The sequence below is a fragment of the Microbacterium sp. RU33B genome (assembly GCF_900155915.1).
Lineage (GTDB): Bacteria > Actinomycetota > Actinomycetes > Actinomycetales > Microbacteriaceae > Microbacterium.
The window spans coordinates 1,527,265-1,754,735 of sequence record NZ_FTPO01000001.1; the positions used below are offsets into that span (position 1 = coordinate 1,527,265).

219 protein-coding genes, 2 tRNA genes, 2 rRNA genes and 1 pseudogene (1 of these 224 running past the window's edge) are annotated in these 227,471 nt (G+C 69.6%); 83 read left to right on the top strand and 141 right to left on the bottom strand.

Annotated features, from left to right (window positions below; translation table 11 throughout):
- Both B0B14_RS07445 and B0B14_RS07450 read left to right on the top strand, forming a co-directional pair.
- A protein-coding gene (locus tag B0B14_RS07445; RefSeq protein ID WP_076680793.1) for a glycerophosphodiester phosphodiesterase family protein crosses the window boundary here: on the top strand, positions 1–256 show its 3' portion. The gene continues 542 nt to the left of window position 1, outside the view; only the last 256 of its 798 coding nucleotides appear in the window; its start codon lies off the left edge, out of view; the stop codon is at positions 254–256.
- Positions 257–383: 127 nt separating this feature from the next.
- Entirely contained in the window at positions 384–770 is a 387-nt protein-coding gene (locus B0B14_RS07450; RefSeq protein WP_076680794.1) for an RNA polymerase-binding protein RbpA, read from the top strand.
- Positions 771–782: 12 nt separating this feature from the next.
- On the opposite strand, the gene lnt is transcribed toward B0B14_RS07450, so the two are convergent.
- From lnt to B0B14_RS07495, 9 genes are all read right to left on the bottom strand, one after another.
- Positions 783–2,375, bottom strand: coding sequence for an apolipoprotein N-acyltransferase (gene lnt / locus B0B14_RS07455; RefSeq protein ID WP_256714290.1), 1,593 nt, complete (start codon positions 2,373–2,375; stop codon positions 783–785).
- A 56-nt stretch (positions 2,376–2,431) separates the two neighbouring features.
- On the bottom strand, positions 2,432–4,942 hold the full coding sequence (locus B0B14_RS07460) for a DEAD/DEAH box helicase (protein ID WP_076680795.1): 2,511 nt from the start codon (positions 4,940–4,942) through the stop codon (positions 2,432–2,434).
- Positions 4,939–5,700, bottom strand: a complete 762-nt coding sequence (tatC, locus tag B0B14_RS07465; protein ID WP_076680796.1) for a twin-arginine translocase subunit TatC — start codon at positions 5,698–5,700, stop codon at positions 4,939–4,941. Before tatC ends, B0B14_RS07460 begins: the two co-directional genes overlap by 4 nt.
- Before the next feature lie 66 nt (positions 5,701–5,766).
- Positions 5,767–6,024: a Sec-independent protein translocase subunit TatA gene (gene tatA / locus B0B14_RS07470; RefSeq protein WP_076680797.1), complete on the bottom strand. Its 258-nt coding sequence runs from the start codon at positions 6,022–6,024 to the stop codon at positions 5,767–5,769.
- Positions 6,025–6,097: 73 nt separating this feature from the next.
- Positions 6,098–7,060, bottom strand: coding sequence for a helix-turn-helix transcriptional regulator (locus tag B0B14_RS07475; protein ID WP_076680798.1), 963 nt, complete (start codon positions 7,058–7,060; stop codon positions 6,098–6,100).
- Positions 7,057–8,040, bottom strand: a complete 984-nt coding sequence (locus tag B0B14_RS07480; protein ID WP_076680799.1) for a helix-turn-helix transcriptional regulator — start codon at positions 8,038–8,040, stop codon at positions 7,057–7,059. Before B0B14_RS07480 ends, B0B14_RS07475 begins: the two co-directional genes overlap by 4 nt.
- A gap of 22 nt (positions 8,041–8,062) precedes the next feature.
- Positions 8,063–9,034 (bottom strand): FKBP-type peptidyl-prolyl cis-trans isomerase, encoded by a 972-nt coding sequence (locus B0B14_RS07485; RefSeq protein ID WP_076681331.1) that lies wholly within the window; start codon positions 9,032–9,034, stop codon positions 8,063–8,065.
- A gap of 9 nt (positions 9,035–9,043) precedes the next feature.
- Entirely contained in the window at positions 9,044–10,063 is a 1,020-nt protein-coding gene (locus B0B14_RS07490) for a tRNA (adenine-N1)-methyltransferase (protein WP_076680800.1), read from the bottom strand.
- Complete coding sequence (locus B0B14_RS07495; RefSeq protein WP_076680801.1) at positions 10,060–10,776, bottom strand: HAD family hydrolase; 717 nt, start codon at positions 10,774–10,776, stop codon at positions 10,060–10,062. Before B0B14_RS07495 ends, B0B14_RS07490 begins: the two co-directional genes overlap by 4 nt.
- Before the next feature lie 116 nt (positions 10,777–10,892).
- Between B0B14_RS07495 and B0B14_RS07500 the strand changes: the two genes are divergently transcribed.
- A complete protein-coding gene (locus B0B14_RS07500; RefSeq protein ID WP_076680802.1) occupies positions 10,893–11,759 on the top strand; it encodes a PAC2 family protein in 867 nt (288 codons plus the stop codon).
- 22 nt (positions 11,760–11,781) lie between these two features.
- Here the strand turns inward: B0B14_RS07500 and B0B14_RS07505 are convergent, their stop codons facing one another.
- The 5 genes from B0B14_RS07505 to B0B14_RS07525 all read right to left on the bottom strand — a co-directional run bounded on the left by B0B14_RS07505 (position 11,782) and on the right by B0B14_RS07525 (position 15,925).
- Positions 11,782–12,609, bottom strand: coding sequence for an undecaprenyl-diphosphate phosphatase (locus tag B0B14_RS07505; RefSeq protein WP_076680803.1), 828 nt, complete (start codon positions 12,607–12,609; stop codon positions 11,782–11,784).
- A 12-nt stretch (positions 12,610–12,621) separates the two neighbouring features.
- Positions 12,622–13,920, bottom strand: coding sequence for a M20/M25/M40 family metallo-hydrolase (locus B0B14_RS07510; RefSeq protein ID WP_076680804.1), 1,299 nt, complete (start codon positions 13,918–13,920; stop codon positions 12,622–12,624).
- A gap of 65 nt (positions 13,921–13,985) precedes the next feature.
- Positions 13,986–14,071 (bottom strand) — tRNA-Leu (locus B0B14_RS07515).
- Positions 14,072–14,155: 84 nt separating this feature from the next.
- Positions 14,156–15,247, bottom strand: coding sequence for a VIT1/CCC1 transporter family protein (locus B0B14_RS07520; RefSeq protein ID WP_076680805.1), 1,092 nt, complete (start codon positions 15,245–15,247; stop codon positions 14,156–14,158).
- A gap of 120 nt (positions 15,248–15,367) precedes the next feature.
- Complete coding sequence (locus B0B14_RS07525; protein WP_076680806.1) at positions 15,368–15,925, bottom strand: helix-turn-helix domain-containing protein; 558 nt, start codon at positions 15,923–15,925, stop codon at positions 15,368–15,370.
- A gap of 65 nt (positions 15,926–15,990) precedes the next feature.
- On the opposite strand from B0B14_RS07525, the gene B0B14_RS07530 reads away from it, so the two are divergent.
- Positions 15,991–17,547: an FAD-dependent oxidoreductase gene (locus B0B14_RS07530; RefSeq protein WP_076680807.1), complete on the top strand. Its 1,557-nt coding sequence runs from the start codon at positions 15,991–15,993 to the stop codon at positions 17,545–17,547.
- A gap of 40 nt (positions 17,548–17,587) precedes the next feature.
- Here B0B14_RS07530 and B0B14_RS07535 read toward each other — a convergent pair whose 3' ends face one another.
- Positions 17,588–19,471 carry a DEAD/DEAH box helicase gene (locus B0B14_RS07535; protein ID WP_083710391.1) on the bottom strand — a complete coding sequence of 628 codons (1,884 nt, stop codon included), beginning with the start codon at positions 19,469–19,471 and terminating at the stop codon, positions 17,588–17,590.
- 125 nt (positions 19,472–19,596) lie between these two features.
- Here B0B14_RS07535 and B0B14_RS07540 point away from each other — a divergent pair, with 125 nt between their 5' ends.
- A complete protein-coding gene (locus tag B0B14_RS07540) occupies positions 19,597–20,511 on the top strand; it encodes an SGNH/GDSL hydrolase family protein (protein ID WP_083710392.1) in 915 nt (304 codons plus the stop codon).
- On the opposite strand, the gene B0B14_RS07545 is transcribed toward B0B14_RS07540, so the two are convergent.
- Positions 20,508–21,317: a TrmH family RNA methyltransferase gene (locus tag B0B14_RS07545; RefSeq protein WP_076680808.1), complete on the bottom strand. Its 810-nt coding sequence runs from the start codon at positions 21,315–21,317 to the stop codon at positions 20,508–20,510. The genes B0B14_RS07540 and B0B14_RS07545 overlap by 4 nt on opposite strands.
- Positions 21,318–21,406: 89 nt before the next feature.
- On the opposite strand from B0B14_RS07545, the gene B0B14_RS07550 reads away from it, so the two are divergent.
- The 3 genes from B0B14_RS07550 to B0B14_RS07560 are packed head-to-tail and all read left to right on the top strand — an operon-like array spanning position 21,407 to position 23,276.
- The gene (locus B0B14_RS07550) at positions 21,407–22,258 is read left to right on the top strand and encodes a Sir2 family NAD-dependent protein deacetylase (protein WP_076680809.1); all 852 of its coding nucleotides are present in this window, start codon (positions 21,407–21,409) and stop codon (positions 22,256–22,258) included.
- Positions 22,259–22,295: 37 nt separating this feature from the next.
- The gene (locus B0B14_RS07555) at positions 22,296–22,901 is read left to right on the top strand and encodes a histidine phosphatase family protein (RefSeq protein WP_076680810.1); all 606 of its coding nucleotides are present in this window, start codon (positions 22,296–22,298) and stop codon (positions 22,899–22,901) included.
- Between the two features lie 9 nt (positions 22,902–22,910).
- Positions 22,911–23,276: an iron chaperone gene (locus B0B14_RS07560; RefSeq protein WP_076680811.1), complete on the top strand. Its 366-nt coding sequence runs from the start codon at positions 22,911–22,913 to the stop codon at positions 23,274–23,276.
- Here the strand turns inward: B0B14_RS07560 and B0B14_RS07565 are convergent.
- The 5 genes from B0B14_RS07565 to B0B14_RS07585 are packed head-to-tail and all read right to left on the bottom strand — an operon-like array spanning position 23,273 to position 29,497.
- The gene (locus B0B14_RS07565) at positions 23,273–24,094 is read right to left on the bottom strand and encodes an HpcH/HpaI aldolase/citrate lyase family protein (RefSeq protein WP_076680812.1); all 822 of its coding nucleotides are present in this window, start codon (positions 24,092–24,094) and stop codon (positions 23,273–23,275) included. The two genes, B0B14_RS07560 and B0B14_RS07565, sit on opposite strands and share 4 nt — an antisense overlap.
- Positions 24,095–24,098: 4 nt before the next feature.
- Positions 24,099–24,614 carry a MaoC family dehydratase gene (locus B0B14_RS07570; protein WP_256714292.1) on the bottom strand — a complete coding sequence of 172 codons (516 nt, stop codon included), beginning with the start codon at positions 24,612–24,614 and terminating at the stop codon, positions 24,099–24,101.
- Positions 24,615–24,619: 5 nt separating this feature from the next.
- Positions 24,620–25,771, bottom strand: a complete 1,152-nt coding sequence (locus B0B14_RS07575; protein ID WP_076680814.1) for an acyl-CoA dehydrogenase family protein — start codon at positions 25,769–25,771, stop codon at positions 24,620–24,622.
- A 10-nt stretch (positions 25,772–25,781) separates the two neighbouring features.
- A complete protein-coding gene (locus B0B14_RS07580; RefSeq protein ID WP_076680815.1) occupies positions 25,782–27,890 on the bottom strand; it encodes an acetyl/propionyl/methylcrotonyl-CoA carboxylase subunit alpha in 2,109 nt (702 codons plus the stop codon).
- A gap of 2 nt (positions 27,891–27,892) precedes the next feature.
- On the bottom strand, positions 27,893–29,497 hold the full coding sequence (locus tag B0B14_RS07585) for a carboxyl transferase domain-containing protein (protein ID WP_076680816.1): 1,605 nt from the start codon (positions 29,495–29,497) through the stop codon (positions 27,893–27,895).
- A gap of 105 nt (positions 29,498–29,602) precedes the next feature.
- Between B0B14_RS07585 and B0B14_RS07590 the strand changes: the two genes are divergently transcribed.
- Positions 29,603–30,199: an SACE_7040 family transcriptional regulator gene (locus B0B14_RS07590; RefSeq protein ID WP_076680817.1), complete on the top strand. Its 597-nt coding sequence runs from the start codon at positions 29,603–29,605 to the stop codon at positions 30,197–30,199.
- A 33-nt stretch (positions 30,200–30,232) separates the two neighbouring features.
- Positions 30,233–32,014 carry an alkaline phosphatase family protein gene (locus B0B14_RS07595; RefSeq protein WP_076680818.1) on the top strand — a complete coding sequence of 594 codons (1,782 nt, stop codon included), beginning with the start codon at positions 30,233–30,235 and terminating at the stop codon, positions 32,012–32,014.
- Between the two features lie 20 nt (positions 32,015–32,034).
- On the opposite strand, the gene B0B14_RS07600 is transcribed toward B0B14_RS07595, so the two are convergent.
- From B0B14_RS07600 to pdhA, 3 genes are read right to left on the bottom strand one after another with little or no spacing between them, the layout of a single operon-like run.
- Positions 32,035–33,402, bottom strand: a complete 1,368-nt coding sequence (locus tag B0B14_RS07600; protein ID WP_076680819.1) for a dihydrolipoamide acetyltransferase family protein — start codon at positions 33,400–33,402, stop codon at positions 32,035–32,037.
- The gene (locus B0B14_RS07605) at positions 33,399–34,409 is read right to left on the bottom strand and encodes an alpha-ketoacid dehydrogenase subunit beta (RefSeq protein ID WP_076681333.1); all 1,011 of its coding nucleotides are present in this window, start codon (positions 34,407–34,409) and stop codon (positions 33,399–33,401) included. Before B0B14_RS07605 ends, B0B14_RS07600 begins: the two co-directional genes overlap by 4 nt.
- A complete protein-coding gene (gene pdhA, locus B0B14_RS07610) occupies positions 34,409–35,521 on the bottom strand; it encodes a pyruvate dehydrogenase (acetyl-transferring) E1 component subunit alpha (RefSeq protein ID WP_076680820.1) in 1,113 nt (370 codons plus the stop codon). The genes B0B14_RS07605 and pdhA overlap by 1 nt, the downstream gene beginning before the upstream one ends.
- 174 nt (positions 35,522–35,695) lie before the next feature.
- Between pdhA and B0B14_RS07615 the strand changes: the two genes are divergently transcribed.
- Entirely contained in the window at positions 35,696–36,169 is a 474-nt protein-coding gene (locus B0B14_RS07615; RefSeq protein WP_076680821.1) for an Lrp/AsnC family transcriptional regulator, read from the top strand.
- Here B0B14_RS07615 and B0B14_RS07620 read toward each other — a convergent pair.
- Positions 36,141–37,130, bottom strand: coding sequence for an EamA family transporter (locus tag B0B14_RS07620; RefSeq protein WP_076680822.1), 990 nt, complete (start codon positions 37,128–37,130; stop codon positions 36,141–36,143). The genes B0B14_RS07615 and B0B14_RS07620 overlap by 29 nt on opposite strands.
- A gap of 72 nt (positions 37,131–37,202) precedes the next feature.
- Here B0B14_RS07620 and B0B14_RS07625 point away from each other — a divergent pair, with 72 nt between their 5' ends.
- Entirely contained in the window at positions 37,203–37,757 is a 555-nt protein-coding gene (locus tag B0B14_RS07625; RefSeq protein WP_076680823.1) for a CGNR zinc finger domain-containing protein, read from the top strand.
- On the opposite strand, the gene B0B14_RS07630 is transcribed toward B0B14_RS07625, so the two are convergent.
- On the bottom strand, positions 37,717–38,616 hold the full coding sequence (locus B0B14_RS07630) for an alpha/beta fold hydrolase (protein ID WP_076680824.1): 900 nt from the start codon (positions 38,614–38,616) through the stop codon (positions 37,717–37,719). The two genes, B0B14_RS07625 and B0B14_RS07630, sit on opposite strands and share 41 nt — an antisense overlap.
- 124 nt (positions 38,617–38,740) lie before the next feature.
- On the opposite strand from B0B14_RS07630, the gene B0B14_RS07635 reads away from it, so the two are divergent.
- A complete protein-coding gene (locus B0B14_RS07635; protein ID WP_076680825.1) occupies positions 38,741–39,472 on the top strand; it encodes a 3'-5' exonuclease in 732 nt (243 codons plus the stop codon).
- Positions 39,473–39,562: 90 nt separating this feature from the next.
- Here the strand turns inward: B0B14_RS07635 and B0B14_RS07640 are convergent, their stop codons facing one another.
- The 3 genes from B0B14_RS07640 to glgA all read right to left on the bottom strand — a co-directional run bounded on the left by B0B14_RS07640 (position 39,563) and on the right by glgA (position 41,921).
- Complete coding sequence (locus B0B14_RS07640) at positions 39,563–39,817, bottom strand: type B 50S ribosomal protein L31 (RefSeq protein WP_076680826.1); 255 nt, start codon at positions 39,815–39,817, stop codon at positions 39,563–39,565.
- Between the two features lie 114 nt (positions 39,818–39,931).
- The gene (locus tag B0B14_RS07645; protein ID WP_076680827.1) at positions 39,932–40,717 is read right to left on the bottom strand and encodes an ABC transporter ATP-binding protein; all 786 of its coding nucleotides are present in this window, start codon (positions 40,715–40,717) and stop codon (positions 39,932–39,934) included.
- 10 nt (positions 40,718–40,727) lie between these two features.
- Positions 40,728–41,921, bottom strand: a complete 1,194-nt coding sequence (gene glgA, locus B0B14_RS07650; RefSeq protein ID WP_076680828.1) for a glycogen synthase — start codon at positions 41,919–41,921, stop codon at positions 40,728–40,730.
- Positions 41,922–41,968: 47 nt separating this feature from the next.
- On the opposite strand from glgA, the gene glgC reads away from it, so the two are divergent.
- The 3 genes from glgC to B0B14_RS07665 all read left to right on the top strand — a co-directional run bounded on the left by glgC (position 41,969) and on the right by B0B14_RS07665 (position 44,665).
- On the top strand, positions 41,969–43,210 hold the full coding sequence (gene glgC, locus B0B14_RS07655; RefSeq protein WP_076680829.1) for a glucose-1-phosphate adenylyltransferase: 1,242 nt from the start codon (positions 41,969–41,971) through the stop codon (positions 43,208–43,210).
- Between the two features lie 91 nt (positions 43,211–43,301).
- Positions 43,302–43,940: a phosphoserine phosphatase SerB gene (serB, locus tag B0B14_RS07660; protein ID WP_076681334.1), complete on the top strand. Its 639-nt coding sequence runs from the start codon at positions 43,302–43,304 to the stop codon at positions 43,938–43,940.
- Between the two features lie 32 nt (positions 43,941–43,972).
- A complete protein-coding gene (locus B0B14_RS07665; protein ID WP_076680830.1) occupies positions 43,973–44,665 on the top strand; it encodes an alpha/beta fold hydrolase in 693 nt (230 codons plus the stop codon).
- Between the two features lie 25 nt (positions 44,666–44,690).
- On the opposite strand, the gene B0B14_RS07670 is transcribed toward B0B14_RS07665, so the two are convergent.
- Positions 44,691–45,401, bottom strand: a complete 711-nt coding sequence (locus B0B14_RS07670; protein WP_076680831.1) for a beta-ketoacyl-ACP reductase — start codon at positions 45,399–45,401, stop codon at positions 44,691–44,693.
- 111 nt (positions 45,402–45,512) lie between these two features.
- On the opposite strand from B0B14_RS07670, the gene B0B14_RS16900 reads away from it, so the two are divergent.
- From B0B14_RS16900 to B0B14_RS07690, 4 genes are read left to right on the top strand one after another with little or no spacing between them, the layout of a single operon-like run.
- Positions 45,513–46,076 carry a DUF4190 domain-containing protein gene (locus B0B14_RS16900; protein ID WP_076680832.1) on the top strand — a complete coding sequence of 188 codons (564 nt, stop codon included), beginning with the start codon at positions 45,513–45,515 and terminating at the stop codon, positions 46,074–46,076.
- A gap of 43 nt (positions 46,077–46,119) precedes the next feature.
- On the top strand, positions 46,120–46,503 hold the full coding sequence (locus B0B14_RS07680; protein ID WP_083710396.1) for a DUF3099 domain-containing protein: 384 nt from the start codon (positions 46,120–46,122) through the stop codon (positions 46,501–46,503).
- Positions 46,500–46,712, top strand: coding sequence for a hypothetical protein (locus tag B0B14_RS07685; RefSeq protein ID WP_076680833.1), 213 nt, complete (start codon positions 46,500–46,502; stop codon positions 46,710–46,712). The genes B0B14_RS07680 and B0B14_RS07685 overlap by 4 nt, the downstream gene beginning before the upstream one ends.
- Complete coding sequence (locus tag B0B14_RS07690) at positions 46,709–47,614, top strand: SURF1 family cytochrome oxidase biogenesis protein (RefSeq protein WP_076680834.1); 906 nt, start codon at positions 46,709–46,711, stop codon at positions 47,612–47,614. Before B0B14_RS07685 ends, B0B14_RS07690 begins: the two co-directional genes overlap by 4 nt.
- Positions 47,615–47,638: 24 nt before the next feature.
- Here B0B14_RS07690 and B0B14_RS07695 read toward each other — a convergent pair whose 3' ends face one another.
- Positions 47,639–49,237, bottom strand: a complete 1,599-nt coding sequence (locus B0B14_RS07695; protein WP_076680835.1) for an ABC-F family ATP-binding cassette domain-containing protein — start codon at positions 49,235–49,237, stop codon at positions 47,639–47,641.
- 244 nt (positions 49,238–49,481) lie between these two features.
- Between B0B14_RS07695 and B0B14_RS07700 the strand changes: the two genes are divergently transcribed.
- From B0B14_RS07700 to B0B14_RS07725, 6 genes are all read left to right on the top strand, one after another.
- Positions 49,482–50,114 carry a biotin transporter BioY gene (locus B0B14_RS07700; protein WP_076680836.1) on the top strand — a complete coding sequence of 211 codons (633 nt, stop codon included), beginning with the start codon at positions 49,482–49,484 and terminating at the stop codon, positions 50,112–50,114.
- A gap of 150 nt (positions 50,115–50,264) precedes the next feature.
- The gene (locus tag B0B14_RS07705; protein ID WP_076680837.1) at positions 50,265–51,293 is read left to right on the top strand and encodes an iron-siderophore ABC transporter substrate-binding protein; all 1,029 of its coding nucleotides are present in this window, start codon (positions 50,265–50,267) and stop codon (positions 51,291–51,293) included.
- Positions 51,294–51,313: 20 nt separating this feature from the next.
- On the top strand, positions 51,314–52,360 hold the full coding sequence (locus B0B14_RS07710; protein WP_076680838.1) for a FecCD family ABC transporter permease: 1,047 nt from the start codon (positions 51,314–51,316) through the stop codon (positions 52,358–52,360).
- 35 nt (positions 52,361–52,395) lie between these two features.
- Entirely contained in the window at positions 52,396–53,382 is a 987-nt protein-coding gene (locus B0B14_RS07715; RefSeq protein WP_083710510.1) for a FecCD family ABC transporter permease, read from the top strand.
- Positions 53,379–54,290: an ABC transporter ATP-binding protein gene (locus tag B0B14_RS07720; protein WP_083710398.1), complete on the top strand. Its 912-nt coding sequence runs from the start codon at positions 53,379–53,381 to the stop codon at positions 54,288–54,290. Before B0B14_RS07715 ends, B0B14_RS07720 begins: the two co-directional genes overlap by 4 nt.
- A gap of 2 nt (positions 54,291–54,292) precedes the next feature.
- A complete protein-coding gene (locus B0B14_RS07725) occupies positions 54,293–55,198 on the top strand; it encodes a siderophore-interacting protein (protein ID WP_076680839.1) in 906 nt (301 codons plus the stop codon).
- Between the two features lie 9 nt (positions 55,199–55,207).
- On the opposite strand, the gene B0B14_RS07730 is transcribed toward B0B14_RS07725, so the two are convergent.
- From B0B14_RS07730 to sufB, 9 genes are all read right to left on the bottom strand, one after another.
- Complete coding sequence (locus B0B14_RS07730) at positions 55,208–55,423, bottom strand: KTSC domain-containing protein (protein WP_076680840.1); 216 nt, start codon at positions 55,421–55,423, stop codon at positions 55,208–55,210.
- The gene (locus B0B14_RS07735; protein ID WP_076680841.1) at positions 55,416–56,174 is read right to left on the bottom strand and encodes a phosphotransferase; all 759 of its coding nucleotides are present in this window, start codon (positions 56,172–56,174) and stop codon (positions 55,416–55,418) included. The genes B0B14_RS07730 and B0B14_RS07735 overlap by 8 nt, the downstream gene beginning before the upstream one ends.
- A 28-nt stretch (positions 56,175–56,202) precedes the next feature.
- Positions 56,203–57,600, bottom strand: a complete 1,398-nt coding sequence (locus tag B0B14_RS07740; RefSeq protein WP_306169500.1) for an MFS transporter — start codon at positions 57,598–57,600, stop codon at positions 56,203–56,205.
- Positions 57,597–58,757, bottom strand: coding sequence for a MalY/PatB family protein (locus B0B14_RS07745; RefSeq protein WP_076680842.1), 1,161 nt, complete (start codon positions 58,755–58,757; stop codon positions 57,597–57,599). Before B0B14_RS07745 ends, B0B14_RS07740 begins: the two co-directional genes overlap by 4 nt.
- Before the next feature lie 120 nt (positions 58,758–58,877).
- Complete coding sequence (locus B0B14_RS07750) at positions 58,878–59,207, bottom strand: metal-sulfur cluster assembly factor (protein WP_076680843.1); 330 nt, start codon at positions 59,205–59,207, stop codon at positions 58,878–58,880.
- 15 nt (positions 59,208–59,222) lie between these two features.
- The gene (gene sufC / locus B0B14_RS07755; protein WP_076680844.1) at positions 59,223–59,999 is read right to left on the bottom strand and encodes a Fe-S cluster assembly ATPase SufC; all 777 of its coding nucleotides are present in this window, start codon (positions 59,997–59,999) and stop codon (positions 59,223–59,225) included.
- Complete coding sequence (locus tag B0B14_RS07760; protein WP_076680845.1) at positions 59,999–60,325, bottom strand: non-heme iron oxygenase ferredoxin subunit; 327 nt, start codon at positions 60,323–60,325, stop codon at positions 59,999–60,001. The genes sufC and B0B14_RS07760 overlap by 1 nt, the downstream gene beginning before the upstream one ends.
- Positions 60,322–61,512, bottom strand: a complete 1,191-nt coding sequence (sufD, locus tag B0B14_RS07765; RefSeq protein WP_076680846.1) for a Fe-S cluster assembly protein SufD — start codon at positions 61,510–61,512, stop codon at positions 60,322–60,324. Before sufD ends, B0B14_RS07760 begins: the two co-directional genes overlap by 4 nt.
- Before the next feature lie 2 nt (positions 61,513–61,514).
- A complete protein-coding gene (sufB, locus tag B0B14_RS07770) occupies positions 61,515–62,933 on the bottom strand; it encodes a Fe-S cluster assembly protein SufB (RefSeq protein WP_076680847.1) in 1,419 nt (472 codons plus the stop codon).
- A gap of 236 nt (positions 62,934–63,169) precedes the next feature.
- On the opposite strand from sufB, the gene B0B14_RS07775 reads away from it, so the two are divergent.
- Together B0B14_RS07775 and B0B14_RS07780 are read left to right on the top strand one after the other, a co-directional pair.
- On the top strand, positions 63,170–64,141 hold the full coding sequence (locus B0B14_RS07775; RefSeq protein WP_076680848.1) for a COX15/CtaA family protein: 972 nt from the start codon (positions 63,170–63,172) through the stop codon (positions 64,139–64,141).
- 112 nt (positions 64,142–64,253) lie between these two features.
- Positions 64,254–64,670 (top strand): hypothetical protein, encoded by a 417-nt coding sequence (locus B0B14_RS07780; RefSeq protein ID WP_076680849.1) that lies wholly within the window; start codon positions 64,254–64,256, stop codon positions 64,668–64,670.
- A 137-nt stretch (positions 64,671–64,807) separates the two neighbouring features.
- Here B0B14_RS07780 and B0B14_RS07785 read toward each other — a convergent pair whose 3' ends face one another.
- Together B0B14_RS07785 and B0B14_RS07790 are read right to left on the bottom strand one after the other, a co-directional pair.
- Positions 64,808–65,680 (bottom strand): endonuclease domain-containing protein, encoded by an 873-nt coding sequence (locus B0B14_RS07785; RefSeq protein ID WP_306169501.1) that lies wholly within the window; start codon positions 65,678–65,680, stop codon positions 64,808–64,810.
- A gap of 328 nt (positions 65,681–66,008) precedes the next feature.
- Entirely contained in the window at positions 66,009–66,935 is a 927-nt protein-coding gene (locus B0B14_RS07790) for a heme o synthase (RefSeq protein ID WP_076680850.1), read from the bottom strand.
- Positions 66,936–67,196: 261 nt separating this feature from the next.
- Between B0B14_RS07790 and tkt the strand changes: the two genes are divergently transcribed.
- The 6 genes from tkt to pgl are packed head-to-tail and all read left to right on the top strand — an operon-like array spanning position 67,197 to position 75,301.
- On the top strand, positions 67,197–69,290 hold the full coding sequence (tkt, locus tag B0B14_RS07795; RefSeq protein ID WP_076680851.1) for a transketolase: 2,094 nt from the start codon (positions 67,197–67,199) through the stop codon (positions 69,288–69,290).
- Complete coding sequence (tal, locus tag B0B14_RS07800; protein WP_076680852.1) at positions 69,287–70,405, top strand: transaldolase; 1,119 nt, start codon at positions 69,287–69,289, stop codon at positions 70,403–70,405. Before tkt ends, tal begins: the two co-directional genes overlap by 4 nt.
- On the top strand, positions 70,402–72,021 hold the full coding sequence (locus tag B0B14_RS07805) for a glucose-6-phosphate isomerase (protein ID WP_076680853.1): 1,620 nt from the start codon (positions 70,402–70,404) through the stop codon (positions 72,019–72,021). The genes tal and B0B14_RS07805 overlap by 4 nt, the downstream gene beginning before the upstream one ends.
- 13 nt (positions 72,022–72,034) lie before the next feature.
- On the top strand, positions 72,035–73,585 hold the full coding sequence (gene zwf, locus B0B14_RS07810) for a glucose-6-phosphate dehydrogenase (protein WP_076680854.1): 1,551 nt from the start codon (positions 72,035–72,037) through the stop codon (positions 73,583–73,585).
- The gene (locus tag B0B14_RS07815) at positions 73,582–74,529 is read left to right on the top strand and encodes a glucose-6-phosphate dehydrogenase assembly protein OpcA (protein WP_076681339.1); all 948 of its coding nucleotides are present in this window, start codon (positions 73,582–73,584) and stop codon (positions 74,527–74,529) included. The genes zwf and B0B14_RS07815 overlap by 4 nt, the downstream gene beginning before the upstream one ends.
- Complete coding sequence (gene pgl, locus B0B14_RS07820; RefSeq protein ID WP_076680855.1) at positions 74,522–75,301, top strand: 6-phosphogluconolactonase; 780 nt, start codon at positions 74,522–74,524, stop codon at positions 75,299–75,301. The genes B0B14_RS07815 and pgl overlap by 8 nt, the downstream gene beginning before the upstream one ends.
- 64 nt (positions 75,302–75,365) lie before the next feature.
- Here the strand turns inward: pgl and B0B14_RS07825 are convergent, their stop codons facing one another.
- The gene (locus B0B14_RS07825; RefSeq protein ID WP_076680856.1) at positions 75,366–75,722 is read right to left on the bottom strand and encodes an RNA polymerase-binding protein RbpA; all 357 of its coding nucleotides are present in this window, start codon (positions 75,720–75,722) and stop codon (positions 75,366–75,368) included.
- On the bottom strand, positions 75,722–75,970 hold the full coding sequence (gene secG / locus B0B14_RS07830) for a preprotein translocase subunit SecG (protein WP_076680857.1): 249 nt from the start codon (positions 75,968–75,970) through the stop codon (positions 75,722–75,724). Before secG ends, B0B14_RS07825 begins: the two co-directional genes overlap by 1 nt.
- A 151-nt stretch (positions 75,971–76,121) precedes the next feature.
- Between secG and B0B14_RS07835 the strand changes: the two genes are divergently transcribed.
- The gene (locus tag B0B14_RS07835; RefSeq protein ID WP_076680858.1) at positions 76,122–76,964 is read left to right on the top strand and encodes a dienelactone hydrolase family protein; all 843 of its coding nucleotides are present in this window, start codon (positions 76,122–76,124) and stop codon (positions 76,962–76,964) included.
- Between the two features lie 64 nt (positions 76,965–77,028).
- Here B0B14_RS07835 and tpiA read toward each other — a convergent pair whose 3' ends face one another.
- The 9 genes from tpiA to B0B14_RS07880 all read right to left on the bottom strand — a co-directional run bounded on the left by tpiA (position 77,029) and on the right by B0B14_RS07880 (position 88,412).
- Complete coding sequence (gene tpiA / locus B0B14_RS07840) at positions 77,029–77,820, bottom strand: triose-phosphate isomerase (protein ID WP_076680859.1); 792 nt, start codon at positions 77,818–77,820, stop codon at positions 77,029–77,031.
- On the bottom strand, positions 77,808–79,025 hold the full coding sequence (pgk, locus tag B0B14_RS07845; RefSeq protein WP_076680860.1) for a phosphoglycerate kinase: 1,218 nt from the start codon (positions 79,023–79,025) through the stop codon (positions 77,808–77,810). The genes tpiA and pgk overlap by 13 nt, the downstream gene beginning before the upstream one ends.
- An 8-nt stretch (positions 79,026–79,033) precedes the next feature.
- The gene (gap, locus tag B0B14_RS07850) at positions 79,034–80,044 is read right to left on the bottom strand and encodes a type I glyceraldehyde-3-phosphate dehydrogenase (RefSeq protein WP_076680861.1); all 1,011 of its coding nucleotides are present in this window, start codon (positions 80,042–80,044) and stop codon (positions 79,034–79,036) included.
- A 263-nt stretch (positions 80,045–80,307) separates the two neighbouring features.
- Positions 80,308–80,928, bottom strand: coding sequence for a superoxide dismutase (locus B0B14_RS07855; RefSeq protein ID WP_076680862.1), 621 nt, complete (start codon positions 80,926–80,928; stop codon positions 80,308–80,310).
- 142 nt (positions 80,929–81,070) lie between these two features.
- Positions 81,071–82,048 carry a DNA-binding protein WhiA gene (gene whiA, locus B0B14_RS07860; RefSeq protein ID WP_076680863.1) on the bottom strand — a complete coding sequence of 326 codons (978 nt, stop codon included), beginning with the start codon at positions 82,046–82,048 and terminating at the stop codon, positions 81,071–81,073.
- A gap of 63 nt (positions 82,049–82,111) precedes the next feature.
- Positions 82,112–82,996, bottom strand: coding sequence for an RNase adapter RapZ (gene rapZ / locus B0B14_RS07865; protein ID WP_076680864.1), 885 nt, complete (start codon positions 82,994–82,996; stop codon positions 82,112–82,114).
- Positions 82,997–83,028: 32 nt separating this feature from the next.
- The gene (gene uvrC, locus B0B14_RS07870) at positions 83,029–84,936 is read right to left on the bottom strand and encodes an excinuclease ABC subunit UvrC (RefSeq protein ID WP_076680865.1); all 1,908 of its coding nucleotides are present in this window, start codon (positions 84,934–84,936) and stop codon (positions 83,029–83,031) included.
- A gap of 10 nt (positions 84,937–84,946) precedes the next feature.
- Positions 84,947–87,865, bottom strand: a complete 2,919-nt coding sequence (uvrA, locus tag B0B14_RS07875; protein WP_076680866.1) for an excinuclease ABC subunit UvrA — start codon at positions 87,863–87,865, stop codon at positions 84,947–84,949.
- A gap of 100 nt (positions 87,866–87,965) precedes the next feature.
- Positions 87,966–88,412: a MarR family winged helix-turn-helix transcriptional regulator gene (locus B0B14_RS07880; protein ID WP_076680867.1), complete on the bottom strand. Its 447-nt coding sequence runs from the start codon at positions 88,410–88,412 to the stop codon at positions 87,966–87,968.
- 37 nt (positions 88,413–88,449) lie between these two features.
- Here B0B14_RS07880 and B0B14_RS07885 point away from each other — a divergent pair, with 37 nt between their 5' ends.
- A complete protein-coding gene (locus B0B14_RS07885; protein ID WP_076680868.1) occupies positions 88,450–88,680 on the top strand; it encodes a hypothetical protein in 231 nt (76 codons plus the stop codon).
- A gap of 19 nt (positions 88,681–88,699) precedes the next feature.
- Here B0B14_RS07885 and uvrB read toward each other — a convergent pair whose 3' ends face one another.
- Both uvrB and coaE read right to left on the bottom strand, forming a co-directional pair.
- On the bottom strand, positions 88,700–90,781 hold the full coding sequence (gene uvrB, locus B0B14_RS07890; RefSeq protein ID WP_076681340.1) for an excinuclease ABC subunit UvrB: 2,082 nt from the start codon (positions 90,779–90,781) through the stop codon (positions 88,700–88,702).
- A gap of 272 nt (positions 90,782–91,053) precedes the next feature.
- Positions 91,054–91,680, bottom strand: coding sequence for a dephospho-CoA kinase (gene coaE / locus B0B14_RS07895; RefSeq protein ID WP_076680869.1), 627 nt, complete (start codon positions 91,678–91,680; stop codon positions 91,054–91,056).
- Between the two features lie 220 nt (positions 91,681–91,900).
- Between coaE and B0B14_RS07900 the strand changes: the two genes are divergently transcribed.
- The 5 genes from B0B14_RS07900 (at position 91,901) to B0B14_RS07920 (ending at position 95,008) form a co-directional block, all read left to right on the top strand.
- Complete coding sequence (locus B0B14_RS07900) at positions 91,901–92,455, top strand: hypothetical protein (RefSeq protein ID WP_076680870.1); 555 nt, start codon at positions 91,901–91,903, stop codon at positions 92,453–92,455.
- A gap of 47 nt (positions 92,456–92,502) precedes the next feature.
- Positions 92,503–93,051: a signal peptidase I gene (locus tag B0B14_RS07905; RefSeq protein ID WP_083710401.1), complete on the top strand. Its 549-nt coding sequence runs from the start codon at positions 92,503–92,505 to the stop codon at positions 93,049–93,051.
- Complete coding sequence (locus B0B14_RS07910) at positions 93,048–93,578, top strand: LPXTG cell wall anchor domain-containing protein (RefSeq protein WP_076680871.1); 531 nt, start codon at positions 93,048–93,050, stop codon at positions 93,576–93,578. Before B0B14_RS07905 ends, B0B14_RS07910 begins: the two co-directional genes overlap by 4 nt.
- A complete protein-coding gene (locus B0B14_RS07915) occupies positions 93,575–94,105 on the top strand; it encodes a hypothetical protein (RefSeq protein WP_143733648.1) in 531 nt (176 codons plus the stop codon). Before B0B14_RS07910 ends, B0B14_RS07915 begins: the two co-directional genes overlap by 4 nt.
- A gap of 102 nt (positions 94,106–94,207) precedes the next feature.
- Entirely contained in the window at positions 94,208–95,008 is an 801-nt protein-coding gene (locus tag B0B14_RS07920; protein WP_076680873.1) for a response regulator transcription factor, read from the top strand.
- 4 nt (positions 95,009–95,012) lie between these two features.
- On the opposite strand, the gene B0B14_RS07925 is transcribed toward B0B14_RS07920, so the two are convergent.
- The 4 genes from B0B14_RS07925 to rpsA all read right to left on the bottom strand — a co-directional run bounded on the left by B0B14_RS07925 (position 95,013) and on the right by rpsA (position 100,040).
- Positions 95,013–96,176, bottom strand: a complete 1,164-nt coding sequence (locus B0B14_RS07925) for a hypothetical protein (protein WP_076680874.1) — start codon at positions 96,174–96,176, stop codon at positions 95,013–95,015.
- Positions 96,173–97,852, bottom strand: coding sequence for a PAS domain-containing sensor histidine kinase (locus tag B0B14_RS07930; RefSeq protein ID WP_076680875.1), 1,680 nt, complete (start codon positions 97,850–97,852; stop codon positions 96,173–96,175). Before B0B14_RS07930 ends, B0B14_RS07925 begins: the two co-directional genes overlap by 4 nt.
- Before the next feature lie 69 nt (positions 97,853–97,921).
- Positions 97,922–98,473, bottom strand: a complete 552-nt coding sequence (locus tag B0B14_RS07935; protein ID WP_076680876.1) for a GIY-YIG nuclease family protein — start codon at positions 98,471–98,473, stop codon at positions 97,922–97,924.
- A 118-nt stretch (positions 98,474–98,591) separates the two neighbouring features.
- Positions 98,592–100,040, bottom strand: coding sequence for a 30S ribosomal protein S1 (gene rpsA, locus B0B14_RS07940; RefSeq protein WP_076680877.1), 1,449 nt, complete (start codon positions 100,038–100,040; stop codon positions 98,592–98,594).
- 226 nt (positions 100,041–100,266) lie between these two features.
- Here rpsA and B0B14_RS07945 point away from each other — a divergent pair, with 226 nt between their 5' ends.
- Positions 100,267–101,289, top strand: coding sequence for a serine hydrolase domain-containing protein (locus B0B14_RS07945; protein WP_076680878.1), 1,023 nt, complete (start codon positions 100,267–100,269; stop codon positions 101,287–101,289).
- 40 nt (positions 101,290–101,329) lie between these two features.
- Here B0B14_RS07945 and B0B14_RS07950 read toward each other — a convergent pair whose 3' ends face one another.
- Both B0B14_RS07950 and B0B14_RS07955 read right to left on the bottom strand, forming a co-directional pair.
- Positions 101,330–101,746, bottom strand: a complete 417-nt coding sequence (locus tag B0B14_RS07950; RefSeq protein ID WP_076680879.1) for a YchJ family protein — start codon at positions 101,744–101,746, stop codon at positions 101,330–101,332.
- Positions 101,746–102,096 carry a TraR/DksA family transcriptional regulator gene (locus B0B14_RS07955; RefSeq protein WP_076680880.1) on the bottom strand — a complete coding sequence of 117 codons (351 nt, stop codon included), beginning with the start codon at positions 102,094–102,096 and terminating at the stop codon, positions 101,746–101,748. Before B0B14_RS07955 ends, B0B14_RS07950 begins: the two co-directional genes overlap by 1 nt.
- Before the next feature lie 196 nt (positions 102,097–102,292).
- Here B0B14_RS07955 and B0B14_RS07960 point away from each other — a divergent pair, with 196 nt between their 5' ends.
- Positions 102,293–102,808: a hypothetical protein gene (locus B0B14_RS07960; RefSeq protein WP_076680881.1), complete on the top strand. Its 516-nt coding sequence runs from the start codon at positions 102,293–102,295 to the stop codon at positions 102,806–102,808.
- A gap of 25 nt (positions 102,809–102,833) precedes the next feature.
- On the opposite strand, the gene B0B14_RS07965 is transcribed toward B0B14_RS07960, so the two are convergent.
- Entirely contained in the window at positions 102,834–103,187 is a 354-nt protein-coding gene (locus B0B14_RS07965) for a hypothetical protein (RefSeq protein WP_076680882.1), read from the bottom strand.
- Between the two features lie 114 nt (positions 103,188–103,301).
- Between B0B14_RS07965 and B0B14_RS07970 the strand changes: the two genes are divergently transcribed.
- The 3 genes from B0B14_RS07970 to B0B14_RS07980 are packed head-to-tail and all read left to right on the top strand — an operon-like array spanning position 103,302 to position 105,556.
- Positions 103,302–103,832 (top strand): hypothetical protein, encoded by a 531-nt coding sequence (locus B0B14_RS07970; protein WP_076680883.1) that lies wholly within the window; start codon positions 103,302–103,304, stop codon positions 103,830–103,832.
- Between the two features lie 59 nt (positions 103,833–103,891).
- Entirely contained in the window at positions 103,892–104,575 is a 684-nt protein-coding gene (locus B0B14_RS07975) for a hypothetical protein (RefSeq protein WP_143733649.1), read from the top strand.
- Positions 104,576–104,629: 54 nt separating this feature from the next.
- The gene (locus tag B0B14_RS07980; protein WP_256714294.1) at positions 104,630–105,556 is read left to right on the top strand and encodes a 5'-3' exonuclease; all 927 of its coding nucleotides are present in this window, start codon (positions 104,630–104,632) and stop codon (positions 105,554–105,556) included.
- Positions 105,557–105,560: 4 nt separating this feature from the next.
- Here the strand turns inward: B0B14_RS07980 and B0B14_RS07985 are convergent, their stop codons facing one another.
- From B0B14_RS07985 to trpD, 4 genes are all read right to left on the bottom strand, one after another.
- A complete protein-coding gene (locus tag B0B14_RS07985) occupies positions 105,561–106,823 on the bottom strand; it encodes an MFS transporter (RefSeq protein WP_083710406.1) in 1,263 nt (420 codons plus the stop codon).
- 10 nt (positions 106,824–106,833) lie between these two features.
- Positions 106,834–107,847, bottom strand: a complete 1,014-nt coding sequence (locus tag B0B14_RS07990; protein WP_076680885.1) for a PHP domain-containing protein — start codon at positions 107,845–107,847, stop codon at positions 106,834–106,836.
- Between the two features lie 22 nt (positions 107,848–107,869).
- Entirely contained in the window at positions 107,870–108,364 is a 495-nt protein-coding gene (locus B0B14_RS07995) for an aromatic ring-opening dioxygenase LigA (protein WP_076680886.1), read from the bottom strand.
- Between the two features lie 93 nt (positions 108,365–108,457).
- On the bottom strand, positions 108,458–109,519 hold the full coding sequence (gene trpD / locus B0B14_RS08000; protein ID WP_076680887.1) for an anthranilate phosphoribosyltransferase: 1,062 nt from the start codon (positions 109,517–109,519) through the stop codon (positions 108,458–108,460).
- A 167-nt stretch (positions 109,520–109,686) separates the two neighbouring features.
- Between trpD and B0B14_RS08005 the strand changes: the two genes are divergently transcribed.
- From B0B14_RS08005 to B0B14_RS08025, 5 genes are all read left to right on the top strand, one after another.
- A complete protein-coding gene (locus tag B0B14_RS08005; RefSeq protein ID WP_076680888.1) occupies positions 109,687–110,340 on the top strand; it encodes an aa3-type cytochrome oxidase subunit III in 654 nt (217 codons plus the stop codon).
- A gap of 16 nt (positions 110,341–110,356) precedes the next feature.
- Entirely contained in the window at positions 110,357–111,157 is an 801-nt protein-coding gene (locus B0B14_RS08010; protein ID WP_076680889.1) for a cytochrome bc1 complex diheme cytochrome c subunit, read from the top strand.
- Positions 111,158–111,199: 42 nt separating this feature from the next.
- Positions 111,200–112,279 (top strand): cytochrome bc1 complex Rieske iron-sulfur subunit, encoded by a 1,080-nt coding sequence (locus B0B14_RS08015; RefSeq protein WP_076680890.1) that lies wholly within the window; start codon positions 111,200–111,202, stop codon positions 112,277–112,279.
- On the top strand, positions 112,276–114,102 hold the full coding sequence (locus tag B0B14_RS08020) for a cytochrome bc1 complex cytochrome b subunit (protein ID WP_076680891.1): 1,827 nt from the start codon (positions 112,276–112,278) through the stop codon (positions 114,100–114,102). The genes B0B14_RS08015 and B0B14_RS08020 overlap by 4 nt, the downstream gene beginning before the upstream one ends.
- A gap of 93 nt (positions 114,103–114,195) precedes the next feature.
- A complete protein-coding gene (locus tag B0B14_RS08025; protein ID WP_076680892.1) occupies positions 114,196–114,603 on the top strand; it encodes a rhodanese-like domain-containing protein in 408 nt (135 codons plus the stop codon).
- A gap of 19 nt (positions 114,604–114,622) precedes the next feature.
- Here the strand turns inward: B0B14_RS08025 and B0B14_RS08030 are convergent, their stop codons facing one another.
- The 6 genes from B0B14_RS08030 to B0B14_RS08055 all read right to left on the bottom strand — a co-directional run bounded on the left by B0B14_RS08030 (position 114,623) and on the right by B0B14_RS08055 (position 120,538).
- A complete protein-coding gene (locus B0B14_RS08030) occupies positions 114,623–115,408 on the bottom strand; it encodes a PP2C family protein-serine/threonine phosphatase (RefSeq protein WP_076680893.1) in 786 nt (261 codons plus the stop codon).
- 6 nt (positions 115,409–115,414) lie between these two features.
- Positions 115,415–115,879, bottom strand: coding sequence for a cytochrome c oxidase subunit 4 (locus B0B14_RS08035; RefSeq protein WP_076680894.1), 465 nt, complete (start codon positions 115,877–115,879; stop codon positions 115,415–115,417).
- A complete protein-coding gene (gene ctaD, locus B0B14_RS08040) occupies positions 115,880–117,646 on the bottom strand; it encodes an aa3-type cytochrome oxidase subunit I (RefSeq protein WP_076680895.1) in 1,767 nt (588 codons plus the stop codon).
- 2 nt (positions 117,647–117,648) lie between these two features.
- Positions 117,649–118,545 carry an aa3-type cytochrome oxidase subunit II gene (gene coxB / locus B0B14_RS08045; RefSeq protein ID WP_143733650.1) on the bottom strand — a complete coding sequence of 299 codons (897 nt, stop codon included), beginning with the start codon at positions 118,543–118,545 and terminating at the stop codon, positions 117,649–117,651.
- 159 nt (positions 118,546–118,704) lie between these two features.
- Positions 118,705–119,070 (bottom strand): HesB/IscA family protein, encoded by a 366-nt coding sequence (locus tag B0B14_RS08050; RefSeq protein WP_076680897.1) that lies wholly within the window; start codon positions 119,068–119,070, stop codon positions 118,705–118,707.
- 73 nt (positions 119,071–119,143) lie between these two features.
- Positions 119,144–120,538, bottom strand: coding sequence for a dipeptidase (locus B0B14_RS08055; protein ID WP_076680898.1), 1,395 nt, complete (start codon positions 120,536–120,538; stop codon positions 119,144–119,146).
- Between the two features lie 49 nt (positions 120,539–120,587).
- On the opposite strand from B0B14_RS08055, the gene B0B14_RS08060 reads away from it, so the two are divergent.
- A complete protein-coding gene (locus tag B0B14_RS08060) occupies positions 120,588–121,151 on the top strand; it encodes a DUF3043 domain-containing protein (protein ID WP_076680899.1) in 564 nt (187 codons plus the stop codon).
- Positions 121,152–121,178: 27 nt separating this feature from the next.
- Here B0B14_RS08060 and B0B14_RS08065 read toward each other — a convergent pair whose 3' ends face one another.
- From B0B14_RS08065 to dnaE, 5 genes are all read right to left on the bottom strand, one after another.
- Positions 121,179–122,201 (bottom strand): quinone-dependent dihydroorotate dehydrogenase, encoded by a 1,023-nt coding sequence (locus B0B14_RS08065; RefSeq protein ID WP_076680900.1) that lies wholly within the window; start codon positions 122,199–122,201, stop codon positions 121,179–121,181.
- 10 nt (positions 122,202–122,211) lie between these two features.
- Entirely contained in the window at positions 122,212–122,664 is a 453-nt protein-coding gene (gene nrdR / locus B0B14_RS08070; protein ID WP_076680901.1) for a transcriptional regulator NrdR, read from the bottom strand.
- Between the two features lie 12 nt (positions 122,665–122,676).
- Positions 122,677–123,978: a histidinol dehydrogenase gene (gene hisD / locus B0B14_RS08075; RefSeq protein WP_076680902.1), complete on the bottom strand. Its 1,302-nt coding sequence runs from the start codon at positions 123,976–123,978 to the stop codon at positions 122,677–122,679.
- Positions 123,979–124,020: 42 nt separating this feature from the next.
- Entirely contained in the window at positions 124,021–125,172 is a 1,152-nt protein-coding gene (locus B0B14_RS16905; protein ID WP_306169502.1) for a hypothetical protein, read from the bottom strand.
- 100 nt (positions 125,173–125,272) lie between these two features.
- Positions 125,273–128,743, bottom strand: a complete 3,471-nt coding sequence (gene dnaE, locus B0B14_RS08085) for a DNA polymerase III subunit alpha (RefSeq protein ID WP_372236635.1) — start codon at positions 128,741–128,743, stop codon at positions 125,273–125,275.
- A 185-nt stretch (positions 128,744–128,928) separates the two neighbouring features.
- Here dnaE and B0B14_RS08090 point away from each other — a divergent pair, with 185 nt between their 5' ends.
- Complete coding sequence (locus B0B14_RS08090) at positions 128,929–129,405, top strand: NUDIX hydrolase (RefSeq protein ID WP_076680905.1); 477 nt, start codon at positions 128,929–128,931, stop codon at positions 129,403–129,405.
- Positions 129,406–129,462: 57 nt separating this feature from the next.
- Entirely contained in the window at positions 129,463–130,080 is a 618-nt protein-coding gene (locus tag B0B14_RS08095; protein ID WP_256714296.1) for a vitamin K epoxide reductase family protein, read from the top strand.
- A 22-nt stretch (positions 130,081–130,102) separates the two neighbouring features.
- On the opposite strand, the gene B0B14_RS08100 is transcribed toward B0B14_RS08095, so the two are convergent.
- The 9 genes and pseudogenes from B0B14_RS08100 to murC form a co-directional block, all read right to left on the bottom strand.
- Positions 130,103–131,023 carry an RluA family pseudouridine synthase gene (locus tag B0B14_RS08100; protein ID WP_076680907.1) on the bottom strand — a complete coding sequence of 307 codons (921 nt, stop codon included), beginning with the start codon at positions 131,021–131,023 and terminating at the stop codon, positions 130,103–130,105.
- A 217-nt stretch (positions 131,024–131,240) separates the two neighbouring features.
- Positions 131,241–131,726: pseudogene (gene lspA / locus B0B14_RS08105) on the bottom strand (signal peptidase II); the annotation flags it as partial.
- A gap of 64 nt (positions 131,727–131,790) precedes the next feature.
- On the bottom strand, positions 131,791–132,408 hold the full coding sequence (locus B0B14_RS08110; RefSeq protein ID WP_076680908.1) for a DivIVA domain-containing protein: 618 nt from the start codon (positions 132,406–132,408) through the stop codon (positions 131,791–131,793).
- A 96-nt stretch (positions 132,409–132,504) separates the two neighbouring features.
- The gene (locus tag B0B14_RS08115) at positions 132,505–132,804 is read right to left on the bottom strand and encodes a YggT family protein (protein ID WP_076680909.1); all 300 of its coding nucleotides are present in this window, start codon (positions 132,802–132,804) and stop codon (positions 132,505–132,507) included.
- 2 nt (positions 132,805–132,806) lie between these two features.
- The gene (locus B0B14_RS08120) at positions 132,807–133,265 is read right to left on the bottom strand and encodes a cell division protein SepF (protein ID WP_076680910.1); all 459 of its coding nucleotides are present in this window, start codon (positions 133,263–133,265) and stop codon (positions 132,807–132,809) included.
- Between the two features lie 33 nt (positions 133,266–133,298).
- A complete protein-coding gene (locus B0B14_RS08125; protein ID WP_076680911.1) occupies positions 133,299–133,982 on the bottom strand; it encodes a YggS family pyridoxal phosphate-dependent enzyme in 684 nt (227 codons plus the stop codon).
- Positions 133,982–135,130 (bottom strand): cell division protein FtsZ, encoded by a 1,149-nt coding sequence (ftsZ, locus tag B0B14_RS08130; RefSeq protein ID WP_076680912.1) that lies wholly within the window; start codon positions 135,128–135,130, stop codon positions 133,982–133,984. Before ftsZ ends, B0B14_RS08125 begins: the two co-directional genes overlap by 1 nt.
- A gap of 161 nt (positions 135,131–135,291) precedes the next feature.
- Entirely contained in the window at positions 135,292–136,272 is a 981-nt protein-coding gene (locus B0B14_RS08135; RefSeq protein WP_076680913.1) for a cell division protein FtsQ/DivIB, read from the bottom strand.
- Between the two features lie 6 nt (positions 136,273–136,278).
- The gene (murC, locus tag B0B14_RS08140) at positions 136,279–137,685 is read right to left on the bottom strand and encodes a UDP-N-acetylmuramate--L-alanine ligase (RefSeq protein WP_076680914.1); all 1,407 of its coding nucleotides are present in this window, start codon (positions 137,683–137,685) and stop codon (positions 136,279–136,281) included.
- 116 nt (positions 137,686–137,801) lie between these two features.
- Between murC and B0B14_RS08145 the strand changes: the two genes are divergently transcribed.
- Both B0B14_RS08145 and B0B14_RS08150 read left to right on the top strand, forming a co-directional pair.
- A complete protein-coding gene (locus B0B14_RS08145) occupies positions 137,802–138,734 on the top strand; it encodes a hypothetical protein (RefSeq protein ID WP_076680915.1) in 933 nt (310 codons plus the stop codon).
- Positions 138,731–139,099 carry a GntR family transcriptional regulator gene (locus tag B0B14_RS08150; protein ID WP_076680916.1) on the top strand — a complete coding sequence of 123 codons (369 nt, stop codon included), beginning with the start codon at positions 138,731–138,733 and terminating at the stop codon, positions 139,097–139,099. The genes B0B14_RS08145 and B0B14_RS08150 overlap by 4 nt, the downstream gene beginning before the upstream one ends.
- Positions 139,100–139,139: 40 nt before the next feature.
- On the opposite strand, the gene B0B14_RS08155 is transcribed toward B0B14_RS08150, so the two are convergent.
- From B0B14_RS08155 to B0B14_RS08200, 10 genes are all read right to left on the bottom strand, one after another.
- Positions 139,140–140,213, bottom strand: a complete 1,074-nt coding sequence (locus tag B0B14_RS08155; RefSeq protein WP_076680917.1) for a UDP-N-acetylglucosamine--N-acetylmuramyl-(pentapeptide) pyrophosphoryl-undecaprenol N-acetylglucosamine transferase — start codon at positions 140,211–140,213, stop codon at positions 139,140–139,142.
- Entirely contained in the window at positions 140,210–141,508 is a 1,299-nt protein-coding gene (gene ftsW / locus B0B14_RS08160) for a putative lipid II flippase FtsW (protein ID WP_076680918.1), read from the bottom strand. Before ftsW ends, B0B14_RS08155 begins: the two co-directional genes overlap by 4 nt.
- Positions 141,465–143,009 carry a UDP-N-acetylmuramoyl-L-alanine--D-glutamate ligase gene (murD, locus tag B0B14_RS08165; protein ID WP_076680919.1) on the bottom strand — a complete coding sequence of 515 codons (1,545 nt, stop codon included), beginning with the start codon at positions 143,007–143,009 and terminating at the stop codon, positions 141,465–141,467. The genes ftsW and murD overlap by 44 nt, the downstream gene beginning before the upstream one ends.
- Positions 143,006–144,115 (bottom strand): phospho-N-acetylmuramoyl-pentapeptide-transferase, encoded by a 1,110-nt coding sequence (mraY, locus tag B0B14_RS08170; protein ID WP_076680920.1) that lies wholly within the window; start codon positions 144,113–144,115, stop codon positions 143,006–143,008. Before mraY ends, murD begins: the two co-directional genes overlap by 4 nt.
- Positions 144,112–145,524, bottom strand: a complete 1,413-nt coding sequence (gene murF / locus B0B14_RS08175; RefSeq protein ID WP_076680921.1) for a UDP-N-acetylmuramoyl-tripeptide--D-alanyl-D-alanine ligase — start codon at positions 145,522–145,524, stop codon at positions 144,112–144,114. The genes mraY and murF overlap by 4 nt, the downstream gene beginning before the upstream one ends.
- A gap of 25 nt (positions 145,525–145,549) precedes the next feature.
- Positions 145,550–147,349 carry a peptidoglycan D,D-transpeptidase FtsI family protein gene (locus B0B14_RS08180; RefSeq protein ID WP_076680922.1) on the bottom strand — a complete coding sequence of 600 codons (1,800 nt, stop codon included), beginning with the start codon at positions 147,347–147,349 and terminating at the stop codon, positions 145,550–145,552.
- A gap of 4 nt (positions 147,350–147,353) precedes the next feature.
- The gene (locus B0B14_RS08185) at positions 147,354–147,941 is read right to left on the bottom strand and encodes a cell division protein FtsL (RefSeq protein WP_076680923.1); all 588 of its coding nucleotides are present in this window, start codon (positions 147,939–147,941) and stop codon (positions 147,354–147,356) included.
- Complete coding sequence (gene rsmH / locus B0B14_RS08190) at positions 147,938–148,891, bottom strand: 16S rRNA (cytosine(1402)-N(4))-methyltransferase RsmH (protein WP_076680924.1); 954 nt, start codon at positions 148,889–148,891, stop codon at positions 147,938–147,940. Before rsmH ends, B0B14_RS08185 begins: the two co-directional genes overlap by 4 nt.
- 112 nt (positions 148,892–149,003) lie before the next feature.
- Positions 149,004–149,435: a division/cell wall cluster transcriptional repressor MraZ gene (gene mraZ / locus B0B14_RS08195; protein WP_076680925.1), complete on the bottom strand. Its 432-nt coding sequence runs from the start codon at positions 149,433–149,435 to the stop codon at positions 149,004–149,006.
- A 205-nt stretch (positions 149,436–149,640) separates the two neighbouring features.
- Positions 149,641–150,018, bottom strand: a complete 378-nt coding sequence (locus B0B14_RS08200; protein ID WP_076680926.1) for a DUF3040 domain-containing protein — start codon at positions 150,016–150,018, stop codon at positions 149,641–149,643.
- A 69-nt stretch (positions 150,019–150,087) separates the two neighbouring features.
- On the opposite strand from B0B14_RS08200, the gene B0B14_RS08205 reads away from it, so the two are divergent.
- Positions 150,088–151,182, top strand: coding sequence for a polyprenyl synthetase family protein (locus B0B14_RS08205; protein ID WP_076680927.1), 1,095 nt, complete (start codon positions 150,088–150,090; stop codon positions 151,180–151,182).
- A 15-nt stretch (positions 151,183–151,197) separates the two neighbouring features.
- Here the strand turns inward: B0B14_RS08205 and B0B14_RS08210 are convergent, their stop codons facing one another.
- Positions 151,198–151,548: an Rv2175c family DNA-binding protein gene (locus tag B0B14_RS08210; RefSeq protein ID WP_256714297.1), complete on the bottom strand. Its 351-nt coding sequence runs from the start codon at positions 151,546–151,548 to the stop codon at positions 151,198–151,200.
- A 138-nt stretch (positions 151,549–151,686) separates the two neighbouring features.
- On the opposite strand from B0B14_RS08210, the gene B0B14_RS08215 reads away from it, so the two are divergent.
- Both B0B14_RS08215 and pknB read left to right on the top strand, forming a co-directional pair.
- Entirely contained in the window at positions 151,687–152,880 is a 1,194-nt protein-coding gene (locus B0B14_RS08215) for a muramidase family protein (RefSeq protein ID WP_256714298.1), read from the top strand.
- Positions 152,881–152,948: 68 nt separating this feature from the next.
- The gene (pknB, locus tag B0B14_RS08220; RefSeq protein WP_076680928.1) at positions 152,949–154,880 is read left to right on the top strand and encodes a Stk1 family PASTA domain-containing Ser/Thr kinase; all 1,932 of its coding nucleotides are present in this window, start codon (positions 152,949–152,951) and stop codon (positions 154,878–154,880) included.
- Between the two features lie 80 nt (positions 154,881–154,960).
- Here pknB and B0B14_RS08225 read toward each other — a convergent pair whose 3' ends face one another.
- Genes B0B14_RS08225 through B0B14_RS08235 form a run of 3 tightly spaced genes read right to left on the bottom strand, consistent with a single transcriptional unit; the run spans position 154,961 to position 157,977 of the window.
- A complete protein-coding gene (locus tag B0B14_RS08225) occupies positions 154,961–156,298 on the bottom strand; it encodes a class II 3-deoxy-7-phosphoheptulonate synthase (RefSeq protein ID WP_076680929.1) in 1,338 nt (445 codons plus the stop codon).
- A gap of 38 nt (positions 156,299–156,336) precedes the next feature.
- On the bottom strand, positions 156,337–157,032 hold the full coding sequence (locus tag B0B14_RS08230; RefSeq protein ID WP_076680930.1) for a lysophospholipid acyltransferase family protein: 696 nt from the start codon (positions 157,030–157,032) through the stop codon (positions 156,337–156,339).
- 3 nt (positions 157,033–157,035) lie between these two features.
- The gene (locus B0B14_RS08235; protein ID WP_076680931.1) at positions 157,036–157,977 is read right to left on the bottom strand and encodes an ROK family glucokinase; all 942 of its coding nucleotides are present in this window, start codon (positions 157,975–157,977) and stop codon (positions 157,036–157,038) included.
- A 217-nt stretch (positions 157,978–158,194) separates the two neighbouring features.
- Here B0B14_RS08235 and B0B14_RS08240 point away from each other — a divergent pair, with 217 nt between their 5' ends.
- Positions 158,195–160,021, top strand: coding sequence for an AMP-dependent synthetase/ligase (locus tag B0B14_RS08240; RefSeq protein ID WP_076680932.1), 1,827 nt, complete (start codon positions 158,195–158,197; stop codon positions 160,019–160,021).
- Between the two features lie 68 nt (positions 160,022–160,089).
- Here B0B14_RS08240 and B0B14_RS08245 read toward each other — a convergent pair whose 3' ends face one another.
- Genes B0B14_RS08245 through B0B14_RS08255 form a run of 3 tightly spaced genes read right to left on the bottom strand, consistent with a single transcriptional unit; the run spans position 160,090 to position 165,918 of the window.
- Entirely contained in the window at positions 160,090–160,581 is a 492-nt protein-coding gene (locus tag B0B14_RS08245; protein WP_076680933.1) for a peptide deformylase, read from the bottom strand.
- Between the two features lie 10 nt (positions 160,582–160,591).
- Positions 160,592–162,454, bottom strand: a complete 1,863-nt coding sequence (locus B0B14_RS16515) for a MinD/ParA family ATP-binding protein (protein ID WP_076680934.1) — start codon at positions 162,452–162,454, stop codon at positions 160,592–160,594.
- Positions 162,455–162,510: 56 nt separating this feature from the next.
- Positions 162,511–165,918: a pyruvate carboxylase gene (locus B0B14_RS08255; RefSeq protein WP_076680935.1), complete on the bottom strand. Its 3,408-nt coding sequence runs from the start codon at positions 165,916–165,918 to the stop codon at positions 162,511–162,513.
- Between the two features lie 90 nt (positions 165,919–166,008).
- On the opposite strand from B0B14_RS08255, the gene B0B14_RS08260 reads away from it, so the two are divergent.
- Positions 166,009–166,818: a ParA family protein gene (locus B0B14_RS08260; RefSeq protein ID WP_076680936.1), complete on the top strand. Its 810-nt coding sequence runs from the start codon at positions 166,009–166,011 to the stop codon at positions 166,816–166,818.
- 21 nt (positions 166,819–166,839) lie between these two features.
- On the opposite strand, the gene B0B14_RS08265 is transcribed toward B0B14_RS08260, so the two are convergent.
- Positions 166,840–167,325, bottom strand: coding sequence for an Lrp/AsnC family transcriptional regulator (locus tag B0B14_RS08265; RefSeq protein ID WP_076680937.1), 486 nt, complete (start codon positions 167,323–167,325; stop codon positions 166,840–166,842).
- A gap of 101 nt (positions 167,326–167,426) precedes the next feature.
- Between B0B14_RS08265 and B0B14_RS08270 the strand changes: the two genes are divergently transcribed.
- Positions 167,427–168,641: a trans-sulfuration enzyme family protein gene (locus B0B14_RS08270; protein WP_076680938.1), complete on the top strand. Its 1,215-nt coding sequence runs from the start codon at positions 167,427–167,429 to the stop codon at positions 168,639–168,641.
- A gap of 4 nt (positions 168,642–168,645) precedes the next feature.
- Here the strand turns inward: B0B14_RS08270 and B0B14_RS08275 are convergent, their stop codons facing one another.
- The 3 genes from B0B14_RS08275 to B0B14_RS08285 form a co-directional block, all read right to left on the bottom strand.
- Positions 168,646–169,191 carry a MerR family transcriptional regulator gene (locus B0B14_RS08275; protein WP_076680939.1) on the bottom strand — a complete coding sequence of 182 codons (546 nt, stop codon included), beginning with the start codon at positions 169,189–169,191 and terminating at the stop codon, positions 168,646–168,648.
- Between the two features lie 101 nt (positions 169,192–169,292).
- Positions 169,293–169,985 carry a transcriptional regulator FtsR gene (locus B0B14_RS08280; RefSeq protein ID WP_076680940.1) on the bottom strand — a complete coding sequence of 231 codons (693 nt, stop codon included), beginning with the start codon at positions 169,983–169,985 and terminating at the stop codon, positions 169,293–169,295.
- Positions 169,985–170,485, bottom strand: a complete 501-nt coding sequence (locus B0B14_RS08285) for an FHA domain-containing protein (protein ID WP_076680941.1) — start codon at positions 170,483–170,485, stop codon at positions 169,985–169,987. Before B0B14_RS08285 ends, B0B14_RS08280 begins: the two co-directional genes overlap by 1 nt.
- Before the next feature lie 168 nt (positions 170,486–170,653).
- Between B0B14_RS08285 and B0B14_RS08290 the strand changes: the two genes are divergently transcribed.
- Positions 170,654–171,007, top strand: coding sequence for a hypothetical protein (locus B0B14_RS08290; RefSeq protein WP_256714300.1), 354 nt, complete (start codon positions 170,654–170,656; stop codon positions 171,005–171,007).
- 39 nt (positions 171,008–171,046) lie between these two features.
- Here the strand turns inward: B0B14_RS08290 and B0B14_RS08295 are convergent, their stop codons facing one another.
- Entirely contained in the window at positions 171,047–171,448 is a 402-nt protein-coding gene (locus tag B0B14_RS08295) for a four-helix bundle copper-binding protein (protein WP_076680942.1), read from the bottom strand.
- 126 nt (positions 171,449–171,574) lie between these two features.
- On the opposite strand from B0B14_RS08295, the gene B0B14_RS08300 reads away from it, so the two are divergent.
- Positions 171,575–172,246 (top strand): copper resistance CopC family protein, encoded by a 672-nt coding sequence (locus B0B14_RS08300; RefSeq protein ID WP_143733652.1) that lies wholly within the window; start codon positions 171,575–171,577, stop codon positions 172,244–172,246.
- A 9-nt stretch (positions 172,247–172,255) separates the two neighbouring features.
- The gene (gene lpdA, locus B0B14_RS08305) at positions 172,256–173,653 is read left to right on the top strand and encodes a dihydrolipoyl dehydrogenase (protein WP_076680943.1); all 1,398 of its coding nucleotides are present in this window, start codon (positions 172,256–172,258) and stop codon (positions 173,651–173,653) included.
- A 54-nt stretch (positions 173,654–173,707) separates the two neighbouring features.
- Here lpdA and B0B14_RS08310 read toward each other — a convergent pair whose 3' ends face one another.
- The 4 genes from B0B14_RS08310 to B0B14_RS08325 are packed head-to-tail and all read right to left on the bottom strand — an operon-like array spanning position 173,708 to position 177,109.
- Entirely contained in the window at positions 173,708–174,340 is a 633-nt protein-coding gene (locus B0B14_RS08310) for a CYTH domain-containing protein (RefSeq protein WP_076680944.1), read from the bottom strand.
- 13 nt (positions 174,341–174,353) lie between these two features.
- Complete coding sequence (locus tag B0B14_RS08315) at positions 174,354–174,581, bottom strand: response regulator (protein WP_076680945.1); 228 nt, start codon at positions 174,579–174,581, stop codon at positions 174,354–174,356.
- 44 nt (positions 174,582–174,625) lie between these two features.
- Positions 174,626–176,152, bottom strand: a complete 1,527-nt coding sequence (locus B0B14_RS08320; protein WP_076680946.1) for a CoA-acylating methylmalonate-semialdehyde dehydrogenase — start codon at positions 176,150–176,152, stop codon at positions 174,626–174,628.
- Positions 176,153–176,170: 18 nt separating this feature from the next.
- Positions 176,171–177,109, bottom strand: coding sequence for an NAD(P)-dependent oxidoreductase (locus B0B14_RS08325; protein ID WP_076680947.1), 939 nt, complete (start codon positions 177,107–177,109; stop codon positions 176,171–176,173).
- A 123-nt stretch (positions 177,110–177,232) separates the two neighbouring features.
- On the opposite strand from B0B14_RS08325, the gene B0B14_RS08330 reads away from it, so the two are divergent.
- Together B0B14_RS08330 and B0B14_RS08335 are read left to right on the top strand one after the other, a co-directional pair.
- Positions 177,233–178,135, top strand: a complete 903-nt coding sequence (locus B0B14_RS08330) for a LysR family transcriptional regulator (protein ID WP_256714301.1) — start codon at positions 177,233–177,235, stop codon at positions 178,133–178,135.
- Positions 178,136–178,160: 25 nt separating this feature from the next.
- Positions 178,161–178,892: a glutamine amidotransferase gene (locus B0B14_RS08335; protein WP_076680948.1), complete on the top strand. Its 732-nt coding sequence runs from the start codon at positions 178,161–178,163 to the stop codon at positions 178,890–178,892.
- 34 nt (positions 178,893–178,926) lie between these two features.
- Here B0B14_RS08335 and B0B14_RS08340 read toward each other — a convergent pair whose 3' ends face one another.
- The 4 genes from B0B14_RS08340 to B0B14_RS08355 form a co-directional block, all read right to left on the bottom strand.
- On the bottom strand, positions 178,927–181,401 hold the full coding sequence (locus B0B14_RS08340; protein WP_076681349.1) for a glycogen/starch/alpha-glucan phosphorylase: 2,475 nt from the start codon (positions 181,399–181,401) through the stop codon (positions 178,927–178,929).
- Between the two features lie 132 nt (positions 181,402–181,533).
- A complete protein-coding gene (locus tag B0B14_RS08345) occupies positions 181,534–182,622 on the bottom strand; it encodes a YhjD/YihY/BrkB family envelope integrity protein (RefSeq protein ID WP_076680949.1) in 1,089 nt (362 codons plus the stop codon).
- 56 nt (positions 182,623–182,678) lie between these two features.
- Positions 182,679–183,356, bottom strand: a complete 678-nt coding sequence (locus tag B0B14_RS08350) for a prepilin peptidase (protein ID WP_083710408.1) — start codon at positions 183,354–183,356, stop codon at positions 182,679–182,681.
- Between the two features lie 161 nt (positions 183,357–183,517).
- Positions 183,518–183,814, bottom strand: a complete 297-nt coding sequence (locus B0B14_RS08355; protein ID WP_076680950.1) for a DUF1905 domain-containing protein — start codon at positions 183,812–183,814, stop codon at positions 183,518–183,520.
- A 136-nt stretch (positions 183,815–183,950) separates the two neighbouring features.
- Here B0B14_RS08355 and B0B14_RS08360 point away from each other — a divergent pair, with 136 nt between their 5' ends.
- Complete coding sequence (locus B0B14_RS08360) at positions 183,951–185,144, top strand: serine hydrolase domain-containing protein (RefSeq protein WP_076680951.1); 1,194 nt, start codon at positions 183,951–183,953, stop codon at positions 185,142–185,144.
- A 17-nt stretch (positions 185,145–185,161) separates the two neighbouring features.
- On the opposite strand, the gene B0B14_RS08365 is transcribed toward B0B14_RS08360, so the two are convergent.
- Positions 185,162–186,151 carry an aldo/keto reductase gene (locus tag B0B14_RS08365; protein ID WP_076680952.1) on the bottom strand — a complete coding sequence of 330 codons (990 nt, stop codon included), beginning with the start codon at positions 186,149–186,151 and terminating at the stop codon, positions 185,162–185,164.
- Between the two features lie 156 nt (positions 186,152–186,307).
- Between B0B14_RS08365 and B0B14_RS16520 the strand changes: the two genes are divergently transcribed.
- Positions 186,308–186,736 carry a hypothetical protein gene (locus tag B0B14_RS16520; RefSeq protein ID WP_076680953.1) on the top strand — a complete coding sequence of 143 codons (429 nt, stop codon included), beginning with the start codon at positions 186,308–186,310 and terminating at the stop codon, positions 186,734–186,736.
- A gap of 14 nt (positions 186,737–186,750) precedes the next feature.
- Here the strand turns inward: B0B14_RS16520 and adhE are convergent, their stop codons facing one another.
- A complete protein-coding gene (adhE, locus tag B0B14_RS08375) occupies positions 186,751–189,537 on the bottom strand; it encodes a bifunctional acetaldehyde-CoA/alcohol dehydrogenase (protein ID WP_083710410.1) in 2,787 nt (928 codons plus the stop codon).
- Positions 189,538–189,672: 135 nt separating this feature from the next.
- The gene (locus tag B0B14_RS16940; protein WP_076680954.1) at positions 189,673–190,734 is read right to left on the bottom strand and encodes a LuxR C-terminal-related transcriptional regulator; all 1,062 of its coding nucleotides are present in this window, start codon (positions 190,732–190,734) and stop codon (positions 189,673–189,675) included.
- Positions 190,735–190,875: 141 nt separating this feature from the next.
- On the opposite strand from B0B14_RS16940, the gene B0B14_RS08385 reads away from it, so the two are divergent.
- The 5 genes from B0B14_RS08385 to B0B14_RS08405 all read left to right on the top strand — a co-directional run bounded on the left by B0B14_RS08385 (position 190,876) and on the right by B0B14_RS08405 (position 197,846).
- Positions 190,876–191,238, top strand: coding sequence for an ArsR/SmtB family transcription factor (locus B0B14_RS08385; protein WP_256714303.1), 363 nt, complete (start codon positions 190,876–190,878; stop codon positions 191,236–191,238).
- Positions 191,235–192,899 (top strand): SulP family inorganic anion transporter, encoded by a 1,665-nt coding sequence (locus B0B14_RS08390; protein ID WP_083710412.1) that lies wholly within the window; start codon positions 191,235–191,237, stop codon positions 192,897–192,899. The genes B0B14_RS08385 and B0B14_RS08390 overlap by 4 nt, the downstream gene beginning before the upstream one ends.
- Positions 192,900–193,062: 163 nt before the next feature.
- Positions 193,063–194,769, top strand: coding sequence for an MFS transporter (locus B0B14_RS08395; protein WP_076680956.1), 1,707 nt, complete (start codon positions 193,063–193,065; stop codon positions 194,767–194,769).
- A complete protein-coding gene (locus B0B14_RS08400; protein ID WP_076680957.1) occupies positions 194,766–196,277 on the top strand; it encodes a leucyl aminopeptidase family protein in 1,512 nt (503 codons plus the stop codon). Before B0B14_RS08395 ends, B0B14_RS08400 begins: the two co-directional genes overlap by 4 nt.
- Before the next feature lie 3 nt (positions 196,278–196,280).
- Positions 196,281–197,846 carry an SLC13 family permease gene (locus tag B0B14_RS08405; protein ID WP_076680958.1) on the top strand — a complete coding sequence of 522 codons (1,566 nt, stop codon included), beginning with the start codon at positions 196,281–196,283 and terminating at the stop codon, positions 197,844–197,846.
- A gap of 67 nt (positions 197,847–197,913) precedes the next feature.
- On the opposite strand, the gene B0B14_RS08410 is transcribed toward B0B14_RS08405, so the two are convergent.
- Positions 197,914–197,987: transfer RNA gene (locus B0B14_RS08410), tRNA-Pro, on the bottom strand.
- An 84-nt stretch (positions 197,988–198,071) separates the two neighbouring features.
- On the opposite strand from B0B14_RS08410, the gene B0B14_RS08415 reads away from it, so the two are divergent.
- The 4 genes from B0B14_RS08415 (at position 198,072) to B0B14_RS08430 (ending at position 200,423) form a co-directional block, all read left to right on the top strand.
- The gene (locus tag B0B14_RS08415; protein WP_076680959.1) at positions 198,072–198,641 is read left to right on the top strand and encodes a mismatch-specific DNA-glycosylase; all 570 of its coding nucleotides are present in this window, start codon (positions 198,072–198,074) and stop codon (positions 198,639–198,641) included.
- Positions 198,642–198,686: 45 nt separating this feature from the next.
- On the top strand, positions 198,687–199,268 hold the full coding sequence (locus B0B14_RS08420; protein WP_076681352.1) for a GNAT family N-acetyltransferase: 582 nt from the start codon (positions 198,687–198,689) through the stop codon (positions 199,266–199,268).
- 76 nt (positions 199,269–199,344) lie between these two features.
- On the top strand, positions 199,345–200,049 hold the full coding sequence (locus B0B14_RS08425) for a lysoplasmalogenase (RefSeq protein ID WP_256714304.1): 705 nt from the start codon (positions 199,345–199,347) through the stop codon (positions 200,047–200,049).
- Positions 200,046–200,423 (top strand): RNA-binding S4 domain-containing protein, encoded by a 378-nt coding sequence (locus B0B14_RS08430; protein ID WP_076680960.1) that lies wholly within the window; start codon positions 200,046–200,048, stop codon positions 200,421–200,423. The genes B0B14_RS08425 and B0B14_RS08430 overlap by 4 nt, the downstream gene beginning before the upstream one ends.
- Here B0B14_RS08430 and B0B14_RS08435 read toward each other — a convergent pair.
- A complete protein-coding gene (locus B0B14_RS08435; RefSeq protein WP_143733653.1) occupies positions 200,413–200,817 on the bottom strand; it encodes a DUF2809 domain-containing protein in 405 nt (134 codons plus the stop codon). The two genes, B0B14_RS08430 and B0B14_RS08435, sit on opposite strands and share 11 nt — an antisense overlap.
- Entirely contained in the window at positions 200,796–201,692 is an 897-nt protein-coding gene (locus B0B14_RS08440) for an NUDIX domain-containing protein (protein WP_076680962.1), read from the bottom strand. The genes B0B14_RS08435 and B0B14_RS08440 overlap by 22 nt, the downstream gene beginning before the upstream one ends.
- A gap of 182 nt (positions 201,693–201,874) precedes the next feature.
- On the opposite strand from B0B14_RS08440, the gene B0B14_RS08445 reads away from it, so the two are divergent.
- The 3 genes from B0B14_RS08445 to B0B14_RS08455 all read left to right on the top strand — a co-directional run bounded on the left by B0B14_RS08445 (position 201,875) and on the right by B0B14_RS08455 (position 204,933).
- Positions 201,875–203,683, top strand: a complete 1,809-nt coding sequence (locus tag B0B14_RS08445; protein WP_076680963.1) for a ribonucleoside triphosphate reductase — start codon at positions 201,875–201,877, stop codon at positions 203,681–203,683.
- A gap of 10 nt (positions 203,684–203,693) precedes the next feature.
- Positions 203,694–204,434 carry an anaerobic ribonucleoside-triphosphate reductase activating protein gene (locus B0B14_RS08450; RefSeq protein WP_076680964.1) on the top strand — a complete coding sequence of 247 codons (741 nt, stop codon included), beginning with the start codon at positions 203,694–203,696 and terminating at the stop codon, positions 204,432–204,434.
- A gap of 79 nt (positions 204,435–204,513) precedes the next feature.
- Entirely contained in the window at positions 204,514–204,933 is a 420-nt protein-coding gene (locus B0B14_RS08455; protein ID WP_076680965.1) for a GNAT family N-acetyltransferase, read from the top strand.
- 4 nt (positions 204,934–204,937) lie between these two features.
- Here B0B14_RS08455 and der read toward each other — a convergent pair whose 3' ends face one another.
- The 10 genes from der to B0B14_RS08505 form a co-directional block, all read right to left on the bottom strand.
- Positions 204,938–206,461 (bottom strand): ribosome biogenesis GTPase Der, encoded by a 1,524-nt coding sequence (gene der / locus B0B14_RS08460; protein ID WP_076680966.1) that lies wholly within the window; start codon positions 206,459–206,461, stop codon positions 204,938–204,940.
- Positions 206,458–207,168: a (d)CMP kinase gene (gene cmk / locus B0B14_RS08465; RefSeq protein ID WP_076680967.1), complete on the bottom strand. Its 711-nt coding sequence runs from the start codon at positions 207,166–207,168 to the stop codon at positions 206,458–206,460. The genes der and cmk overlap by 4 nt, the downstream gene beginning before the upstream one ends.
- On the bottom strand, positions 207,161–208,303 hold the full coding sequence (locus B0B14_RS08470) for a prephenate dehydrogenase (protein WP_076681354.1): 1,143 nt from the start codon (positions 208,301–208,303) through the stop codon (positions 207,161–207,163). Before B0B14_RS08470 ends, cmk begins: the two co-directional genes overlap by 8 nt.
- Before the next feature lie 5 nt (positions 208,304–208,308).
- Positions 208,309–209,103: a pseudouridine synthase gene (locus tag B0B14_RS08475; RefSeq protein WP_076680968.1), complete on the bottom strand. Its 795-nt coding sequence runs from the start codon at positions 209,101–209,103 to the stop codon at positions 208,309–208,311.
- Positions 209,100–209,726 carry an SMC-Scp complex subunit ScpB gene (gene scpB, locus B0B14_RS08480; protein WP_256714305.1) on the bottom strand — a complete coding sequence of 209 codons (627 nt, stop codon included), beginning with the start codon at positions 209,724–209,726 and terminating at the stop codon, positions 209,100–209,102. Before scpB ends, B0B14_RS08475 begins: the two co-directional genes overlap by 4 nt.
- Positions 209,716–210,576 carry a segregation and condensation protein A gene (locus B0B14_RS08485; RefSeq protein ID WP_076680970.1) on the bottom strand — a complete coding sequence of 287 codons (861 nt, stop codon included), beginning with the start codon at positions 210,574–210,576 and terminating at the stop codon, positions 209,716–209,718. Before B0B14_RS08485 ends, scpB begins: the two co-directional genes overlap by 11 nt.
- Positions 210,560–211,420 (bottom strand): ParA family protein, encoded by an 861-nt coding sequence (locus B0B14_RS08490; protein WP_076680971.1) that lies wholly within the window; start codon positions 211,418–211,420, stop codon positions 210,560–210,562. Before B0B14_RS08490 ends, B0B14_RS08485 begins: the two co-directional genes overlap by 17 nt.
- Positions 211,421–211,536: 116 nt before the next feature.
- Positions 211,537–212,469 carry a site-specific tyrosine recombinase XerD gene (gene xerD / locus B0B14_RS08495; protein WP_076680972.1) on the bottom strand — a complete coding sequence of 311 codons (933 nt, stop codon included), beginning with the start codon at positions 212,467–212,469 and terminating at the stop codon, positions 211,537–211,539.
- 18 nt (positions 212,470–212,487) lie between these two features.
- Entirely contained in the window at positions 212,488–213,099 is a 612-nt protein-coding gene (locus B0B14_RS08500; protein WP_076680973.1) for an NUDIX domain-containing protein, read from the bottom strand.
- Complete coding sequence (locus tag B0B14_RS08505) at positions 213,096–214,823, bottom strand: CTP synthase (RefSeq protein WP_076680974.1); 1,728 nt, start codon at positions 214,821–214,823, stop codon at positions 213,096–213,098. The genes B0B14_RS08500 and B0B14_RS08505 overlap by 4 nt, the downstream gene beginning before the upstream one ends.
- Before the next feature lie 90 nt (positions 214,824–214,913).
- Between B0B14_RS08505 and B0B14_RS08510 the strand changes: the two genes are divergently transcribed.
- Together B0B14_RS08510 and B0B14_RS08515 are read left to right on the top strand one after the other, a co-directional pair.
- A complete protein-coding gene (locus tag B0B14_RS08510; RefSeq protein WP_143733654.1) occupies positions 214,914–215,621 on the top strand; it encodes a hypothetical protein in 708 nt (235 codons plus the stop codon).
- Positions 215,618–216,043 (top strand): hypothetical protein, encoded by a 426-nt coding sequence (locus B0B14_RS08515; RefSeq protein ID WP_076680976.1) that lies wholly within the window; start codon positions 215,618–215,620, stop codon positions 216,041–216,043. The genes B0B14_RS08510 and B0B14_RS08515 overlap by 4 nt, the downstream gene beginning before the upstream one ends.
- Here B0B14_RS08515 and B0B14_RS08520 read toward each other — a convergent pair whose 3' ends face one another.
- The 9 genes from B0B14_RS08520 to B0B14_RS08555 all read right to left on the bottom strand — a co-directional run bounded on the left by B0B14_RS08520 (position 216,044) and on the right by B0B14_RS08555 (position 227,284).
- Positions 216,044–217,336 carry a ComEC/Rec2 family competence protein gene (locus B0B14_RS08520; RefSeq protein ID WP_076680977.1) on the bottom strand — a complete coding sequence of 431 codons (1,293 nt, stop codon included), beginning with the start codon at positions 217,334–217,336 and terminating at the stop codon, positions 216,044–216,046.
- An 8-nt stretch (positions 217,337–217,344) separates the two neighbouring features.
- Positions 217,345–219,033, bottom strand: a complete 1,689-nt coding sequence (gene recN, locus B0B14_RS08525) for a DNA repair protein RecN (RefSeq protein WP_076681355.1) — start codon at positions 219,031–219,033, stop codon at positions 217,345–217,347.
- Positions 219,030–220,031, bottom strand: a complete 1,002-nt coding sequence (locus tag B0B14_RS08530) for an NAD kinase (RefSeq protein WP_076680978.1) — start codon at positions 220,029–220,031, stop codon at positions 219,030–219,032. Before B0B14_RS08530 ends, recN begins: the two co-directional genes overlap by 4 nt.
- Positions 220,028–220,828 (bottom strand): TlyA family RNA methyltransferase, encoded by an 801-nt coding sequence (locus B0B14_RS08535; protein ID WP_076680979.1) that lies wholly within the window; start codon positions 220,826–220,828, stop codon positions 220,028–220,030. Before B0B14_RS08535 ends, B0B14_RS08530 begins: the two co-directional genes overlap by 4 nt.
- Entirely contained in the window at positions 220,825–220,986 is a 162-nt protein-coding gene (locus B0B14_RS16525) for a hypothetical protein (RefSeq protein WP_179085276.1), read from the bottom strand. The genes B0B14_RS08535 and B0B14_RS16525 overlap by 4 nt, the downstream gene beginning before the upstream one ends.
- Positions 220,987–221,053: 67 nt before the next feature.
- On the bottom strand, positions 221,054–222,097 hold the full coding sequence (locus B0B14_RS08540; RefSeq protein WP_076680980.1) for an HAD-IIA family hydrolase: 1,044 nt from the start codon (positions 222,095–222,097) through the stop codon (positions 221,054–221,056).
- Positions 222,097–222,843: a hypothetical protein gene (locus B0B14_RS08545; protein ID WP_076680981.1), complete on the bottom strand. Its 747-nt coding sequence runs from the start codon at positions 222,841–222,843 to the stop codon at positions 222,097–222,099. Before B0B14_RS08545 ends, B0B14_RS08540 begins: the two co-directional genes overlap by 1 nt.
- Positions 222,844–223,963: 1,120 nt before the next feature.
- A 5S ribosomal RNA gene (gene rrf, locus B0B14_RS08550) occupies positions 223,964–224,080 on the bottom strand.
- Positions 224,081–224,180: 100 nt separating this feature from the next.
- Positions 224,181–227,284: ribosomal RNA gene (locus tag B0B14_RS08555) — 23S ribosomal RNA — on the bottom strand.
- Positions 227,285–227,471 lie beyond the last annotated feature (187 nt).

Genomic DNA, 227,471 nt, shown 5'->3' on the forward strand with positions numbered 1-227,471 from the left:
GCTCCGCGCCGTCGTGCTGCGTTCGCGCCGCCTCGCCGCGCGCGCCCTGGCCGATGTCGACGCCCTGCAGATCCCCGAGCGCCAGAGCGGGATCCGGGTTCTCTCGCCGAGGCTCGTGGACTACGCGCACGCGAGCGGCGTGGAGGTGCACGTCTGGACCGTCAACGCTCCCGACGACATGCGCCGGCTCGTAGCTCTGGGCGTCGACGGCATCGTCACCGACCACGCCGACGTCGCGCTGGCCGCCCTCGCCTGACGCACCGTCGGGGCGCTGCACCGCGCGCCCTGTGCATCCTCTGTGAATGCCGGTTCCGGGGCGTTCGTTCGGATGATCCGCCCAGGTGTCTTCGTTATACCTGAGTACGCGACGAAAGGACCACACAATGGCAGACCGCAGTCTGCGCGGCATCCGACTCGGCGCCCAGAGCCTACAGAGCGAAGAGGGCGTCGTGTTCCATGAACGCGCACATCACACCTACACCTGCACGTCCTGCGGACGTGATTCCCACCTGACCTTCGCGGCGGATGCAGAAGTCCCCGACGCGTGGGAGTGCCGCACGTGCGGCGCCGAGGCTCTGCTGCAGATCGGCGGCGGCAAGACTGCCGAGGTCGACCACTCCGGTGACAAGGTCGCCCGCAGCCACTGGGACATGCTGCTGGAGCGTCGCACACTGCCCGAGCTCGAAGAGCTCCTCGAAGAGCGCCTCGCGTTCGTCCGCGCCCGCCGCGGCGCCGGCGAAGACGTCTCGATCGACAAGATCAGCGCCTGACGCCACCCGCACTCACGAGACGCCGGCTCCTTCGGGGGCCGGCGTCTTCGCGTTGCGCCGGCGGACGAGAACGAGCGTGCCGACCACGGCGAGAGCCAGGGCGCTCCCCCACCCCCACAGAGCGGTCAGCGCCGGTCCGAGCACGACGGCCGGCGTGAGTCCGGTGCGCAGAGGCACGTCGGCGAGCAGGTGACCCGCGACATCCGCGTCGAGGCGCTGGATCTCCGATCCGTCCGGCGCGATCATCTGACTCGTGCCGACGGTCGAGATGTTCACGACCGATCGGCCCGTCTCGATCGCGCGCATGCGGGCGAACGCGAGCTGCTGGAGGTTCTCGTTCGTCCCACGGAAGTCGGCGTTATTGGTCTGGAACATGAAGATCTGGGCGCCCTCGCGCGCGCCGTCCCAGATCACGTCGTCGTAGATGACGTCGAAGCAGATGGCCAGCCCCACCCCCACGCCGTCGAGGTCGAAGAAGGGCTCAGCCGTTCCCGGGGTGTACTCGCGCTGGATCAGGCCGATGAGGTCGGGCGCGAACAGGCTCCAGATCTCGCGGTTCGGCACGTACTCGCCGAAGGGCACCGGATGCCGCTTGTCGTACACCGCGACCGGATTCTCGGCCCCCGCCTCCCACAGGAGAGAGGAGTTGAAGTACTCCTCGCCGCGCTGCGTCACGGCGGCGACGAGGAGCGGGGCATCCAGCGTCTCGGCGAGCTCGTCGAGGGCGGCCGCCGCGACGATGCTCTGCGTCGGATCGGCGTCGACGCCGCCCTCCGGCCAGAGCAGCACGTCCATCTCCTGATCCAGGAGCGGCTCGGTGGCCAGCAGCTGCGCGTTCAGGACGGCGTACGGCTCGCGCTGGTCGAAGTAGCCCGCAGGACCGTTGCCCTGCACGGCGCCGACGCGGAGGCTGCCGACATCCGTCGTGGGGAACTGCGGCAGGACGAACAGCACGGTCACCGTGAGCGCCGCGGGAAGCGCCGTGCGCAGGTCGGTGAGGCGTCGGAGGCGGACGTACTCCACGGCGGCGGCGCACGCGAACACGACGAGGAACGTCAGCCCCGACATCCCGACCCATGACGCCACGTCAGCCAGCGGTCCGTTCGACTGCGTCACCCCGATGCGCGCCCACGGGTATCCGCCGTAGGGGAAGGTGCCGATCAGCTGCTCCCGCATCGTCCAGACTCCCGCGACGAGGGCCGGCAGGGCGACCAGTCGCGCCCAGGGACCCGCGGCGAGCCTCGGCAGCCAGCGGTACGCCAGCGTGAGGGCGATCGCGGCCACCCCCGTGAGGATCGCCTCCAGCATCGACAGCGCGATCCACGGCACCGGGCCGAGGTAGCGCGCCGTGAAGGAGAGATTGACGAAGAAGAGCGCGGCGCCGTAGGCGAATCCGACGAGCAGCGCCGACCACGCGCTCCGCCCGATGAGGCTCACGAGAGCCAGCGGCACCGCGACGAACACGAGCGGCCACCAGGCGACGTCGGGGAACGCGAGGGTGAGGACGAGGCCCGAGACGACGGATGCCGCGAGGGCCGCCCACAGCGGCAGCAGGGCCTGTTCCCGCACGGACCGCAGGGGCGACGGCTCGGGGGTCGGGGGCACGGATCGAGCCTAAGCGACGCGGCGTCGAACCGGCGCCGGGTCTCCTCCGCCCGGGCTCACACCGAGCTGTAGCTGACGATCCCGCGGCGCACGGCGTCCAGCGCCTTGCGGGCGGTCGTGGCGACCGGCGCATCGGCCACCAGCGAGAGCTGATCGAGCAGATCGATCGTCTGCTTCGTCCACCGCACGAAGTCGCCGGCGGCCAGATCGGCCTCGACGAGCACCCGGTCCAGCGGCACACCGCGCGCCCACGAGTGCATCGCCTGCGCCAGACCCGCGGCCACCGACTCGGTGCCCGGCAGCCGATGGCTCTGCTCGAGGTCGTCGAGGCGCTGCCAGAGATCCTGGGTGTCGCTCAGAGCGGCACGGAACGGCCCCCGGGGCAGTCCATGCTCCCCCGGGCCGTTGTCGTCCCTGCGGGGCTCGTAGACGAGCGAGCACGCCAGCGCGGCCAGGGAGGGGGCATCCAGGTCCTTCCACAGCCCCAGCCGCAGCGCTTCGGCCACGAGCAGGTCGCGCTCGCCGTAGATGCGCCGCATCGTGCGGCCCGCCGCCGTGAGGGTCGTCGACCCGTCGGGCTCCAGGCGCACGTAATCGAGCTCGGTCAGCACGTCGACGACGCGGTCGAAGATGCGCGCCACCGTGCCGGTGCGCGCCTGGATCGACTGCCGCAGCTTGTCGATCTGCCGCTGCATCTTCCAGTAGCGCTCGGCCCACCGCGCATGGTTCTCGCGATCCGGGCACTGGTGGCACGAGTGCCGCTGCATGCTCTTGCGCAGCGAGGCGATCTCGCTGAGCCGGGCGTCCCGGACGGCGCGCGATGCGGTGGCGTCCTTGCGGTTGAGCTTCTCGAGATCGCCGAGGTCGCGGCGGATGCGGGAGTACTCGGTGAAGTCTCCGCGGTCGCACGTCATCGCCTTCGCGTACCCCGCGAGCGACTCCTCGAGCTCCTTGACCTGGCGGGCCAGACCCACCACCGAGCGATCGGCCTGGAACTGCGCGAACGACGACTCGAGGATCTCCCGGGCCTCGCCGCGGCCGAAGCGGTCGATGAGGTTGACGGCCATGTTGTACGTGGGCCGGAAGCTGGAGTTCAGCGGGTAGGTGCGACGCGAGGCGAGCGCGGCCACGGCCTGCGGATCGAGGCCCTCGGTCCACTGGATGACCGCGTGGCCCTCCACATCGATCCCGCGGCGGCCGGCACGACCCGTGAGCTGGGTGTACTCCCCCGACGTGATCGCGACCCGGGCCTCGCCGTTGAACTTCTCGAGCTTCTCGAGCACGACCGTGCGCGCCGGCATGTTGATGCCGAGGGCGAGCGTCTCGGTGGCGAACACGACCTTCACGAGCTTGCGCCGGAAGAGCTCCTCGACGACCTCCTTGAACGCCGGCAGAAGCCCGGCGTGGTGGGCGGCGAGCCCGCGCTCGAGGTTCTCGCGCCACTCCCAGAACCCGAGGACGCCCAGGTCCTCCTCGTGGAGGCTTCGGGTGCGCTCCTCGACGACCGCGCGGATCTCGGCGCGCTCGTCGGGCGTGGTGAGCCGCAGGCCCGACCGCGCCACCTGGTTCACGGCGGCGTCGCACCCGACGCGACTGAAGATGAAGAAGATCGCGGGCAGGAGGTTCGCCCGCGACAGGAGGTGCACGACCTCGGGTCGGTCGAGCCGCTCGATGCGCTGCACGTTGGCCGAGCGGACGGGACGCTGCCCGCCCTTCTGGGGCCGGCGTCGGGATGCCTCGTACCCGCCGGAGGGGCGGCTGCGCTCGCCGGAGCCCCCCGAGGAGCGCATCTGCTGCACGCGGCGGTTGTTCTCGAACGTCGGGCCCTTGAAGGAGCGGATGCGCATGAGCTCCTGGTTGACCTGCGCCGTCGCGATGCCTGCGCGGTCGTCGAAGAGCGGCAGGAGGTCGCCGCGCACGAGGACGTGCTGCTCGAGAGGGACCGGACGCGTCTCCGAGACGATGACCTCGGTATCGCCGCGCACCGTGTCGAGCCAGTCGCCGAACTCCTCCGCGTTCGAGACGGTGGCCGACAGCGCCACGACGCGGACGCTCGGCGGAAGGTGGATGATGACCTCCTCCCACACCGCCCCCCGGAAGCGGTCGGCGAGGTAGTGGACTTCGTCCATCACGACATAGCGGAGGCCGCGCAGCGCCGAGGAGTCCGCGTACAGCATGTTGCGCAGGACCTCGGTGGTCATCACCACCACGCGGGCGTTGCCGTTGATGTTGGTGTCGCCGGTGAGCAGGCCCACCTCGCTCTCGCCGTAGACCTCGCAGAGCTCCCGGAACTTCTGGTTCGACAGCGCCTTCATCGGCGTCGTGTAGAACGCCTTGTCGCCCGGCTCGCGCATCGCGAGGTGGATCGCGAACTCGCCGACGATCGTCTTGCCCGCGCCGGTGGGGGCTGCGACGAGCACACTGCTGCCGTCTTCGAGCGCGTGGCATCCGGCGACCTGGAAGGGGTCGAGGGTGAAGCGCTGGGAGGCCGCGAACTCGACGGTCACGGGATGCATGCGGTTCTCCTCGGCGCGGGCGTAGCGCTCCGCGGGACTCGCGTCGGTCATGCCGCGGTCTCAGGCGGCAGCAGCGCCTCTTCCCGCTTCCTCTTGCCTCGATCGAACAGCAGCGAGACGCCGGCCGCCGCGAAGAAGAGCACGATCAGGATGCCGGCCAGCAGCAGCATCGACACGACCTCCACGGCGGGCGTCGCGACGGCGGCGAAGATCGTGGCGGTCAGGATCGCGACGCGCCACCCCTTGAGGATGTCGCGTCCCGACATGATCCCCGCGAGATTGAGAGCGACGAGGAACACCGGCAGGACGAACGAGATCCCGACCACGAGCAGCAGCTTGAAGATGAAGTCGTAGTAGACGTCGTACTGGTACAGCAGCTGCGTGCCGCCCTCGGGGACGAACGTCGCCATCAGCTCGATGATGTGGGGCGCGACCAGCCACGCGACCGCGGTGCCGGCGAAGAAGAGCGGAACCGCGGCTCCCATGAACCCGAGCGTGTAGCGCATCTCCTTGCGCGTCAGACCGGGCATCACGAAGGCCCAGATCTGCCACAGCCAGAACGGCGCCGAGATCAGCAGGCCGATCGCGAAGGCGATCCGCATGCGCAGATCGAACCCGCTCGTGACGGTCGTGAACATCAGCGCGATGCGCTCGTCGTCGCGGGCTTCGGCGACGATGCGGATGGGCTCGGTGAGCAGCTCGATGACGGGCGTCGTGATGATGAACGCCACGACCATCCCGGCGATCAGCGCGAGGACGGCGAAGAACAGCCGGCGACGCAGCTCGATCAGATGCTGGGCGAGCGACATCCGCTTGTCGCGCCGCGGCGTCCCCGGATCGATCGCCGGCGGTGGACCCGTCGTCACCACGACGGGTCAGGGCTTGACGCTGGGCGGGCCGTCCGGCGTCGCGGGCGGAGCAGGGGCGACGACGGGCGTCTCGGCCGCCTGCGTCGTGACCGTGGTCGCGGCGGCGGGAGTGGCGTCGTCGTCCTTCATGGCCTTCATCTCGCCCTTGAAGACACGGGCGGACTGGCCGATGCTCTTGGCGAGAGCCGGAAGCTTCGCTGCGCCGAACAGAAGCAGGATCACCGCGAGGATGATCAGTAGGTGCGGCCACCCGAATGCGCCCATGAGGACTCCCTGTCGTCGACGGTGTCCCACAAGTCTAACCCGGCATGCGCGGGCTGTCCCCGCGCCGAGCCGGTCAGCGGTACTGCGCGAGACCGGCGGCGGCCCACTCGACGGCAGCCCGCCGTGCGCTTTCGGGCGCCAGTATCTCGACGGCTCCGCCGCGGTGCGCGGCGAGCCGGCGCAGCGCCCGCTCGTCGGCGAGCCGCACCTGTGCCGTGGACACGTCGCCCGTGGTGTCGATCTCGGCGTCGCGCAGATAGTCGCCGAGCAGCGGAGTCAGCGGCGTGGCGAAGCGGATCGTGGCGGTGATGTCGCCCTCGCCCGGCTCGAAGAAGGCGGGAGCGGCCTCGGAGCGGTGCGTGCTCGCGATGCCGGTGAGCTCGAGATCGCCCACCCGGTCCAGGTGGAACGTGCGCATCGCCTGGCGCAGGTGGCACCAGCCCTGCAGGTACCACTGGCCGTCGGCGATGTGCACCTTCACGGGGTCGACGGTGCGCGTCGTGGGAGCGGCATCCGGAGCCTTGTAGGTGAACGAGACCGCGACGCCGTCGTTCAGCGCCTGCGCGACGGCCTCGCGCACGGCGTCGACCGGACCGGAGGCCACGATGAGCTCCGCCGGGGTGCCGGAGGCGCCGCGCTCGAGCTTGGCGAGCAGCGCGGCGAACAGATCGGTGTCGCCGATGCCCGGAATCGTCCGGGCGAGCTGGAGGCCGGCCAGCAGGGCGGCGGCCTCGCGCGCGGTGAACTTCGGAGCACGCTCGAGGGCGACCTTGTTCGTGATGACGACGAGGTCGCGCTGGTCGAGCAGGTCCCAGTCGATGTCGAACAGGTCGTTCGGCATCTGCCAGTAGCCACCGTCGCCGGGGAGGCCGATCGAGGTGAGCTTCTCGACCATGTCGCGCATCTGCTCGGGCGTGACGTCGAACTCGTCCGCCGCCTCGGCGATCGACACCTCGCCCTTTCCGATCAGATAGGGCACGAGCTGGAGGATGATCGCGGCGCGATCCGTGGCGACGAGGGGCTTGCGGGTGTTCACGCGGCACCTCCGTTGACCGTCGCGGTGGCCTCGAGTCGTTCGATCACCGCGGCGCGCAGGGCGTCGGGCTCGACGACGCGCACCTCGGGGCCGTACGAGGCGAGCTCGTCGGCGAGGATGTGCAGATCGACGAACGACACGTGCACGCCCTGTTCGGCGGGCGTCGACCGGCGGCTCAGACGCAGGGCGGCCTCGGTGCCGGGGTCGATCTCGAGGAGGGCGCGCTGACGCTCGGCGAGCGCATCCAGGCCCGCCTTCGCCCGCTCCCCCGCACCGTCCTTCAGCGCAGCGTCGAACCGGTCGCGCGTCTGCACGACGTCGCCGACGATGCGCGACAGCAGGAACGTGCGGTCGCCCGCGGCATCCCGATCGATGCCGTACACGTGCCAGCGCGCTTCGTACTCGACGAGGGCCAGCGGCTGCACGCGCCGCGTGCGCGGGGCGGCCTCACCGGGCTTGAGGTAGGAGAAGGTGACCGCGACGCTCTGCTCGATCGCGCGCTGCAGCGGCGCGAACGACGGCTCGCGGAGGCTGATGCGCGGCGAATAGCCGATGATCGGCTCGTCGACCGGGATGCCGAGGGCCTGGATCTTGCGGAGGCCGCTGCGGGCGTCGGCCGACATCGAGCTCGCGCTCCACACGCCGCCGGCGAGATTGAGCAGCGCGATCTCGGACGGTGTGAACGTGATGTCGTCGGGCAGCACGTACTCGGAGGAGGGAACGCGGTACCGCGCTTCGCGGAGGTCGTCGGGCTCCGCCCAGTCGCCGATCGTCTCGATGGGCACTCCGAGGCGGCGCAGCGCCTCCTTGTCGCGCTCGAACATCTTCTCGAGCGCGTCCTTCTTGGCACCCGCCTCGCTCTGCTCGCGGTAGCCCGAGACGGACGTGAGGATCGTGTCCTTCGTCAGGCCCTGCTCCGTCGAGGTGAGCGCGACCACGAGGTTGACGAGGCGCTCCTCGGGACGACTGGCGGCAGACACCCTGCCATCTTAGGTCGGCGGTCTACTGCGTGGCGGCCGCGTCGAGGCCCAGGATGTCGATGACGAACACGAGAGTCGAGCCCGCGGGGATCGACCCCTGCGCCTGATCGCCGTAGCCCTGATCGGGCGGGACGACGACCATCACCTGCGAGCCGACGGTCTGTCCTTCGAGGGCGGCCGCGAAGCCGGGGACCACACCGTCGAGCGTGAGGGAGCGCCCCTCGCCGTCCCACGACGAGTCGAACGTCTCATCGGCACCCCACACCGCACCGGAGTAGTGCACGCGCACGGGCGCGTCGCCGGTGACGACGTCTCCATCGCCCTTGATGAGCGTCTGGATCACGAGGTCGGTCGGGGCCGCCGCATCCGGGAACGAGATGCCCGGACGCCCGTCGGGCGCGCGGGAGATCGAGGGCAGGCCGTTGCCGGAGTTGAACTGCAGCGTGCCCTCGGCCCGCGGGAGGTAGACCTTGCGCACATCGATGACCGCGACGGCGGAGTCGTCTTCGGCCAGGCCGAACCGCGTCATGAGGTCGGCCGACATGTCGCCGGGTGCGAGGGCCACGACGACGCGCGAGCCCTCCGTGGCGCACTGCAGGGCCGATTCGAAGGCCGGGATGATGTCGGTGATGGCCGACGTCGGGAAGACCGCGGTCAGATCGGTCTCGCTCGGCGCCTGCACGATGGTCTCGCCCGTCGCACCGTTCACGAGCGTGATGTCGAGGACGGAGAGCTGGCTGGGCGCCGTGAGCGGCGTGCCCTCGCCCGTGATGACGTCGTGGTAGCCGCCCTCGACGAGACGCAGGGGCGTCGGGATGTCGATCTCGGGTGCCTCGTCGGCGTCGCCGGAGACGGTGATCAGGTCCATGACGACCGGGTCGGACACGGCGGGGCGATCGCAGGCCGCCGGCGCTCCGGCGCTGCAGCCCACGAGGGTCAGCGCGGCGAGAGCGAGGACGGCGAGGCCGGAGACTGCTGCAGGGGTCTTGCGCACCACGACAGTCTAGGCGCCCGGATCCGCGTCGCCTTGCGCGCGCCCGGATGCCGCGATCCGCGCTCCGTCGGCGGCCTTCTGGGCGTCGCGCACGCGCTTGCGCAGGTTCTTGTCGGTGATCTGGCGGTCGCCGACCGCTCCGGGCGTCCACTGCTCGACGTCGTCGTCGCCGTAGCTCGGCGTCTTCGACGCGCGGCGCTTGACGTCGGGCGGGATCGCACCCGGGGCCAGGCGCCGCGCGGTGATGAGGAAGCCGGTGTGCGCGACCATGCGGTGATCGGGTCGCACGGCGAGTCCCTCCACGTGCCAGCCGCGCACCATCGTCTCGCTGGCTTCGGGCTCGGTGAACAGACCCGTGTTGCGCACATACTCCGCTACCCGGCTCAGCTGCGTCGCGGTGGCGACGTAGCAGAGCACGACCCCGCCCGGGGCGAGCGCGTCGGCGACGACGTCGATGCACTCCCACGGCGCGAGCATGTCGAGCACGACGCGGTCGACGGATGCCGGCTCGACCGTCGTGGGCAGCGTCTCGACCAGGTCGCCGACGACGAGGTCCCACGTGTCGGGCAGGCCCCCGAGGAACGTCGCGACGTTCGCCTGGGCCACGTCGGCGAAGTCGGCGCGGCGCTCGAACGAGATCAGGCGGCCGTCGGGGCCGGTCGCGCGCAGGAGCGACAGGGCGAGCGCGCCCGATCCCACCCCGGCCTCGACGACGACCGCGCCGGGGAAGACATCCGCCTGCGTCACGATCTGCGCGGCGTCCTTCGGGTAGACGATCGCGGCGCCGCGCGGCATCGACATGACGAAGTCGCGCAGGAGCGGACGCAGCGCCAGGTACTCGTGGCCGCCGCTGTTCGCGACGACCGATCCGTCGGGCGCGCCGATGAGCGCCGTGTGCTTCAGCACGCCGTGGTGGGTGTGCAGCTCGCCGTCCTCGCGGAGCGTGATCGTGTGCATCCGGCCCTTGGGCCCGGTGAGCTGCACGCGGTCGCCCACGCGGAACGGGCCGCTCGGTCGCTGAGTGGTCATCGCGACTCCTCCATGGTCGGCACGGCGCCCGTGCGGGCGGCGCGGGCGGCGACGTGCCCGGCGTGGAAGGTGCGGACGTCGTCGGCGGTGCGGCCCTCGAGCGTCGGCCACACCGTGTGGGCGCCCGCTCCGACGAGCGACACCATCAGAGGGACGCCGATGACCGCCGACCCCGCGGCGACGGCGGAGCGCAGTCCGTTCGGCGAGTCCTCGATGGCCACGGTCTCGCCCGGGTCGACGCCGAGGGCGGTGCACGCCTGCAGGTACGGGTCGGGGAACGGCTTGGGCCGGGTGGACTCGTCCCCCGCGATGACGACGTCGAAGGCGTCGTCGTCGACGAGCTCGAGCACCGCGTCGGCCATCCGCCGCATCGACATCGTGACGAGGGCCGTCTTGATGCCGGCGTCCTTGAGGCTGCGCAGCAGCTCGCGGGCGCCGGGTCGGAACGGCGCGCCCTTGGTCGCGAGCTGGTTCATGACGTCGGCCGTCAGGTGGTCGATGATCGCGGGCACCGTCATCCGCACCCCCGCGGCTTGGAAGATCGCCGCTGAGTCCTCGAGTCCGAGGCCCACGAGACGCAGGCCCTGCTCGTGCGACCACGTGCCTCCGAAGCTCTCCACGAGCGGCGTCTCGGCCGCCATCCAGTAGGGCTCGGTGTCGACGAGGGTGCCGTCCATGTCCCACAGGACGGCGCGCAGAGAAGGTTGGCTCACCGCACAACCCTACCGAGGACGGACGGGGAGGGTCGGGGCACGCCGCCCGAGGCGCCCCGCGTGAGCGACGCGACGCCTATTCTGGATGCACCCCGGATCGGGGTGGAGGAGGTCGCGTGGACGGACTGGGACGCAGGGTGCTCATCGCAGCCTTCGACGGCTGGAACGACGCCGGCGAGGCCGCGTCGTCGGCCGTCGCGCATCTGAAGGACAGCGGAGCGTACGAACCCGTGTTCTCGGTCGACCCCGAGCTGTACTTCGACTACCAGTACACGCGCCCGCAGGCGGTCATCGACGGCGAAGGGCGCCGGATGCTGCGCTGGCCCGAGGCCACGATCCTGCGGCCCGTCGACCCGGGCGAGGGCACGGAGCTGTGGCTGCTGACGGGCGTCGAGCCCGCACGCGCCTGGCAGGCGTTCGCCGGCGAGTTCGTCGACGTCGCCCTGCGGGAGGACATCACGGGCTTCATCGCGCTGGGCTCGATGATGTCGGACGTGCCGCACACCCGGCCGATCTCGATCTTCTCGGGCAGCGACAGCGAGATCGTCCGCACCGCCCTGGGCCTCGAGCGCAGCACGTACGAGGGTCCGGTCGGCATCCTGAGCGTGCTCGGCCACTCGGCCGACGAAGCCGGGATCCCGACCGCGTCGCTGTGGGCGAGCGTCCCGCACTACGTCGCCGGGCACACGCCGTCACCCAAGGCGAGCCTGGCGCTCCTCGAGCGGCTGGCCGAGATCACGGGCGCCGACGTGCCGCGCGGAGAGCTGGCCACGGAGGCCGCCGCGTGGGAGGCATCCATCGACGCGGCCGCCGCCGACGACGAGGAGATGACGGAGTACATCCGCCAGCTCGAGCGCACGCGCGACACGTGGGACTCCCCCGAGGCATCCGGCGACGCCATCGCGCAGGAGTTCGAGCGCTACCTCCGCCGCGGCGGCGACGGCCCGAGCAAGCCCGGCCGCGACGACCCGCCGCGCCGCTGACGACGCGGCGGAATCCGCGCGCTCAGTACGCCTGCAGCACGCCCGTCGCCAGCAGCACGAGCACGAGCGAACCCAGCGCGACCCGGTAGATCACGAACGGCAGGAAGCTGTGCGTGGAGATCCACTTCATGAACAGCGCGATGACGCCGAGGGCGACGACGAACGCCACCCCCGTGGCGGCCGCCGTCTCGCCGAGCGAGTAGACACCCGGCTCGTCCCAGTTCTTCACGAGCTGGTAGAAGCCGCTGCCGAAGACCGCCGGGATGGCGAGGAGGAACGCGTACCGTGCCGCGGCCGCCCGCTCGAAGCCCATGAAGAGCCCCGCCGTGATCGTGCCGCCCGACCGTGAGACGCCCGGGATGAGCGCGAGGGCCTGAGCGAAGCCGAAGATGACGCCGCGCGGCACCGTGATGTCCTGCAGCTTCCGCTTCTTCGCGCCCACGTGGTCGGCGATGCCCAGGAGCACGCCGAAGAAGATCAGCATGCCCGCGACGAGCCAGAGCGATCGGAAGACGGTCTCGATCTGGTCCTGGAAGAGCAGGCCGAGGACGACGATCGGGATGCTGCCGATGATGATCAGCCAGCCCATCCGGGCATCCGGATCGCTGCGCGGCACCTTGCCCGCGAGCGAGCGGAACCAGCTGCCGATGATGCGCACGATGTCACGCCAGAAGAACACGACCACCGCCGCCTCGGTGCCGATCTGCGTGATCGCGGTGAACGCGGCGCCCGGGTCTTCGGCACCGGGGAGGAACTCGCCGATGATGCGCAGGTGCGCGCTGGAGGAGATCGGCAGGAACTCGGTGAGTCCCTGGATGAAGCCCAGGAAGAGCGCCTCGAGAAAGTGCATGGGGGCCTTCCGTCAGTACGTTCGGAGGAGATCGGTGAGCACGCGCTGGCCGAACACGAGTGCGTCCAGCGGCACCCGCTCGTCGACGCCGTGGAACATGCCCGTGAAGTCGAGGTCGCCGGGCAGCCGCAACGGTGCGAAGCCGTAGCCGGCGATGCCGAGCCGCGAGAGCGCCTTGTTGTCGGTGCCGCCGCCCATCAGGTACGGGATGACCGGCACCCCGGGGTCGTGGCGCCCGAGCGCGGCCACCATCGCATCGACGAGCGCGCCGTCGAACGGCACCTCCAGACCGATGTCCTGAACGACGACCTCGACGTCGATGTCGTCGCCGACGATGCGACGGATGTCGGCGAGGGCGGCCTCCTCAGTGCCGGGCAGCACCCGGACGTCGATGAGGGCCTCGGCGCGATCGGGGATCACGTTGTGCTTGTAGCCCGCAGTGAGGCCGGTCGGGTTCGTCGTCGTGCGCAGGGTGGAGCGGATGAACCCGGATGCCGCGCCCGTCGTGTCGGCGAGGGCGTCGGGATCGTCGGCGGCGACGTCGGACAGTTCGGCGAGCCCGTCCAGCAGCTGACGGGTCGTCGCCGTCAGGCGGATCGGCCACTCCGTGCGCCCGAGAGCGGAGACGGCCTCGGACAGACGCGTGACGGCGTTCTCGGGGTGGTAGCGGCTGCCGTGACCCGCCCGGCCGCGCGCGACGAGCTTCAGCCAGATGAGGGCCTTCTCCCCCACCTGCAGCAGGTACGCCCGGCGATCGCCGACCGAGATCGAGTACCCGCCGACTTCGCTGATCGCCTCGGTCGCGCCGGCGAACCACTCCGGACGGTCGCGCACGACGAGCGTCGAGCCCTCGACACCGCCGTTCTCCTCGTCGGCGAAGAAGACCAGGATGACGTCGCGCTCGGGCTGCTCGCCCGCGCGCAGGATCTCGGCGATCGAGGTGAGGATCATGGCATCCATGTCCTTCATGTCGACGGCGCCCCGCCCCCACAGCATCCCGTCGCGGATCTCGCCGGCGAACGGGTCGACGCTCCAATCCTCGGCCACGGCCGGGACCACATCGAGGTGCCCGTGCAGGATCAGCGCCGGCTTCTCGGGGTTGCGGCCCGTGACGCGTGCCATCACGTTGGTGCGACCGGGAATCGGCTCGTAGAACTCGGGCGTCAGGCCCAGCGACTCGAGGTACGCGGCGACGTACTCGGCGGCTTCGCGCTCGCCGTTCGAACGCCCTCCGCCCCAGTTCGACGTGTCGAACCGGATGAGGTCGCGCGCGACGGCGACGACCTCGGGAAGGTCGGGGGTTCCGGGCATGGTGTCCAACCTATCCGCCGTTCTCCGACAACGAAGAAGGCCCCGTTTCCGGGGCCTTCTCACTGTGCGCGAGGGGGGACTTGAACCCCCACGCCCGTTAAAGGGCACTAGCACCTCAAGCTAGCGCGTCTACCTATTCCGCCACCCGCGCGAGGTGGATTTCGGTTTTGCAACCGAGGAATGACATTACCACGTCACGACACCGTCGACGAACCGCGCCGACCGTCACGCGCGCTCAGCCCATCGAGACGCCGAAGAGGAGACCGAGCGCGTACGTGATCGCGGCGGCGCCGAATCCGATCGCGAGCTGACGCAGGGCGCGCTTGAGGGGCGGTCCTCCCGAAAGGAGACCGACCATGGCACCGGTGGCGAGCAGGGCGATGCCCACGAGCACGAGCGCCACCGCGACGGCCGGGATGCCGGACAGCCCGAAGATCCACGGCAGCACCGGGATGATCGCACCGGAGGCGAAGAACAGGAAGCTCGAGATCGCCGCGCCCCAGGCTCCGCCGACGAGCTCGTGCTCCTCCGACCACGGCTCGGGCTCGCGCGTGTACGGAACCGAGCGATCCGCGGCGTGCGCGGTGCGGACGACGAGCTGCGCGCGTTCGAGCGCCTCGTCCGCCGGCATCCCGCGGGTGCGGTACACGAGGGCGAGCTCGTTCGCGTCGAGGTCGAGGTCGGGAAGCGCCGCATCGGCGAAGTCGCTGGGCTCGGTGGCCGCCAGCAGCTCGCGCTGCGACCGCACCGAGACGAACTCGCCCGCGCCCATCGAGAGTGCGCCCGCGAGCAGTCCGGCGATGCCGCTGAAGAGCACGACCTGCGCGGAGACGCCCGTCGCGCCGATGCCGAGCACGAGAGCGAGGTTCGACACGAGACCGTCGTTCGCCCCGAAGACCGCCGCGCGGAACGTGCCGGACAGCCGCCGTCTCCCGCGGGCCGCCAATCCTCGGACGACTTCGTGGTGGACCTTCTCGTCGGCCGCCATGGCCGCCGTGGCGAACGGCTCGTCGTCGTACGGGGAGCGCCCTTCGGCGTTCTGGGCGAGCGCGAGGACGAAGATCGAGCCGAAGCGCGTCGCCATCCAGCCGAGCGCGCGGGTTCCGAAATCGGGCCGCGGCAGGCGTGCCGGCTCACCGCCGAGCAGTTCGAGCCAGTGCGCTTCGTGTCGCCCCTCGGCGTCGGCGAGAGCCAGCAGGATCTCGCGCTCCTCTCCTTCCCGTCGCGTCGCGAGTGCCCGGTAGACACGGGCCTCCGCGCGCTCGTTGACGAGATATTGAGCCCAGCGACGGCGGTCGCGTGCGGTCGGCTCTGCGGGCGCGCTCATAGGAGGCCTCCGAGTCGGCGGTGGAAGAGGGGGATGCCTCCACGGTAGCCAGGGCACGGCCGCCGACTCGCGCCGAGACGACGATTGACAGCATTTCGGATTCCCGAACCCGGCCCCGCGTCACCCCTCGGACAGGTGCGTGTGGACTCGCTCCCCCGTCGGGCTGAAGATGCTGATGACCTCGACGGCCGCGTCGGGCATCGCGCTGAGACTGTGCGGTGCGCGCGTGTCGAACTCGGCCGATTCGCCCGGCTCGATGACGTGCTCGACGCCGTCGAGCACGAGCCGGAGACGGCCGCTCAGCACGAACACCCACTCGTAGCCGTCGTGGATGCGGGGGGCGGGAGCCTCGGATGCCGCTGGATAGACGATCTTGAAGGTCTGGACGGGCGAGTCCTCGAGCGTGAGCGGTGCGATGACCATCCCGTCGCGGCGGGTCACGCGGCGACGGACACGGGGGTCGACCGGCGGCGATGCCAGCAGGTCGTCGATGCGCATTCCCAGCCGCCGTGTCAGCGGCAGCAGCAGTTCGAGCGTCGCCTGCCGCTTACCCGACTCGAGTCGCGACAGCGTGCTGGCCGACATCCCCGTGCTGCCGGCGAGATCGTCGAGGGTCCAGCCCTTCGACTGCCGTGCCGAGCGCAGTCGCTGTCCGATGTGGGCGAGATCGTCCGTCATGCGAAGATCTTGCCATATCGGCAAGAGAGATTGCAGTATTTGTCGATCTCGCCGACAGTCGGAGCATGGAACTCCACGAATGGGATGTCGTCGTCATCGGCGGCGGGGCCGCAGGACTCAGCGCGGCGCAGATGCTCGGACGCGCACGCCGCCGGACTCTCGTGGTCGACGGCGGCAGCCCGCGCAACCGCGTCGCCGACCACATGCACGGCGTCCTCGGACTCGACGGCACTCCCCCGTCCGACCTCCTGGCGCGCGGACGCGACGAGGTGCGGCGCTACGGCGTCGTCGTCCGCTCCGGCGCCGTGGTGCACGTGCGCGACGCGACGGACGCGCTCCGGGTGACCCTCGACGACGGGACCGAGGTGCGGGCCCGCGCGATGGTCGTCGCATCCGGCGTGCACGACGACCTGCCGGACGTCTCCGGGCTGCGCGAACGGTGGGGCCGCAGCATCCTCCACTGCCCTTACTGCCACGGCTGGGAGGTCGCCGACCGACGCCTCGGAGTGCTCGTCACCTCTCCGGCCGGTATGCACCAGCTCGAGCTCGTGCGTCAGTGGAGCGACGACGTCACGGCGTTCGTCGCCGATGTCGAGCCGCTCGACGAGGCTCTGGCCGAGCGTCTCGCCGCACGCGGCTTCCGCATCGTCGCCAGTGCCGTGACCGCGCTCACCGGCGATGACGTCACCCTCGCAGCCGTGCGCACCGCGGACGGGACCGAGCATCCCCTCGACGCGCTCTTCGTCGCACCCGGCCCGCGCCTCGACCTGGCGTTCGTCGCGGAGCTCGATCTCGCCCGCGCCGACCTGCCCGGACGACCGCTCGCCGTCGACGCGCTCGGCGCGACGAGCCACCCCCGCGTCTGGGCCGCCGGCAACGTCGTGCAGCCCTTCGCCAACGTGCCCGTGTCGATGGGTGCCGGGTCGATGGCCGGCGCAGCCGTCAACGCGGCACTCGTGGCCGAGGACGCCGACCGCGCCGTGGCCCACGCGCGTCGCACGGCGCGCAGCGAGGCCTGGGAGGCGCGCTACGCCGACACCGAGCGGACGTGGTCGGGCCGCGTCAACGCGACCCTCGCCGACGTGGTCGCACCGCTCGCGCCCGGATCGGCGCTCGACGTGGGATGCGGCGAAGGCGGCGACGCGGTCTGGCTCGCCGAGCACGGCTGGCGCGTCACGGCGACCGACGTCTCAGCGACCGCCGTCGCGCGCGCGTCCGCCGCCGCACGGGAGCGCGGCCTCGACGCCGCACGGGCGGTGTTCGTCACCGCTGACGCCGAGCTCGACCTTCCGGACGGGCCGTTCGACCTCGTGACGGCGAGCTTCCTGCACTCGTGGGATCCGGACTTCCCCCGGATCGACATCCTGCGCGCCGCGGCGGAGCGCGTCGCTCCAGGCGGTCACCTGCTCGTCGTCTCGCATGCCGCGCCGCCGTCCTGGGTCGACGAACTCCCCGAGGGCGCACCGAGGATGCCGGCGCCCGACGTCGAGCTCGCCCTGCTCGCGCCGGATGCCGCCGTGTGGACGCCCGTGCTCGTCGAGACGCGATCACGCGCGGCATCCGATCCCGACGGCCACCCCGGCACCCACACCGACGGCGTCCTCCTCCTGCAGCGTCGCTGAGCGCTCCCGCCTCGTCGACACACGAGGGGCGAGCCGTGGCTCAGGAACGCACGCGCGACCGCAGGACGTCGATGCGGGCCTGCAGCTGCGCGACCGTCGCCTGGGCGACGGCGGGTCCCCCGCACACCCGTCGCAGCTCGGCGTGCACCGCGCCGTGCGGTTCGCCGGTCTGACGGGCGTACAGACCCACGAGGCTGTTGAGCAGCTGTCGCTGCTCCTTGAGCGTGCGGTGGAGCGGCTGGGGCAGTCCGCCCGGCTCGGTCGCGGGCGCCGACAGTCCGCCGGATGCCGCCTCCCGCTCTTCGCGCGCCTTGCGATGACGGCTCTGCCGCGACTGGCGCTGCATGAGCAGCTCGTGCACGTGCTCGGGCTCGAGGAGGCCGGGGAGCCCCAGGAACTCCTCCTCCTCGGGGGTGCCGGGCACGGCGAGCTCGCCGAACTCGCGCCCGTCGAACAGCACGCGGTCGAAGTGGGCGACCGAACCCAGTGCGGCGTACTCGAACTCCTCGGTGAGGGCGTCGGATGCCTTGTCCTCGCGCTCCGCCGCGTTCATCGCGTCTTCGTCGAGACCCGGCTCGTCGTCGGTGTCGCGGTCGAGCGCATGGTCGCGCTGCTTCTCGAGCTCATGCGCGAGGGCGAGCAGCTGCGGAACGTTCGGGAGGAACACGCTCGCCGTCTCGCCGCGCTTGCGGGCCCGCACGAAGCGGCCGATCGCCTGCGCGAAGAAGAGCGGCGTTGACGCCGACGTCGCGTACACCCCGACGCCCAGGCGCGGCACGTCGACGCCCTCGGAGACCATGCGCACAGCGACCATCCACCGCGAAGTGCCCTTCGAGAACGCCTCGATGCGCGCGGACGCCTCGGCCTCGTCGGAGAGCACGATCGTCGGCTCCTCCCCGGATACCTGGTGCAGGATCGCTGCGTAGGCGCGCGCCGCCGTCTGATCCGTGGCGATCACGAGTCCGCCGGCATCCGGGACCTGCTCGCGCACCTCGGTGAGGCGCCGATCCGCCGATCTCAGCACCGCCGGGATCCAGTCGCCCTCGGGGTTCAGCGCCGTGCGCCAGGCCTGCGACGTGATGTCCTTCGTGTTGTCCTGTCCGAGATGGGCCTCCATCTCGTCGCCCGCCTTCGTGCGCCACTTCATGTGGCCGGCGTAGACGTGGAACAGCACGGGCCGGACGACGCCGTCTTCGAGGGCGCGACGGTACGAGTAGGCGTAGTCGGTGCGGGAGATGCGGATGCCGTGGCGATCGGGGTGGTACTCCACGAACGGGATCGGCGCGGTGTCGCTGCGGAACGGCGTGCCCGACAGCAGGAGCCGTCGCGTCGCACGCGCGTACGCCTCGCGCAGCGCGTCGCCCCAGCTCAGGGCGTCGCCCCCGTGGTGCACTTCGTCGAGGATCACGAGCGTGCGGGCATCGATCACGAGCCGCTGGTGGACGGATGCCTTGACCGCCACCTGCGCATACGTCACGGCGACGCCGTGGAAGTGCCGGGCCGGCGCGTAGTGCCGGTTGCTGAAGGCGGGGTCGAGCCGGATGCCGACACGGGCTGCGGCATCCGCCCACTGCGTCTTCAGGTGCTCGGTGGGCGCGACGACGACGATGCGGTCGACGACCCGACGCCGCACGAGCTCGGTCGCCAGACGCAGGGCGAACGTGGTCTTGCCGGCGCCCGGAGTGGCCGCGGCAAGGAAATCGCGCGGCCCCTTGCCGACACCGTCGGGTCCGTCGAGACCGAAGTACAGGTCGAGGGCCTCGGCCTGCCACGCGCGCAGTCGCTGCGCGGTGCCCCACGGTGCGCGCTGCGGGAAGCTCGGCGACAGGTGCTCGGCGGCGAACGACCCGAAGTGGTGCTCGCCGTCGGACCCCGAGGAGCCCGACGCGGAAGGCGCTTCGAGAAGCGACGAGTCGTCGTTCATGCAGCCCCTCCCCCCGGTGTCGGCGACTGCCGGCGGCGAGCAGCGCGAGTTCCCACCCTAAACGAGCGCGCCGACACCCCCCGCCGTAGGCTGGCTGTCGGTGATGAACCGTCGAAGGAGGAACGATGCCCAAGAACGATCCCTCACCCGAACCGAATCGGACCCCCTACATCCCCAACGAGACCCTGCATCCGTGGCGTCGCTACGTCGCGATCGGCGACTCGTTCACCGAAGGCGTGGGCGACCCCGACCCGACCGCCCCGAACGGACTCCGCGGCTGGGCCGATCGCGTGGCCGAAGTGCTGTCCGCTCAGGTCGACGACTTCGCCTACGCCAACCTCGCGGTGCGCGGCAAGCTCATCGGTCAGATCGTCGACACGCAGATCGAGCCCGCGATCGAGCTGAAGCCCGACCTCGTCACGTTCTCCGCCGGCGGCAACGACGTCATCCGACCGGGCGGCGACCCCGACGCGGTCGCCCAGCTCTTCGAGGACGCCGTCGTGCGCCTCACCGGCACCGGCGCCACGGTCGTCGCCTTCACCGGCATCGACACCGAGTTCACGCCGGTGTTCCGCGGCATCCGGGGTCGTGTCGCGATCTATAACGAGAACATCCGCGCCATCGCCGACAAGTACGACTGCGTCGTGGCGGATCAGTGGGCGCTCAAAGAGGTGCAGGACATGCGGTTCTTCGATGACGACCGCCTGCACTACAACAGGCTCGGCCACCACGAAGTCGCCCGCATGGTGCTGCGTGCGCTCAACGTGCCCAACGACCTGGCCCCCATGGAGCCGGATCCCTTCCCCCGGCGCACGTGGCGCGAAGCGCGCACGGTCGATCTGGTGTGGGCGCGCGAGTACCTGGCCCCGTGGGTGCTGCGCCGGCTCCGCCACCAGTCCTCGGGCGACACGATCACGGCCAAGCGCCCCGAACCCACCCCGATCCTGCTGCGCTCCGACGAGAACACCGCGAGCGGCCTGCCGATCGAGACGATCGCCCCCGGCACGCACCGCGGCCGGGGGCCGTCGGAGAAGGCCTAGTCGCCGGTCGGGCGCAGCGACCACAGCGCGACGGCGGAGGCCGCCGCGACGTTGAGCGAATCGACTCCCCCGGCCATCGGGATCGTCACGACCGTGTCGGCGACGCGGAGCGCGCGCCTGCTCAGTCCGTCTCCTTCGGCGCCCAGCATCAGCGCGACGCGCTCGGGGCGCGCGGCCGCGAACTCGTCGAGCGGAACGGCGTCGTCGGAGAGCGCGAGTCCCGCGAGATGGAAGCCCTCGTCGTGCAGGATGCCGCCCGCGGCGTTCCACTCCGGGAGCCGCGTCCACGGCACCTGGAACACGGTGCCCATGCTGACGCGGACGCTGCGCCGGTACAGCGGATCGGCGCACCGGGGGCTGACGAGCACGGCATCGGCGCCGAGACCCGCGGCGGCGCGGAAGATCGCGCCGATGTTGGTGTGGTCCATGATGTCTTCGAGCACCACGACGAGTCGCGCTCCGGCGACGACGTCGACGACCGACGGCAGCTCGGGTCGATGCATCGCCGCGAGCGCTCCGCGGTGCACGGCGTACCCGGTGAGCGACTCGGCGATCTCGGGGGCGACGACGTACGCGGGCACGTCGTGCCCGGCCAGGAGCTCGGCGACCTCGTCGACCCACTTCTCCTGCACGAGCACCGATCGCGGTCGGTGACCCGCATTCAGGGCCCGCGCGATCACCTTCGCCGATTCGGCGATGTAGAGACCGCCTTCGGGCTCGAGCTTGCGCCGGAGCGCGACATCCGTCAGATCGCGGTAGTCGGCGAGCCGGGCATCGTCGGCGGCGGCCACCTGTTCGATCCTCACCCGCCCACTCTCCCACGTGCCCGTCTCCCGGAGACGCGTAACATCCCGGCAACCCGTGCGGCGTACGCTCGGATCGAGGGGGTGGGTGGATGACGACACTGAGCGACCTCGCGCACGCGACGGCGCCGGAGCTCGAGCGCGCCCTCGACGTGCTCTCCGGCAAGCGCATCGCGGTGCTGACGGGCGCCGGCGTCTCGACCGATTCCGGGATCCCCGACTACCGCGGCAAGGGCGCGCCTGTGCGCACGCCCATGACCGCGCAGGAGTTCCTCGCCAGCCCGGCGGCGCGCCGGCGCTACTGGGTGGGCAGCCACCTCGGCTGGCGCGCGTTCGCCGCCGCGGAGCCCAACGCCGGCCACCGCGCGCTCGCGACGCTGGAGGAGCGCCGCCTCGCCTCGGGCGTCGTGACGCAGAACGTCGACGGCCTGCACGTGCGCGCCGGCAGCAGGCGGGTCGTCGAGCTCCACGGCACGATGCGCCGGGTGTTCTGCACGCACTGCGGGCAGGTGTTCGATCGACGGGATCTGGCCGCCCGCGTCGAAGCCGACAATCCGTGGATCAGCGTCACGGAAGAGGTCAAGCTCGGACCCGACGGCGACGTGCTGCCCGAGAGCAGCGACGGATTCCTCGTGCCCGAGTGCAGCGTGTGCGGCGGGATGCTGAAGCCCGACGTGGTGTTCTTCGGCGAGTTCATCCCCGCCGAGAAGTTCCGCGAGGCCGAGCAGCTCGTGCGCACGAGCGATGCGCTCGTGGTGGCCGGCTCGTCGCTCGTGGTGAACTCCGGCATCCGTCTCGTCGAGCGTGCGCGCCGCCGCCGCATCCCCGTCGTCATCGTCAACCGCGGGATCACGCGGGCCGATGCGCGGGCGACGGTCAAGATCGATGCCGGCACGAGCGACGTGCTCGCCGCGTTCGCCGACCGCCTCCCCTCCCTCGACTGACGTCGGCGCTCCCGGCCCCGCGGCTAGGCTCGAGAGGATGACTCTCCTCACCCTCGTGCGCCACGGCGAGACCGACTGGAACGCGGCCCGCCGCATCCAGGGGTCGACCGACATCCCGCTCAACGACACGGGTCGCGGGCAGGCCCGGGATGCCGCGGCGCGTCTGCGCGACACGATCGACCCCGGCGCGCCGCTCATCGTGGTGTCCAGCGACCTCTCCCGCGCGAGGGAGACCGCGGCGATCATGGCCGCCGAACTCGGCGTGGAGGTGTCGGGGCACTATCCCGAGCTGCGCGAGCGCAACTACGGCGAGGCGGAGGGTCTCGACACGAACGAGTTCTTCGAGCGCTGGGGCGACTGGCACGCGGCCGAGGTGCCGGGCGCCGAGCCCTGGGCAGATCTGCGCACGCGGGCGATCGCCGGCCTCCGACTCGTGGCGCGAGACGTGCGGCGCACGACGGCGCCGGCCGCGGCATCCGCCATCTGCGTCTCGCACGGCGCCCTGATCCGTGAACTGATCCGCCACGCCACGGCCGGCGAGCTCCCCCTTCCCGGGACGAAGCTGCCCAACGGCTCGGCCTACCGCGTGCTGCTCGAGAAGGAGCGCCTGCGCCTCCTGTCGTACGACGACGCCCTGGCCTAGGATCGCGCCATGACGGCACCCGCGACGATCGACGAGTACATCGCGGGGTTCCCGCCCGACGTGCAGGAGCGTCTGCGGCGCATCCGGGAGATCGTCGTCGCCCGGGTGCCGGGAGTCGACGGCGCTCCGCCCGAGGAGCGCATCCGCTACGGCATGGCGGCCGTGATGCTCGGCGGGGGCCGTTACGCGCTGCACATCGGCGGCTGGAAGAAGCACATCGGGCTCTACCCCGTCCCGACGCTCCCGGAGCCGCTCGAGAGCGAGCTCGCGCCCTACCGGTCGGAGAAGGACTCGGTCGTCTTCCCGCACACACAGGACATCCCCTACGACCTCATCGGCCGGGTGACCGAGGCGATCGCCGGGTTGAGGAGCTAGTCCCCCGCGCGCGCCAGCAGTGCCCGGGCGTGCCGCAGCACGGGCTCGTCGACCATCCGGCCGTCGAAGGCGAACACACCGCGCTCCCCGGCGGCGGCGGCCAGCACCGCGTGCGCCCACGCGACGTCGGCATCCGACGGACGGTATGCCGCCCGGACGACTTCGACCTGACTCGGGTGGATGCAGGCGGTCGCCGCGAAACCGGAGGCGGCGGCGTCCTCGGCCTCCCGTGCCAGACCCAGCGCGTCGGCGATGTCGAGGTGCACGGCGTCGATCGCCGCCTTCGCGCGGGCGCCGGCGGCCAGGAGCACGCGCGAACGGGCGTAGCGGGCGATGTCGCGGTAGGCACCGTCGGCCCGGCGGCTCGAGCTGCCGCCGAGCGAGGCGACGAGGTCTTCGGCGCCCCACATGAGCGCCGTCACATTCGTCAGGGCGGCGATGCGGTCGGCCTGCGCCACCCCTTTCGCGGTCTCGAGCAGTGCCACGACGGCGAACCGCGGATCCAGTGCCTTGAGCCGCTTCACGGAGGCGGCCTTGGCCACCATGATCGTGCGGTAGTCGGTCTGCGACAGCGTCGCGATGTCGGAGACGAACGCCTCGGTCTCGGGCGGATTGACCCGCACGATGACGCGTTCGGGGTCGAGGTCGCTCTCGATCAAGGCGCCGCGCGCCCTGGCCTTGTCGGCGGACGCCACCGCGTCCTCGAGGTCGAGGATGACGGCGTCCGCCCGGTCCGCCGCCTTGCGGAACCGCTCGGGGCGGTCGGCGGGGCAGAACAGCAGAGCGGGGCCCAGACGGAAGGGACGGTCGTCGGTCATGCCGTCACGCTACTCCGCCCGTATCCGGAGCCTCGGCCTCCGACGGAGCGCACCACATCAGCGCGACGCGCGTGGCCCTCGCGACGATCTCGCCGTGCTGATTGCGACCCGTGTGCCTCATCGTGACGATGCCCTGGCCCGGACGCGACGACGACGGCCGCTTGTCGACGATCTCGGTGTCGACGTACAGCGTGTCGCCGTGGAAGAGCGGCGCAGGGAAGGAGATGTCGGAGAGACCGAGCTGCGCGACGAGCGTACCCTGCGTGATCTGCCCGACGGAGAGTCCCACCATCGTCGACAGCGTCCACATCGAGTTCATGAGCCGCCGGCCGAACGGCTGCGTCTCGGAGAACGCGGCGTCCAGGTGCAGCGCCTGCGTGTTCATCGTGAGCGAGGAGAACAGGATGTTGTCGGACTCCGACACGGTGCGCCCCGGGCGATGCGCGTACTGAGCACCCACCTCGAGCTCGTCGAAGTAGAGTCCGCGCTGGATGTGCTGCCGCGGTGCCGGGTCGGTCACGTCGCTCACGCTACTCCGAGCGCACGGGCGATCACGAGCAGCTGCACTTCGCTCGTCCCCTCGCCGATCTCGAGGATCTTCGAGTCGCGGTAGTGACGGGCGACGGGGTACTCGTTCATGAAGCCGTTGCCCCCGAAGATCTGCGTCGCATCACGGGCGTTGTCCATCGCCGCATCGCTCGCCGTGAGCTTGGCGATCGCCGCCTCGGTCTTGAACGGCTTCCCCGCGTCGCGGAGGCGCGCCGCGTGGTGCCAGGCGAGACGGGCGACGTGCACGCGCTGCTGCATGCGGGCGAGCATGAACTGGATGCTCTGCCGGGTCGACAGCGGCTCGCCGAACACCGTGCGCTTCCGGGCGTAGTCGACGGATGCCTCGAGGCATCCTTCCGCGGCGCCCGTGGAGAGCGCGGCGATCGCGATGCGGCCCTCGTCGAGGATGTGCAGGAAGTTGGCGAACCCCCGGCCGCGCTCGCCGAGCAGATTCGCCTCGGGCACGCGTGCGTCGACGAACGTGAGCGGATGCGTGTCGGAGGCGTGCCACCCCACCTTGTCGTACGGCGCCTCGACCGTGAAGCCGGGCGTGCCGTTGGGCACGAGGATCGTCGAGATCTCCTTGCGCCCGTCCTTCTCGCCCGTGACGGCCGTGACCGTGACGAAGCGGGTGATGGGCGTCCCCGAGTTCGTGATGAACTGCTTCGCGCCGTTCACGACCCACTCGCCGCCCTCGAGCCGCGCGGTCGTGCGGGTGGCCCCGGCATCCGAACCCGCCTCCGGCTCGGTGAGACCGAAGCCGGCGAGGTGCTCGCCCGCGAGGAGCGAGGGCAGGTACTCCTGCTTCTGCTCCTCGGTGCCGAAGCGGAACACCGGCATCGCTCCGAGGCTCACCCCGGCCTCGAGCGTGATGGCGATCGACTGGTCGACGCGCGCGATGCCCTCGATCGCGAGGCAGAGGGCGAAGTAGTCGCCGCCCTGCCCGCCGTACTCTTCGGGGAACGGCAGGCCGAACAGCCCGAGCTCGCCCATCTGGGCGACCACGTGCATCGGGAGCGTCTTCGTGCGGTCGGCTTCGTAGGAAGCAGGGGCGACGACCTCGTCGGCGAAGTCGCGCACCAGACGGGCGAGCTCGCGCTCGTCGTCGCTCAGATCGTGGTGGTCCATGGTTCTCCTGTCAGTCCGTCCGTCCGCTTTCGCTCGTCTGAGCGTCCGGGCCCGTCGCGGTCCCTGAGCCCGTCGAAGGGTCGGGCGTCACATGCGCGAGCACCTGGTCGCGGCGCACCTGCTCGCCGACGGCGACGTCGACGCGCACCACGCCGTTGTGCGGCGCCGTGACGGGGTGCTCCATCTTCATGGCCTCGATCGTCGCGATCCGGTCGCCGCCGGCGACGCGGGATCCATCGGCCACGTGGACGGCCACGACGGCACCCGGCATCGGGGCGCGCAGCTCGGGGTCGGCCGCACCGTCGACGCGGCCGCGTGCGGCCAGCCGCCGCTCCATCGCCTCGCGTCGGCCGATCACCCGCAGGCGGTGCGCGGCGCCGTCGGCGTGCACCCAGACCTCTCCGTCATCGCCGACCGCGACGATCGTCTCGCCCGTTCCGTTCGGCTCGCCAGACCCTGCGTCCGCGTCGAGATCTCGCGCCGCAGCGGCGGGCTCGATGCGCGACGGGGCTTTCGCGGAGGACGGGAGAGGTGCTCCGGCATCCACGGTCACCGTGTGCGCCTCGGATCCGTCGTCCAGCCGCACCCGGAGCGGGCTCGTCGTCCCGATCCGCCACCCGGGGAGACCATGCCACGCGCCCAGAGCTCGCCGGGCAACAGGTGATCCGCCCGGAACAGGCCGTTTCGGCGCCCACGGGCCTGCGTCCGGCAGTTCGCCTGCGCCGAGGACGGCGGATGCCGCGGCCTGCAGCGCCGATGCGCTCGGCTCGGGGCCGACGAAGGCCGGCAGACGGTCGATCAGTCCGGTGTCGAGGTCTCCGTCCTGCACGGCCGGGTCGGCGACGAGCGCGCGGAGGAAGCCGATGTTCGTGTCGACGCCGAGCACGACGGTCTCGGCGAGCGCCGCGTCGAGCTTCGCCAGGGCGGCGCGGCGGTCGTCCGCCCACGCGATGACCTTCGCGATCATCGGGTCGTAGTCGGCGGACACGACGGAGCCGTCCTCGACGGCCGAGTCGGTCCGCACGTCGCGCGCTGCACGCCAGATCCGGACGTCGCCGGTCGACGGCAGGAATCCGCGTTCCGGACTCTCCGCGTACACGCGGGCCTCGATCGCATGCCCGTCCCACCGGACGTCGTCCTGTGCGAGATCGAGCGAAAGCCCTGCGCCGACGCGGAGCTGCTGCTCCACGAGATCGATGCCGGTCACGAGCTCGGTGACCGGATGCTCCACCTGCAGCCGCGTGTTCATCTCGATGAAGAAGAACTCGTCCGGACGGTCCCCGGCGACGAGGAATTCCACGGTCCCCGCTCCGCGGTAGTCGACGGATGCCGCGGCCGCGCACGCCGCCGCGCCCAGACGCGCACGGGCCCGGTCGTCGACGATCGGCGACGGCGCCTCTTCGATGACCTTCTGGTGCCGGCGCTGGAGCGTGCATTCGCGTTCGCCGAGATGGATGACGGTGCCGTGCGCGTCGGCGAGCACCTGCACCTCGATGTGGCGGGGGCGTTCGATGAGCCGTTCGAGCAGCAGCGTGTCGTCTCCGAACGCCGCCGCGGCGACGCGTCGGGCGGTGGCGAGCGCCTCGGGCAGCTCCGCGGCGGTGCGCACGATCTGCATCCCCTTGCCTCCGCCCCCGGCGGACGGCTTGACCAGCAGGGGGAAGCCCGCGGCCTCAGCCGCCGACGCGATGTCGGCGTCCGTCATCCCCGCGGCGCTGAAGCCGGGCACGACCGGGACGCCGTGCGCCACCACGTGCTCCTTCGAGCGGATCTTGTCGCCCATGACCTCGAGCGCCCGCTCGCCCGGGCCGAGGAAGACGATCCCCGCAGCGGCGCACGCGCGCGCGAACGCGGAGTTCTCCGACAGGAATCCGTACCCGGGATGGATGGCCTGCGCGCCGGTGGCGACGGCCGCGGCCAGCACGGCGTCGATCGACAGATACGACTGCGCGGCGGCCGCGGGACCGATCCTCACGGCGACATCGGCTTCGCGCACGTGCGGCGCGGAGGCGTCCGCGTCGCTGTACACGGCGACCGAGCGGATGCCGAGGCGACGGAGGGTCCGGATCACCCGGCGGGCGATCTCGCCGCGGTTGGCGACGAGGACGGTGTCGAACATGATCACATCCGGAAGACGCCGAAGCGCGGTTCGGGGAGCGGCGTGCGCGACACGACGTCGAGCGCGAGTCCCAGGAGGTCACGGGTCTTGAGCGGGTCGACGACGCCGTCGTCCCAGAGGCGCGCAGTGGCGTAGTACGGGTTGCCCTGCTCCTCGTACTGGGCCCGGATCGGCGCCTCGAACGCGGACTGCTCCTGCGCCGACCAGTCCTCACCGCGTGACTCGATCTGATCGCGCTTGACGGTCGAGAGCACCGAGGCGGCCTGCGGCCCGCCCATGACGGAGATGCGCGAACCGGGCCACGTCCACAGGAACCGCGGCGAGTACGCGCGTCCGCACATGGAGTAGTTGCCGGCGCCGAACGATCCGCCGATGACGACGGTGAGCTTGGGCACCCGGGTCGTGGCGACGGCCGTCACCATCTTGGCGCCGTCCTTCGCGATGCCGCCCGCCTCGGCATCCCGTCCCACCATGAAGCCGGAGATGTTCTGGAGGAACAGCAGCGGGATGCCGCGCTGGTCGCACAGCTCGATGAAGTGCGCGCCCTTCTGGGCCGACTCCGAGAACAGCACGCCGTTGTTCGCGACGATGCCCACCGGGTGGCCGTGCAGTCGGGCGAAGCCCGTGACGAGCGTCTCGCCGTACTCGCGCTTGAACTCGTGGAATCCGCTGCCGTCGACGAGCCGGGCGATCACCTCGCGCACGTCGTAGGGCTGATTCACGTCGACGGGCACGACGCCGTACAGATCGGCCGGATCGACCGCGGGTGCAACGGGGGGGATCACCTCCCAGGCGGGCGGCGCGGGCGGCGGCAGCGTCGCCACGATGTCGCGGACGATCTCGAGCGCATGCTCGTCGTCGTCGGCGAGGTGGTCGACCACGCCCGAGCGACGGGCGTGCAGCTCGCCCCCGCCGAGCTCCTCCGCCGTGACGATCTCGCCGATCGCCGCCTTCACGAGGGGCGGACCGCCGAGGAAGATCGTGCCCTGATCGCGCACGATCACGGTCTCGTCGCTCATCGCGGGAACGTACGCGCCGCCCGCCGTGCACGAGCCGAGCACGGCCGCGATCTGCGGTATGCGCTCCGCCGACATGCGAGCCTGGTTGAAGAAGATCCGGCCGAAGTGGTCGCGATCGGGGAAGACCTCGTCCTGCATCGGCAGGAACGCCCCGCCGGAGTCGACGAGGTAGACGCACGGCAGGCGGTTCTCGAGCGCGATCTCCTGCGCGCGCAGGTGCTTCTTCACGGTCAGGGGGAAGTAGGTTCCGCCCTTGACCGTCGCGTCGTTGCAGACGACCATGACCTGGCGTCCGTGCACGAGCCCGATGCCCGCGATCACGCCGGCCGCGGGTGCTCCCCCGTCGTAGAGTCCTTCGGCCGCGAGCGGCGACACTTCGAGGAACGGACTGCCCTCGTCGAGCAGTCGTTCCACGCGGTCGCGCGGAAGGAGCTTGCCGCGGGCGACATGGCGCTCACGGGATGCCTCCGGGCCACCGAGGGCGGCTGCCGCGAGTCGCGCGGCCAGGTCGTCGGCGAGGCCCTGCTGCGCGTCGCGCGTGCGTACGAACGCGTCGTCACGGGCGACGGATGTCGTCAGTGCGGTCATGTCATCTCCCTCGACGTCACGATCACATCACGCCGGTTGTCCCGGCGAGAGCGCAGTGGTTAGTGTGCACTAACCGAGAATTCAGGTTAGCGAGGATTAACTGAAATGACAAGCGGTCTCACGGAGCGCAATCGCGCCAAGGCGGATCGTCACTCCGCGCTCCTGCACGAGGCCGCCCTCCTCTTCGCGGAGCGCGGATTCAGCGGAGTGAGCCTCGAGGAGCTCGGCGCCGCCGTCGGAGTCTCCGGTCCCGCCGTCTACCGGCACTTCGCCAACAAGCAGGCCCTCCTCGGCGAGATCCTCGTGCGCGTCAGCGAGCGACTCCTGGCCGGTGGACGCGAGGTGGTGTCGACGGATGCCGCGCCCGGGCACGCGCTCGAGGAGCTCGTGCGCTTCCATGTCGACTTCGCCCTGTCCGACGCCGACGTCATCCGCGTGCAGGACCGTGACCTGGCGAGCCTGAGCGACGACGACCGGCACACCGTGCGCCGACTGCAGCGCGAGTACGTCGAGCTGTGGGTGGGCGTGCTCGCTCAGCTGCATCCAGAGCGCTCCGCCAGCGATCTGCGCGTGCGGGCCGCGGCGTGCTTCGGCCTCATCAACTCGACGCCCCACAGCGTGCGCGGTCTGCGCGGGGCCCCCGCCGACAGCACGGTGCGCGGCATCCTGGAATCCATGGCGATCTCGGCTCTGACGGCCTGACCCCCCTTCGGGGTGCCCTACCCTGAATTCACTATGGTGAGGCGATCCCGTGGCGAAGACGGTCGGACCGACGAAGAGCGGCAGTCCGACGAAGCGAGCAGGCGCGACTTCCTCAAGCTCGGCGGCCTGACCGCCGCGGGGTTCGTCGTCGGCGGCGGGATCGGCGCCGCCGCGGGAGCATCCGTCGGCCACACGATCGGCTACCGCGAAGGCGCGGCCGACTATCTGGCTCTCCCGCCCCGGCGCGAGCCCGGGTTCGACCACGTCGTCGTGCTCATGGGCGAGAACCGCTCCTTCGACAACATGCTGGGGTGGCTGTACACCCCCGAGACCGTTCCCGAGGGCGAGACGTTCGACGGTCTGGCGTTCGGGAAGTACGCGAACACCGACGAGACCGGACTCACCGTGTCCGCCCACGTGTACGACGGACCGACCGACGTCGTGATGGGTGCACCCAACCCCGACCCGGGCGAAGAGTATCCGCACGTCAACACGCAGCTGTTCGGCACGGTCGATCCCGCCACGAACGCCACCGACCAGCTGGACTGGATGAAGGCTCCCTACAACGCGCCCGCGACGGGCACGAACGCGACCATGTCGGGCTTTCTCCAGGACTACCGCAACAACGTCACGCGGGAGCGCCAGGGCAAGGCGCCCACCGACGAAGAGCTCTCGCAGATCATGGGCGGCTTCTCCCCCGAGCAGCTGCCCGTCCTGTCGACCCTCGCCAAGGAGTTCGCGGTCTTCGATGCGTGGTTCTGCGCGGTGCCGTCGCAGACCTACTGCAACCGCTCCTTCTTCCACGCGTCGACGTCGCACGGGTTCGTCACGAACAAGCACGGCGGCGGCTACGACAAGTGGCTCGACGCCGATCCGACGCCCACGATCTTCAACCGGCTCGAAGAGGCCGGCATCTCGTGGAAGATCTACTTCGACGAGATGCAGCTCATCTCCCTCACCGGGGTGATGCACGCCCCCGTACTGGAGAAGTTCTGGCGCACGGGCCGCTTCGGCCACATGAACGAGTTCTACGCGGATGCCCGCGAGGGCAAGCTTCCCGCCTACGCGTTCATCGAGCCGCGCATGGTCTACAACCACAACGACTTCCACCCGCCGTTCGGGGTGTACCGCGCGGGCGAGGTCGACGGCACCACGGTCTTCGACTCCGCGGTCTCCGACGTGCGGGCCGGAGAGCGTCTCGTCGCGAACGTGTACAACGCGGTGCGCACGAGCGCGACGAAGGACGGCTCGAACGCCAACAACACCCTCCTGCTCATCACGTTCGACGAGCACGGCGGCACCTACGACCACGTGCCGCCGCCCGCGGCCACTCCTCCCGACGTCGACGCCCCCGCGGGCGAGATGGGCTTCACATTCGACCGCCTGGGGGGTCGCGTGCCCGCCATCGCCGTGTCGGCGTACACGAAGGCCGGCACGATCATCCACGACGAGATGCATCACGGCGCCGTGATCGCCACCCTGACGCGGCTGCACGGTCTCAAGCCGCTGACGCGACGGGATGCCGGCGCCAACGACCTCTTCTCGCTCGTCAACCTCGCCGAACCGCGGGACCCCGCCACCTGGCCGCACGTGCATCCGATGTGGCTGCCCGAGAACAGCGCGGAGAACGAGCTCGGCGATCTCGAGAACGGCAAGCACAAGCACAAGCCGCTGAGCAACCCGGGTCGAGGGCTCCTCGGCCTCCTGCTCGCCCGGTACGGCTCGGCCGACGACGTGGAGCCGACGAGTTATTCGGAGGCGTACAAGGTCCTCCAGAAGCACGGTCTGGGCCTGTTCTACCCGAAGATCGACTGAACGCCGGGTCCTCACCCTCCTCAGCGCAGCAGCATCGCTCTCCCCGGCTCGGCGAGCACGCCCGCGACGTCGGTCATGAACCGCGCGCCCTGCTGGCCGTCGACCAGGCGGTGGTCGAACGACAGACTCAGCGTCATGACGTCGCGCAGCGCGATCTCTCCGCGGTGCTCCCACGGCTGACGACGCACAGCCCCGAGCGCGAGGATGCCCGCCTCCCCCGGATTGATGATCGGGGTTCCCGCGTCCACGCCGAAGACGCCCACGTTGGTGATCGAGAACGTGCCGCCGGTCATGTCGACCGGCGACGTCTTGCCGGCGCGGGCCGTCTCGGCGAGCGCGCCGATCGCGTCGGCCAGCTCCACCAGGGTCATCGCGTCGGCGTCGCGGATCACCGGGACCAGCAGGCCGCGCGGGGTCGCCGCAGCGATGCCGAGGTCGACATAGTGGTGCTCGACGATCTCTCCGGCCTCGGCGTCCCACTTCGAGTTGAGGCTCGGCGTCTGCGAGAGCGCGAGGCACACGGCCTTCGCTGCGACCGCCATGATGCCGATCCGGTGGCCCTGGAGAGCGCGGTCCGCCTTCAGCGACGCGACGAGCTCCATGGCCGGAGTGACGTCGACGGTCAGGAACGTCGTGACGTGGGGAGCCGTGAAGGCGCTGCGCACCATCGCCTCGGCCGTCGCCTTGCGCACGCCGCGGATCGGCGTCCGGGTGGTCCGCTCCCCCGCCGGCGGGAACAGCGGGACGGTCGAGTCCGACTCGGCAGCGGACGCCGGTGCCGCGGTCGCCCCGACGCGCTCGGCATAGGCCTGGACGTCGGCACGCGTGATGAGGCCCGCCTCACCCGTGCCTTCGACGAGCGCCAGCTCGACGCCGAGCTCCTTCGCGAGCTTGCGGACCGGCGGCGTGGAGCGCGGCCGCTCGAGCACGACGTCGGCGACGTCGGGTGTCGTGATCACATCGTGCGGAGCGGCCTCGAGCACGGCCGTGTCGGCCGGACGATCGGCCACCGCGACGGCGCGGCTGCGCCGCTGCGGGCGAGCCGACGAACGCGGCGCCGCGCCGTACCCGACGAGATTCGGCTGGGCTTTCTCCTCCTCGTCCGGAGCAGCGTCGGCCTGCGCGGCCGCCGGCGCGGACGGCGCATCGCCGGCGATGTCGAACGCGATGAGCACCGCGCCGACCTCGACGACGTCGCCCGCCCGGGCATGGAGCTTGGACACCGTGCCCGCGTGCGGAGACGGGAGCTCGACGATGGCCTTGGCGGTCTCGACCTCGGCGATCGTCTGGTTCAGGGCGATCTCGTCGCCCTCGGCGACCAGCCACTGCACGAGCTCGGCCTCGGGCAGTCCTTCGCCGAGGTCGGGGAGGCGGAACTCCTGGATCATGACGAGACTCCCGTCATCGAGTTCGGTCGGTCCAGGACCCGGTCGACGGCACCGAGCACCCGATCGAGATCGGGCAGGTGGTGCTTCTCGAGCTTCGCGGGAGGGTACGGGATGTCATGCCCCGTCACGCGCACCGGTGCCGCCTCGAGGTAGTGGAAGCACTTCTCCGTCACGCTGGCGATCAGCTCGGCACCGACCCCCGCCTCGCGGGCGGCTTCGTGGGTCACCACGACGCGCCCGGTCTTGCGAACGGATGCCGTGACCGTGTTGTAGTCGACCGGGGAGATCGACCGCAGATCGATGACCTCGATCGAGATGCCCTCGTCCTCGGCGGCGAGCGCGGCATCCATCGCCGTGGCGACCTGAGCACCGTACGTGAGGAGTGTGACGTCGGTCCCTGGTCGGGCGACGCGCGCGACCCCCATGGGGGCGGCGTCGGCCAGATGGGCGTCGAGGTCGACCTCGCCCTTGGAGTGGTAGAGCCGCTTGGGCTCGAAGAACACGACGGGATCATCGGAGGCGATCGCCTGGCGCAGCATCGTGTACGCGTCCTGCGGATTGGACACCGCGACGACCCGCAGCCCCGAGGTGTGCACGAAGTACGCCTCGGGAGACTCGGAGTGGTGCTCGGCGGCTCCGACGCCTCCGGCCCACGGGATGCGGATGGTGATCGGCATCTTCACGTTCCCGCGCGTGCGGTAGTGGAGCTTGGCGACCTGGCAGACGATCTGGTCGAACGCGGGGTAGACGAAGCCGTCGAACTGGATCTCGACGACGGGCCGGTACCCGCGGAACGCGAGGCCGACCGCGGTGCCCATGATGCCCGACTCGGCGAGGGGCGTGTCGATGACCCGCTGCGCGCCGAACTCGGCCTGCAGCCCGTCGGTGACGCGGAAGACGCCGCCGAGCTTGCCGATGTCCTCGCCCATCACGAGCACCTTCGGATCGTCGGCCATCGCGCGGCGGAGCCCGGAGTTGATGGCCTTGACCATGGTGAGCTGCGTCATCATGCCACCTCGTCGAAGCCCGCGAGGTACGCGCCGAAGGCGCGGCGCTGCTCGTCGAGGCCGGTGTGGGGCTCGGCGTACACGTTGTCGAGCACGGAGATCGGAGGAGCCGTGACGGCCGAGAGCGTCGCTTCGCGCACCGCGGCGCCGAGCTCGTCGGCATCCGCGGCGACCGAGGCGGAAAAGTCGTCGCCGAACTCGTCCTGCGAGCGCAGCAGCGCCTCGATGCGGGCGAGCGGATCGCGCGCACGCCAGCGCTCGACCTCCTCCTTGTCGCGATAGCGCGTGGGGTCGTCGGAGGTCGTGTGCGGTCCCATGCGGTACGTCACGGCCTCGATGAAGGCCGGGCCGTTGCCCTTCCGGGCGTTGTCGATGGCCCACCGCATGGCGGCGAGGCACGCGAGCACGTCGTTGCCGTCGACTCGGAGACTCGGGATGCCGAAGCCCGGCGCGCGTCCGGCGATCGGGAACTTCGCCTGCACGGCGACGGGCTCGGAGATCGCGTACTGGTTGTTCGTGCACACGAACACGACCGGCGAACGGTACGACGATGCGAAGACCATCGCCTCGTTGACGTCGCCCTGGCTCGTCGCTCCGTCGCCGAAGTAGGCGGCGGCGACCTGATCGGTGCCGTCGAGCTGGATGCCCATCGCATACCCCACCGCGTGGAGGGCCTGCGCGCCGATGATGATCTGCGGCGTCGCGGTGTTGATGTCGTAGGGGTTGAAGGTCGAGTGCGCTTCGCCGCGCCACGCCAGGACGAAATCGGCGGGTTTCGCGCCGCGCACGTGGTTGACGCCGATCTCGCGATAGCTCGGGAACACGAAGTCGTCGGAGCGGAACGCGCGGGCCGTGCCCACCTGCACGCCCTCCTGCCCGTTGCACGGGGCCCAGAGACCGAGCTGGCCCTGACGCTGGAGGGCGATCCCCTCGGCGTCGACGCGGCGCACCAGGACCATGTCGCGATAGAGGCTGCGCAGCTGCGCGGCATCCACGTCCTCCACCCAGCGATCGAGGTCGGGATCGGCGATCCGTTCGCCGGAGGCGGTGACCAGGCGTGCGACGTCATCGACGTCCACTGCGGGATCGGCCAGGGGGGTCAGGGTGTGCATCAGTGCGTCCCTCCTCGTACGGCCCGCCCTCGTGGGGCGAGTCCTGCGTGGGTGCCGGCAGCATCGCCGACGAGGCCGACACTACGTCCGTCTTGCACCTAGCTCAAGCAACACGGATTCTGTTGAGCATGTTGCCAACCCACGAGGGCTCGAGGCCTGCTAATCTTTCGCACTATGACTGCCCTCGATCACGTCGACCTCGAGCTCCTCGCGGCGCTCGCAACCGACCCGCGCGCCACGGTCGTCGCCCTCGCCGAACGCCTCGGACTCTCGCGCAACACCGTTCAGGCGCGCATGGCGCGTCTCGAGCGCACCGGCGTCTTCCTCTCCTACGAGCGCGCGCTGTCGTCGACCGCGCTGGGGTTCCCCATCGAGGCGTTCGTGCACGTCACGGTGCGCCAGGCGGAGATCCCGCGCATCACGGCCGAGCTCGCGCGCATCCCCGAGGTCGTGCAGGCCCATGGACTCAGCGGCCAGATCGATCTGCTGGTCCGCGTCGCGTGCCGCGACACGCAGCATCTGTTCGACACCGACGCGCGCATCCTCGCGATCGAGGGCGTCGAGCGCACCGAGACGTCGCTCGTGATGGGCGAAGTGATCGCCTACCGCGTGACGCCGCTCATGGAGCTGGCACGACGGGCAGAGTAGCGGCCTCGCCCTTCGGCTCGGTGGACGCGTCCATCCGCACGAGGACGACGCCGACGAGGATCAGCGCTCCCCCGACGAACTGGATGGGCGCCGGCACTTCGCCCAGCAGCAGCCAGGCGAACCCGAGGGCGAACAGCACTTCGGACAGCCCGACGAACGACGCGATGCGCGACCCGATCTGGGGCACCGCCATGACACCCAGCGCGTAGCCCAGCGTCGTCGCGACACCGGCGACCCAGAGCAGCGGCATCCACCACGGCACGGTGACCCCGGCGAGGGAGATGTCGACCGCCGGCGCGGCGAAGGGCAGGATGCCGACCGCGATGAGGAGGCCCATGAGCGCCGTGCCGGTGAGCAGTCCGCCCGCGGCGAGGGCCAGCGGTGGGAGATCGTCGCCGGTGCGCTCGGAGATGAGGAAGTACGCGCCCACGCACACCGCCGCCCCGAGAGCCAGCAGGGTGCCGATCAGATCGAACTCCGCCCCGGCGATGTTCACCACGAGCACGAGACCGCCCATCGCGACGATCGAGCCGACGACGACGAGGCGCGAGGGCGCTCGTCGGGTGCGGATCCAGGCGTAGACGACGAGAAGGACGGGCGCGAGGTACTGGATCAGCAGGGCGATCGCCACCGGCATCCGCTGCATCGCGGAGAAGAACAGCAGCTGGCAGCCGGCGACCGCCGTGAGGCCGAAGCCGAGGATGATGCGCCAGTGGCGCCGCAGGAAGCCGCGCTCCTTCCGCATCGCGAGGATGAGCGCCGGCGACAGGAGCAGGCCCGAGACGCCCATGCGCACGAGGAGCCCGGCCCCGAGCGACCAGCCCTCTTCGAAGAGCGGCTTCATGAACGGACCGCTGGACGAGAACGCCAGAGCGGATGCCACCGCCATCACGATTCCGGCCGTGCGGACGGTCTGACCGATCGGCGGTCGGACGACGGTGATGGGTGCGGTGGCAGTCATGCGGATCCGGATGTCAGGGGCGAAACGTGCTTACACTGGTGACAGTACCGGTCCGGACTGTCAGGAGTCAACGTGGTTTTCATTCGTGACACACGCCAATCGCTGATGGCGGCCGTCTACCTCGTCAACACCCTCCCCGGAGTCGACGACGAGGACCGCCTTCAGACGCTCGACGATCTCGACTCCTACCTCGAGGTGAACCCCTACACCGGGGTGATCCGACGCGATGCCGCCGAGCTCGACGCCCTCCGCGGCATCCGTCACCGCCTGCGCGGGCTGTGGGACGCCGATCGCGAGTCTGCGGTGCCCCTCGTGAACGAGATGCTCGCCGACGGGCCGGCGCTCCCCCGGCTCGTGAAGCACGGGACCTACGACTGGCACATCCACGCCACGGCCGACGATGATCCGCTGGCCACCCGCGTGCTCGTGGAGGCGGCGATGGCGTTCGTCGACGTGATCCGCGCTGACGAGTACGACCGCGTGCGGGTGTGCTCGGCCGACGACTGCAACAGCGTCTACATCGACTACTCGCGCAACGGCTCCAAGCGCTACTGCGACGAGGGCAACTGCGGCAACCGTATGAACGTCAACGCGTACCGTGCTCGGAGGGCCCGAGAAAGCGTCTGATCGCGTCGGCCGCCGGCGCCGGGGTCTCGTAGTGGATGAGGTGACCCACGCCCTCGATCTCCACGATCTCGGCGTCGGGGAACAGGGTCGCGAGGTGACGCTCGGCCTCGATGGGCGTGATGTCGTCCTGCACGGCGGCGATCAGGAGCGTCGGTGTCTCGATGCGCGGCGCGAACGCGCGCACGTCGTTCGACACGCTCGTGACGAACGCATCGTGCAGCACGTCGCGGTCCGCGAAGCGGGAGAAGTACGTGTCGTGCTGATCGTGCACGAAGCGGCGGAGCTCGGCGTCCTTCGTCTTCGTCATCGACGTGCTCATCACGCGCACGATGAGGCCGCTGCGGAGCACAGCGTCACCGACGGACTTCGGCAGCGCGGCACCGGCCCAGTAGTAGAACACCGCGAGACGCGTCAGGATGCCCCGCGGACCCTCGAGCGCGGGCGCTCCGATCGGGTTCACGAGGATGAGCTTCGGCGTGCGGAGCCCCTCGGCGACCGCGGCGGATGACACGATCGATCCGAACGAGTGACCGAGGATGACGGCATCCGGCGCGGCGCTCGCCGCGAAGGCGCGCAGCCACTCCGCGTAGAGGTCGAGGTCGTGGGTGCGCCCGGGGACGGGGGGCGTCTCCCCGAATCCGGGGAGGTCGGGCATCACGAACCGCACGTCGGGGAGGTGGGCGACGACGGGTTCGAGACCGTGGTGCTCGCCGCGGAATCCGTGCACGGCGAGGACCGTGTGCGCGGCATCGGCGGGGCCGTACACCCAGTACGCGGTCGTTCCGCCGAGCACCTCGAGCTCGAACCGCTCGACCGGGATGGCGGCGAGCTTCTCGGCGTACGGGTTCGCGACGGGCATCGTCCGATTCTACGGACCGCTGCCGGCCGTCCCGCGCCCTGAGCCCGCCCTCCCGCGCCCTGAGCCCGTCGAAGGGCGGAGCGCCTCGATCGCGATGTCGGCGGCCTCGCATACCTTGGGCGGCATGGATCAGTGGCAGGCCGAGCCGCTCCCGCTGTGGGAAGCACCCTCGTGGACGTCGGTGGTGGGTGTCTTCGACCTCGAGACCACCGGAATCGACGTCACCACCGACCGCGTGGTCACGGCGCACGTGGGACTCCTCGATTCGGCCGGCACGGTCATCCGGGCGCGCGACTGGCTCGCCGATCCGGGCGTGCCGATCCCCGAGGGCGCGACCGCCGTCCACGGCATCACGACGGCGCGCGCACGGGCGGAGGGCCGACCGGCGCGCGAGGTCGTCGCCGAGGTCGTGGAGTCGCTTCGCGCCCTGTTCGACGCGGGCATCCCCGTCGTGGCCTACAACGCGCCCTACGACTTCTCACTGCTGAAGAACGAGGCCCTCCGTCACGGCATCCCGCCGATCCTGGCGCCCGCGCCCGTCATCGATCCGCTCGTCGTCGACAAGCGCTACGACAGGTACCGCCGCGGCAAGCGCACCCTGGCGGTCGTCGCCGAGCACTACGCCGTGCCCCTCGACGGCGCACACGAGGCCTCCGCCGACGCGATCGCCGCCGGCCGCGTGGCCCAGGCGCTCGCCGACCGCTTCGCACCCTGGCTGCCGCCGACGGCCGCAGAGCTGCACACGCGTCAGATCGGCTGGGCGCGGGCGCAGGCCGAGAGTCTCACCGAGTACTTCATCCGCATGGGGCGTCTCGACCCCGACGACGCGGTCGACGGCAGCTGGCCCATCCGCTGACTCGGTCGCGCTCGGAGGCGCCGACCGCCGACGCGCGGAGCGAACGCAGAAGGCCCCGCCGAAGCGGGGCCTTCCGGAGAATCAGCGTGCTTACTTGGAGCCGCCGAAGCCCTTGAAGCGCTGGTTGAACTTCTCGACACGACCGGCCGAGTCCATGATGCGCTGCTTGCCCGTGTAGAACGGGTGCGACGCGGAGGAGATCTCGACGTCGATGACGGGGTACTCGACGCCGTCGAGCTCGATCGTCTTGTCGCTGGACACCGTCGAGCGCGTCAGGAACGTGTCGCCCGAACCGAGGTCGCGGAACACAACGGCCTGGTAGGTGGGGTGGAGGTCGGTCTTCATGGTGATCCCTAAGGAGTCGTGGCCCTGGATTGTGCCAGGGCGCCAAGTCGGCGGCGCGGAATGCACCAAAGGGCAATATTACCAGGCGTTCGCCCACGGGGCGAACCGGGCGGTTCAGGCGATCGCGCGAGCGGAGTAGCGTCCCGCGTCCTCGGTCAGCTGGATCGTGAGACCGAAGGTCTCGGTGAGGTTCTCCGCCGTCAGCGCCTCGGCGATCGGGCCCGCGGCGACGGCCTGCCCGTCGCGCAGCAGCAGCACGTGGGTGAACCCGATGGGGATCTCCTCGACGTGGTGCGTGACCATGATCATCGCCGGCGTGGTGGGCGCCTGCGCGTACCCGCCGAGGAGGGCCAGGAGCTCCTCGCGAGCGCCGAGATCGAGACTCGCGCTCGGCTCGTCCAGAAGCAGCAGCTCGGGGTCGGTCATCACGGCGCGGGCGATCTGGACGCGCTTCTGCTCGCCGTCGGACAGGGTGCCGAACGTGCGGTCGGCGAGGTGGTCGAGCTTCCACTCCGCGAGCACGCGCAGGGCGCGGCGCTCGTCGATGTCTTCGTACTGCTCGTTCCAGCGACCGGTGACGGAGTACGCCGCCGTGAGAACGACGTTGAGCACCGTCTCCTCGGGAGGCAGGCGCCGAGCCATCGCGGAGGAGGCGAAGCCGATGCGGGGGCGCAGCTCGAACACGTCGGTGCGCCCGAGGCGCTCCCCCAGGATCTCGACCACGCCCGCGCTCGGGTGGATGAGCGTGTCGGCGAGCTGGAGCACCGTCGTCTTCCCGGCGCCGTTGGGCCCGAGGATCACCCAGCGTTCGTCATCGGCCACGCTCCACTCGAGGTGATCGATGATGTCCCGAGCGTTCCGGCGGACGACGACCTCGGAGAATCGGAGCACCTGCGGCATGCTGCCCAGCCTATCGGCCCGAAGCGGCGACCTCCGCGTACAGCGCCGCCGTCTCCTCGGCGATCCTCTCCCAGCTGAAGTCCTCGGCGGCCCGTCGGCGGCCCGCTTCGCCGTACTGCGCGGCCTGCGCAGGGTCGCTCACGACCTCCGTCAGCACCCGGGCGAGATCGTCGACGTACTTCTCGGGATCGATCGGCGTTCCGGTGCCGTCCTGGACCTGTTCGATGGGCACGAGGCGTCCGGTCACGCCGTCGACGACGACCTCGGGGATGCCTCCCGTCGCCGTGCCGACGACAGCGGCTCCGCACGCCATGGCCTCCAGATTGACGATGCCGAGCGGCTCGTAGATGGAGGGGCACACGAACGTCGTGGCCGCGGTGAGCACGGCGCACAGCTGGTCGCGCGGCAGGAAGGTGTCGATCCACACGACGCCGTCGCGCTTGGCCTGGAGATCGCGCACGAGGCCTTCGACCTCCTCCATGATCTGCGGAGTGTCGGGCGCGCCGGCGCACAGGATCAGCTGGACGTCGGCGGGGAGCTTCTCGGCGGCGCGCAGGAAGTAGGGCAGCCCTTTCTGACGGGTGATGCGACCCACGAAGACGACGGACGGCCGCTCCGGATCGATGCCGAGCTCGGCCAGGAGTGCGGGATCGTGCACGGGGCGCCAGGCCTGGGTGTCGATGCCGTTGTAGACGACGCGCACCTTGCCGGGGTCGAGCGAGGGATAGCTGCGCAGGATGTCGTTGCGCATCCCGTCGCTGACGGCGACGACGGCCGCCGCGCCCTCGTACGCCGTCTTCTCGATCCAGCTCGACACGGCGTATCCGCCGCCGAGCTGCTCGGCCTTCCAGGGCCGCAGCGGCTCCAGCGAATGAGCCGTCACGATGTGCGGGATGCCGTGCAGCAACGAGGCCAGGTGGCCGGCGAAGTTGGCGTACCAGGTGTGCGAGTGCACGACGTCGGCGCCCGCGACATCCGTCACGATCTCCAGATCCGTCCCGAGCGTCTGCACCGCCGCGTTCGACGCCGCGAGCTCGGCGGGCACGTCGTACGAGGTCGTCCCGTCCTCGTCGCGATCGGCCCCGAAAGCGCGCACCTGCACGTCCAACGACGTGCGCAGAGCCTTGACGAGCTCGGTCACGTGGACTCCGGCACCCCCGTAGATCTCCGGCGGATACTCCTTCGTGATGATGTCGACACGCATGTGTCGAACGCTAGTACAGGCGGCCCGTGCGGGCATAGTGTGGTGCCATGCCTGCAGCGCCGAAGGTCTTCGGAATCATCCTCGCGGGGGGCGAGGGCAAGCGTCTCATGCCGCTCACAGCGGACCGAGCCAAGCCAGCCGTCCCCTTCGGAGGTCAGTACCGCCTCATCGACTTCGCGATCTCGAATCTCATAAATTCGGGTCTTCGCCAGATCGTCGTGCTGACCCAGTACAAATCCCACAGCCTCGACCGGCACATCTCCCAGAACTGGCGGATGTCTCCGATGCTCGACTCCTACGTGGCCTCGGTGCCGGCGCAGCAGAGGCTCGGCAAGCGCTGGTTCTCGGGCTCGGCCGACGCCATCCTCCAGAGCATGAACCTCGTCAACGACGAGAAGCCCGACATCGTCATCGTCATCGGCGCCGACCACGTCTACCGCATGGACTTCCGGCAGATGCTGGCCGCGCACATCGAGTCGGGGGCTCGCGCGACGGTCGCCGGCATCCGCCAGCCGATCTCGCTCGCGAACCAGTTCGGCGTCATCGCGGTCGATGACGACGACCCGGCGAAGATCAGCGACTTCCTCGAGAAGCCGCAGAACCCGGCGGGTCTCGCCGACAGTCCGAACGAAGTGCTCGCCTCCATGGGCAACTACATCTTCAACACGGATGCCCTCATCGAGGCCGTCGAGACCGACGGCGAGCTGCCGACGTCCAATCACGACATGGGCGGCGACATCATCCCCTACTTCGTGGGCCGCGGTGAAGCCGGCGTGTACGACATGAACCGCAACGACGTGCCGGGTTCCACCGAGCGCGATCGCTACTACTGGCGCGACGTCGGAACCATCGAGTCGTTCTTCGACGCGCACATGGATCTGATCTCGACCCTGCCGATCTTCAACCTGTACAACACCGACTGGCCGATCCACTCGCAGACCGTCAACTCGCCGCCCGCGAAGTTCGTGCGCGACGGCGTCGGACGCATCGGCAATGCGATCGACTCGATCGTGTCGCTCGGGTCGGTGCTCTCGGGCACGCATCTCGAACGCAGCGTCGTCGGCCCGTGGACGCTCTCGGGCGGCGGATCGACGATCACCGACTCGGTGCTGTTCGACCACGTCCAGGTGGGCGCGGGTGCCCGCGTCCATCGCGCGATCCTCGACAAGAACGTCGTCCTCGCACCCGGCGCCACCGTCGGCGTCGATCGCGAACGCGACCTCGCCCGCGGATTCACCGTCACCGAGACCGGCATCACGGTCGTCGGCAAGGGACTCATCGTCGACTGACGTCTGTCGAGAACGGATGCCGCGGACCTTCGGGTCCGCGGCATCCGTCGTCTCGGCGGGCAGCACCCAGGCGCCCCGCTACCGTAGAGGCGTGCCCGAGAACCCCCGCTTCCTCGTCGTGCTCGACGCCGATTCGACCCTCATCCGCAACGAGGTCATCGAGCTCATCGCCGATGAGGCCGGCCGCGGCGCAGAGGTCGCCGCCGCGACCGAGGCCGCGATGCGCGGCGAAGTGGATTTCGCCACGAGCCTGCGCTCCCGCGTCGAAGCGCTGCGCGGCGTGCCCGTGGCCTCCTTCGCACGCGTGCTCTCGCGCATCCAGCCGACGCCGGGAGTGCACGAGCTCATCGCGGCGGTGCACGCGCGCGGCGGTCGCGTGGGGGTGGTGTCGGGCGGATTCCACGAGATCCTCGACACGGTCGCCCCGGCCCTGGGCGTCGACGTGTGGCGCGCGAATCGGCTCGCCGTGCGCGACGGCCTTCTGACGGGCGTCGTCGAGGGCGACATCGTGGATGCCGAGGCGAAGGCGTCCGCCGTCCGCGAGTGGGCCACCGAGGGGAATGTGCCGCTGACGCGGACCATCGCGATCGGCGACGGCGCGAACGACCTGCGGATGATGGCGGTCGCCGGCCTCGGACTCGCCTTCAACGCCAAGCCCGCTGTGCGGGCGCAGGCAGACCTGGTGGTGGAGCCGGTCGACCTGCGCGAAGTCATCCCCCTGCTCCCCTGACGGATGTCGGACGCCTCCCGTAGCGTCTGAGCATGGACGTGATTCTGGTACCCGGTCTCTGGCTCGACGCGTCGTCGTGGGACGACGTCCTTCCGGTGCTGGAGGCCGCCGGCCATACGCCGCACGCCCTCACGATGCCGGGCGTCGGCGCGGCAGCCGCCGAGTCGGCCGAGATCACCATCGCCGACTGGATCGCCGCAGTCGTCGCCGAACTCGACACACTCGAGAGCCCGGCGGTGCTCGTCGGGCACAGCGGCGGCGGGAACGTCGTGTGGGGCGCGGCCGACGCCCGGCCCGAAAAGGTGGCGCGCGTCGTCTTCGTCGACACGATCCCCCCGCACCCGGGCGGTCAGATCTCCGAGTTCCCGATCGTCGACGGCGTCATCCCGTTCCCGGGCTGGGAGTTCTTCGACGACGAAGACGTGCACGACCTCGACGCCGCCACGCGCGAGCGCACCGCTCCGATGACGAAGAGCGTGCCGGCGCGGGTGCCGACCGATCCGGTGCCCCTCGCCGATCCGCGACGGTTCGACCTGCCGGTCACGCTGCTCATGGGCGGGATGGACGAGCCGACGTTCCGTCGAGCGGTGGCGCAGTGGGGACCGCACGGCGACGAGTTCGCCGCGATCGCCGACGCCGAAGTCGTCGAGCTCGGCACGGCGCATTGGCCGCAGTTCACCAAGCCGGCGGATCTGGGCGCGGCGATCGTCGCAGCGGTCCGCTGAGGGCGGGTCGGTCGACGGGCGGGGGTCAGTGGCCCATGCCGAGGCCGCCGTCGACCGGGATCACCGCACCCGAGATGTACGCGGAGTCGTCCGAGGCGAGCCAGGTCACCACACCGGCGACCTCGCCGGGCGTGGCGAAGCGTCCGGCGGGGATGTTGCGCTTGTACTCGGCCTGCGTCTCGTCGGGCAGGGCCGCCGTCATGTCGGTCTCGATGAATCCCGGTGCCACGACGTTGGCCGTGATCCCGCGCGCGCCGAGCTCGCGCGTGAGCGAGCGGGCGAATCCGACCAGACCGGCCTTCGACGACGAGTAGTTGATCTGGCCGGCCGAACCGTAGAGCCCGACGACCGACGAGATGAGGATGACGCGACCCCACCGGGCGCGCAGCATCCCCTTGGAGGCGCGCTTCACGACGCGGAAGGCGCCGCCCAGGTTCGTGGCCACGACGCTGTCGAAGTCGTCTTCGCTCATTCGCAGCAGCAGAGTGTCCTTCGTGACGCCGGCGTTCGCGACGACGATCTCGACGGGACCGAGGACCTTCTCGACCTCTGTGAAGGCGGCATCGACGGCCGTGGCATCCGTGACATCCGCCCGCACGGTGAGGGTGCCCTCCGGACCTTCGCCGGAGCGGGCGGTGACGGCCACACGATAGCCGTCGGCGACGAAGCGCTCGGCGATGGCGCGGCCGATGCCGCGGTTGCCGCCGGTGACGAGGACGACGCGATCGGTGGTCATGACAGGCTCCTGTCGCTGTGATGCATGAACGGCCCCAGCCTATCGGCGACGGTTTGACACGCCCGTGCCGCGCTGGGACGCTGGGACGAGATCCCGACGAAAGGCGCCACCGTGAGCGATCCGACTCCCCAGGACCCGACCACTCCGGTCCCGCCCGCACCGTCCGCGCCCCCGGCGCCCGCCTACGAGCAGCCGACGTACGAGCAGCCCACGCAGCCGACCCTGCCGTATGGCCAGCCCGCCCAGCCCGCTCCCCCCGCGTACGGCCAGCCCGCGCAGCCCGCACAGCCCGCGTACGGCCAGCCCGGCTACGGCCAGCCCGCCCAGCCCTACGGCCAGGCGCCGTACGGTCAGGCGCCGTACGGGCAGGCGCCCGCGTACGGCGGCGGATACGGCTACCCGACCGCGCCCAAGACCAACACGCTGGCCATCGTGTCGCTCGTCGCGGCGATCTCGGCCTGGGTCATCCTGCCGTTCATCGGATCGGTCGTCGCCGTCATCACGGGGCACATGTCGCTCAAGCAGCTCAAGACGAGCGGCGAAGGCGGACGCGGACTGGCGCTGGCCGGCACGATCGTCGGATGGGTCGGGGTCGGGTTCGTCGTCCTGATGCTGGCGATCTTCGTCCCCATCATCATCTATGGAATCAGTCAAGGCGCCCGATACGGCAGCTGAGAACGGCGCCGCATGCCTGCAGCGGGCGTAGGCTGGGACCATCGTGAAGACCTCGACCGGACCGCAGTCCGCGACGTCGCTGCCCCGGGCACCGCGGGACGACGCCGAATCCCGCACGCTCCGCTATTTCTGGATGATGGCGATCCGCGTCGTCTGCTTCATCCTCATGGTCGTGATCATGCCGTACGGCTGGCACACGCTGATCCTCGGCATCGGGGCGATCGCCCTCCCGTACTTCGCGGTCGTGCTCGCCAACGTCGGCGAGAGCGGTCGCCGCGCCACCCGGGAGACTCCCGAACGCGCGCTCGAAGCCGCTCCCACCTCCGTGGCTCCCCCACCGCCGGCGACGGCGACCGTCATCCGCATACAGGAGGTCCGTGCCGTGCACGCATCCGACGACCCCGCGTCGCCGGAGCGCGAGAAGTGAGCGACGGCGACGCCCAGTGCTCGCGTGCCGGATGCCGGGCTCCGGCCACGGCGCGCATCGACTGGCGCAACCCGAGGATCCATTCCGAAGGCCGCACCAAGACGTGGGTCGCGTGCGATGAGCACGTCGAGTACCTCCGCGACTTCCTCTCCGCGCGCGACTTCCCGGTGCGGGTCGGTGCGCTGACACCGGCGGAGGGTTCGGCATGACCCGCAGGAGCACGGCGCTGCGGTGGACGGGCTACGTCGCCGTGGCGATCGTCTTCGCGATCGCCTGCGCCTTCCTGTCGAACTGGCAGTTCGAGCGCAACGCGGAGCGCTCGCGGCAGCTCGCGCTCGTCGAGGTCAACTACGACGCGCCGGCCGTCCCCCTCTCCGACGTCATCCCGGCCGGAGGCGAGCTGGACGGCCAGGACGAATGGCGGCCCGTGCGCCTCACCGGCACGTACCTTCCCGCCGACCAGCTGCTCGTGCGCAATCGGCCGCACGGGGGCACCGCCGCGTTCGAGGTGCTCGTGCCGTTCCGGCTCGACGACGGGCGCACCATCGTGGTCAATCGCGGCTGGGTGCGCCCCGGTGAGCAGCAGGCCGACCCCGACGTTGTGCCGGCGCCGCCGAGCGGCGAGGTCACCGTCATCGTCCGCCTCAAGCCCGGAGAGCCGCTGCCCGGGTCCGGGCGGTCGGCGCCCGACGGCCAGGTGCCCACGATCCATCTACCGCTCATCGCCGACGTGACCGATGCGGGCGATCTCGAGCAGAGCGCCTACGGGATCATGGTTTCCGAAGACCCGGCGCCGTCCTCGAGGCCCGAAGCTCTCGCCTCGCCGTCGGAGGACCCGGGCCCGCACCTGTCGTACGCGATCCAGTGGATCCTGTTCGCCATCATGGGCTTCATCTTCATCGGATACGTCATCCGCTCCGAGCGTCGCATCCGGCGTGAGGATGCCGAGGATGCCGCCGCTGCGGCTGCGGCTGCCGGCCAGGCCGCGATTCCCGCCGAGGGGATGCCGTCCGCGGCATCCGTCCCTGCGGTGCGACGACGGCGGACACCGCGTGCACGCGACCGCGACATGGTCGACGAAGACGCCCTGCTCGACCGCGCCGAGCGCTGACCGGCGCGCCCGTGCACAGCGGCTCTAGGCGAGAGTGATCAGGTCGGCGTAGTCCCGACCCCAGATGTCTTCGACACCGTCGGGGAGGATGAGCACGCGCTCGGGGTTGAGGGCCTGCACGGCACCCTCGTCGTGCGACACGAGCACGACGGCGCCCTCGTAGTGCGCCAGGGCGCCGAGGATCTCCTCGCGCGAGGCCGGATCGAGGTTGTTCGTGGGCTCGTCCAGCAGCAGCATGTTCGCCGACGACACCACGAGCGTCGCCAGCGACAGGCGCGTCTTCTCGCCACCGGAGAGCACTCCTGCGGGCTTGAGCACGTCGTCGCCCGTGAAGAGGAACGAGCCGAGCACCTTGCGCGCCTCCGTCGCCGTGATGTCCGGCGCCGCCGACATCATGTTCTCCAGCACCGAGCGTCCGACATCCAGGTTCTCGTGCTCCTGCGCGTAGTAGCCGATCTTCAGCCCGTGACCGGGCTCGAGCTGCCCGGTGTCGGGCTGGTCCACACCCGCGAGGATGCGCAGCAGCGTCGTCTTCCCCGCGCCGTTGAAGCCGAGGATCACGACCTTCGACCCGCGGTCGATCGCGAGGTCGACGTCGGTGAAGATCTCGAGCGATCCGTACGACTTCGACAGCCCCGACGCCATGAGCGGCGTCTTGCCGCACGGCGCGGGCTTGGGGAAGCGGAGCTTGGCGACGCGCTCCTCCTGGCGGACCTCGTCGAGCCCGGACAGCATCTTCTCGGCGCGGGCCACCATCTGGTGCGCGGCCGCAGCCTTCGACGCCTTCGCGCCGAATCGCGCGGCCTGCATCTGCAGCTGGGTGGCCTTCTTCTCGACGCCGGCGCGCTCCTTCTTTCGACGCTCCTCGTCGGCGACCCGCTGACGCAGGTAGTTCTTCCAGTTCATGTTGTACGTGTCGATGACCTGACGGTTCGCATCGAGGTAGAACACGCGGTTCACGGTCTCGCCGACGAGCTCGACATCGTGCGAGATGACGATGAGCCCGCCCTTGTAGTTCTTGAGGAACTCGCGCAGCCAGACGACGCTGTCGGCGTCGAGGTGGTTCGTGGGCTCGTCGAGGATCATCGAGTCGGCGTCCGAGAAGAGGATGCGGGCCAGCTCGATACGCCGACGCTGACCGCCGGACAGCGTGCTGAGCGGCTGGTCGAGCAGCCGGTCGGGCAGAGAGAGGTTGTGCGAGATCGTCGCGGCCTCAGCCTCGGCCGTGTACCCGCCCAGCGCCTCGAAGCGCTCGGTGAGGTGCGCGTATCGCTTCATCGCCTTCGCGGCGACCTTGTCGTCGGAATCACCCATCGCGAGCGCGGCTTCGTTCATCTCGATCGCGAGCGTGCCGAGGCCGCGGGCGTCGAGGATGCGCGTGCGCGCGAGCATCTCGGGGTCGCCGGAGCGCGGGTCCTGCGGGAGGTAGCCGAGTTCGCCCGTCCGCTCGACCTTGCCGTCGGCGGGAAGGAGGTCGCCGGCGAGCACCTTGGTCAGGGTCGTTTTGCCGGCGCCGTTGCGACCGACGAGACCGACCTTGTCGCCCGGGGACACACGGAACGACACATCCGACATCAGGACGCGGGCGCCCACGCGGATTTCGAGGTCGTGCACGGCGAGCACAGCAGACGTCCGTTCGATCGGGTGGAGAGGAGGGCGGCCGAGTGGCCGACGTCCCACTCTACCGGCGGCCGGGAGGGGATTCGCTGTGCGCCGCCCGGGCGCGGGGCGTTCGGTGTACCGCCGGTGCCCCCCGCACGACGCGCGGCGCATTCTTGGACTCCGTCCGAAATGCTGCACATGGCGCCCCCTAGGATGAGTCGCGACGCCCTCAGCGCCCGTGCGGCGCCGAACTCGAAGGAGACCCATGTCCTCGATCACCGCCGACCGCCGGCCGGTCCTCGCCGACGTCTTCGGACGTCCGTCATCACGCGCCCGGGCCTTCGCGGTCGACGCGGCGCTCGTCGTCACCGGCGCGGCCCTCGTCGCCGTGCTCGCGCAGGTCGAGATCCCGCTGCAGCCGGTGCCGATCACGGGCCAGACCCTCGGCGTCATCGTCGTCGGCGCGGCACTCGGTTCCCGCCGCGGCGCCGCCGCGCTCCTGACCTACATGCTCGCCGGGCTCGCCGGTCTTCCCGTGTTCGCCGGCTTCACGGGGTCGATCGCGGCCATCGCCAAGCCGAGCTTCGGGTTCGTGATCGGCTTCGTCTTCGCCGCGTTCGTCGCGGGCTGGTTCGCCGAGCGGGCCTGGGACCGCAAGCCCTGGCTCGCCTTCGTCGGCTTCGTGGCGGCCAGCATCGTTCCGTTCCTGTTCGGGGTGCCGTACATGGCCGTCATCCTGAACATGGTCCTCGGCCTGGACTACGGCTTCGTGCAGATCCTGCAGGTCGGCGTGCTCCCCTTCATCGTGGGCGGTCTGATCAAGGCCGGCATCGCCGCCCTCGCCATCCCGGGCGCCTGGGCACTGGTCCGCGCCGCCGATCGCAGCAAGGACGCCTGACGCTCCGGCATCCGGAACTCCACGCAGCGCCCCGTCATCGCGACGGGGCGCTGCGTCGTTCCCGGCGTCTTCGTGTCGTCTCGATTCGACCTCGACGGATCGCGTGGGTAATGTAAGGCTGTCCTAACAACAAGACCCAGGGAGACATCCGTGCCTTGCACCCGCACCGCCCTCGCCCTCGCGGCCGCCGCAGCCCTGCTGCTCACCGGCTGCGCCGGAGGAACGGCCGACGCCGGTTCCGGCGGCTCCGCCAACCCGGCCTCCGACGACGCCTTCCCCGTGACGATCGAGCACGCGTACGGCGAGACGATCATCGAGACCAAGCCCGAGCGCATCGCGACCGTCGCCTGGGCGAACCACGAGGTCCCCCTCGCGCTCGGCGTCGTCCCCGTCGGCATGAGCAAGGCCACGTGGGGCGACGACGACGACAACGGCGTGCTCCCCTGGGTCGAGGATCAGCTCGCCGAGCTCGGCGCCGAGACGCCCGTGCTGTTCGACGAGACCGACGGCATCGACTTCGACGCCGTGAACGACACGAACCCCGACATCATCCTCGCCGCGTACTCCGGCCTGACGCAGGAGGAGTACGACACGCTGTCGAAGATCGCCCCGGTCGTCGCCTTCCCGGACGTCGCGTGGGGCACGTCGTACGAAGACACCATCCGCCTGAACTCGAAGGCGATCGGCCTGGAGGCCGAGGGAGACGCCCTGATCGAGGAGCTGCACGGCGAGGTCGAGGCCGCCCTGGCCGACTTCCCCGAGCTGGCCGACTCGTCCGTGCTCTTCTCGTTCATCGACCCGACCGACTTCAGCCAGGTCGGCTTCTACACGAGCCTCGACACACGCCCCGGATTCCTCGAGAGCCTGGGCCTGCCCGCCCCGACCATCGTGGCCGAGGAGTCCGATGGCACCGACCAGTTCTACGTCTCCGTCAGCTCGGAAGAGGCCGACCGCTTCGACGACGTCGACGTGTTCGTGACGTACGGAGACGCCGGCAGCGACTTCGTCGCGCAGCTGCGGGCCGACCCGCTGCTCGCCCAGATCCCGGCGATCGCCGCGGGACGCGTCGCAGTGCTCGAGAACAGCACGCCGCTCGCCGCCTCGGCGAACCCGTCGCCGCTGTCGATCGGCTGGGGCGTGCACGACTACTTCGCCCTGCTGGCCGGCGCACTCGACTGATCGACTGATCCGAGCCTCGCGTGACCATCCTCCAGACACGTACGCCGCTGCCGGCCGCCGCTCCTCTGCGGCGCCCGGTGTCGGTGCGTCTGGCATGGCTGGCCGCGAGCGCCGCCGTCCTGGCCCTGCTGTGCGTCGCATCGGTGGCGTTCGGAGCGCGCGACGTGTCGTTGGACGACATCGTCGCGGCACTCGGCGGACGCACCGACACCGTCGGACAGGCAGCCGTCGTCGCCCGCATCCCCCGCACCGTGCTCGCGATGCTCGTCGGTGCGGCGCTCGCGCTCGCGGGGACGACGATGCAGGCCGTGACGCGCAATCCGCTCGCCGACCCCGGAATCCTCGGCGTCTCGGGCGGAGCGGCGCTGGCCGTGGTGGTCGGCATCGCATTCTTCGGACTCGCGAACCCGTTCTCGTACCTCGTCGTCGCGATCGCCGGCGCCGCCGCAGCCGCCGTCTTCGTGTACGCGGTCGGATCGCTCGGACGCGGCGGCGCGACCCCGCTGAAGCTCGCCCTCGCGGGTGCCGCGAGCTCGGCGGCGTTCATGTCGCTCGTGAGCGCCGTGCTCCTCCCCCGCGTCGACGTCATGGACACCTTCCGTTTCTGGCAGGTCGGCGGCGTCGGCGGCGCGACGTGGGAGCGCATCACGATGGTCGCGCCCGTCCTCGCGGCAGGCGCCCTCGTCTGCGTGCTCTTCGCGCGCGGTATGAACTCCCTCGCGCTCGGCGACGACCTCGCGGCGGGACTCGGCGAGAACGTCGTGCGCACGCGCCTCGTCTCCTCCGCGGGCGCCGTGGTTCTCTGCGGTGCGGCCACGGCCGTGGCCGGTCCCATCGGATTCGTCGGACTCGTCGTCCCGCACATGTGCCGACTGCTCGTCGGGCCCGACCACCGGTGGCTGCTTCCGTTCTCCGCGATCACCGGCGCGGGCCTCCTCGTCGCCGCCGACGTGATCGGCCGCGTCGTCGCACGTCCCGAGGAGATCCAGGTGGGCATCGTCACCGCGATCATCGGCGCCCCGGTGTTCATCTGGATCGTCCGCCGCCAGAAGGTGCGCGAGCTGTGAGCGCCGTCGCGATCCTCGCCGGACGCCGCACCCGGATGCGACGCCGCGCCCTCGTCTCCGTCACGCTCGGCGTCGCGATCGCCGTCGCGTTCTCCCTCAGCCTCATGATCGGCAGCACGGTCTACTCCCCCGACCAGGTGATCCGCGTCATCCTGGGCCAGACCGTGCCCGGCGCGTCGTTCTCCGTCGGCGAGCTGCGACTCCCCCGGGCCTCCATGGGGCTCCTCACGGGACTGTGCTTCGGCGTCGCCGGCGTGACGTTCCAGACGATGCTGCGCAATCCGCTCGCCTCGCCCGACATCATCGGCATCAACGCCGGAGCGAGCGCCGCCGCCGTCTTCGGCATCGTCGTGCTCTCGCTGAGCGACACGATGGTCTCGGTGTTCGCCCTCGTCGGCGCCGTCGCGACGGCCGCCGCGATCTACCTGCTGTCGAACAAGGGCGGGTTCGCGGGCACGCGGCTCATCCTCATCGGCATCGGCGTCGCTGCGATGCTCAACAGCGTCATCACCTACATCCTGTCGCGCGCCGCCGCGTGGGATCTGCAGACCGCGATGCACTGGCTGACCGGCAGTCTCAACGGAGCGACGTGGGATGCCGTGGCGCCCCTCGCCCTCGCGTGCGCCGTGCTGCTCCCGGTGCTGCTGCTCCAGGACCGCGAGCTCGGCGTGCTGCGGCTCGGCGACGACTCCGCCGCCGCGCTCGGCGTCTCGGTGCGGCGCACCCGCATCCTGCTGATCCTGGCCGCCGTGGCGCTGCTCGCCTTCGCCACCGCCGCCGCCGGCCCGATCGCCTTCGTCGCGTTCATGGCGGGCCCCATCGCCGCGCGCCTCGTCGGTCCGGGTGCCTCGCTCCTGCTCCCCTCCGCGTTCGTCGGCGCCCTCCTCGTGCTCGTCGCCGATCTGATCGGACAGTACGCCTTCGGCACGCGCTATCCCGTGGGCGTCGTGACCGGCGTTCTCGGCGCGCCCTACCTCATCTACCTCCTCATCAGGACGAACCGCTCGGGAGGCTCACTGTGACGACATCCCACACCCTGTCGGCCGAAGCGCTGACCCTCGGCTACGGCGACCGCACCATCATCGACGGCCTCGACCTCGTGCTGCCGCCGGGCCGCATCACGGCGATCGTCGGGGCGAACGGATGCGGCAAGTCGACGCTCCTGAGGGCGCTCGCGCGTCTGATCGCACCGAAGGAGGGTCGTGTGCTGCTCGACGGTGCGCCCCTTCAGACCCGGCCGTCGAAGGAGATCGCCCGCACGCTCGGGCTGCTGCCGCAGAGTCCCACGGCGCCCGAGGGGATCGCGGTAGCCGACCTGGTCGGCCGCGGACGGCATCCGCACCAGAAGCTGCTGGCACGGTGGAGCGAACGCGACTACGAGGTCGTCTCGCAGTCGCTGCAGGCCACCGGCACGGCGGATCTCGCCGATCGCGCCGTCGACGAGCTCTCCGGCGGCCAGCGTCAGCGCGTGTGGATCGCGATGGCCCTCGCCCAGGAGACCGACATCCTGCTGCTCGACGAGCCCACGACGTTCCTCGACGTCGCCCACCAGGTGGAGGTGCTCGATCTGCTGACAGACCTCAACCGCGATCGCGGCACGACGATCGTCATGGTGCTGCACGACATCAACATGGCAGCCCGCTACGCAGACCATGTCATCGCCCTCCGCGGCGGCGACATCGTCGCCAGCGGACCACCGTCCGACGTCGTGACGACCGCGCTGATCCGCGACGTGTTCGATCTCGACGCCCTCGTGATCGCCGATCCCATCTCGGGCACGCCCATCGTGCTGCCCCGGGGCCGTCACCACGTGCTCGGCACCCCCGACGCTCCCCCGCCCGTGACCGTGCCGGACGCCGCGGCCACCGCCGCGCTCCGCTCGGTCGCCGTGGCATCAGACCCCCTCGACGACGAAATGAGACTGCCTTGACGATGACGGCCACCCTCCCGACGAGCATGTTCTTCCGCGTCCGGGTCGCGGCGATCACCGACCTCACCCCGAGCTTCCGCCGTTTCACGTTCCGCGCCGACGACCTCGCGCGGTTCGGGGATCCGGGATTCGACCAGCGGATCAAGGTCGTCTTCCCCACGCGCACCGTGGGGCTCGACGCGATGCCCACCGGCGAGGACTGGTACACGCAGTGGCGCGCGCTGCCGGAGGACGCCCGTCCGCCGTTCCGCACGTACACGACCCGCTTCGTGCGCCACGACGCGAACGAGGTCGACATCGACATGGTCGCGCACGACGTGCTGGGACCCGCCTCGGACTGGATCGCGCGGGCCGTCGTCGGCGATGAGCTGCTGATCTGGGCTCCGACCACCGCGCACGAGGGCGTGAGCTACGGCGTCGACTTCGTGCCGCCCGCCCGCTCCGAGCGCATCCTGCTGGCCGGCGACGAGACGGCCGCTCCGGCGATCGCGGTCATCCTCGAGCAGCTTCCGCGCGACGCCCGCGGTGTCGTGGTGCTCGAAGTGCCCCACCCCGACGATGTGGCGTATCTGCCGCACCACCCGGGCTTCGAGTACCACGTCGGCGCGCGGGCGGGTGGCCGTCACGCGCACCTCGTGACGGCCGTGGAGGATGCTGCGGCGCGACTCGTGCCCGAAGGGCGCGGCGCGGAGGTCGAGGAGATCGACATCGACACCGACATCCTGTGGGAGGTTCCGCGCACCGCGAAGGGCGGAGCGGCCCTCAAGAGCGCGCCGCTGTACTCGTGGCTCGCCGGCGAGGCCGGGGCCATCAAGGCCCTGCGCCGCCACCTCGTCGCCGAGCACGGTGTCGATCGCCGCGCCGTCGCCTTCATGGGCTACTGGCGGCTCGGCAAAGCCGAGAATTGACCTCCGCGCTCAGTCGTACTTCTGACGGGTCGGATAGCGGTCGCTGATCGTGCGGTTGAAGTACGCCCCCGGACTCGCTGAGTCGACCAACCCGCGGTGGACGGACGGCGGCACGGCGAAGTACCGGTACACGTCGCCGCTGACGAACTCGATCTCCAGAACCGCCGTGTCGGGGTCGTAGCCGACCGAGCGCAGCACGCTCGAGGTGACCCGGTCCCTACGCATCGGCGCGCTCCTCGGTCAGCGCCGCTCTCCAGACGCCCTCGTGCGCCTCGACGAACGCGGCCACCACACGCCAGTGCGCGCCGTGCCCGTCGACGTACATCGAACCCCAGGGCTGAATCTCCTCGTCGTGCGCACGGCGCAGCATGTCGTGCATGGCCCAGGCCCGACGGGCCATCGTCCGCGGCAGCGCTGCGCGGAGCGCGGCATCCGCGTCGTACCCGTCGAGGAAGGCGGCGAGTCCCGCCGCGGCGGCGGAAGGCTCGGCGTCCGGGTCGTTGAGCGTGAACGCCTGCGCAGAGTAGGCGAGGTCCCACAGCCGGGTGCTCGGCCCCGCTCCGTCCCAGTCGATGAAGACCCACCGATCGCCGACGATCAGGTTCCACGGCGTCAGATCGTTGTGGCAGAGCAGATCCGGCTCGTCCGCGGGCAGGAGCATCTCCGGCAGGGGTCCGGCATCCGGCCCGACGTGCGGGCTCGCGTCGTGGATGGCCCGCACGATGCCGCCGATGCGTCGCATGTCGTCGTGGGTGAGATCCCGGGTGTCGGCCGACGGTCCGGCGACGAACTCGATGATCTGGCGGCCGGCGTCGTCGCGTCCGAGGGGCGCCGGAACGTCGAGGCCCTGCGCGGCAAGCGACCTCAGGTATTCGATCACCGTCGGAGTCGCGTCCGTCCAGGGCTTGCGGACGGTGTCGCCGATGCGCACGACGCCCGCCGTCGCGTTTCCGCCGGAGAGCGGTATCTCCTCCATGCCCCGAGCCTACGCGCCGGGCTTCCGGTCAGTGCTTCGCCTCGTGCACGTGCCCCATCCGCAGTCCTGGAATCAGGGCGAGCAGCGCCAGGATCGCGGCGATCGCGAACACGGCGGGGAACCCGGCATCCGTCCCCGCCAGAGCCGTGAACACCAGACCCATCGCGGCGATCGTGGTCGCCGCCCCGACGGAATCCGAGATCGACAGGGCGGAGGAGTTGAAGCCCTGGTTCTGCGGAGTCGAGTAGGCCAGCGTCAGCACCGTCAGGCGCGGGTACATGAGCCCCATGCCGCCACCGGCGAGAGCCCAGGTGCCGATGAGCACGCCCGGATGCAGGCCCCACAGCGCGGTCGCCGCGGCGAACAGGGCCGCCGCCGTGAGCTGGGCGGTGCCGATCAGCGTGATGCGGGCGTTGCCGATCCGGTCGCCGTAGCGTCCCTGGATCTCGGCGGCGGCCGCCCACGCGATCGCCGCGGCGGTGAGACCGAGACCTGCCCATGTCGTGGAGAACCCGTACTCCTCGATGAGCAGATACGGCACGTAGATCTCGGCTCCGAAGAGCGCCCCCGCGATGAGGGCGCGCATGAGCACGACGCTGGGCAGCCCGCGGCGGGCGAGCAGCGTGCCCTGCGGCAGGAGCGGACGCGCAGCCAGCACGATGACGACGACGGATGCCGCCACCACGACGAGCGAGAAGGCGCCCGCTTCGCCGGCGAGACTGAGCCCGAGGGCGCCGATGGCGACGGCCACGGCGCAGGCCATCCGCGGCGCGATCCGCGCCGTCGACGGCTCGTCGGTGCCCATCGGCGTGCCCCACAGCCGCACGGCCACCATCACGAAGGCGACGAGCGTCAGGCCGGCCACCCCGAGGAAGACCCATCGCCAGTGCAGGTACTCCGTCACCGCGCCGGCGAGGAAGGGGCCGATGAGCGAGGGCACGACCCACGCGGCCGAGAACGCCGCGAACACGCGCCCGTGCAGCTCCGAGGGATAGATGCGGGCGACGACGACGTACAGCGCGACCGTCTGACCGCCCGTTCCCAACCCCTGGATCAGTCGACCGGCGACGAGAAGCTCCATGGTGGGGGCGAGACCGGCGAGCACCAACCCGATCAGGAACAGCGCGACGGCGCTCGTGAGCGGCCACACCGGGCCGGAGCGGTCGCTCCACGCCCCGACGGCGACCATGCCGATGACGCTCGTCGCGAGGGTCCCCGCGAACGCCACGGCATACAGCGACGCCCCGTCGAGGTCGGCGGCGACGATCGGCATCACCGTCGTGACGGCGAGCGACTGCATCGCAGCGAGGAAGATGAGCGCGACCGCACCCACCGTGATCCAGACGTACGTCGGTCCCCAGACGCTCCCCCGTGCGCCGACCGTCGACACCGGACCGGTCGGAGCGGGCTCGTGCGGAGCGCTCACGACCGCGCGAGCGCGCCGATGCGCTCGACGGCTTCGCGGAGCACCTCGGGGGCGCAGGCGAAGTTGATGCGCACGTGCCCGTTGCCCTCGGCTCCGAAGTGCGGCCCGAAGTGCAGCGCCACCTTCGCCTCCCGGAGGATCCTGACGGCGGGGTTGTCGCCCCAGCCGAGCGCCGTCAGGTCGACCCAGGCGAGGTATCCGGCATCCGGGATGCGATAGACCGCACCGGGCACATGCTCGTCCAGCAGGTCGGCGAGCAGTCGGCGGTTGAGGTCGAGCCGCGCGAGGAGCGACTCGAGCCACGCATCGCTCTCGGGCGCGTACGCCTCGACGTTGGCCATCGCGCCGAAGATGCCCGTGCGCCATTCGACCTCGTCGGGAAGATCGCGCAGCAGGGTCGCCCGCTCATCGCTCCCGGCCACCATGACGGCGCACTTCAGCCCCGCGAGGTTGTAGCTCTTGCTCGCGCTCGTGACGATGTAGCCCACGTCGGCCGCGGTCTGGGAGGCCGTGGTGAACGGCGTGAACGCTCCGGGCTCGTAGGTCAGCGGCGCGTGGATCTCGTCGCTCACGACGATCGCGCCGTGGGCCGCCGCGATGTCGGCGAGGGCGGCGAGGGACTCCCGCGAATGCACGGTTCCCGTCGGGTTGTGAGGGTTGCACAGCAGCACCGCGCGCGCTCCGTCGGCGAGGGCCGCTTCGATCCCCGCGAGATCGATCTCCCAGCCGTCCTCGGTCCGCGCGAGCGGAACCCGCTCGACGACGGCGCCCGCTTCCTCGATGGTGTCGACGAAGGGCGGGTACACCGGCGGCATGATGACGACGCGGTCGCCCGGGTCGACGATGCGGCGGAGGATCTCGACGACGCCCATCATGACGTCGGCCGTCCAGAACACGTGCGACGGGTCGACGCTCCAGCCGCTGCGGCGCTGCGCGTACGCGACGAACGCTTCGCGCACGCCCGGCTGCGGCGGGGTGTAGCCCGTGTCGCCCAGCTCGACCGCGCGCTGCAGGCGCCGGGTGATCCCCGGCGCGAGCGCGAAGTCCATCTCGGCCACGAACAGCGGCAGGACGTCGTCGGGGTACCTCCGCCACTTCGTGCTCGAGCGCTCTCGGAGTTCGTGCAGGGGAAGGGCTTCGAGGGGGGTGGCGCTCACCCTTCGACTCTATCGGCGGGCGCGGATGCCACGACCGACCCCGTGGCCCGCGTGACGGCGTGTGGCGGGAGAGACGACGGATGCCCCGGCCAGGGGCCGAGGCATCCGTTCACATCTGCGTCAGATCGCGAAGCCGAGCGCGCGCATCATGTCGCGCCCGTCGTCGGTGATCCGCTCGGGACCCCACGGCGGCATCCACACCCAGTTGATGCGGAACCGGTCGACGACCTCATCGAGCGACTGGGCCGTCTGCTCCTCGAGCACGTCGGTCAGCGGGCAGCCGGCCGAGGTGAGCGTCATGTGGATCACGAGGGCGTCGTTCTCGTCATCCCAGGCGAGATCGTAGATCAGGCCCAGATCGACGACGTTGATCCCCAGTTCGGGGTCCATGACGTCTTTGAGCGCCTCGGTGACCTCGTCGTACTTCTCGGGCGTGAGGGTCGCGGTCATGCGTCGATCCTACGCTCAGGCCTCGGTGGCGGGTTCGAATTCGCCCTCGAGGAAGCGGTCGTAGCCCTCGGCCTCGAGACGGTCGGCCAGTTCGGGGCCGCCCTCCTCGACGATCCGACCCTTGACCATGACGTGCACGAAGTCGGGGTGGATGTAGCGGAGGATGCGCGTGTAGTGCGTGATGAGCAGCACGCCCAGGTCGGACTCGGCCTTCGCGCGGTTCACGCCCTCCGACACGATCTTGAGCGCGTCGACGTCGAGACCGGAGTCGGTCTCGTCGAGCACGGCGATCTTCGGCTTGAGCAGCTCGAGCTGGAGGATCTCGTGACGCTTCTTCTCGCCGCCCGAGAAGCCCTCGTTGACGTTGCGCTGCGCGAACTTGGGGTCCATGCGGAGGTCCTTCATGGCCTCCTTGACGCTCTTGGTCCACGTGCGGATCGCGGGTGCCTCGCCGTCGATGGCCGTCTTGGCCGTGCGGAGGAAGTTCGTGACGGTCACGCCGGGGATCTCGACCGGGTACTGCATCGCGAGGAACAGGCCCGCACGCGCACGCTCGTCGACCGTCATCTCGAGCACGTCTTCGCCGTCGAACGTGATCGTGCCGCCGGTGACGGTGTACTTGGGGTGACCGGCGATCGTGTACGCGAGCGTCGACTTGCCGGAGCCGTTGGGGCCCATGATGGCGTGGGTCTGGCCGGTGGTGATCGTGAGGGTGACGCCGTTGAGGATGGGCGTGGTCCCCTCGTCGGTCTCGACGGTCACATGGAGGTCGCGGATCTCGAGGACAGACATCAGATTTCCTTCTTCACTTCGGGGTCGATGAGCACGTCGTCGCCGTCGATCTCGACGACGAAGACGGGAACGGGCTCATACGCGGGGAGGTTGAGGGGCCGGCCGGTGCGCAGCGAGAACGCCGAGCCGTGGGCCCAGCATTCGAGGGTGTCGCCGTCGACGAAGCCTTCCGCGAGGGAGACGTCGCCGTGCGTGCAGGTGTCGCCGATGGCGTGCACTTCGCCGGCGGAGTCGAGCACGACCGAGATGGGAACACCGCCCACCTCGACGCGCAGTGCCGTGTCCTGCTCGAGGTCGCTCAGAGCGCAGACGCGCGTCGCGCTCACGCCGCGGCTCCTTCGGCGAGCTCGCGCTCGATCGCGGCCGAGAGCTCCTCTTCGAGGGACGGGATGCCGATCTTCTGCACGATCTCGGCGAGGAACCCCCCGACGACGAGGCGACGTGCCTCTTCCTCGGTGATTCCGCGAGCCTGCAGGTAGAACAGCTGCTCGTCGTCGAAGCGACCGGTGGCGCTGGCGTGACCGGCCCCCTGGATGTCGCCCGTCTCGATCTCGAGGTTGGGGACGGAGTCGGCGCGTGCGCCGTCGGTGAGGACCAGGTTGCGGTTCGCCTCGTAGGAGTCGGTGCCCGTCGCCTCGTGTCCGATCAGCACGTCGCCGATCCACACGCTGCGCGCGCCCGCACCCTGCAGGGCGCCCTTGTAGAGCACGTCGCCCTTGGTGTGAGGGCCCTTGTGGTGCAGGTAGACCTGGCTCTCGAGGTGCTGTCCGGCATCCGAGTACGACAGGCCGTACAGATCGGCCGACGATCCGTCGCCGGCGAGCTCGACGGAGGGATTGACGCGGACGACGCCGCCTCCGAAGCTCACCACCACGTGGCGCAGATAGGCGTCCTTCTCGACGCGAGCCTGATGGGCGGAGGCGTGCACCGCCGTGTCGTCCCACTCCTGCACCGAGACGACTTCGAGGTGCGCGCCGTCGCGGACGATGATCTCCACGTTCTGCGCATGATCCGCGGTCCCGGTGTGACGGAACAGGACGGTCGCCCGCGAGTTGGGCATCGCCTCGATCACGACGTGCGCGTGCGCGACACCGCCGGTGCCGTGCAGAGCGACGTGGATCGGCTCGTCGAGCTCGGCTCCGGCCGGGATGCGCATCAGCGGGGCGTCGGTCTCCTGCGCCCAGGCGATCGCGCTCGGCAGGTCTTCCGGCGTGAACACCTCGCCGCGCGGACCCTCGCCGATTGCCAGCGTCGTCTGCTCGACGGCGTCCGGCGCCTCCACCGTGACCTCGACGATGCCGTGCGGGCCCGTCTCGTTCACGAACAGCGGGGCGAAGCGGGCAACGGGCGTGTACTTCCAGTTGACCTCGCGCCCCGTGGGGGTGTCGAAGTCCGCGGGGTCGTACGACGCCGGACGCTCGGACCGCGTCTGCACGGGGACGAATGCCCCGGCCCCGTCGGAATGCGCTGTGGAACCCGGCACCACCTGGGGTGCCTCTGTCGTGGTCGTCATGCTTAGCCGACCGATCCTTCCATGCCCATCTCGATGAGCTTGTTCAGCTCGAGGGCGTACTCCATGGGCAGTTCGCGTGCGATCGGCTCGATGAAACCGCGCACGATCATCGCCATCGCCTCGTCTTCGGGCATGCCGCGCGACTGCAGGTAGAACAGCTGCTCTTCGCTGACCTTGGAGACCGTGGCCTCGTGGCCGAGCTGCACGTCGTCGACGCGGATGTCGATGGCCGGATACGTGTCGGAGCGCGACTTCGTGTCGACCAGGAGCGCATCGCAGCGCACCGTGTTGGCCGAGTGGTGCGCGTTCGCCTCGACACGCACCTCGCCGCGGTAGCCCGCGCGGCCACCGCCGCGCGCGATCGACTTCGAGACGATCGAGGACTGCGTGTACGGCGCCATGTGGATCATCTTGGCGCCGGCGTCCTGGTGCTGGCCGGGGCCGGCGAACGCCACCGACAGGGTCTCGCCCTTGGCGTGCTCCCCGACGAGGAAGATCGAGGGGTACTTCATCGTCACCTTGGAGCCGATGTTGCCGTCGATCCACTCCATGGTGGCGCCTTCGTGCGCGATCGCGCGCTTCGTGACGAGGTTGTAGACGTTGTTCGACCAGTTCTGGATCGTCGTATAGCGAACGCGCGCGTTCTTCTTCACGATGATCTCGACGACGGCCGAGTGCAGCGAGTCGCTCTTGTAGATCGGAGCCGTGCAGCCCTCGATGTAGTGGATGTAGGAGTCCTCGTCGGCGATGATCAGCGTCCGCTCGAACTGGCCCATGTTCTCGGTGTTGATGCGGAAGTAGGCCTGCAGCGGGATCTCGACGTGGACGCCCTTGGGTACGTAGACGAACGATCCACCCGACCACACGGCCGTGTTCAGCGCAGCGAACTTGTTGTCGCCGGCGGGGATCACCGTGCCGAAGTACTCCTCGAAGATCTCCGGGTGCTCGCGCAGCGCGGTGTCGGTGTCGAGGAAGATGACGCCCTGCTCCTCGAGGTCCTCGCGGATCTGGTGGTAGACCACTTCGGACTCGTACTGGGCTGCGACACCGGCGACGAGTCGCTGGCGCTCCGCCTCGGGGATGCCGAGGCGCTCATACGTGTTGCGGATCTCCTCGGGGAGGTCCTCCCACGTCTGCGCCTGCTTCTCGGTCGAGCGCACGAAGTACTTGATGTTGTCGAAGTCGATCTCGCTGAGGTCGGCGCCCCACGTGGGCATCGGCTTGCGGCCGAAGAGCTGGTAGCCCTTCAGGCGGTTCTTCAGCATCCACTCGGGCTCTTCCTTCAGAGCCGAGATGCCGCGGACGACGCTCTCGTCGATGCCGCGCTTCGCGACGGCACCTGCGGCATCCGCATCGTGCCATCCGAACTCGTACACCCCCAGACTTTCGAGTTCCGGGCGGTCGAGCAGCACATCCGACATGGGTTTCCTCCTCCGGGCCCAAGCGGTGTCATCCGCTCCGGCACTCCCGCACCCCTCCGGAGTGAGTGGGGGTGGGATGCCGCTTTCAGGGCCGCATTCGTGGCGTGGACTCACGCCTAGACTTGGGGGGACACGAAGCGCTCGCGCGCCTGTGTCCCGACCCCACAAGTCTACAGGCAACGCCTCACCGCGGCGCGGCCGGCGCCCGGGGGCGCCTTGTCAGGAGGCATCAGCTCATGTCCGCTCCGACGACGCAGAATCGCGTTCTGTCGTTCCTGCTGCCCACGACCGTCACTCGATGGGTGCGGGTCATGGCCTGGCTCTCGCTCGTCGTCAACATCGGGATCGTCGGCACCGGCGGACTGGTGCGACTCACCGGCTCGGGCATGGGCTGCGAGACCTGGCCGTACTGCACGGCGGACTCGCTCGTGCCCACGCCCGAACTCGGCATCCACGGCCTCATCGAGTTCGGAAACCGCACCCTCACGGGGGTGCTCATCATCGTGGCGGCCCTCACGTTCCTCTCGGTCGTGCGGCTTCGACCCCGGCGCCGCGAGCTCCGCGTCATCTCGTTCGCGATCGGCCTCGGGATCATCCTGCAGGCCGTCATCGGCGGCATCACGGTGTGGCTGCATCTGCACCCCACGATCGTCGGCGTGCACTACTTCATCTCCGCGGTCCTGGTCGCGCTCGCCGCCGTCCTCGTCTGCCGCGTGTATGCCACGCCCGGTCCGCGCGTGCGCGCCGTAGCCCCCGGCTACGCCCTGCTCGTCCATCTGACGAGCGTCGCGGTGCTCGTGACGGTCGTGGTGGGCATCCTGCTCACCGGCTCCGGCCCGCACGCGGGCGATGACGCCGCCGCCCGCAACGGACTCGATCCGATCCTCTGGCAGCACATCCACTCGTGGCCCGGCTACGTCACCTTAGGCCTCACCGTCCTCCTGCTCATCGGCGCGTTCCGCACTCCCCCGGCCCTGCGCCTGCGTCTGTGGGTCGGCTTGCTGTTCGCGATCGAGGTGGTGCAGATCGTCATCGGGCTGTGGCAGGCCCGCACCGGCCTTCCGATCGTCCTGGTGAACATCCACATGGTGCTGGCCGTCTGCCTCGTGGCCGCGATGACGGCGGTCGTGATGAACCTCACGACGACGGTGAGCGCTTCCGCCCCCGTCGAGGAGATGCGGCTCGAGGAGTCCCGCGCGTCGTCCTGACGCACCTTCATAGGAAACTCATCGGCGACGCACACCGCCTCCCCTGGCCGGCGAGGAAGACTGGCGGATGCCTCGGGCCGAACGAGCCCATCACGCAAGGAGTCTTCACCGCATGTCGTACCGCCCCCGCCTCATCCGCAGCATCCCGTTCTGGATCCTCCTCGTCGGATCGCTCGCCAGCGTCGCCTTCGGCGCGCTCCTCGTGGTCGACAAGATCGCGATCATGAACACCACGATCACCGACCAGACCGCAACGGGCATCGAGGTCTATGGAGGCCAGGCCTGGGTGACGCTCGGCGCAGCCCTCGTCGGCGCCGGACTCGTCGGTCTCGTCGCGACGCTGTTCTTGGCCGTCGCGGCCTCGTTCGTGCCGGCCCCCGCCGTCGAGGTCGTCGAGCCCATCGACTGGGACGACGCCGCTGACGAGGTCGTCGTGGACGAGCCGCTCGTGCCCGCGTCTTCCACGCCTGCTGACGCCGAGGCGTCGACCGTGTCGGATGCCGACGCCGACGAGCTCGCCAAGCGCTGATCCGTCGCACCGGAGCCGCCCGATCCCTCACGGACCGGGCGGCTCCGTCGTTCCGTCCGACCGCGTTTGGCAATCTCTCTGTAATCGGAGACTCCAGGCTCGCGTTTCCGATCAGAGCCGGATCTCCGAATCCGCGATCATTGCGCACGGTGAAAACCCTGCGCGACCGCGCGCATGATCAGGTCCTGCACGGCCGGCCAATCGCCGATGATCTGGTCGTAGCTCAGGCGAAGGACCCGATAGCCCAGCAGCATGAGCGCGGCGTCGTGCGCGATATCGCTCGTGCGCTGGGCACCCACGTGATGCGCGCCGTCGATCTGCACGACGAGCCGCTCGCCGATGAGGAAGTCGACGCGATGCCCCTCGATCCAGGTCTGGGCGAGAATCCTGACGCGCAACCACCGCAGCCTCGTGAAGAAGATCGTCTCCAGCCCCGAGTCGGAGAAGTGCGATGCATCGTCGAGAAGGAGCCGAGCGGCTGGCGGCAGTCGCGTCATCCGCAGTCCCACCGAGGAGACGAGATCGCGACGCAGCGCGGCCTCGAATACGACCAGAGCAGCATCGCGCGGCTGGCATGCCGCGACAAGGGCGAGCACGTTCTCGATCGAATCGGTGAGGGCGTCCGGATGGCGCGGTATGACCGGCTGCGCCCAATGGACACGCGCACCTTGAGACCGCCTCGCTGACCCGTGCGGGGGAAGGGCGACATGCCGACGACCGTCGTCGAGCACCCAGAGCCCCAGGCGCCGCGCCTGCGTAAGGCACGTGAGGACCACCCCCTCTCGCGCGGCTCGCACCAACTCACTGTCGGCATCGGGAGCGGCGACCCATCCGCGGCTGACTCGGCTCAGCGCGCCCGCCGCGACAGCTGTGGAGATCCGATGCTCAGAGTGCCCCAGACTCAGGAGGCTTGTCGTGCGTGCAACTCCCCCTGCCTCGCGTACCGCCATCATGAGACGGCGTTGCAGATTCGCGGGCCCCCGCGCCGTCGTCGCCTTCGTCGACATCATGACGGAAGTCTCTCCGCCGTCGACGTCGGGGAGTCGCAGACGTCGCGCCTCTGTGCATCTCGAGCTCCCACGTCTCTCTGTGGAGGAGCACACGCCCGTGTGTCGCCAGCGGACCCTCAGCACCCCACCTCGATCGGAGACTCCTCTCCGATCGGATCGCATCACCCTCGCGCCTCCGACGGGAGCCGGATCTCCGACCAGGGGACCCATCTCCTCAGCACCTCGTCGAGCCCGGCCTCGCCTCGCCAGGATCGGAGATCCGGATCCGATCGGTTCGTATTCGCGGGATTCTCCGAATCAGGCAGGATCGCCGTGAAAGCGCGCCGGCTCAGAACGGGAGCAGCGGGTCGACCGCGATCGCCACGAACAGCAGCGTCAGATACGTGATCGAAGCGTGGAACACGCGCATCGGCCGGGGCTCGGTGCCGCGCACGGCGCGGTTGTACAGCAGATGCGACTCGTAGAGGAACCATCCGCCGAAGACGAGAGCGGAGACCGAGTAGACGATGCCCATGCCGGCCACCGGGATCAGCAGCAGCGAGCACGCGACGGTCGCCCACGCGTAGAGGATGACCTGGAGGCCGACTTGCGACCCGTTGCGCGTGGCGCCGAGCATCGGCACGTGGACGTCTTCGTACTGGTCCTTGTACTTCATCGACAGCGGCCAGTAGTGCGGCGGCGTCCACAGGAAGACGACGACGAACAGGATGACGGGCGCCCACGCGAGCGAGCCGGTCACCGCCGTCCAGCCGATGAGCACGGGGAAGCATCCCGCGATCCCGCCCCACACGATGTTCTGCTCGGTGCGGCGCTTGAGGATCATCGTGTAGATCACGACATAGAAGAAGATCGCGGTGACCGACAGCGTCGCGGCGAGCCAGTTCGTCGTGAACCACAGCCACACGGTCGACACCACGGCCAGCACCCACGCGAAGACCAGCGCACCGCGCGCCGACACGTCTCCCGTGATGATGGGCCGGTTGACGGTGCGGCGCATGTGCGCGTCGATGTCGCGGTCGAGGTACATGTTGAACGCGGCCGCCGAACCGGCGCTGAGCGAGCCGCCGACGACGGTGGCGAGCACGAGCCAGATGCTCGGGAAGCCGCCCTGGGCCAGGATCATGACCGGGACGGTCGTGACCAGGAGCAGCTCGAGGACGCGGGGCTTCGTGAGAGCCACGTAGCCGCGGATCGTGCGACCGAGCGTGCGAGGAGTCGCGGATGCCTCGACACGCGTCGTCGTCGAGATGTCCATCGTCCCCCGCATCGTGCGCCATCCGGTACCCCTCGAGTCTAGGCCATGCCCGACGCACCCCTCCCCGACGGCGACGCACTCGCGACGGACGCCGACGGGCCGTCACACTCGGCCTCACACGGGCCTACATCGCTGTCGCGGCATGCCGCTTCGCTATGCTGAGACCACACGCGCGCCCATGCGCCGATTCCCCTTTCTCCTCACGGACGACAGCCGCGGATCGGCCTCGCGCAGGGCGCTCCCACGGAGAAAGGCGACCGAGTGTCGGAGTTTGCTTGGGACGTATTGGATGGACGCGCGGTGGACACCGCTCGCGTACTCGCGGCGGATGCCGTTGAGAAGGTGGGCAACGGCCACCCGGGCACGGCGATGAGTCTGGCGCCGGCGGCGTACCTGCTCTACCAGCGCGTGCTCAACCACGATCCGTCCGACACGCATTGGCTCGGCCGCGACCGGTTCATCCTGTCGGCGGGACACTCGTCGCTCACGCAGTACGTGCAGCTGTACCTCGGCGGGTTCGGACTCGAGCTCGATGATCTCAAGTCGCTGCGCACGTGGGGCTCGCTCACCCCGGGCCACCCCGAGTACGGCCACACGAAGGGCGTCGAGATCACGACCGGCCCGCTCGGCCAGGGGCTCTCCTCCGCCGTGGGCTTCGCCTACGCGGCACGCTACGAGCGCGGCCTGTTCGACCCCGAGGCCGCCGCGGGCACAAGCCCGTTCGACCACTTCGTCTACGTGATCGCCGGCGACGGCGACCTGCAGGAGGGCGTCACCAGCGAGGCGAGCTCGCTCGCGGGTCACCAGGAGCTCGGCAACCTGATCGCGATCTACGACTCCAACCAGATCTCGATCGAGGACGACACGAACGTGGCCTTCACGGAGGATGTCGCGAAGCGGTACGAGTCGTACGGATGGCACGTGCAGACCGTGGACTGGAAGAAGACCGGTCAGTACATCGAGGATGTCGCGTCGCTCAACGCCGCGATCGACGCCGCCAAGGGCGAGACCGCCAAGCCCTCGCTCATCATCCTGAAGACGATCATCGGATGGCCCTCCCCGGGCAAGCAGAACACCGGCAAGATCCACGGCTCCGCCCTCGGCGCCGACGAGCTCGCGGCCACCAAGAAGGTGCTCGGCTTCGACCCCGAGCAGACCTTCGAGGTCGCCGACGACGTGATCGCGCACACCCGCGCCCTCAAGGACCGGGGCGCCGCGGCGCACGCCGAGTGGAACACGCGCTTCGACGCATGGGCCGAGGCGAACCCCGAGCGCAAGGCGCTGCTGGACCGCCTGCTCGCGAACGAGCTCCCCGACGACATCGAGGTCCCCACGTTCGAGGCCGGCAAGGACGTGTCGACGCGCGCGGCATCCGGTGTCGTCATCAACGCCCTCGCCGACCAGCTCCCCGAGCTGTGGGGCGGATCGGCCGACCTCGCCGAGTCGAACCTCACGACGATCAAGTCGGCGAAGTCGTTCATCCCCGCCGAGTGGTCCACCCACGAGTGGTCGGGCGATCCCTACGGCCGCGTGCTGCACTTCGGCATCCGCGAGCACGCGATGGGCGCGATCGTCAACGGCATCCTGCTGCACGGTCCGACCCGTGCGTTCGGCGGCACGTTCCTGATCTTCAGCGACTACATGCGCCCCGCGGTGCGCCTGGCCGCGCTGATGAACATCCCCTCGATCTTCGTGTGGACCCACGACTCCGTCGCCCTCGGCGAGGACGGCCCGACGCACCAGCCGATCGAGCAGCTCGCGACGCTCCGCGCCATCCCGAACCTCGCCGTCGTGCGTCCCGCCGACGCCAACGAGACCTCGGTCGTGTGGCTCGAGCTCCTGCGCCGCCACGCCGGACCCGCCGGTCTCGCGCTCACCCGCCAGAACATCCCGGTGTTCCCGCGCGGCGAGGGCGAGGCTTCCGGTGACGTGTTCGCCTCAGCGAGCAACGCCGTCAAGGGTGCGTACGTGCTCGCCGAGGCGCCGGGCGGCACCCCGGACGTGATCCTGATCGCCACCGGCTCCGAAGTGCAGCTGGCCGTCGCGGCCCGCGAGACCCTCGCGGCCGAGGGCGTCAACGCCCGCGTGGTGTCGGCACCGTCGCTCGAGTGGTTCGACGAGCAGGATGCCGCCTACCGGGAGTCCGTGCTCCCGAAGGCGGTGAAGGCCCGCGTGTCGGTCGAAGCGGGCCTCGCGCTCACGTGGCGCGGCATCGTCGGCGACACCGGCCGCTCGGTGTCGATCGAGCACTTCGGCGCGTCCGCCGACTACAAGACCCTGTTCGAGAAGTTCGGCATCACCGCCGACGCGGTCGTGGAAGCGGCGCGCGAGTCCCTCAAGGAGAGCAACGCATGACCACCCCCACGCAGGACCTCGCCGCCGCCGGTGTCAGCATCTGGCTCGACGACCTGTCGCGCGCGCGCATCACGTCGGGCAACCTCGCCGAGCTGATCGAGAGCCGCACGGTCTCGGGCGTCACGACGAACCCGACGATCTTCCAGGGTGCCATCGGCAACGCGAGCGACCACTCGTACGACGAGCAGATCGCCGGCCTCGCCGCTCAGGGCGCGTCGACCGACGACACGATCTTCGCGCTGACGACGGACGACGTGCGCAACGCGTGCGACATCTTCCGCCCCGTCTACGACGCCACCGACGGCGTCGACGGCCGCGTGTCGATCGAGGTCTCCCCCGACCTCGCGCACGACACCGACGCGACCGTCGCCCAGGCCAAGGCGCTCTACAAGACCGTCGACCGCCCGAACGTCCTCATCAAGATCCCCGCGACCAAGGCCGGACTGCCCGCCATCACGGAGGTCATCGCCGCCGGGATCAGCGTCAACGTGACCCTGATCTTCTCGCTCGAGCGCTACTCCGAGGTCATCGACGCGTACCTGGCGGGCCTGGAGCGCGCGCAGGGCGGCGACGTCGACCTCTCGAGCATCCACTCCGTCGCCTCGTTCTTCGTGTCGCGCGTCGACACCGAGGTCGACAAGCGCCTCGACGCCGTCGGCACCGACGAAGCGCGGGAGCTGAAGTCGCTGGCCGGCGTCGCGAACGCGCGCCTCGCCTACGAGCTGTTCGAGAAGAAGTTCGCCGAGAAGCGCGCGCAGGACCTGGTGAAGGCCGGTGCCAACGTGCAGCGCCCGCTGTGGGCGTCCACGGGCGTCAAGGACCCGGCTCTGCCCGACACCCTCTACGTCACCGAGCTCGTCGCCCCGGGCACCGTCAACACGATGCCCGAGAAGACCCTCGAGGCGACGTTCGACCACGGCGTCATCGCGGGCGACACCATCACGGGCGCCTACGCCGGCGCGCGCGACGTGTTCGACAAGCTCGCCGCCGCGGGAATCGACATCGACGACGTCACCCAGGTGCTCGAAGACGAGGGCGTCGAGAAGTTCATCGCCTCGTGGCACGACCTGCAGGGCACCGTCACGACCGCCCTCGCAGAGGCCGCGAACAAGTGAGCGTCACGATCCACCTGTCGGGGCACGTCGCGTCGGTCGTCGACGCGACGGTCCCTGGACTGATCTCGGATCTCGTCGCCTCGGGGATCTCCGCCGGCGACGCGTTCCTGTGGGGCCCCGCCGCGGAGGAGGAGGCCTCGAAGCGCCTGGGCTGGACGCAGTCGGTCGCCGTGTCGCGTCCTCTCGTGGCCGAGATCGAGGCCCTCCGCGCCGAGCTCGTCGAGAAGGGTCTGACCCGCGTCGTCCTGGCGGGCATGGGAGGGTCCTCCCTCGCGCCCGAGGTCATCGCGCAGACGGCGGGCGTGCCGCTCGTCATCCTCGACTCGACCGCTCCCGGACAGGTGCTCTCCGCGATCGACGGCGACCCCGAGACCGGCGGCCTCGCCCAGACCGTGCTCGTCGTGTCGTCGAAGTCCGGCTCCACCGTGGAGACCGACTCGGCCAAGCGCGCGTTCGAGGCCGCGTTCCGCGACCTCGGCATCGACCCGGCCGAGCGGATCGTCGTCGTCACCGATCCCGGGTCGCCGCTGGAGGAATCCGCGCGCGCCGACGGCTACCGCGTCTTCACCGCCGACCCCACGGTCGGCGGCCGCTACTCGGCGCTCACCGCGTTCGGGCTCGTGCCCTCGGGCCTCGCGGGCGCCGACGTCGGCGAGCTGCTCGACGAGGCCGAGGCCTCCCTGCTGGAGCTCTCGATCGACGGCCGCGAGAACCCCGCGCTCGTGCTGGCGGCGGCGATCGCCGGTGGCGAGCCGCGCAAGGACAAGCTCGGACTCGTGAGCGACGGCACGCACATCGTCGGACTGCCGGACTGGATCGAGCAGCTCGTCGCCGAATCCACCGGCAAGGACGGCGTGGGCATCCTCCCCGTCGTACTGCTCCCGGTCTCGCCCGAGACCGAGAACCCGCCCGCCGACGTGCAGATCGTCCGGTTCGTCGACGAGGCCGGAGAGTTCCACCTCTTCGAGCGTCACCACGGCGAAGTGCTCATGAGCGGCTCGCTCGGCGCGCAGTTCCTGGTGTGGGAGTTCGCCACGGCGATCGCCGGCCGGATGCTGGGCATCAACCCGTTCGATCAGCCCGACGTCGAGTCGGCCAAGATCGCGACCCGCGGACTCCTCGACGCCCGCCCCGAGCCCACGCCCCCGGCGTTCTCGACGGACGGCGTGGAGATCCGCACGACGGATGCCTCGCTCGCCGCATCCGGGACCCTGGCCGGCGTCCTCGACGCGCTGTGGGCGCTCGTGCCCGCCGACGGGTACGTGTCGGTGCAGGCCTACGTCGACCGCCTGCACCTGCCTCAGCTCGCCGGGCTCCGCGAACTCGTCGCAGCCGACTCCGGTCGGCCCACGACGTTCGGCTGGGGACCGCGGTTCCTCCACTCCACGGGCCAGTACCACAAGGGCGGACCGGCCAACGGCGTGTTCCTGCAGATCCTGGAGCGCACCGACGTCGACCTCGAGATCCCCGGGCGCCCCTTCACGTTCGGCCAGCTCATCGAGGCGCAGGCCTCGGGCGACGCGAGCGTGCTCGCCGCGCACGGCCGGCCCGTCGTGACCCTCACTCTCACCGATCCGCAGCTCGAAGTGCTCACGCTCTTCGAAGCCGCACAGTAGGAGCCGCCGTTCCATGACCGTCGAGATCTCGCGCGGGCACAATCCCCTGCGCGACCCCGAAGACCGCCGCCTCAACCGCATCGCGGGGCCCAGCGCACTGGTCATCTTCGGCGTGACAGGCGACCTGTCGCGCAAGAAGCTCATGCCCGCCGTGTACGACCTCGCCAACCGCGGACTCCTGCCGCCGGGCTTCGCCCTCGTGGGCTTCGCGCGGCGCGATTGGGAGGATCAGGACTTCGCGCAGGTCGTGCACGACGCGGTGCGGCAGTACGCGCGCACCGAGTTCCGAGAGGAGACGTGGCAGCAGCTGCTGCAGGGCATCCGTTTCGTGCAGGGCACGTTCGACGACCCCGAGTCGTTCGCCCGACTCCGCGAGACCGTCGAGAAGCTCGACGTCGAGCGGGGCACGATGGGCAACCACGCCTACTACCTGTCGATCCCGCCGAAGGACTTCCCGCTCGTCGCGAAGCAGCTGAAGGACTCGGGTCTCGTCGACGAGCACGCCGACGACGTCGACGGATGGCGCCGCGTGGTCATCGAGAAGCCGTTCGGCCACGATCTCGATTCCGCGCGCGCTCTGAACGACGCCCTCCGCTCGGCCTTCCCCGCCGACTCGATCTTCCGCATCGACCACTACCTCGGCAAGGAGACGGTGCAGAACATCCTCGCGCTGCGCTTCGCGAACGAGCTGTACGAGCCGCTGTGGAACCGCAACTACGTCGACCACGTGCAGATCACGATGGCCGAGGACATCGGGGTCGGCGGTCGCGCCGGCTACTACGACGGCATCGGGGCCGCGCGCGACGTCATCCAGAACCACCTGCTGCAGCTCCTCGCGCTGACCGCGATGGAGGAGCCCATCTCGTTCGACGCGAAGGAGCTCCGGGCGGAGAAGGAGAAGGTGCTCGCGGCCGTCCGCCTACCCGACGACCTCTCGACGGCGACCGCGCGCGGACAGTACGCGGGCGGGTGGCAGGGCGGCGAGCAGGTGCTCGGATTCCTCGAGGAAGACGGCATGGCGAAGGACTCCGTGACGGAGACGTACGCCGCCATCAAGCTCGAGATCAACACGCGCCGATGGGCCGATGTGCCGTTCTACCTGCGCACCGGCAAGCGCCTGGGCCGACGCGTGACCGAGATCGCCGTCGTGTTCAAGCGGGCTCCGCAGCAGCTGTTCTCGCGCAGCCAGACGACCGAGCAGGGCCAGAACGCCCTCGTGATCCGGGTGCAGCCCGACGAGGGCGTGACGATCCGCTTCGGCTCGAAGGTCCCCGGCGCCGGCACCGAGGTGCGCGACGTCACGATGGACTTCGGCTACGGCCACGCGTTCACCGAGGCGAGCCCCGAGGCGTACGAGCGGCTCATCCTCGACGTCCTGCTGGGCGACCCCCCGCTCTTCCCGCGCCACGAGGAGGTCGAGCTCTCCTGGAAGATCCTGGATCCGATCGAGGAGTACTGGCACGCGCAGGGCGGACCGCTGGAGCAGTACTCCCCCGGCTCGTGGGGTCCTCCCTCGGCCGATGAACTCTTGGCCCGCGACGGCCGCACGTGGAGGCGTCCGTGATCATCGAACTTCCCGACACGACGGTCAGCAAGATCTCGCGCTCGCTCGTGAGCGTGCGCGAAGAGGGCGGCGCCGTCGCCCTCGGACGCGTCCTCACCCTCATCATCGCCACCCGCCACGGGGCCGAGGAGGAGGTCATCGAAGCCGCGAACGATGCGTCACGCGAGCATCCGATGCGCGTCATCGTGCTCATGCTGGGCGATGACGACGGCGACCCCCGCCTCGACGCGCAGATCCGCGTGGGCGGAGACGCCGGGGCCAGCGAGGTCGTGGTCCTGCGCGCCACGGGCGCCGCCGGAAGCAACACCGAGAGCCTCGTGACCGGACTGCTGCTCCCCGACGCACCGGTGGTGGCCTGGTGGCCGGCCGATCCGCCGCTCGTCCCCTCCGAGTCGCCTCTCGGTCGGATCGCGGCGCGACGGATCACGGATGCCTCGACGCGCCCGTACGACAAGCACCGCCTCGCGGCGCTCGGCGCCAACCACGCGCCCGGCGACACCGACCTGGCCTGGACGCGACTGACCCACTGGCGCGAGCAGCTCGCCGCCGTGCTCGATCAGCCGCCGTTCGAGCCTGTGACGGCCGTCGAGGTGCGCGGTGCGAGCAGCTCGCCGTCCACGGCGCTCCTCGCCGCGTGGCTCCGCCTGATGCTCGACGTGCCCGTCGATTGGAAGTACCTTCCCGAAGACGAGTGGTCCGACGGCATCAAGTCCGTCCGGCTGGTCCGTGCCAGCGGCGAGGTCGTGCTCGACCGGGCGAGTGCCGCGATCGCGTGCCTCACGCAGCCGGGTCAGCCGCGCCACGATCTCGTGCTGCCGCGTCGGACACTCCGCGAATGCCTCGCCGAGGAGCTCCGACGGCTCGATCCCGACGTCCTGTATGGTCGAGTCATCACCGAGGGCTGGGAGCTCTTGGGAGCGGCGACGCAGGAGACGCATGGCTGAGTTCTACGCTGAGAAGCGCGTTGTGATCACGCCGGATCCGCAGACCCTCGCAGATTCGGTCGCATCCCGCTTCCTCGGCCGCGTCGCCAAACGAGTGGCGCAGGGCAAGAAGGTCCATGTCTCGCTCACGGGCGGCGCCATCGGGATCGCCGTGCTCGCGGCGGCCGGCCGCAACCCCGAGCGCGACTCGATCGACTGGTCGCGGGTGCACTTCTGGTGGAACGACGAGCGGTTCGTTCCGCGCGGTCACGCCGACCGCAACGAGAAGGGCGCACGCGCAGCGCTGCTCGATCTCATCGACGTTCCCGCGGAGAACATCCACTCGATCGCGGCGAGCGATGACGGTGTCGACCTCGATGCCGGAGCCGATGCGTACGCGGCCGAACTGGCGCGTTTCGGGTCGGACGACGATCCGTGGCCGTCCTTCGACGTGTGCTTCCTCGGGGTCGGACCCGACGCGCACATCGCGTCGCTCTTCCCCGATCGTCCCGAGATCCAGGTGACCGACCGCACCGTCGTGCCCGTGCGCGACTCCCCCAAGCCTCCCGCGGAACGCATCACCCTCACGCGGCCGGTCATCAACTCGTCCAAGCGCGTGTGGATGGTGCTGGCAGGCCACGACAAGGCGTCGGCTCTCGGCCTCGCCCTCGCCGGTGCGAGCTACCAGAGCGTCCCCGCAGCGGGGGCGAAGGGCCGCAAGCGCACGATCTTCTTCGTCGACCAGGAAGCCGCGCAGCAGGTCCCGCCGCAGCTCATCGACGGAGAGTACTGAGCCCGATCCGGATACGAAGAACGGGATGCCGAGGCATCCCGTTCCTGGTGAGGCTGTGGTGTGTTCAGGCGTCGCCGCGGCGCTCGCGCACCTGCTGCAGGGCGTCGCCGAGGAGGGTCTCGGCCTCTTCCTCCGTGCGACGCTCCTTCACGTAGGCGAGGTGCGTCTTGTAGGGCTCGGTCTTCGCGAGAGCCGGAGGGTTCTCCTTGTCGCGGCCGGCCGGCAGCCCCGAGTGCGGCGAGTCGATCGTGTCGGGGATCTCCTCTTCCGCGATCCCGGCGGCGAAGTACCGCACGGTCTCGTTGCCGAGGGCATCCCAGTAGGGAACGGCGACGCGTTCCGCGTGGAAGCCGTGGTCCTGCTCGCCCATCGGGCCGGCACCGACTCGGGTGCCTCGGATCGCGTTGCCGCCGGTAGCCATCAGATCACCTGGAATTTCGTGATGAGTCCGAGCGCGACGATCGCGACGAACCAGACGAGTGCGAGCACGATCGTGAATCGGTTGAGGTTGCGCTCGGCGAGGCCCGAAGAGCCCATCGCCGAGGTCATGCCGCCGCCGAACATGTCGGAGAGGCCGCCGCCGCGCCCTTTGTGGAGCAGGATGAGGAGGGTCAGCAGGAGGCTCGTGATACCGAGGATCACCTGCAGGACGAACTCGAGGATCTGCACAGTCGTAGAAGCCTTTCGCTGCGACCCGTCGGATCGCACAAGTGTTCATTATACCGTCAGGCCGGGCTGCGACTCGACCCGAGTGACGCGGCCTCTCCACAGGCCCGCCTCGGCCGTCGCTCCCGCGAGCGGTGCGGCGTATCATCCGAGCATGCACCGCCGCATCGTCGTCATCACGCTGGCCGCCCTCCTCACCCTCACCGCCACTCCCGCCGCCCACGGGGCGGTTCAGCCGCCGTCTGCGGTCACCGTCGCCCAGGGGCTCCCCGTCGCGACATCCACCGTCACCGTGTCGCAGAACGGCCGCACCTTCACGGCTCGGATGGTGCAGCCGACGGGTTCGGCTCCCGGCTCGTACCCCGTCGTCGGCTTCGGCCACGGCTTCGTGCAGTCCACGTCGCGGTACGCCTCCACCCTCGCCGCCCTCGCGGCGAGCGGGTACATCGTGATCGCTCCGGAGACGCAGACCGGGCTCCTGCCCAACCACGGCGCCCTCGCCGACGACCTCCGCGCGGCGATCGCGTGGGGACACCGCACGCAGCCCAACGCTCATCCCACTCTCGATGCCGTCGCCGGGCACTCCATGGGCGGAGGAGCAGCGGTGCTGGCCGGCTCCCGGCAGCCCGACATCGACGCGGTGGCGACCCTCGCCGCCGCCGAGACCCGGCCGTCCTCGACATCGGCCGCGACCCAGCTGCGGGTGCCGTCGCTCTTCGTGACCGGCACCTCCGACACCGTCGTCGCGCCGTCCTCCACGCGCAAGATCTTCCAGAATGCGCCGACGCCCTCGACATGGGTGTCGATCACCGGCGGCTACCACTGCGGATTCGTCGATTCGTCGGCGTTCTTCGGCATCGGATGCGACCGCGGCGGAATCAGCCGAGGCACCCAGCTGCAGCTCTCGCAGCGCACGCTGATCTCGTGGCTCGACTACCGCCTCAAGGGAGCGCCGGCGTTCTCGTCACCCGCCGGAACGACCACCGAGTCGAAGTAGCTCAAGAGACGGCGAGAGGGCCCGCCGACCGTCACGCGGTCAGCGGGCCCTCTCCGTGGTGTCGTCAGACGCCGACGTGCTTCTGGTAGCGGATGATGGCGGCGAACTCGTCGACGAGGAGGCTCGCCCCACCGACGAGGGCGCCGTCGACATCGGGCTCGCGCATGAAGCTCGCGATGTTGCCGGACTTGACCGACCCGCCGTACAGGATGCGCGTGCGATCCGCGGCATCCTGACCGAGCTTGTCGGCCACGACGGCACGCAGCGCCGCGCAGACCTCCTGCGCCTGCTCGGGCGAGGCCACCTGGCCCGTGCCGATCGCCCAGACCGGCTCGTACGCCACGACGATCTCGGCACCGGCGGCCACACCCTCCAGGGCGACCTCCAGCTGACCGACCGATACCGCGGTGGGACCGGACTGCTCGCGCTGCTCCAGCGTCTCGCCGACGCAGATCACGGGCACGAGCCCGTGCTTCAGCGCCGCCTGTACCTTGGCCGCCACGACCTCGTCGGTCTCCGCGTGGTAGTCACGACGCTCCGAGTGGCCGATGATGACGTACGACGCGTTGAGCTTCTTCAGGAATGCACCCGAGATCTCGCCGGTGTAGGCACCGGAGTCGTGGGTCGACAGATCCTGCGCGCCGAGCGCGAACTCGATCTTGTCCTGGTCGAGCAGGATCTGCACGGTGCGGAGGTCCGTGAAGGGCGGGAAGACCGCCACCTCGACAGTGCCCGCGTCGTGCTTGGCATCCTTCAGCGACCAGTCGAGCTTCTGGACGAAGGCGACCGCCTGGAGGTGGTCGAGGTTCATCTTCCAGTTGCCCGCGATGAGGGGCTGTCTGTTCACGCCGACCATCCGAGGACCTCCAGTCCGGGTAGCTTCTTGCCTTCGAGGAACTCCAGGCTCGCGCCACCGCCCGTGGAGATGTGACCGAAGTCGCTGTCGGCGAAGCCGAGCTGGCGCACGGCCGCGGCCGAGTCGCCGCCTCCGACCACGCTCAGGCCTTCGACATCCGTCAGCGCCTTGGCGACGACGCGGGTGCCTTCGGCGAACGCGGGCATCTCGAACACGCCCATGGGGCCGTTCCAGAAGACCGTCCTCGACGAGCGGATCGCGTCCGCGAAGAGCTTCGCCGTCTCGGGCCCGATGTCCAGGCCCAGTCCGTCGGCGCCGAACGCCGTCTCCTCGAGCGCGTCCGCGGGCGCCACGACATGCGCGGCATCCGGTCCGAACGACTCGGCCATGACGGCGTCGACCGGGAGGATCAGCTCGACGCCGCGCTCCTTCGCCGCCTCCATGTAGCCGCGGACCGTTTCGATCTGGTCCGATTCGAGCAGCGACTTGCCCACCGGGAAGCCCTGCGCGGCGAGGAACGTGAAGAGCATTCCGCCGCCCACGAGGATCTTGTCGGCGCGAGGCAGGAGGTGGGCGATGACGCCCAGCTTGTCGCTCACCTTCGACCCGCCGAGCACGACCGCGTACGGACGCTCCGGGTTCTCGGTCAGGCGGTCGAGGACGTCGACCTCCTTCTCGATGAGGTAGCCGGCGGCCGACGGCAGGATCTCGGCCAGATCGTAGACCGAGGCCTGCTTGCGGTGCACGACGCCGAAGCCGTCCGACACGAGCACGTCGCCGAGCTGAGCCAGCTCCTCCGCGAAGGCGCGACGCTGGGCGTCGTCCTTCGCGGTCTCGCCGGGGTTGAAGCGGAGGTTCTCGATGACGGCGACATCTCCGTCTTCGAGGGCGGCAACGGCATCCTGTGCCGACTCCCCCACCGTGTCACGGGCGAACGCGACGGGCTTGCCGAGCAGCTCGGACAGCCGCTGAGCGACCGGCGCGAGGCTGAACTTGGCGTCGGGCGCCCCGTCGGGGCGGCCCAGGTGCGAGCAGGCGATGACCCGCGCGCCCTGGTTGATGAGGTGGTTCAGCGTGGGAAGCGCTGCACGCACGCGGCCATCGTCCGTGATGACGCCGTCCTTCAGGGGGACGTTGAAGTCGACACGGACGATGACGCGCTTGCCTGCGAGCGAACCCAGCGAATCGAGGGTGCGCAGAGCCATGACTGAGATCAGAGCTTCTCGGCGACGAGTTCTGCGAGGTCGACGAGACGGTTCGAGTAGCCCCACTCGTTGTCGTACCAGGCGGAGACCTTGACGAGGTTGCCCGAGACGTTGGTCTGACCGGCGTCGAAGATCGACGAGTGCGGGTCCTTCACGATGTCGGTCGAGACGATCGCGTCGGTGTTGTACTTGAGGTATCCGACGAGGGATCCCTCGGCGGCCGCCTTCTCGTACGCGGCGTTGATCGTGTCGACGGTCAGGCCCTCGGTGGGGGTGATGATCGTGAGGTCGACGATCGAGCCGGTGGGGATCGGCACACGGTACGACGAGCCGCTCAGCTTGCCCTGGAGCTCCGGGAGCACGAGGCCGATGGCCTTCGCGGCACCCGTCGAGGCGGGGACGATGTTGAGCGCGGCTGCGCGCGCGCGGTGCAGGTCGCCGTGGGGGCCGTCCTGGAGGTTCTGGTCGGCCGTGTAGGCGTGCGCGGTCATCATGAAGCCGCGCTCGATGCCGAACGCATCGTTGAAGACCTGCGCGAGCGGGGCGAGGCAGTTCGTCGTGCACGACGCGTTGGAGATGACGTTCATGGTGGCGTTGTCGTAGTCGCCGTCGTTGACGCCCATGACGAACGTGCCGTCGACGTCGGTGCCCGGCGCCGAGATGATGACCTTCTTCGCGCCACCGGCGATGTGCTTCTTCGCGTCGGCGGCGTTCGTGAAGCGGCCGGTCGACTCGATGACGATGTCCACTCCGAGCTCGCCCCAGGGCAGGTTGGCCGGGTCGCGCTCTTCGAACACCTTGATGGCCTTGCCGTTCACCGTGATCGAGTCGGCGTCGTACGACACCTCGGCGTCGAGGCGACCGCCGACGGAGTCGTACTTGAGCAGGTGGGCGAGGGTCTTGTTGTCGGTGAGGTCGTTCACCGCCACGATCTCGAGGTCGGCGCCCTGTTCGAGGGCGGCCCGCAGGAAGTTGCGTCCGATGCGGCCGAAGCCGTTGATTCCGATCTTGACAGTCACGGTGTGTCTCCCGATATCACTCGCGCCGGTAGCACCTGATCGGCACACCTGCCGCGCGATCTTCTCTATACAACGGGAGGATGCTGCGATCCGGCCCGCTCGGGCGGGACCGTGGGCATCCTCACCTGGTCCGACACTACCGCAGGGCGCCTCTCGGCGACGAGGGACGAAGGTCCCGAAATCGGTCGTGTTCGTCTGCTGTTCACACGAATGCCCGGAGCACCCTGTGCGGGTGGTCCGGGCATCCGTTCACGCGAGTGCGATCAGACGAGCAGGCCTGCGGTCTGAGTCTGCGCGCGGGCGAAGCGCGCCTGCACATCGGACCAGTTCGCGATGTTCCAGAACGCCTTGACGTAGTCTGCGCGCACGTTCTTGTAGTCGAGGTAGTACGCGTGCTCCCAGACGTCCAGGAGCAGCAGCGGCACCGTGCCCGCCGCGAACTGCGACTGCTGGTCGAAGAACTGCTGGATGATGAGGTTCTCGCCGATCGAGTCCCAGAACAGACCCGCCCAGCCCGACCCCTGCACGCCGAGCGCGGCGGCGGTGAAGTGCGCCGTGAACTTGTCGAACGATCCGAAGTGGTCGGTGATCGCGGACTCGAGCTCGCCGGTGGGCTTGTCGCCGCCGTCCGGCGACATGTTCGTCCAGAAGATCGAGTGGTTCGTGTGACCGCCGAGGTTGAACGCGAGGTCCTTCTCGAGCTTGTTCACCGAGGCGAAGTCGCCCTTGTCGCGCGCCTCGGCGAGCTGCTCGAGCGCGGTGTTCGCGCCCGTCACGTACGCCTGGTGGTGCTTGTCGTGATGCAGCTGCATGATCGATGCGCTGATGTGCGGCTCCAGAGCCGCGTAGTCGTACGGGAGGTCGGGCAAGGTGTACTTCGCCATGTTCACTTCTTCCTGTCGGCGCCGCGCGGGAACGTGTCCACACGGCGGGGGTGACCGAATGTCATCCTACCGAGAGGGCAACACCGCCGTCGTGGGGTTGCTTCCCACGAAGTCGCGGAGTAACGCGAGGGACGAGCGGAGCTCAGTCCTCCATGCCGGCCGGCACGGCGGACTCCGTGCCCGGGATGCCGTCGATCTCGGCCTTCTTGTCGGCCATCGCGAGCAGGCGACGGATGCGGCCGGCGACGGCGTCCTTCGTGAGGGGCGGGTCGGCGTGGTGACCCAGTTCGTCGAGGCTCGCGTCGCGGTGCGAGAGGCGCAGCTCCCCCGCTTCGCGCAGGTGCTCGGGAACCTCGTCGGCGAGGATCTCCAGCGCGCGCTCGACGCGTGCGCACGCGGCGACGGCGGCCTGAGCCGAACGACGGAGGTTCGCGTCGTCGAAGTTCACCAGGCGGTTCACGCCCGCGCGCACCTCGCGGCGCTGGCGGAGCTGATCCCAGTCGGCGGCGGCACGGCGCGCACCCATCTCGGCGAGTGCCTGGCGGATCGCCTCCCCCTCGCGCACCACGACGCGCGGCACGCCGCGGACCTCGCGGGCCTTCGCGGGGATGCCGAGGCGGTGCGCGGCGCCCACGAGGGCCATCGCGGCCTCACCCGACGGGCACGTCACTTCGAGAGCGGCCGAACGACCCGGTTCGGAGAGCGATCCCGCCGCGAGGAACGCACCGCGCCAGACGGCGGCGAGGTCGGGGCGGGCACCGGTCGTGAGCTTGTTGGGAAGGCCCCGCACCGGACGCCGGCGCTGGTCGAGCAGGCCGGTCTGACGCGCGAGCGTCTCGCCGCCCTCGATCACCCGGACGGCGTAGTGCGACCCGGTGCGTCCGCCGGAGCCCTGCACGTGCACGAGCTCGGGACGGACGCCGTAGATCTCCATGAGATCGCGTGCCACACGGCGTGCGAGCACGTCGGAATCGAGCTCGGCCTCCACGGCCACGCGGTTCGCGATCGAGTGGAGCCCCCCGGAGAACCGCAGAAGCGACGTGAGTTCGGCGACACGCGCCGACGGGCGCGGATCGCGCACGGTTGTCAGCTCGGCCTTCACGTCAGCGGTCAGCGACACAGCTCTCCTTGCGGCAGTCAGGGGTGGGGACGAAGGAACAGCCTACCCGCCCCCGCGCGTGGGCTACTCCCGGCCGAGGTCGCGGTCCTTGACCCGCACAGCGACGCCGGGGACGTTCTGGAGCCGCGCAGCGAGCTGGCGGGCCATCACGACCGAGCGGTGCTTTCCGCCCGTGCACCCGATCGCGACGACGGAGTGGCGCTTGTTCTCGCGCTGGTACCCCTCGAGGACCGGAACGAGGGCGGCGGCGTACGCGTCGATGAATTCGAGCGCGCCCGGCTGCGCGAGGACGTAGTCGCGGACGGCGTCGTCCTCACCGGTGAGCGCGCGCAGATCGGCGCTCCAGAACGGATTCGGGAGGAACCGCATGTCCGCCACGAGGTCGGCGTCGGCGGGAAGGCCGTACTTGAAGCCGAAGCTCTGGATCGTGAGGGCGTGGCGGGCGGAGCCCTCTTCGGAGAACAGGTCGATCACGGCCGTCGCGAGCTGATGGATGTTGAAGTCCGACGTGTCGATGATGACGTCGGCGCTCTCGCGGATGGCGGCCAGGCGCGCCCGCTCGGCCCGGATGCCGTCGACGATCGTGCCGTCGCCCTGGAGGGGGTGCGGCCGCCGGACGGCTTCGAATCGACGCACGAGGACGTCGTCGGAGGCATCCAGGAACATGACCCGGAGCTGCTGCCGGGCGTCGCGCAAGGCGCGGGTCACCTCGGGGAGCTGCGCGAAGAGATCGCGTCCGCGCACGTCGACGACGACCGCCACCTTCGGCAGCGCGTCACCGGCACGGCCGGTGAGCTCCAGCAGCGGCTTGAGCATCTGCGGGGGCAGGTTGTCGACCACGTACCAGTCGAGATCTTCGAGCGCGTTGGCCGCCGTCGTGCGACCGGCCCCCGACATCCCCGTCACGATGAGGATCTCGCCTCTGTCGCGGTTGTCCTGCTCCACCATGAAACCCCCGTCGTGTGGTTCCAGCCTAGCGATCACGCGGCGGTGGTCGCGTCGCTCAGGTGCGCGTGGATGGCGGCGGCGAGCTTCGGACCGACACCGGGCAGCTCGGTGATCTCTTCGGGCGTGGCCTGCTTGAGCGCGGCGACCGAGCCGAAGTGCCGGAGCAGCGCCTTGATGCGGGCGTCGCCGAGACCCGGGATCTCGGCGAGCACGCTCTGGATGTCGCGCCGGCGGCGCTTGCGCTGATGGGTGATCGCGAAGCGGTGGGCCTCGTCGCGCAAGCGCTGGAGGAGGTACAGCGCTTCGGAGGTGCGCGGCAGGATGACGGGGTACTCCTCCCCTGGCAGCCACACCTCCTCGAGTCGCTTGGCGATGCCGCACAGGGCGACCTCTTCGTGGCCGGCGTCGCGGAGGGCGCGTGCCGCGGCCTCCACCTGCGGCTGTCCGCCGTCGACGACGAGAAGCTGCGGGCGGTACGCGAAGCGCGGGCGCTTCTTCGTCGTGACGACTTCCCCGTCGTCGGTGACCTCGGGTTCGGGTTCGACCTCTTCGGGTCGATCGAGATACGCGAGACGGCGCATGAGCACCTGGTACATCGAGTCGGTGTCGTCGGTCGTCTCCGGCACCCCGAACGAGCGGTACTGGTCTTTGCGCGGAAGCCCGTCTTCGAAGACGACCATCGAGGCGACCACGTTGGTGCCGCTGAGGTGCGACACGTCGAAGCACTCGATGCGCAGGGGCGCGTCGGCCAGTCCGAGCGCCTCCTGGAGGTCGGTGAGCGCCTGCGAGCGAGCCACGTAGTCGCTCGTGCGCCGGGTCTTGTGCAGCATCAGCGCCTGCTGCGCGTTCAGCGTCGCGGTGCGCAGGAGGTCGGCCTTGCGCCCGCGCTGCGCGACCTGGAGCGAGACGTTGCGCCCCCGCTTGTCGCGCAGCCACTGCTCGAGCTCCTCGGCGTCGTCGGGAAGCGCCGGCACCAGCACCTGGCGCGGGATGTCGGAGGCCGCCGCTGCACCGTAGGTGCGCTGCAGCACCTGATCGACGAGGTCGGCGCCGGAGATGTCGAGCTCCTTCTCGATCGTCGTGGCGCGCACGCCGCGCACCCTGCCGCCCCTCACCACGAAGTGCTGCACCGTCGCAGCGAGCTCGTCTTCGGCGATGCCGAACAGATCGGCGTCGGTGTCGGGCGCCAGCACGAGCGCGCTCTTGTTGAGCACGGCCTCGATCGCCTGGAGCTTGTCGCGATAGACCGCGGCCGACTCGTAGTCCATGGCCGCCGACGCCTCGCGCATGCGTGCCGTCAGCTCCTTCGCGAACCGCTGATCGCCGCCCGCCATGAACGAGACGAAGTCGTCGACGATCGCACGGTGCTCCTCGATCGTGACCTTCATGGAGCAGGGTCCGCCGCAGCGTCCGATCTGGCCGGGGAAGCACGGCCTCCCCGTGGCCATCGCCTTCTTGTACGAGGAATCCGAGCACGTGCGGATCGGGAACACCCGGATCATGAGGTCGATCGTGTCGTGCACCGCCCACACCTTCGGGTACGGACCGAAGTACTTCGCCCCCGGGATGCGGTGGTTGCGCGTCACGATGACGCGCGGGGCCTCGTCGCCGAGGGTGATCGCCATGAACGGATAGGACTTGTCGTCCTTGTACCGGACGTTGAAGGGCGGGTCGAACTCCTTGATCCATTGGTACTCGAGCTGCAGGGAGTCGACGTCGCTGCCGACGACGGTCCACTCGACGGATGCCGCGGTCAGCACCATCCGCCGCGTGCGCTCGTGCAGGGTGCGCAGCGGCGCGAAGTAGTTCGACAGGCGCGCGCGCAGGTTCTTGGCCTTGCCGACGTACAGCACCCGTCCGTCGCCGTCGCGGAAGCGGTACACGCCCGGATGGGTGGGGATCTCCCCCGCCTTCGGCTTGTACGGAAGCTGGTCAGCCATGCCCTGGTGCTCAGCCCGCCTTGCGCGCTTCGACGGCCGACTGGCGGCCCGGGAGGATCTCGGCGAGGAAGCGACCGGTGTGGCTCGCCTCCTTGCGCGCGACCTGCTCGGGAGTGCCCGTCGCCACGATCGTGCCGCCGCCGGATCCGCCCTCGGGGCCGAGGTCGATGATCCAGTCCGCCGACTTGATGACGTCGAGGTTGTGCTCGATCACGATGACCGTGTTGCCCTTGTCGACGAGCTCGCTGAGCACCTCGAGCAGACGACGCGTATCTTCGAAGTGCAGACCCGTCGTGGGTTCGTCGAGGACGTAGATCGAGCGACCGTTGGAGCGGCGCTGCAGCTCGGTCGCGAGCTTGACGCGCTGCGCCTCGCCCCCGGAGAGCGTCGTGGCGGACTGCCCGAGCCGCACGTAGCCGAGCCCCACGTCGACGAGTGTGCGCAGGTAGCGGTGGATGGCCTGGATCGGCTCGAAGAACTCCGCGGCATCCGCGATCGACATCTCGAGCACCTCGGCGATGTTCTTGCCCTTGTAGTGCACCGAGAGCGTGTCGCGGTTGTAGCGCTTGCCGTGGCAGACCTCGCAGTCGACGTAGACGTCGGGGAGGAAGTTCATCTCGATCTTGATCGTGCCGTCGCCGGAGCACGCGTCGCAGCGTCCGCCCTTGACGTTGAAGCTGAACCTGCCCGGCTGGTAGCCACGCGCCTTCGCCTCGAGCGTCTCGCTGAACAGCGTGCGGATGCGGTCGAAGACGCCCGTGTAGGTCGCCGGGTTCGATCGCGGTGTGCGACCGATCGGCGCCTGGTCGACGTGCACGACCTTGTCGAGGTTGTCGAGCCCCACGACCCGCGTGTGCTTGCCCGCCACCCGCCGGGCGCCGTTGAGCCGTGTCGCGAGCACTTCGTAGAGGATGCCGTTGACCAGCGACGACTTTCCCGACCCGCTGACGCCGGTGACCGCCGTCAGCACGCCGAGCGGGAAGTCGACCGTGACGTTCTGAAGATTGTTCTCGCGCGCCCCGACGACCGTGATCTGGCGGCTCTTGTCGATCTTTCGGCGCTTCTTCGGCGTCGGGATCTCCCGGCGGCCCGAGAGGTAGTCGCCGGTGATCGAGTTGCGATCCTCCAGGAGTGAGGCGAGGGGGCCCGAATGCACGACGTCGCCACCGTGCACACCCGCGCGAGGTCCGATGTCGACGACCCAGTCGGCGGCGTGGATGGTCTCCTCGTCGTGTTCGACGACGATCAGCGTGTTCCCCAGGTCGCGAAGGGTGAGCAGAGTCTCGATGAGCCGGCGGTTGTCGCGCTGGTGCAGGCCGATCGAGGGTTCGTCGAGCACGTACAGCACGCCCGTCAGCCCCGAGCCGATCTGCGTGGCGAGGCGGATGCGCTGCGCCTCGCCGCCCGACAGCGAGCCGGCGGAGCGGCTGAGGCTGAGGTAGGTCAGTCCGACCTGGATGAGGAAGTCGAGCCGCGCGCGGATCTCGCGCAGGACGGCGGCCGCGATCTTGGCCTCGCGGTCGGTCAGCTCCAGGTTCGCGAAGAACCCCTGGGCGTCGGCGAGGCTGAGGCGGGATGCCTCGGCGATCGAGTGCCCGTGCACCATGACGGCGAGCACTTCGGGCTTGAGGCGGTTGCCGTCGCAGGCCGGGCACGGCACTTCGCGCAGATACTCCGACCAGCGCTGGCGCTGCGTGTCGGACTCGGCCTGCAGGTACTGGCGCTCGATGTAGGGCACGACGCCCTCGAAGCCCGACGCGTACCGCATCTCACGGCCGTAGCGGTTCTTCCACTTGACGGTGACCTTGTAGTCCTCGCCGCGGAGGACGGCATCCTGCACGTCGACCCGGAGGTCTTTCCAGGGGGTGTCGAGCGAGAAGTTCAGGTCGCGGGCGAGGCCCTCGAGCAGACGCTCGTAGTACTGGAAGAGACCCTTGCCCTGCGTCGTCCACGGCAGCAGCACGCCCTCGGCGATCGAGAGCTCCTCGTCGCCCAGCATGAGCTCGACGTCGACCGACATGCGGGTGCCCAGGCCCGAGCAGGTGGGGCAGGCGCCGAACGGCGCGTTGAAGGAGAAGGTGCGCGGCTCGATCTCGGTGAGCTGGAGCGGATGCCCGTTGGGGCACGCGAGCTTCTCGGAGAAGCTCTGCCACGCGTCGTCGCCTTCGCCGTCGACGAAGTTGACCTGCATCGTGCCTCCGGCGAGGCCGAGGGCGGTCTCGACGGAGTCGGTGACCCGACTCAGGATGTCGGGGGCGGCGACGAGTCGGTCGACGACGACCGCGATGTCGTGCTTGTAGCTCTTCTTGAGGACGGGCGGCTCGGCGAGCTGCACGAGCTCGCCGTCGACGATGGCGCGCGCGTATCCCTTCGCACCGAGCTCCTTGAAGAGGTCGACGAACTCGCCCTTCTTCTGCGAGACGACGGGCGCCACGATCTGGTACCGCGTGCGCTCGGGCAGCTCCATGAGCTGGTCGGCGATCTGCTGCACCGTCTGCCGCTGGATGATCTCGCCGCACTCGGGACAGTGCGGGACCCCGATGCGCGCCCACAGCAGGCGCATGTAGTCGTAGATCTCCGTGATCGTGCCGACGGTGGAGCGGGGGTTGCGGTTGGTCGACTTCTGATCGATCGACACGGCAGGGCTGAGACCCTCGATGAAGTCGACGTCGGGCCGGTCGACCTGACCGAGGAACTGGCGCGCGTAGGCGCTCAGCGACTCGACGTAGCGGCGCTGACCCTCGGCGAAGATCGTGTCGAACGCGAGGCTCGACTTGCCCGACCCCGAGAGCCCTGTGAACACGACGAGGGAGTCGCGCGGGATGTCGAGATCGATGTTCTTGAGATTGTGGACGCGCGCCCCGCGGACGCTGAGCTTGCCCCCGGGTGCGCCGAATCCCTGCTGCTTTCCCGAGTGGTTTCCGGGCACGACGACGGGTGAGATAGGCACCGGTCAAGTCTAGGCGGGGCCTCCGACATCGGCTCCGGGTTCGCGGTCGGCGGAGTGCGCCCACCGCGCGGGTGGGGCCTCAGGACCGCGCGCGCCCCCCGGCGAACGGCGCGAGGCCGTCGCGCAGCGCGCCGAGCTGCGCGGCATCCATCCCGACGATCTCCATGACCTGCGCGGGTACGGCCAGGGCGCGCTCGCGCAGCGCGCGTCCGTCCGCCGTGAGGGCGATCTCGAGCACGCGCTCGTCCTGCGCGCGGCGGCGCCGCGTCACGCGGCCCTGCGCCTCGAGTCGCTTCACGAGCGGCGAGAGCGTCGCGGGCTCCATGGCGAGCTCGTCGGCCAGCTCTCCGAGCGAGCGCGGCGACTGCTCCCAGAGGGCGAGCATCACGAGATACTGCGGATGCGTCAGCCCCAGGGGCTCGAGCACCGGACGGTAGATCGACACGACATTTCGGGCAGCCGTGACGATCGCGAAGCAGAGCTGATTCTCGAGCTTCAGCAGATCGTCGCGCGGATCGGTCTCCATGCGTCCACTCTACCAATTACTTAGTACACTAATCTTTATGACACGAAAGGACGCCGTTCCGCTGCGGCAGCGGATACGCGAGGCCGGCGGGCTCTACGCCTGGTTCAACGCCTCACTCATCCGCGTCGCCGGACCCGCGTCGGTCGGGCCGTACGAGACGACGCCCGAGCCCGAGCGCACAGAGCGCCCGTGTCCGCTGTGCGGCTCCGCGATGTCGCAGCACACGTTCGACCGGTCGGGCCCGAAGCCTCTCATGCACTGCCCCTGAGCGCGCACAGACTCCGAACTCAGGCGTGACCCGCACGCTCCATGGCGCGCAGCTCCTTCTTGAGGTCTTGCACCTCGTCGCGAAGACGCGCCGCGAGCTCGAACTTCAGCTCTCCCGCGGCCGCCAGCATCTGGTTCGACAGGTCGAGGATCGTCGCCTCGAGCTGGTTCGCCCCCTCGGCGGCGATGCCCTCGCGACGAAGGCCGGGCGTCGGGCTCTTGCCCTTGCCCGACTTGGTCTTCCCCGAGTCCTTGCGCGACATCATGGCCGCCGTGTCGGCGCCTTCGCGCGCGAGGACGTCGGTGATGTCGGCGATCCGCTTGCGCAGCGCCGTGGGCTCGATCCCGTTCTCGATGTTGTACGCGATCTGGCGATCCCGACGACGATCGGTCTCTTCGATGGCCTTGCGCATCGAGTCGGTCATGACGTCGGCGTACATGTGCACTTCGCCCGAGACGTTGCGCGCGGCACGGCCGATCGTCTGGATGAGCGAGGTGCCCGAGCGCAGGAACCCCTCTTTGTCGGCGTCGAGGATGGCCACGAGCGACACCTCGGGCAGGTCGAGACCCTCTCGAAGCAGGTTGATGCCGACGAGGACGTCGTAGACGCCGGCGCGCAGCTCACTGAGCAGCTCGACACGACGCAGAGTGTCGACATCGGAGTGGAGGTAGCGGACCCGCACTCCGTGCTCGCCGAGGAAGTCGGTGAGCTCTTCGGCCATCTTCTTCGTGAGGGTGGTGACGAGGGCGCGCTCATCACGCTCGGTGCGGATGCGGATCTCCTCGAGGAGATCGTCGATCTGACCCTTCGACGGCTTGACGATGATCTTCGGGTCGACCAGGCCGGTCGGGCGGATGATCTGCTCGACCACACCGTCGGCGATGCCCATCTCGTAGCGCCCGGGCGTCGCCGACAGGTAGACGGTCTGGCCCACGCGGTTCTTGAACTCGTCCCACCGGAGCGGTCGGTTGTCCATGGCGCTCGGAAGCCGGAATCCGTGCTCGACGAGCGTGCGCTTGCGCGAGGCATCCCCCTCGTACATGGCGCCGATCTGCGGGACCGCGACGTGCGACTCGTCGATCACCATGAGGAAGTCGTCGGGGAAGAAGTCGAGAAGCGTGTGCGGCGCCTCGCCCGGGGCGCGGCCGTCGATGTGGCGGGAGTAGTTCTCGATGCCCGAGCAGAATCCGAGCTGCTGCAGCATCTCGAGGTCGAAGGTCGTGCGCATGCGCAGACGCTGAGCCTCGAGCAGCTTGTTCTGCGACTCGAGCTCCTTCAGCCGCTCCTCGAGCTCGGCCTCGATCGTGCCGATCGCTCGCTGCACGGTGTCGGTGCCGGCGACGTAGTGCGAGGCGGGGAAGATCGGCACGGACTCCATCTTCTGCACGACGTCGCCGGTGAGCGGGTGCAGCATGTAGAGCGCCTCGATCTCGTCGCCGAACATCTCGATGCGGATCGCGTACTCCTCGTAGACGGGGATGATCTCGATCGTGTCGCCGCGCACGCGGAAGTTGCCGCGGGAGAAGTCGACGTCGTTGCGGTTGTACTGCATCGCGATGAACTTGCGGATGAGGGCGTCGCGGTCGTACCGCTCCCCCACCTGCAGCGCCACCATCGCACGCAGATACTCTTCGGGCGCCCCGAGGCCGTAGATGCACGACACCGTGGAGACCACGATGACATCGCGGCGCGACAGGAGCGAGTTCGTCGTGGAGTGGCGCAGCCGCTCGACCTCGGCGTTGATCGAGGAGTCCTTCTCGATGAAGGTGTCGGTCTGGGGGACGTAGGCCTCGGGCTGGTAGTAGTCGTAGTAGCTCACGAAGTACTCGACGGCGTTGTGGGGCATGAGCTCGCGGAACTCGTTGGCCAGCTGCGCGGCGAGGGTCTTGTTGTGTGCGAGCACCAGTGTGGGCCGCTGCACCTGCTCGACCAGCCACGCCGTCGTGGCGGACTTGCCCGTGCCGGTCGCGCCGAGGAGCACGACGTCGGTCTCGCCCGCGTTGATGCGCGCGGCGAGTTCGGCGATCGCCGCCGGCTGGTCACCGCTCGGCTGGAATTCGCTGACGACCTCGAAAGGCCGCACGCTGCGCGTCGTCTGCATCATTCCAGCGTAGGCGGGGCCTCGGACATCCGGCCCGCGGTTCGCCCCAGGCTGATCGGACGGAGCTAGGCGCGGTCGTCCTCACCGGATTCGAAGTCGCCCGTCGCGAAGTCGTCCCATTCCCATTCGTCGGGTCCGGCGGACTGCGCCATCCCGTCGCTGCGTCGTGCCATGTGCCGCTCCTCCCGTCGGTGGTGCTCTGGCGAGAGGCTACGCGCGCCGTGTGAACGGGTCGTATCAGGGCGGTATCGGTGCAGTGACCCTCCGGCAGGTCACCGACCCCCGGGAGCACGCGCGTCGAGAAGGGCGGGCAGCCCCGCCCACAGCTCGTCGGTCTGACGCAGCGTGTCGTCGATGTCGCCCGCCGTGTCGATCACGACGTCGGCGATCGCGAGCCGTGCGCGGTCGTCGACCTGTGACGCGAGGCGCGCCGCGGCATCCGCCTCGGTCATCCCCCGGAGCTCGACCAGTCGGCGGAGGCGCACCTCGGCCGGCGCGTGCGCGACCACGATGAGCTCCCACGGGTCGTCGGCGCGGGCTTCGACGAGAAGAGGGACGTCGTAGACCACGACCGCATCCGCGTCGTCCTCGACCGCTGCCGCGAAGCGCCGGGCCGACTCGGCGCGCACGGCGGGGTGCACGATCGCGTTGAGGCGGGCGATCGCGTCGGGGTCGCCGAACACCCGGCTGCCGAGCCCCCCTCGGTCCAGCGACCCGTCGGGGAGGATGACGTCGGCGCCGAATGCGGCGGCGATCGCAGTCAGCACGGGCGAGCCGGGCCGCTGCACGTCGCGCACGATGGCGTCCGCGTCCACGATCACGGCGCCGTGCGCGGCGAGCCGGGAAGCGATGGTCGATTTGCCGGACGCGATGCCTCCGGTCAGGGCGATGAGCGGCACGAGACGAGCATCCCACGCCCTCGGCGCGCCCGTCCCTGTTTCCATGCGCGTGAATGCACACCTCAGGATCACCTCAAGAAGGGGATCTGAAGGTCGCCCTGAGCCTGAGCCAAGGCCGCCCTGAGGCGGCCGCCATAACTTCGAGATGTCGCGAAGAACGGGGATCGCCTTGGGGGAGATCAGAACCGCGCGGCACACGAACTCACTGAAAAGGCAAGCCATGTCGAACCTCACCACCCAGACCGAGACCCGCCGCGACGCCCGCAAGAAGAACAAGCGCCGCCCGATCATCGCCTTCGCCCTCGCGACCCTCGCGGTCGGCGGCGTCGGTGCCGCGCTCACGAGCGCCGCCTGGACCGACAACGTCTTCTTCTCCGCGTCGGCCGACGCCGCGACCTTCGACCTGCAGGGCTCGCTCGACGGCACCGACTGGAAGCAGTCGGACAACAAGGAGAAGATCGAGCTCGTCGTTCCCGCGACGGCGTTCGCGAAGCTGCTCCCGGGCGAGACTCGCACGGTCACGCTGTACGTGAAGAACCTCGGCAACGTCAGCGCGAAGCTCGCCTCGTCGGTCGAGTGGTCGAGCGCGACGAACTTCGTCGTCAAGCCGGAGGCCGCGGTTTCGGACCTCGCGACCACGCTGACTCCCGCCACCACGAAGGGCGACTCCGACGCATTCACGCTCACGGTGAAGGCGCCGTCGGACTGGAAGCCGGACAACAAGGGCAAGGCCGGCACGATCATCGTCACGATCAGCGGCGAAGCCACCTCCTGATCGACCACCACCCGCACGCCCGCCATCGAGGAAGACAGGAGACCATCATGAACACGTTGCGACGGATCGCGATGATCGCCCTGTGGACCCTGGCGGGCGTGGGGGTGCTGTGCGGTGTCGTCTGGGGCGCCACCGCCGCCGGCGTCATCAAGCCGCTCATCGTGATCTCCGGCTCGATGGAGCCGGGGATCATGACGGGCGACCTCTTGATCGCCACCAAGACCGCCGCCTCGGACCTCGAGGTCGGCGACGTCGTGAGCCTGCCGAGCGAGCTCACCGACAAGCTCGTGACGCACCGCATCGTTGCGATCGAGGCAGCGGGGGACGGCTATCTCGTCACGATGAAGGGCGACAACAACGAGTTCGAGGACGCCCTCGACTACTCGATCACCGGCGACGTCTGGAAGCCCGAAGTCCAGGTGCCCGGCGCCGGATCGATCGTGATGCGCGCGACGACGCCCGCCGTGGCCGTGCCGCTGCTGATCGGCCTCGTCGCCCTCCTGGGCCTGACGCTGCTCCTCCCGGCTCCCGAGCCGCGCGAGCGCACGTCGCGCCGGGCGCGGGCGCAGGCTCTGAACGCCGAGGTCGCACGATGAAGCGCTGGGGCGCCGTCGTGCTGGCGGCCGTGATCGGAGGTGCCCTGGGAGCGGCATCGCTGACCGGCGCCGCCTCGGCATCGACCATCCCGTTCGACGTCGACTTCGGAATCGTGATGCCCGGGGAGGCACGCGAAGCCCGAGTGGATGTCGTCGTGCCCGTCATCTCGACGGTCACTGCGGCGGGATGGGATGAGATCACCGGAGACGGCGCCTGGGGTGCCGAACTGTGCGACGCGGGGGGCGCCTGCACACCGGTGACCGAGCTCGTGGGGACGACGTTGCAGATCGACACCTACGACCTCGTTCTGGGGGTAACCATGCCGGAGACGGCAACCGGTGCGGCCACGTCCGGACGTGGCCGCATCTCGCTCGAGGAGATCCCGGAGCTTCCCGTCACCGGCGGCCTGGCCGCCACGGGCGGGACGCTTCCGTGGATCGCCGCAGCGATCGGCGCCGCCGCTCTGGGGAGCGGCGCCGCCATCCTGATCCGCCGACGACGAACCGGAGAGGAGACGACCCGATGAGGATGCATCGCACACCGCGACTGCTCTCCGTCGTCGCCGCTCTCGCGCTCGTCGTGGGAGTCGGCGCCGGCGTCGCCGCCGTCTCCGAGACCCAGAGCGCCTGGGTCGACAGGGCCTACACCTCCGCCGCCGTCACCGCGGGCGAGTGGAGCGTTCCCGTGTCGAACGGCTGCACTGCCGTGTACACCGCGACCCAGCAGCCCGTCCCCGGTGCGACCTGCAGCATCACGCGGTCGTCGGTCAACCAGTGGAACACCACCCGCGACTACTACATCGAGCTGCGCTCGTCCGCGCACGGCCGCGGCATCCAGCACCTCGTGACGATCGACCTGTCGACCATCGCCGGCGGAGGGGCCTGGAACTGGGCCACGTCGATCACCGTCGCGAGCGGGTCCCAGACCGTCACGTCCTCCTGCGCGGAGCTGCCCATCCTGCGGGCGACGATGCCCGAGAACATCGGCGCGACGCCGCAGCTGTGGCAGCGCGTCGAGCAGCTGCCCACCTCTTCCGTCAAGACCTGCAAGTAGGCCCCGATGCCGGGTGAAGCATTCAGGGCCCTCTTCTGGGATATCATCGCCGAAGTGCCGGGCCCCACCGAACCAGGGTCCTTGGACTCCGGGGGGAGCACCGTGCCAGACAGTCGTGTGGCGGTCGTCATCGAAGATGAGGCCGACATCCGTCAGCTACTCAGCGATGTACTGGAGTCGGCGGGCTTCACCGTGTACTCCGCAGGCTCAGGCCTCGAAGGGATCGAGCTCGTGCGCGAGCACCGTCCCGTCGTGACGACTCTCGATGTGAGCCTGCCCGGCATCGACGGTTTCGAGACGGCGAAGCGCCTCCGCGCCATCAGCAGCACGTACATCGTCATGCTGACGGCGCGCAGCGAGGAGATCGATGCGCTCCAGGGTCTCGAGGCCGGCGCCGACGACTACGTCACCAAGCCGTTCCGACCGCGGGAGCTCCGCGCGCGCATCGAGGCGATGCTGCGCCGACCCCGGACGCACGCTCAAGCGCCGGCGGAGGCTTCCGCGGCGGTCGAGGCCGAGCCGGCGACTCCGGCAGCTGAGACCGCCGCCCCGAAAGCGCCGTCGGCCGCTCCCGCCGACGGCGCGTGGCTCGAGCACCACGGACTGCGGGTGCACCCCGAGATGCGATTCGTCGTGCGCGACGACGCCGATGTCGACCTCACGCGCAGCGAGTTCGACATCCTGGCCGAACTCCTCGCCGCGCGCGGCAGGGTCGTCGGCAAGACCGAGCTCGCCCTCATGCTGCGCGGCGAGCACTACGGCTCCAGCGACTTCGTGAGCGACTCCGATGCGCGGGCGATCGAGGTGCACATGGCGAACCTCCGCCGCAAGCTCGGAGAGCGTCCGTCGCAGCCCCGATGGATCGAGACCGTCCGCGGCGTGGGCTACCGGCTCACGCGCTGATCGCTCACGCGTCGGCGAACACGTCGGTCGTGCCGATGCTCGTGGACGCCATGTACGAGGCCTCTTTCGCGGCGCGCATGAGCGAGGCAGGGTCGTAGCCGGCGACATCGCTCAGCACGACGCTCACTCCGACGATCGGGATGACGGCCCCCACGACGCCGCTCAGCTCTTCGAAGAGACCGCGGCGGATGCGGCGGGCGATCCGGCGCGACTCGTCGTGCGACGAGGGCTGGATGCCGACGTAAAGCACGTTCTGGGAGTCCTGACCGATGAATGCGGCGATCGGCGCATACCGACGCACCCCGTCGCGCAGCGAAGCCAGCACGATGTCGGCCGCCTCGCTGCCGAAGGCCGTGCCGATCGAGCGGATGTCGTCGACCCGCACGGAGATCACGCCGACGAGCTCGCCGCGGGGCATCGCGCGCTCGGACATGTCGAGCAGGATCCGCTCGAACGACGACTCGGGCATGATCCCCTCGTTGCTCAGCTCGAGCGTCACCGCGCCGACGGAGCCCCGTAGGCGGAGACGACCGGAGAGGAGCACCGTGGTGACGACCATCGCCACGATCGAAAGCGTGATCGTGAGGAAGCTCGTCTCCACCGTGCCGAACCACGTGGAGAAGACGTCGCTCTCCGGGCCGTAGGCGAAGAAGGCGCCCGTGCGCACGAGGTAGTAGACGGACTGCAGTCCGAGGACGAACGCGAGTCCCCACGACTCCCGATGGTGCCCCATCTCCCCGTACAGGCACTCGCGCGCGCCGAGCCCGGCGAACACGAGGATGCCGACGAACATGATCTCGGCACCGGCCCAGTCCCCTCCGTCGGGACCGAGCGCCAGCACCACGACCAGCGCGACGGCCGAGACGACGGCCACGGCAGTCACCGGGAGCATCATGGGCGCGCCGTTGAAGCGACGGGCGCCCAGCCACATGAGACCCGTCCCGCCGACGAAGGCCGCGTTGCCGACCGCGACGGCCCACCACGCCTCAGGACTCGCGGCCCACGCGAGGTAGGAGACGACCGTGAGGAGCGCGGCGAGGAAGGCCAGGCCCCAGATGCGGCCTGCGGACTCGTCCTTGCGCAGCAGCATCCCGACGATGAACACCACGCTCGTCACCACGACCACCAGCGCGGTGAGAAGTGTGACCGTGAGCAGATCGAGGTTCATGACGATCCGTCCTTTCCGTCGTCCGTGGTCCTGCCGCGTATCGGCAGCCGCACGACGAACGTCGTGCCCGTGCCCTGTTCGCTCTGCGCGGTGATGTCGCCGCCGTGCGAGCGCACGATGTCGCGCGAGATGGCGAGACCGAGCCCGCTGCCGTGCGTCGAGGTCTTGCGCACGGCATCCGCGCGGAAGAACCGGTCGAACAGGCGCGGAAGCTCGGTCTCCGAGATCCCCGTGCCGGAGTCGCGCACGATGATCCACGCGTGGACGTTGTCGACCGTCGTCCCCACGGCGATGGTGCCGTCGTCGACGTTGTACTTCACCGCGTTGGACAGGAGGTTGTCGAGCACCTGACGGATGCGGGACGGATCGACCCACGCCACGGCGGGCTCGAGCCCGGACGAATCGATGCGGATGCCGCGCTCCGCCGCCCGGGGGGCGTACAGCTCGATCGACGAGCGCACGAGATCGGCGACGTCGACGCGCTCCGGGCGGATGCTGAGCTCCACCGTCGAGCGGTCGGAGGCCGAGGCCGCGAGGATGTCGGCGACGATCGACAGCAGTCGGTTCGCGTTGCGCTCGGCGATCTCGAGGCCGCGACGAGCAGACGGCGAGAGATCGTCGTCGAGGACGAGCTCGAGGTAGCCGACGATGGAGGTGAGCGGAGTGCGCAGCTCGTGCGACACGGAGGCGACGAGGTCTTCGCGCGCGCGCACCGCGACGAGCTCGGACGTGACGTCGCGGGACACCACGACCGAGCCGACGTCGTTTCCGGCGTCGTCGTGCAGGCGCCGGGCGGTCACCGTGAGCGCCTGGCGGTCCTCACCCGGGGGGCCGAACCAGACCACTTCGTCGTCGAAGGCCTCTCCCCGCAACGCGCGCGCGAGCGGCTGCTCGTCGGGCGCGAGGAGGGTGATGCCGTCTCTGCCGAATGCGAGGGCGTGGCGGGGCTTCTCTTCGCCCTCGACCGTCTCGGCGGCGAGCTGCAGACGCCCCTGGGCGTCGTTCGTGACGGCCACCCGCCCGTCACCGCCGACCCGGATGATGCCGAAGTCGACGGCGTCGAGCACCTCGGTGAGCGTCTCCTCCTGCTGGCGGGCGCGGGCGAGCGCTTCGCCGAGCAGCTGGGTCTGATTGTCGAGGAGTCGTCGCTGCACCGCGGTGCGCCGTGCGGTGAGGTAGCTCGTGGACGCGACCGCGAGCACGAGGAACGGGAGCAGGAGGGCCTGGAACGAGACGCCACGGCCGGGCGCGAAGCTCACCACGAGGTAGATCGTGATGATCGAGCCGACGGAGAACGCGAGTCCGGCGAATCCGAAGCTCCCGGCGAGCCACATCGCGGGGAAGATCCACAGCAGCCCGAAGCCGGACGAGGTGTTCGACTCGCGCATCATCGTGATCGCGGCGATGTCGATGATCGGGACGATGGCGCTCGCGTAGGCGGGCAGGCTGTTCCACGGGATGCCGACGGCCGCGGCCGTCGCGATGAAGACCGTGAGCACGCCGGCGAAGAACAGGCCTTCGTCTCCGTCGAAACCGCCGGCGAATCCCAGGATGGCGATGACGAGCACGACGCCGCCGAGGAGGAGCTGATTGAGCACTGCGGTGCGCGCCCGCGTCCGATCCCCGACCGGGGCCGCGCCCAGCTGGCGAAGGGGAAGACGGGCGGGCACAGCCATGGGTCGACGTTATCGCGAAGCGAGCGGCCGACGCCGCGGCGCGCGCCGGGACGCACGCGGATCCGGGCGTCAGCCGCGCAGCGCGAAGGCCTCGCTCATCCACCGCGCGTGCCTCGTCCACGGCTCCACTCCCCCGCGCACGGCCTCGACGTGAGCGGTCAGAGCGGGCGAGACGGCGAACCACTCCGTCTTCCCGAAGCGCTCGTCGGCGAACTGCGCGTGCCGGTGCCGCTCCACGGATCTGTCCCCGCGTTCGAGCGCGAGCAGGTCATCGTGGCGGATCGCCGCGAAGCGCTGTCGCGGATTGGCCGTGGTGCCGATCTTGATCCGGTCGGCGTACCCGAGGTAGTAGACGACGTCGACGCGCGGCGGCGGAAGATCGCCGTCGACGATGTCGCCGAATCGCCATTCGCATACGGCGCAGACCCATCCCGACGGATGGCGCACTCCGGTGCGCGAGCCGCACACAGCGCACGGACCCGGCAGCACGTCGACCGTGCCGTACTCGGAGGCCGCCCACTCGGCCGCCACCACGAGGTGGCGCTCGCAGAGCGGGATCGGGGCCGATGGCGGTACGTCGCCGCGGCATCCGTCATCGACGCGACAGGAACGGGAGGACACCCGCTCACGCTACGCGCCGCCTCCGACACGCGGCGGGCACGAAAAAGGGCCGCCACCCGGAGGTGACGGCCCGATTCTCGATCAGCGTGCGCTCAGCGCGCGGTGATCACGAGGGATCTCAGCGACCCGAGAGCTTCTCGCGCAGTGCGGCGAGGGCCTCGTCGTCGGCCAGCGTGCCGGCACCGAGCGACTCGGACGAGAACGACGAGCCGCCGGTCTCGACGGGCGCTGCGGCCTCGGCCTCGAGGGCCTTGGCGACGGCGACCTTGTGAGCCTCCCAGCGACCCTGGGCGGCAGCGTAGTCCTGCTCCCACTTCTCGCGCTGGGCGTCGAAGCCCTCGAGCCAGGCACCCGACTCGGGGTCGAAGCCCTCGGGGTACTTGTACTCGCCGAGCTCGTCGTACTCGGTGGCCATGCCGTACAGCGCCGGGTCGAACTCGGTGCTGTTCGGGTCGACCGACTCGTTCGCCTGCTTGAGCGAGAGCGAGATGCGGCGACGCTCGAGGTCGATGTCGATGATCTTGACGAAGACCTCTTCGCCGACCGACACGACCTGCTCCGCGAGCTCGACGTGCTTGCCCGAGAGCTCGGAGATGTGCACGAGGCCCTCGATGCCGTCTGCGACGCGCACGAACGCACCGAACGGAACGAGCTTGGTGACCTTGCCCGGCGCGACCTGACCGATCGCGTGGGTGCGGGCGAAGACCTGCCACGGGTCCTCCTGCGTCGCCTTGAGCGAGAGCGACACGCGCTCACGGTCGAGGTCGACCTCGAGGATCTCGACGGTGACTTCCTGACCGACCTCGACGACCTCGGACGCGTGCTCGATGTGCTTCCACGAGAGCTCCGAGACGTGGACGAGACCGTCGACGCCACCGAGGTCGACGAACGCACCGAAGTTGACGATCGACGAGACGGTGCCCTTGCGGACCTGGCCCTTGTGGAGGTTGTTGAGGAACGTGGTGCGCGACTCGGACTGCGTCTGCTCGAGCAGGGCGCGGCGCGAGAGCACGACGTTGTTGCGGTTCTTGTCGAGCTCGAGGATCTTCGCCTCGATCTCCTGGCCGAGGTACGGCGTGAGGTCGCGGACACGGCGAAGCTCGATGAGCGATGCCGGAAGGAAGCCGCGGAGGCCGATGTCGACGATGAGGCCGCCCTTGACGACCTCGATGACCGAACCGGTGACGACGCCGTCGTTCTCCTTGATCTTCTCCACGTCGCCCCATGCGCGCTCGTACTGCGCACGCTTCTTGGACAGGATGAGACGGCCTTCCTTGTCCTCCTTCTGGAGAACGAGTGCCTCGACCTCATCGCCGACCTTGACGACCTCGTTGGGGTCGACGTCGTGCTTGATGGAGAGCTCGCGCGAGGGAATGACGCCCTCGGTCTTGTACCCGACGTCGAGGAGGACCTCGTCGCGGTCGATCTTCACGACGGTGCCTTCGATGAGGTCTCCGTCGTTGAAGAACTTGAGGGTCTTCTCGACCGCGGCCAGGAAGTCCTCAGCAGATCCGATGTCGTTGATGGCGACCTGCTTGGTGGCCGGGGCGGTCGTTGCGATAGTCATGTAGTGGGTTGTCCTTGTTGGTGTGGGATATCGGGCCCCGCCCTTCACGGGCTGCGAACGCGCGAGCGCGAACGAGCCTCCGGGCGAAGCGAAGCGGATTGTCGTACAGAGTGTCACGGACGCGCGGCGATACAGCCACACTCGTGACACTCCAGAGTAACAGAACCCGGCCCCGCATCCAGGTGTTCCCGTTCCGCTCCCACCGGGTCGCCGATACCGTCGATGCATGGCCCTCTCCCCGACCGAACTCGGCGCTGCGCTCGACGAGCGGGCGCGCGCCGACGGCATGTCCGGACTCGTGTCCGTCGACGTCGACGGCGAGCCCGTCTTCGTCCGCGCGTACGGTCTCGCCGACCGCGCCCACGGCATCCCCAACACGACGCAGACGCGGTTCGCCCTCGCGAGCGCGTCCAAAGGATTCACGGCAGCGGCCGTGATGTCGCTCGTCGACGACGGCACCGTGGCCCTCGACACCCCCGTCCGGACCTTCCTGCGGGATGACCTCCCGCTCGTCGAGGACGCCGTCACGGTCGAGCACCTGCTGGGCCACACGTCGGGCATCGGCGACTACCTCGACGAGGAGAACGACGGGGAGGTCGACGACCACGTCCTGCCGATCCCCGTGCACCGCCTCGACGAGACGGAGGCGTTCGTCGGGATCGTCGACGGCTTCCCGCAGGCGTCCGCACCAGGGGCGAGGTTCGCCTACAACAACGGCGGGTACATCCTGCTCGCCCTCGTGGCGGAGCGCGCCTCCGGCATCCCCTTCCATGACCTGGTGCAGGCGCGCGTGTTCGATGCCGCGGGCATGACGGCATCCGCGTTCCTGCGGCTCGACGAACTGCCCGGGGATGCCGCGACCGGCTATCTGCGCGACGACCCCGCGTCGCTGCGGACCAACGTGCTGCACCTCCCCGTGCGCGGAAACGGCGACGGCGGCGGGTTCTCCACCGGACCCGACCTCAGCCGGTTCTTCCGGTCGCTCGTCGACGGGCGGATCGTGGGGTCGGAGCTCGCCGCCGAGATGGCGCGGCCGCGCAGCACCGACGAGGGTGAGGGACTCCGCTACGGGCTGGGGCTCTACCTCGACCTCGAGGGCCCGGGGCTCCTCCTGGAGGGCTACGACGCCGGGTCGTCGATCCGCACGAGGTTCGACCCCGAGACGCGCACGACCGTCACCGTCGTCTCGAACACGTCCGAGGGCGCGTGGGGCGTCGTGCACCACTGGTCGGAGCTTCTCGCCTCCTAGGCGACCGCGCAGCGACGGGCCCGCGTTCGATCGGGCGAGATCACGAGGTCTCCCCGTCGAGGTAGTGCCACCGGCCCCGGACGCGCGCGAATCGGCTGCGCTCGTGCAGCCGGCCGCGCGTGCCGCCCTCGCGCCAGTGCGCGCGGAACTCCACGACCCCGGATGCCTCGTCCGCCCCGCCCGCCTCCGTGGCGACGATCTCCAATCCGGTCCATGTGAGAGCCGGGTCGAGCTCGAGATCGTCCGGGCGTGTGCGCGGATGCCACGTCGCCGAGAGATACGCCGCATCGCCGACGGCGAACGCCGTGTACCGCGAGCGCATGAGCCGCTCGGCCGTCGGCGCCGCCGCTCCCCGCAGGAGCGGTCCGCAGCACCCGCCGAACGAGGCGCCGCTGCCGCACGGGCAGGCAGAGTCGTCACGCGGGCCGCTGCGCGCGGCCGCTGCACCGAACGACATCAGAGGCCGGCCCGTTCGGCGCACGCGACGCACCGCACGGCGGTCGGTCGCGCCTCGAGTCGCGCGGCCGGGATCGCCGCGCCGCAGTCGATGCATCGCCCCGCGGTGCCGTCGGCGACGCGCTCGAGCGACGCCTCGACCTCGATCAGGGTGCGCAGCTCCTGCTCGCGCAGGCCCGCGAGCATCGACCACTCGGCCGACAGCGTGACGCCCTCCGGGTCGTGCTCGTCATCGGCGTTGCCGTCGCCGCGGTCGGCGCGCAGCGCATCGATGTCGACGGTCAGCTGCGCGATGCGCGCGGCGGCATCGGCGCGGAGCGCCTCGAGATGCGCACGGTGGCTGTCGTCCATGGTCCGTCGAGCCTACGCGCGACCACCCCCGCGGCGTCGGCGTCGGCGTCGGCGTCTGCGTGCAGGCACCCGGTTCGGCTCCGGAAGCCCGCGCTGCCCGCATCGCCGTCCGGTGTCCGCGATCCGAGCGCTTACGGTCACGATCCGCGCACGCACGGTCACGCCCACCACGGGGGGCGATTGCGACCATGGAGCCGTGACCGAGATCCTCCACGCCTGCGCGCTCGCGCCGGCCGCGATCGGGACGTGCTGCCTGGCGGCCGACCGGCGGCGGGTGCGGGTGCCCGAGATCGCGGCCTCCCTCGTGATGATGATCGCGATGCTGGATGCCGCGTTCTGGCGCGTCGTCCCGGTGGTGGTGTGGGCGGGGATACTGCTCCTCGCCGCGATGGCGCTCGCCGCGGTGCGGTCGTCGCGGCGGGCATCTCTGGTCGTGGCCAGCCCGTCCGAGCGCGGCATGACCCTGCACGCGACGCTCGGACTGGTCGTCATGGCCGCGCTGCTGATCGGGATGGACCACGGCTCGTCGGCGTCGTCGCATGCGCACGGGCTGTCGGCCGGCGCCCTCGTCGGCCTCCTGCTCGCGGGAGCGGTCGCGTACGCCGCCGCGTCCGTGGTGGCCGCGTCACGCACGAGGGCATGGCAGGACCGCGGCCAGTACGCCGCGATGGGCGCGGCGGCGCTCCTCATGGGGCTCGCGGCGCTCGGCTGACGCAGGGGCGCGGGGCCCGGGACGGCTACTGGTCGACGTGGACCTCGAACACGACGTCCTGGATGCCGCCCTGCTCATTCGACAGCACGACCTGCGTGGTGCCGGGTGCGAGAGCCGTGATGCCCGGATTGAACACGGCACTGCCGTCGTCGCGACCCTGCACGAACTCCGCGATCGAGGTGTCGGACACGGTGGCGGTGTAGCTGTCGACGTCGAGGTCGCCCGTGTCGATGTCGAGAACCTGGCCGACCCGCAGGTCGATGGTGTCGCCCTGCAGATCACCCACGTTCTTCACGATGGGGGCCATGACCGACTGCCCGGAGCAGGCGCTCAGGGCGAGGGCTCCGGCAAGGACGGCGATCGCGAGGAGTCGTCTCATATGTCGATTCTGGCACCTGCGGAGCGGCGGATGACAGAGACGGATGCTCCTCCCCCGCCGATCGCATGTGGATAACCGCGAAGCGGCGCGACGCGCGGCGGTTAACGTGGTCGCGTGATTCCGCGTCTGGCCTCTGCTCTCGCCGCGCTCGCGCTGGCTGTGTGCTGCGCGGGATGCGCGGCCGAACCCGCGCCCGCACCATCGGCGACCGGCTTCGCGAACGAAGACGAGGCGTTCGCCGCGGCCGAGGAGACGTACCGGGCGTACGTGGATGCCCTCAACCGCGTCGAACTGAGCGACCCGGAGACGTTCGAGGACGTGTACGCGTGGACCACGGGAGACGCGAATGCAAACGAACGCAAGTCCCTCTCGCAGATGAGTGCAGATAGGTGGACTGTAAGTGGCCAGAGCTCGTTCGAATCGTTCGAGCCGACTTCATTCTCGCTCGGAGACGCGCGGGGCACTGTGACGGCTGAACTTTGCTTTGACGTTGAGGGCGTGATGCTGGTTGACGCCGCGGGCGAGTCTCTGGTGTCGCCCTCGAGACCCAACCGACAGCCGCTGTTCGTGACATTCTCCGTCGGTGAGAGTTCGACCGGTCTGATCATCGAATCGAGCGAAGCAACGGAGCTTCCGTGCGATTAGTGATCGGCGCGTTAGTACTCAGCCTCTTTCAGCTACTTCCTGTTAGTACAGGAAGCTGCGTGCCTTCCTCGTCTTGGAGTGGTTGCTCCGTTTCCAACTCGGGCTCCCAGGTCGACATCTCCGGTTCCACCACGCACCCCGGCACACGCCCCACGGCCCCCGATGCCGGCGGACGCGAGCCCGGACCGCAGACCCCGCCGCCCGCGCCGCCGTGTCCGCTCAACCGGTGCGATCTCGACTACGAGGTGGTGGGCCTCCCCGACGTGACGGCATCCGATCTCGTGTCGTTCCGCCCCGCGCAGCCGTCGCTCGCGGGTGAGCCGGAGGGGCTGGGCGTTCTCGGGATGCCCACCAACGTCGTGGGCGCGGCGTCCGAGCAGCGCATCGCCGGCAGCCTCCTCGGCTACGACGTCGTCGTGCGCTTCACTCCCGTGGGCTACGTGTTCGACTACGGCGACGGCACGCTCCGTCGTTCGTCCTCGGGCGGGTCGACGTGGGAGCGGCTCGGCCAGCCGCAGTTCACTCCGACGTCGACCAGCCACACGTACGCCGCACGCGGCGAGTACCGCGTGGCGGTGACGGTGGAGTACGCGGCATCCGTCGACTTCGGCTCCGGAACCTGGAGACCCGTCGCCGGGCTCGTGAGCGCCACGACCGGAGGCTACGGCGTGCGCGTCGTCGAGGTCCGCACCGCTCTCGTCGACCGGTCGTGCACGGAGGACCCCTCCGGCCCCGGCTGCTGATCCGGCGGCCGCCGACACGCGGCATCCGTCCGACCCCCGTGACAGGATGAGCGCGTGACCGACCGCCTCATGCTCCTCGACTCCGCGAGCCTGTACTTCCGTGCGTTCTACGGCGTGCCCGACAAGGTGCGGGCGCCCGACGGCACACCGGTCAACGCCGTTCGCGGGTTCCTCGACATCATCACGAAGCTCGTCACCCTGTACGAGCCCACGCACCTCGTCGCGTGCTGGGACGACGACTGGCGCCCGCAGTGGCGCGTCGACCTCATCCCCACCTACAAGACGCACCGCGTCGCCGAGGTGGTCGCGGTCGGCCCCGATGTCGAGGTCGTGCCCGATCCGCTCGAGGTGCAGGTGCCGATCATCGTCGACGTGCTCGAGGCGCTGGGCATCACGATCGTCGGCGCGCCCGAGCACGAGGCCGACGACGTCATCGGCACGCTCGCCACCACCGCCACGATGCCCGTCGACATCGTGACGGGCGACCGCGACCTCTTCCAGCTCGTGGACGACGCACGCGACGTGCGCGTCGTCTATACCGCCCGCGGCATGAGCAACCTCGAGGTCGTCACCGACGAGGTCGTGGTCGCCAAGTACGGTGTGCGCGCCGACCAGTACGCCGATTTCGCCACCCTCCGCGGCGACGCCTCCGACGGACTCCCCGGCGTCGCCGGCATCGGAGAGAAGTCGGCGGCGACGCTGCTCGGAGCCCACGGTGACATCGACGGCATCGTGAGGGCTGCGCGGGCGGGAGAGGGGATGTCGGCGGGTGTCGCCGCCAAGATCACGAACGCGCTCCCCTACCTCGAGGTCGCGCCGACCGTCGTCGCCGTCGTGAAGGACCTCGATCTCCCGACGCCCGACGCCCGGCTGCGCCCTCTCGACGACGCTCAGCGCGCGGCGCTCGGCGCGCTCTCCGAGAAGTGGGCCCTCGGCACGGCAGCCGACCGCATCGCGGCCGTGCTCGATCAGACGGCCTGACCCCTCACCGCGCGACGCGCCACGACGTGGCGATCGCCGCGAACAGGACGACGCAGTAGGCGATCGACAGCACCATGATCGCCGTGAGCGGGATCGTCCACCCCCCGGTGGCTTCGTGCAGCGCGCCGAGCGCGGGGGCGCCGAGCGCGCCGACGGCGTAGCCGATGCCCTGCACGAGGGCCGACAGCGCGCCGGCCTCCCCGGCATCCCGTGCCACGCCGACCAGCGCCGTGAAGATCACGACGAAGCCTCCGGCGTGACCGATCGCGCCGATCGACAGCCACACCCACAGCAGCTCGGGGGCCACGAGGAGCCCGATCGTGAGCACGAGCCACGAGGCGGCGATCACCAGGATGGGCACGACGCGCGGTGTGAACCGCGTGAGCAGAGGCACGAGCAGCGCCCCCGCGATCGCGCAGCCCTGGTACAGCGATGCGATCGCACCGGATGTCGCCCGATCCAACGAGAGCTCGTCGGCCGCGATCGTCGGCAGCCACGTCGACAGGCCGTAGTACATGGTCGTCTGCCCGGCGAAGGCGCCCACCAGCAGCCAGGTGACCGGTCGGCGCAGCAGCGACCGCTCACGGGGTCGCGCGACCGGGAGGGGGCCGGTCATGACCGTCGGGTCGAGGTCCTCCTGCACGGCACCGGGGAGCTCATCACCGGAGAACCGGTCGGCCACCCCCCGCGACCGCGCGAGGTGCACGCTCCACAGCACCACGCCGCCGATCGTGAGGAGCGACCAGGCCAGCAGCGCCGCCGACCAGCCGATCGCCGACGCCAGCGGCGCCGTGAGCAGCGACGTGACGAGCGAACCCGCATTGAGCATCGCGGTGTAGGCCGCGGTCACGAACCCGACGCGCTCGGGAGGGACGTCGCGGCGGATGATGACGGGCACCACGACATTGCCGATCGTGATGGCCGCTCCGATGACGACCATGCCCGCGAGCATCGAGCCGAATCCGGGAAGCGCGCGGATGACGGTACCCAGAAGGACTCCCGACAGCGACATGAGCAGCGCGAGCTCCGCGCCGGCGCGGCGGATCACGAGCGCCGCGACCGGAGTGAGGAGCGCGAACATGAGCACCGGCGCGGTCGTGAGAAGCCCGGCCGCGGCCGAGCTGAGTCCGAGGTCGATGGAGATGTCGCGCAGCACCGGCGTCGGCGCGACGATCGGTCCGCGCAGGCTCAGAGCCGCCACGAGGACGCCGGCTACCACCAGGAACGGGATGCTGCGCCCCGCAGCGGAGGCGGGGGACGACGTCACCGCACCGAGTCTACGGACCGGCGGGGGCGACTCTTCGGAGCGCCGTCCATTCGCGCAGGCGCGCGAGCGGCCACGTCGTCACTATCCGCTCGGCGGGCACGCCGAGGCGCTCTGCGCGCTCCGCGCCGTAGTCGATGAGCGACAGCTGTCCGGGCGCGTGGGCGTCGGAGTCTATCGAGAACAGGCATCCGATCTCGAGGGCGAGCAGGATGAGCTCGTCGGGGGGATCCTGGCGCTCCGGCCGCGAATTGATCTCGACCGCGACTCCGTGCGCTGCGCACGCCTCGAAGACCGGGCGGGGCTCGAACGTCGACGGGGGCCGTGTGCCGCGGGCGCCCTCCACCAGCCGTCCCGTGACGTGTCCGAGCACGTCGACGCGGGGATCGGATGCCGCGGCCACGAGCCGCCGCGTCATCGGCCCGCGCTCCATCCGCAGCTTCGAATGGGCCGACGCGACGACGATGTCGAGTTCGTCGAGCAGATCAGGGTCCTGGTCGAGCTCGCCGGCGTCGAGGATGTCGACCTCGATGCCGCTCAGCAGCGTGAATCCCTCACCGGAGAACCCGTCGTGCAGGAGGAGCTGCTCGCGCAGTCGGTCCGCCGACAGCCCGTTCGCGACCCGCAGCCTCGGCGAGTGGTCGGTGAGCGCCAGATATTCGTGTCCGAGCGCGCGGGCGGCGTCGACCATGAGGTCGATCGACGTCAGCCCGTCGGACCACTCGCTGTGGCTGTGGAGGTCGCCGCGCAGCTGCCCGCGCAGCGCGGACGTGCGCTCGATGCCCGCGCGGGCGCGCAGATCCGCGAGATACGCGGGGACCTCTCCCGCCAATGCCTCCTGGATGACGGCGAACGTCGAGTCACCGACGCCCTTGCGGCGCCGCAGCGACGCGGTGTCGCGGAGTTCGTCGTCGCTCAACGACGAGATCGCGTCCGCCGCCGCGCGGAAGGCCTTCGACTTGTAGCGCGAAGACCTCTCCCGCTCCAGCAGCGACGCGATCTCGCTCAGGGCGTCGTGCGGATTCATGCCCGCCGGACTCGCGAGCTCGTCACGTGGTCGACACCGTCGACCGGCGCACGATGACCGGGGTCGATCCGAGGCGGTGCAGCGCCCACCCGAACATGATGGCCAGGATGCCGACGCCCATCGCGAAGACGGCGACGCCGAACGAGACGACCGACGTGAACAGCGATGCGCGCAGGAACGAGGCGTTCATCATGGTGTCGCGCACCGGGTCGTCGCGGTCGAGCTCGGCGTACGTCTTGCCGCCCGAGGCCTCGAGGGCGTGGTGCTGGATGATGTCGGCCTGCACGTACGCGGTGAACGGTCCCGCCACGGTCTGGCCCTGGAACGCCATGGCGTCGTCGGGGACCGTGATGTTCTCGGCGCGCAGCTGGCTCGAGACCATGATCCAGACGACGAGGCCGACGACGATGAGGGCGATCCCGCCGAGGATCCCCAGGATGCCGACGATCTTGACGCCGCCGGTCTTTCGGACGGGTGCTTCGATGGTGTCGGCGACGGCGTTGGGCGCATCGTTCATGACGGTCCTCCTTGGGGGCACGGGACTGGTGCGACTCACGCTATCGGCGCCTCTCGGCGGGGCGGAAGGGCCCCGCCGGGAAAAACGGGCGGATCAGCCCGCGAGTTCCCGCGTCGCCGCCACCCACGCGTCGAGCTTCGCCGACGCGGCGCCCGAGTCCAGTGCCGCCTCGGCATCCTGCTTGGCCTCCGCGAGCCGCTCCAGGATGGGACGCTGCACCTGCGCGGCATCCTTCCACAGCCGGTAGGCCACGATCCCGGCGGCGGCGTTCAGCAGAACGATGTCGCGGACCGCGCCCTTGTCTCCGCCGAACACCCGCCGCACGACCGCGGCGTTGTGCGCGGGGTCTCCCCCCAGCAGGTCGGAGATGTCCGCCAGCGGGATCCCGAGATCGCGCGGGTCGAGGTCGTGTTCGTGGATGTCGCCGCGGCTGACCTCCCAGACCCGGCTGTGCCCCGTCGTGGTGAGCTCATCCAGGCCGTCATCCCCGCGGAACACGAGGGCGGTCGCGCCTCGGGTGCGGAAGACGCCCGTGATGAGCGGCACGCGATCGAGCTGCGCGACGCCCACGGCGTTGGCCTCCGCCCTGGCCGGGTTGCAGAGCGGACCGAGGAAGTTGAACACCGTCGGGACGCCGAGCTCGCTGCGCGTCGGACCGGCGTGCTTGAAGCCGGGGTGGAAGGCGGCCGCCCAGGCGAACGTGATCCCGGCGCGATCGAGGACCTCCGACACCGCCTCCGGAGTCAGGGTCAGGTCGACGCCCAGGGCGCCGAGCACATCCGACGACCCCGACGACGAGCTCGCGGCCCGGTTGCCGTGCTTGACGACGCGGATCCCGGATGCCGCGGCCACGACCGCGGCCATCGTCGAGACGTTGACGGTGCCGAATCGATCGCCGCCCGTGCCGACGATGTCGAGCACGTCCGCGCTGACGGGAAGCGGGACGGCAGCCTCGAGGATGGCGTCGCGGAAGCCGACGATCTCGTCGACCGTCTCCCCCTTCGCGCGCAGCGCCACGAGGAATCCGGCCAGCTGCGAGGGCGTGGCCTCGCCCGCCATGATGCGCCTCATCGCCCAGGTGGATTCCGACACGCTGAGGTCGTGCCGGTTCAGCAGCGACGTGAGGATGTCGGGCCAGGAGTAGAGGTCTGCCATGACTCCAGAGCCTAGCCGCGGTGCGGAATGCCGCCCTGCCGCGGCCGGGTTTTCGGATACCTGAAGGCTCACGGCCGATTCGGTGCCCATTCTTAGGTTCACCTAAGTTCACAAATGGGTAAATCGGGTCCGCCGGATGGGCGGATCACCCTCCGAGTTCGGCCATAATGGGCTATGTGACGACGACTCCTGCGACTTACTCACAGGCCATGCGCTCCGTCAAGCGGCCCGACCCGGTCGCCGTCGGAACGATCGTGTGGCTCGGCAGCGAGGTGATGTTCTTCGCGGGACTTTTCGCGATTTTCTTCACCCTCCGCTCCACCTCCCCCGAACTGTGGGCGGAGCGTTCGGCGATGCTGAACGTGCCGTTCGCGACGGTCAACACGATCATCCTGATCCTGTCGTCGTTCACCTGCCAGGCGGGTGTGTTCGCGGCCGAGCGCTTCCAGCCGTACCGCAGCGGGAGCATCTGGAACTTCCGCACGTGGGGCATGGTCGAGTGGTTCTTCCTCACCTTCTTCATGGGCGCGATCTTCGTGTCCGGCCAGGTGTGGGAGTACGCGACGCTCGTCTACGAAGGCCTGCCGATCAGCGAAGACGCGTACGCGTCGGCGTTCTACCTGACGACGGGCTTCCACGCCCTGCACGTGTCGGGCGGCCTCATCGCCTTCCTCCTCGTCATCGGCCGCGCCTACGCGGTCAAGAACTTCGGCCGCAAGGAGATGACGACCGCGATCGTCGTCTCGTACTACTGGCACTTCGTCGACGTCGTCTGGGTCGCCCTCTTCGCCGTCATCTACCTGCTGCCCTTCGTGAGCTGAGGAGCTGATCCCACCCATGGCACCCAAGACCAAGAGACGCGCGAATGGACGCCGCAGCCCCTGGGCCGCCGCCGCCCTCATCGGCCTCGGCCTCCTGATCACGGGCGGCGTCTACGCCGGCGCATCCGCCGCCGTGGCGGCAGGCGACGACTCGACCTCGACATCCGCTCTCACCGTCGAAGACGGCAAGAAGCTCTTCCAGGCCAACTGCGCCACCTGCCACGGACTCGACCTCCAGGGCTCCGAAGCGGGCCCCTCGCTCTACGGAGCGGGCGAGCTGTCCGTCGAGTTCCAGATGGCCACCGGACGCATGCCTCTGCAGATGCAGGGACCCCAGGCTCCCCAGAAGGAGCCGCAGTTCACGCAGGAGCAGATCGAAGCCGTCGCCGCATGGGTGCAGTCGGTCGCCCCCGGCCCGACCTTCCCGTCGGAGGAGACCCTCGACGGCCAGGGCGACATCGCCCGCGGCGCTGAGCTGTTCCGCATCAACTGCGCGATGTGCCACAACGTCGCCGCCGCCGGCGGTGCGCTGACCGAGGGCAAGTATGCGCCCGGCCTCAGCTCCACCAGCCCGCTGCACATGTACGCGGCGATGGTCACGGGCCCGCAGAACATGCCGGTCTTCAACGACATGACGCTGTCGCTCGAAGACAAGCGCGACATCATCTCGGGTCTCATCTTCCTGCAGGAGAACGAATCTGCAGGCGGCTTCTCGCTCGGCGGCCTCGGCCCCGTGTCCGAGGGCCTCTTCATCTGGATCTTCGGCATCGGAAGCCTCATCGCGATCACTGTGTGGATCACGGCGAAATCCAACTGACCGACACGTACTGACGACGACACGCACGCAAGAGGGAGCAGCATGGCACACGAGGACGACGCGCTCGAGCACGAGAGGGCTTCCTGGAAGCCCTCGTCGGGGCTCGCCGTCGCGGTGAGCGACCCGGTGCACAACCCGGGCCTGCCGCCCCACCGTGCACGGGTGACCGACCAGGACCCGGCAGCGATGAAGCGCGCCGTTCGCACGGTCTACACGCTGTTCTACCTGTCGGCCGCCGCGTCGATCTGGGCTGTGGCCGCGTACATGATCTTCCCGATCGAGAGCGGGCGGATCGTCGACATCCGCGCCAACAACCTCTTCATCGGACTCGGCATCGGACTCGCCCTCCTCGCGATCGGCATCGGAGCGATCCACTGGTCCAAGGCGATCATGTCCGACAAGGAGTACATCGAGCCGCGTCACGCGACCCGCGGTCGCGACGAGACCCGCGCCGCTGCGGTGCAGGTGTTCGTCGACGCGAACGAGGAGTCGGGCTTCGGCCGCCGCGTCATGATCCGCAATTCGCTGATCGCCGCGGTCGTCGCCTCCGTCATCCCCGGCATCACGCTGTTCCGCGGACTCGCTCCCCAGAACACGCCGAGCAACCCCCACGCCGGAGACCCGGTCTTCCTCCTCAGCCGCACGATGTGGAAGGAAGGATCACGTCTCGCACGTGACCCCGAAGGAACGCCGCTGCGCGCGGCCGACGTCACGCTCGGCTCCGCCGTGCACGTGATCCCCGAGGAGCTCGCCGGTCTGTCGCACGAAGACGGCTACCTCGAGGAGAAGGCCAAGGCCATCGTCCTCCTGATGCGCCTGCTCCCCGAGCAGCTCGTCGAGACCGAGGAGCGCAAGGACTGGTCGTACGACGGCATCGTCGCCTACTCCAAGGTGTGCACGCACGTCGGATGCCCCGTCGCCCTGTACGAGCAGCAGACGCACCACCTGCTCTGCCCCTGCCACCAGTCGCAGTTCGACGTGACCCGCGGCGCCGCCGTGATCTTCGGCCCCGCCGCACGTCCGCTGCCGCAGCTGCCCATCACCGTCGACGCAGAGGGATACCTCGTCGCTCGCAGCGACTTCACCGAGCCTGTCGGCCCGAGCTTCTGGGAGCGCCGTTGAGCACCGCGACCGTCACCGAAGAGAACGAGACCGCACCCGAGTCTCGTGACAAGCCCCTGGGCGGGCGCTTCGTCGGATGGGCCTCCAACTACATCGACGAGCGCACGAGCGTCTCGGGTCTCGTCAAGGAGCTCGGCCGCAAGATCTTCCCCGATCACTGGTCGTTCATGCTCGGCGAGATCGCCCTGTGGTCGTTCGTCGTCGTGCTGCTGTCGGGCACGTTCCTGACGTTCTTCTTCCAGGCCTCCATGGTCGAGACGCACTACACGGGAGCGTTCATCCCGATGCGCGGCGTCGAGATGTCTGCGGCGATGGATTCCACCCTCCGGCTGTCGTTCGACATCCGCGGTGGGCTCCTGGTCCGCCAGATCCACCACTGGGCCGCGCTGGTGTTCGTGGCCGGCATCGGCGTGCACATGCTGCGCGTCTTCTTCACCGGTGCGTTCCGCAAGCCGCGTGAGCTCAACTGGGTGATCGGTTTCATCCTCTTCATCCTCGCGATGGCCGAGGGCTTCACGGGCTACTCGCTCCCCGACGACCTCCTCTCGGGCAACGGCCTGCGCATCATCGACGGCATGGTGAAGGGCATCCCGTTCATCGGAACGTGGACGTCGTTCCTGCTGTTCGGCGGCGAGTTCCCCGGCACGCAGATCGTCGGACGCCTGTACACGCTGCACATCCTGCTGCTGCCGGCGATCCTGGTCGCCCTGCTCGCGCTGCACCTGATGCTGATGATCGTCAACAAGCACACGCAGTTCGCGGGCCCTGCCCGCACGAACAGCAACGTCGTCGGCTACCCGATGGTGCCGGTGTACATGACGAAGATGGGTGGATTCTTCTTCATCGTCTTCGGCGTCATCGTGCTCATCGCATCGATGTTCACGATCAACCCGATCTGGAACTACGGCCCGTACGACCCCTCGCCGGTGTCGGCCGGAACCCAGCCCGACTGGTACATCGGCTTCGCCGACGGCGCTCTCCGCCTCGTTCCGCCGCATTGGGAGATCGTGTTCCTCGACCACACGTGGTCGTTCAACATCCTCGTGCCGCTGACGGTGATCGCGATCTTCATCGTGCTCGTGCTGATCTACCCCTTCATCGAGGCGTGGGTCACGGGCGACAAGCGCGAGCACCACATCGCACAGCGCCCGCGCAACGCGGCGACCCGCACGGCCATCGGCGCCGCCGGTGTCACCTTCTACGCGGTCCTGTGGGCGGCGGCATCCTCCGACATCATCGCCACGCACTTCTGGGTCACGATGGAGGGCGTCATCCACACCCTCCAGGCGCTGCTCATCGTCGGCCCGATCATCGCCTACTTCGTCGCGAAGCGCATCTGCATCGCTCTGCAGAAGAAGGACCGAGAGATCGCGCTGCACGGGTACGAGTCCGGCCGCATCGTGCGCCTTCCCGGCGGCGAGTACATCGAGGTGCACCAGCCCGTCGACGAGTACGAGCGGTTCAAGCTCGTGGACGTCGAGACGTACGAGCCCCTCGTCGTCCGCCCGAACGCGCGCGGACGCATCGCGTGGCACGAGAACCTGCGCGCGTCGATCTCCCGGTGGTTCTTCGAAGACCGTCTCACTCCCGTCACCCAGTCGGAGGTCGAGGCCGCGATCGCCCACCAGCACCACACGCTGGAGCACATCGCCGAGGAGGAGGACGCCGAGATCCAGGGCGCCCACGACCGCGCCGGAGTTCCGGATGCTCCTCACGTGCCGATCGACGACGGACACCGTGGCGAGACGGCGAACCGTCCGTCGAACGTCATCATCCCCGACGACGAGCCCGACACGAAGGGCAAGGGCAAGGGCAAGAAGTAGGCCCGACCGCCGCTTTCAGTGAGGCAGGATTCCGACGGCAGATGGCGCTCCACGCGCCGGATGCGGGAGTCCTGCCTCGCTAGCGTGGGAGGCATGACCGATGCCCTCGCCTACTACTCCGCCAAGCTCCAGCTCGAGACCGATCCGTCGGATGTCTATGCCGCCCAGAAGGCCGGTGAGCGCGTCGTCCTCATCGACGTGCGCGGCGACGAGGCGTGGGCTCAGGGACGCATCGCCGGCGCGATCCACATGCCGTACCGCGAGATCGCGACGCGCGCACCGGCAGAACTCGACCCGGCCGTGCCCGTCGTCGTGTACTGCTGGAGCCCGGGGTGCAATGCCGGCGCGAAAGGTGCCCTCGAGTTCGCTCGGCTCGGCTGGCCGGCGAAGGAGATGATCGGCGGGTACGAGTACTGGGTGCGCGAGGGCCAGCCCACCGAGAACGACGAGGGTCCGCTCCCCCGCGTATTCGACCCGCAGGTCATGGTCGTGCGCCGCTGAGGCGGAGCGCGTCGGCCGCCTAGGCCGACTCGAGCTGCTCGTTGAAGAGCTCGAGCGCGGAGCCCGCGAACACCGGGCGCTCCTCGGGCGTGCCATGAGCGCCGACTCGTCCCACGACGGCCGTGACGTTGTCACGGGAGCCTGCCTCGAGGGCGAGGGCCACGATGGCCTCGGCAGCCTCGGAGGGGCCTCCTGCGGCCAGCAGCGCGCCGATCTCGACGTCGGGGAGGTAGTCGCTCACACCGTCGCTGCACAGCAGCCAGCAGTCGCCGTCCACGGCATCCAGCTCGCCGATGGTGACGACGTCGTCGTCCGCCCCGTGGAGGGACGCCGTGATGACGTTGCGGTGAGGCGATGCGGCCGCCTCGTCGACCGACATCAGTCCCCGGTCGACAAGCACCTGCACGAACGAATCGTCGCGGGTCTGACGTGACAGGACGCCGCCGCGGAGGCGATAGGCGCGGGAGTCGCCGGTGTGCGCGAGCACGAGCCGCCCCGCCGGTGTCGTGAACAGACCCGTGAACGTGGTCGCCATGCCCTCGAGAGCCGGGTTGCGGCTCACGTGCGCCCGCAGGTCCCAGTTGGCTTCGCGGATGCGCGTCAGGAGCTGTGCCGGGGTGACGGGGCCGTGCAGCCCCGCGACGAGCCGGTGCACGAGCGCCGCCGATGCGATGTCACCGGCAGGTCCACCGCCCACCCCGTCGGCCACCGCCGCGCCCCAGGGCGCGGTGAACGCGGAGTCCTGATTCGTGGCGCGATGGACGCCGACGTCGGAGACGGCGACCGCGCTGAGGTGGAGGGCCACCCGGGATCAGTGGGCGAAGTAGCCGCGGTAGTACTCGTACACCCAGCCGACGATCGCGACGAGGAACACGGCGATGCCGACCGGCATGAGCCAGGAGCCCACGGCGAGACCGATCATGCCGAGCGCTGCGGAGAACGCGAGGACGATGGGCCACCACGACCACGGGCTGAACTCGCCGAGCTCGGGGTCGCCGTCATCGATGTCGGCCGTCAGGATGTCTTCGGGCAGCTCGCCGTTCTGCGCCTTGTGCACACGACCCACGTAGAAGCCGATGAGCGCGGACATGAACGCCGTGAACAACAGTGCGATCGTGCCGACCCACTCGACGGAGCGGCTGAAGATGGCCCAGTCGGACCCTCCGTCGACCGCGGCCGTCGGCCAGTGGACGATCAGGTTCCACGCCGTGTAGAGCACGGCGATGAGGAGGAAGAAGACCGTGAGGAGCCACCACAGGTTGACGTTGGTGCGCACTTACTTCACCCCTCCCTGGGCGAGATCGACAACCGGGGCGTCGGGCGCGTCCTTCGCGGGACCCACGCCGACCGTGATGCCTGCCTCGGGGTGGTTGAGATCGAAGGCAGGACGCTCGCTGCGGATGCGCGGGATCGACGTGAAGTTGTGGCGGGGCGGCGGGCAGCTGGTCGCCCACTCGAGCGACGCTCCGTAGCCCCACGGGTCGTTCACGGTGACCCGCGGCGCCTTGCGCGACGTGATCCAGACGTTGAACAGGAAGGGGATCATCGATGCGCCCAGGATGATCGCACCGATCGTGGACACCTGGTTCTGCCACGTGAAGCCGTCTTCCGCGGAGTAGTCCGCGTAGCGACGCACCATGCCGTCGACGCCCAGCCAGTGCTGGATGAGGAACGTCATGTGGAAGCCGATGAACAGCATCCAGAAGTGCACCATCCCGAGGCGCTCGTTGAGCATGCGGCCGGTCCACTTCGGCCACCAGAAGTAGAAGCCGGCGAACATCGCGAACACGACCGTGCCGAAGACGACGTAGTGGAAGTGGGCGACGACGAAGTAGGAATCCGACAGGTGGAAGTCCAGCGGCGGCGACGCGAGGATGACACCGGTGAGGCCACCGAAGACGAACGACACGAGGAATCCGAGCGCGAACACCATGGGTGTCTCGAAGGTCACGGACCCTCGCCACATCGTGCCGATCCAGTTGAAGATCTTCACGCCGGTCGGCACCGCGATGAGCATCGTCATGAGAGCGAAGAACGGCAGCAGCACCGCACCCGTGACGTACATGTGGTGGGCCCACACGGCGACCGAGAGAGCCGCGATCGCGATCGTCGCGTAGACGAGGGTCTTGTAGCCGAAGATCGGCTTGCGGCTGAACACCGGCAGGATCTCGGAGATGATGCCGAAGAACGGCAGCGCGATGATGTAGACCTCGGGGTGACCGAAGAACCAGAACAGGTGCTGCCACAGCAGCACGCCGCCGTTGGCCGGGTCGTAGATGTGGGCGCCCAGCACGCGGTCGGCCGCGGCGGCGAGGATCGCGGCGGCGAGCACGGGGAACGCCATCAGGATCAGGATGCTCGTGACGAGCGTGTTCCAGGAGAAGATCGGCATCCGCCACATCGTCATGCCCGGAGCACGCATCGTGATGATCGTCGTGATGAAGTTGACGGCGCCGAGGATCGTGCCGAAACCGCTCATGCCGAGTCCGAGCATCCACAGGTTGCCGCCTGCACCCGGCGAGAAGCTGGCGCTGGCGAGCGGCTGGTACGCGAACCAGCCGAACGACGCGGCACCCTGCGGGGTGAGGAATCCGGCGACGGCGATCGTGGAGCCGAAGAGGAAGAGCCAGAAAGCGAACGCGTTCAGGCGCGGGAACGCGACGTCGGGGGCTCCGATCTGCAGCGGGAGGATCGCGTTGGCGAAGCCGGCGAAGAGCGGCGTCGCGAACATGAGCAGCATGATCGTGCCGTGCATCGTGAAGAGCTGGTTGTACTGCTCTTTCGTGGGCACGACCTGCATGCCGGGCTCGAAGAGCTCCGCGCGGATGATCAGCGCCATCACGCCGCCGAGCATGAAGAACAGCACCGAGGCGATCAGGTACATGTACCCGATCGTCTTGTGGTCGGTGGAGGTGATCCACTTGACGATGATGTTGCCCTTCTCGTCCACACGGGACGAGCTGAGCAGGGCGGCCTGGCGAGGCGGGAGGGTCGTGGGGCGCCCGTGCTGGGGCGCTTCCTCGAGGGGAACCGTGATGGCCATGATCAGTTCTCTCCTTCGCCCTCGGGCGCGCCGGTGCCGGGCAGGTTCTGGAGCCGGTCGTAAGCGTCGTTGATGTCGCCGGTCTGGCCCGCGGACTCGAGGGAGGCGAGGTAGTCCTCGTACTCCCCTTCGCTGACGACCTTGACGTTGAACAGCATCATCGAGTGGTACTCACCGCACAGCTCGGCGCACTTGCCGGCGAACGTCCCCTCACGGGTGGGGGTGAACGACCACTGGTTGTCACGCCCGATGTACATGTCCTTCTTGTAGAGAAAGTCGATGATCCAGAAGGAGTGGATGACGTCGCGCGACTGCAGGTTGATGGTCACCGTCTTGTCGACGGGGAGGTACAGGGTGGGAAGTGCGTCCTGATCGATGTCGCCGTTCGGCGCGGGCTGAGCCTGCACGCCCATGCTCCAGACGGCGTCGGCGTTGTCTTCCTCTTCGCCGTTGTACTGGAAGTCCCACGCCCACTGCTTGCCGATCGCGGTGATCGAGACATCCGGGTCTTCCCAGTGCGTCTCGAGGATCGCCTGGTCGCGCGCCGTGAAGGCGAAGAACCCGATCACGAGCACGAACGGGACGATCGTGTAGAAGATCTCGATCGGCATGTTGTAGCGCAGCTGCACCGGCAGGCCCGACTGGCCGCGACGGCGACGGTAGGCGATGGCCGCCCACCCCATGAGGCCCCACGTGATCACGCCGACGGCGAGGAGGACGATCCAGGAGTTGACCCACAGGCCCGAGATCATCTCGGTGCGGTCCGTGGCCTGGACTCCGTCATCGGTGAAGCCCGGGAGATACCCGTTGAGCTCCGTCGTCGTGCAGCCCGCGAGGGCCACGGCGACAGCCACTCCCAAGGGGGCGGCGGCCCAGCGGAGGCGACGTTTCGAGGGCACGTGTGCACCTTTCCGGGACGCGAACAGAACTGTGGCCAGTCTAGGGCAACCTCACACCGTATGAGGGCCAAGCTCCCAGCATCAAAAGCGAAATCGCCCCGTTGATCGGGGCGATTTCACCTTCAGTTCTTCGGAAGCTCGTGCTCCCTGCGGGCGTGCTCAGTGGAAGCTGTCTCCGCACGCGCAGCTGCCGGCCGCGTTGGGGTTGTCGATCGTGAAACCCTGCTCGGAGATCGTGTCCTTGAAGTCGATCGTGGCGCCGTCGAGGTACGGAACGCTCATGTCGTCGATGATGACCTCCACGCCGTCGAAGTCGACCGCCCGGTCGCCGTCGAGGAACCGCTCGTCGAAGTAGAGCTGGTAGATCAGGCCGCTGCAGCCGCCCGGCTGGACGGCCACGCGCAGGCGGAGGTCGTCGCGACCCTCCTGGCCGAGGAGGCTCTTGACCTTCTCGGCGGCAGCCGTGCTCAGGAGCACACCGTGGGCGCGCTCGGTCGGTTCGGTCGACAGTGCCGTGTCGGTCATGGTTCTCCCCTGATCGGGCCGTGGTCTGCTCATCGGACAGCGCAACGGCTGGATGCCTCGATTCTACGCCTGCTCACGCGGGGCGGGCGTCGAGCTTCTCCAGGAGGAGCGCCTCGGACACGAGCGCGTTGCGGAACGTCTCGAGGTGGAGCGACTCGTTCGGGCTGTGCGCCCGGGCGTGCGGGTCTTCGACGCCCGTCACGAGGATCTGGGCGGACGGGAAGGTCTGCACGAGGTCGGCGATGAACGGGATGGACCCGCCCACGCCGATGTCGACGGGCTCGACGCCGTAGCCCTCGTGGAAGGCCTCGCGGACGGCCCCGACAGCCCAGCCGCTCGTGTCGACCAGGAATCCGTCGCCGAAGTCGACGTCGCGGAACTCGAGCTCGGCGCCGAACGGCGCGTGCGCGCGCAGATGGCGCTCGATCGCCTCGTACGCCTCGCGTGCGACCTGACCGGGTGCGACGCGCGCGCTGACGACGACGGAGATCTCCGGGCTCAGGGTGTTCGACGCGTTCACGACGGTCGGCGCATCGACGCCCGTGACCGTGATCGAGGGCTGGTTCCAGATCCGCCCGAGGATCGGGCCGCGGCCGATCGGCGCCACTCCGGCGGGGAGCCCGGCCTCGTCGCGCAGGGTCTCCTCCGAGTACTCGGGCGTCGCGGCATCCCTCGTCGCCAGTCCCTCGACGGCGACCGTGCCGTCCGCGTCCCACAGGGTGTCGAGGAGCCGGACGGTGGCCATCATGGCGTCGGGCACCGCTCCCCCGAACATGCCCGAGTGCGATGCGTGATCGAGCGTGCGCACCTTCAGCGTGAACCGCGTGTTGCCGCGCAGCGACACCGTCAGGGCCGGGGTCTTCTGGTCCCAGTTGCCCGAGTCCGCCACGACGATCACGTCGGCCCGGAGCGCGTCGGAGTGGTCGGACAGGAACTGCGCGAAGGAGCGCGATCCCGCCTCCTCCTCCCCCTCGATGAACAGGGCCACGCCGAGGTCGAAGTCGTCTCCGAGCGCCTCCTTCAGGGCGCGCAGCGCGCCGATGTGCACCATGACGCCGGCCTTGTCATCAGCCGCCCCCCGTCCGTACAGACGCCCGTCGCGCACGGTCGGCTCGAACGGCGGCGACTCCCACAGCGCGTCGTCGCCGACGGGCTGCACGTCGTGGTGCGCGTACAGGAGGATCGTCGGCTTGCCGTTGCGGGCCGCGCGCGATGCGAGCACCGCAGGCATTCCGCGCTCATCCGTTCCGGGGATCGCGGCGTCCGCGATCGTCACCGCATCGAAGATGCCGAGGCCGTCGGCCAGCGCCTTCACTGCTTCCGCGCTGCGCTGCACCTCCGCCCGGTCGAAGCCGGGGAAGGCGATGGAGGGGATGCGCACGAGCGACCCGAGATCGGCGAGGGCGGCGGGGACCCCGGATACCGCGGCATCGCGGACGGAATCGGGACGGGTGAGGTCAGCGGTCATGCGGGTAATCTTAGAAGGCACCCTTTTCCGCTTCTCAGAGGTACACCCCGTGGCTACCACCCCGTCTGCACAGAACGACGCTCCCGCCGCCGAGGGCGCAGCCTCCGGCAAGGGCCGCGCGACCCCGTCCCGCGCCGAGCAGGAGGCGCTGCGGCGCCGCCCCCTCGTGCCCGACACGAAGGAGGCCAAGGCACGCGCCAAGGCCGACCTCATGAAGCAGCGCGAGAAGGCCCGCATCGGCATGGCCGCCGGTGAGGACAAGTACCTCACGGCGCGCGACAAAGGTCCTCAGCGCCGATGGGTGCGCGACTGGGTCGATGCCGGCTGGCACCTCGGCGAGGTCGTCATGCCGCTGATGCTGCTGGTCATCGTGATGACGTTCATCCCCCTGGCCGAACTCCAGATGTACGCGTTCCTCGGGCTCTGGTTCTTCATCTTCCTCGTGATCGCCGACATGATCGTGACCTCGATCCGGGTGAAGCGCTCCGCGCGCAAGCGCTGGGGCGACAAGACCGAGAAGGGCCTCGGCTGGTACGCGGCGATGCGCACGATCCAGATGCGCTTCATGCGCCTGCCGAAGGCCCAGGTCAAGCGCGGACAGTACCCGGCCTAGCCTGCGGCCGCGTCCGACGAACGGTCCTCAGCGCGCGACGAGGCCCCGGTTGATCTGCCGCGCCCACAGGGGGCCGCGGTAGAGGAACGCGGTGTAGCCCTGCGTGAGCGTGGCTCCCGCGGCCAACCGCTCCTGCACGTCGGCGGCGGTCTCGACACCGCCGACCGAGATGACGCAGAAGTCCTCCGGTACGACCGCGCGCACGAGCCGCAGCACCTGCAGCGCCCGCGCCTTGAGGGGCGCGCCCGACAGTCCGCCCGCGCCCGCGGCCTCGACGACGGCGTCGTCGGTCGTGAGGCCTTCGCGCGAGATCGTGGTGTTCGTGGCGATCAGGCCGGCGAGTCCGACATCCACCGCGAGTCGTGCGATCGCCTCGACCTCGTCGTCCGAGAGGTCGGGGGCGATCTTGACCAGGAGCGGCGTCGTGCCGGCGGTGTCGCGAACGGCCTCCAACAGCGGGCGCAGCGTCTCGACCGACTGCAGCGTGCGCAGGCCGGGCGTGTTCGGCGAGGAGACGTTGACGACCAGGTAGTCGGCGAGAGGTGCCAGCAGCGTCGCGCTGCGGACGTAGTCGGCCGTCGCATCGTCGACGTCGACCACGCGGCTCTTGCCGATGTTGACGCCGAGAACGGGACGCTTCGACCGGCGACGCAGCTTCTCCAGTCGCTTCGCCGCCGCTTCGGCACCCCGGTTGTTGAACCCCATGCGGTTGACGACCGCGCGATCGGGGATCAGGCGGAACAGCCGCGGCCGCGGGTTGCCGTCCTGCGGGATCGCGGTGACGGTGCCGATCTCGACGTGCCCGAAGCCGAGCGACCAGAGGCCCGCGGCGCCCAGCACGTCCTTGTCGAAGCCCGCCGCGACCCCGAACGGCGAGTCGAACTCGAGGCCCAGCGCGTGGACCGTGAGCTGCGGGTCAGGCTTCGCCAGGGCGCGGGCGGCCCACGAGAACGGCGGGACTCCCAGCATCCGGATCACGGTCATCGCGGCGTGGTGCGCGGACTCCGGGTCCATGCGCGACAGGAAGGTCCGGAAGACGAAGGGATACATCGGGCTCAGGCTATCGGGCGTGGTCTGCGCGGAGCTTGCCGATGGCCGTTTCAAAGTCCTCGAGCGAGTCGAACGCCTGGTACACGCTCGCGAAGCGGAGATAGGCGATCTCGTCGAGTTCGCGCAGCGGGCCGAGGATCGCGAGTCCGATCTCATTCGTGTCGATCTGCGACGCCCCGGTCTGCCGAACGGATTCCTCGACCGTCTGGGCGAGCATCGCGAGGTCGGCCTCGGTCACGGGCCGGCCCTGGCAGGCCTTGCGCACACCAGACATGACCTTCTCGCGGCTGAACGGCTCGATCACACCGGAGCGCTTGATCACGTTGAGGCTCGCGGTCTCGCTCGTCGTGAAGCGTCCGCCGCACTCGGGGCACTGGCGGCGGCGACGGATGCTGAGGCCGTCATCGCTCGTGCGGGAGTCGATGACGCGCGAATCGGAGTGGCGGCAGAACGGACAGTGCATGGCGTACCGAGCCTAGTCCGCGAAGCGCGCCGTGACGGCTTCGCCGTGTGCGGGGAGCTGTTCGGCCTCGGCGAGGGTCACGATCCCGGCATGCACGCGGGAGAGCGCCGCCCGGTCGTACTCGATGACCTGCTGCGGGCGCAGGAAGGTCATCGCCGACAGCCCTGACGAATACCGCGCCTGGCCCCCGGTGGGCAGCACGTGGTTGCTTCCCGCGAGGTAGTCGCCGAGACTCACGGGCGAGTTCGGCCCGACGAAGACGGCGCCGGCGTGCACGAAGTCCTCCGGGCGAGGGTCGGCCAGCTGCAGTTCGAGGTGCTCGGGCGCGTAGGCGTTGCTGAAGGCGGTCGCGGTCGCGATGTCGTCGACGAGCACGATCGCGGACTGCAGGCCTGCGAGCGACACGGCGACGCGCTCGGCGTGGTGCGTGACCGCGGCGCGCGCGGCGATCTCCGCCGTGACGGCTGCCGCGAGCTCCGCCGAGTCGGTGACGAGGACGGCGGCAGCCTGCTCGTCGTGCTCGGCCTGGCTGATCAGATCGGCAGCGACGAGGCGCGCGTCGGCCGAGGCATCCGCGACCACGAGGATCTCGGTCGCGCCGGCCTCGGCATCCGTTCCCACGAGTCCTGCCACGGCGCGCTTGGCCCCGGCGACGAAGTTGTTGCCCGGACCGGTCACGACGTCGACGGGCGCGAGCCCGAGGGACTCCACTCCGTGCGCGAAGGCGCCGATCGCGCCGGCGCCCCCCATCGCGTACACCTCGTCGATGCCGAGCAGGTGCGCGGCGGCGAGGATCACGGGGTGGACGCGCCCTCCGTGCGCGCGCTGCGGCGGCGAGGCGAGCGCGATCTGCTCCACCCCGGCCACCTGCGCGGGCACGACGTTCATGACGACGCTCGACGGATACACGGCCTTGCCGCCGGGGACGTAGACCCCGACGCGGCGCACCGGCTGCCAGCGCTGCGAGACGCGTGCGCCGGGCTCGATCTCCGTCACGACGGGCGCCGGAACCTGCGCCGCTGAGGCGCGCCGCACCCGGGCGATCGCCTCTTCGAGCGCCGACCGCACGTCGGGATCGAGACCCGCGAGGGCCTCTTCGAGGTGGATTCGAGGAACTCGGATGTCGTGTCCCTCCGCTCCGTCGAAGCGCGCGGCTTGCTCTCGCAGCGCCGACTCGCCGCGCGCGGCGACGTCGGCGACGACCTCGGCGGCCGTCACCAGGGCGGCGTCGAACGCCCCCTGGGCGCGCGGCACGGTGGCCAGCAGTTCAGCGGGCGTCAGAGCGCGCCCGCGCAGGTCGATGGTACGAAGCATCCGAATCCACACTCTCGCCGCGGGCTGTCATGCCCGCGCGTCTCAGCCTCGCGTGACGCCCGACACGTCGTGGAGGTGACCGACACGGCCGTCTTCGTGGCGCACGACGAAGGTGTGGCCGCGGTCCTCGATCACGAGCGCCCACGCGGTCGGTCCGATGCGGAACAGCGGGATGCCGGCGTCGTCGACGATGTCGCGCTCCTCCGGAACGAGCGCCCAGAAGGCCTGGTGTCGCACGGGAGCAGGCTCGGCGGACTCGAAGGTGCCGCGCGTGTGCGCGGGCTTCCACTCGGCCTGGTCGCCCGCGAGACCGTAGTCGCCGGAGTCGGCGTCGGTGTCGGTGTCGGTGTCCGTGTAGGCGGCGGTCGCCGCCGGCTGCTCGGATGCGTAGGCATCCACCGCGGCCGTGGAGGACTGGTCGGGGGCGGCATAGCCGTCGTTGTGCGCCGCGTACGGGTCGGCGGATGCATACGGGTCGGCGGCCGTGTACGCACCGGTGGCGGCGTACGTGCCGGTCGCTGCGGCGTAGGGGTCGGCGGCGGCGTACGGCTCCGGGGCGCCGTGCGGGGCGGGGTCGGCCGGGGCCGCGACGCGCACGGGGCGAGCCACGACGGGACGGATCGGGCGCGCCAGGCGGTGCGCGACCGTCTCGGCGCGCTCCTTGAAGTCTTCGGCGAACGGCGGGATGAACGGTGCGAGCACCGTGAGCACGACGCCCGCGAGCATCAGGATCAGCTCCACCCAGATGACCCAGGAGCGCACCCACGCACCCGACTGGATCGCGATCGCCACGGTGTCCCAGACCCAGCCGAGCCACACGACGGCTGAGACCGAGAAAGCGACCGAAGCGAACTGGTCGACGCTCAGCGAGCCGACGCGGCGGATGCCGTCGGGCGAAAGCCGCCGCAGGACGACCAGGAACACCGCGACGGTCGGCACGCCGATCGTGAGCACCCAGGCCAGACCCGAGAGCCACACCGACGCCCATGTGAGCTGCACGTTGACCACGCCGCTCGTGAAGCTCGCCGTGACCGGGAAGAAGGAGATCACGAAGGCCACGAGCCACACGCCCGCCAGGGAGACCTCACGGATCGAGAACGGTCCGACGCCGTACTGCGGCGGCGATTCCTGGACGGATTCCTCCGCCCCTGCGTCGATGATCTCTTCGGGTTCGTTCAACTTCTCGCCAGTCACGATCAATCCTCTCCGGCGTCGCTGGGGGGCGCACCGTGCACCGATACTACCGGCGGCTCCTCGCCGACGCAGAGCCGACGGCGAGATCCACCGTCATGGATCACCCGAGGCACCGCGGTCCGAGCAGGCCCTTCAGCTCGCCGTACAGGTCGGGCGTGATGCGCACGGCATGCGGGATCTCGAAGACCTTCGCCACCGTCCCGGCGTGGAGCTTGAGCGTGACCTCGGTGTCGCCCCTGTGCCGCTGCAGGGTCTGCAGGAGCTCGTTCACGAGCGGTTCGCTCGCCCGGCGCTCCGGGACGACCAGCACGAGCGAGCCGGCTTCTTCGAGGTTCCCGAGGTCGGGAGCGAAGGCCGACTGCGCGTGGAGGTTGAGCCCGTCGTCGCGACGGGAGACGCGCCCCCGGACCGCGAGGATCGAATCGGCGACGAGCTGCGACTGGAACTCGGTGTAGGTCTTCCCCATGAACATCACGGTGACCTCGCCGTTGAAGTCCTCGACGGTGATCATGCCGTAGGGGTTGCCGCTCTGCTTCGCGACGCGGTGCTGCACGCTCGTGACGAGACCGGCGACCGTCACCTGATCGCCGTCCTGCACGTCCTCGTTCGAGAGGAGGTCGTGGATCGATGTGGAGGCGTGCTTGGCGAGCGGATTCTCCAGGCCCGCCAGGGGGTGATCGGAGACGTAGAGCCCGAGCATCTCGCGCTCGAACGCGAGCTTGTCCTTCTTGGTCCATTCCGGGCGCTCGGGGACCTTGGCCGGGGCGACCTCCTCGGCGGCGTCGTACAGGCTGTCGAAGTCGAAGCCGATGGCGCCCGTGGCGGCCTTGCGCTTCGTCTCGACCGCGGCCTCGGTGGCGTCTTCGTGGATCTCCATGAGCGCGCGTCTGCTCGACCCCAGCGAGTCGAAGGCACCCGCCTTGATGAGCGATTCGATCGTGCGCTTGTTCGCGACGTGCAGCGGCACCTTCGTCAGGAAGTCGTGGAAGCTCACGAAGCTGTCGTCGGCGCGCGCCGCGACGATGCCGTCGACGACGTTGGCGCCCACGTTGCGGACGGCGCCGAGCCCGAAGCGGATGTCTTCGCCGACGGCGGCGAAGTAGCGGATCGACTGCCCGACGTCGGGCGGGAGCACGCGGATGCCCATCCGGCGGCACTCGTTGAGGTACACCGCCATCTTGTCCTTGGAGTCGCCGACGCTCGTCAGCAGCGCCGCCATGTACTCCGCGGGGTAGTGCGCCTTCAGATAGGCGGTCCAGTATGCGATCAGGCCGTACGCGGCGGAGTGCGCCTTGTTGAAGGCGTAGTCCGAGAAGGGCAGCAGGATGTCCCACAGCATCTGCACCGCCGCGTCGGAGTACCCGTTGGCGTGCATGCCGGCCTGGAAGCCCTCGTACTGCTTGTCGAGCTCGGACTTCTTCTTCTTGCCCATCGCCCGCCGCAGGATGTCGGCCTGACCGAGCGAGAAGCCCGCAACCCGCTGCGCGATCGCCATCACCTGCTCCTGGTAGATGATGAGGCCGTAGCTCGTGTCGAGGATGTCGGCGAGCGGCTCCGCCAGCTCGGGATGGATGGGCGTGATCTCCTGCTGGCCGGTCTTGCGCAGCGCATAGTTGATGTGCGAGTTCGCACCCATCGGGCCGGGTCGGTAGAGCGCGATGACCGCCGAGATGTCTTCGAAGTTGTCGGGCTTCATCAGTCGCAGGAGCGAGCGCATCGGCCCGCCGTCGAGTTGGAAGACGCCGAGCGTGTCGCCGCGGGAGAGGAGCTCGTAGGCCGCCTGGTCGTCGAGCTCAAGCTCTTCGAGAACGAGCGGCTCACCTCGGTTGGCGACGATGTTGTCGAGCGCATCGTTGATGATCGTGAGGTTGCGCAGCCCGAGGAAGTCCATCTTGATCAGCCCGAGGGCCTCGCACGACGGGTAGTCGAACTGCGTGACGATCTGGCCGTCTTGCTCGCGCTTCATGATCGGGATGATGTCGATCAGCGGCTCGCTCGACATGATGACCCCGGCCGCGTGCACGCCCCACTGGCGCTTGAGGTTCTCGAGCCCGACGGCGGTGTCGAAGACGGTCTTCGCCTCGGCATCCGTCTCGATCAGGGCGCGGAACTCGCTCGCCTCCTTGTAGCGCGGGTGCTGGGAGTCGAACATGCCCTCCAGCGGCATGTCTTTGCCCATGACCGCGGGGGGCATCGCCTTGGTGAGCCTCTCCCCCATGCTGAAGGGGAACCCGAGCACGCGACCGGCGTCTTTCAGCGCCTGCTTCGCCTTGATCGTGCCGTACGTGACGATCTGGGCGACGCGCTCGTCGCCGTACTTCTCGGTGACGTACTGGATGACCTCGCCACGGCGACGGTCGTCGAAGTCGACGTCGAAGTCGGGCATCGACACGCGGTCGGGGTTGAGGAAGCGCTCGAAGATGAGGCCGTGCTGGAGGGGATCGAGGTCGGTGATGCCCATCGCGTACGCGGCCATGGACCCCGCGCCCGAACCGCGGCCCGGACCCACGCGGATGCCGTTGCGCTTGGCCCAGTTGATGAAGTCGGCGACGACGAGGAAGTAGCCCGGGAAGCCCATCTGCACGATGACGCCGGTCTCGTACTCCGCCTGCGCGCGCACGGCGTCGGGGATGCCGCCGGGGTACCGGTGCTGGAGCCCGACCTCGACCTCCTTGACGAACCACGACTCCTCGGTCTCGCCGGCGGGCACCGGGAAGCGCGGCATGTAGTTGGCGCTCGTGTTGAACTCGACGTCGCAGCGCTCGGCGATGAGCAGCGTGTTGTCGCAGGCCTCCGGGTGGTCGCGGAAGATCTGCCGCATCTCGGCCGGGGTCTTGACGTAGTAGCCGTCGCCGTCGAACTTGAAGCGCTTGGGGTCGTCGAGCGTGGAGCCCGACTGCACGCACAGCAGCGCCGCGTGGCTCTTCGCGTCGTGCTGGTGCGTGTAATGGAGATCGTTGGTTCCGACCAGCGGGATGCCGAGATCCTTCGAGATCTTCAGCAGATCGCCCATGACGCGACGCTCGATGTCGAGGCCGTGATCCATGATCTCGGCGAAGTAGTTGTCTTTGCCGAAGATGTCCTGGAACTCCGCCGCCGCCGCACGCGCGGCATCGTACTGGCCGAGTCGCAGGCGGGTCTGCACTTCACCCGACGGGCAGCCCGTCGTGGCGATGAGGCCGGTGCTGTACTTCTGCAGGACCTCTCGATCCATGCGGGGCTTGAAGTAGTAGCCCTCCAGGCTCGCGAGCGACGACAGCCGGAACAGATTGTGCATGCCCTCGGTCGTCTCGGAGAGAAGGGTCATGTGGGTGTAGGCGCCCGACCCCGAGACGTCGTCGCTGTTCTGCTCGGGGGTGCCCCACCGCACGCGCGCCTTGTCGCTGCGATGGGTGCCCGGCGTGACGTAGGCCTCGATGCCGATGATGGGCTTGATGCCCGCCTCTTTGGCCGCCTGGTAGAAGTCGAACGCGGCGAAGGTGTTGCCGTGGTCGGTGACGGCGATGGCCGACATGCCCTGGCGGACGGCCTCCTGCACGAGGGGGCGGACGCGCGCCGCACCGTCGAGCATCGAGTATTCGCTGTGCACGTGCAGATGGACGAAGGAGTCGGATGCCACGGATCGAGTCTAGGTATCGGGTCCGACACCGGGCACACCCTCGCCGCCGACCGCCGCCTCGCCGAGCCAGGTCGCTTCATCCTCAGCTCGAAGGTGAAGGAGGCATCCCCGGAGCCCCACGCTCCTAGGCTGAGGGGATGGCCACTCCCGAATACGTCCTCTGGCTCCGCTCCCACGTCGGCACGGCTCCCCTGTCGATGACCGGCGTGACGGCCGTCATCCTGAGGGACGAGAAGCTGCTCCTGGGTCGTCGAAGCGACAACGGCGCCTGGACGCCCATCACGGGGATCGTGGACCCGGGCGAGGAGCCCGCCGACGCGGCGGTGCGGGAGTCCCTCGAAGAGGCCGGCGTCGTCGTTCGCACGACACGGCTGGCGTGGGTCCACCAGATCCCCCGCATCACGTACGACAACGGGGATCAGTCCGATTACCTCGATCTCACGTTCCGCTGCGAGTGGATCTCGGGCGAGCCGTACCCCGCCGACGGAGAGATGACGGATGTCGGCTGGTTCGACCTCGAGTCGCTCCCGTCCGAGCTCAGCACCGACATGCGGCGTCGCATCGCGTCCGCCCTGTCGGAGGACGACCCGGCGAGGTTCGAGGGCGGCCGCTGAGCTTTTCTCCGGCCGATCGGGCCGCGGCACCCGGGCATGACGGAGGAGACTCTGCGCATGTCCGACACCGCAGCCGCGCCGCGCACTCTCCGCCCTCCCCTGGGTCTCGCCGTGCTGTGGATCGTCGCCGGCGTGTTCGCGGGAGCGACGTCGTTCCTGCTCTACCTGGAGTACATCGGACAGCTCACCGGCGCGGCGCCGATCGTCTCGTGCCAGCTCAGCGTCGTCGTCACCTGCGGACCGAACCTCCTGTCACCGGGCGGCAATCTGCTCGGCTTCTCGAACTCGATCCTGGGGATGGTCCTGTTCCTCGGTCCCGTCTACGCGGGGGTGAGCGCGCTGGCGGCACCCGGCGGGATGCGTCGGTGGTACTGGCGCGTCTTCGGCGTCTTCGTGCTCGGCGGGTTCGCGCTCGTGCACTTCTTCGCCTACCGCAGCGTGTTCGAGTACGGTTCGCTGTGCCCCTGGTGCATGACCGTGTGGCTTGCGACGATCCCCCTCTTCTGGTTCACCGCCGGGTGGACGCTGCGCGAAGGCGTCTGGGGCGGCGGGTCCGGCATCCGTCGCGCGGGCGCGGTCGTGTACTCGTGGGCTCTCGTCGCCACCGTCCTCGACTACGCCCTCATCGCGGTGCTCGCTCAGGTCCGGCTCGATGTGATCGGCTCGCTGCTCTGACACATCGCCTCGCCGACACGCTCTAGTCGCCGCGCAGCACCTCGAGCGCGTGCGCCAGGTCGGCGGCGTAGGGAGACGTGAACGTCACCCATTCCCCCGTTGCAGGGTGCGCGAAGGACAGCTCGCGCGCGTGCAGCCACTGGCGCGTGAGTCCCAGGCGCGCCGACATCGTCGGGTCGGCGCCGTAGAGCGGATCGCCGACGCACGGATGCCGGTGCGCGGCCATGTGCACGCGGATCTGGTGGGTGCGCCCCGTCTCGAGGTGGATCTCGAGCAGGGATGCGCCTGGGAACGCCTCGAGCGTCTCGTAGTGCGTGACGGAATCCTTGCCGCCGGGGATGACGGCGAACTTCCACGAATGGCTCGGATGCCGACCGATCGGCGCATCGATCGTGCCGGCGAGGGGATCCGGATGCCCCTGCACCACGGCGTGATAGATCTTCTCCACCTCGCGCTCCTTGAACGCCCGCTTGAGCGCGGTGTAGGCCTGCTCGGTCTTGGCGACCACCATGAGCCCGCTGGTGCCCACGTCGAGCCGATGCACCACACCCTGTCTCTCGGCGGCACCGGTCGTCGCGATGCGGTAGCCGCCCGCCGCGAGGGCGCCCAGCACCGTGGGGCCCTCCCAGCCGATGGAGGGATGCGCGGCGACGCCGGTGGGCTTGTCGACCACGACGATGTCGTCGTCGTCGTAGACGATCCCGAGATCGGGCACCGCGAGCGGGATGACCTCCGCCTCCCGGCGCTCGGTCCACGTCACCTCGAGCAGGTCGCCGCCCGACAGCCGATCGGATTTGCCCAGGGTGCGCGAGCCCGCGAGGACTCCTCCGGCTTCGGCGACCTCGGCCGCGAACGTGCGGGAGAACCCGAGCATCTTGGCGAGGGCCGCGTCGACGCGCGCGCCTTCGAGGCCGTCGGGGACAGGCAGGAACCGCGTCGGCATGTCAGGAGTCGCGGCGGCGGGCTTCTTCGTCCGCGATGCGGTCGGCCTCGCGTGCCACGGCCTCCTGATCGCGCTCGCTCAGCGGCGGGAGCCCGCGCTCGTCGGCGGGAACGCCGGCCTGGGCGTCGGCGACCGGGAACTCCTCGTCGAAGTTGCCGGCCACACCTCCGCCGGGCGGGAACTCGTCGCCGGTGGGGCCGAGGATGGTCGAGTCATCCGCGCTCTCGTCGTGGTCCTTGCGCTCGCGGGAACCGTCCATGTGCACTCCGACCAGTACGAGAAGGGCGATGCCGATCATCATCGTGACGATGAAGATGTCGGCGATGTTGTAGATCGCGGGCGGGAACCAAAGCCACATCCACGGGGTGTTGATGAAGTCGATCACGTGACCCACCGCGAAGCCCGGCTCGCGCAGCAGGCGATCGGTGAGATTCCCGAGCACACCGCCGGCCAGAAGGCCCAGGACGACCGCCCAGAGACGCGACTGCACACGCGTCGCGGCGAGCCAGACGATCACTCCCACGACGACCGCGAGGGCGATCGTGAAGATCCACGTCACCTCTTCGCCGAACGAGAAGGCGGCTCCGGGATTTCGGACGAGATAGAAGCTCAGGAAGTCGCCGAGGACGGGGACGACCTGCTGCGGTGGCAGGTTCTCGATCGCGAGGTGCTTGGTGAACTGGTCGGCGGCCAGCACCAGCATCGCGAGGATCGCGATGGTGGCGCCGGCCGCCGCATGACGCAGGGGGGCGCGGACTGGCAACGGCCTAGAGGCCGATGGCCGAGACCGGCGTCGAGCCGGACGACGTGGCCGTCGTCTCGAGGTCGCGGAGCTTGCCCTCCATGTAGCTGCGCAGCTGGGCGCGGTAGTCGCGCTCGAAGTTGCGCAGCTCCGTGATGCGACCCTCGAGCGCCGTGCGCTCGCGCTCGAGCTTCGCCATCTCGTCGCGTCCACGGGCCTCGGCCTCGGAGACGATCTGGTTGGCCTGAGCCTGGGCGTCGGAGATGAGCTGGTCGCGCTGCGCGACACCCTCTGCGACGTGCTCGTCGTGCAGGCGCTGGGCGAGCTCGATGATGCCGGCGCTGGCAGCGGCTCCGCCGCTGGCCGGTGCGGCCGCCTCGACGGCGGGCTCGGGAGCGGCCTCGGCTGCGGGGACCTCTTCGACGACCTCGGCGGCGGGCGCCTCGGTCGAGGCCGCGGCGGGAGCTCCGCCGGCCTCGTACTCGGCGAGCTTCGCCTTCAGCTGGTCGTTCTCTTCGATCGTCTTGCGCCATTCCACGACGATCTCGTCGAGGAAGTCGTCGACCTCGTCGGGGTCGAAGCCCTCCTTGAAGCGGACGTGCTGGAACTGCTTGGTGACGACGTCATCGGGGGTCAAAGCCATGGTGATTCCTCTTTCGAGCGGTCGATTCGCCGACGGTGTTCACGGTGCGATCCACCGTGCGGAAGATCGTACCCAGCAAGCATAGTCGCCGAGGTTTCAGGTCGCGAGGGAGCGGGTCACGCCGAGGAGCACGAAGCAGACGAACATGACGATCGCGAAGCCGAAGTCGATCGCGACGGCTCCGACGCGCAGGGGTGGGATGAAGCGGCGGAGGAACTTCAAGGGCGGGTCGGTCGCCGTGTAGACGATCTCCGCCAGGATGAGCAGGCCGCCCTTGGGCCGCCACTCACGATTGAAGAACGGGATCCAGTCGAGCACGAGCCGCGCGAGCAGCAGCATCGTGTAGACGAGGACGAGCAGATAGAGGATCCAGGCGATGAGCCCGACGAGATCCACGACTACTGCGCGGCGAACGTGACCGACTCGGGGTCGGCCTGCGCCACAGCGCCGTCACCCGAGACGGCGACGTTCTCCGGGGAGAGGAGGAACACCTTGCTCGTCACCCGCTCGATGCGGCCGTACAGGCCCAGCGAGAGGCCGCTCGCGAAGTCGATGAGACGACGCGCGTCGGCGTCGCTCATCTGCGAGAGGTTGATGATGACGGGGATGCCCTCGCGGAAGTTCTCGGCGATGACCTGAGCGTCGCGGTACTGCTTCGGGTGCACCGTCAGGATCTCGCTCACCGTGCCGGCAGCGGGCTGGCGCACGACGGCGGGACGCAGCGGCGTGATGGGCGCCGCCGCCTTCTCGACGACCTGCGACTTGCGGCCCGTGGGCTGCGGCGCGGGCTCGTCGTAGACGTCTTCCTCGTCGGCAAGGCCCAGGTACACCATGGTCTTCTTGAGCGGGTTCGACATCGCTTTCCTCCTGATCGCTCGTCTGTTCCGAGGTTAACCGCGTGCGGGCCTCGGACCCGTGATTGCCGAGCCGATCCGCAGGTGTGTCGCGCCTGCATCGATCGCCTCGACGAAATCCGCCGTCATGCCGGCGGAGATCCATGTCGCGCCCGGAATGATCCGGGCGAGTTCGTCACTCGATGCCCGCAGCCGCGCGAACGCCGATGCGGGCTCTTCGTCCAGGGGTGCCACGCCCATCACCCCGCGCACGCGCAGCGAGGGGCATCCCGCGACGTGTTCCGCGAGGGACGCCAGGGCTGCGGGCTCCACCCCGCCGCGTCCGGCATCCGTGGTGAGGTTGACCTGCAGGAGCACATCGAGGGGTGCCGCCCCGTCGTCGGCCGCGGTGTCGAGCGCTTCGGCGAGGCGTGAGCGGTCGACGGAGTGCACGACGGATGCCGCGGCGCGCACGGCGCGAGCCTTGTTGGTCTGCGCCTGGCCGATGAAGTGCCAGGTCAGACCGTCTCGGGCGCCGATCTCGCGCACCTTCTCGGTGAGCTCCTGCTGACGGTTCTCGCCGACGTCGCGCACGCCCAGGGCGTACAGCTCGTCGATGAGACTCGCCGGGTGGAACTTCGTCACGACGATGCGCGTGATCTCCGACGGGTCGCGGCCCGCCGCTCGAGCGGCATCCGAGATGCGCGCGTCGACGTCGGCGAGCCGCGAGGCGAGGTCCACTACTTCAGGAAGTCGGGGATGTCGAGGTCGTCCTCGCCGAACGGCGAGTCGTACGTGGACTCGGTGACCGCGGCGACGCTGACCGGGACGGGCTCGCGCTCGACCTCGACCTCTTTCACCGCGTCGTCGACGGGGAGGGCGGGCATCACCGGAGGCGTGGCGACGCGCTGGTTGAGCATCGGCTCGATGCGCGCCTGGGGCTCGCCGCCGTCGAAGCCCGCCGCGATGACGGTGACGCGCACTTCGTCGCCCAGCGTGTCGTCGATGACCGTGCCGAAGATGATGTTGGCCTCGGGGTGCGCGGCCTCCTTGACCAGCTGCGCCGCATCGTTGATCTCGAAGATGCCGAGGTTCGATCCGCCCTGGATCGACAGCAGCACGCCGTGCGCGCCTTCGATCGAGGCTTCGAGGAGCGGCGACTCGACCGCGAGCTCGGCCGCCTTGATGGCGCGGTCCGCCCCGCGTGCGGAGCCGATGCCCATGAGCGCGGAGCCGGCACCCTGCATGACCGACTTCACGTCGGCGAAGTCGAGGTTGATCAGACCCGGCGTCGTGATGAGGTCGGTGATGCCCTGCACACCGGCGAGGAGCACCTGGTCGGCGGTGGCGAACGCCTCGATCATCGAGATTCCGCGATCGCTGATCTCGAGGAGTCGGTCGTTGGGCACGACGATGAGGGTATCGACCTCTTCCTTCAGCTTCGACACGCCGGTCTCGGCCTGCTGCTGGCGACGCCGACCTTCGAACGAGAAGGGCTTGGTCACGACACCGATCGTGAGGGCGCCGATCGACTTGGCGATCTTGGCCACGACGGGAGCACCGCCGGTGCCCGTGCCGCCGCCTTCACCGGCGGTGACGAAGACCATGTCGGCGCCGCGCAGGGCCTCTTCGATCTCCTCCGCGTGGTCTTCCGCCGCACGGCGTCCGACCTCGGGATCGGCGCCGGCGCCGAGTCCGCGGGTGAGCTCCCGGCCCACGTCGAGCTTGACGTCGGCGTCGCTCATGAGGAGCGCCTGCGCGTCGGTGTTGATCGCGATGAACTCGACTCCGCGGAGCCCCAGGTCGATCATGCGGTTGACGGCATTGACGCCGCCGCCGCCGACGCCGACCACCTTGATCACAGCGAGGTAGTTCTGGTTCTGGCTCATGCCGGCCCCTGTCTTCGGAAAACCTTCAACCTCAACTAGAGGTATAAAGAATTGCTCGGTATGCAATTCCTGAGACGAAAGTATGCGGATGCCGCGCCCGCGCCCGGAGCGGCGTGGGCGTGTCGCGACATCCCTCTCCGGATCCGTTGGATCCGGGCCGGTCAGCGGACGACGATGGCCGTGGGAGAGGAGACGTCGTAGACGCTGACGCCGGCAGGGGGCCGCTGCACCATCATCTTCTGCAGGGTGAGGGCCTTCATCACCGAGGACTCGGCGCTCCCCCACACGACCTGCGTGTTCGTCCCCCCTAGCGTCAGGGTCACATCGTCGGGGGTCGTGGCCGACGCGGCCGTCACCTGCGCGCGGATGTCGTCGGGGAGAGCGCGCATCACCTGGCCGAGCGACGTGAAGGCCGCGGAACGGGTGCCGCCTTCGACCGTGACGATCGGCTGCCCCTCCTGCGGGGTCTGGGTGGTCGAGAGGGCCACGCCGGCGGCATCCACCAGCGTGTAGCCCGCGGCGGTCTCGATCAGCCCGATCGGCGTGCGCTCGACGATGCGCACCACGAGCTCGTGCGGCGGCCGGGCCTCCAGCGTGTACGTCTCCACGAGGGGGAACTCGACCAGCGCCGCCTTGACGGCGCTCTCGTCGACGAGCGGCAGCGGCGTGCCCAGCTGTCCCGAGAGCGCGGCCTCGACGGCTGCGGCATCCAGCTGCGACGCGCCGACCACGCGGACGCGCTCGACGCCGAACAGCGGACTGTAGGCCGCCGCGACGCTGCCCACGACGAGCAGCACGAGCGCGCCGAGCGACAGCATCCACGTGAGACGCCGTCGGCGCTGGCGCCCGGTGAAGCGGCGCACTTCGGCGCGGAGCGCGCGTCGACTGGCGCGCGCGGCCTTCCAGACGTCGCGCAGCCGGATGTCGCGCTCCACGCCGTCGGCGGAGGCGGCGCCGGCCATGGTCTCGGACGAATCGCCGAGGTGATCGGGGCGGGTCGCCCGCGCGTGATCGAGCACGGCGATCGGCGGCGATTCCTCCGCAGCGTCCGCAGGCCCGCCGCGATCCGGTTCGACGTCTTCCGGCGACAGCTCTTCCCGCGGCGCGACAGGCGCCTGCGGGAGCGGATTCGGGCGGCGCATCCGGCGCTACTTCACCGCGGGGGTGCGTCCGAGCGCGTCGAGCACCTGCGGGATGATCTGGTAGACGTTGCCGCAGCCGAGCGTGATGACGTAGTCGCCGTCGCGCGCCACGGAGGCCGTGTAGTCGGCGGCCTCCTGCCAGTCGGCGACGAAGTGCACGTGGGCGGGGTCGTGGAACGCCTTGCTGACGAGTTCGCCGGTGACGCCCGGCACGGGGTCCTCCCGCGCGCCGTAGACGTCGAGCATCACGGTGTGGTCGGCGAGCGACTCGAGCACGTCGGCGAACTCCTGGTACATCGCCTGGGTGCGCGAGTACGTGTGGGGCTGCTGGATGGCGATGATGCGGCCCCCTCCGACCACCGTGCGCGCCGCCGCGAGGGCCGCGGCGACCTCGGTCGGGTGATGCGCGTAGTCGTCGAACACGCTGACGCCGCGCTCGACGCCATGGAGCTCGAACCGGCGGACGGTGCCCGTGAAGCCCTCGACCGCACGCACGGCCGGCTCGAGATCGAACCCGAGGGTCAGGAGCACCGCGACGGCGCCGGTCGCATTGATCGCGTTGTGGGCGCCGGGGACGGCCAGCTGCGCGGCGACGGTCTCGTCCCCGCGCGTCACGGTGAAGGAGACGGGCCCCTCGGTGACGATGTCGCCTACACGCACATCCGCGTCGGAGGCTTCTCCGAACGTGAGGACGCGGGGGTGCTCGATCCGCGCCGACACGATGCGGGCGCCCGGGTCGTCGGACGAGATCACGACGGCCTCGCGCGCGGAGTTCGCGAACGTCGCGAACCCGTCGTAGAAGGCCTCACCCGACTCCCAGTGGTCGAGGTGATCGGGATCGACGTTGGTGATGAGGGCGATCGAGGTGTCGTAGAGCAGGAACGTGCCGTCGGACTCGTCGGCCTCGATGACGTACAGATCGTCGGATCCCGTTCCGCTCGAGACGCCCAGCTGGGCGATGACTCCGCCGTTGACGAACGTGGGAGCGGAGTCGAGCGCCTGAAGCGCCGTGACGATCATGCCGGTGGAGGTGGTCTTGCCGTGAGCGCCGGCCACCGACACGAGGCGGCGGCCGCCGATGAACCAGTACAGCGCCTGGGAGCGGTGGATGACGTGGAGACCGCGCTGCTTGGCGAGGACGAACTCCGGGTTCTCCGCCCAGATCGCACCGGTGTGGATGACGGCATCCACACCGTCGGGCAGGTTCGAGGCGTCGTGGCCGACATGCACCGTCGCGCCGCGCTCGGCGAGATCGCGCAGAGCCGCACTGTCGGCGCGATCGGAGCCCGAGACGCGGATGCCGCGCTCGAGGAACATGCGGGCGAGACCCGACATGCCGGACCCGCCGATGCCGATGAAGTGCGCGGCCTCGATGGTCTCGGGGATGGGAAGGCTCAAGTCGGGTCTGATCATGACCGTTCGAGTCTAATTCCGGGGCCGGATGCCGCGGTTCAGGGCGCGCCCGGACGCATCCTGAGGATCGCCTCGATTGTGTTGACACATTGATACAGAAGTCGAACAATGGAGGGATGGAACCGTGGACGGTCTGGATCCCTACAGAGATCTTCAACGTGGCACTGCTGTGCGTGTTCGCGGCGGTGCCCGCGGTGATCCTGGTCGTGTCGCGCAGAGCGGACTGGGGCGACAGCCGGGCGTACGCCACGTCGATGCGCGCCCGGCTCCCCTTCGGCACCGACGCCGTGCACCGGAGCGTGCGAGCGCGCCTGAGGTCGGTCATCCGCGCGAACATGTGGGGCCTGTTCGTGGCGATCGTCGTGATGGGAGTCCTGTTCCTCACCACTCCGCTCGCGGCGAGCCCATACGCGATGTGGATCCTCTCCCTGATCCTCCTGATGGTCGTGCTCGCTGCAGGAACCCTCGCGGCGCAGCTTCGCGAGCGCATGTTCTCCCCCGTTCCCGAGGCGCCGCGCGTCGCCCGCCCGGTCGCCCTCCGGACCCGCGACTACGTCGGGCTCTGGCGCACCCGTGTCCCCGTCGTGCTGCTCGTCGCCGCCGTGCTGGCGACCGCCGCGCTCTCGGTCACGACGATCCTCGGCGTCACCGCGATCTCCGCCCTGCTCTCCACGGCCGGCGCACTCCTGCTGGCGATCGCCGCGACGGCCGGCACGCGCTGGGCCGAGCGACGGATCCTCGACCAGCCGCAGCCCGCATCGGACACCCTCGAACTCGCGTGGGACGACCTGTTCCGCGCCGACGCGCTCAGCACTCTGCGCATGAGCGCCGCGATGACCGCGTGGCTGCCGTTCGGCATGGCCACGACCCTCCTCGTGTCGCTGTTCCTCCCCGCGCAGACCCCGGAGCTGGCCACCCTGATGGGCCTGTTCCCGTGGTGGGGCATTCCGCTCCTGCAGGTGCTCTACACGCTGGGCACGGGGAAGCTCCCCGCGGCCCTGTACCCCGAGTTCCTGCGGGCGCCTGCGCCGGCACCGGTCGCATCATGATCGTCATCGATCCGCGCTCGCCCCTTCCGCCGTTCGAGCAGCTGCGCGCGCAGCTCGTGGATGCGGTCGCCTCGGGCGAGCTCGTCGCGGGCGCCCGGCTGCCCACCGTGCGCAGGCTCGCGGACGATCTCGGCCTGGCGCCCGGCACGGTGGCGCGCGCGTACCGTGAGCTCGAGGCATCCGGGTTCATCGAGACCCGCGGGCGCAACGGCACCTTCGTGTCGCCGCAGGGCGACCCCGCGCTGCAGCAGGCGCAGCGCGCGGCCGCGGCGTTCGCCGAGCAGGTGCGGATGCTGCGACTCGACGCCGATCAGGCCCTCGCCCTCGTGGCGGCGGCGCTGCGCGCTTCGGGCCCGGCCACCTGACACGCCCACCGCGAGTCGGCCGCCAGGGCGGGAGAGCCCGTCAGCGCGCGAGCGCCTCGTCGATCAGCGCGACCACGTTCTCGCTCCCGGTGCGTGTGCCCGCCGTCTCGGCGGCGGCTGCCATCGCGGCTCGGCGGTCGGCGTCGAGCAGGAGCGGCACGATCTCCGATCGCACGAGATCGGGGGTGAGGGCGGCATCCGGGATCAGGACGGCAGCGCCCGCGCGGACGGCGGAGGCGGCATTGAGCGCCTGCTCGCCGTTGCCCACCGCGTACGGCACGTACACGGCGGGGATGCCGAGGGCGCTGATCTCGCTGACGGTCGCCGCGCCCGAGCGCGACACGATGAAGTCGGCGAGGGCGAACGCGAGGTCCATGCGGTCGACGTAGCGCACGACGGCGCAGCCCGGAACACCCGGGTCGGCGAGCTCGGACTTCTCGCCCGTCACGTGCAGCAGCTGCCATCCCGCGGCGAGCACGTCCTGCCACGCGCCGCCGAAGGCCTCGTTGAGCCGGCGCGCGCCGAGCGACCCGCCGAACACGAGCAGCGTCGGCTTCGCGGCATCGAGCCCGAAGTGCGCGGCTGCATCGACGCGGAGCGCGGCGCGGTCGAGATCGACGATCTCTCGCCGCAGCGGCATGCCGACGACCTTCCCGCCCCGCAGCGGAGTGCCCTCGAACGCGACTCCCACCCGCGCCGCCGACCGGGCGCCCAGGACGTTGGCGAGACCCGGCTTGGCGTTGGCCTCGTGCACGACGAACGGCACGCGCTCTCGACGCGCCGCCAGGTAGGCGGGTGCGGACGCGTACCCGCCGAAACCGACGACGACATCGACCCGACGAGCGCGGAGGTATCGGCGCACCTGACCGATCGCCCCCGTGAACCGCGCGGGGAACGCCGCGGCCGCACGATTCGGGCGGCGCGGGAACGGCACCTTGTCGACGATGAGCAGCTCGTAGCCGCGCTCGGGCACGAGGCGGGCTTCGAGACCCTCCTTCGTGCCGAGCACGAGCACCACCGCCTCGGGATCGCGCGCCCGCAGCGCATCGGCCACCGCGAGCAGCGGATTGACGTGCCCGGCGGTGCCGCCGCCGGCGAGGAGGTACGTGGTCACCCGGCGACTTTACCCGCCGCGGCCGGAGCGCCGGTGCGGGCGGGAGAGCGCGGGACCGGCGCGCGGCGCCGGGCGACGGCATCCGCTCCGGCGACTCGACGCACGGGCGGCAGGGAACGGGCGAACGACAGAAGCACGCCGGACGCGATGAGAACCGACAGCAGCGACGTCCCGCCCTGCGACATGAACGGGAGCGGCACGCCCAGAACGGGGAACACGCGCAGGACGACGCCGATGTTGATGAGCGCCTGACCGACGATCCACACCGTGATGCCGCCGGCGACGATGCGGACGAAGGGGTCGTTCGTCTTGCGCACGACGTGGAACGCGCCGACGGCGAACAGCGCGAACAGGGCGAGCACCACGATGCAGCCGATGAGCCCGAGCTCCTCGCCGACGATCGCGAAGATGTAGTCGTTCGCCGCCGCCGGCAGCCAGTCGTACTTCTCCTTCGAGTTGCCCAGCCCGAGGCCGAAGACGCCGCCACCCGCGAGTCCCCACGTGCCGTGCAGCGGCTGGTAGCAGTCGCCGAAGTAGTCGTCGATGCAGTTCGGGTTCAGGAAGCTCATGATGCGGCGCATGCGGTCGGGACTCGTGACCGCATAGGCGAAGGCACCCAGGGCTCCCAGGATCGCGGGGAGGATGAAGATCCTCAGCTTGACCCCGGAGAAGAACAGCGCGCCGAGGGCCATCAGGGCGATGACCATCGCGGTGCCCATGTCTTCCCCGGCCATCACGACGCCGAGCACGAGGAGCGTGACCGGGACGAGCGGGATGAACACATGCGTCCACGACGACAGGAGCGTCTGCTTGCGGAACAGGATGAACCCGATCCACAGCGCGAGGGTGAGCTTGAGGAACTCCGACGGCTGCGCCTGCAGGCCGGCGATCGAGATCCAGTTGCGGTTTCCGTCGTTCTCGATTCCGAGGGGCGTGAACACGAGGAGCTGCAGGCCGACCGCCAGCACGAGCGCAGGCCAGGCGACCTTCTTCCAGAACGACACGGGGAAGCGCGAAGCGATGAACATGAGCGGCAGACCGATCGCCGCGAACACGGCCTGCTTGAGCACCGCGTCGTAGGGGGCCTCACCGCGCGCCGTCGCGACGGCCGACGTCGCCGACAGGATCATCACCAGCCCGAAGACGGTGAGCAGGATCGCGGTCGAGGCGATCAGCAGGAACTCGCTGGGCACCGGCGCGAACGCCTTGCCGAGCGAGACACGGGCCGCCAGACCGCGCTTGCGCGTGGGCTCAGGCAGGGCCTCCGGAGGACGACGAGTCGGCTTCTCCGCCATCGGTCCCCCTTCCGATCCGCTCCCTCACCGCTGCCGCGAAACGCCGGCCGCGATCGGCGTAGGACGAGAACTGGTCGAAGGATGCCGCGGCGGGGGCGAGCAGAACCACGTCCCCGTCACGAGCGACCTCGGCCGCGATCTCGACGACCTGCGCCATGACGTTCTCAGTCTCAGGGGCGTCGACCTCGAATACCGGAACCCCGGGCGCGTGTCGTCCGAACGCCGCCACGACCGCGACCCGATCGGTGCCGATCACGATCGCGGCCTTCGCGGTGCCGCCCCGGCGGGCGACGAGCTCGGAGATGTCGACGCCCTTGAGCAGCCCGCCCACGATCCACACGGCGCCGGGGTAGGCGGCGAGCGACGAACCGGCCGCATGCGGGTTCGTCGCCTTCGAGTCGTCGACCCACGTCACTCCCCCGTCGACGGCGACGACCTCGATGCGGTGCGGGTCGAGACGGAAGCCGCGCAGCGCGTCGTGGATCTGCCGTGGCGTCACCCCGAGCGAGCGGGCGAGACCGGCCGCAGCCAGGATGTTCGACACCACGTGCGGAGCGGCGAGGCCGATCTCGCGCAGGTCGGCGACGGTGGTGAGCTCGAGCGCCGAGGTGCGGCGGTCGTCGAGGAACGCGCGATCCACGAGGATGCCGTCCACGACGCCCAGGTCGCTCGGTCCCGGCACGCCGAGATCGAAGCCGATCGCCCGGGCGCCGTCGACGACCTCCGCGTCCTCGACCATCCGCAGGGTCGCGGCATCCGCCTTGTTGTACAGGCAGACGGCACGCGTGTTGTCGTAGACGTGGGCCTTCGCGTCGCGGTAGGCGTCGGCCGACCCATGCCACTCGAGGTGGTCGTCGGCGAGGTTCAGACACACGGCGGCGTGCGGCGAGACGGGCTCCGGCCCGCTCTGGAGGCCGAGGTACCAGAGCTGGTGGCTGGAGAGCTCGACCACGAGGGCGTCGAAGCCAGCGGGGTCGCGCACGGCATCGAGCACGGGCGTGCCGATGTTGCCGACCGGGGCCGCGCGCAGGCCGCCGGCGACGAGCATGGTCGCCGTCAGCCTCGTCGTGGTGGTCTTGCCGTTCGTGCCCGTGATGAGGATCCAGTCGGCAGGGCGTCCGTCGGGGCGCGAGACCTTGTCGCGCACGCGCCACGCCAGCTCGATGTCGCCCCACAGCGCGATGCCGCCCGCACGCGTCCATTCCACGAGCGGATGCCGGGGCGCGAACCCCGGCGAGGCGACGACGACGTCGGGGGCGAACGCGACGAGCTCGTCGGGCACCGTGTCGAGCGGACCGGTCCACAGGCGCGCGCCGATGACGGGCACGAGGCGCGCGTATTCCTCGGCGGCCTGCTCGGTGAGCACGAGCACCTCGGCGCCGAGCTCGGTGAGCGTGTCGGCCGCGGCGAAGCCCGTGACCGACAGCCCGAGGACGGCGACGCGCAGGCCCTTCCAGTCGGAGTGCCAGCTCGTCAGCGAATCAAGGCGGGCGGAGGTCATGTCTGGGTCAGCCACTCGACGTACATGAAGCCGACGCCCGTCACCGCGAGGATCGCGGCGATGATCCACATGCGCACGACGATCGTGGTCTCGGACCACCCGCGCATCTCCAGGTGATGGTGGAACGGACTGTTCAGGAAGAGCCGCCGACCCTTCGTGAACTTGAAGTACGCCCGCTGGAGCGTCACCGACCCCGTGCCGATGATGAAGACGCCGCACACGATGACCGCGAGGATCTCGGTGCGCGACAGGATCGACAGCGCCGCGATGACGCCGCCGATCGCCATCGAGCCCGTGTCGCCCATGAAGACCTCGGCCTTGGGCGCGTTCCACCACAGGAATCCGACGAGTCCGGCGGCGAACGCCGCCGCGATGATCGTGAGGTCGAGCGGGTCCCTGGTCTGGTAGCAGGCCGACTGGTAGGCATCCACCAGCGCCTGCGAATTGCAGCGCTGCTGGAACTGCCAGAACGTCACGAGGCTCATCGCGCCGATCGTGAAGACGCCGGCGCCCGCGGCGAGGCCGTCCAGGCCGTCCGTCACGTTCGTCGAGTTCGACCAGGCGACGCCGATGAAGGTGATCCACAGGATGAACAGGATCGTTCCGACGGCGACGCCCAGGGCCATGAAGTTGAGGACCGGGATGTCGCGGAAGAAGGACACGTACGGCGACGCGGGGGTCTGCCCCCACCGGTTCGCGAACTGCAGGGAGATCAGCGCCCACGGCACGATGACGATGGCCTGACCCAGGATCTTGCGCCAGCCCGAGAGCCCGAGGCTGCGCTGACTGCGCACCTTCATGTAGTCGTCGATGAATCCGACGATCGCGAAGCCCACCATCATCCAGATGACGAGCAGCCCCGAGATGGTGGGCGGAGATCCGCCGGCGTACGTGCCGACGAAGTAGCCGACCATCGTGCCGAGCACGAAGATGATCCCGCCCATCGTGGGCGTGCCGCGCTTCTGGTGGTGCTGGGGGTTGTTGCCGTCCTCCGGGGTGCGGATGACCTGACCCCACCCCCACTTGCGGAACAGGCGCAGGAAGACCGGAGTCAGGAAGAGGGTGAAGGCCAGCGAGATCGCCGCGGCGCTGAGGAGGGATCTCACGAGAACGATTCTCCCAGACGATCGCCGAGGAACCGGAGTCCGGCCGAGTTGGACGACTTCACCAGCACCCGGTCTCCGTCGCGCAGTTCGCCGGTCAGATACTCGAACGCGGCGTCGGCGTCGGGGAAGAAGACGGCCTCGTTGTCCCACGAGCCCTGGGCGACGGCCTCGAGGAACATGCGCCGCGCGTCGTTGCCCACGACGACGATGCGCTGGATGCCGAGCCGCACCGCGAGGAGTCCGACGCGGTCGTGCTCCTCTTCGGCGTACTCGCCCAGCTCGCTCATCGCCCCGAGGACGGCGACGGTGCGCTGACCGGGCTCGACGATCTGCGCGAGCGTCCGCAGTGCGGCCGACATCGAGTCGGGGCTCGCGTTGTACGCGTCGTTGATGATGCGCACCCGCTCCGAGCCGAGCGGCTGCATCCGCCACCGTTCGGCGAGCTCGACGGTCTCGAGCCGCTCGATGCACTCCGCGAGACCGACGCCCAGCGCCGTCGCGGTCGCGATCGCGGCCAGGGCGTTGCCCACGTGGTGCTCGCCCAGCACGCGGAGGCGCAGCGGAAGGGTCTCGTCGCCGGTCGTCACGGTGAAGCGGGTGCCGGATGCGGTGACCTGGACGTCGTCGGCGCGCACGTCGGCGCCGGTGCCCCGGCCGAACCAGCGCACACGCAGCCCGCGCTCGTCGGCGATCGGGGCCATGGCGGCCACCCGCGCATCGTCGGCGTTGAGCACCGCGAGACCGCCCGGGCGCACGGCGCGGACGAGCTCGGACTTCGCCGCGAACGTCGCCTCGATGCCGCCGAAGCCGCCCGCGTGCGCCATGCCGACCATGAGCACGACCCCGACGTCGGGCTCGACCAGCCCCGCGAGGCGCGCGATCTCGCCGGGCCCGCTCGCCCCGAACTCGCTGACGAGGTACCGGGTCGAATCGGTCACGCGCAGCATCGTGAGCGGCGCCCCGACCTCGTTGTTGAACGAGGCGCGCGGCGACACGGTCTCACCCTCGTCCTGCAGGATGCGGGCGAGGAGGTTCTTCGTCGTCGTCTTGCCGTTGGAGCCAGTGATGCCGACGATCCTGAGGTCGCCGCGGGCGCGGACCGTGCCGACGACCGTGCGCGCGAGGTCGGCCAGAGCGGTCACGACATCCGGCACGATCACCTGCGAGATCTCTGCGTCGACGTGCCGCTCGACGAGCGCCGCGGCCGCTCCGGCGTCGACGGCCGCGGGGACGAACAGGTGGCCGTCGGTCGCCTCCCCGGGCTTGGCGACGAACACGTCACCGGGGCCGATGAGGCGCGAGTCGGTGTCGACGACGCCCGACACGATCGTGTCGGGGGTGTCGGCCCCTGCGGTGCGGAGTTCTCCTCCGACGGCCTGGGCGAGCTGAGCGAGTGTGAGTGCGATCATCGTTATCCGGCCGGTCGCCGCCCGCTCACCCGAACTTGGGGAGCAGCGGCACTGCCTCTGTCGACGGCATGACGCGGTAGGTCTTGAGGACCTGCGTCATGGCCTTCTGCCATGCGGAGGCGTTGGCCCCCGACGACTTTATCCGAGTCGGCTCGTCGAGGGTGACGGCGACGATGTACTGCGGGTTCTCGGCGGGCGCGAATCCGACCATCGTGGTGAAGTACACACCCGACTTGTAGCCGCCGGCGCCGTTGCTCTTCTCACCGGTTCCCGTCTTCTCCGCGACGTTGTAGCCGGGAACGGCGACCGCCTTGGCGACGCCCGCCTGGGTCGCGACGTTGGCGAGCATCTGCTGCACCTGCACGGCCGTCTCGGGGGTGACGACCTGCGTCGGCGCCGAGGTGTCGGCGTCGACGACCGTGCCGTCGGAGCGGGTGCAGCCCTCGATGAGCGACAGCGGCACGCGGAGCCCGTCGTTCGCGATGGCCTGGTAGGCGCCGGAGAGCTCGGCGAGCGTGGTCTCGACGCCCTGGCCGAACGCGATGTTGTAGAAGCTCTGGTTGTCCCACCGGTCGGTCGTCGGCAGGTTGCCGGTGACCTGGCCGTTGAACGGGATCGATGTCCCCTGCCCGATGCCGAAGGCCGTCAGGTAGTCGTAGCGCGTCTGGGCGCTGACGCGCTCGGCGAACTTCGAGATGCCGACGTTCGACGAGTCGATGAGCACACCGGTGAGGGTGTACCGGTTGGCGGGGTGGCCGAAGGAGTCGGCCACGCGCGCGCCGTTGGGGAAGGTCTCGCGGCCCGATGCCGTCACCGTCGACAGCGGCGTCTGCCCGCCCGCGTCGATGACGGTCGCCGCCGTGAGCGCCTTGAAGGTGGAGCCGGGCTCGAAGCGGTTGAGGAAGATGCGGCTGCCGCGGTCCTCCGCCTTCGAGGCGGCCACGTCGTTGGGGTCGACGGTCGGGAACTCCGCCGCGGCACGGATCTTCCCGGTTGCGACCTCGGTCACCATGATGCTGCCCGAGAGCGCGCCCTGATCGACCACCTGCTCGGCGATGAGCTGCTGCAGGTACCACTGCAGGTCGCGGTTGATCGTGAGCTGCAGAGTGCCGCCGTCGACCGCCGGGTCTTCGGTCTCGGTGCCCGGGATGACGACGCCGTCCTTGCCCTTCTGGTAGCTGAGCGCACCGTCGGTGGACTGGAGGCAGCTGTCCTGGCTCTGCTCGAGCCCGCCCAGCGCCGCGCCGTCGGTGCCCATGTAGCCGACGAGGTTGCCGGCGACAGCGCCGTCGGGGTAGGTGCGTGCGGGGTGCGGAGTGAAGCTGAGGTACGGGATGCCGAGGTCGGCGAGGGTGCGGTACTGCTCGGTCGAGAGCCCCTTGGCGAGCTGAGCCCACTGGGTGTCTGCGTTCGCCGCGACGGCCGTCGTGACGATCGCCGCGATCTCCTCGGCCGTCTGGCCCGTGACGGCGGCGATCTCCGCCGTCGCCTGCGCCCACGGCACGAGGGAGGTGGTGCCGTCGACGGTGCGGGTGAATCCGCCCTTGGCCTCGTACCCCGAGATGTTCCGCGGATCGAGCGCGGCGTCGTAGAGGAGGATGCTGCCCGCGAGGATCTGACCGGTCTCGTCGACGATCGCGCCGCGTGTGCCGTAGATGGGCCTGCTGGATCCGAGCGCGTTCTCCATCGAGTCGGCGATGTGCTCCTTCGCGTTGACGACCTGGATGTCGACGAGCCGCACGATGAAGGCGGCGAGCACCGCGAGGACGACGGCGAGCGCCACGACGGTGCGACGGCGGGGACTGCGGGTGCTTCGCGTCGTCATGTGCTCAGTGTGTGCTCGGGGTCGGAAGGCCCTCGGTGAGGGCGGGCGGCGTGTTGGGGGTTTGCCCGTCGACGAGGGTCTCGTCGATCGGGACTTCGGGCACGCCCTGGATCGTCGCGTCGGGGGCGGTGACCAGCGGCGTGTCGAGGATGAGCGCGTTCGGAACCGAGCCGCGACCGAGCGCGTCGATCGACGAGGCGCCGATGGCGGCGGATCCGGTGCCGAGGATGGCGCCGTCGCTCAGCCGCAGGTATGACGGCGACTCGATGATCACCATCCCGAGCGCGGACGCGTTGGCCGCGAGGTACTGCGGCGAGCTGAGCCCGGCGATGTCGTCGTCGAGGATCTGCTTCTGCCAGGTGAGGGAGCGCTGCTCGGTGCCCAGCTGCGAGAGCTCGTACGAGGTCTGGGTCGTCAGGATCGACAGGGCCATCTGCGCGGCGCCGATCGACAGCGCGCCGGCGAGAGCGATGATGGCGTACGCGACGCGCGGGCGCCGACGGGTCGCGGGGCGCTCGACGGCGCGGAGGGGTCGACGCGGTTCGCCGCGACGTGCCGGGCTCGCCGGGGCGAGGGTGGTGAGGGCGCTCACGAGGCCTCCCGCAGTCTCTCAGCGGCGCGCAGACGCACCGGCGTCGCCCGCGGATTGGCTTCGATCTCTTCCGCGGTCGCCAGTTCGGCGCCCTTCACGAGGAGCCGGAACCGCGGTGCGTGCTCGGGCAGCTCGACGGGGAGTCCGGAGGGGGCGGTCGACGCCGACTGCGCGGCGAACTCGCGCTTCACGAGGCGGTCCTCCAGCGACTGGTACGACATCACGACGATCCGCCCGCCCACGCGCAGGAGCGACAGGGCAGCGGGGATGGCGCTCTCGAGCACGGACAGCTCGCGGTTGACCTCGATGCGCAGCGCCTGGAACACGCGCTTCGCGGGGTGTCCGGAGCGCTGTGCCGCGTAGGGGGTCGCGGCGATCAGGATCTCCACGAGGCGGCCGGAGCGATCGATGGGCGCTTCGGCGCGGGCGGCGATGATCGCCCGGGCGTAGCGTCCGGCGAGCTTCTCCTCGCCGTAGCGCTCGAAGATGCGGCGGAGGTCGCCCTCCCCGTAGGTGGCGACCACGTCGGCGGCGGTCGTGCCCGCGCTCTGGTCCATCCGCATGTCGAGCGGAGCATCCTTCGAGTACGCGAAGCCGCGGTCTGCCTCGTCGAGCTGCAGCGACGAGACGCCGAGATCGAACAGGATGCCGTCGACCTTCGCGACGCCGGCTCCGCGGACGGCGTCGGCGATGCCGTCGTAGACCGTGTGCACGAGCGTCACGCGGTCGCCGAAGCGGGCGAGCCGCTCCCCCGCGATGCGGAGGGCGTCGTGGTCACGGTCGAGGCCGATGAGTCGGATGTCGGGGAAGCGCTCGAGGAAGGCCTCGGAGTGCCCTCCCATGCCGAGCGTCGCGTCGACGAAGACGGCACCGGGCGCCTGCAGGGCGGGGGCGAGGAGGTCGACGCAGCGCTCGAGGAGCACCGGGGTGTGGATGTCGCGGAGGCTCATGATGACGGGGCTCTGCCGGATGCCGACCCCCGGATCCTGATCCCCCTCCGTCCCGACCTGGCGCCGGGGAAGTGCGTCAGGGCGTGAACGGCTGGAGATCACGATCAGGGGGTCAGAACAGGCCCGGGATCACCTCCTGCTCCATCTCGGCGTACGTCTCTTCGTTTCCGTCCGCGTAGGCGTTCCACGCGTCGGCGTTCCAGATCTCGGCGTGGGCGCCGATGCCCGTCACGACGAGCTCCTTCTCCAGACCCGCGTACGCGCGCAGCGCGGGCGGGATCGTGATGCGGTTCTGGCTGTCGGGCTTCTCCGCGCTCGCCCCGGAGAGGAACATGCGCAGGAACGCCCGGGCGTCCTTGTTGGTGAGCGGCGCCTCGCGGATCCGCTCGTGGATGCGCTCGAACTCCTCCGTGCTGAACACGTAGAGGCAGCGCTCCTGGCCCCGCGTGACGACGACCCCGGCACCGAGGTCGTCGCGGAACTTGGACGGCAGGATGACCCGGCCTTTGTCGTCGAGTTTGGGAGTGTGTGTGCCCAAAAGCATCAGCCAGTCACCCCCTCAGTCCGGCCCCCGCAGGTTGCTCGCCACTTTACTCCACTTCCCTCCACTTTGTCACCCATCCGAACCCCGGAATGGGCGAACGCCCCACAGCGTGGCTGCGGGGCGCGGGATTCCGGCATCCGGGCACAAAAAAAGCACCGACCCGAAGGTCGGTGCTCTACGAAGGGAAGAAGCGGTCAGGCGCCGATCAGCGCTCGCCCTGCCGCTTGTCCCAGCGATCGTTCATGCGATCCATGAACGATGACGACGACGTGGAGGAAGGTGGAGCCTTGGTGGAGGGACCGGATGCCGTGGGCAGCCCGCTCAGTCCACGCGTCGGGGTGACCGCCAGCACGACCCCGCCCAGCATCACGATGAAGCCGATCACGCCGACGGCGATGAGGGGGATCGAGACGCCGGCGATGAGACCGCCGAGACCCAGGAGGACGAGCACGGTGCCGTAGACGATGTTGCGGTAGCTCAGCGTCCGCCCGTCACGGGGCGCGCTGACCACATCGGCGTCGTTGTGCATGAGATGGCGTTCCATCTCGTCGAGCAGACGCTGCTCCTGTTCGGACAGTGGCATGCGTCCCCCTTCCCGGCTGGTTCCTGACGGTTCGATTCTACGCGCGCCGTCGATCACTAGGCTAGGCCCGTGTCACCCACTGCGGACTCCATCGAGGCTGTTTCTCAGCGACTCGACACCTTCCTGTCGGCTCAGACCTCCTCCGTGGCGGATTGGGGCTCCGAAGCGGCCCTCTTCGTCGAGGCCGGCGCGTCGGCGCTGCGAGGTGGCAAGCGCCTGCGCGGCCGGTTCTGCCTGGCCGGATGGCGCGCGGTCGCCGAGGCATCCGGACCCGTCGGAGACCCACCGGCGTACGTCGTGTCGGCCGCCGCCGCGCTGGAGGCGTTCCACGCCGCGGCGCTCGTGCACGACGACATCATCGACAACTCCGACACGCGGCGCGGGCGTCCGGCGGCGCACCGCGCGCTCGAGGCCTCGCACCGCGCGGCCGACTGGGTCGGCGACTCCGCGGCGTTCGGGCGGTCGTCCGCGATCCTGCTGGGAGATCTGCTGGTCGCCTGGAGCGACGACCTGTTCGAAGAAGGACTCGTCGAGGCCCCGCGCGATGTGGCGGCCGCCGCCCGGCACGAGTACGCGGTGATGCGCCGCGAGGTCACGATCGGACAGTTCCTCGACATCGCCGAGGAATCCGCCTTCGCCACCGAGCCCGACGACCGGCACGCCGACCGTGCGCTGCGGGTGGCCTCGTTGAAGTCGGCGAGGTACAGCGTGCAGCAGCCGCTCGCACTGGGCGCGGCTCTCGCCGGGGCGGATGCGGCGCAGCTCGCCGCGCTCGTGGCGTTCGGGCATCCGCTCGGCATGGCGTTCCAGCTGCGCGACGACGTGCTCGGCGTCTTCGGCGACGAGAGCGAGACGGGCAAGCCTTCGGGCGACGATCTCCGCGAGGGCAAGCGCACGGTGCTCGTGGCCTTCACGCGGGAGCAGCTCGCTCCCCCCGCGCGTCGCATCATCGACGAGCTCCTGGGCGACCCGACGCTGGATGCGGCGCAGATCTCCTCGGTGCAGCGCACGATCGTCGACACGGGCGCGCTCGACCGCGTGGAGGAGCTCATCGCGTCGTACGCGAAGGAGGCCGAGCGGGCACTGTCCGGCGCCCGGCTCGGCAACGCGGCCGTCGGGGGCCTGCGCGATCTCGCCCAGGCCGCGACCGTGCGGACGACCTAGGGCGTCGAGGCCGACTCAGGCCAGCGACTGCGCGACGCGACGCACCTCGGTCTTACGACCGGCCCGCAGCGCCTCGATCGGCGGATAACCGAGCGACTCGACGTCGGCGAGGAGCCAGTCGATCGCCTCATCGTCGGTGAACCCGGCGTCGTGGAGCACCGTCACGGTGCCGCGGAGCGACCCGAGCGGCTGCCCCCCGAGAAGGAACAGCGCCGGCACCCGCAGCGCGCCCGACCGTCGGGATCCGAGGAGCTGCCCTTCATCGAGCAGTCGCCGCACACGGCTGAGGGGCTCGCCGAGGAGGTCGACGAGGTCAGGGAGAGTCAGCCATTCGGCTTCGATGGGAGGCGTGGCGTCAGAAGTCACGAAAGCAACTATCGCACTCCCCGCATGCCTCGAGCCATTCCCAATAACCACACGAGGCACATCTGCCCCTCCTTTATCAGTCGTTGACACGCGTATACATCCGTGACACGGTTTTCGGAGTCCATTGAGGGGGAACTCGTGCGATCCACGACAGCCGTTGCGCCGGCGGCCATCGCCGGCTCCATCGCTCTGATGCTGGCGTCCGCGCCGGCGAACGCCGCCGAGCAGGAGCGTCCGCAGGCATTCCTGAAGCCGCAGACACCGGTCTTCACGGGAGCGGCGGCGGTGCTGAACGTGTCGGCGACCGCGCCGAGGCCGGCGAGCACGACTCCCCCGGAGACCTACGTCGTCCAGGCAGGCGACACCGTGTGGGCGATCGCGACGCGGTACGGCCTGCGGTCGGCCGACGTTCTCGCGCTGAACGGACTCACCTCCTCGCTCATCCACCCCGGCCAGACGCTGCGTCTCACCGGCGCCGTGGCCGCCGTCCCCGCCGCTGCGCCCGCCGCCCCGGCCGCGGGCACCGCGTACGTCGTCGCGAAGGGCGACACGCTCAGCGGGATCGCACAGCGCCACGGCGTGACGCTCCAGGCGATCTTCGACGCCAACGGGCTCGGGTACGGCTCGATCATCTATCCCGGGCAGTCGCTCACGATCGCGGGCGTCGCAGCCCCGGCTCCCGCGCCCGCGCCGCCGGCTGCTGCCCCCGTCGCCCCGGCCCCCACGGCGGGCGTGTCGTACACGATCCAGAAGGGCGACACGGTCTGGGCCATCGCGCAGCGCCACGGCGTCAGCACGGCCGCCGTGCTCGGGGCCAACGGCTTCACCGCGGAGACGATCATCTACCCCGGCCAGACGATCACGGTGCCCTCGGCATCCGTCACGATGACGCCCGCGGTCGCGGTGATCCCGGCCGTCTCGTCGGGACTCGACGCCGAGCAGGCGGCCAACGCCGCTCTCATCATCGCCGTGGGTCGCGAGATCGGCGTGTCCGACCGCGCGATCGCCATCGCGCTCGGCACGGCGATGCAGGAGTCGTGGCTCCGCAACCTCGACTGGGGCGACCGCGATTCGCTGGGCCTGTTCCAGCAGCGGCCGAGCACCGGCTGGGGCACGGCCGAAGAGGTGCGCGACCCGGTGCGGGCGACGAAGGTGTTCTTCGGCGGCGCGTCCGACCCCAACGGCACCCGCACCCGCGGCCTCCTCGACATCCCGGGGTGGGAGGGGATGTCGTTCGCCCAGGCGGCGCAAGCGGTGCAGATCTCCGCGTTCCCCGACCGCTACGCGCAGTGGGAGCAGCCCGCGTACGCCTGGCTCGCCGCTCACGGCTGAGCACCCGCGACGCGGCGCAGGGTGAGCCGCTCCCGAGGCTCACAGGCATCCGAACCTAGACTCTCAGCGTGAGCACGAGTCAGCAGGCCGACCCGCTGATCGGCCGTCTCGTCGACGGCCGATACCGGGTGCGCGCGCGCATCGCGCGCGGCGGCATGGCGACCGTGTACGTCGCGACCGATCTGCGCCTCGAGCGGCGCGTGGCCCTCAAGGTCATGCACGGCCATCTGAGCGACGACACCGTGTTCCAGAGCAGGTTCATCCAGGAGGCCCGCGCCGCCGCCCGCCTGGCCGACCCCCACGTCGTGAACGTCTTCGACCAGGGCCAGGACGGCGACATGGCGTACCTGGTCATGGAGTACCTTCCGGGCATCACGCTGCGCGAGCTCCTGCGCGAGCAGAAGCGGCTGACGATCGCGCAGACGATCACGATCATGGATGCCGTGATGTCCGGCCTCGCGGCCGCCCACCGCGCCGGCATCGTGCACCGCGACGTCAAGCCCGAGAACGTGCTGCTCGCCGAAGACGGCCGGATCAAGATCGGCGACTTCGGCCTCGCGCGCGCGACCACCGCCAACACCGCCTCCGGCGCGCAGCTGCTCGGCACCATCGCGTACCTCGCCCCCGAACTCGTCACCCGTGGAACGGCCGATGCCCGCAGCGACATCTACGCGCTCGGGATCATGCTGTACGAGATGCTCGTCGGCGAGCAGCCGTACAAGGGCGAGCAGCCGATGCAGATCGCCTTCCAGCACGCGACCGATTCGGTGCCGCGCCCGAGCGTGAAGAACCCCGGCGTTCCCGAGGCCTTCGACGAGCTCGTGCTCTGGTCGACCGAGAAGAATCCCGACGACCGCCCCGTGGACGCCACCGAGATGCTCAAGCGGCTGCGCGAGATCGAGCGCGAGCTGGGGGTCACGCCGCAAGTGGCCCGCGCGGTGCCCGTCGGCGTGCCGTTCGGCGAGACCTCCGACTCGGGCGAGCTCACCAAGGTGCTCCCGGCGACGATCACCGGCCCCCTGGCCGCGGTCGACGAGACCGACAACGCGACGCGCCTGCGTCAGGCGGGCAGGCGCCGGGCGGCCAAGGGCGGCTGGCTGTTCGCCCTCGTGGTCATCCTCGCCCTCGTGGCCGGCGGCGCCGGCTGGTGGTTCGGCTCCGGACCCGGGTCGATGGTCGCGGTGCCGGATGTCGCGAACATGACCTACGACGAGGCGGTCCTCGTGCTGCAGGAGCGCTCGCTCGTGGCCGCGCGCGAAGACGTCTTCGACTTCGACATCCCGGCCGGCACCACGGTCGGATCCGACCCCGGAGCGGGCGACCGCGTCGACCAGGACTCGACGGTCACCGTCCGGGTCTCCAAGGGCCCGCAGGACCACACGATCCCGGCCCTCCTCGGGATGAGCCTGGACGAGGCCCGGACCACCCTCGAGGCCGTGCGCGTGAGCGTTCCCGACGACCCGCAGCGGTACTTCACGGATGCCGCGGAGAACTCGGTCATCGCCGTGTCCATCACGCCGCGTGCGGGCGGCGAACCCGGCAACTGCACGAACGGCTGCGTTCTGTTCGAAGGCGACACGGCCGGACTGTCGATCTCGGTCGGTCCGGTGCCTGCGGTCGCTGGACTGACCGCTGACGAAGCTACCGCCGCGCTCAGCGCGAAGGAACTCACGGTCGCATCCGTCGAGGAGGAGTTCAGCGACGACGTCGAGTCAGGGCGGGTCATCCGGATCGCCGACCGTGCGGAAGGCGGCAACTGGCGGCCCGGCGAGAGCATGACGCTGATCGTTTCGAAGGGCCCCCAGCCGATCGAAGTCCCCGATGTCAGAGGCGAGGGCCTTGGCGACGCGATGCGCGAACTTCGAGAAGCAGGATTCAACCCTCAGACCACGGTTCCCGAACTGCTCTGGGGTTTCTTCAGCGTCGCGTCGACCGATCCCGCACCCGGCTCGCTACAGCTGCCGGGGACGAACATTCGAGTCCGAGCAAACGAACTCTGACGCCCTTTGGCGCAGCATCCCTCCGCTTCGCACCGCGGGCGACGGCAGCGACCCGGGGTACTGGTGCTGAGACCAGCAGGTCAGCGCTTCTCGAGCTCTTCGGCCACGAGGAACGCGAGCTCCAAGCTCTGCATGTGGTTCAGCCGCGGGTCGCACAGGCTCTCGTAGCGCGTCGCGAGGGTGGCCTCGTCGATCATCTCGGAGCCGCCGAGGCACTCGGTGACGTCGTCGCCGGTGAGCTCGATGTGGATGCCGCCGGGGAACGTGCCCGCCGCGCGGTGCGCTTCGAAGAAGCCGCGCACCTCGTCGACGACGTCGTCGAAGCGACGCGTCTTGTAGCCGGTCGGCGTCGTCATGCCGTTGCCGTGCATCGGATCGGTGACCCACAGGGGCACCGCCCCGGAGTCCTTCACGGCCTCCAGCAGCGGGGGCAGGGCGTCGCGGATCTTGCCCGCGCCCATCCGCGTGATGAAGGTCAGGCGACCCGGCTCGCGATCGGGGTCGAGCTTGTCGATGAGCTCGAGCGCCGTCTCGGGCGTCGTCGAGGGCCCGAGCTTGACGCCGATGGGGTTGCGGATGCGGGAGAAGTAGTCGACGTGCGCGCCGTCGAGGTCGCGCGTGCGCTCGCCGATCCACAGGAAGTGCGCCGACGTGTTGTACGGCGTGCCCGTGCGGGAGTCGATCCGCGTCATGGGGCGCTCGTAGTCCATCAGCAGACCCTCGTGGCCCGTGTAGAACTCGACGCGCTTGAGTTCGTCGAAATCGGCCCCTGCCGCCTCCATGAATTTGATCGCGCGGTCGATCTCCGTCGCGAGACGCTCGTACTGCTGGTTGGCGGGGTTCTGCGCGAAGCCCTTGTTCCACGAGTGCACTTCGCGGAGGTCGGCGAACCCGCCCTGGGTGAATGCGCGGATGAGATTGATGGTCGACGCGGCGGTGTGGTAGCCCTTGAGCAGTCGAGCCGGGTCGGCGAGACGAGACGCCTCCGTGAAGTCGAAGCCGTTGACGATGTCGCCCCGGTAGGCCGGCAGCGTCACATCGCCGCGGGTCTCGGTGTCGCTGGAGCGCGGCTTGGCGAACTGCCCCGCCATGCGTCCCATCTTCACGATGGGCATCGACGCGCCGTAGGTGAGCACGACCGCCATCTGCAGCACCGTCTTGATGCGGTTGCGGATCTGCTCGGCCGTCGCGCCGGCGAACGTCTCGGCGCAGTCGCCCCCCTGGAGGAGGAAGGCGCGCCCGGAGGCGGCGCGCGCGAGGCGCTCGCGCAGGTTGTCGACCTCGCCCGCGAACACGAGCGGCGGGAGCGTCGCGATCTCCGCGGAGGTGGCGGCGACGAGCTCGGCGTCATACCACTGGGGCTGCTGCTTGATGGGCAGTGTCCGCCAGTGGTCGAGTCCGTCGAGGTGCTGAAGCATCCGGCCAGTCTAGCGGCGACAGGGGGCCGTACGCCGCGCTATGACGCCTTGGCGGAGGCGGGGAGGCGGTCCTTCACCGTGGACGCGTACACGTCGTCGTACTGCTGCTCTCCGAGGCGCTGGAGCGCGACCATGATCTCGTCGGTCACCGAGCGGAGGATGTAGCGATCCCCCTCCATCCCGGCGTACCGCGAGAAGTCGAGCGGCTCTCCGATGACGATGCCGACACGGACGACCCGCGGCACCGTGCGCCCGATCGGCAGCATCGAATCGGTGTCGACCATGACGACCGGCACCACCGGCACCCGGGCCTCGAGCGCCATGCGCGCCAGGCCGGTGCGACCGCGGTACAGCTTGCCGTCGGGGCTGCGCGTGCCCTCGGGGTAGATGCCGAGCAGATCGCCGCGCCCGAGCACCCGGAGTCCGGTGTTGAGGGATGCCTCGGAGGCTTTGCCGCCCGAGCGATCGATGGGGATCTGGCCCGTCGCCTTCATGAACATACGCGTCGCCCAGCCCTTGAACCCCTTGCCGGTGAAGTAGTCGCTCTTGGCGAGGAACGACATGCGCCGATCGATCATGAGGGGCAGGAAGACGGAGTCCATGACCGACAGATGGTTGCTGGCGAGGATCGCCGCACCCTCGGCGGGGACGTTCCGACGGCCGATGATCCACGGGCGCCAGATCGCCTTGACGATCGGCCCGATCACGACGTACTTCATCAGCCAGTAGAACATCGGCTATCCGTCCTCGCCCGCGAGGTCGGCGACGCCGATGATGCCGGCGTCGTTGACCAGCTGCGCGATCGCGAACTCGGCGACCGGTCGTTCGCCGTAGCCCGGAAGCGCGGTCTCATAGGCGATGCGCACCGGCTCGAGGAGGAGCTCGCCGAGCTGCGCGACTCCCCCGCCGATCACGTAAAGCTCGGGGTCGAGCACGGCCTGGAATCCGCCGCACGCCTCGCCGAGCGCCGTCGCGATGCGCCGGAGCGCCTCGACGGCGCCGGGGTCGTCCTCCAGCACGAGCCGGGAGACCGAAGGGCCCTTGATGGCGCCCTTCTCGTCGCGCAGCGCCGCCAGGCGCGCACCGATGTCGCGGGGATGGTGGTCGGCGATGTCGTTGGCGGCGCGCTGGAGCGCACGCCCGGACGCGTACTGCTCGAGGCATCCGTTCTGGCCGCAGCCGCACGGCAGGCCGTCGCGCATGAACCGTGTGTGGCCCAGCTCGCCGGCGATCCCGTGCCCTCCGCGGAAGAGCTGGCCGTTCAACACGATCGCGCCGCCGACGCCGGTGCCGAGCGTCAGCATGACCATGTCGCTCGTGCCGCGGCCCGCGCCGAAGCGGTACTCCGCCCATCCGGCCGCGTTCGCGTCGTTCTCGATCGTGACCGGCATCCCGATGCGCTCCTCGAGGCGCGCCTTGAGTGGTTCGTCGTGCCAGTCGATGTTGGGAGCGTGGATGACGGTCGACCGGGACTTGTCGATGAACCCGGCCGCCGCGACGCCGACGGCGGAGACGACGTGGCGGCTGCTGAGCTCGCGCGCCATGGCGGCGACGGCATCGGCGAGCTCACCGGTGTCCAGCGGCGTGTCGAGGCGGAGCTTCTCGATGATCTGGCCGGACGCGTCGACGACGCCCCCGGCGATCTTCGTCCCGCCGATGTCGATCCCGACCTTGAGCACCGCAGTCCCTTCCGGCCGCGCCCGCGCGACGGCGAACAGAAGTCTAGTGCGCGCGAGAACCCGGCATCCGGGCTCTGGACCGTCGTGGGATCCGTGATGAAACTGAGTCTCAGCCGGAGCGAACCGGGTTCCACAATCGCAAGGACGCGCCGGCTCGTGCGGTTAGACTCGCAGTCACCCCCTGATTGACATCCCGACCGGTACCGAAGGAGCTGCCGTGGTTCAATTCGAAGTCCCTGCCATCATTCCCGCCGATCCGCAGGCGAATGTGTCAGACCTGCTCGCAGAGCGCGTCAAGAAGACACCCAACCTCGCGCTTTTCGCGGCCCCCGAGGGGGACGGCTGGCGCGACATCACGGCCGCCGAGTTCGAGCGGCAGGTGAAGGCCCTCGCGAAGGGCTTCGTCGCCGCCGGCATCGAGCCCGGCGACAAGGTCGGATTCATCGCGCGCACCACCTACGACTGGACGCGCGTCGACTTCGCGCTGTTCTACGCCGGCGCGGTCATGGTCCCGATCTACGAGACCAGCTCGCCCGCCCAGGTGCAGTGGATCCTCGAGGACTCCGGCGCGATCGCCCTCATCACCGAATCGGCCGACCACGTCGCCCGCTTCGACGAGGTGCGCGCCGACCTTCCGCTCGTGCGCTCGACGTGGAGCATGCACCTCGGAGACCTCGACAAGCTCATCGCACAGGGATCGGACGTCTCCGACGACGAGATCCAGCGACGCCGCTCGATCGCCAACGCCGCCGACATCGCGACGCTGATCTACACATCGGGCTCGACCGGCCGGCCGAAGGGATGCGTGCTCACGCACAGCAACTTCGTCGAGCTCGTCCGCAACTCGTCGTCCGCGCTGCGCGAAGTCGTCGAGACCCCGGGCGCGTCGACGCTGCTGTTCATCACGACGGCGCACATCTTCGCCCGCTTCATCTCGGTCCTCGACATCCACGCGGGTGTGAAGACCGGGCACCAGCCCGACACCAAGTTCCTCCTGCCCGCACTCGGCTCGTTCAAGCCGACGTTCCTGCTGGCAGTCCCCCGCGTGTTCGAGAAGGTGTACAACTCGGCCGAGCAGAAGGCCGAAGCGGGCGGCAAGGGCAAGATCTTCCGCGCCGCGGCCGACACCGCCATCGAGCACTCGAAGCTGCTCGAGGCCGGCAAGAAGGTGCCGTTCCTCACGAAGATCAAGTTCGCCCTGTTCGACAAGCTCGTCTACTCGAAGCTGCGCGCCGCCATGGGCGGCCGGGTCGTCTACGCCGTCTCCGGTTCCGCGCCGCTCGGGGATCGCCTCGGACACTTCTTCCACAGCCTCGGCGTCGTGATCCTCGAGGGCTACGGTCTCACCGAGACGACGGCCCCCGCCACGGTCAACCTGGCGCGCAAGTCGAAGATCGGCACGGTCGGGCCTGTGCTCCCGGGCGTCGGCATCCGTCTCGCCGAGGACGGCGAGATCGAGGTGCGCGGCATCAACGTCTTCAAGGAGTACTGGCGCAATCCCGAGGCCACGGCCGCGGCATTCGACGGCGACTGGTTCAAGACGGGCGACATCGGCACGTTCGACGATGAGGGCTTCCTCAAGATCACGGGCCGCAAGAAGGAGATCCTCGTGACGGCGGGTGGCAAGAACGTCGCCCCGGCCGCCCTCGAAGATCCCATCCGCGCGAACCCGATCGTGGGTCAGGTCGTCGTCGTGGGCGACAAGAAGCCGTTCATCGCGGCGCTGGTCACGCTCGACAGCGAGATGCTGCCGACGTGGCTCGCGAACAACGACCTGCCGGCCGACATGTCGCTGAAGGATGCGGCGTCGAACCGTGCGGTCAAGGCCGAGGTGCAGCGGGCGATCGACCTGGCCAACTCGAAGGTGTCGCGGGCCGAGTCCATCCGCAAGTTCGCGATCCTCGAGACCGAGTGGACCGAGGCGAGCGGGCACCTGACGCCGAAGATGAGCATCAAGCGCAACGTCATCATGGACGACTTCGCCCACGAGGTCGAGGAGTTGTACGCGGTTCCCGTCTCGACGACGAACGTGTCGCTGAACTGACTCGCTGAGCAGGCAGGACGAAGGCCCGGGATGCTGCATCCCGGGCCTTCGTCCTTGCGTGCGAGGCTCTAGAACCAGTCGCTCTCGCGCACCTCGCGCATCGCGACGCGCCGCGTCTCGGGCGGAAGACGATCGAGGAAGAGCCTGCCGTCGAGGTGATCGGTCTCGTGCTGCAGCGCCTGCGCGAGCAGGCCGTCGCCCTCGAGGACGACTTCCTCGCCGTCGAGATCGATGCCGACCACGCGCGCCCACGGATGCCGCAGCGCATCGTGCCAGAGCCCGGGCACCGAGAGGCATCCCTCCCCCACCGGCTCGGCATCGCCGCGCACCTCGACGAGAACGGGATTGAGGATGTAGCCGATGTCGCCGTCGATGTTGTAGCTGAAGGCACGCAGGCCGACGCCGATCTGGGGCGCTGCGACGCCGGCGCGTCCGGGGAGCTCGACCGTGTCGAGGAGATCCTGCACGAGACTGCGCACGCCGTCGTCGATGTCGCCGACGGCGTCGCTGGGCGACCTGAGGACGGGGTCGCCGAAGAGGCGGATGGCGCGGACTGTCATGCGTCCGGCCCTACGCCGCCGAGGCGAGCGAGCGAAGGCCCTCCACGACCGACGCCGCGAGCTCGCGCGCCGCTTCGCGGGTCGCGGGCTGCAGCTCGCGGAACGAGATCGCCGATCCTGCCGCGATGTGCGGGTCGTACGGCATCCGCACGACGGCACGCACCCGGGTGCGGAAGTGGCGCTCCAGCTCGTCGGCCCGCACGAGCGGCGCGCCGGGACGCGCCGTGTTGAGCACGACGACGGCGCCCCGCACCTGCTCGGCGTAGCCGTTGGTCTCGAGCCACGTGAGCGTCTCGGACGCGAGGCGCGCCTCGTCGACGCTCAGACCCGCCACCACCACGATCTGGTCCGCGAGTTCGAGGGTCGCACCCATCACGGAATGGACGATGCCCGTGCCCGTGTCGGTGAGCACGATCGAGTAGTAGTGCGCGGCCAGCGACGCCACGTCGTGGTAGTCGCGGTCGCTGAAGGCCTCGGAGACCCGCGGGTCGGAATCGGAGGCGATCACGTCGAGGCGCGTCTCATCCCGGGCGACGAGCTTGGAGATGTCGGCGTAGCCCGACACCTCGCCACGCGTGCGCACGAGATCGCGCACGGTCTTGCCGCCGGTCTTGGAGATGCGGTCGGCGAGCGTGCCGCGGTCGGGGTTGGCGTCGACGGCGATGACACGGTCGTCGCGGGCGTCGGCCAGCGCCATGCCCAGCAGCGTCGTGATGGTCGTCTTCCCGACGCCGCCCTTGCGCGAGACGATCGGGACGAAGCGGGCGCCTCCGACCAGGGGGGCGGCGATGCGGCGGTCGAGGGCCTTGCGCGCCCGTGCGCGCTTGCCGTCTCCGAGGTTGATGCGCTTGCCCGAGATCGAGTACACGAAGTGCTGCCACGCGCCCTCGGGCTCGGGACGCACGACCTGGTGCGGGTCGAGCAGTCGATCCGCCGTCAGCAGATCGGCGGTCTCGCGGCTGGCCTCGAACTCGCCGAGTCGCTTCGAACTCAATGTGACCTCCGTGCGGGGGGTGACGCGCTCGACCGCGTGCACGCGGTCGGGGCGCTCAGGAGCCTCGGGGTGCTGCGCTTCCCAGCGGGTCGCCGGGATCGTCGTGGTCGCGGGCGCGACCGCCGGTGCGGGTGCCGCGACGTCGGCGGTGTCGGGCGCCGGCTCGACCGCCTCGGCGGCGGGCGCGGGCTCGGGAGCGGTCTCGGCGGGCGCAGCCGCGATGGTGCCGGCCATCGCCTCGGCGATGGAGGCCTCGGCGCGCGCGACGGACTCCGCGACGGATGCCTCGGCCTCCGCGATCGCGTCGGCCACGGTGGATCCGGCATCCGCCATCGCGTCGTGCTCGATCTCGTGGACGTCGTGAACCTCGTGGGCGTCTTCGAAATCGTGCGCGCCGTCGATCTCGTGGACGTCTTCGATCTCGTGGACGTCTTCGACGCGCTGATCGTCCGGCACGTCCTGATCGTCGCGGACCTCTTCGAGCTCCTGGACGTCGTGCACATCGGACGCGGGCGCCGCGAACTCGATCGGCGCGGGCTCGGCGACCTCGATGACGAAGACGTCGGCGGTGTCGATCGTGGGCACGTCGGGATCGTGCGTCGGCGACGGCTCGGCCGACCGGGTGTCGGCCGAGGGCTCGGGCTCGTCGCGCTGCTCGATCTCGTCGGGCGAGGCGAGCTCGATCACGTAGGGCACCTCGTCGTCGACGATGTCGTCGTCGTCATCGGCCTCGTCGGCGGCGAAGGGCAGCGCGACGCTCACCTGGGCGTTGGCCGCTCCGATGATTCCGATGGCCGTGGTGTCGATGCTGGCGGAGTCGCCGAGGACGCCGTTCTCGGCATCGTCGAGCGGCCCCTGGTCGTTGCGATCGGGCGTCACTGCGGGTTCATTCTCCAGAGCAGGAAGGTGCGGGCGGCTTCTGCCCGCACCCCAGGCTAATGCGCCGGACGGATGACGACCAAAAGATCCCCCGCGTCGACCTGCTGGGTAGCCGCGATCGCCAGGCGCTCCACGACCCCGTCGACGGGCGACGTGATGGCGGCCTCCATCTTCATCGCCTCGATCGATGCGACCGGCTGTCCGGCCTTCACGGTGTCGCCGACCGCCGCCTTGACCGTCACGACGCCGGAGAACGGCGCAGCGACCTGACCCGGCTTGGCGGTGTCGGCCTTCTCCGCGGCGACCTTGTCGACCTTGATCGAGCGGTCGCGCACGTAGACCGGCCGCAGCTGGCCGTTGAGGGTCGTCATGACGGTGCGGATGCCGTTGGCATCGGGCTCGCCGATGGCCTCGAGACCGACGTAGAGCTGCACACCGGGATCGATCTCCGCGACGTGCTCCTCGCCGGGCTTGAGCCCGTAGAAGTAGTCGGGGGTGCCGAGCGCGGTCAGGTCTCCGTACGCCTTGCGGTTCGCCTCGAACTCCTTCGCGGGTCCGGGGAACAGGAGACGGTTGAGGAACTGCCGCTTGGAGGCGGCGTCGCCGGCGAGGCCGGCGCGCTCGTCGTCCGTGAGGGGCGGGATCTCGATCGACACGGTCCGGCCGGCCAGCACCTTGGAGCGGAACGGCTCGGGCCAGCCGCCGGGAAGGTCGCCGAGCTCGCCCGCCATGAAGCCCACGACGGAGTCGGGGATGTCGTAGTTGTGCGGGTTCTCCTCGAAGTCGGCCGGATCCGCGCGGACGGCGACGAGCGCCAGAGCGAGGTCGCCGACGACCTTCGACGACGGTGTGACCTTCGGGATGCGGCCGAGGATGCGATCGGCGGCCGCATACATGTCCTCGATGAGCTCGAAGTCGTCCGCGAGCCCCAGCGCGATGGCCTGCTGGCGCAGGTTCGAGAGCTGTCCGCCCGGGATCTCGTGGTGGTACACGCGTCCCGTGGGGCTCGGAAGCCCCGACTCGAACGGACGGTAGAGGTGGCGCACGGCCTCCCAGTACGGCTCGAGATCGCTCACGGCCTGCAGGTCGAGACCGGTGTCGCGGTCGGTGTGCGCGAGCGCGGCGACGAGCGCCGACAGCGACGGCTGGCTCGTCGTGCCGGAGAGCGGCGCCGCTGCGGCATCGACGGCATCCGCCCCGGCCGCACTGGCCGCGAGGAGCGTCGCGAGCTGACCGCCTGCGGTGTCGTGCGTGTGCACCTGCACGGGGAGGTCGAACCGCTCGCGGAGAGCCGAGACGAGCTTCGCGGCCGCGGCGGGACGCAGCAGCCCCGCCATGTCTTTGATCGCCAGGATGTGGGCGCCCGAGGCGACCATCTGGTCGGCGAGGCGCAGGTAGTAGTCGAGCGTGTAGAGCTGCTCGGCCGGATTCAGCAGGTCGCCCGTGTAGCAGAGGGCGACCTCGGCCACCGCCGTGCCGGTCTCGAGCACGGAGGTGATGGCCGGCACCATCTGGTCGACGTCGTTGAGCGCGTCGAAGATGCGGAAGATGTCGACGCCGGTGCGAGCCGCCTCCTTCACGAAGGCATCCGTGACCTCGACGGGGCGCGGCGTGTAGCCGACGGTGTTGCGTCCGCGCAGGAGCATCTGCACGGGGATGTTCGGCATCGCGTCGCGCAGGGCCTCGAGTCGCTCCCACGGGTCTTCCGCGAGGAAGCGGAGCGCGACGTCGTACGTCGCACCGCCCCACGCCTCGATGGAGAGCAGCTGCGGCGTCATGCGGGCCACGTGCGGGCCGACACGGACGAGGTCGCGTGTGCGCACCCGCGTCGCGAGGAGCGACTGGTGCGCGTCGCGGAACGTCGTCTCGGTCACAGCCAGCGCGGTCTGGGCGCGGAGGGCCTGCGCGAATCCGAGGGGGCCGAGCTCCCGCAGCTTCTCGCGGTTGCCCGGGGGCGGGGGCGCCAGCAGGTCGATCTCGGGAAGCTTGCTCCCCGGAGACACCGACAGGGGCTTCTCGCCGTACGGACGATTGACCGTGACGTCGCCCAGCCAGCTGAGCAGCTTCGTCGCCCGGTCGCGCGAAGGATTGCTCGTGAGCAGCTGCGGGCGCTCGTCGATGAACGACGTGCTGACGTCGCCGGCGACGAACGCCGGGTCGTCGAGCACGGCACGCAGGAACGGGATGTTGGTGGAGACGCCGCGGATGCGGTACTCGGCGAGGGCGCGGCGCGCCCGGGCGACGGCCGCCGGGAAGTCACGGCCGCGGCAGGTGAGCTTGGCCAGCATCGAATCGAAGTGCGGGCTGATCTGAGAGCCTGCAGCGGTCGTGCCGCCGTCGAGACGGATGCCGGCGCCGCCCGGGGAGCGGTACGTCGTGATGCGACCGGTGTCGGGACGGAAGCCCTGTGCGGGGTCCTCGGTCGTGATGCGGCACTGCAGCGCCGCGCCGCGCAGGTGGATGTCCTTCTGCTGCAGACCGAGCTCCTCGAGCGTCTGCCCGGCGGCGATCCGGATCTGCGACTGCACGAGGTCGACGTCGGTGACCTCCTCCGTGACGGTGTGCTCGACCTGGATGCGCGGGTTCATCTCGATGAAGACGTGCTGACCGGCGCGCTCGCCCGCCGTGTCGACGAGGAACTCGACCGTGCCGGCGTTGACGTAGCCGATCGACCGAGCGAACGCCACAGCGTCGCGGTGGATGCGCTGGCGCAGCTCTTCGTCGAGGTTGGGCGCCGGCGCGATCTCGATGACCTTCTGGTGCCGGCGCTGCACAGAGCAGTCGCGCTCGAACAGGTGCACGGTCTCCCCCGTGCCGTCGGCGAGGATCTGCACCTCGATGTGACGGGGACGCACCACCGCCTGCTCGAGGAAGACGCGCGGGTCGCCGAACGCCGCACCGGCCTCGCGCATCGCCTCGGCGATCGCGGGCGGCAGGTCGGCGGGCGCCTCGACGCGGCGCATGCCGCGCCCGCCGCCGCCGGCGACGGCCTTGACGAAGATCGGGAACCCGATGCCCGCCGCCTGCGCGACGAGCTCGTCCACGTCGTCGGATGCCTGGGTGGAGGCCAGCACGGGCACGCCCGCGGAGATCGCGTGCTCCTTCGCGGTGACCTTGTTGCCCGCCATGCCGAGCACGTCGGCGGTGGGACCGATGAAGGTGATCCCGTTCTCCGCGGCGCGCGCCGCGAGCTCGGGGTTCTCCGAGAGGAAGCCGTAGCCGGGGTAGATCGCGTCGGCGCCGGACTTCAGCGCGATCCGGATGATCTCGTCGACATCGAGGTAGGCGCGGACGGGATGCCCCGCCTCGCCGATCTCGTACGATTCGTCGGCCTTCTGCCGGTGCAGGGATCCACGATCCTCGTACGGGAAGACCGCCACGGTGCGGGCGCCGAGCTCGAATGCAGCGCGAAAGGCTCGGATCGCGATCTCGCCGCGATTGGCCACCAGGATCTTTCGGAACATGCACACCTCGCTGGGCAGTCACGGGCTCGGAAGCGTTCGGAATACGTCCCGAGTGTGCTCACAGCCTAGAGGACGGTAACGTGGTGCCTTGTGCACGTACTCTCCGTCAGCTCGCTCAAGGGCGGCGTCGGCAAGACCACCGTGACGCTGGGCCTGGCATCCGCCGCCTTCGCGCGCGGCGTTCGAACCCTCGTCGTCGACCTCGACCCGCAGTCGGATGTCTCGACAGGCATGGACATCCAGGTCGCCGGCCGCCTCAATGTGGCCGATGTCCTCGCCAACCCCAAGGAGAAGGTCGTCCGACAGGCGATCACCTCCAGCGGGTGGGCGAAGGTGCACCCGGGCACCATCGACGTCATGATCGGCAGCCCGTCGGCGATCAACTTCGACGGTCCGCACCCGAGCGTGCGCGACGTGTGGAAGCTCGAAGAGGCGCTCGCGACGATCGAGGCGGATTACGACCTCGTCCTCGTCGACTGCGCCCCCTCTCTCAACGCGCTGACGCGCACGGCATGGGCGGCATCCGACCGCGTCATCGTCGTCACCGAGCCGGGCCTCTTCTCCGTCGCCGCCGCCGATCGTGCGCTGCGGGCGATCGAGGAGATCCGCCGCGGTCTCTCCCCTCGTCTTCAGCCGCTGGGCATCGTCGTGAACCGCGTGCGCCCGCAGTCGATCGAGCACCAGTTCCGCATCAAAGAGCTCCGCGACATGTTCGGGCCGCTCGTGCTCGCCCCCCAGCTGCCCGAGCGCACGTCGCTGCAGCAGGCGCAGGGCGCCGCCAAGCCCCTCCACATCTGGCCCGGCGACTCCGCGCAGGAGCTCGCCGCCGACTTCGACGCGCTGCTGGACCGCGTCATGCGCACCGGGCGCATCCCCATGCCGGGCGAGCCCCGGGCCTAGAGCACCGCTCCCGGCGCCGCGTCAGAGCGGCCCGAGCACTCCCCTGCCTTCGCGCACCTCGAACACGAGCTGCGTCTCGGTCTTCGTCACGGCGGGATGACTCGTGATGTGCTCCAGGATGAGATCGCGCAGACGCTCGGGGCTGGCCACCGCGACGTGGAGCTGAAAATCGTTGTCACCGGCCACATGTGCCACAGACAGCGCTCCGGGGATCGCCACGAGTCGATCGAAGAGCGCATCGATGTGGGTGCGACTGTGGCTCGACAGATGCACGCGTACGACCGCCTGGATCGGCCGTCCGACGGCGTGCAGATCGAGCTGTGCAGCGATGCGGGCGATGACGCCCGACTCGCGGAGGGCCTTGACCCTGTAGGCGCACGTCGACTCCGCGACCCCCACGCGGGCAGCCAGGGCGGCGTTGGTCATGCGGCCGTCGATCATGAGTGCGGCGAGGATGGCGCGATCCGTGCCGTCGAGCGCTTGCGGAATCTTCGACGCGACGGACATTCGCGAACCTCCCGATGAACTTTCTGCACGGGATGACCGCCTGAACGCCGATCTCCACAATTATGATTGTAGATGACTGCGGAATCGCCCACCATATCCTCATGGCATCGATGGAGCTGCACCCCGACACCCTTGCCGTCCACGCCGGACGCGACGACCTCGCGAAGCTCGGCGTGCACGCGCTCCCCCTCGACCTGTCGTCGACGAACCCGCTCCCCGACATCGACACCGGCGGGCTGTCGTACGAAGTCCTCGCCACCGGCGGGCATCCGCTCGAGGGCGGCTCGCACGTCTACGCGCGCCTTTGGAACCCGACCGTGGCGCGCTTCGAGGAGGCGGTCGCCCAACTCGAGCACGCCGAGGAAGCCGTCGCGTTCTCGTCGGGGATGGCTGCGACGACCGCCGTGCTCCTCTCACTGGGCGAGCACGGTCGCCGGCACGTCGTGGCCGTCCGCCCGCTCTACGGCGGCACCGACCACCTGCTCGCCTCCGGCCTCACCGGGGTCGAGGCGACGTTCTGCGCGCCTGACGAGGTGGCCGCCTCGATCCGGCCCGACACCGGGCTCGTCATCCTGGAGAGTCCTGCGAACCCCACGCTCGAACTCGTCAACATCCGTGCCGTCGTCGCCGCGGCCGGCGACGTGCCCGTCCTGGTCGACAACACGTTCGCGACTCCCGTGCTCCAGCGTCCGCTCGACCTGGGTGCGGCGATCTCACTGCACAGTGCGACCAAGTACCTCGGCGGGCACGGCGACGTCGTCGGCGGAGTCGTCGCCTGCGACGCCCGGACTGCGGCATCCCTCCGACGCACCCGCGCCATCACGGGCGCGATCCTGCATCCGCTCGCCGCCTACCTCCTGCACCGCGGACTCGCGACGCTGCCCCTGCGCGTGCGCGCGCAGCAGGCGAACGCGATCGCCGTCGCCGAGTGGCTCCGGACGCAGCCCGAGATCGCCGTCGTGCACTTCCCCGGCTTCCCCGCGAGCGACCCCCTCGGCCTCATCGGCACCCAGCAGGACGGTCCGGGCGCGATGATCGCCGTGGAGCTGGCGGGAGGGTTCGCCGCGGCGACCGCGCTCACGTCGGCCGTGCGGCTCTTCACGCACGCGGTGTCGCTCGGCAGTGTCGACTCGCTCATCCAGCACCCGGCTGCACTGACCCACCGCCCCGTGCAGGCCGACGCGAAGCCCTCGGACGCCCTCGTGCGGCTCTCCATCGGCCTGGAGGACCAGTCGGATCTGATCGCCGATCTCGCGCAGGCGCTCAGCGCCGTACGGACGGCGCGCGAATCCGCAGGCGAGCTCGCCCGCGCGTGACGCGTTAGGCCGTGCGGGCGGCGCGGCGGGCCGACAGCTCGTCGACAACCTCGGGCACCTGCGGGTCGAACTCGAGGAGCGTCGACTCGACCTCGTGGAGGACCTTGCCGACCGCGATGCCGAAGACGCCCTGTCCGCGGCTGACGAGGTCGATGACCTCGTCGTTCGATGTGCAGAGGTAGACCGAGGCCCCGTCGCTCATGAGCGTGGTGCCTGCGAGGTCGCGGATGCCGGCGGCGCGCAGCTGCTCGACGGCCGTGCGGATCTGCTGGAGGGAGATTCCGGTGTCGAGGAGCCGCTTCACGAGCTTGAGGACGAGGATGTCGCGGAAGCCGTAGAGACGCTGCGAACCCGAGCCGCTCGCGCCGCGGACCGTGGGCTCGACGAGCTCGGTACGTGCCCAGTAGTCGAGCTGACGGTATGTGATCCCCGCCGCGCGTGCAGCGACGGCACCGCGGTAGCCGACCTCGTCGTCCATCTGCGGAAGCCCGTCGGTGAAGAGGAGATCGGATGCGAAACGCGGTTCATCCGCCGTTTCATGAGCAGTCATGCGCATCCTCCTCATGGATCCGAGTAGTCCCACGCTAGATCAGCCCTGCCCCTCGGGCAACGACATCCGTCCGAGCGTGGTCGGCGTGTCGCAGGCGACGGTCAGGAAAGCAGTCGATCGATCGCGTTTCGGACGAAGATGCCGCGCACTTCGTCGAGGCGCTTGGCCAGCTCCGGCGCCAGTTCGGTGGCCCGTGCCCGTGACGGAGCGTCGGTGCGGCGCAGCAGCGCCGACATCGCGGATTCGATGAGCGAGACATCGCGCTCCGCGCTCTGGCGGAGTGCGCGCACGTGGCGCGGCTCGATGCCGTGCCGATCGAGCGCGACGAGCGCGCGCAGCACCGCCACGGTCTGCTCGCCGTAGGCGTCGGAGCCCGTGATCACCCCGGTGCTGATCGCATCGTTCAGCAGCTGCGGCGCTGCGCCGGAGGCCGACAGCAGCTCTTCACGGCGGTAGCGGCGAGGAGCGGGGACGATCGAGGGCGGCGGGACGGCGGCCGGAGTGGCGGGGTCCCGCCCCGCGTCGAGGTCGGCGAGATAGTCGCGGATCACGCTGTGCGGCATGAAGTGATCGCGCTGCAGCGTGAGGGCGAGACGGAGCCGCTCGACGTCGTGCTGGGCGAACTTGCGGTACCCCGACTCGGTGCGCACCGGCGTGACGATGCCCTGTACTTCGAGGAAGCGCAGCTTCGACGCCGACAGGCCGGGGAACTCGGGTGCGAGCCGCGCGAGCACCTGGCCAATGCTCAGGAGACCCGCGGACGATGATCGTTCGCGGGCGGATGCAGCCGGCATCAGCCGTCCGTCTGGGGCAGATCGGACGGCGAGACGAAGAAGTTGAGGCGGAACTTGCCGACGCGGACCTCTCCGCCGTTGACGAGGACAGCACGGTCGACGCGCTCCCCGTTGACGTAGGTGCCGTTGAGCGAGCGCTGATCGACGATCTCGAACGACGCGCCCTGCCGGGTGATCTCGGCATGACGACGCGACACGGTCACGTCGTCGAAGAAGATGTCGGCCTCGGGATGCCGGCCCACCGTCGTGACGTCGGTGTCGAGCAGGTAGCGCGCACCCGCCGTGGGACCGGAGCGCACCAGGAGAAGGGCGGCACCGGCGGGAAGCGCCCCGATGGCGTCGAGCTCGACATCGCTCAGGTCTGCGCCGAAGGGGATGAACGAGAGGTCGGAGTCGTGCCCGAACGTCTGCGTCGTGTCGGTGCCCGATTCGCCTCCGTGGAGTCCCGCATCGGATGCCCGGCGGATCTCTTCGGGTCCGTTACTGCGGTTGTCTTCCACGTGGCCCTCCCTCTGTGTTCAGCCTATCCGAAAGGCCGCAGCGTGGAAGAGCCCGATGGACCCTCCGCGGAGCATTCCCCAATGTTGCGCCGTGTGTCACCCCAGATGACCGCGCGGCGACTCCCGCCTAGCCTGGCGGGTATTCGAACCTAGCGAAAGGATCCGTCCGTGTCGACCCCGCGCCGTCCCAGCCCGCCCCTCGAGGTGCGTGAGCGTGCGACGTGCATGTGCGGACACGGCGGAGTGTGCTCGAGCTACGCCCCCGGGCACGCTCTGCACCTCATCCAGTCGCGACTCGCCTCGGCGACGCCGTCGGAGTGGATCGACGCGATCGTCGAGGCCGTCGACCTGTCGACGGGCGACATCGTCGTGCGTTCCCTCGACGGCACCCAGGCGTTCGCCCTGTGGAACGCCGAGCGCGCGACGCACGAGCTCGACGAGGGCGCCCCGGTCGCCCTGCACGGGCGATACGACGTGCTCGCGGTCGGCACGCGACGCTTCAACGTCCTCCGCATCTCGTAGCGACGGCGTGGCTGCGGGCCGCGGTCGCCGACGACGGACTCAGGCCGTCGCCATCATCATGTCCTTGACGGCCATGCAGGCGTCCATGCACGCCTGGCAGGACTGCGCGCACATCTTGCACACCTCGCTCATGTCGGCGTGCATCATGCACATGTCCATGCACGTCTGACACATCGCGATGCACGCGTCGAGCATGGCCATCATGGACGCGGGGGTCATGCCCTGCATGCGCATCATGCTGCGCATCATGGTGTTGCACATATCGGCGCAGTTCATGCAGGCCGGTGCGCAGTCCATCATCTGGGTCGAACACACGGTGCACGCCTGCTCGCAGGCGGAGCAGGCATCCATACAGGCCTGCAGGACGGCCATGTCCATCCGCGCCATGTCGGGCATCGACATCATGTCCTTGGACATCATGTCCATCATCATCGAATCCATCTCGGCACACTCCCACTCGCATCCGACCCTCGAGGAGGGTCGACCGACCGGCGGGCAGGAGTGCCCGCCTGTCGCCATGCTAGGACGCGGCGTCCTCACGGGAAAGGCCCGGGTAGGCTCGAAAGCGTGCTGTCACACGGAATTCACACACGACGCAGACGACTGACACTGACGGCCCTGGCCGCCGCCCTCCTCTCCGTGCTCTGGGTGGCGACACCCGCCTTCGCGCACGACGAACTCGTCGGGACCGACCCGGCCTCCGGCGCCGCGGTCGACGCGCTCCCGGCCCAGCTGACGCTCACCTTCAGCGGAGAGCTCGTCGCCCAGGAGGGCGCGACCGCCGTGGAGGTCACGGATGCCGCGGGCGCGTCGCTCGCCGACGGCGCTCCCGTGATCCAGGCCAACGTCGTGACGCAGGCGCTGACGGGCGAGGCATCCGGAGCGATCCGCGTGCTCTGGAAGGTCGTCTCCAGCGACGGGCATCCGATCTCCGGCGAGTACTCCTTCACCGTGAACGCCCCCGCTCCGACGACGACCCCGACGGAGACCCCCACGCCCTCCGCCGAGCCGACTCCGGACGAGCAGCCCACCGAGAGCGCCACTCCGACGGCGACGCCGGCCGGGTCGGAGGGGAGCATCGATTCCGGCGTGCCGTGGGTCGTCGGCGGTCTTCTCGCGTTCGGCATCGCGGCCGCCGTCGCGTACCTCATCATCTCCCGCCGCCGTCGCGAGAAGGCCCTCGCCGCGGGCGCCGCGACGGCTCCGGATGCCGGTTCAGACACCCCCTCCGGACGATAGGCTGGAACCATGCCTCACTACGATGTCGCCATCCTCGGTGCGGGCCCCGGCGGGTACGTCGCGGCCGTCCGTGCTGCTCAGCTCGGCCTCACGGTCGCGATCGTCGAGGAGAAGTACTGGGGTGGTGTGTGCCTCAACGTGGGCTGCATCCCCTCCAAGGCGCTCCTCCGCAACGCCGACCTGGCGCACACATTCCACGACAAGGCCGAGCTCTTCGGCATCTCGGGAGACGTGCACTTCGACTTCGGCGTCGCGTGGGACCGCAGCCGCAAGGTGTCGGACACGCACGTCAAGGGCATCCACTTCCTGATGAAGAAGAACAAGGTCACCGAGTACGAGGGGCGCGGCACCTTCACCGGTCCGAACGCCCTCTCGGTGGTGGGGACCGACGGCTCGACCGAAGAGGTCACCTTCGACAACGCCATCATCTCCACCGGCTCCCGCGTGCGCCTGCTCCCGGGCGTCGAGCTCAGCGAGAACGTCGTGACCTACGAAGAGCAGATCATGACGCGCGAGCTCCCGGGCTCGATCGTCATCGTCGGCGCCGGCGCGATCGGCATGGAGTTCGCCTTCGTGCTGGTCAACTACGGCGTCAAGGTCACGATCATCGAGTTCCTCGACCGGGCGCTGCCCAACGAGGACGCGGATGTGTCGAAGGAGATCGCCCGCCAGTACAAGAAGTACGGCGTCGACATCCTCACCTCCACGAAGGTGGAGTCCGTCACCGACTCCGGCGACAAGGTCACCGTCACCTACACGGGCAAGGACGGCGCCCAGGGGTCGATCGACGCCGACAAGGTGCTCATGTCGATCGGGTTCGCGCCCAACGTCGAGGGCTTCGGCCTCGAGACCACCGGCGTGAAGCTCACCGAGCGCGGCGCGATCGACATCGACGACCACATGCGCACCAACGTGCCGCACATCTACGCCATCGGCGACGTCACGGCCAAGCTGCAGCTCGCCCACGTCGCGGAGGCGCAGGGCGTCGTCGCGGCCGAGACGATCGGCAAGGCCGAGACGATGACCCTCGGCGACTATCGCATGATGCCCCGCGCAACGTTCTGCTCGCCGCAGGTGGCCTCGTTCGGCCTCACCGAGCAGCAGGCGCGCGACGCCGGCTACGACGTCAAGGTCGCGAAGTTCCCCTTCTCGGCCAACGGCAAGGCGAACGGCCTCGGCGAGCCCGTCGGCTTCGTCAAGCTCATCGCCGACGGCGAGCACCTCGAACTCCTCGGCGGCCACCTCATCGGCCCCGACGTCTCGGAGCTGCTCCCCGAACTCACGCTCGCGCAGAAGTGGGACCTCACGGCGCTCGAAGCCGCACGCAACGTCCACACGCACCCGACACTGTCGGAGGCTGTGCAGGAGGCGTTCCACGGCCTCGCGGGTCACATGATCAACATGTGACCTCGTCGCACACGACGAAGGGCCCGGGCATTCCGCCCGGGCCCTTCCTCGTGGTCAGAGTCCCAGAGTGCGGGCGAGCTTCGAATCGGATGCCGCGACGCGCCCGCCGACGGCGAACACGGCCGCTTCGGCGGCGGCGAAGAGGGAAGCCCGCGCGTCGGCGTCGCCGGGCGCGGCCGCGCCGAGCTCGAACTCCCATTCGCGCCACACCGTCTCCACGCCGCGGCGCTCGTCGGTCGCGGCGACGCGGTCATCGACGAACTCCGCGACGACTCCCCCGTCGGCATCCCGGAGAGCATAGGCGGTGCGCGAATTGCGGATGCGGGCGAGCGGCGACAGCGGGGCACCCGTCACGGCGCGCAGCACGGCCCGCGCACCCTCGGGCACGTCGTCGTCGTCATCGTCGCCGAGGGGCCAGTGCAGCTCGGTGCGGCCGCCGTCTTCTCCGCGGGGGCCTTTGATGTGCCACCCGGCATCCGGTCCGCCTGTGCGTCGCCGCAGGGCGAAGCCGGCGCGACCGAGGGCGAGGTCGTCGGCGTCGAGGTAGCGCGCATCGAGCTCGCGGACCTCCGGCGCTGACACCGCGACGACCCCGGGAAGACCCGACCAGTCGGGCAGCGGGGTGTCGGCGCGGACGTCGAAGGTCAGCTCGATCTCGCGCGAGCGCGACGGCTCGGGTGCCGCCATGTCGGTGCCGCTCTTACTCGTCGCGGCCGTCGGGGTCGGGGTTGATATCTTCCGTCGATTCGACGAACCAGAACTCGGCGGTCGTGGGTCCGTCGTGGTCGCCTGTGCCGGTGAGCTCTCCGCCGCGCTTGTAGACGAGCTGACCCTCGGTGTACGGGGCGATGAACGTGTCCTGCTCGGGGTCTTCGAGGGGGAGAAGCTGTCCGTCGAGCGGACCGCCGTGGAACTTTGCGATGGCCATGGCGTCAGCCTAGACCGCGCCCCGCTCCACGGCGGCGCACGACGTCAGTGGGTCGGGAACCCGAGGCTGATCTGGCTCTCGCTCGGCTCGGGCCAGCGCGTCGTGACGACCTTGCGACGGGTGTAGAAGGTGAAGGCCTCGGGACCGTACATGTGGGCGTCGCCGAACAGCGAGTCCTTCCAGCCGCCGAACGAGAACGATCCGACGGGCACGGGGATGGGCACGTTGATGCCGACCATGCCGACCTCGATGTCGTACTCGAACTGGCGGGCCGTCTTGCCGTCGCGTGTGAACACCGCGGTGCCGTTCGCGTAGCGGTTCGAGTTGATCAGATCGACCGCCTCGTCGTAGTTCGCGACGCGCACGACCGACAGCACGGGGCCGAAGATCTCCTCGTCGTAGACGCGCATGCCGGGGGTCACGCCGTCGACGAGCGACGCGCCGATGAAGAAGCCCTCCTCGGGGAGCGCACCCTCTCGACCGTCGACGACGACGGTCGCCCCCTCGCCGGCAGCCCCCTCGACGAAGCCCGCCACGCGATCACGCGCTTCGCGCGTGATGAGCGGACCCATCTCGGAGGCCGGGTCGGTGCCGTCGCCCACGACGAGGCCGCTGATGCGATCGGCGACCTTCGAGATGAGCGCATCGCCGACGTCGCCGACGGCCACCACCACCGACACCGCCATGCAGCGTTCCCCCGCCGAACCGTAGGCTGCCGAGACGGCGGCGTCGGCCGCCGAGTCGAGGTCGGCGTCGGGCATGACGATCATGTGGTTCTTCGCGCCGCCGAGCGCCTGCACGCGCTTGCCGTTGGCCGCGGCGCGCTCGTAGATGTACTTCGCGATCGGCGTCGAGCCCACGAACGACACGGCGCGGATGATCGGGTCGTCGAGGATCGCGTCCACCGCCTCCTTGTCGCCGTGCACGACGTTCAGGATGCCGTCGGGGAGTCCCGCCTCGTGGAAGACATCGGCGATCCAGTTCGCTGCGGAGGGGTCGCGCTCGGAGGGCTTGAGGATCACCGCGTTGCCAGCTGCGATCGCCGTCGTGACCATCCAGAGGGGCACCATCGCGGGGAAGTTGAACGGCGTGATGCACGCGACGACGCCCACCGGCTGACGCACCTGGTGCACGTCGATGCCCGTGGCGACCTGCTCGGAGTACTCCCCCTTGAGGTGATGCATGAGACCGGTGCAGAACTCGACGTTCTCGAGTCCGCGGGCCACCTCGCCGTGCGCGTCGGCGACGGTCTTGCCGTGCTCCGCCGTGATGATGCGGGCGATCTCGTCGGCGCGCTCCATGATGATCTGGCGCACGCGGTACATGACCGCTGCGCGCTTGGCGAGGCCCGTGTCGCGCCACGCCTTCTGCGCGGCCTTCGCCGTGCGGGCCGCCTCGTGCACGAACTCGGCCGGGGCCAGGGCCACTTCGCCGGTCTGCTTCCCCGTCGCGGGGTTGAAGACGGGTCCGCGGCGCCCCTCGGAGGCGACGTGCGCGCCGCCGACGACGTGCGTGATGAGAGTGAGAGGTGCGGACGCCGCATCCGTCGTCTCGGTGATCGTGGTGCTCATGGTGTGGCCTCCGTGGTCTCAGGCGTGGGAAATCGTATCGAGTGCGGGGTCGTATCCGCGCAGGGTGCCGTCGGGAGTGGCGAGGAGCGTGACGAGCGTGCAGTCCTTGCCCCCGAGTCCGCGTGCGGCGAGTTCGTCGAGCTGCGACAGTGCGAGGGTCGCCGCGGGAAGGTGGACGCCGGTCACTTCGCCGGCCTGCACCGCGAGTCCGCAGTCCTTGCGCGCGAGGTCGACCGAGAACGTGGCGTCGAAGTTGTTGTCGGCCGCCGAGCCGTTCTCGATCACTCCCGGCACCGGGTACCACGTGCGCTGCGGCCAGGAGCCGCCGGAGGACACCCCGGCCACCTCCCAGAAGACCTTGGGGTCGAGGCCGAGCTGCTCGGCGAGCTGCGAGCCCTCCGCCGTGGCCATGACGCCGATGAACAGCATCATGTTGTTGACGAGCTTGGCGGCGATGCCCGATCCGGCATCTCCGCACGCGATCACCGACCGCGCCATGGGGGCGACGAAGTCGCGGGCGCGTTCGACGGCCGCCGGCTCGCCGCCGAGCATGAAGGTCAGCGTGTGCGCCTCGGCCCCCGCCGTGCCGCCCGACACCGGGGCGTCGACGAACACGAGGCCCCGCGCCTCCGATTCGGCGTGACACCACCGCGAGGTCTCGACGTCCACCGTCGAGGTGTCCATCAGAAGCGTCGAGGAGTCCGCGTGCGCCCACACTCCGTCGGCGCCGTCGTAGACCGCGCGCACGTGCTCGGGCTTGGGGAGGGACGTGAAGCATGCGTCCGCTCCCTCGAGCGCTGCGGCGATCGAGCCGACGAGCATCACTCCGCGCGCCTCGGCCGCGGCGGCGGCGGCCGGGTTGATGTCGAAGCCGCGCACCGTGTGGCCGGCGGCGACGAGGTTCGCGGTCATGGGCGCTCCCATATGACCGAGGCCGATCCAGGCGATGGTGGACATGCGTGCGCTCCCTGCGTCGTCGAAGGTGGTTCCCTGTCAGGATAGGCAGGCCGGATGCCGCGAATCAATGCACGGCCGAACCCGTCCTTGCACGATCACTGTGCATTCGTGCACACTCGACGAATGGCACTGACGCCCGGCGAACCCCAGCTCGACGCCCTCATGACCTTTCTCGCGGCCGCACGGCTCGGTCGCTACACCGCGGCCGCCGAAGTGCTCGGCGTGACGCACTCGACGGTCTCGCGACGGATCGCCTCGCTCGAAGAGGCGATGGGCGGCCGCGTGCTCGTCCGCACCGCGGGCGGCTGGGTCGTCACGCCCCTCGGCCGCCGCGCCGTCGCGGTCGCCGAGCGCATCGAGTCGACGCTGTCGGAACTCTCGGCCGACGGTGACGCCGTGCAGGGCATGGTGCGCATCGCCGCCCCGGATGCCTTCACCTCGACGTTCCTCGTACCGGCGATGACCGATCTCCAGGCGCGGCATCCGGGGCTCGCCGTCGAGCTCATCGCCGCCACCCAGCGCGTGCGGCAGAACCGCTCCGGCGTGGATCTGGAGATCGTCGTCGGTCGACCCCGGGTCCTGCGGGCCTTCGCGACGCCGGTCGGCGCCTACTCGCTCCGACTGTACGCCTCGCCCGCCTATCTCGATCGCCGGGGCGAGCCCGCGTCGCTCGCAGACCTGGCGGGGCACCCCCTGAACTACTACATCGAGTCGTCGCTGCAGGTGGACGAGCTCGACCGCGCCGTCCAGTCGCTGCCGACCTCGCCGCCCTCGATCCGGTCGACGAGCGTGTTCGCGCACGTCGAGGCGGCCGCGAACGGGGCCGGGATCGGCATCCTCCCCGACTTCCTGGGAGACGCGGACGACCGGCTCGTCCGCGTGCTCGACGGCCACTACGAGCACACCCTCGCGTACTGGGCCGTCGCCCGCGACGAGGGCCAGCGCAATCCGATCGTCGCCGAGGCGCTCGAGGCGATCCGCACCCACATCACGACCACCGCGACGCCCGCGCGCACGGGCGAGTGAGCCGGCGCGCCTAGAATCGCACGTGATGAAACCGTTCCTGCTCCTCGCGACGCGCGCTGACGACATCCCCGCCGACGAGGAGTACGCGCTCTTCCTGCGCTTCACCGGGCTCGACGAGAAAGACCTGATCCGCGTCCGCATGGAGGCGGGTCCGCTCCCCCGCATCGACCTCGACGAGCTGTCGGGCATCTTCGTCGGCGGCGGACCGTTCAACGCGTCCGACCCGTGGGAGAAGAAGTCCGCCGTGCAGCAGCGCGTCGAAGGGGAGTTCCAGGACCTGCTCGACGAGGTGGTCGCCCGCGACTTCCCGTTCTTCGGCGCCTGCTACGGCATCGGCACCCTCGGGTCGCACCAGGGCGCGGTCATCGACGGCACGTACCGCGAGCCCATCAGCGTGATCGAGGTCGAGCGCACCCCCGAGGGCGCATCCGATCCTCTCCTGGCGGACCTCCCCGACGTGTTCGCGGCGTTCGTCGGGCACAAGGAGGCCATCACCCGGCTCCCTCCGTCGGCCACCCTGTTGGCGACCTCCGCCGCGTGCCCCGTGCAGATGTTCCGCGTGGGCGCGAACGTCTACGCGACCCAGTTCCACCCCGAATGCGACGTCGAGGGCATCTCGACCCGCATCCGCGCGTACGCCGATCACGGGTACTTCGCGTCGGACGAGCTCGAACTCACCCTCGGCGCCGTGCGCCGCCTCCCCGTGACGCACACGGGCAGCATCCTGCGGGCCTTCGCCGAGCGCTACGCGCGCTAGTCCTCCGACCCGCACGAGCGCCGCATCGACGACCTCACAGCACCGGCGGCGTGTGCCAGATGCGGTCGATGTAGTCGCGGATCGAGCGGTCGGACGAGAAGAACCCGGTGCGGGCGACGTTGAGGATCGCGGAGCGGGTCCACGCATCCTGGTCGGCGTAGGCGGCATCCACCCTCGCCTGCGCGGCGATGTAGGACGCATAGTCGGCCAGCACCATGAAGCGGTCGTCGTAGAGCAAGTTCGACACGATCGGCTCGAAGACCGACCGGTCTCCGCCCGAGAACGCGCCCGAGGCGATCAGGTCGATCGCCGCGCGCAGCTGCGGGTCTTTCTGGTAGAAGTCCGCCGGCTTGTACCCCTGCGCCCACAGCGCCTCGACCTCGGGCTCGGACATCCCGAACAGGAAGAAGTCGTCGTCGCCGACCAGCTCGCGGATCTCGACGTTGGCTCCGTCGTCCGTGCCGATCGTCAGAGCGCCGTTGAGGGCGAACTTCATGTTGCCCGTGCCGGATGCCTCCTTGCCGGCGAGCGAGATCTGCTCCGACAGGTCGGCGGCCGGAATCACGCGCTCGGCGAGGGTCACGTTGTAGTTCGGCGGGAAGAGCACCTGGAGGCGTCCTTCGACGCGCGGGTCGCTGTTCACCACCGACCCCACGGCGTTGATGAGGTGGATGATGCGCTTGGCCATGACGTAGCCGGGCGCCGCCTTGGCCCCGAAGATGAACGTCCGAGGCACGACATCCGCTGCCGCGACCTTGCCCGACACGATGCTCTCGTAGGTCGTGACGATGTGCAGGAGCTTCAGCATCTGCCGCTTGTACTCGTGGAGGCGCTTGACCATGACGTCGAGCATGTGCCCGTCGCTCACGGTGAAGCCGTCTCGGGAGAGCAGCACTTCACTGAGGGTGCGCTTGTTGGCGGCCTTGACCTCGGCGAACCGGGCGCGGAACTCGGGGTCTTCGGCGAACGCCTCGAGCCCGCGCAGACGCTCGAGATCGACGGTCCAGCCGGCGCCGAGGGCATCGGTGATGAGATCGGCCAGGCGCGGGTTCGCCAGGCGCACGAAACGCCGCGGCGTCACGCCGTTGGTCACGTTCGTGAACTTGCCGGGGTAGAACTCGTCGAAGTCGTGGAGCACCTTGTCGCGCAGCAGCTGCGAGTGCAGCTCCGCGACGCCGTTCACCTTCGCCCCCGCGACGGTCGCCAGATACGCCATGCGCACGGAGCGGTCGGGGTGCTCGCTGATGATCGACATGTCGCGGATGCGCATCTCGTCGTCGCCGAAGCGCTCGCGCACCTCCTCGAGGAAGTCGTCGTTGATGCGGTAGATGATCTCGAGGTGGCGCGGCAGCAGACGGCCGAGCAGGTCGACCGACCACACCTCGAGGGCCTCGGGCAGCAGCGTGTGGCACGTGTACGCGAAGCACTTCTGCGTGATCGCCCACGCGGTGTCCCACTCGAGCCCGCGCTCGTCGACCAGGACGCGCATGAACTCCGGCACCGCGATGACGGGGTGCGTGTCGTTCAGCTGGAAGATCACCCGGTCGGGCAGCTTCTCGTAGTCGTAGTCCTCGGCGAGCTGGTGCTGGAGGAAGTCGGCGATGGATGCCGCGACGAAGAAGTACTGCTGCTGGAGACGCAGCTCCTTGCCCTGGGGCGTGGAGTCCTCGGGGTAGAGCACCTTCGAGATGTTCTCGGCGAACGTCTGGGCACGGACGGCCTCTTCGTAGTCGCCGGAGTTGAAGATGCGCAGATCGAACGCGCTCGTGGCGACCGCGCGCCACAGGCGCAGCGTGTTGACGCGGCCGTTGTGGTAGCCCGGGACCATGTAGTTGTAGGGCACGGCCTGCACGTTCCAGCCGGGCACCCAGCGCGAGCGCTCGACACCGTCGTCGTCGTACTTCTCGGTGTGACCTCCGAACGAGATCTCCTGCGCGGCCTCGGGGTGCGGGAACTCCCACGGCGAGCCGAGGGCGAGCCAGGCATCCGGCTGCTCCACCTGCTGCCCGTCGACGAAGGTCTGACGGAAGATGCCGTATTCGTAGCGGATGCCGTAGCCGATGCTCGGCACGCTCATCGTGGCGAGCGAGTCGATGAAGCACGCCGCGAGGCGGCCGAGACCGCCGTTGCCGAGACCGGGCTCGACCTCCTGCTGGCGGAGGTCGTCGATGTCGATGCCGCACGCGGCCATCGCCTCGGTCGCGATGTCGGTCAGGCGCGTCGCGAGGAGGTTGTTGTCGAGCTGGCGCCCGAGCAGGTACTCGGCGGAGAGGTAGCAGACGCCCTTCGCCTGCATCTCGCGCTGACGACGCTGGTCTTCGAGCCAGCGCGCCTGCAGGTAGTCGCGCACCGTGTGGGCCAGCGCCATGTACCGGTCGTTCGGGCTCGACGACGTCAGCGTGACGCCCCGCTCGAAGTTGAGGTTCTGGAGGAACTCCTTCACGAACCCGTCGACCGTGCTCGGCGGCGACGTGACCGGCGCGAGCGCCAGGGGGTGCGTGGCACCCAGGGGGTGCGAAGAAGAAGAGGCCGCGTTCGGGATGCGATCAGATGACACAGGGAAACGCTATCGACGTTCGGGCACGATCGTGCAATCGTCCGGCCTCGACCAGACGATTGTTTACATCCCCGTCACGCGGGCTCAGGCATCCGGACGCGCGTTCTGCCCGGCCTTCTCCCTCTCCCTCTGCGCGCGCTCGCGCTGCTGCGCGGCCAGGTCGGTGCGCTCCTTCTTCTCATCGAGGCGCGCGGCCTTGAGCTCCTCCGTCGCGATCCGCACCGATTCCTCGGCCCGGCGGACCCGGCGCTGCATGAACGTGGATGCCCCGTACTTCGAGCGAACGCGATCCTGCTGCTCTTCGACGCCCGTGACGATGTAGGCGCTCGAGATGAGGATGACCTGCGCAGACAGGTTCAGCCACAGCAGGAGGGCGATGAGCGACGCGAACGACGCAAGCAGCGGGTTCGAGCTCGCTCCCCCGACGAACAGGCCCGACAGCTGCTGCAGCACGGTGAGCCCGACGGCGCCGAGAAGCGCTCCCGCCCAGAGGGTGCGCGCGGGTGCGGTCACGCCCGAAAGGACGCGGAACAGCACCGCGATCACCGCCGCGTCGAGCGCGAACACGATGACGAGCGCGACGATGCGACCGCCGACTTGCGCGAGCGGGTGGTCGGACGAGAGCCCCAGCCACCCGTTGATCGCGTCGGCGCCCGCCGTGGCGAAGGCGGTGACGACCGCCGAAACGCCGAGCGCGCCGCCGAGCGCGAGAGCCAGCATCAGGTTGCGAAGGATCACCCAGATGAACAGAACGTCGTCGTGCACCTTTCCGGCGATGACGCGCAGCGCCGTGCGCAACGATCCGACCGCGCCGATCGCCGCGCCGAGGAGACCGACCAGAGAGAGGATGCCGGCGATGGTGAGGCCGGCGGGAGCCTGGATGTCGGCGGGATCGATCAGGCCGTCTTCGCCGAGGAGTCCGGGAATGGCTGCGTTCACGCCGTCGATGAGCGCCTGCCAGGCGACCGGGTTGCCCGCCAGCCACAGTGCGGCGACCGAGAATCCGAGCAGCACGCCCGCGAAGACGCTGAACAGCGTGCGATACGTGATGCTGTCGGCGAGCATCGGCCCGCGGCGCTCGGAGTACAGCAGGAACGCGCGCACGAGGCGGAGGGTGAGCGCCCACGCGATGATGCGGGCGGGAAGAGGGCGGGATGCCGCAGTGTCGGCCATCCCGTCAGGCTAGCGGGCGCGCGCGACCTCGTTCGGAGGGGTTGACAGCGGGGCCGCTAGCGACCGAGGGAGAAGCTGCCGAGCACGTCGCCCGCGAAGACTCCGACCCAGGCGCCCAGGATCATCCAGGGACCGAACGGGATCGCGGTGCGGCGGTCCGCCCGGCGGGCGACGAGGAGGATCGCGCCGAACACGCCGCCGAGGAGGAAGCCGGCGAAGGCGCCGACCACGAGCGACGACCATCCGGCCCACCCCAGGAGCAGCCCGAGCAGACCGGCGAGCTTCACGTCGCCTCCGCCCATGGCACCCGGACGGATGACGCGCAGGAGGAAGTAGAACGCGAAGAGCAGCAGCATGCCCGTCGCAGCCCGCAGGAGCGCGGACCACGGGGCGCCGAGCAGGCACGCGGCGATGAGCGCTCCCCCGACCACGAGATAGCCGGGCAGCACGATCGCGTTCGGCAGCCGGTGCGTGTCGAGGTCGATGACGGTCAGAGCGATGCTGACGGCGGCGAAGAACAGGTACGCGAGCACGACGGGGATCAGCGCTGGACCCGGTAAGGCGGACGCCGCGGGGATCCACCACGTGATCGCGGCGAACGCGAGCCCGGTTCCGGCGATCACGACGACCGTTCGCGTCCGTCCATGTGCGACGGCGCGGGCGATGAAGGCCCCGGCGAGGAGACCCACCAGACCGGCGGCGACGACCAGGCCGACGTGGAGCGCAGTCGGCATGTCAGAACGTTCTCCTCGATTGCGAGGCGATGGGACGCCGCGCTCCCCAGAAGCGCGTGCCCCCTTCCCCGGAAGCAATGATGAGAGTGCTCTCATCATTTGTCAACGCGCGCGCATCACAGATCGATAACGGTGCCGGATGCCGCGATCGAGGCGTCGACTCAGGCGTCCAGAACCTCGAGCCGGACGGCGACGACACCCCCGTCGACGATGCCCTCGGCATCCCGTACCGACTTCTTCAGAGGGAGCACGTACGCACCGCGGGCGCTGTCGGGGAAGATCGAGGTGCGCCAGTCCGAACCGCCGATGCGCGCCTGCACCCGCACCGATCCGAACCCGCGCGCGGGCCTCGGGATCTCGCGGATCTGAGCGCTCAGGTCGTCCGGCAGCGCGGCGAAGAACCAGCTCTCGGTGCGTGCGTCCCACAGGAACACGTCGGCATCGAACTCGACGATCATGCCGCACGCCGGGTGACGAGACGAGAGACCTGCGCCGGACGGCCGAATCGAGGGGTGGGTGCGCGCATGCCGTCACCCTATCGAGGGCCTCTGACGCTCCTCCGACTGCCCGGCCGCGCCGAACTAGGCTCGACGCATGATCAGCCCCGCGATCGCCGACGCCGTCGATCGCGCCCTCGACCGGGCGGTCGCCGCGGGGGTGCCCTACGTGATCGGCGGCGTCACGGACGGCGCGGGCGCGCAGCACGTGGGAGCGGCAGGACAGCGCTCGCCCGAGACGGCGGATGCCGCGATGCCCGACACCGTCATCGCACTGTTCTCGGTGACGAAGGCCTTCACCGCCACAGCGGCACTGCAGTGCGTCGAAGACGGCGTGCTCGACCTCGACGCACCGGCCCGGTCGTACCTTCCCGCGATCGGCGACCTCGACGTGCTCGAGGAGATCGCGGCTGACGGCACCGTGAGCACCAGACCCCCGACGCGCGAGATCACGTCCCGGATGCTGCTGCAGCACACCTCGGGACTCGGGTACGACATCTTCGACGAACGCTACGCGGCGCTCGCGCGCCGGAGGCGGTCGCACCCCACCGCCACTCCTCTGCGCGATTCCCTCCGGACGCCTCTCCTGCACGACCCCGGCGAACGGTGGACGTACGGCACCTCGACGGACTGGCTCGGACTCCTCGTCGCCGAGGTGCGCGGACGCCGCCTCGAGGGCGTGCTGCGCACGGGCATCTTCGAGCCGTGCGGCCTGGAGTCGACCTCGTTCGACGTGACGCCGTCGATGCGGTCGCGCCTCGGCGCGCTGCACCGCCGCGGGCGGGACGGATCGATCGTCGCGACCTCGTCGACGCCGCCGGACACGCCTGAGCTCGACATGGGCGGACAGGGCCTCTTCTCCACCGTGCCCGACGTGCTGCGGTTCCTCGGCGTGTGGCTCGGTGACGGCTCGGCGGAACGCGGCCGGGTGCTGCGGCCGGAGACCGTCGCGTGGGCGGTGCGGAGGATCCCCGGGCTCGAGGTGACGCCGCTGCGCTCGGCGCTCCCCGCGCTCGCGTGCGACGCGGGCTTCCCCGGACCCGCGACATCATGGGCGCACTCGTTCCTCTTCGAGGATGCGGATGTCGCGGGGCGGCGCCGAGCCGGAACGCTGTCGTGGGCGGGGCTCGGCAACGTCTTCTACTGGATCGATCGCACCTCGGGGACGGCCGGCGTGTGGGCGGCTCAGTTCATGCCGTTCCTGGATCCGCTCGCGACATCCGGATTCGACGCTTTCGAGAGAGCCGTCTACGGGGCTTCGCTCGGCGCGGGAGACGCGACGGCCGGCTGATCAGCCTGCCGGTCGATTCACCAGTGCGGGTGGATCTCGTCGCGGAGGAGCTCGTCGTACACGCGGTGCACGGCCTCGTCGAAAGCCTCGAGCGAGCCGTCGGCGATGAGCGCGGCGGCGTCGGCGTTCGACTCCGCCTGGGCGACGCTGCGCGCACCCGGGATCGCGCTCGTGACGCCGGTCTGCGCTGCGATCCAGGCGAGCGTGGCCGCGGGGAGCGTGACGCCCTCCGGCAGCACGGCCGTGAGCCGCTGGACCGCCTGGAGCCCCAGGTCGTAGTCGACGCCCGAAAAGGTCTCGCCGCGGTCGAACGCCTCGCCGTGCCGGTTGTAGGAGCGGTGATCGTCGGACGAGAACGTCGTCGCAGCGGAGTACTTCCCGCTCAGCAGGCCGGACGCGAGCGGAACGCGCGCGAAGATCGAGACGCCCGCCACCGCGGCCGCGGGAAGCACGGCATCGAGCGGCTTGAGCCGGAACGGGTTGAAGATGATCTGCACATTGGTGACGTTCGGACGCGCGATCGCCGCGAGCGCCTGGTCGCACGTCTCCACCGAGACGCCGTAGGCGGAGATGGCGCCGTCGTCGACGAGCGCGTCGAGCGCGTCGTAGACCGCGGCGTCTTCGATGACGGCCGTGGGCGGGCAGTGCAGCTGCACCAGGTCGAGGGTGTCCACGCCGAGATTGCGGCGGCTGCGGTCGGTCCACGCGCGGAAGTTCGCCGGGACGTAGTTCTCGGGCTCCTGCTCCATCCGGCGCCCCATCTTGGTGGCGACGGTGATGTCGAGCTCGGGACGCGCGGCGAGGAACCGGCCGATGATCGACTCGGACCGACCGTCGCCGTACACGTCGGCGGTGTCGAACAGCGTGACGCCCCGGGCGACGGATGCCTCGAGCACGGCTTCTGCGTCTGCTTCGCTGACGTCGCCCCAATCGGCGCCGAGCTGCCAGGTGCCGAGTCCGATGGCCGAGACGTCGCGACCGGTGCGTCCGAGGGGGCGCTGCTGCATGGTGTGTCCTTTCGGGGCGTGGAACCAGCATGGCACTGACCGGCGACGTCGGGGCGGCTCGATGACCGGCACGTCGCGCCATCGTACGCATCTTCTATTTCGACTGGCCGGCGTCCCCATCATGTCGTATCTTTCTTCGAAAGAGAGGGGGAGGTCATGGAGTGGCATCCGGTGATCGACGCGGTGGAAGGCCCGACCGGCGCGTGGCACCTGCTGGATGCGTCCGGCGCGCGCATCGGCCGGATCGAGCTGCGGCGCGTCATGAACGGCACGGAACTGCGCTACCGCGTCGAGTTCCGCGGCGACGTCATCGGGTGGGCCGTCAGCCTGCGCACCGCGTGCGAGCGGCTGAATCAGGCATACCTCCGCACCCACGGACCCGGTGGAGGCGCCATGGCCGACTGGGGCGAGGCGACTCGACGCCGTGCCGCCCACGCACGCGCGGTCGAGGCGCACGGCCTCCGCGGCGGGAACGGCGGGAACGGCGGGAACGGCGGGAACGGCGGGAACGGCGGGAACGGCGCGCCGGCGAGCACTCCCCCACGCCACGGAGGGGGCCGGCCTACCGGCCGACCCCCTCCGTGAGGGATGTCGCGGGGCTACGCCTTCGCCGCGACCTTCTTGGCGGCCTTGGGGGCAGCCGCCTCGCGTGCCGGCGCGACGACGCCCGACGCATCGGCCATCGCGGTGGTCGGCGCGGCGGCCTCCGCATCCGCGGCCTTCGCCGCATCGGCATCCGCTGCCTTCGCCGCGACGCCGCGGTGGGCGCGCACCTCATCGAACGACGTGCCGTAGTAGGCCGCCTCCATGAGCGTCTTCATGTCGGCGATCATCGGCATGCGCGGGTTGGCGGGGGCGCACTGGTCTTCGTACGCCGCCATTGCGATCTCGTGGAGGCGCCCGATGAAGTCGGCCTCGTCGACGCCCTGCGCCTGGAACGAGCGCTCGATGCCGACCTTGTCGCGAAGCTCTTCCACGGCACGTGCGTAGCTCTCGACACCCTCCTCCGGAGTCGAGGCCGGGAGACCCAGGTGGGCGGCGATCTCCTGGAATCGTTCCGGCGCGATGTAGCGCTCGTACTTGGGCCAGCTCGTGAGCTTCGTCGGGATGCGGCCGTTGTAGCGGATCACGTGCGGGAGGTAGACCGCGTTGGTGCGGCCGTGGACGAGGTGGAACTTCGCCCCCGTCACGTGGGCCATCGCGTGCACGATCCCGAGGAACGCGTTTCCGAACGCCATGCCGGCGAGGGAGGCCGCGTTGTGCATCTTCTCCCGCGCCTTGAGCTCCGCGGCATTAGTGCTGTTCGGCCGGGCCTTCGCGCTCAGCTCGATGTTCTCGAAGATGAGCTTGATCGCGTGCAGCGCCAGGCCGTCGGTGTAGTCGTTCGCGTACACCGAGACATACGACTCGGTGGCGTGGGTGAGGGCGTCGAATCCGGCGTCCGCGACGAGGAACCCGGGCAGCACGCGAGTGAGCACGGGGTCGATGATCGCGACCGAGGGGGTGAGGGCGTAGTCGGCGAGCGGGTACTTCATGCCCGTCTCGTCATCCGTGATGACCGCGAAGGGGGTCATCTCCGAGCCGGTGCCCGAGGTCGTGGGAATGCAGACCAGCTTGGCCAGCTTTCCGAGCTCGGGGAACTTGAACGCACGCTTGCGCACGTCGAAGAACTTCTCGCGCATGTCGGAGAACTGCATGTCGGGGTTCTCGTAGAGCAGCCACATGACCTTCGCGGCATCCATCGGCGAACCGCCGCCGAGGGCGATGATCGTGTCGGGCTTGAACGCCCGCATCTCCGCGGCACCGGCGCGCACTTCGGAGACCTTCGGCTCCGGGCGCACGCGGTTCAGCAGCTGCACCTGAACGCGGTTCTCGCGGCGGTTCAGCACGTCCATGATCTTGTCGACGTAGCCGAGGTCGGTCATGGTCTGATCGGTGACGATCGTGACGCGCTCGAGGCCCTTCATGTCGGCGAGGTAGCGCACCGCATTCGGCTCGAAGTACGTCTTCGCGGGGATCTTGAACCACTGCAGGTTGTTGTTGCGACGCCCGACGCGCTTCACGTTCAAGAGGTTCACCGCCGAGACGTTGTTGGAGACCGAGTTGTGGCCGTACGACCCGCAGCCGAGGGTGAGCGACGGCATGAACGCGTTGTAGATGTCGCCGATGCCGCCCAGCGCCGACGGGGAGTTCTCGATGATGCGCACCGCCTTGACGCGCTCGGCGAAGCGGGCGATCACGGCGTCGTCGTTGGAGTGGATGGCGCCGGAGTGCCCGAGGCCGTCGAACTCCACCATCTGAGCGGAGAGCTCGATGCCCTCTTCGGGCGAGGAGGCGCGCAGCACGGCGAGCACCGGAGCGAGCTTCTCCCGGGTGAGGGGCTCCTGCGGTCCGACGCTCGAGACGTCGGCGAGGATGATCGACGTGTCTTCGGGAACGGAGAATCCCGCCTGCTCGGCGATCCACACCGGCGACTGGCCCACGACCTTGGCGTTGAGCTTGGCGTCGGCGCAGTTCACGCTGTCGGCGGCGACGCCGAAGATGAACTCCTCCAGCATCCGCTTCTCGGCAGACGTCACGCGGTAGGCGTGCAGCCGCTCGAACTCGGCGAGCGCTTCGTCGGCGATGGGCTCATCGAGGATGACGGCCTGCTCCGAGGCGCACACCATGCCCATGTCGAACGACTTCGACAGCACGACGTCGTTGACCGCGCGACCGACGTTCGCCGTGCGCTCGATGAACGCCGGCACGTTGCCGGCGCCGACACCCAGCGCGGGCTTGCCGCACGAGTAGGCGGCGCGCACCATGGCGTTGCCGCCCGTGGCGAGGATGAGGGCGACCCCCGGGTGGTTCATCAGCTCGCCGGATGCCTCCATCGACGGCTCTTCGATCCACTGGATGCACGCGGCGGGGGCGCCGGCGGCGATCGCGGCGTCGCGCACGATGCGGGCGGCTTCGACGGAGCACTTCTGCGCCGACGGGTGGAAGCCGAAGACGATGGGGTTGCGGGTCTTCAGCGCAATCAGCGACTTGAAGATCGCGGTCGAGGTGGGGTTGGTGACCGGGGTGAGGCCTGCGATGACGCCGACGGGGTCGGCGATCTCGGTGATGCCGGTCAGCTCGTCGTGCGAGATGACCCCGACCGTCTTCTGGTTGATGATGGAGTTGGTGACGTGCTCGCACGCGAACATGTTCTTGACGGCCTTGTCTTCGAACAGGCCGCGGCCCGTCTCCTCGACGGCCATGACGGCGAGGTCGCCGTGGTGGTGCAGCGCCGCCACCGAGGCCTTCCGGACGATGTGGTCGACCTGTTCCTGCGTGAAGTCCGCGTACTCGGTGAGCGCTTCCTGCGCGCGAGTCACGAGTGTGTCGATCGCGGTAGACATCGGATTCCTCCTCATCAGGTCGGGCACGTTGCCCGAGCTCTGTCTGAGGCCGAGTCTACGACGTGTGGTCTGACCACACATAGGGACCAAAGTCCCGACTCCGGAACATGAGGAGAAGCGAGCGGATGCCGCGGCTCAGAGCGCGTCGCGCACGGTCGCCCCGTACACCGCGGCCTGCGTCCGCCGCTGCATGCCGAGCTTGCGAAGAAGGCCCGTGATGTAGTTCTTCACGGTCTTCTCGCTGAGGAAGAGGGCGTGCGCGATCTGACGGTTCGACAGGCCGTCGGCGATGAGCAGCAGCACTTCGCGCTCGCGCGGTGACAGGTCGTCGTCGACCGCCTCGGCCGACCCGTCCCCCGCCGCGGAGGCCTGCGACACGGCGCGGGCGGTCTCGTCGGCGAGCGCGTCCAGGCGCGCGATGTCGCCGGGCGGGAGGGGGCCCGCACCCGGCGCGCGCGCCACGACGAGCGCACGTCGCTTGCCGTCATCCGCCGACGAGCGGGGCGCCGGCAGCACGAGCGTCGCCCCCAGGCGGTGGATCGTGTCGCCCTCGACGATGTCGACGCCGTCGAGCGCGGTGCGCCGCCCCGTGTGAAGGGCCTCGGCGAGGGGATGCCGCGCCTCCACCGACAGCGCGGGCGCGGCCGGGCGGTGCAGCGTCGCCGATCCGTCGGCGTCGATCTCCGCATCCGCCACGAGCACCGAGCCGGTGAGAGCTGGAAGCGCCGACAGCAGCGCGTCGACGACGGCTCCGTCGGCCGCCTCTCCCCCGCCGCGCTGCGCGGCGGCCGCGGCGCGCACGTCGGCCGTCGCCTGCGCCCAGCGTTCGCGCTGGCGCGTGGCTTCGTACCGGCGCGCCTTGTCGATCGCGATGCCGGCCGTCACCGCGAGCGCCTGGAGGAACTCCACGTCGTCATCCGCGAATGCGCCGGACGGATGCCCTGCCACGACGAGGGTGCCGAACGGCTCGTCCGTCACCTCGATCGGCACCTCGACGACATCCGAGCCGTCCACACGGGTGCCCGCCTCGGCGAGCGCCGCCTCCCGGCCGGCCACCCGCACGGCGGCGTACTCCGCCCCCGACAGCTCCCGCGCCGACGACACGAGGCGCTCGAGCACGGAGCTCACATGGAGGTGACCGACGACGGCGGCGTTGAGCCGCAGGAGGCTGCGCAGCCTCGCCTCGATGTCCGCCATCGCGCCTCCCGCGTTCGGTCGTGGTCAGCGGCCAGTCTAGGCACCCGCTGGTGCACGCCCCGACGGCGGTCCCGAATCGCGGTATGATGACTTCATCAAGTCACCATCCGACCGGATCGTCGGATGCCGAGAGGAGTCAGTGTGCCCTTCGGCGATGACGAACGCCCGCTCTACGAGATCAAGGCGAACCTGTTCAAGGGTCTCGCCCACCCCTACCGCATCCGTGTGCTCGAGATCCTCGCCGCGGGCGACGAGGTGCCGGTGTCGGAGCTGATCGCCCAGACCGGCCTGGAGGCCTCCCACCTCTCGCAGCACCTCGCGGTCCTCCGCCGCTACGGCCTCGTCGCGTCCGAACGGCGCGCGAGCGTCGTGTCGTACCGGCTCGCGCACCCGCAGGTCGCCGAACTGCTGCACGCGGCGCGGCGGCTGCTCGGCGAGCTGCTGCAGGATGCGCAGAAGCACCGCGCCGCGGCTCAGAGCCTCCCCGCACTGCGGACGCAATGAAGAAGGCATCCGCCGTCGCGCTGCGATCGCTCCTGCCGAGCCGTCAGGACTACCGCGGGCTGCGGCGCACGTGGCGCGGCGATCTGCTCGCCGGCGTCACCGTCGGGATCGTCGCCCTCCCCCTCGCCCTCGCCTTCGGAGTGAGCTCCGGCGTCGGGGCCGAAGCCGGGCTCATCACCGCGATCGTCGCGGGTCTCGTGGCGGCGGTCTTCGGCGGGTCGAACGTGCAGGTGTCGGGTCCGACCGGCGCGATGGTGGTCGTGCTCGCCCCGATCGTGGTGAGTCACGGCGTCGGGTCGGTCGTCGTCGTCAGCCTCCTCGCCGGCATCCTCGTGCTGACGGCGGGCGTGCTGCGCTGGGGCCGCACCGTCAGCTACATCCCCTGGCCGGTGATCGAAGGCTTCACCGTCGGCATCGGCGTGATCATCTTCCTGCAGCAGGTGCCCGCCGCCGTGGGAGACGAGGGAGGCGGGCACAGCACCAATGCCGCCGTCGCCGCCTTCGAGTCCGTCCGCAATGCGATGTGGCCCGACGCGCTCGTGCCGATCGCCGCCGTGGCGTGCGTCGCGGCCGTCATGATCATCGTGGGCAGGATCAGCGGCCGCCTCCCGGCATCCTTCCTCGCCATCGTGGTCGTGACGCTCGCGACGGCGGTCTTCGGACTGCCGCTGGCGACCATCGGCGAGCTGCCGTCGTCGCTGCCGATGCCCTCCTTCCCCGCCCTCGATCCGGCGACCCTGCCGAGCCTGGTCGCGCCCGCGTTCGCGGTAGCCGCGCTCGCCGCGATCGAGTCGCTGCTGTCGGCCCGGGTCGCGGCGAGCATGTCCGACACCGGTCCGGTGAACGCCGACCGGGAGCTCGTGGGTCAAGGGCTCGCCTCCCTCGCGTCGGGATTCTTCGGCGGCATGCCGGCCACCGGGGCGATCGCCCGGACCGCGGTGAACGTGCGTGCGGGGGCCCGTACGCGCCTGTCGGCGATCGTGCACTCCGTGGCGCTGCTGGCCGTCGTGTACCTCGCGGCGAACGTCGTGGCCGCCGTTCCGCTGGCCGCGCTCGCCGGTGTGCTCATGGTGACGGCGGCGCGGATGGCGTCACCGGCCACGATCTCGCTCGTGATGCGCTCGAGCCGGTCGGATGCGGTCGTCTTCGTCGTCACGGCGATCATCACCGTGAGCTTCGATCTGATCGTGGCCGTGGGCATCGGCATCGCCGTCGCCGCGTTCTTCGCCCTGCGCGCCCTCAGCAGAGCCAGCGGCGTCCACCGCGAAGAGCTGCCCGGTCCTCCCGTGAGCGGTGACGAGCGGATCGCGCTCTTCCGCATCGACGGCTCGCTGTTCTTCGGAGCCGCCGAGCGCCTCCTCGACCGCATCAACGCCCACGAGGGCATCGAGGTGGTGATCCTCCGCCTCTCCCAGCTGCAGCTGGTCGATGCGACGGGCGCCCACACCCTCACCGAACTCGTCACCGCCTTGGAGAGACGCGGGGTCACGGTGCTCATCAAGGGCATCCGATCCGAGCACGCCGTGATTCTGGAGCGGCTCGGGGTGATCGCGTCGCTCCGCGCCCGTCAGCACCTCTTCCGCGAACTGGAGCCGGCGATCGAGCACGCACGCTCTCACATCGCGCGGACCGCCGCCGAGCGACCGGCCGCCGCACCCTGAGCGGTCTCTGACCCTCGCTGAGCCTCTGGTGCAACCGGTGCTGCCGCGGGGCCGCGCGACAGCATTAGTATCAGCACCAGGAGGCCCCCCGCGTCCTGATTCCGGCGAGTGAGCCGCGGTCGAAGCTCCTCGCCGAGCGCTTCTCAGAGGAAGTAGGACGACGATGACCCAGCCCGCCGGAGGCGCCGCCCCCGCCTCGCCCGCGACCGCCGACAGGGCGTCGTGGCTGCCCCTCATCGTGGTGGTGCTCACGCAGGTGCAGGCATCCTTCGCCGTCAACGCGTTGACCGTGTCGATGGCGGGGATCACGACCGACCTCGACACCCCGGCCACATCGGTCGGCACCGCGATCACGGCGGGCACCTTCGCGATGGCCGCGTTCATCCTGCTCGGCGCGAAGATCGGCGCACGGTTCGGAACGCGGGGCGTGTTCCAGATCGCCGTCGCCATCCACGCTGCCGCGATGGCCGCCGTGGCGCTGAGCGCGAGCCCGGCGATGCTGTTCATCGCCCAGGCCTCCTCCGGCGCCGTCATCGCGCTCATCGCTCCCGCGCTCACGGTGTTCATCGCCACGAACTACCACGGCGAACGCCAGGGCAAGGCGATCGGACTCCTCGCCGCCGCCATTCCCCTCGCGGGCGTTCTGGCGCTTCTCATCGCGGGATGGTTCGCGGAGACGATCGGATGGCGCTGGTCGTTCGCGCTCATGGTCGCCCTCGGCGTCGTGAACCTCCTGCTGAGCTTCGGCGTGCGCAAGGTCCCCGCCCAGCCCGATCTCAAGATCGACTGGACCGGCGCCCTCCTGGCCGCGACCGCGATCATCCTGCTCAGCTTCGGCTTCTCCGGCCTCAACTCCTGGGGCGTGTGGGACGCCACCGATCAGGCCCCGTTCGACGTCATCGGCATCTCGCCCGCACCGATCCTGATCGTGCTCGGACTCGTGCTGGGTCAGGTGTTCTTCCTCTGGGTGAGCCGGCGGCAGCGCGCGCACCGGTCCCGCATCTTCGATCTCCGCGTCCTGGCGACGAGCAGCGAACTGGCCGTCACGGCGTGCATGTCGATCATGCTCTTCGTGGGGACGGCGGCGAACTTCCTGATCCCGCTCTACATGCAGGTCGTGCAGGGCCTGTCGGGCATCCAGACGTCGTTCTCGATCATCCCGTACACGATCTCGATCTTCCTCGCGTCGACGTTCGTCGCCTATCTCTACAACCGCTTCCCGCCGCGGGTCCTCGCATCCGTCGGCTTCGTCGTCGTCGCCTCGGCACTCACCCTCATCGCCTTCACGATCCGGGGCGACTGGGGTCAGGCGTTCATCGTGATCGGACTCGTGCTCCTCGGCGTGGGCCAGGGGTCGATCGTCGCCCTCGTCTTCAACACCCTCCTCTCCGCCGCTCCGAAGGAGCTCGCCGGCGACGTGGGCGCGTGGCGCGGTCTCGTGCACAACCTGTCGGGATCGGTCGGCATCGCCGTCGCGAGCGCGTTCGCCGTCGGCATCCTCGCCTCCACCCTCGCGACGGCGGCTGCGGACCACCCGGAGATCTCCGATCAGCTCATCAGCGAAGTGCGCATCAGCGAGGCCGACTTCCTCACCAACCCGCAGCTCGAAGACGTCCTCGCCGACACGAGCGCGTCCGAGGCGGAGGTGGCCGCCGCGATCGCGATCAACGAAGACGCCCGTCTGCGTTCCCTCCAGGTCTCCCTGCTCGGACTCGCGCTGCTCGCGCTGCTCGCGATCGTTCCGGCGACACGGATGCCTGGACGCATCGCCGGCGAGCTGCCGGCGAAGCTCGAGCCCGACGACCCCGACGACATCGACGAGACCGTGCCGCTCAATCCGGCGGCGACACCCACGGAGGAACAGGCATGACCCGCAGCGCCAGCAAGCTCATCCCCGACGATTTCGCGGAACTCCCCGGACTCGACGCGCTCGAGCAGATCGCCCTCACCGCGGGCGATCCCGCCGGAGACGTCGAGGCGATCGGCTACGTGACCTTCACTGAAGGAAGCGTTCCGGCCGACCTCGGCTGGGAACGCGACGCGCTGACGCGAGCGGGGTTCGAGCCCGCCGTGGGCAAGACCCTCGTCATCCCGGCGTCCGACGGTCCTGATCGCGTGGCGCTCGGTGCGGGCGATGCCGCGCAGGTGACGCCCGCCGTGCTGCGCGACGTCGCGGCTGCGTTCGTGCGCTCCGTCCCCCGTGCCGCCCGTCTCGCTCTGGTCGTCGGGGTCGCCCACGGCGACGCGACCGCCGATGCGGCGGCGATCGCGGAGGGCGCGGCTCTCGCGCGGTACCGCTACACGGTGCTGAAGTCGGCCCCGACGCACACGCCTCTGGTCTCGCTCGCGGTCAGCCTCGCCGGCGCATCGTCGGACGAGGTCTCGCACGGCCTGAGCGCCGGACTGCTGTCCGCGCGCGCCTCCGTCGTGGCCCGCGACGTCACCAACACCCCTCCCGGGCACCTCACGGCGACCGACCTCGCCCGCATCTCCGAGTCGCTGGGCGAGCGGTTCGGCTTCGGGGTCGAGGTGTTCGACAAGGCGGCTCTGATCGAACTGGGCTGCGGCGGCCTCCTCGGCGTCAACCAGGGCTCGGTCGAAGAGCCCCGCATGATCAAGCTGACCTACGGGCCGGATGCCGCGGCCGGCCACCTCGGCCTCGTGGGCAAGGGGATCATGTACGACTCCGGTGGCATCAGCCTCAAGCCGAGCGATCCGATGCACCTCTTGATGAAGATGGACATGGGCGGCGCAGCAGCGGTGCTCGGAGCCTTCACGACGTTCGCCGACCAGGGCGTCGCCGCGAAGGTGACCGGGTGGCTCATGTGCACCGACAACATGCCTTCGGGCACCGCGTACAAGCTCGGCGACGTGCTCGTCGCTCGCGACGGCACCACCGTGGAGGTGAAGAACACCGACGCGGAGGGGCGCCTGGTGATGATGGATGCCCTCGCCCTGGCCAATGAAGACGGCGTCGACGCGATCATCGACATCGCCACGCTCACCGGCGCAGCGCTCATGGCGCTCGGTCAGGCCACCGCACCGGTGTTCGCGAACGACGACGCCATGGCGGCGCTCCTCCAGCGCGCATCCGATGCGACTGGAGAATCCGTCTGGCGACTCCCCCTGGAACGCACGTACCGTCCGCAGCTCGACTCCGACATCGCCGACATCTCGAATCTCGGCGGCAAGTACGCCGGCGCGACGACGGCCGCCCTGTTCCTCGACCACTTCGTCGGCGCGACGCCGTGGGCGCACGTCGACATCGCCGGCACGATGCAGACGGACAAGGACGACGCGTGGCGCACCGCCGGTGCGACGGGGTTCGGCGCGCGGCTGCTCGCCGCTGCGGCGGCGGACTTCCGCACTCCGGTCTGATCCGTGGACCCGATCCTCGCGACGTTCGCGATCCTCGCGCTCGCGATCATCGCGTTCGCGAGCAACCGGATCCCCCTGGGCATCGTCGCCGTCGGAGTGTCGCTCGCGCTGTACTTCACCGGGGTGCTGACCTTCCCGCAGTCTGTCGCGGGCTTCGGCGATCCCACCGTCCTGTTCATCGCGTCGCTGTTCATCGTCAGCGAGTCGCTCGACTCGACGGGCGTCACCGCGTGGGCCGGTCAGAAGGTCATCGGTGCGGCCGGCACGAAGCGCACGCCGCTCCTCCTGGTGATCTGCCTGCTGGTCGCCGCCCTCACCTCTCTCATCAGCGTCAACGGAGCCGTCGCGGCACTTCTGCCGCTCGTCGTGGTCGTCGCCAGCCGCGCCGGCATCGCGTCGTCGCAGCTGCTGCTGCCCCTGGCATTCGCCGCCCACGCCGGGTCGATGCTGCTGCTGACGGGGACGCCGGTGAACATCATCGTGTCGGATGCCGCAGCGGAGGCCGGGGGTCGCGCGTTCACCTTCTTCGAGTTCGCGCTCGTCGGCATCCCGCTCCTGATCGGCACGATCGTGATCATCGTGCTGTTCGGCCGCGTGCTGCTCCCACTGCGATCCGGCGCCGTCATGCCCACCGACCTCAGCCGGCTCACTCGACGCCTCAAGATCGACTACGAGGTCACCCTCGAGACGAAGGCCCTGATCGGTCCGACCGCCGGTGTCAGCGAAGTCGTCGTCGCACCGCGGTCGACTCTCATCGGGATGCGGATCTTCCCGGGCATGTCCACGCCGAGCGGTGACCTCGTGATCCTGGCCGCCCGACGCGGCGCCGACGTGCTCAGCGGTCGAGATGTGACGCTCCGCGCCGGCGACGCCCTTCTCCTGCAGGGCTCGTGGGACGACCTCGCCCGGCACACCGAGAGCCGCGACAACCTGATGGTCGTCGACGCGCCCACGACGCTGCGTCGCTCCGTCCCGCTGGGCAAGGGGGCGAAGCGGGCCATGGTGATCCTCCTTCTGATGGTGCTCCTCCTCGCGACGGGTCTCGTGCCGCCGGCGGCCGCCGCGATGCTCGCCGCCGGAGCCCTCGTCATGACCCGCGTCGTGGGCGTGAACCAGGCGTACCGGTCGATCTCATGGACCACCGTCGTCCTCGTCGCCGGCATGATCCCGCTCTCGACCGCTTTCCTGGAGACGGGCGCGGCCGATCTCGTCGCCGGGTCGCTGATCTCGATCGTCGGAGACTCCGGACCTCGCATCGCTCTCCTCGCGATCGTCGTGCTGACGATCGTGCTCGGCCAGGTGATCAGCAACACGGCCACCGTGCTCATCGTGGCCCCCATCGCGATCGCCGTCGCCGCCGGACTCGGAGTCTCCGTGCAGCCGTTCATGATGGCGCTGACCGTCGCCGGCGCGGCGTCTTTCCTCACCCCGATCGCGACACCCGCGAACCTGATGGTGATGAAGCCCGCCGGGTACCGCTTCGGCGACTACTGGAAGCTGGGCCTGCCCCTCGCGATCCTGTTCGCCACCGTGGCCGTGCTCTACGTGCCGCTGATCTGGCCATTCTGACCTGCAGCGAGGCTCCGGAAACGACGAAGCCCCGATGAGACTCTGCGTCTCATCGGGGCTTGAACCGTCGGGATGACAGGATTTGAACCTGCGACCCCTTGACCCCCAGTCAAGTGCGCTACCAAGCTGCGCCACATCCCGGTTCGTCGTCCGCGAGCGGACAACTCCCCTATGCTACCCGCTTCGGCAGGCGCCCGCGAACCGAGGACGCGACACACTGGACGCATGGGTTTCACGCGTGCACAGCTCGAGTCCTTCCGCGATCGCAGCGTGCCCGACCTCGTCCCCGAGCACCCGCGGATCGTCTTCGTCGGCATCAATCCCGGACTCTGGACGGCGGCGACCGGCGTGCACTTCGCCTACCCCGGCAATCGGTTCTATCCCGCGCTGGTCGCCGCCGGCATCCTCCCCCGGCTTCCGACGATCCGCGACGACGGTCTGGACGCCTCCGATCGGCGGATGCTCCTCGACGTCGGCATCGGCATCTCGAACATCGTGCCGCGCGCGACGGCACGCGCCGACGAGCTCACCCGCGACGAACTCCGGGCGGGAGCGGCGAGACTCGAGACGGATGCCGCGCGCTGGCGCCCGCGCGTGGTCGCGATCGTCGGGCTGACCGCCTATCGCCAGGGCTTCGGCCGCCCCCGAGCCGTCACGGGGCTCCAGCGGCAGACGATCGCAGAGGCCGAGCTGTGGGTCGTGCCGAACCCGAGCGGCCTCAACGCGCACGACACGGTCGCGACGCTCGCCACGGCCTACGCGGCCCCGGCTCGCGCCGCCGGAGTGATCGCCTGACGACCACCCTTGCCGGTGTCGGATGCCGCGGCTACCGTCGGCGTCATGCCGACGATCACGATCGAGCCCGCAACACCCGACCGCTTCGACGACGCCCAGCACGCCCTCGACGGCGGAGGCGACGGGCGCAGCTGCCAGTGTCAGTGGTGGACCATCACGAACGCCGAGTGGAACGCGTCGACGCAGGAGCAGCGTGCCCGGCTGCTGCGCGACGAAGTGGACGCAGGCCCTCCGCCGGCGCTCATCGCCTACGTCGACGGCGAAGCCGCCGGCTGGGTGCGCGTGGGTCCGCGCACGAAGCAGGTGCGCCTCGGACGCACGAAGAACTACACCGCCACCTCGCTCGAACCGTGGGACGACCCGGCGGTCTGGGCCGTGACGTGCTTCGTCGTGCGCCGTGAGCACCGCGGGCAGGGTCTGAATGCGACGCTGCTCGACGCCGCGATCGCCTATGCCCGCGACGGCGGAGCCCGGGTCATCGAGGCGTACCCGATCGACACGTCGGAGGGGAAGACGGCGACGAACGATCTGTTCCACGGGGCGCTCTCGACGTTCGAAGCGGCGGGCTTCGAAGAAGTCGGGCGCCCGAAGGCCGGTCGCCCGATCGTCTCGCTGACCCTGTCCTGACCCGGCGCGGCCGAGTCGAGGCATCCGCGCCCCTACGCTGGAGCAGACACGTACCGAGCCGCCACGAAGGAGTGCCGTGCCTGCCGCGACCGCGCCGAGCGTCTCCCCCTCCGACACCTCCGTTCCTCCCCGATCGTGGTGGTGGGGCTTCGCTCTCTACGCGGCGATCTCGACCTTCCACGTCACGACCATCGCGGTGAACGCGACGGCGGTCATCACCCCGACGAAGCTCCTCTTGATGGCGGCGCTCGTCATCGCCGTCGTGTGGGCGTGCCGCGGCATCCGGTGGCGCACACCCCACGTGCTTCTCGCCTCGGCGATCGCACTGTCGTGGCTCGGCGACGGGGCCGGAGCCCTCTTCCCCTTTCTGCCCGAGCTGCCGATGATGCTCCTCTTCTTCGGGCTCGCGCACCTCGTCTACATCGTGCTGTTCCAGCGTCACCTCGCCGTGCGGCGGACGCCGGCATGGGCGCTCGTCTATGCGGCCTGGTGGGTCGCGCTCGTCGTGGTCCTCTGGCCCTACCTGGGCGCCCTGACCGTTCCGGTCATGGTCTACGGACTCGTCCTCGGCGGCACCGCCGCGTCCTCGACCCGGTGCCCCGCCCTCGTGGTGTGGGGCGGCGCGCTGTTCCTCGCGTCCGACACGGTGCTCGCGTTCCGCATCTTCGTGCCCGACGCGATGCCCGCGTGGACGAGCCCGCTCGTCATGATCACGTACTGCGCGGGTCAGGGACTGATCGCGGTCGGTGCGGTGCGGATGCTGCAGAGGAGGCGTCGATGACGGATTCCTCGGCGCGCGTGGACTCGTGGCTGTGGGCCGTGCGCATCTACAAGACGAGATCGGCCGCGACCTCCGCGTGCCGAGCCGGGCATGTGCGCGTCAACGGCGAGAAGGCGAAGGCGGCGCAGCCGGTGCGGCCGGGCGACGAGCTGCGTGTGCGGATCGCCGGGTTCGATCGGACGCTGGTCGTGCGCAAGACGATCACGAAGCGCGTCGGCGCCGTGCTCGCCGCGGAGGCCGTCGACGATCGCACGCCTCCGCGCGACCCCACGCCGGTGGTCGCGCAGCGCGATCGCGGAGCCGGTCGCCCCACGAAGCGCGAGCGCCGCGAGATTGACCGCTTCCGCGGCCGCGACGACGAGGTCAGGGAGTGAGGCCCGCAGACCGGCCGACGGCGACATCGACAGCGGTCACGACGGCGATCGCGAGAACGTAGACCACGAGGTCCCGCGCGTCGAACACCGTGCCGAGCACGAGCACCGCCGGCGCGAAGACCTCCGCGACGCGCACAGGCACGCCCGTCAGCTGGAACAGTTCGATGCCGATGCACCATGCCGCAGCGATCCCGCCGATCAGCAGCGGATTCCACCGGGGCGCCAGCACGACGATGAATGCCGCGACCGCTGCGGCGTACAGCGCATCGCCCGCGATGTCGGTCACCGCGGAATCGGGCAGCAGAGTGTGCACGGCCAGCCCCGCCGTCACCACCGCGGCGAGCGCGACGACTGCCGCGATGCGGCGACGCTTCACAGCAGTGCGCGCAGCCATGTCGCCGGCCTCGCCACCGCTCCGGCGGTCTCGACGCGCCCGCGGAGGCCGCGATCGCTCGTGACGACGGTCACGGTGCGCCCGGACGCGACCGCCCGTTCCACCGCCTCGACGATCGCGTCATCGCCGGATGCCTCGGCGCGGACCACATCGACGCCGGCGACATCCGCCGCCCCGCGGCCATCGCCTTCGAGCACGCCGGTCCACTCCGGGAACCAGACGTCTTCGGGGAGATCGAGCTCGGCCGCGGCGACCCCCGTGAGGGCGAGATCCGCCACCGCCGAGAGCAGGCGCCCACCGGCACCGGCGCGGTCGCGCCACCAGCCGTCGGGCACCGATCCGACGACGTTGGCGACGTCGACGATCACGGCGGGCCGCACCTGGAGCAGCGGTCGCAGTCGCTCCCATGACGACGCGAAGCCGGGGTGCAGCGGATACTCCGCGATGCGCTCCGCGGGCACCCACGCCAGTTCGCGACTCTCGGGATCGCTGATGGTGGGCGCGAACGGCTCGACGACGTCGCCGACGAGCGTCGTGTACGACCAGTATCCGAGGTCGAGCACGCTGAGCAGCCGCGGCCGGATCGCGCCGTCGGGGACGCCGGCTTCCTCCTGCGATTCACGCAGTGCGCCCTCGCTCGCGGACTCGCCCTCGTGCCGCGCACCCCCGGGCAGCGCCCACGTGTCGCCGAAGTGACTCCACGACACGCGGTGCTGCAGCAGCACGCCCTCGTGCGGATCGATCGCGAGCAGACCGGCCGCGCCGAAGCGCCCCCAGTACCGCTCCCCCGTCGGGGCGATCACCCACGCGTCACCCGGGTCGCGCGGTCCGTGCGGACGGCGCGGCTCGCCAGGCTGCGGGGGCTCGATGCTCACTCGCCCAGCTTTCCACACCCCCTTGCGCCCTCGGCCGTCCGCCTCCCGTCCCGCGCCGATGTCACTCAGACGCTCACGCCGCGCCGTATGGTCGGACCACATTCACGACACGCCACATATGTGCTCGATCGCCGCCGCAACCCCCACATATTGTGGTGCCCCCACCCCCCGAGAGGAATCCGATGACCACGCCCGCCCGCTCCGTCCCCGTCGCCGAGACGATCGACGCGTATCTCACCCGCACCGACTGGCGCGTGAACGCGAACGCGAACCAGGGGTACTCGCTGGGGGGAATGATCCTCAACTCCGCCGGACGCCTCATCGCCAACTACTGGCTCGACGAGGTCTACGCGCCCGAGGCCGGGACGGCCCATCGCGAGGGCGACATCCACATCCACGACCTCGACATGTTCGCCGGCTACTGCGCCGGCTGGTCGCTGCGCATGGTGCTCGAGCAGGGCTTCAACGGAGTCCCGGGCAAGATCGCGTCGGCACCCCCGCGCCACTTCTCCAGCGCCCTCGGACAGCTCGTGAACTTCCTTGGGACGCTGCAGAACGAGTGGGCGGGAGCGCAGGCGTTCAGCTCGTTCGACACGTATCTCGCTCCGTTCGTCCGCCGCGACGGCCTGACCTACCCCGAGGTCCGTCAGGCGATGCAGGAGTTCGTCTTCGACCTCAACGTCCCCTCGCGGTGGGGCACGCAGACCCCCTTCACAAACCTCACGTTCGACGGGGTGTGCCCCGACGACCTGCGGGAGCAGCATCCGCTCATCGGCGGAGTCGTGCAGGCCTTCTCGTACGGCGACCTGCAGGAGGAGATGGATGCGGTCAATCGCGCCTTCATCGAGGTGATGAGCGAAGGCGACGCCGACGGACGCGCGTTCACGTTCCCGATCCCGACGTACAACATCACGAAGGACTTCGACTGGGACGGTCCCAACACCGAGCGCCTGTTCGCCATGACGGCGAAGTACGGCCTGCCCTACTTCCAGAACTTCGTGAACTCCGACCTCGATCCCCACATGATCCGCTCGATGTGCTGCCGCCTGCAGCTCGACCTGACGGAGCTGCTCAAGCGCGGCAACGGGCTCTTCGGGTCGGCCGAGCAGACCGGCTCGATCGGCGTCGTCACGGTCAACTGCGCCCGGCTCGGGTTCGTGCACTCGGGCGATGAGGAGGCCGCGCTGCAACGGCTCGACCAGCTCGCGGAGATCGCCCGCGACAGCCTGGAGGCCAAGCGCGCCGTGATCGGGCAGCACCTCGAGTCGGGCCTCTTCCCGTACACGAAGCGCTATCTCGGCACTCTCGACAACCACTTCTCGACGATCGGCGTCAACGGCGTCAACGAGTACGTGCGCAACCTCACACGCGACGAGCACGACATCACGACGGAGGCCGGCGCCGCGCTGGCGATGCGGCTGCTGGAGCGCGTGCGTCGGCGGATGGTGGAGTTCCAGGAGCAGACCGGGCACATGTTCAACCTCGAGGCGACCCCGGCGGAGGGAGCCACGTACCGGTTCGCCAAGGAGGACATCGCCCGGCACCGCGGCATCCGTCATGCGGGCACCGCCGCGAACCCGTACTACACGAACTCCACGCAGCTGCCGGTCGGCCTCACCGACGACCCGTTCCTGGCGATGCGCCTGCAGGAGCCGCTGCAGGCCCTGTACACCGGGGGCACCGTGCTGCATCTCTACCTCGGCGAGGCGCTGCCGTCGGCGGCCGCGTGCCGCGATCTCGTGCGGCGCTCGCTCGAGCAGTTCCGGCTGCCGTACATCACGGTGACGCCGACGTTCTCGATCTGCCCGGGCCACGGCTACGTCGCGGGCGAGCACGGCTCCTGCCCGGACTGCGGCGCCGCCTGTGAGATCTGGACCCGGGTGATGGGGTATTTCCGGCCGATCGCATCGTTCAACATCGGCAAGAAGGGCGAGGCTGAGGAGCGGCGGTACTTCACGGCGCGCGCGGACGCGGCCGCCGCCGGTGTCTGAGAGGACCGAGATGGATGCACGGCTCGCGAGAGTGCCGAGCGCGGATGAGCTGCGCATCGCCGGACTGACCCGGTTCTCGACGGTCGACTGGCCTGGTCGGATGACGGCGACCGTGTTCCTGCAGGGCTGCCCGTGGAACTGCTTCTACTGCCACAATCCCGCGTTGATCGACCCGCGCGCCCGCACCGACGTGGAGTGGGCGGATGTGACCGACCTTCTCGAGGCCCGCGTCGGACTCCTCGACGGGGTCGTGTTCTCCGGCGGCGAACCCACGCTGCAGCGCGCTCTCCCGGCGGCGATGGATGCCGCGAGAGCCCGCGGGTTCGCGGTGGGCCTGCACACCGCGGGGGCGTTCCCCGGTCTCCTGGCCCGCGCGCTCCCGCACCTCGACTGGATCGGTCTCGACATCAAGGCGACGGGCTCGGAGTACGCCGCCGTGACGGGCCGGGCGAACAGCGGAGATCACGCGTGGCGTTCGCTGGAGCTCGTGCTGGCCAACCAGGCGCTGCGGGCCGGCACGGAACGTCCGCTGGACTACGAGGTGCGCACGACGGTGCATCCCGCTGTGGCCGACGATGCGACGCTCCGCGATCTCGGCTGCCGACTGGCGGCCGCCGGGGTGGACACGTGGGCGGTGCAGCGGTTCCGCACGCTCGGCGTCCGCGAGCCGCTGCCGCCCGCGCGCGACGGCGCCGAGCTGCGATTCCGCGACCTGCCCGCCGAGCTGTTCACCCGGTTCGCGCTGCGCTGACGACGGTGGCGGATCCCGCAGGCCACCCGTTGCCGATCTGCACGGGCATCCTCGGCATCCGGCACGTCAGACTTGAGGCGTGGACTACGAACTCGACGACGACCCGGCGCGCATCCAGCGCGACGTGGTGTGGAACTGGCTCTCCGCCGATGCGTACTGGGGGCGCTGGCGCACCCGTGCCGACCTCGATGCCCAGCTCGACGCGGCCTGGCGCGTCGTGGGCGCCTACCGCGCCGACACGGGCGAGCAGGTCGGGTTCGCGCGCGCGGCCTCCGACGGCGTCTCGTTCGCGTACCTCGCCGATGTCTTCGTGCTGCCCGCGCACCAGGGCGCGGCCCTCGGAAAGCGCCTCGTCGCCCTCATGATCGACGACGGCCCGGGGCGGGACTTCCGCTGGACGCTGTTCACGAAGGACGCCCACACGCTCTACGAGCAGTTCGGCTTCGCCGCGCCCGATCAGACCGCCATGGTCCGACCGGCCGCACCGCACATGCGGTGACGCGTCAGCGCTGGCGCTTCTCGCGCACCCGCATGTTGACGACGATGGGCGAGCCCTCGAAGCCGTAGATCTCGCGCAGACGACGCTGGATGAAGCGGCGGTAGCCCGGGTCGAGGAACCCGGTCGTGAACAGCACGAACGTCGGCGGCCGGGTGGACGCCTGCGTGCCGAACAGGATGCGCGGCTGCTTGCCTCCGCGGACGGGGTGCGGGTGCTCGGCGACGAGTTCGGAGAGGAACGCGTTGAACTTGCCCGTCGGGATGCGCTGATCCCACGAGTCCAGCGCCGTCTCGAGCGCCGGCACGAGCCGATCGAGGTGACGGCCGGTGCGCGCGGAGATGTTGACGCGCGGGGCCCACGCCACATGTGCGAGGTCCTGCTCGATCTCGCGCTCGAGGTAGCGGCGGCGGTCGGCGTTCTCCATGTCGTCGTCGTTGAGGCGATCCCATTTGTTGAACGCCAGGACGAGGGCGCGACCCGATTCGAGCACGAGGTCGATGATGCGCACGTCCTGCTCGCTGAGCGACTCGGACACGTCGAGCACGACGACGGCCACTTCGGCCTTCTCGAGCGCCGCCGACGTGCGCAGCGACGCGTAGAAGTCGGCTCCCTGCTGCAGATGCACGCGGCGACGGATGCCGGCCGTGTCGACGAAGCGCCAGAGACGCCCGCCGAGCTCGACCAGCTCGTCGACGGGGTCGCGGGTGGTGCCGGCGAGCTCGTTCACGACGACGCGCTCTTCGCCCGCCGCCTTGTTCAGCAGCGACGACTTTCCGACGTTCGGACGGCCGAGGATCGCGACGCGGCGCGGACCGCCGACCTCCTGCTTGGCGACGGCGGAGATCTCCGGCAGCACCTTCATGATCTCGTCGAGGAGATCGGCGACACCCCGGCCGTGGATCGCCGAGACCGGGTAGGGCTCGCCGAGTCCGAGGGCCCACAGCGCGGCCGCCTCGGGCTCGTGCCGGGCGTCGTCGATCTTGTTCGCGACGAGGAAGACGGGCTTGCCGCTCTTGCGCAGCAGCTTGACGACGTGCTCGTCGGTGGAGGTCGCCCCCACCATGGCGTCGACCACGAACAGCACGACGTCGCAGAGGTCGATCGCGACCTCCGCCTGCGCCGCGACCGAGCGATCGATGCCCTTCGCGTCGGGCTCCCAGCCGCCGGTGTCGACGAGGGTGAACCGGCGGTCCATCCACTCCGCCTTGTACATGACGCGGTCGCGCGTGACACCCGGGGTGTCTTCGACGACGGCCTCACGCCGCCCCAGGATGCGGTTGACGAGCGCCGACTTGCCGACGTTCGGACGCCCCACGATCGCCACGACGGGCAGCGCCGGGTAGTACTCGATGCCGTCTTCGCCGAGCGTCACGCCCGCGAGCAGCGCGTCGTCCTCGTCTTCGAGCTCGTAGTCCCCGAGCGAGACGCGCAGCGCTTCCGCCCGCTGTTCGGCGAGCTCCTCGTCGAGATCGGCGAGCTTCTCGGCGAGCTGGTCGGGCCCGCCCTCGTATTCGTCTTCGGCGCTCATGATGCGCCCTCCTCTGTCTGTTCGGTGATGGCCGACCGGACGACGTCGAGGACGGCATCCACGGTCTGCGGGAAATCGAGATCGGTCGAGTCGACGACCACGACGCCGGGAGCGGCGGTCAGGAAGTCGACGACCTGCGAGTCCGACGCGTCGCGCCGGTGCAGGGCGGCGGCGACGGATGCCGCGTCCTGCGTGGTCAGTTCGCTGCTGCGTCTCGCGGCCCGCACCTCGGGGGCGGCCGTGAGCAGGATGCGCACGGGAGCGTCGGGAGCGACGACCGTCGTGATGTCACGGCCCTCCACGACGACGCCGGGTCGATCGGAGCCTGCGACGAGCGAGCGGAACAGTGCCGTGACGGATTCGCGGATGACGGGCACGCGCGCGACCCCGCTGACCGCCTCCGTGACACGCGGTTCGCGGATCGCGTCGGTGACGTCGGTGTCACCGACGCGCACCCAGTAGTGGTCGGGGTCGAGCGAGATCGCGTAGTCGAAGTCGCCCGCTGCGTCGATCACCGACGACGCGTCGGAGGTGTCGGCACCGTGCGCGAGAGCGTGCCACGCGAGGGCACGGTAGGCGGCCCCGGTGTCGAGGTAGCCGTAGCCGAGCCGGCGGGCCGCCTGCTTCGACACGCTGGACTTGCCGCTGCCGGCCGGTCCGTCGATGGCGACGACCACGGGCCCTGAGCTCGTCGGAAGGTCAGTCATTGATGCTCGCAATCCTCCAGCCGCGGGCCTCCAGGCCCTCGGTCGCACGCTTGACGGCGGTCGGCACGACGCTGATCTCGGCGAGACCGAACTGCGCGCCGGGCGAGTGCTCGAGACGCAGATCCTCGACATTGACCTCGAGCTCGCCGAGTTCTCCGAACAGGCGGCCGAGCTGCCCCGGCCGGTCGTCGACCATGATCACCACGGTCTCGAAGCGACGGTTCTGACCGTGCTTGCCCGGCAGCCGCTCGACGCCGTCGTTGCCGCGGCGGATCGTGTCGGCCACGGCGCGGCGGGCGCCGGGCTCGTCCGGAGCGCGCAGCGCGTCGGCCACCGCCGACAAGTCGGCCGCGAGCGCATCGAGCACGTCGACGACCCGCTCCGCGTTCGCTCCGAGGATCTGCACCCACAGTTCGGGGGCGGATGCCGCGATGCGCGTCGTGTCGCGCGCGCCCTGACCCGTCAGGCGCAGCAGCCCCTCGGGTGCTTCGGCGAAGCGACCGGCGAGGAGGCTCGCGACGAGCTGCGGCACGTGGGAGACGAGCGCGACCGCGCGGTCGTGCTCGTCGGGCGTCATCTCGATCGGCGTCGCGCCGAGGTCGAGGGCGAGCGCCTCGACGAGCGCCAGGTCGGCCGCGGAGGTCTCCTCGTCGCGGCACACCACCCACGGTCGCCCGACGAAGATGTCGGCGCGGGCCGAGATCGCTCCCCCGCGCTCGCGTCCGGCCATCGGGTGCGAGCCGATGTAGCGCGAGATGTCGACGCCGCGCTCGCGCAGCGCGTGCAGAGGATCCAGCTTGACGCTCGCGACATCCGTCACGACGGCCCCGGGATGGGCGGCGAGCTCGCGTTCGATGACATCCGCCGTGACGTCCGGCGGCACCGCGACCACGATGAGCGCAGGCTCGTCGCCGTCGCGGGCGGGGCGACCGGCGCCGTAGTCGACCGCAAGACGCAGCTGCGCGGGCGACGCGTCGGCCAGGGCGACGTCGACGCCCTCGGCCATGAGAGCGTGGCCGATGCTCGAACCGAGCAGGCCGGCACCGACGATCCGCACCGTGCCCCGCACACGCGGCGCGCGGGGTCGTTCCGAGGCGCTCTCACGCGCGGCGCCCGGGGCGCGCGCGGTCGTCATGTCGCTCACTCGGTCTCCTGGTGCTCCCCCGACGGCTCGGCCGCCTGGCGCGCGAGGGTCATCAGCGCGCCGCGTTCCACTGTAGTCAACTCGCGGGTCTGCCCCGCCGGGAGGGTTCCCAGGTGAAGCGGGCCGAACTGGCGGCGCACGAGGTCGATGACGGGATGTCCGACGGCGTCGAGCATGCGACGCACGATCCGGTTGCGGCCGGAGTGGATCGTGAGCTCGACCAGGCTCGATCCGCCGGACGCGTCGAGCAGCCGGGCCTTGTCGGCGGCGATGGGCCCGTCTTCGAGATCGATGCCCCGGGTGAGCTTCGCGATCGTCTGCGGCGTCACGCGCCCGTCGACCTTCGCGATGTAGACCTTCGGCACGCCGAAGGCGGGGTGGGCGAGAACATGGGCGAGATCGCCGTCGTTGGTGAGCACGAGGAGTCCGCTCGTCTCGCCGTCCAGGCGCCCCACGTTGAACAGGCGCTCCTCGAACTGGTCGGTGTAGCGGCGGAGATCGGGCCGCCCGCGATCATCCTTGAGCGAGGAGACGACACCCGTCGGCTTGTTGAGCATCACGTAGCGCTTCGACTGGTCGAACTGGATGGCGATCCCGTCGACGTCGACGAGGTCGACATCCGGATCGACGCGCGAGCCGAGCTCGGTCACGACCTCTCCGTTGACGCGGACGCGGCCGGCCGCGATGAGGTTCTCGGAGACGCGGCGCGAGGCGACCCCGGCGTTCGCGAGCGCCTTCTGCAGCCGGATCCCGTCGTCGCGCTCTGTCGAGGGGGTGGTCGAATCGTTCATCGGATAACCTCCGTGTCGAATCCGCCGGCGCCGTCGTCGAGCAGCGGGGATATGTGTGGCAGTTCGTCGAGCGAGTTGATGCCGAGGTTCACCAGCAGCGCATCGGTCGTGGCGTAGTGGATCGCGCCGGTCTCGGCATCCGTGAAGGCTTCGGTGATCAGTCCGCGCGAGAGCAGCGTGCGCACGACCGAGTCGACGTTGACGGCGCGGATCGACGCGACCTGCCCGCGCGTGACGGGCTGCTTGTAGGCGATGACGGCGAGCGTCTCGAGCGCCGCTTGCGACAGTCGCGAGGGCGCCTGCGTGTTGACGAACTCGCTCACGAGGTCGTCGTGCTCCTCCCGCACGTACAGGCGCCAGCCCCCGCCGACCTCGCGCAGTTCGAAGCCGCGCACGGGGCCGCCGGAGAGACCGTCGTAGTCCGCGACGAGGGATTCGACGGCCTGCCGCACGGCGGGCACCGGAGCGCTCACCGCGGCGGCCAGACTCACGAGGCTCTGGGGCTCTTCGACGATGAGCAGGATCGCCTCGAGCCTCGCCCGCACGTCTCCCCCGGTCCCTGAGTCGCTTCCGGCCACTGAGCCGCCCCCGGTCCCTGAGCGTGTCGAAGGGTCATCGGTCATAGTCGGCCCCCAGGGTGGCGAGGTTCTCGTCGGACCAGCGGTCGGCGGTCCAGCGGAGGGTGAGCTCCCCGAGCGGCTCGAGCTGCTCGAAGGAGAGGGCAGCGTGCCGGTACAGCTCCAGCACGGAGAGGAAGCGCGCGACGACGACACCCGGCTGCGAGACCCCGGCGACGAGCTCGCGGAAGTTGAGCGACCCCGCGTCGCGCAGGAGCGTGACGACGATCGCGGCCTGCTCGCGGATGCTCACCAGCGGCGCGTGGAGGTGGTCGAGCCCGACGTGAGGGATCGCATTCGGGGTCAAGGCGAGCAGCGCCAAGGCCGCGAAGTCGTCGACCGTGAGGCTCCAGACCAGTTCGGGCGCGGCATTGCGGTACTTCTCATCGAGTCGCACGGCGCGCGTGTGCCGCGTGTCCTCGCGCTGAAGGCACCGAGCGAACCACACCGACACCTCCTTGAACGCGCGATACTGCAGCAGGCGGGCGAAGAGGAGGTCGCGCGCTTCGAGCAGGGCGACGGATTCCGCGTCGACGAGCTCACCCTGCGGCAGCAGCCCGGCGATCTTCATGTCGAGCAGCGTCGCGGCCACGACGAGGAACTCGGACGCCTCCTCGAGCTCGGCGTCGGAGTCGAGTTCGCGCAGGTACGCGATGAACTCCTCGGTCACCTTCGACAGCGACACCTCGGTGATGTCGAGCTCGTGCTTCGACAGCAGGGTCAGCAGCAGGTCGAACGGTCCGTCGAAGACGCCGAGCGACACCCGGAATGCGTCGCCGGAGGCGGCCGGCGCGGCGTCGACGGTCGGGGCGACCGCGGGGTCGATGTGAGGGATCTCGTCAGGCGACGGCGCCACGGGCGATCAGCTCCCGCGCCAGGCGCAGGTAGGCCTGCGCGGCCGCGTGCTCCGGCGCGTACTCGGTGATGGGCTTGCCCGAGACCGAGGCATCCGGGAACTTGACCGTGCGACCGATGACCGTTTCGAGCACATCGTCTCCGAAGGCCTCGACGACGCGCTCGAGCACCTCCCGCGAGTGGAGCGTGCGGGGGTCGTACATCGTCGCGAGCACGCCGTCGAGCTCGATCGACGGATTGAGCCGGTCGCGCACCTTGTCGATCGTCTCGATGAGGAGGGCGACACCGCGCAGCGCGAAGAACTCGCATTCGAGCGGGATCAGCACGCCATGGCTGGCGGTGAGGGCGTTGACGGTCAGGATGCCGAGCGAGGGCTGGCAGTCCACGAGGATGACGTCGTACTCCCCCGACACCTTGCGCAGCACGCGGGAGAGGATCGTCTCGCGGGCGACCTCGTTGACGAGGTGCACCTCGGCGGCCGACAGGTCGATGTTGGCGGGGATGACGTCGAGGTTCGGCGTGGCCGACGGAACGATCGCGTCGTGCGGGTCGCGCTTGGTGTCGAGCAGCAGGTCGTAGATCGTCGGGGTGTCGTGAGTCGGGATGCCGAGCCCGGCCGACAGCGCGCCCTGCGGATCGAAGTCGACCGCGAGAACCCGGCGCCCGTAGTTGGCGAGCGACGCCGCGAGGTTGATCGTGGTCGTCGTCTTGCCGACGCCGCCCTTCTGGTTGCACAGCGCGATGATCCGCGCCGGACCGTGACCGTCGAGCTTCGGAGGCGTCGGGAAACCGTGGTACGGACGTCCGGTCGGACCGATCGGACCTTGTTCGTCCTTCTTCGCCACGAATGCTCCTGCCTCGACTGCTCGTTCGATCGATTCTAGCCACCGGCGGCCTGCATCACCGGGCTCCGCGCGGGGCTCTCCCTCACTCGATCACCGATGAGCGGATGCCGCTCGCGTCACAGGGCCCGCGGATGCGACGTGATGTAGACGTCGCGCAGCGCGTCGACCGACACGTGCGTGTAGATCTGCGTCGTCGCCACCGACGCGTGGCCGAGCAGCTCCTGCACGACGCGCACATCGGCCCCGCCCTGGAGCAGATGGGTGGCGAACGAATGCCGCAGCGTGTGCGGAGAGACGTGGGCGGTGAGCTGGGCGCGCTCGGCGGACTGCTGCAGCACGAGCCACGCGCTCTGCCGCGAGAACGGAGCGCCGCGCGCTCCGAGGAACAGGCGCGGCGTCGCGCGTCCGCGCCGCGACAGCTCGGGACGCGCGCGCGTCAGGTAGGCGTCGAGCGCGGCGCGCGCGTACGACCCGACCGGAACGATGCGCTCCTTCGACCCCTTGCCGCGAACGCGCAGCACATCGGCGTGCGCGACGTCGTCGACGTCGAGATGCACGACCTCCGACACGCGCGCACCGGTCGCGTAGAGCAGCTCCAGAAGCGCGCGGTCCCGGATGCCGGTGAGCGACTCCTCCCCGCTCCGCGCACTCGACGAGGGATCGGGACCGGATGCCTCGAGAAGCCGTTCGACCTGGTCGATCGTCAGCGCCTTCGGGAGACGCCTGGGCAGCTTCGGAGGCCTCAGCTTCACCGACGGGTCGACATCCTCGATTCCCTCGCGGGCCAGGAAGCGGTGCAGCCCCCGGACGGAGGACTGCAGCCGAGCGAGGCTCGACGCCGCCGGCGGCGGCTCGGCTGCTGCCCGCTCGGCGATGAACTCCGACACCAGGCGCGGTGTCACCTCCGACGACTCGCCGATTCCGCGTCCGTCGAGCCACGCGACGTAGCCGGAGAGGTCGCGCCGGTAGGCCGAGATCGTGTGGTCGGAGAGACCGCGCTCGATCGAGACGTGCCGGAGGTAGGCATCCGCCGCGCGATCGAGCTTCACGTCACGATCCTGCCTGCATCAGGCGTCTCCGCGTCGGAGCCTCTCCGCGGCGGCGAGCACGCCCGTGGCCAGGATGCCGTTGCGCAGCCGTCCCTCGAGCACGCCGGTCACGGCATCCTGCAGCGGAATCCATTCGGAGCGGATGTCGGCCTCTTCGGCCTCGCGGGCGTGCTTTTCGGCGGCGGGGCCGAGGCCCCGCGCCAGGAAGAGGTGCACGACCTCGTCGTTGCCACCCGGCGTGGTGAAGATGCTGACGAGCGGCGACCAGTCGGATGCCACGAGGTCGACCTCTTCGGCCAGCTCCCGCCGAGCGGTCTCCAGCGGCGGTTCGCCGACGACATCGAGGAGCCCTGCGGGGATCTCCCAGTCGCGGTGACGGATCGGGTGCCGGTACTGCTGGATGAGGAGCACGCGTTGCTCGGCGTCCACCGCCACGATCGCCGCCGCGCCGGGGTGCGCCACGTACTGCCGCACGAGGTCGGCGTCGCCGTAGCGGAACGTGTCGCTGCGCACGTCCCAGACCCGCCCGGAGTAGACGAGATCGCTCTCGACGACCGTCACGTCGACGGGCTCGTCGTGCAGCGTCGCGCCTCCGGCATCGGCGCTGACGCGCTCGGTCCCTGAGCTCACGCGCTCGGTCCCTGAGCCTCGTCGAAGGGCGCGTCGTCCACGTCGAACAGCTCGCTCGAACGGTGGCGGTCGACGGCCGCGGCGACGAGTCCGAGGAACAGCGGGTGCGGCTCGGTCGGACGCGAACGAAGCTCCGGGTGGGCCTGCGTCGCGATGTAGTACGGATGCTGGTCGCGGGGCAGCTCGACGTACTCGACGAGATTGCGGTCGGGCGACAGACCGGAGAACCACATGCCTGCCTCGGCGATCTGATCGCGGTAGCGGTTGTTCACCTCGTACCGGTGACGATGCCGCTCCGACGCGCGGGTCGAGCCATAGATCTCGGCAGCGATCGAGCCTTCGGCCAGGTCGGCTTCGTAGAGGCCGAGTCGCATCGTGCCACCGAGGTCGCCGCCGGCGAGGATGTCGACCTGCTCGGCCATCGTCGCGATCACGGGGAACTCGGTGTCGGGGTCGAATTCGCTCGAGGACGCGCCGTCGAGTCCTGCGACGTTGCGCGCGTACTCGATCACCATGCACTGCAGGCCGAGGCAGATGCCGAGCGTGGGGATCCCCTGCTCGCGGGCGAACTTCAGAGCGCCGAGCTTTCCTTCGATGCCGCGGATGCCGAAGCCGCCGGGCACCACGATGCCGTCCAGCGGTGCCAGCGCCTTCGCCGCGCCCTCCGGCGTCTCGCACTGATCCGACGGGATCCAGACGATCTTGACCTTCGTCTCCTGACCGAATCCGCCCGCCTTGAGCGCCTCGGTCACCGAGAGGTAGGCATCCGGAAGGTCGATGTACTTCCCGACGAGACCGATGGTCACGTCGTGCTTGGGGTTGTGCACTGCCTGGAGCACGCGGTCCCAGCGGCTCCAGTCGACGTCGCCGGCCTTGTCGAGTCCGAGCGAGCGCACGATGTACTCGTCGAGGCCCTGCCCGTTGAGCATGGTGGGGATGTCGTAGATGCTCGGCACGTCGACCGCGTTGACGACGGCGTCCTCGTCGACGTCGCACATCAGGGCGATCTTGCGCTTGTTCGACTCGGTGACGGGTCGATCGCTGCGCAGCACCAGAGCATCGGGCTGGATGCCGATGGAGCGCAGAGCCGCCACGGAGTGCTGCGTCGGCTTGGTCTTCTGCTCGCCCGAGGCGCCCATGAACGGCACGAGCGAGACATGGACGAAGAACACGTTTCCGCGTCCGAGCTCGTGACGGATCTGACGAGCCGACTCGATGAACGGCTGCGACTCGATGTCGCCGACCGTGCCGCCGATCTCGGTGATGATGACGTCGGGCTTCGGCTCCTCCTCGGCCTGGAGGCGCATCCGACGCTTGATCTCGTCGGTGATGTGCGGGATGACCTGCACGGTGTCGCCGAGGTACTCGCCGCGGCGCTCCTTGGCGATCACCTGCGAGTAGACCTGGCCGGTCGTCACGTTCGCCGACGCGCTGAGGTCGACGTCGAGGAAACGCTCGTAGTGTCCGATGTCGAGGTCTGTCTCCGCCCCGTCGTCGGTGACGAAGACCTCACCGTGCTGGAACGGGTTCATCGTGCCCGGGTCGACGTTGAGGTACGGGTCGAGCTTCTGCATCACGACGCGCAGTCCGCGTGCCGTGAGGAGGTTCCCGAGGCTCGCGGCGGTGAGTCCCTTGCCTAAAGAGGAGACGACACCGCCGGTCACGAAGATGTGCCTGGTGGTGTCGTCGGATGTGCCCGCGGCTGCTGTCCCTGAACTCTGCATCACGGGCTTTGATCCTATCAGCGCTGGCAGGGCGCACGGTCTACCGACTCCCAGATTGGCACGCGAGCGACGATCTCTGCCAGCATGGCCGTGACCCTGCATCCTGGCACGTACGACTCCGGAGTCCCGATGAGCGAACCAGAGAGCACGACGACGAAGACCCTCGACGAGATGCTCGCGGAGCTCACGGAAGAAGCCGTGCGCAACCTGTCCCGCGGCGCCGACGACGAGACGTCCGCGCGCGTGAAGGCGGATCTGCCGAAGATCGCCGCGATCCTCGCCCTCGAATGGATCACCGGCGAGCGCCGGTCCGAGACCATCAGCCAGCAGACGCAGTCCTGGCTGACCTTCCTGTACGAGCGTCTGTACACCGACGAGGAGCCGAGCGCGGCCGACATCTTCGCGCGCTTCGACCTCCCCCTCTCGCGAGCGCAGTACCTGGCCCGGATGCTCCCGGCGCAGTTCAGCCAGGAACGTGCCGAGCAAGGTGAGGAGCTCGATCGTCAGCGCGCGCAGAGCGCCCGCGATGAGTCGCGCACGGAGCTCAGGCGCGCCTTCGAACCGCACGTCCACGACATCACCGACGCGAATGCCCGGCAGAAGCCGTTCGACATCGCCGTGAGCCGGGCGGCGTACGACGAGCTGCTCGCACTCATCGACCTCCAGGAGACCGGCGCCGGAGCCGAGCTCCTGCGCCCTCCTCAGCGCACCGCGTCCACTCCCGCGAGGGTCTACTTCACCATCCGCGGCTACACCCTGCTCCGCGTGCTCGATGCCCTGAACGGAGACTCCCGGTGAGCGACGTGAATCCGCTGTCGATCGTCGGACTGCTCCTCACTCTGGCGAGCATCATCGGCACCTTCTTCTACCTGCAGCTGTCGCAGTGGCTGCGCGACCTCCTGGCGCTCGATCAGAAGGTCCTGCTGAGCAGGGATCTGTCCACGCCCGATCAGCAGGACCGAGTGCAGTTCGAGTCGAGGGTCGAGTTGAAGCGGCTCGACAACGTTCCGACCACCATCGTCAACGGCACCGTCATCGCCTTCGTCGTGTTCGTCTGGGTGCTCAGCATCGCGATGATCCAGTCGGCATCCGCGGATCCGTCGTTCGGATTCGTCCTGGCCGGCCTCATCGGGTTCATCTCGGTGTTCGGCGCCCTGGTCTGGGTGCTGCTCACTCAGGGCCTCGCGTGCGTGAGACGCCTGCGCGCAGCGCTCGGATAGTCAGGCGTCGCGCAGGACCACCTCCTCCGAGAACTGAGACCGATCCTCTTCCCCGACGAGCACGATCCGCGCTCCGGAGGCGGCGGCGGCATGCATCGCTTCGGCGTGGGGATGCTGGTAGCCGCCCCGCGGGCTCGCCGCGACGACCACGTGGGACGGCCGGACTCGCGCGTAGAGGGCGGCGTCCGAGTTCTCGCGCGAGCCGTGGTGGGGAGCGGTGAGCGTGACGACCGTGTCGATCTCGTCGCGGTAGTGGGACAGGAAGCCGTCGAGATTCTCCTCCGACGCCAGGCAGGCATCACCCGTGCCCAGCCATGAGGTGCGACCCGTGAGATCGACGGAGGCGGGGATGAGGCTCCGCCCGGCGCGCGTGAGGATCCCGTCATGCGCGTACGGCGGCATCCGATTCGTCGGGCCGGAGTACAGGGACAGGCTCGTGGCGTTGAGCCGATCGCTTCCGCCGAACGCGTCGATCAGGACATCGACGTGGTGCTGCACGAGCGTCCGCCGCACGTGCTCGGCCCTGAGCCACTCCTCGGTCGGCGACCCGTCGTGCGCGCCTTCTCGCCGACGCCAGTCCTCCAGCTTCGCCAGGAACGAGGCCCGTGCCTCCGGAATGCCTTCGTCGACATGCACCTTGAGCAGCCAGACCGCAGAGGAGTCCGACCGTCCGGGTCTCGTGCGCCGCACCACGAAGGGGTTCCCGTGGCCGATCGCCCACACACCAGCGCCCGCGGTGCGGACGCCCGACGGATCGAAAGGCTCGACCCGCATTCGATCGCCCTCGGAACCGTCGCCCTCGGGCGGATCCGGGGGACCGATGAGATCGACAGGTTCACCTCTGGGCGGACCGTCCGACGCGTGCACCTCGTAGACGCGCTCCACTCCGAGCACCTCCCGCAGCGCCGAGGCTCCCCCGATGATCACTTCCTGGACGAACCCGCCGTCGTCGTCGCTCCCCGCATGCGCCGCGTCCGCAGCGAACGTGATGAGACGCGCGACATCGTCGAGGTACGGAAGGACCACGGTCATCGGCATCATCCCGCGCGCTCGCAGGCGCGGGAGTCCGTTGATGTGATCGCGATGCAGGTGCGACAGGAACGCGACGTCGAGATGGGGCCGAGCGAGCAGGCCCGCATGCGCGGCATGCCCGACGGACTTCCGCATCGCGTTCGAGCCTGCAGTCGTGCCGCAGTCGTAGAGGTAGTCGACGTCCGATCCGCCGGACGACACCCGTCCGATGTGGAAGAACCCCTGACCCGCGGGGTATTGCACACGCGTGTGGCTCAGCACGGGTTGCCTCAGCCCCGCAGGGCCAGCAGCTCGCGGGCGTGCGCCAGCGCGGCCTCGGAGTCGGGCATCCCCGACAGCAGGCGCGCCATCTCCGCCTCCCGCTCCGCACCCTCGAGGCGGCGGACATCCGATGCCGTGACCGCTCCGTCGCTCGCCTTCACGACGGACAGGTGGTTGGTGGCGAACGCGGCCACCTGGGCCAGGTGCGTCACGGCGATCACCTGGGATGCCTCCGCGAGCCGCGCCAGGCGCCGTCCGACCTCGATCGCCGCCGCGCCGCCGATGCCGGCATCCACTTCGTCGAAGACGAAAGTGGGCACGGGGTCGACACCGGCGATGACCACCTCGATCGCGAGCATGACGCGGCTGAGCTCACCGCCGGACGCGCTCTTGGACACCGGCCGCGGTTCGGAGCCCGGATGCGGAGCGAGGAGGATCGCGACGTCATCCCGACCCGATGCCGACTCGGCTCCGGGAGACACCGCGACCTCGACCCGCGCGTCGGGCATCGCCAACGCGCGCATCTCGGTCGTGACGGCGGCGCCCAGTCGCGCGCCGGCCGCAGTCCTGGCTTTCGTGAGCGCCGCCGCCGCGGTGTCGAGAGCCGATGCCGCTGCCGCACGCTCTGCGGTGAGTCGTTCGACGCGCGAATCATCGTCGTCGAGGTCGGCCAGACGTGCGGATCCGGTGTCGAGGAGCTCGATCGCCGCGTCGAGGGTGCCGTGGGCGCGGATGAGCCCGCCGAGCACCGCCCGACGCTCCTCCACCGCAGCGAGCTCGTGCGGACCGGATTCGTCGAGATCGGCGAGGTAGCCGGCGAGCCCGGCGGCGAGATCGGCGATCCGGTACCCGAGGTCGGATGCCTGCTCGGCGAACGGCGTCAGAACCGCGTCGTGCTGGGAGCCGCGGTCGAGGGCGCGGCGCGCTTCGGCGATGAGGGCCGAGGCATCCGGAACGTCTCCATCGCCGGAGAGCACGTCGTGGGCGGATGCGGCCGCCAGCCGCAGCTCTTCGGCGTTCGCGAGTCGCTCGGCGCGCTGTGCGAGTTCGACGTCTTCGCCCGCGACCGGCGCCGCCTGCTCGATGTCGGCGATCGCGGTGCGCAGCTCGTCGGCCTCTCGCTGCCGCGCGTCGCGGTCGGTGGTGATCGCCGTCAGCTCGTGATCGAGCGTCCGGAAGCGCTCGAACGCCGCGCGGTAGGCCCGCAGCGCCTTCTCCACGACCGGACCGCCGAAGCGGTCGAGCGCCTCGCGCTGCGCCGAGGCCGATCGCAGCCTCAGCTGATCGGATTGACCGTGCACCACGACGAGCTCGTCGGCGAGGTCGGCCAAGACGCCGGCCGGCGCCGCGCGGCCTCCGACGGACGCTCGGCTGCGTCCTTCGCTCGAGATCGAGCGTCCGACGAAGAGCTCCGCCGAACCGTCCTCGAGCGGTTCGACGTCTCCCCCGGCCTCACGCACCCGGGCGGCCACGGCCCCGTTCTCCGGGACGATCCAGACTCCGTCGACGGATGCCTGCGACGCTCCGGCGCGCACGGCGCCCGAGTCGGCGCGCTGCCCGAGCAGCAGCCCGAGACCCGTCACGACCATGGTCTTGCCTGCACCGGTCTCGCCCGTGATCGCGGTGAACCCCGGGCCGATGGACAGCGTCGCCTCGGCGATGACGCCGAGATCGCGCAGGCGCATCTCCTCGATCACTCGTGCGCGCCCGTCGCTGCGGTGGACGCGCCGGCCTGCGGGATGACGGGAAGGGTCGAGGTGATCGCCGCGGGACCGCGCCATCCTTCGACCGGCAAGCGGAACTTGCTCACGAGGCGGTCGGTGAACGCGGCGGGGTGCAGGCGCGCCAAGCGCACCGGATTGTCGGAGCGGCGCACGACCACGCGCGCGCCGGGCGGCAGATCGTGCGAACGGCGGCCGTCGCACCACAGGACCCCGAGGCCGTTCGTGCGCTCGAGCACCTCGATCGCGACCGCGTGCTCGGGCCCGACCACGAGCGGCCGCGCGAACAGGGCATGAGCCGACAGCGGAACGACCGAGATCGCCTCGACGGTGGGCCAGATGACGGGACCGCCTGCGGAGAAGTTGTAGGCAGTCGAACCCGTGGGAGTCGACACGACCACACCATCGCATCCGAAGCTCGAGAGCGGTCGCCCGTCGATCTCGATGACGACCTCGAGCATCCGCTCGCGGCTCGCCTTCTCCACGGTCGCCTCGTTGAGCGCCCACGTCTCGTACATCACGGCGTCGGCGGAGTCCTTGACCCGGACTTGCAGCGCCAGACGCTCCTCGACGCGGTAGTCGCGCGAGATGACGCGGCGCACCGCATCGTCCATGTCGTCGCGCTCGGTCTCGGCGAGGAATCCGACGTGCCCCATGTTGATCCCGAGGATCGGCGCGGTGCCGTTGCGGACGAGCTCGGCGGCGCGAAGGATCGTGCCATCGCCGCCGAGGACGATGGCCAGCTCGATCGCGTCGATCGGCACGTCGTCGCCGAGCACGGCGATGTCGCCGATGCCGGGCAGCGCGATCTCGAGCTCGCTGAGGTCGTCACGCGCCAGGACGGGCCGGGCACCGGCGGCGCGAAGGGCGGCGATCACGCGCTCCGCGGCTTCGACGGTGTCGCCGCGGCGCGCGTGGGCGACGACGAGGATGCTGCGCTGTGCCTCGTGGGTACGCTGCTGAGCGTCGGTCATGTGCTCCCCGCCAGTCGGTTCACCGTGCTCAACCATTCTGTCGGATTGCTCCCCCGCTGCGGCGCGAGATGCGCGACGAACTCCTCGTTGCCGTGCGTTCCGGCGATCGGGGAGGAGACGATGCCGAGCGTGCCGAGCCCGGCATCCCACGCCGACCAGAGGACACCCGCGACGGCGTCGGCGCGAAGGGTCGGATTGGTCACGAGCCCGCCTTTGACGGCGGTGCGGCCGACCTCGAACTGCGGCTTGATCAGGAGGATCACGTCCGCCCCCTCGGCACACACGGAGCGCGCCGCCGGCAGCACATGGGCGAGCGAGATGAACGACAGATCCCCCGTCACGACGGAGGGCGCGGCATCCACGCCGCTCGCGTCCGCGAGCGATGCGGGCGTCATGAACCGGACGTTGAAGCCTTCGACGACGCGCACCCCCGGGTCTGCTGCGACGGATGCTGCGAGCTGCCCGTGCCCGACGTCGACGGCGAGCACCGGGTCGGCGCCGCGTTCGCGCAGCACCTGGGTGAACCCGCCGGTGGACGCGCCCATGTCGAGGGCCACGCGGCCCGCGACGTCGACGCCGAAGGCATCGAGTCCTGCGATGAGCTTGTGCGCTGCCCGGCTGACGTAATGATCGGCACCGGCGACCTCGATCACGGTCGATTCCTCGACGGGCGTGGATGCCTTGACCACGGGTCGCCCGTCCACGCTCACCAGACCGTCGGCGATCAGCGCCGCCGCGTGGGTGCGCGACCGCGCGAGGCCGCGCTCGGCCAGAGCCGCATCGAGACGCGGTGTCATGCCCGGTGCGGAAGACCGGCGGGGCCGGACTCGAGTGCTCGGGAGAGCTCGTCGTGCAGCGACTCGTAGGCGGCCGCGCGCGAGGCGAGCGGCTGCGCCTCGATCACCTCGAGCCGGGACACGAGGTCGCCGTGATCGTCGCGCTCGGTCTCGTCCATAGCTTCAGGATACGGGGCGCCTTCGACATGGTCAGGAGCGACTCGTCTCCCCGCCCTCTCTCGCCCGTCAGGGGCGATGGAAGGGATCGGCGTAGAGCTGCTCGGGCACACGGAACCCGAAGATCGCGCGTCCCGTGTCCCAGATCGCCGCAGCGCCCGCGCGCAGGAGATCGATCTGGCGATCCCCCGTAGCGAGGATCCGCACGTCCGGGCCGTCGATGGCGACCTTCGCACCGCCCACCGTGACGACGCCGTTCGCGACGGTCGCCGCAGGGTACGGCTCGAACAGCTCGCTGAGGTCGCTCAGGATGTAGGTCGGCCGCGCGTCGCTCGGGGACGCGAGGATGTGCTTCGGGCGATCGATCCCGGTCAGCACCACGGCAGAAGGGATGCCGGCACGAGCCGCGCCGAGGATATCGGTGTCGAGGCGGTCGCCGAGGAACAACGGGCTCTTCGCGCCGAAACGCGACACGGCCTCGTCGAAGATCGGCGTCTCCGGCTTTCCGGCTACCGTCGCAAGTCGCCCGACGGCGGTGTGGACGGCCGATACCAGCGTCCCGTTTCCGGGCGCGACGCCGCGCGACTGGGGAATCGTCCAGTCGGTGTTCGTCGCGATCCAGGGGATTCCGCCCTCTTCTTCGGGGAGGGCCAGGGCGAACGCGGCTTCCGCGAGCTGCGTCCATCCCACGTCGGGCGCGAAGCCCTGCACGACGGCCGCGGGCGCGTCGTCCGCGCTGCGCGTGACGACGAATCCTGCCTTTCGCAGCTCATCGACGAGCCCGTCTCCCCCGACGACGAGAACGGTCGACCCGGGAGCGATGCGCTCGGCGAGCAGACGCATCGCCGCCTGCGGGCTGGTGACGACGTCTTCGGGTCTCGTGGACGCGAGGCCGAGATCGCGCAGCTGCGCCGCCACCGTGGCATCCGTCCGAGATGCGTTGTTGGTGATGTAGCCCAGTCGTCGGGTCTCCCCCGCGCGATTGAGCGACTCGATCGCGTGCGGGATGGGCTTGTGGCCGGCGTAGACCACGCCGTCGAGGTCGGCCAGAACCGTGTCGACCCCGTCCAGCGGAGACGCACCCGGTGCCGACCGGCGTCCGAACAGCGCCATCAGTCGTCGGTCTCGTCGTCGATACCCGCCTCGGCGAGCAGCTCGTCGACCTCGTCCTCGATGGACGGCTCCGATGCGGACGCCGTGCCGTCTTCGGAATCGACGGCCGACTCGGACGACTCCGACTCGATATCGTCGTCGTCGTCATCGACCTCGGCATCCGGCTCGTCGATCTCGATCTCTTCGAGCACTTCGTCGATGAAGACGACCTCGCTGGCGGCGATCCCATTGGCCTCGTCGAGCGCATCGGCAGCGACGAGCGCGCGCGTGCGCCACTCGGATGCCTCATCGTCGCGACCCAGCTCCTCGAGCACCGATGCCCGCGCGGCGAACAGCGCAGGGCTCCACTCGAATGCGCGCGCCGGATCCAGCTCCGGGATGTCGAGCTCGAGCAGGGCACGCTCCGGCTCGCCGAGATCGAGACGCGCGCCGGACATTGCGATCGCGAGTTCGACGCGCACCTCGGTCGGCAGTGACGAGCGATCGACGGCGCGTCCGGTCTCGAGCGCGCGGTCGGGGCGACCGACGCCGCGCTCGCTGTCGACCATGAGCGCGATCTGGTCATCACGGCCGGAGATGCGCCGGTAGGTGCGGAGCTCGCGCAGCGCGAGAGCATAGTCGCCGATCGCATACGCCGTGATCGCCACGGACTCGCGGACGATCGCGATCCGGCCGGCGCTGCGGGATGCCGCGAGGGCATGCTCATGCGCGAGGGCCGGGTCCTCTTCGATCAGGGCCGCTGCCATCGCGAGGTGACGCGCGACCTGGTCGGCGTTCTCCTTGCTCAGCGTCTTCAGCTCATTGCGCGCGCCGGCGTTGAGATCGTGCGACGTGACTTCATCGGGAATCGGCGGAGCGGGGATGCGGGGCTCGCTCGACCGCTCGGGGCGGTCTCCCTGGTAGGGCCGCGCGGACCCTCCGCGCGACGGGTACGACTTCCGGTCACCATCACGGGGCGGGTACGAGCGACGCTCTCCACCATCCCGAGGCGTGTACGGCTTCCGGTCGCCATCATCACGGGGCGGGTACGAACGACGCTCTCCACCATCCCGAGGCGTGTACGGCTTCCGGTCGCCACCATCACGGGGCGGGTACGAACGACGCTCTCCACCATCCCGAGGCGTGTACGGCTTCCGGTCGCCACCATCGCGCGGGGTGTACGGCTTCCGATCCCCATCGCGAGGCGGATAGGAACGACGCTCACCACCATCGCGCGGGGTGTACGGCTTCCGATCACCACCATCACGAGGCGTGTACGGCTTCCGATCCCCATCGCGACCATCACGAGGCGTGTACGGCTTCCGATCCCCATCGCGAGGCGGGTACGAGCGACGCTCACCACCATCGCGCGGGGTGTACGGCTTCCGGTCACCATCGCGGGGCGGGTACGAGCGACGCTCTCCACCATCGCGTGGGGTGTACGGCTTCCGGTCACCATCGCGAGGCGGGTACGCGCGACGCTCACCACCATCGCGCGGGGTGTACGGCTTCCGATCCCCATCACGAGGCGGGTACGAGCGACGCTCACCACCAACGCGCGGCGTGTACGGCTTCCGCTCTGCACCATCGCGTGGGGTGTACGGCTTCCGGTCTCCACCTTCACGAGGGGTGTACGGCTTCCGGTCACCATCACGAGGCGGGTACGAGCGACGCTCACCACCATCGCGATTGACGTACGGCTTCTTGTCGGCATCGCGGCGCGGCCGCGTCGAGCGATCCTGATTCGAGACGGGGCGCTTGTCGGCGCGCGGCCGATCGCCGTCGCGCTCTTTCCGCTCATCGGCCATGGCTGCTCCTCGCATATCGAATTCTGTCGCGTTAACGCGAAATGGCCACCCAGCACTGGGTGGCCATTTCTCGAAAGAAGTCCGGCGGTGTCCTACTCTCCCACAGGGTCCCCCCTGCAGTACCATCGGCGCTGTGAGGCTTAGCTTCCGGGTTCGGAATGTAACCGGGCGTTTCCCTCACGCTATGGCCGCCGAAACACTATTGATGTTTCAGTCTGCACAACATAAACAATGTCATGCGGTTCTCGACCGTACATCGAGAACCACTCAGTGGACGCAAGCACCAAAAACGGTGTGTTATCAAGTCATCGGCTTATTAGTACCGGTCAGCTTCACGCGTTACCGCGCTTCCACATCCGGCCTATCAACCCAGTAGTCTGGCTGGGAGCCTCTCGCCCGAAGGCATGGAAATCTCATCTTGAGGCCGGCTTCCCGCTTAGATGCTTTCAGCGGTTATCCATCCCGAACGTAGCTAATCAGCGGTGCTCCTGGCGGAACAACTGACACACCAGAGGTTCGTCCAACCCGGTCCTCTCGTACTAGGGTCAGATCCTCTCAAATTTCCTGCGCGCGCAGCGGATAGGGACCGAACTGTCTCACGACGTTCTAAACCCAGCTCGCGTACCGCTTTAATGGGCGAACAGCCCAACCCTTGGGACCTACTCCAGCCCCAGGATGCGACGAGCCGACATCGAGGTGCCAAACCATGCCGTCGATATGGACTCTTGGGCAAGATCAGCCTGTTATCCCCGAGGTACCTTTTATCCGTTGAGCGACAGCGCTTCCACAAGCCACTGCCGGATCACTAGTCCCGACTTTCGTCCCTGCTCGACCTGTCAGTCTCACAGTCAAGCTCCCTTGTGCACTTACACTCGACACCTGATTGCCAACCAGGTTGAGGGAACCTTTGGGCGCCTCCGTTACTTTTTGGGAGGCAACCGCCCCAGTTAAACTACCCATCAGGCACTGTCCCTGAACCGGATTACGGTTCTAAGTTAGATATCCAGAGTGACCAGAGTGGTATTTCAACAATGACTCCACATGAACTGGCGTCCATGCTTCAAAGTCTCCCACCTATCCTACACAAGCCACACCGAACACCAATACCAAACTATAGTAAAGGTCACGGGGTCTTTCCGTCCTGCTGCGCGTAACGAGCATCTTTACTCGTAATGCAATTTCGCCGAGTTCGCGGTTGAGACAGTTGGGAAGTCGTTACGCCATTCGTGCAGGTCGGAACTTACCCGACAAGGAATTTCGCTACCTTAGGATGGTTATAGTTACCACCGCCGTTTACTGGGGCTTAAATTCTCAGCTTCGCCTTGCGGCTAACCGGTCCTCTTAACCTTCCAGCACCGGGCAGGCGTCAGTCCGTATACATCGTCTTGCGACTTGGCACGGACCTGTGTTTTTAGTAAACAGTCGCTACCCACTAGTCTCTGCGGCCTCCAAACGCTTTCGGAGCAAGTCCTAATACGTCGAAGGCCCCCCTTCTCCCGAAGTTACGGGGGCATTTTGCCGAGTTCCTTAACCACGATTCTCTCGATCTCCTTAGTATTCTCTACCTGACCACCTGAGTCGGTTTGGGGTACGGGCGGCTAGAACCTCGCGTCGATGCTTTTCTTGGCAGCATAGGATCACCCACTTTTTATCCGCATCGTGTCTCAGCCTATGTGAGAGACGGATTTGCCTATCTCTCGGCCTACGCACTTGCACCAGGACTACCATCGCCTGGCTTGGGCTACCTTCCTGCGTCACACCTGTTAATACGCTAACCGCACCAGAATGGGGTCGTGCGCTAGGCCCAACGCTTCACCCCGAAGGGATCCGTCAGTGGGATTCAGACACTTAGCACTACTGGATTAGTTTGGGCGGTTCTTCGCCGGTACGGGAATATCAACCCGTTGTCCATCGACTACGCCTGTCGGCCTCGCCTTAGGTCCCGACTTACCCAGGGAAGATTAGCTTGACCCTGGAACCCTTGGTCTTTCGGAGGACATGTTTCTCACATGTCTTTCGCTACTCATGCCTGCATTCTCACTCGTGTAGCCTCCACGGCTGGTTCACACCGCCGCTTCGCTGGCCACACGACGCTCTCCTACCCATCAATACGGCTGGACCACGAAGGCCTACCAATAATATCAATGCCACAGCTTCGGTGGCGTGCTTGAGCCCCGTTACATTGTCGGCGCGGAATCACTTGACCAGTGAGCTATTACGCACTCTTTCAAGGGTGGCTGCTTCTAAGCCAACCTCCTGGTTGTCAAGGCAACTCCACATCCTTTCCCACTTAGCACGCGCTTAGGGACCTTAGATGGTGGTCTGGGTTGTTTCCCTCTCGACTATGAAGCTTATCCCCCACAGTCTCACTGCTGCGCTCTCACTTACCGGCATTCGGAGTTTGGCTGACGTCAGTAACCTTGTAGGGCCCATCGGCCATCCAGTAGCTCTACCTCCGGCAAGAAACACGCAACGCTGCACCTAAATGCATTTCGGAGAGAACCAGCTATCACGAAGTTTGATTGGCCTTTCACCCCTATCCACAGCTCATCCCCTCAGTTTTCAACCTAAGTGGGTTCGGTCCTCCACGACGTCTTACCGTCGCTTCAACCTGGCCATGGATAGATCACTTCGCTTCGGGTCTAGGACATGCGACTGAATCGCCCTATTCAGACTCGCTTTCGCTACGGCTACCCCTCACGGGTTAACCTCGCCACATATCGCTAACTCGCAGGCTCATTCTTCAAAAGGCACGCTGTCACAGCTACTAAGGCTGCTCCAACGGTTTGTAAGCAAACGGTTTCAGGTACTATTTCACTCCCCTCCCGGGGTACTTTTCACCTTTCCCTCACGGTACTTGTCCGCTATCGGTCATCTGGGAGTATTTAGGCTTATCAGGTGGTCCTGACAGATTCACACGGGATTTCTCGGGCCCCGTGATACTTGGGATACTCTTCGCGTCAAGAGAGGCATTTCGACTACGGGGTTGGCACCCTCTATGACTCACCTTTCAAGGTGATTCGTCTATACCTTCTTGTAACGCCGGCTGCTCGGCAGAACAGCCTGAAAAGTCCCACAACCCCGAATACGCAACTCCTGCCGGATATCACACGTACTCGGTTTAGCCTGTTCCGGTTTCGCTCGCCACTACTAACGGAATCGCGGTTGCTTTCTCTTCCTGTGGGTACTGAGATGTTTCACTTCCCCACGTTCCCTCTACCCGCCCTATATATTCAGGCGGGAGTCACTGGGTCGGCACGCCGCCCAGCGGGGTTTCCCCATTCGGAAATCCTCGGATCAAAGTGTGCTTATCCACTCCCCGAGGCTTATCGCAGATTGCTACGTCCTTCTTCGGCTCCAGATGCCAAGGCATCCACCGTTTGCTCTTAAAGACTTGATTCACATGAGTTTTATCAGAATCGACGTGGACCGAAGTCCACATGAAATTGACTAATGATCTTTAAGATCATCTATTACGAAACGATCAAAGATCGTCTCGAAGATGCTCGCGTCCACTGTGTAGTTCTCAAAGTACGGGCGGTACCTTCTCCGCGACCGGCGCTGCCGGCATAGGAAAAGGTCCTGAG

Excerpts from the sequence above, each read along its gene's own strand:
- B0B14_RS07450 (WP_076680794.1), top strand. The coding sequence starts at position 384 with ATGGCAGACCGCAGTCTGCGCGGCATCCGACTCGGCGCCCAGAGCCTA.
- B0B14_RS07460 (WP_076680795.1), bottom strand. The coding sequence starts at position 4,942 with ATGACCGACGCGAGTCCCGCGGAGCGCTACGCCCGCGCCGAGGAGAAC.
- tatC (WP_076680796.1), bottom strand. The coding sequence starts at position 5,700 with ATGTCGCTCGCCCAGCATCTGATCGAGCTGCGTCGCCGGCTGTTCTTC.
- tatA (WP_076680797.1), bottom strand. The coding sequence starts at position 6,024 with ATGGGCGCATTCGGGTGGCCGCACCTACTGATCATCCTCGCGGTGATC.
- B0B14_RS07490 (WP_076680800.1), bottom strand. The coding sequence starts at position 10,063 with ATGACCACTCAGCGACCGAGCGGCCCGTTCCGCGTGGGCGACCGCGTG.
- B0B14_RS07505 (WP_076680803.1), bottom strand. The coding sequence starts at position 12,609 with ATGCACTTTCTCGAGGCGCTCTTCCTGGGCTTCATCCAGGGACTCACC.
- B0B14_RS07510 (WP_076680804.1), bottom strand. The coding sequence starts at position 13,920 with ATGCCCGGAACCCCCGACCTTCCCGAGGTCGTCGCCGTCGCGCGCGAC.
- B0B14_RS07520 (WP_076680805.1), bottom strand. The coding sequence starts at position 15,247 with ATGAGCGCGCCCGCAGAGCCGACCGCACGCGACCGCCGTCGCTGGGCT.
- B0B14_RS07525 (WP_076680806.1), bottom strand. The coding sequence starts at position 15,925 with ATGACGGACGATCTCGCCCACATCGGACAGCGACTGCGCTCGGCACGG.
- B0B14_RS07530 (WP_076680807.1), top strand. The coding sequence starts at position 15,991 with ATGGAACTCCACGAATGGGATGTCGTCGTCATCGGCGGCGGGGCCGCA.
- B0B14_RS07535 (WP_083710391.1), bottom strand. The coding sequence starts at position 19,471 with ATGAACGACGACTCGTCGCTTCTCGAAGCGCCTTCCGCGTCGGGCTCC.
- B0B14_RS07540 (WP_083710392.1), top strand. The coding sequence starts at position 19,597 with ATGCCCAAGAACGATCCCTCACCCGAACCGAATCGGACCCCCTACATC.
- B0B14_RS07550 (WP_076680809.1), top strand. The coding sequence starts at position 21,407 with ATGACGACACTGAGCGACCTCGCGCACGCGACGGCGCCGGAGCTCGAG.
- B0B14_RS07555 (WP_076680810.1), top strand. The coding sequence starts at position 22,296 with ATGACTCTCCTCACCCTCGTGCGCCACGGCGAGACCGACTGGAACGCG.
- B0B14_RS07560 (WP_076680811.1), top strand. The coding sequence starts at position 22,911 with ATGACGGCACCCGCGACGATCGACGAGTACATCGCGGGGTTCCCGCCC.
- B0B14_RS07565 (WP_076680812.1), bottom strand. The coding sequence starts at position 24,094 with ATGACCGACGACCGTCCCTTCCGTCTGGGCCCCGCTCTGCTGTTCTGC.
- B0B14_RS07575 (WP_076680814.1), bottom strand. The coding sequence starts at position 25,771 with ATGGACCACCACGATCTGAGCGACGACGAGCGCGAGCTCGCCCGTCTG.
- B0B14_RS07580 (WP_076680815.1), bottom strand. The coding sequence starts at position 27,890 with ATGTTCGACACCGTCCTCGTCGCCAACCGCGGCGAGATCGCCCGCCGG.
- B0B14_RS07585 (WP_076680816.1), bottom strand. The coding sequence starts at position 29,497 with ATGACCGCACTGACGACATCCGTCGCCCGTGACGACGCGTTCGTACGC.
- B0B14_RS07590 (WP_076680817.1), top strand. The coding sequence starts at position 29,603 with ATGACAAGCGGTCTCACGGAGCGCAATCGCGCCAAGGCGGATCGTCAC.
- B0B14_RS07595 (WP_076680818.1), top strand. The coding sequence starts at position 30,233 with ATGGTGAGGCGATCCCGTGGCGAAGACGGTCGGACCGACGAAGAGCGG.
- B0B14_RS07600 (WP_076680819.1), bottom strand. The coding sequence starts at position 33,402 with ATGATCCAGGAGTTCCGCCTCCCCGACCTCGGCGAAGGACTGCCCGAG.
- B0B14_RS07605 (WP_076681333.1), bottom strand. The coding sequence starts at position 34,409 with ATGACGCAGCTCACCATGGTCAAGGCCATCAACTCCGGGCTCCGCCGC.
- pdhA (WP_076680820.1), bottom strand. The coding sequence starts at position 35,521 with ATGCACACCCTGACCCCCCTGGCCGATCCCGCAGTGGACGTCGATGAC.
- B0B14_RS07615 (WP_076680821.1), top strand. The coding sequence starts at position 35,696 with ATGACTGCCCTCGATCACGTCGACCTCGAGCTCCTCGCGGCGCTCGCA.
- B0B14_RS07620 (WP_076680822.1), bottom strand. The coding sequence starts at position 37,130 with ATGACTGCCACCGCACCCATCACCGTCGTCCGACCGCCGATCGGTCAG.
- B0B14_RS07630 (WP_076680824.1), bottom strand. The coding sequence starts at position 38,616 with ATGCCCGTCGCGAACCCGTACGCCGAGAAGCTCGCCGCCATCCCGGTC.
- B0B14_RS07635 (WP_076680825.1), top strand. The coding sequence starts at position 38,741 with ATGGATCAGTGGCAGGCCGAGCCGCTCCCGCTGTGGGAAGCACCCTCG.
- B0B14_RS07640 (WP_076680826.1), bottom strand. The coding sequence starts at position 39,817 with ATGAAGACCGACCTCCACCCCACCTACCAGGCCGTTGTGTTCCGCGAC.
- B0B14_RS07645 (WP_076680827.1), bottom strand. The coding sequence starts at position 40,717 with ATGCCGCAGGTGCTCCGATTCTCCGAGGTCGTCGTCCGCCGGAACGCT.
- glgA (WP_076680828.1), bottom strand. The coding sequence starts at position 41,921 with ATGCGTGTCGACATCATCACGAAGGAGTATCCGCCGGAGATCTACGGG.
- glgC (WP_076680829.1), top strand. The coding sequence starts at position 41,969 with ATGCCTGCAGCGCCGAAGGTCTTCGGAATCATCCTCGCGGGGGGCGAG.
- B0B14_RS07665 (WP_076680830.1), top strand. The coding sequence starts at position 43,973 with ATGGACGTGATTCTGGTACCCGGTCTCTGGCTCGACGCGTCGTCGTGG.
- B0B14_RS07670 (WP_076680831.1), bottom strand. The coding sequence starts at position 45,401 with ATGACCACCGATCGCGTCGTCCTCGTCACCGGCGGCAACCGCGGCATC.
- B0B14_RS07690 (WP_076680834.1), top strand. The coding sequence starts at position 46,709 with ATGACCCGCAGGAGCACGGCGCTGCGGTGGACGGGCTACGTCGCCGTG.
- B0B14_RS07700 (WP_076680836.1), top strand. The coding sequence starts at position 49,482 with ATGTCCTCGATCACCGCCGACCGCCGGCCGGTCCTCGCCGACGTCTTC.
- B0B14_RS07715 (WP_083710510.1), top strand. The coding sequence starts at position 52,396 with ATGCGACGCCGCGCCCTCGTCTCCGTCACGCTCGGCGTCGCGATCGCC.
- B0B14_RS07725 (WP_076680839.1), top strand. The coding sequence starts at position 54,293 with ATGACGGCCACCCTCCCGACGAGCATGTTCTTCCGCGTCCGGGTCGCG.
- B0B14_RS07730 (WP_076680840.1), bottom strand. The coding sequence starts at position 55,423 with ATGCGTAGGGACCGGGTCACCTCGAGCGTGCTGCGCTCGGTCGGCTAC.
- B0B14_RS07735 (WP_076680841.1), bottom strand. The coding sequence starts at position 56,174 with ATGGAGGAGATACCGCTCTCCGGCGGAAACGCGACGGCGGGCGTCGTG.
- B0B14_RS07750 (WP_076680843.1), bottom strand. The coding sequence starts at position 59,207 with ATGACCGCGACCCTCACGCCCGAGAAGTACGACGAGGTCACCGAGGCG.
- sufC (WP_076680844.1), bottom strand. The coding sequence starts at position 59,999 with ATGTCTGTCCTCGAGATCCGCGACCTCCATGTGACCGTCGAGACCGAC.
- sufD (WP_076680846.1), bottom strand. The coding sequence starts at position 61,512 with ATGACGACCACGACAGAGGCACCCCAGGTGGTGCCGGGTTCCACAGCG.
- sufB (WP_076680847.1), bottom strand. The coding sequence starts at position 62,933 with ATGTCGGATGTGCTGCTCGACCGCCCGGAACTCGAAAGTCTGGGGGTG.
- B0B14_RS07775 (WP_076680848.1), top strand. The coding sequence starts at position 63,170 with ATGTCCGCTCCGACGACGCAGAATCGCGTTCTGTCGTTCCTGCTGCCC.
- B0B14_RS07780 (WP_076680849.1), top strand. The coding sequence starts at position 64,254 with ATGTCGTACCGCCCCCGCCTCATCCGCAGCATCCCGTTCTGGATCCTC.
- B0B14_RS07785 (WP_306169501.1), bottom strand. The coding sequence starts at position 65,680 with ATGATGTCGACGAAGGCGACGACGGCGCGGGGGCCCGCGAATCTGCAA.
- B0B14_RS07790 (WP_076680850.1), bottom strand. The coding sequence starts at position 66,935 with ATGGACATCTCGACGACGACGCGTGTCGAGGCATCCGCGACTCCTCGC.
- tal (WP_076680852.1), top strand. The coding sequence starts at position 69,287 with ATGACCACCCCCACGCAGGACCTCGCCGCCGCCGGTGTCAGCATCTGG.
- zwf (WP_076680854.1), top strand. The coding sequence starts at position 72,035 with ATGACCGTCGAGATCTCGCGCGGGCACAATCCCCTGCGCGACCCCGAA.
- pgl (WP_076680855.1), top strand. The coding sequence starts at position 74,522 with ATGGCTGAGTTCTACGCTGAGAAGCGCGTTGTGATCACGCCGGATCCG.
- B0B14_RS07825 (WP_076680856.1), bottom strand. The coding sequence starts at position 75,722 with ATGGCTACCGGCGGCAACGCGATCCGAGGCACCCGAGTCGGTGCCGGC.
- B0B14_RS07835 (WP_076680858.1), top strand. The coding sequence starts at position 76,122 with ATGCACCGCCGCATCGTCGTCATCACGCTGGCCGCCCTCCTCACCCTC.
- tpiA (WP_076680859.1), bottom strand. The coding sequence starts at position 77,820 with ATGGTCGGCGTGAACAGACAGCCCCTCATCGCGGGCAACTGGAAGATG.
- pgk (WP_076680860.1), bottom strand. The coding sequence starts at position 79,025 with ATGGCTCTGCGCACCCTCGATTCGCTGGGTTCGCTCGCAGGCAAGCGC.
- B0B14_RS07855 (WP_076680862.1), bottom strand. The coding sequence starts at position 80,928 with ATGGCGAAGTACACCTTGCCCGACCTCCCGTACGACTACGCGGCTCTG.
- rapZ (WP_076680864.1), bottom strand. The coding sequence starts at position 82,996 with ATGGTGGAGCAGGACAACCGCGACAGAGGCGAGATCCTCATCGTGACG.
- uvrC (WP_076680865.1), bottom strand. The coding sequence starts at position 84,936 with ATGGCTGACCAGCTTCCGTACAAGCCGAAGGCGGGGGAGATCCCCACC.
- B0B14_RS07880 (WP_076680867.1), bottom strand. The coding sequence starts at position 88,412 with ATGGAGACCGATCCGCGCGACGATCTGCTGAAGCTCGAGAATCAGCTC.
- B0B14_RS07885 (WP_076680868.1), top strand. The coding sequence starts at position 88,450 with ATGACACGAAAGGACGCCGTTCCGCTGCGGCAGCGGATACGCGAGGCC.
- uvrB (WP_076681340.1), bottom strand. The coding sequence starts at position 90,781 with ATGCAGACGACGCGCAGCGTGCGGCCTTTCGAGGTCGTCAGCGAATTC.
- B0B14_RS07900 (WP_076680870.1), top strand. The coding sequence starts at position 91,901 with ATGTCGAACCTCACCACCCAGACCGAGACCCGCCGCGACGCCCGCAAG.
- B0B14_RS07905 (WP_083710401.1), top strand. The coding sequence starts at position 92,503 with ATGAACACGTTGCGACGGATCGCGATGATCGCCCTGTGGACCCTGGCG.
- B0B14_RS07910 (WP_076680871.1), top strand. The coding sequence starts at position 93,048 with ATGAAGCGCTGGGGCGCCGTCGTGCTGGCGGCCGTGATCGGAGGTGCC.
- B0B14_RS07915 (WP_143733648.1), top strand. The coding sequence starts at position 93,575 with ATGAGGATGCATCGCACACCGCGACTGCTCTCCGTCGTCGCCGCTCTC.
- B0B14_RS07925 (WP_076680874.1), bottom strand. The coding sequence starts at position 96,176 with ATGAACCTCGATCTGCTCACGGTCACACTTCTCACCGCGCTGGTGGTC.
- B0B14_RS07930 (WP_076680875.1), bottom strand. The coding sequence starts at position 97,852 with ATGGCTGTGCCCGCCCGTCTTCCCCTTCGCCAGCTGGGCGCGGCCCCG.
- rpsA (WP_076680877.1), bottom strand. The coding sequence starts at position 100,040 with ATGACTATCGCAACGACCGCCCCGGCCACCAAGCAGGTCGCCATCAAC.
- B0B14_RS07945 (WP_076680878.1), top strand. The coding sequence starts at position 100,267 with ATGGCCCTCTCCCCGACCGAACTCGGCGCTGCGCTCGACGAGCGGGCG.
- B0B14_RS07950 (WP_076680879.1), bottom strand. The coding sequence starts at position 101,746 with ATGTCGTTCGGTGCAGCGGCCGCGCGCAGCGGCCCGCGTGACGACTCT.
- B0B14_RS07955 (WP_076680880.1), bottom strand. The coding sequence starts at position 102,096 with ATGGACGACAGCCACCGTGCGCATCTCGAGGCGCTCCGCGCCGATGCC.
- B0B14_RS07965 (WP_076680882.1), bottom strand. The coding sequence starts at position 103,187 with ATGAGACGACTCCTCGCGATCGCCGTCCTTGCCGGAGCCCTCGCCCTG.
- B0B14_RS07990 (WP_076680885.1), bottom strand. The coding sequence starts at position 107,847 with ATGAATCCGCACGACGCCCTGAGCGAGATCGCGTCGCTGCTGGAGCGG.
- B0B14_RS07995 (WP_076680886.1), bottom strand. The coding sequence starts at position 108,364 with ATGAACGATGCGCCCAACGCCGTCGCCGACACCATCGAAGCACCCGTC.
- trpD (WP_076680887.1), bottom strand. The coding sequence starts at position 109,519 with ATGGCAGACCTCTACTCCTGGCCCGACATCCTCACGTCGCTGCTGAAC.
- B0B14_RS08005 (WP_076680888.1), top strand. The coding sequence starts at position 109,687 with ATGGGCTATGTGACGACGACTCCTGCGACTTACTCACAGGCCATGCGC.
- B0B14_RS08010 (WP_076680889.1), top strand. The coding sequence starts at position 110,357 with ATGGCACCCAAGACCAAGAGACGCGCGAATGGACGCCGCAGCCCCTGG.
- B0B14_RS08015 (WP_076680890.1), top strand. The coding sequence starts at position 111,200 with ATGGCACACGAGGACGACGCGCTCGAGCACGAGAGGGCTTCCTGGAAG.
- B0B14_RS08025 (WP_076680892.1), top strand. The coding sequence starts at position 114,196 with ATGACCGATGCCCTCGCCTACTACTCCGCCAAGCTCCAGCTCGAGACC.
- ctaD (WP_076680895.1), bottom strand. The coding sequence starts at position 117,646 with ATGGCCATCACGGTTCCCCTCGAGGAAGCGCCCCAGCACGGGCGCCCC.
- B0B14_RS08050 (WP_076680897.1), bottom strand. The coding sequence starts at position 119,070 with ATGACCGACACGGCACTGTCGACCGAACCGACCGAGCGCGCCCACGGT.
- B0B14_RS08055 (WP_076680898.1), bottom strand. The coding sequence starts at position 120,538 with ATGACCGCTGACCTCACCCGTCCCGATTCCGTCCGCGATGCCGCGGTA.
- B0B14_RS08065 (WP_076680900.1), bottom strand. The coding sequence starts at position 122,201 with ATGTATCCCTTCGTCTTCCGGACCTTCCTGTCGCGCATGGACCCGGAG.
- nrdR (WP_076680901.1), bottom strand. The coding sequence starts at position 122,664 with ATGCACTGTCCGTTCTGCCGCCACTCCGATTCGCGCGTCATCGACTCC.
- hisD (WP_076680902.1), bottom strand. The coding sequence starts at position 123,978 with ATGCTTCGTACCATCGACCTGCGCGGGCGCGCTCTGACGCCCGCTGAA.
- dnaE (WP_372236635.1), bottom strand. The coding sequence starts at position 128,743 with ATGCTCGACGGTGCGGCGCGCGTCCGCCCCCTCGTGCAGGAGGCCGTC.
- B0B14_RS08090 (WP_076680905.1), top strand. The coding sequence starts at position 128,929 with ATGGCCACTCCCGAATACGTCCTCTGGCTCCGCTCCCACGTCGGCACG.
- B0B14_RS08095 (WP_256714296.1), top strand. The coding sequence starts at position 129,463 with ATGTCCGACACCGCAGCCGCGCCGCGCACTCTCCGCCCTCCCCTGGGT.
- B0B14_RS08100 (WP_076680907.1), bottom strand. The coding sequence starts at position 131,023 with ATGCCGACGCGGTTCCTGCCTGTCCCCGACGGCCTCGAAGGCGCGCGC.
- B0B14_RS08110 (WP_076680908.1), bottom strand. The coding sequence starts at position 132,408 with ATGGCTTTGACCCCCGATGACGTCGTCACCAAGCAGTTCCAGCACGTC.
- B0B14_RS08120 (WP_076680910.1), bottom strand. The coding sequence starts at position 133,265 with ATGTCGAACCCGCTCAAGAAGACCATGGTGTACCTGGGCCTTGCCGAC.
- ftsZ (WP_076680912.1), bottom strand. The coding sequence starts at position 135,130 with ATGAGCCAGAACCAGAACTACCTCGCTGTGATCAAGGTGGTCGGCGTC.
- B0B14_RS08135 (WP_076680913.1), bottom strand. The coding sequence starts at position 136,272 with ATGCGCCGCCCGAATCCGCTCCCGCAGGCGCCTGTCGCGCCGCGGGAA.
- murC (WP_076680914.1), bottom strand. The coding sequence starts at position 137,685 with ATGATCAGACCCGACTTGAGCCTTCCCATCCCCGAGACCATCGAGGCC.
- B0B14_RS08145 (WP_076680915.1), top strand. The coding sequence starts at position 137,802 with ATGGAACCGTGGACGGTCTGGATCCCTACAGAGATCTTCAACGTGGCA.
- B0B14_RS08150 (WP_076680916.1), top strand. The coding sequence starts at position 138,731 with ATGATCGTCATCGATCCGCGCTCGCCCCTTCCGCCGTTCGAGCAGCTG.
- ftsW (WP_076680918.1), bottom strand. The coding sequence starts at position 141,508 with ATGGCGGAGAAGCCGACTCGTCGTCCTCCGGAGGCCCTGCCTGAGCCC.
- murD (WP_076680919.1), bottom strand. The coding sequence starts at position 143,009 with ATGACCTCCGCCCGCCTTGATTCGCTGACGAGCTGGCACTCCGACTGG.
- murF (WP_076680921.1), bottom strand. The coding sequence starts at position 145,524 with ATGATCGCACTCACACTCGCTCAGCTCGCCCAGGCCGTCGGAGGAGAA.
- B0B14_RS08180 (WP_076680922.1), bottom strand. The coding sequence starts at position 147,349 with ATGACGACGCGAAGCACCCGCAGTCCCCGCCGTCGCACCGTCGTGGCG.
- rsmH (WP_076680924.1), bottom strand. The coding sequence starts at position 148,891 with ATGAGCCTCCGCGACATCCACACCCCGGTGCTCCTCGAGCGCTGCGTC.
- mraZ (WP_076680925.1), bottom strand. The coding sequence starts at position 149,435 with ATGCTTTTGGGCACACACACTCCCAAACTCGACGACAAAGGCCGGGTC.
- B0B14_RS08200 (WP_076680926.1), bottom strand. The coding sequence starts at position 150,018 with ATGCCACTGTCCGAACAGGAGCAGCGTCTGCTCGACGAGATGGAACGC.
- B0B14_RS08225 (WP_076680929.1), bottom strand. The coding sequence starts at position 156,298 with ATGCTTCAGCACCTCGACGGACTCGACCACTGGCGGACACTGCCCATC.
- B0B14_RS08230 (WP_076680930.1), bottom strand. The coding sequence starts at position 157,032 with ATGTTCTACTGGCTGATGAAGTACGTCGTGATCGGGCCGATCGTCAAG.
- B0B14_RS08245 (WP_076680933.1), bottom strand. The coding sequence starts at position 160,581 with ATGACAGTCCGCGCCATCCGCCTCTTCGGCGACCCCGTCCTCAGGTCG.
- B0B14_RS08255 (WP_076680935.1), bottom strand. The coding sequence starts at position 165,918 with ATGTTCCGAAAGATCCTGGTGGCCAATCGCGGCGAGATCGCGATCCGA.
- B0B14_RS08265 (WP_076680937.1), bottom strand. The coding sequence starts at position 167,325 with ATGTCCGTCGCGTCGAAGATTCCGCAAGCGCTCGACGGCACGGATCGC.
- B0B14_RS08270 (WP_076680938.1), top strand. The coding sequence starts at position 167,427 with ATGGCATCGATGGAGCTGCACCCCGACACCCTTGCCGTCCACGCCGGA.
- B0B14_RS08275 (WP_076680939.1), bottom strand. The coding sequence starts at position 169,191 with ATGACTGCTCATGAAACGGCGGATGAACCGCGTTTCGCATCCGATCTC.
- B0B14_RS08280 (WP_076680940.1), bottom strand. The coding sequence starts at position 169,985 with ATGCCGGCTGCATCCGCCCGCGAACGATCATCGTCCGCGGGTCTCCTG.
- B0B14_RS08295 (WP_076680942.1), bottom strand. The coding sequence starts at position 171,448 with ATGGATTCGATGATGATGGACATGATGTCCAAGGACATGATGTCGATG.
- lpdA (WP_076680943.1), top strand. The coding sequence starts at position 172,256 with ATGCCTCACTACGATGTCGCCATCCTCGGTGCGGGCCCCGGCGGGTAC.
- B0B14_RS08310 (WP_076680944.1), bottom strand. The coding sequence starts at position 174,340 with ATGGCGGCACCCGAGCCGTCGCGCTCGCGCGAGATCGAGCTGACCTTC.
- B0B14_RS08315 (WP_076680945.1), bottom strand. The coding sequence starts at position 174,581 with ATGGCCATCGCAAAGTTCCACGGCGGTCCGCTCGACGGACAGCTTCTC.
- B0B14_RS08320 (WP_076680946.1), bottom strand. The coding sequence starts at position 176,152 with ATGAGCACCACGATCACCGAGACGACGGATGCGGCGTCCGCACCTCTC.
- B0B14_RS08325 (WP_076680947.1), bottom strand. The coding sequence starts at position 177,109 with ATGTCCACCATCGCCTGGATCGGCCTCGGTCATATGGGAGCGCCCATG.
- B0B14_RS08330 (WP_256714301.1), top strand. The coding sequence starts at position 177,233 with ATGGCACTGACGCCCGGCGAACCCCAGCTCGACGCCCTCATGACCTTT.
- B0B14_RS08335 (WP_076680948.1), top strand. The coding sequence starts at position 178,161 with ATGAAACCGTTCCTGCTCCTCGCGACGCGCGCTGACGACATCCCCGCC.
- B0B14_RS08345 (WP_076680949.1), bottom strand. The coding sequence starts at position 182,622 with ATGGCCGACACTGCGGCATCCCGCCCTCTTCCCGCCCGCATCATCGCG.
- B0B14_RS08350 (WP_083710408.1), bottom strand. The coding sequence starts at position 183,356 with ATGCCGACTGCGCTCCACGTCGGCCTGGTCGTCGCCGCCGGTCTGGTG.
- B0B14_RS08355 (WP_076680950.1), bottom strand. The coding sequence starts at position 183,814 with ATGATCGTCGAGTTCGATGCCGACGTGTTCCTGTGGGACGCACGCACC.
- B0B14_RS08360 (WP_076680951.1), top strand. The coding sequence starts at position 183,951 with ATGATCAGCCCCGCGATCGCCGACGCCGTCGATCGCGCCCTCGACCGG.
- B0B14_RS08365 (WP_076680952.1), bottom strand. The coding sequence starts at position 186,151 with ATGCAGCAGCGCCCCCTCGGACGCACCGGTCGCGACGTCTCGGCCATC.
- B0B14_RS16520 (WP_076680953.1), top strand. The coding sequence starts at position 186,308 with ATGGAGTGGCATCCGGTGATCGACGCGGTGGAAGGCCCGACCGGCGCG.
- adhE (WP_083710410.1), bottom strand. The coding sequence starts at position 189,537 with ATGTCTACCGCGATCGACACACTCGTGACTCGCGCGCAGGAAGCGCTC.
- B0B14_RS16940 (WP_076680954.1), bottom strand. The coding sequence starts at position 190,734 with ATGGCGGACATCGAGGCGAGGCTGCGCAGCCTCCTGCGGCTCAACGCC.
- B0B14_RS08390 (WP_083710412.1), top strand. The coding sequence starts at position 191,235 with ATGAAGAAGGCATCCGCCGTCGCGCTGCGATCGCTCCTGCCGAGCCGT.
- B0B14_RS08395 (WP_076680956.1), top strand. The coding sequence starts at position 193,063 with ATGACCCAGCCCGCCGGAGGCGCCGCCCCCGCCTCGCCCGCGACCGCC.
- B0B14_RS08400 (WP_076680957.1), top strand. The coding sequence starts at position 194,766 with ATGACCCGCAGCGCCAGCAAGCTCATCCCCGACGATTTCGCGGAACTC.
- B0B14_RS08415 (WP_076680959.1), top strand. The coding sequence starts at position 198,072 with ATGGGTTTCACGCGTGCACAGCTCGAGTCCTTCCGCGATCGCAGCGTG.
- B0B14_RS08420 (WP_076681352.1), top strand. The coding sequence starts at position 198,687 with ATGCCGACGATCACGATCGAGCCCGCAACACCCGACCGCTTCGACGAC.
- B0B14_RS08430 (WP_076680960.1), top strand. The coding sequence starts at position 200,046 with ATGACGGATTCCTCGGCGCGCGTGGACTCGTGGCTGTGGGCCGTGCGC.
- B0B14_RS08435 (WP_143733653.1), bottom strand. The coding sequence starts at position 200,817 with ATGGCTGCGCGCACTGCTGTGAAGCGTCGCCGCATCGCGGCAGTCGTC.
- B0B14_RS08445 (WP_076680963.1), top strand. The coding sequence starts at position 201,875 with ATGACCACGCCCGCCCGCTCCGTCCCCGTCGCCGAGACGATCGACGCG.
- B0B14_RS08450 (WP_076680964.1), top strand. The coding sequence starts at position 203,694 with ATGGATGCACGGCTCGCGAGAGTGCCGAGCGCGGATGAGCTGCGCATC.
- der (WP_076680966.1), bottom strand. The coding sequence starts at position 206,461 with ATGAGCGCCGAAGACGAATACGAGGGCGGGCCCGACCAGCTCGCCGAG.
- cmk (WP_076680967.1), bottom strand. The coding sequence starts at position 207,168 with ATGACTGACCTTCCGACGAGCTCAGGGCCCGTGGTCGTCGCCATCGAC.
- B0B14_RS08470 (WP_076681354.1), bottom strand. The coding sequence starts at position 208,303 with ATGACGACCGCGCGCGCCCCGGGCGCCGCGCGTGAGAGCGCCTCGGAA.
- B0B14_RS08475 (WP_076680968.1), bottom strand. The coding sequence starts at position 209,103 with ATGAACGATTCGACCACCCCCTCGACAGAGCGCGACGACGGGATCCGG.
- scpB (WP_256714305.1), bottom strand. The coding sequence starts at position 209,726 with ATGACCGATGACCCTTCGACACGCTCAGGGACCGGGGGCGGCTCAGTG.
- B0B14_RS08505 (WP_076680974.1), bottom strand. The coding sequence starts at position 214,823 with ATGCAGAGTTCAGGGACAGCAGCCGCGGGCACATCCGACGACACCACC.
- B0B14_RS08530 (WP_076680978.1), bottom strand. The coding sequence starts at position 220,031 with ATGACCGACGCTCAGCAGCGTACCCACGAGGCACAGCGCAGCATCCTC.
- B0B14_RS08535 (WP_076680979.1), bottom strand. The coding sequence starts at position 220,828 with ATGACACCGCGTCTCGATGCGGCTCTGGCCGAGCGCGGCCTCGCGCGG.
- B0B14_RS16525 (WP_179085276.1), bottom strand. The coding sequence starts at position 220,986 with ATGGACGAGACCGAGCGCGACGATCACGGCGACCTCGTGTCCCGGCTC.
- B0B14_RS08540 (WP_076680980.1), bottom strand. The coding sequence starts at position 222,097 with ATGGCGCTGTTCGGACGCCGGTCGGCACCGGGTGCGTCTCCGCTGGAC.
- B0B14_RS08545 (WP_076680981.1), bottom strand. The coding sequence starts at position 222,843 with ATGGCAGCGGCCCTGATCGAAGAGGACCCGGCCCTCGCGCATGAGCAT.